The organism is Bdellovibrionales bacterium, from assembly GCA_016716765.1.
In the GTDB taxonomy this organism is placed as follows: Bacteria; Bdellovibrionota; Bdellovibrionia; order Bdellovibrionales; family UBA1609; genus JADJVA01.
This window is the reverse complement of the sequence record JADJVA010000004.1, coordinates 1-230,686: the sequence shown is the minus strand read 5'-3', so window position 1 is coordinate 230,686 and position 230,686 is coordinate 1. Positions and strand designations below refer to the sequence as shown.

The following is a 230,686-nucleotide window of genomic DNA, read 5'->3' as shown; positions in this document are numbered from 1 at the left end:
GATTCCTATACGGGCGAAATCAAAGCCAACTCAGACGTCACCTCCTACATGAACCTCAAAGATCAATCTCTTTGGGTGGGAGGATCGCTGGCGCTCAATCTCTCTGAGGAGGATGCAATTGGCTTGACGATGTATTACACTTCCCGAACTTTCTCTCGTTCCCTCACCGACCAACTCAGTCAGGCCGGAACTGTCTTTCTCACGAACGAAGAAAAAATACTTTCTCAAAATTCTCTTGTCTATATTTTGGGCTATTATCGTCAGCTCAGTACCAATTGGACCCTCGGCACAAGTTTTCGTCTTCCATCGCTTTCAGTAAATGGACAAGGTTCCTTCTATCGCTCCAGCATTGATACCGCCGGAGGAATTTCTCCACCGATGAATCGCAAATCTATTTCTGCGGAAACCCGAATCCCCTCACGTCTAAACATCGGCCTCGGATACACACAGCCTGGCAAGTGGGCCTTCTCTACAGATGTAAACCTACATGGACGAGAGTCCTACACAGACTTGGATGATCCGTCTGGAGGCGATCGAATTCGACATAAGGAAACCTGGAATATAGCTCTCGGCGGAGAATATTTTATTCAGCCCTGGGCGGCGCTGCGCATGGGCCTCTATACCAATCTTTCTTCACATCCAGAAATTGACGAAATCAACCTGCGGCAAGGTGATCATTTGGACATGTGGGGATTTTCGACAAATGTGGCTTTTTTTACAACTGGTCGGTCTACCGTGACGCTCGGGGGGTACTATTCTGGAGGAAAAGGAGAAAGCACTCAATTCGTGGGCCAGGAAATCAAAGAAATTCCCAAGAGCGTCCAGATTTTTTCTTTCCTCGTGGGCACCTCTTTTCAACTCTAGAAAAGAAATCAAGCGACCTAAGTCTGGAAATGCCATCAAATAGAATCGATCCGGGCTTAACTTCGCTAAGATAGAGTTATGCCGGAACTCGATAAGAAAGTAATTTTTGATAATATCCATGGATACATAACCCTCAATCGAGTGGAATCGCGAGTCCTCGAATCGACCTACTACCAAAGGCTCCGATGGATTCGCCAGTTGGGCTTCAGCTTTTACATCTTTCCCGGCGCCACTCACACCCGTCATGCCCATGCCCTCGGAGTCCTCCATGTGATGGACAGAATTCTTCGAAGCATTGATCTTGCCGTGCCCGAGAATCTGCTTTTTGATCCCCACGCTCACGACGAAAAAACCACATTCCATCGAATGATGCGTCTCGCGGCTATGCTGCATGATATTGGCACCTTCCCGTTTTCTCACACGACTGAAATTGCTTACATCGCCCATTGGCGCCACCAACAAAAAGTGAATAAGCCAAAGTATGCGGCCAACCACGAAAACCTAGGAAGTCGAATCATACAACACACTGATTTTTCAGGTGGTTTAACCCAAATCCTCAAAGAGGAAGGCATAGACCCCGTCGAACTTTCCAAAATTATTGCAGGCAACAGCACTCGATTGATCGCTAACCAACTGATGCACTCAGATGTGGATGCCGATCGGATGGACTACCTGACTCGCGATGCTCTCCACACAGGGGTAAAAATCGGTATCTTTGATATGGATTTTCTCATTCGCTCGCTCACTGTTCACAAGGAAAATGGAAATGAAATTCTTTGCGTCAAAGAAGATGCGATGAACGTGGTCGATTCCTTTTTGATTTCGCGATACCTCTGGTATTCTCAAATAATCAACGATGGAACAGGCTACAAGTTTGATTTGATTGCGGCCAAAATTTTTGAGTATTTTCTTGAAAACGGTTTAGCCTATTCTTTTGAACACCTCATGGACCAAGTTATTTACAATCCCAATGAATTCTTCACCTTCAATGACTCCTATTTTATGGCAAAGCTCCATGAATATTTAGCCGGAAGAATCATGCATCCCATGATTCGGGAGCTGAGCGAACTCTTGGCACGAAGAATTCCACCCGCACAAATAAAAATAGCTCCTATCGTGCCAACTCTCGTTCAAAGTGACGAACACCGAAGGGACTTGGTTAAACAAACTCAAATTGCGATGGATTGGCTCAAAGCTGAAGTCCGGAGCCTTTCTCCTGAGGCTTGGATTATCTGCGATATCCCTAATCGAGACGTGATGTTCACTCAAAACCCGGACACTCTCAAAAAGAAATACAAGACATCGAAGGACAGTCTTCACTCCCGAGATGCCGCAAAACTACTGACCCGCCACGATGAGCCAAGGCTCCTTGTCGACGTCCCAAACTCTCTGATGAGCATTCTCAGCCAATACCGAAACTTCATCCCAAGGGTCTACGTAAGTCCTGCAACCTATGAACTTCTGAAAAGCAAAAAAGTCTTAGAAAAAATGCGCCAGCAGGATTTTACTGCTCATCTTTAACGCAAGCTTGGATTTTCGTCACGATCTCTTGAATCGAAGTCCCCGGCCCAAAAATACCGATGACTCCGCTCTCCAGCAACTGACGAGTGTCGTCTTCAGGAATTATGCCGCCCACGAAAATGGGTTTATGAACCTGTTCCTTTTTAAACAAGCCCTGAATTGCGCCCACAATGGACAAATGAGCTCCCGACAGAATTGAGAGCCCAACCACGTCGACATCCTCCTGAATAGCGGCCTGGACAACCATTTCCGGAGTTTGACGAAGCCCTGTGTAGATCACCTCAAAGCCCGCATCGCGCAGTCCGCGTGCCACGACCTTCGCTCCTCGATCGTGACCATCTAGTCCAGGCTTTGCCATCAAAACACGAATGATTTTTCCCATAGAATAAGATTTATACCGGAGCGCGTCCTCGCTCAAGCAGGAGTTCATTTTTTCATTGCGATTAGCGTCACAATCCCTTAAGAATTCTAAAGATTTCAAAAATAAAAGAGGTCTTATGTCTACCCCTCATGCCGCTTTGACTCAATATTCCGAAGATGAAATTGCCTTTCGCGAAGCCATTCGCTCCTTTGCTGAAAGTGAAATCAAACCTCTGGTCGCCAGCATGGAAGAAAAAACCCAGATCGATTCGGACCTCATCAAGAAGTTTTTTGAAATGGGTCTCATGGGAATTGAGTCCCCAGAAAAATACGGAGGTGCAGGCGGCAGCTTTACTCTGGCTTGCATTGCAGTCGAAGAACTTGGGCGAATCGATGGCTCGTGCAGTGTGATGGTCGATGTTCAAAACACGCTCGTCACAAATGCCTTCTTGCGGTGGGCAAGCGAGGCGCAGAGACAAAAGTACCTGCCTCTACTTGCTCGCGATTGGGTCGGCGCCTATGCTCTCAGTGAAAGCTCGAGCGGTTCTGATGCCTTCGCTCTGAAACTTCGGGCTGAAGAAAAAGGCGACAAGTACATTCTCAATGGTCACAAACTTTGGATTACAAGTGCCAAGGAGGCTTCACTCTTTTTGGTGTTTGCAAATGCCAATCCCAGTCTTGGCTACAAGGGCATTACAGGATTTATTGTTGAAAGAGACTTTCCCGGATTTAGAGTTGGAAAGAAAGAAGATAAATTGGGCATCCGTGCTTCCTCCACTTGCGAACTTATCTTTGAAAATTGTGAGGTACCAAAAGCCAACATTATCGGTGAGTTTGGTAAAGGCTATAAGATCGCCATTGAAACCTTGAACGAGGGGCGCATTGGAATCGGCGCTCAAATGATCGGCATTGCCCAAGGCGCCTATGAAGCCACTCTTGGCTACGTAAAAGCGCGGGAGCAGTTTGGGAAAACTCTCGCAAGTAATCAAGCCGTGCAATTTCAATTATCAGAAATGCGTGTTCTGCTCGAGGCCGCTCGACTTATGGTTTACAATGCGGCTCGACTCAAAGATGCAAAACAGGATTTCGTCAAAGAGGCCGCCATGGCAAAACTCTTTGCCTCGCGATCTGCAGAGAAAATCACTTCTTTGGCTGTTGATCTCTTCGGTGGCAACGGATTTACCAAAGAATACCCCGTAGAAAAATTCTGGCGCGACGCTAAGATCGGTCAGATTTACGAGGGCACGAGCAATATGCAGCTCCAAACAATTGCGAAAATGGAACTCAGCAATTGATGGCTTCAACTATTGAGATGAGATTAACTAATTGAAGTACTCAACTTTGACGCTTTTGACTTCGGGAGTGATCAGACTGTCTGTGGTTTCAAAGATCAAGCGATACTGAAAGTATCTGTTTTTTAAGTTTAGAGGTAAAAGATCAAACAATGGATTTCGTGAAGAACCGTTGAGCTGCTCTGAAAAATACGTTGTAGTCTTCCCCTGTGGACCGACAAAAGTCGAATCCGAGCAGTCCGGTAAAAGACATGATCTCACTTGGTAGTAAACCTGAGCTTTCCCTCTTCGATAAAGACTCTGAATTTCACCAGGAGAAAGAACCCTGTTCCAAATGGCAATTTCGTCCAATTTGCCCTTAAACGCTCCGCCAAACGCTCCTGAACCATATTGCCCAAAAACAAGGTCATCGACTGAATCCTTCACTCGGGAACCAGGCATGAGCATCGTTCCAGCCGAGACGCCATTGACGTACAATTCCACCGTCTTAGTTGCATCATTGTAAGGCCCTACTGTATGAACCCAGGTTTGATCCGGAATATGGGGTGACTTAACAAGAAAATATCCCCCGATCGTACTGTTGACTCCAAATGAATACTCCGTGCCTCCGTTATCGGTGTCCCACTCAAAGGCATAGGACCAATTGTCTCCTGCCCACATAATGCAGCAACCCTTCGTTACCATTTGGGCGTAGTCATTTTGAATTCCGTTTCGCTGAAACCAAAATGAAATCGTCAGATTATCGGGCTCTAAATCGGCGTGGGCCGGAACCGTGACGAATTCGCCATCGATATCACTAAATCCAAGCCCCAAATCAAAGGGACCTGCCTGACCATACACGAGATTGCCATTTATAATCCCATCATGTCCTCGTCCCGAGGAATCAGCCAATGATCCCCACTTTTTATCATTGAGATGCCATAAGCCCATGAGGCCATTTCCACTCAGTCCGGCCCCATAACTGCTGTTTTCATTATCAACTCTCGAAATTTCCTTTCCCACGGGCTCGGCCAACATCAATTCAGCCGACCCCAGCGCCCATCCAATGCCCCACTGTCAAAGATCCGGGATAAAAACTCAGCACCTTCAGAGTTATAGCTCCCTCTCTGGCGTTCATAGAGTGTTCGCATTTCAACTGCGCCCAAGGCTCGCGACCAAACTGAAATCTCGTCTATCGATCCATCGGAAAATCCACCCTCACCATTAGTTCCGATCATGAAATTGGTAGATAGATCGGGAGTCAACGAAGGGAGAGAGCCTCCACCGGAAAAGACCAAGGGGACTTGAACTCCATCAATAAATGCCTTGAGGCGATTTGCATCGCCCGTCAAAGTTCCATCAAATACCATGGCAATGTGATGCCATTGAGTATCATTGAGCGCTCTAGAACCACCATAGTAATAACTCGAATTGGTTACAATAGCGTTCAATGTTCCATCGTCCCACAATTCAAGAAAAATCGAGTCATAGGCCCCTGATGGCTCATGTCCCCCAATTAATAATTTGCTGCCACTGCTCGACCTCTTGACCCAAGCAACCAAACTCACCCGAGAAACTTGCTCAATTTCAGGTAATTGCCCGAAATCAATAAACTCAGAGCTTGCGGACTCAAAGGTCATTGCACTGTTCAATACTCCTGATTGCCCATAGGAAGGGGTGCCACCCGAGGCGGTGGAATGATGAAGGTTGCCAGAGGCATCCATGATTTGTCCACTCGACTCATTGAAATGCCACAAAGCCACCAATCCACTCATGTTAAAACTAGCGTCAGGAACCTGAAGTTCACGTTCACTGGCAGATATTGCTCGAAGTCGAAGACTTCCGGACCCATCGACTTCCAAACTCGAAGATAGCTGTCCTTGCGAAAACTCTGCGGCAAGATCATCTCCAAAAATTGATTCCGCCATCTCAAATGCCCCGATATCCCACGCACCACCAATGCCCCGAGGATAGCCACGAATATCTGAAATCAGTGGGAGCGCACTATCTGCCACAAGAGATGTTCCCCCGTTAACTGCCAAATTTCCCGTCAGAGAGAGGCGGAAATCATAAAAAAGTTCGTTCAAAAAGTTGATGGGCGAAGACGCAAGATCGTTGCCGCCTCCAGGGACAGTCGCATCGTCAGAGATATTATAATTGCTCCCCAATCCGAAACCACCGTCATAGTTTTGATTGTTCGAACTTCCCTTCATCAGATTATTCTTGGCGATCACAGTACCATTTTCAGAACGAATCCCACTCGTATGATCAAAGCCAGAGTTGTTATAAATGTACTGAGTTGTGCTCGCCGCATTAACCCGAATCGAATTGAAAACATCAAATCCGTAAATCAAATTATCAAAAATCTTTCCTATACCCCCGGTTGAGCCAATGTAAATTCCAGAACCCCAGCTGACGCTATCAATCTTTCGCAAAATATTATTGGAAACGACAGATGACCCAGTGGATTCAATGTACAAACCACTGACACTTCCCCCATCATCGTCGACCATAATCTGAAGACCATCCACAGTTACAGTGTTTGTCTTCACGCTCAGCCGATTTCCGTCCCCTCCCACCGTCGGTACTCCCATGCGAAAGGCCTTTTCAGTCCATTGTCCAAAATGTCTTTGTGATACTCCCACTTCAGTAGGCCAAACTGGTGTAAACAAACGCAAATATCGAAGACTATCCGTCGTCCAATTCCAAACATAAATCGGGTTACCTTGCACACCGTCGCCGTAAAGAACAACATTCCAGATCCTATTGGCAACCGTGAGATCATCACCGCCTGAGTTGGAAAAGAAATCAAAATCTCTCACCAATAAATCAATGAGATCATTTTCGCTCCCTCCCCCACTATCTCCAATTGCACTCCAAAGATCCGTATAGGCCCTGCAAACAGACCAATCCCTATCTCCAAATGTTGCGTCGGCGCCGCTTCCGTCAGCTTGTTTAACAAGGTATTTCGTTGAGGAAATTCGTCGATGAACAAACACAATACGATCAACGGACCCAAGACCAGAGCCATTTCCCCCTGCGCTCGAATCATACTGAATGGCATCTCCCAAACCAACATTATCAGGCAAAGGATGTGTAAAGGTGGCAACTGAATTAGAGATTGTCATCTGATTTAATGCGCCATCAGCCAAATAGCTATTTTTTCCTGGCCCGACAGACCTATATATTTGAGTTGCCGAACCGACAACATTGAATGGCTCACTCACAGCTGGCTTCAAGCCACTTGCTGAGGCTCCCAATTGAAAATTATCAAATGACTTATTAATCATCAAGTTTGGGAAACGAGCCACTCCGTTTACTGTGGTAGCAGACAAAGTTCCACCCAACCTAGCTAAACCGTAAGAAGTGTCAGAATGTATACTCAAGGAAACCACAACTTGATTTGTCAGAACGCGAACATTGGAACCGCTTCTCACGTCTACTTGGACTTCTGACATTGTTGAATTTACAGCCGCATTCGTCGGCTCAACTACAAACACAAGTTTGCCAGCTGTCAGACCGACAATGGGGTCAGCTGGATTTCCACTGCCACCCCCATTTCCTGGACTTGAACTGCAGTCTGCATGGCAACCAATGGTTCCTTTAATTTCGTTATCATTGAGTCGACAAGACGTGAGTCCAAAGAGAAATAAAATAAAAAAGAGAATGGTCACTTCTCGTCGGAAAATATTCACGAGAGCGAAAAAGGAAGAAAAGATCGAACGTACCACAATAAATGCCACTAGCTATTTTAACTGATTGCTCCATCTATTTCAGTCATTTTCATCTCAAGCATCTCAGAAAGAGACGAACATGGATCAAACTGGTCTGCTTGATTTATGTTCCAAATTCCAAGTTTTCAAAAATATATTTTATAATAACCAAACAGGTAGGTGACGTCAAAGTCGGCTATCATGGGCATGCGAAATTCTCCACCTACGGCACTCTCTCCAAGGGAGTGCTCATAACCACCCAAAACCGTCAGCCCAAATTTTGAGGACGAAGAAGAATCACCAGAAGCATTGACATAGGTAAGTCTGGCGCCTCCTACGAGAGTTCCCAAATGAGAAATTGGAAAATGGTAGTCCACTCCTCCCTCAAAGGTAATGAAATTCACCGAAACACCAAGGACCGAATAGGACCAAAAACTGGCCCCCGCAACAAATCCCAAGTTTCGAACAACCTGAAGAGGATAGAAATAGTCGGCTCCAAGCAAAAAGGGTGAGGCCCCATCTGCTCCAAAGACCAAGCCGCCTCCAAGCTTGACTCCATTCGCGGGAGCTTTGGTTTCTGAGCCCGAGACCACCATGTCCTCGCCCTTTCGATTTGCTACCATCCGGCGAGGTCGCTTTCGAATCTTCGCCCTCCCTCCTCTTGATTCCGTTTGCGCCAACGATTGAGTGTCTAGTACCTCTGATCCGAGAGACCTGTTCATTGATTCAGAGGATTCAGAGAGTGCAGAGGAATGTGCAAACAAGGGGGTCATCCCCCATATGGCAAATACGAACATCGATCTTATGGAAAATGGAATGAATCTCGGCATTGATATTTCTCCCGAATGAGAGCACTTCTCTCAATAGCTTCCAATCATCATAGAATTATTCAAAACCAAATACATCAAATCCTCCATTTGCCGTTAGACTTTGGTCTGACTTGTTGGAAAAAATGTATTTTGATATTTCCATTTTAAAACTGAATTGTTTGAAAATCTCTTTCCAACCATCTGCGATTCTCTCCAACCTGAATTCGCAACCCATCAATTTCAAACTTAATTCCTTTAACTTGCCCCCGGCAGCGAGGAAACACGTGTACCTTTAAGGGACTCAAAAAGTAATTATCCAGGTAACTAAAATTGACATTTCCAATCCTGCTTAACAATGGATGGTGCTCATCGCTTCCATCTTTGCATTTGACGACCAGAACAGAGTCTTCCCACTGAACCGTTACCGGATTCTGCCAAAAAGCCCTGTTTCCAAGAGGAGAACCGATGTATTCCAAGGTCCAATGTTCGCCACTTAAATCAAGAACAACTCCGACTCTGCAGCGATCGGAAATTTCCTCATTGCAATAATTCCAAAACAAAAGATGTCGTCGATCTCCAAAATCTACATGTCCCTTTTCCTCGCTTCCACGATTCTCTAGAAATTCATCACCTCTAGAAAACCGATACGACTTCCCTCGATTATGAAAGTTACGTATGAGACTCTTTGGATTCTTAAACTTATAAGGAAGAAGACCCATCCCATGGGAAAAATCCGGTAGCCCAAATTCTAACTCCTTTGAGAAGGACAGATTCCTGATCTCGCGTGGTAAACTCATTTTTCTTATCCAACACTCAATGCACTGGTTATGCAATTTCTCCATCCAAAATTTCTCTCTGAAAATGAAGTAGCCATCGGGCGTGAAAGAGCTCGGTCTCACTAGTTCAGTTATATCCTCAGGATTGACAGAACGACACACTTCGGTCATATCAAATCCAAGATAAATTCTGATGGTAGCAATCCGCTCAAAAATTTCATCATCATTCCAGGTTGTGTCACGCTTAATGATCGTACAAGCCCATCTGACGGCGCCAGCCGAAACAAATGAAGAGATGCGAACTTCAGGATCACTGGAAACTGCTTCAGACATTAAATTGTGGAATTTATGATAGCTAGCGGCCTGGGAAACAGCAAAAGCCAAAAGAACACTCGTCCAAACAAATAGTCGTGTTTGAATTCGAATCCCAAGCAGATGAACTAAGTGAAAAGCAATTATGAACAAAAATATCGAAATAAAAAAGATCCAGATTGGAGCTTGTTGATAGAAGCCTGTATAATTCTCACCTAAAATAGCGGCCGCAAGAAAGAACCAAGAAGCTAAAAGTCCGTAGCGCAAACGGATATCTTCTTTAGGCAAAAAATATTTCAGAGTGCAGGCGATGAATATTCCAAAAAATATATCAATAGAGAGAAGGAGATGAAAAATGTAACGAAAAAAATTAGTCTGAGACGCCCAATAAATTCCCGTGCTCAACAAAAAGAACAGTCCTATCATCGCGATCTTAAATCGATACCTCTGCTGAGCGCTTGAAAAAACGCGATCAAGGATCTTTTTTGTTAACCCACCGTCGTAAAAAAAAATGGAAATTAATATCAAAGATGATAGTAAGACCAAGCTAAATAAAAAAAAGTAGTTCCCCTGAAACAGGGAGACCACGACACCCTCCCAACCCATAAATCGATTCTGAACTCCTGAAATATTTCCACTCTCACCTAAGAAACTCGAAAAAGGCTGAGGAACACCAAAATAGGGAGCCGGCAAATACCTAAAAATTGACCATGATTTGTAAAATGTCCTCCAAATCAAATAGGGTGTCATCGGAAGAAGAAAGACAATGATTCCAAATACAATTTCTAAAAAATTAATTTTCGGAACCTTTTTTATTTTAAAAACAAGAGAGAGGAACAAGGCCAATAGGAAATAATAAATTATGCTGAAATGAATTTGGCATCCGAGCGAGCAAACAAGACAGAAAAGAATCCAGTGCCATCGTTTTGATGAATCGCCCTTGTCCCCCCATATTTCAAATATCAATATCGAACACAGGACGCTAAAAACAGGCTGAAAAGAGGCGTTCCAATCCGTTGTCAGGTGATTAGTAAAACATTCTGATCCGATATAGAGAAAACTAACCCAAAACGCCCCACCCACTCCCCAGTATCTTTTCATTGCCGACCAAAGAAGGGCGACAGAGAGTGCCATGAGCGCTATGCATAAATAGGAAACAGACCACCAATTTCCACCTAACAAAAGAGGAATTGAGATGATCAAATAATACAGAGGACCAGGAATATACCCTCCATTGGTAAATTCTGGTCCATGTAAAATTGGCTGGCCATCCCACCAAAGCCGGGCTCTCGCGATATCTCTCGCTTGAAATATCGTCGGTCTAATATCATCAAGCAGGAGCGAAAACAAAAGAAAGGACAGCAGAAATATAACTATTTCTGAAACGACCGGAGTGAGGATCAATAACCTGATCCGACAACCCACCTTGGTCATGATCGTCCCCAAACTTGAACTCAATCTGACAACTTCCTTGTTTTGACTTCTAGGCTTCAAATATTGCGCCGGTACTGTCCACCCACTTCAAACAAAGCCTGACTCATCTGATACAAACTGCAACATCTTGCTGCGGACATCAAAGCCACAAATATATTTCCACCACACAAAGCTGTTTCCCTCAACTCTCTTAATGCCACTTCCACCCGATCGTGATTTATATTTTTAAAGGACTCCACTTCGTCCAACTGCGAAAGCTTTTCCTCTCGAGTCGCACGTGCCATTTTAATTGGTGGGGGAGAATAGCTCTCATCCAGGGTTTTTGAATCGATGAAAGTGTTGACACCAATAATCGGCAACTGTCCCGAATGCTTGAGATGCTCATAGTGGAGTGATTCCTCCTGAATCTTTGACCGCTGGTATTGAGTTTCCATTGCACCCAATACGCCCCCGCGCTCATTGATTCTCAAAAACTCAGCCAACACGGCCTCCTCCACCTCGTCTGTTAACCATTTGATAAAATAGCTTCCCTGACTCGGATTTTCATTTTTAGAGAGGCCATATTCATAGTTAATGATCATCTGGATCGCCTGAGCCCTCCTGACCGACTCTTCTGTCGGCGTCGTGATGGCCTCATCATAAGCATTTGTATGAAGCGAATTGCAATTATCATTAATAGCCAAAAGCGCCTGAAGTGTGGTCCGAATGTCGTTAAAGTCTATCTCTTGAGCATGAAGAGAGCGCCCACTCGTCTGGATATGATATTTCAATTTCTGAGATCGCTCATTTCCCTGATAAACATCACGCATCGCCACCGACCAAATTCTTCTCGCGACACGACCGATAACCGTATATTCTGCGTCCAGTCCATTGGAAAAGAAAAAGGACAGACTCGAAGCAAAATCATCAATTTTCATCCCTCTCGAAAGATAATATTCAACATAAGTGAAAGCATTGCTCAAGGTAAGAGCCAGCTGAGTGATTGGGTTCGCTCCGGCTTCAGCGATATGATAACCAGAAATGCTCACCGAGTAGAAATTTCGGACGTCCTTATCAACAAAAAACTGTTGAATATCCCCCATCATCTTCAGCGCAAAATCGATCGAAAAGATACAGGTGTTTTGTCCCTGATCTTCCTTTAAAATATCTGCTTGAACCGTTCCTCTGACTGTACGAAGCGTCGCATCAGATATGCTTTGATGTTCCTCCTTGGTCAGCTTTCTCATCAACTCCTTCTCATGCTTTTCGATTTGCTGATCAATCGCCGTATTAAAAAAGAAGGCTAAAATCATAGGAGCAGGTCCGTTTATTGTCATGCTCACACTTGTCTTAGGATCACACAGATCAAAACCTGCATAAAGTTTTTTCATATCCTCAAGTGAAGCGACACTGACCCCGCTTTCCCCAACTTTTCCAAATATATCCGGACGAAGATCAGGATCCTGGCCGTACAAAGTCACGCTGTCAAAAGCTGTCGACAAACGCTTAACCTCTGAATCCTTGCTCAGAAAATGAAAACGCCGATTGGTTCGAAGGGGCGAGCCCTCTCCAGCAAATTGCCGAATTGGATCTTCTCCCTCTCTCTTTAAAGGAAACACTCCCGCTGTGTAAGGAAAATAACCAGGAAGATGCTCCTCACGCAAAAATTTAAATCTGTCTCCCCAATCAGTTATCTCTGGAAAAATAACTCGTGGGATTGGCAGCCCACTCAAGCTCTTGCGAGTCAGCGGCTGCCTTGTCTGCTGATCTCGAACCGTGTAAACAAGATCGGTCCCGGAATACACTTTCTCCAATTGATCCCAACTTTTAAGCAAAGCCAATTCATCTGAATGAAACCCGCTCTCGAAATCCTGACGACAAGCTTCAAATTTGTCCTTTGAAAAAAACTCTTGGAGGCGAAAGAGAGAGCCCAATTGGCTCGCCTTGCTTGAAACTTCCTTGGTTCTTTTCTTGTAACTGCGAATCTTTGATACTATTTCAGCCAGATAGTTTTGACGATCGGAAGGAACGATCGTTTGTTTTTGAACTCCTCGAAGCTCAGTCGTTGACGACGAAGGCAAAGACCAGCTTTTTCCCTCCTTATTTTTACGCTTCAAGACCTCGTTGATCCCGAAGAAAAGAGTATTCACTCCCTCATCGTTAAAATTAGAGGCCTGAGTCAGATAGATAGGAAGATTTTCTTCCTGGTCGAATTTTTTTCGCGATCGCCGAAACTGCTTCTCAACATCACGGAGTGCGTCCTGTGAGCCACGATGGTCGGCTTTGTTAATCGCGATAAGATCGGCGTAATCAATCATGTCTATTTTTTCGAGCTGGCTCGGGGCGCCAAATTCTGATGTCATGACATACAGACTTGCGTCTGCAACTTGTGTGATCGCCGTTGACGCCTGCCCGATCCCGGAACTCTCAGCAATCAACAAATCAAAATCATATTTTTTTAGAAAATCCAAAAATACCGGAAGTGATCTTGCAATTTCATTTCCCGATCCACGCGAGGCCACTGAGCGCATAAAAGTCCCGGGTCGACTCAAAGAATTCATTCGAATTCTATCGCCCAACAAAGCTCCACCCGTTTTTTGCTTGGTTGGATCGACACAGATAATCCCGATCTTGATCCCAGGGTGGCAGTTCAAAAATCTCTGCGCCAGTTCATCAATTAAACTCGACTTTCCAGCTCCTCCCGTACCCGTAATGCCGAGAACCGGAGGCGTCCCTCCCGATTTTCTCTTGAACCTTTCTAACGAAGTTAAGTCAACTAACCCCTTAGGGGCTCCCGACAAGCTTTCTTCTAGCGCCGATAGGGCGAGACCCAATTCCCAATGAGGAATCGGGTCATGTTTCTCGATCTCATTATAGTCCGAATATTCCGATTGGGTCACCAAGGACAAATCCGCTACCGAAGACAAAGAAAAATTGGCCCCCTCCATCATCGTCCTTGCCATTCCCTCAAGGCCAAGTCGACGTCCATCGTCAGGATGAAAAATCTGGGCGATTCCATATTTTTCTAATTCTGCTTTCTCTTCATGAACGATGACACCACCACCGCCCCCATAGATCTTCACGTAGGGAGCGCCCGCCTCCTTCAGAAGGTCCTTCATATATTTGAAATATTCCATGTGACCGCCCTGATAGGAGCTTATCGCAATGCCTTGAGCTCCCTCCTGTAGGGCTGCGACGACCACATCACGGACAGAACGATTATGACCCAGGTGAATAACCTCGGCCCCCTGATCTTGCAAAATTCTTCTGATGATATTGATACTGGCATCATGACCATCAAAGAGGGAAGCCGCAGTGATAAAGCGCACAGGGGTTTTTATTGGAGAAGAACTCACATTATTCTCCCGTAAACTGGGCTGGTCGTTTTTCGATAAAGGCTCGAATCCCCTCAGTGTGATCCTTCAATTTAAAGGCCTCACCAAAGAGTTCAGCTTCGATTTTCAATCCCTCATACTGACTCAGGTCATAACCCTCATGAATAGCACGTTTTGCTAGCGCAAGAGCGCCAGGAGCTCGGCTGGCAATTTTTTCGGCAACTTTCATACTCTCTGAGAGCAATTTGCCAGCTTCTACGACCTTGGATACAATGCCCCAATCAAAGGCTTCCAGTGCGCTGTAAATCTCTCCGGTCAGCGTCATCATTCGAGCCCGACTCTTTCCAATGGACCGAGCCAAGCGTTGAGTCCCGCCATAGCCAGGAATCAAACCTAGTGTGACTTCGGGAAGTCCAAAGCGCGCCTTCTCGCTGGCAATGATAAAATCACAGGCCAGAGCCAACTCAAAACCACCCCCCAAGGCAAACCCATTCACGGCCGCGATCGTCGGCACTTTCAAAGTTTCGATCCTATTCATAATAGCCTGCCCATGCTGGGCCATTTTCAGGGCTTCCTCTTCGCTCAGTTGCTCCATTTCCTTGATATCGGCGCCGGCAACAAAGGCCTTTTCGCCCTCACCAGTGATAATCAGACATCGTATCTCTTTGGGTAGATGATCCAGAAATTCTTCTAGATCATCAATGACCTGGCGATTAAGAGCATTCATGGCTTGTGGTCGATAAATATGAAGAACTCCAACAGCTCCTTGAGTTGAAAATTTGAGAGATTGAAATACCATCTTGTTACCTCGCGAATTCGTTAAAAAGAGAAGAACTCCTCAGCCAAACCATTGCTACTGCTCATTGCTCATTGCTCACCGCTGAGAATCGTAGCGATAAAAACCCCGACCCGATTTGCGTCCCAACCAACCAGCCTCCACATATTTCACCAACAATGGACAAGGACGATACTTGGAGTCTCCGAGACCTTCATGCAGCACTCTCATGATAGCCAAACAGGTATCAAGACCAATAAAATCCGCCAAAGTCAAAGGACCCATGGGCTGGTTTGTTCCAAGCTTCATGCCGTTATCTATGTCTTCAACCGACGCAATTCCCTCGAGCAAAACATAGACAGCTTCATTGATCATAGGCATAAGAATTCGATTCACAGCAAATCCCGGCATATCTTTGGCTTCGAGCCAGGTCTTTCCGAGAAATTCCGCAAAGTTCTTAATCTTCGTAAAAGTCTCATCTGAAGTTTGCAAACCTCTGATTCCTTCCACCAACACCATCAGCGGAACAGGATTCATAAAATGCATACCCGCCACTTTTTCAGGCCGCTTCGTCGCCGAAGCAATTTTCGTGATTGAAATAGAGGACGTGTTTGTCGCTAAACAAGTCTGGGGTCCACAAATTTCATCCAACTGTTTAAATATTTTAGTCTTAATCTGGATATCTTCTGTGACGGCCTCAATGACAAAATCACAGGCCTTCAAATCTCCCATCTGAACACTCGTTTTGACCTGACTCAGAACCTTGTGTTTTTCAGATTCTGTCATCTTCTCTTTCTTGATCAGACGATCACAGCTTCCCGAGATCGTCTGAACTCCCCTATCCAGAGAGGACTGACTCATGTCAACCATCACAACTGGCAGATGATGCATAGCCACGACCTGGGCGATGCCATTTCCCATTTGACCAGCTCCAACAATTCCAACCATTTTAAATGACACAAATGCCTCCCTGTTCCAGAATCACTAATTAAACTCTTCTTATATCCCGAGAGCCGAACAGGGTCAAAAAAACGAATTTCTTTAAAAGGACGACAATCATTATGTTGCGCAATGCATTTAAGGCGAGATTTGACTGAAGGACTGAGCATTCAAGTGCCAAACAAGGCGAACCATATCATTGTTGACTTGCTGACGAGTGTCCTCAACGACCTTCGTTCCCATCAAATAAAGGCGCGAATTTCTCTCTGAGCTTTTCCATACCCAAGCCAAAGACACTTCCCGTTGAGTTTGTTCGGCAAGCCTATCATTAGGATCAAAGTAGTCACCCCGAAATAACAAGCCACTACGCGAGTTAAAATCATATCCCACATCGACATGAGCGCTCACAAACCCATTCCCTCTCTTCATTTCTTGCTCGACACTTCCCCATGTCCCCTCGATCAAATAATTCCAGTTTCCTCTGAGGGCTTGCAAGTAGATTGTTCCCATTCGCCACTTAGCCCGAAGGGCTGGATCGACGCCCGCCAATGAATCACCGCTTGTCGATGTTGCCTCTGGCTTTGTGGTGCCCGTGCTGCCGCTGACCCCCAAATTGAATCTCTTCACATCTATCCATCCCCAACTGGCTGTCACCCAAACGCGAGCGTCCCTATTGACCCGACCCTCCCCATTGTGCAGCGCCAATCTTGTGTAAAACCCCTGATTATCAGTTGAATACCAAAACCCATAATCCCTTAACCCAACCACTCGATTTCGAAAAAGAAGAGTCCTCGGCCATTCTAAATCTCCCTCCCTTCGAGATCCTTCCACTCCATAAGCCAGAGGCAAAAGACCCGCGCGAATCCTCCCATACACTCCAGAGTACTCGCCATAGGCCTCAACCAATCCAAATTCTTCACTCTGTGAGCTTTCAAAGTGAGCTGGAATATTGAGCAAAGAAAGAGACCCCAGATTAATATGGGCCCCAATGTTTGAATCCAGTCTCCATCTGACTCCGACAAGACTGTTCTCCAACGAAAACTGCGCCAACTGACCTTCCTGTAAAAGAAATTCAGGTCGCAGAGTCAATTCGTCGAGATCTAGCTTCCCTAAATTCTCACCAGAAGCCAAAGAAACATAGCTAAAAAAAATCATCCCGAGTAGGAACCGAACAAGAATTTTCACAAGTGCCCCCATTGCCACATTAACCGAATTCAACCCGCAGCCTTTCAAAAGCCTCCGTCATCGATCGAAAAGCCTGATCCTGAAGTTGGGCTCGATCGCCAATCTTTAACCCCTTTGTAGAAATAGGAGGAAGCACTTCAACAACCAATCTATTTCTCCACTTTCCACAGGCCGGCAAAATTTGACCTTTTGGCTGAATGCGCCAGGCCCCATAGATCAAGACCGGGACAACCAGGCACTGCGCCTCAATGGCAAAAACAAAGGGACCCGACTTAAACGGAAAAATGCGACTCCCATCTTTTCGTGTTCCCTCCGGAGCCAAAAAGAAACACTCTCCATTTCTAATTCGCGGAATCGATTCAGAGTAGACTTTAAAGACTTCTTCGCGGTTGGACCGTGTGATGGGCAAAACTCCCATGCTACGCAAGATGGAACCAAAAATCGGGATTTTAAAAAGTTCAATTTTGGCCCCCCAACGAACAGACCCTCTCAGAACCGAATTCACAACAGGAATATCAAAATTACTGGTGTGATTGAACAGACACACGGAGCCAGGCTGCCCAGGCATTGGAAAGAAAGAGCCCCCACGCAACTCAACTTCCACTCCAAATAGGAACACACAAACGGCTCCCCAGGTTCGATAGAAAAAGTCTCGCAGACTCTGACTTGGAAAAATCATAAGCACAAGAACGGCCAGACAACCATATCCGAAAGTCCATATAAAAGAAAAAATCGTCCCAAAAAGGGATCGCACATAACTGAGTACGACTAGGACAATAGGTTCGCTCAAACTGTCTTCCAAATGCAACTCCAAGGCTGGTCAACAGATCAGCTCTGCCAGACAAAACTGTCAACTCTCACGCGTCTTTCGACTTTTCTAGAAAACCTAAAACTCGACGTCGAGCAAACTCTTTTTGGCGCAACTTATACTGATCGTGAGCAGAAGGTCCACTTAAATTTTGTAGATAAGTGCCGTAATCGAGGATTTGAATTTCATAGGGATAAAAGAAACTCAACTGCCTTGGCTTTCCACCTTCAGAAATTTCAATGCGTATCAATCGGCGGGTAATAAATTTTAAAAAGCGATAGTTCCCGCTCGAGAACATATTCAATTTTTTTCTGTATTCAGCATGACGATCCGGCTCTTCCAACTTGGCCGCAAGCCTTCTATCTATTTCCTCCAGAGAAGAATCGCTCCCCTTCGACAAGGTCTCCATTGTCTCAAAAAAAAGATTGAGAGGATAAAGCGTGTTGTTTGCCTCTTCAGAAATAACATGAGCAAAATTCACCAAATTATTGTCGCTCAAAAATCTCAAAACTCGAAACGCATCAAACAAATGGCGCGTGACAAAACGAGCCCCTAACTTGTCCAATATCGTAAAGGCAATCGCCCCTGGCTTTGCCAAAAGTTTGTTAACTGCAGAATCAATGCTCTTAAATGATTTCACGACAAACTTATCAAGGCGGATCCTGTCAGAGTCACTCGAGCCGCCAAGCCACACTCCACTCACTGGATCTCGATGGACACAATTCTGCAGAGGCGAGAGTATTTGTTCTTGAATCTCCTTGGAAAACTGAGCAAACAAATCGTTCTCCAGGTGCACCAAAACATGCATGACTCTCAAGATTGCACAGGCCCAACCCTGGACTGAGTTGTGTTGAATGTTTCGCGTGGAAGCATAAATAAGAAGATAAGAGAGATCTTTCAATTGATTTGGATCACTCAGCATCTCAGGAATTTGTTCATCATCCCTTAAAAGGTAGGTGCGAAGATAATTGAGCGCCCTCCTGTAGTACTTCCAAAGATTATCTAGATGGACCTCGTTGTTCATGTCATAGCCGTAAGTCAATATGAATCGTCTGGCCTCTTCAACATTGGAGATGTTGAGGGTTTGAATCTCTAGTGCAGGCACTCCCCCTACGAGGGTTTGAAACATGCTATGGTCGAAGCGAAAATTGATACTCATTCCGTGCACGCTATAATTGGATATCCACTGAAGCAATAAAAAACCCTCGGAGAAATTGGATATTTCTTATCCGTCTCCGAGGGCCAGGGGTTGGGGGGAGGAACAGGGACATTTCTACATCAAATCTCAATTACATTTAAAAAAGCCACAGGTTGCCACCGAAAAGCTTCCGATGGTACCCTCAGCTCCGGGAGTCGCGCCATCCCAGTAGCGTGCATTATCAAATTTCACAACTCCTTGAAAATTATCTTTGCCAATGGTGCCCTCAAGTTTAATGCTTCCGTACGAATCGCTAAAGGTAATGACTGCTCGCGTGCCTTCAACGTATCCATCTGCAGAGCCGCGAATATGGATGGGATATTCGGGTATGAGATTTCCTGAAGCATCTGTTTTTCCCGCAAAACTATCCCATATCGAAATTCTAATTTCAGAAACATCGCGACGAATACGCTGATTGGAAGGTCCTGTTGTAAATGAAGCCTCCGTTTCGACATAACCCCAGAATCGAACTCCCGTGCTCTGTCCAGAACGGCCACTCACTGTACCCAGCTCTTTTGGATCAATTGAAGCAGAAACCAAATAATAGATCGCATCCTGAAAGGCATTTTCAGGACTGCCAGTCATCTCTCCCCAGGATGTTCCAGAGGAGGGATTGTATTTTATAGGCTGACCATTTTGATCCGTCGCTCCTCGATCGGTAATCTCGCTCGGCCCTCGTGCATTGCGACCCACTCGAATCTGCTGACGTTTATCCTTCTTTGCACATCCAGATGCCACAGCAGCCACGATAAAAGCCAAAATAAATTTTTTAAAGAATCTCATGTTTCACTCCATCGACCCATGTTCTCGGGTCAACACAGCTTCTATAAAGGCAAGGAAGGTGCCGGCCAAATATCCCTCTTCTCTTGATACTTTTGAGCTGAGATGAGTCTCTGGCCACTGAAATGGGCTCTGACTCCATTTTCGTCCAACAGCTGATCAATTCCTACACACTGTTTGGCTAACAGGGTCTCACGAGAAAGAGCCGTTTCTATGAGTCGGCGGGCCGATCCAGCAAACGAGTTAAGTATTTGAAAACACTTGTATTTTCTAAACTCTAGTAGAAAGTGCGATTTGTCTTGGCTATGTTGAGGTAGGGCTGCGTTGGCGCAAATCGTTTCCCGTACCGAGTCGCATAAAGCTCTAATTCCTGGACCACATAGGACGAACCAAGAGAGTCCGCATAGCGCAAGAGACCTCCACGGAAAGGGGGGAACCCGGTGCCCATAATCATCGCCAAATCCACATTCTCTGGCTTCTCCACGATTCGATCTTCTATAAGAGCAAGGGCAGCTTCGTTGATCATGACAAATAGACCGCGTTCAATAACTTCTTGGCTCTCGAGTTTGTCCGTTGGAGAGGGCAAACCCAAAACCTGATAGATCGACTTATCTACTTCGATTTCTTTTCCTCGCTCATCGTATCGATAAAACCCCAAGCCACCCTTGCGCCCCAGGCGTTTTGATTCCTCAATTTTTTGAACGAGCTTTGAGGCCTCTATGCGGTCTCCAAACGACTGCTTAAAAATCTTCAACACCTTCATCCCCACATCGAGTCCCACTTCGTCCATCAAACGACAAGGTCCCATGGGCATTCCAAACTCATGGGTAAAAATGCGGTCCAACTTTTCGACAGACATTCCATCTTCTAGCAGAAAGAGGGCTTCACTCATCCATGGCAGCAAGAGTCGATTGACAAGAAAACCGGGGCCATCTTTTACGACAACTGGCATTTTTCCCAAAGTCTTAGACAGCTCAAAAATAGTGGCGACGGCCTCATCACTTGTTTTTTGACCGCGAATGACTTCAACCAGTGGCATCTTGTCCACAGGATTAAAAAAATGCATTCCGACAAAATTTTCGGGATGAGGAAGATCAGCTCCCATCTCGCTGACGCTCAGAGAACTGGTGTTCGTTGCCAAAATCACATCGGGCCGACAGTGCTGAGTTGCTTCTGCCAAAACTCTCTTTTTAATTCCCATATCTTCAACGATAGCTTCGACGACAACGTCCATATTCTTGAAACCCGAATAATCTAAGGTTCCGCTGATAAACCCCATCTTTTTTTCGAAATCATATTTATCCATTCGCCTCCGGTCCATTCGCTTTTTCCAAATGTCGCGGGCCTGTTTAAATCCACGGGAGATGGCATCGTGATTCACGTCTTTCATATGGACTTCGATGTCCTTATCCGCGGCAACTTGAGCTATTCCTCCGCCCATGACACCAGCTCCAAGAACTGCCATCTTTTTGACTTTGCGGCCCTTGATCGACTGCGCGACCCCCGTTTGCTTTTTGATTGCTTCGGTCATGTAATAAAGTTCAATCAGATTTTTAGAGATACTCGTGACCGCAACATCACAGAAGCCCTCTGCTTCAATTGTGAGTGCCCTGTCCCTGTCCGCCAATCCATAAGTCTTTTTAATGATTTCGAGAGCCTTCAAAGGAGCAGGATAAAAACCCTTTGTCTGCTGTAACAACATCTTTTTTGCTTGATGAAACACAACCGACTTAAGGGGGCCGTTCAGTAGATAATCAACGGATCCGCAGGATCGAAAACCTTTCAAGCGCTTTCCTTTTTTTCCCTCGACAATTTCTTGGGCCAAAGCTTCTGCCCTCTGTAAAAGCTCTGCTGGGGCCACCACTTCATCGACAAGACCAATTTTCTTCGCTTTTCCGGCATCCACTGACTTTCCAGCTAGAATTATATCTAGTGCAGCTTGAAGTCCCACAATTCTTGGCATACGAACACATCCGCCAAAACCGGGCAAAATCCCCAACTGAACTTCGGGAAGCCCAATCTTAGTTGATTTATCATCGGTCGCAATTCGATAATCACAAGCCATGATGAGTTCACAGCCCCCTCCCATACAGGCTCCATGCACCGCTGCTATAACAGGGATCTTCAGATCCTCCAGTTGATTGAACAACTTATGGGCCGGCCCCAATTTCTCCATAAAGGCTTCGCGAGTGGACAATTTCTTGATTTCATCGATATCGGCACCAGCGATAAAAATATTTGGCTTTTTTGAAATCAAAATGACGGCCTTGAAAGAGGAATTCTGAATTTCTTCAACCAGCTCTTTAAAACGAGCCATGATGGGGGTAGAAAGCTTATTTACTTTTTCTCCCGCTAAGTCCCATTCTATAATCGCAATTGAATTCTTGGGAACAATTCTTAGACTTTCTTGAATACTCATAGGAATAAGTCTCCACTTGGCAAATTCACGCATAATGAAACTCGAGACACTCGTGTAGAAAAGGTGCCCTGGAAGTCCAATTGATGTCAACTTAGGGAGGGGGAAACTTTGGTTGATGTGATGCGGCAACTTTTGCGAGTGAAGGGGTTTTTTTCATTTCACACTCCGTCATCTGATCCGATGAGAACAGGGCTCCGGGCCCACTGAAAACTCTCGGTAAAACCGAGCCTCATTGGGGCGGCTATTTGACTTTGGAAAAGTTTAAGAACAAGGTTGAGGGAATGTTTCTAGCTAAAATTGCGAGGAGATGATTTCACATGAAGAATCTCGATAAAGAAGCCTTGGAGTATCATTCGGCAGGAAGCCCTGGCAAAATTGAAGTGGTGTCCACGAAGCCAGTGAACACCGAATACGCGCTATCTTTAGCCTATTCTCCGGGAGTAGCGGCCCCATGTAAAGCAATCGCTCTTAACCCCGATGACGTGTATAAATACACGATCCGAGGCAACCTGGTTGCAGTGATCACAAATGGAACGGCCGTGTTAGGGCTCGGAGACATCGGTCCTTTGGCCGGAAAGCCTGTGATGGAAGGAAAGGGAATTCTCTTTAAGCAATTCGCCAATATCGACGTCTTTGACATTGAGCTCAATTCGAAGGACACGGAGTCTTTTATTGCCACGGTTAAAAACCTGGAACCAACTTTTGGCGGTATCAATCTCGAAGACATCGCCGCACCTGAGTGTTTTGTCATTGAGGAACGCCTCCGCAAAGAATTGCAGATTCCGGTGTTCCATGATGATCAGCATGGAACAGCAATTATCACGGCGGCAGCGTTTATCAATGCCTGTGATATTTCGAAACGAGAGCTCCAATCAACGAGAATTGTTTTTAATGGAGCCGGCGCCGCTTCGATCGCTTGTGCTAAGTTGCTCAAGAGCTTGGGAGTCAGGGGCGAAAACATCATCATGTGCGACTCCAAAGGTGTCATCCGAAAGGGACGCACCGAAGGAATGAACTCTTACAAAGAGGAATTTGCGATCAATACAGAACGAAAAACTCTTGCCGAAGCGCTCGATGGGGCTGATTGCTTTATTGGCCTCAGCGTTGCCGGCGCTATCACTCCCGATATGCTCAAGGTCATGGCCCCCAATCCAATTGTCTTTGCCATGGCCAACCCGATTCCCGAAATTGATCCCCGCCTTGCTCTTGAGGCCAGACCAGACGTCATTGTGGCAACTGGCCGGAGTGACTTTCCGAATCAGGTGAATAATGTACTGGGATTTCCCTCGATTTTCAGAGGGGCCCTGGATGTTCAGGCGACGACCATCAATGAAGAAATGAAAATTGCAGCCGTTCATGCTTTGGCGAAACTTGCTCGCGAAGATGTTCCGGAGAGCGTCTCCGCCGCCTACTCAAACAAAACCTTTCATTATGGCCCGGAATATATCATCCCTAAGCCTTTTGATAACAGGGTTTTGACGACAGTGGCTCCCGCAGTAGCAAGAGCTGCGATGGAATCTGGAGTTACAAGAAAGCCCATCGAAGATTTTAAGAAATACAAGGTTCGCCTTGAAAGCATGCAGAGTCTCCGACGAGGCTTTATTCGCTCACATATGAACCGAGTTAAAACACATGCCCGAAAGCGCCAAGTTCCGGTCCCAACAATCATCTTTCCCGAGGGAGCGAGCACAAAAATTCTTAAAGCCATTAACATGCTCAAAAATGAGAAAGTGATTCGTCCCATCCTGCTCGGCTACGAGGAAACCATACTCAAAAAAATAAAGGAAATGGAACTCGACAATCTGACTGGAGTTACGATTTGGCAACCCAACAAACACCCCCGATTTGATGAATTTGTTAATCGATTTTATGAACTGCGCCTGCGTAAAGGGGTCATGATGGCCGAAGCCGAGAGACTCGTTTCCGATCCCTACTATTTCTCAGCGATGGCGGTCGCCCTCGGTGAAGTTGATGGCCTCGTTTCTGGGGCTACTCATCCCTATTCAGAATGTGTGAGACCCATTCTTGAAATTATCGGCACCGGACGACGACAGACCATTTCGGGGCTCAACTTCGTCCTCTGGCAGGACCGCATGATCTTCTTTGCTGACACGACGATCAATATTGATCCAACAGCCGAGCAATTGGCCAGCATCGCCATTCACGCCGCAAGAGTCGCCAAGTATTTTAAAATTGAGCCGCGAATAGCCATGCTCAGTTTTACCAATTTTACCGCGGCTAAGGAAAGCCCACGAAAAATGCGAAAGGCTGCCGAACTTGTCAGGGAAAAGTGCCCCGATCTCATCGTAGACGGAGAAATGCAGGCAGATACAGCGATCAACCCAGATATCATGGAAAGAATCTTTCCCTTTAGCAACATCAAGGGAGGGGCAAATGTGCTCATTTTCCCAAATCTTGACGCCAGTAACATCAGTTATAAGCTGGTTCAGCAACTCGGTGGAGGAGAAGTTCTCGGCCCCTTTATCATGGGAATAAAAAAAGCAGCGAATGTACTTCAGAGAACTTGCTCTGTTGACGATATAGTCAATACGATAGTCATGACTGCCCTTGAGTCCCAAGCCCTCGCTAAAGGAGTAGAATAGACTGCCTATGTCGGGTCAAATGCAAGAAAAAGCCGTCGTCGTCGGAATTGGACTTAAAACAGATTCCTTTGTTGAGCTCAAAGACAGCCTCGCTGAACTTGAAGAACTTGTTTATGCGGCCGGTGGAGAGGTTGTGGGAACCCTGGCCCAAACACTTCCCCAATACAATCCTGCAACACTTCTGGGAACGGGAAAAGTATCGGAAATAAAGGATCTCGTTGAAACTTCAGGGGCGAATTTGGTGGTGATTGATCATCACCTGTCTGGAGTTCAAGGCCGAAATCTAGAAAAAGAAATTGGAGTTCGAGTGCTTGATCGCACGCAGCTCATTCTGGATATTTTTGCCCAGAGAGCCAAAACCTATGAAGGCAAACTTCAGGTTGAACTGGCACAGATGCTGGACCAACTCCCTCGAATGGTCGGAGCCTGGCAAGGATCTCTGTCACGGCAAGGAGGCGGGATCGGCACGCGAGGCCCCGGAGAGACCGCTTTAGAAATTGATCGGCGACGCATCCATGATCGCATCAAACAATTGCGAAAAAAATTGGAGAGCGTCACAAAGAGCCGCGCCCAATACCGGGCCGCTCGGCAGCGGTTTGAAATTCCGAGTTTTGCTCTGATTGGATACACAAACTCAGGAAAGAGCACTCTGCTCAATCGACTTTGCAATGCGAAAGTGCTCACCAAGGATCAACCCTTTGCGACCCTTGATCCCGCAACTCGCAAAGTCTATTTGCCCGAAATCAAAAATGCCGTTGTCACCGACACAGTGGGCTTCATTCGGCGGCTTCCGACAGAGCTCATAGAAGCATTTAAGGCAACACTTGAAGAATCGCTGGACGCCGATGTTTTGATTCACGTTGTTGATCTCAGCAGTGATCAAATGCAAGCGCAAATGAATGTCGTACACACTCTCATTAAGGAATTCGGCTGGGAGAGCAAACCCATCATACATGTTTTCAACAAATCTGATAAATCTCCCTTTGAGCGCCAATTTCAAATCAAAGAACACCCACGAGTCTGCATGAGTGCTCTGACCGGTGAAGGAATTGAAAAATTGCGCACCTTAATGATCGAGCAAATTCGAAAACTTCACACAGATACCCAATTGTTTTTTCCACGTTCTGACGAACACCGCATTTACGAATTGGGACGAGAGAGCATGATCAATCGAACCGAACCCAATTCACAAGGAACCGTCTGTTTTGCCAAACTCACTCCAGATCAATTGCACAAATGGCAGGGCTTTTTAGTTAAAGCCCGCTAGTTTTGGAGAGTGGACAAGACACTACAACTGTGAAATCCTTCTTTTATGGAATATTTGCCATCAAGATATTTTTCTCCATTGAGCTTGATGGAAATTTCTTGTTCTCCAGCATTTAATTCTATACGCCCGGTAGTCGCAGTCAGACGACCTGCACCTCCAGCTACTTCCCAAATGACCTGGAATCTTACAGAGTTTACCCTACCAGTAGTAAAGCCATACACCCATAAACAGGGTTATGGCTTTTTAAACAACTGCGAATAACCAATAATTTTCCACGAATCTGAAATCCAGGGCCACACTTTGAAGCGCAGGGCTCGCGTCAATCGAGGTCCCAAAATAGAACGTATAAAATTCACTGTCAAAGGCCACGCAAAATATTTCAGAATATGAATGATTCTGGACATCGCATGGGCATGAAAATATCGAAAAAATGCCACTCCCTTATACGCAGGGGCGTCGAATCCCTGTGGTATCGATTCCAAATCCTGACTGAGAATCCACTTCGGTGAAAATTTAGTCGCGATAATATCCGTCCCGCAATAACAATAGGATTTTGAACAGAGAACAGCACTGGTTGGGAATTTAATTTTTTTATTCGAAATATGGCCGATTATTCCTCCAACTCGACAACCAGCTCGAAGTACATTCCCTTATGAATCAATAAAAGTCTGCTCAAGTCCTATTTCACACTTCCATCCGATAAAATTGGTTTGCCCCTGGGCGAGAAGAGTATTGGCGTCCAGTTCAAATATTTTTCTCGGGGCACCAACGATTCCCCCATCCACATTCTCAATGGAGGCCCTTTCTTTGAACTTACGATCCGGTCCCACTGCGAAAACGGGATCCTCAAAACGACCCTTCTGATCAGTTGCGTATTCTGTCGGACGAGCATGAAGACCGCTAAAATCCTCAGAAATGGGAGCGTATTCAATTGTTGTCAAAGATCCAAATCCAAGAGCGGACTTTAATTTCTCTCCAAAGGAAATTGACCGATCCCACAATCGACGTTCAACTGGCATCATTAGGCGAACTCTGACATCACAAAAAAAAGAGGCCCCAATCACTGTCTCCATAAAACGCTGCTCATGGGAAAACTCTGGGTGATAACTCAAATTTAGCCAAGACAATAGGGGCGCAATCCCTTTGAAATATGAAAGCCCCCTCGATCCGTTGCTCGTGAGGCCCATTGAAATTCCGCGAACATGAAGCCACTCGACAAGCTCTGTAAAATGAGGCCAAAGCGTTGGCTCACCTCCACTAAAGGAAACAACAATTCGACGATCCTTGTAATGTTCAAGAAATCTCTCCAGAAAGTAAATCGCATGATTAAATTCAAGGCGCCGGCTCGATCCACCCCAATTGTTTTTGTGACAATAAGAGCATCGATAATTACATTGACCATGTATCATCCAGCTCAAATGAATATAGGGGGATCTTTTCTCTCTCAGATAAGATCCCATAATTGCGTCAACAGGAGGACGTTGAGCTGATTTTGCAAATAACATCTAAGTTGTAACTCCGAAAATATACCGCCCCACTGGAGGGTGAGTGATGGAGTATACTTGGTCCCCATCTCTCATTCTACTTTTTTCTTTGAGCGTACTGTTTAATAGTGGACGCAGGATGTTCTGCTAGCCTTGGACAATGGATTACGGAAGTTTTTAGTTGCGTGGACATGACTCTCTCGGTCGAGACAGTTCACAACTTAGTGCATCAGTTCTTTGATTGCCACCTCCGATTTCTGATTTTGTAAATTTTGACTTTTGGAACATTCGTCGTCAAGCTGATTCTGGATGCCACTATCGGACTCCAGATTCGGACGAGCCTCGGCGAGGGGGGCGCCATCGACCGAGTTAGAATCAAGAACATATTTTTTGTATAGGTCATATCCGTCATCCCAGGTTTGTTTGGGAACTCTGCCTAGGCAGCAATTGCCGCTATTGGTTCGACTGGTATTGTATTCCTCCCGACTGACACCAAGATTTCGGCATGTCTCAGAAATATTTCCGATCTTCTCTGCAAGTTACACTACGTTAACTTTCCGATTAATAATATACTGACTCTGAGTCATAGGGCTCTCCTTTGTCAGATGGATATGGAGTGGGCCTCGGGTTGATCACAGACGGGACCAGCGTCCAAGGCTCCAAACTTTTTGATGCGAATCTGAGCAAGCTCATTCTAGACAAACCCTCCGGCACCCATCATCTTCTGGCCGACAAGGCATACGACTCTGATTTAAATCGACACATTTCTTGGGCTTAGGGGGCTATCAGCCGACCATCCGATCGAAAGGCGAATGAATGGATACAAAGCAAAGATATCCAGGAAAACGAAACCTTCGCTGGGTCGTAGAAATCCCTTTCTGGTGGCTCAACAAATTCCGCCATCTCTAAGTTCGTTGGGGAAAAGGTGGAAAATTATGAGGACTGTCTGCACATAGCTTGTTCTATCATAGCTTTCAGAGCAATTGGAGTTTTAGAATAGACTCTTAGTTGTTTCCGTGAGCAGGCCTTATGGTGCTCCGAAGCCGCTCAGGAACGTAACTCTCAAAGCCAGATGGTACAGACAGGAAATTATCAATCTCGTCCGGCCAGTCGATATTCGTCCCATCCTTCAAATTAGAAAGCTGTAAGTAGCTAACCGATTTAGGGAGTCGGAGACCGCTTCCATTTTCAACTCCAAATAATGAAAGGCCCGCCATTCTGTTCGGTAACACAAGTTCTTCAAGTGGCCCGGTTAGATTGTAGATTGCGAACGCACCCTGAAAGCCATTGGGTATAACTAACCCATTCGCAGATTCAAGGTTTATAAACGTAAGAATCCCGGCAAAGTGGGGAGAGATCCTAATACCTCTTGCACTTTTAAGTTTCCCAAATGAGATATGCGACGTATAATTCAACGCGGGAATCGTAAGACCCTCGACAGACTCAGCTTCTCCAATAATTAGAGTGCCCTCAAAATCAGCAGGAATCTCGAGATTCTTTACATCTGCTGCTTCAAGTTGAATGCTACCTTTGAAAGCAGACGGAATCCGAACTCGCGTCGACGTTGAGCCTCCAGCCTGAAGCTCCCTCGTGATTCCACCTTCAAGGAGCGAAATCGATATGTCTGTATTTAACCTAGGGAGCACGACTTTGCCCTTCACCTTCAGCGGAAACGTAACGTTATGTATGGTCTTAAGGTTGCGCGCCTCAAATGAACCCGTAATCAATTCAGGCAGTACCACATCCCCAAGCGCCACATCGCTGAGTTTTAAGTCTCCAACGTGAATTTTCATTCCTCCGCGTAAAGCTTCGTCGGCGTTGGTCGAAATCAAGGCGCCTGAAATCCCAAATATCTTGATCAAGTCTTTTACTTTATCCCGGCCATTAATTAGTTCACTTATACGCGGATCTTCCGAATTGCCAAACCCTTCAATATGGCCAAATCCTTCAATCTGACTATCAACCTGATAAAGAAACCGCAAGTCTTCCATGGTCATTGGTCTTTGAGCGCGATTTTCATAGAGGTTTGTGAGGCGCTTCATATCTGCAAGTCGTTTTTTGTAGCGATCAGCCTCTTCGCCAAATTCGTTTAATTTATCGTGCAGAATGGGAGTAGCCGCAATTGCCGGGTCAATATTCTGGCCATTGGCCACGCCACGGACTTCAGCCACTTTTGATCCATGCATGCGGATGGCAATTCTAGGAATATTAGTGTTTCCATTTTCGTCCTCACTCATAAAAATGTGAAAGTCGCCTTGCTCGAGCTGCAGCTTTGCCGTCGTTTCACTAGCTGTGCACCAGCCGGTATTTCTACCATAAAGAGAGCCTGCAAGTTTCTTTGCATCAGAATTTCTCGGAAAGAGAACCCATTTACCCCGAATATTTGTCAGATTCGTCACCTTCCCATTGAGACTGAAAATAGCGCGCCCGTATAATGTTCCGAAGTTGGTCCCCTGAAAAAGTCGAACTAATCTTTGATCGCGTACGTTAAGCGGCTCTATCTTTTTGGCAATTTGATCGATTACAATTGCAAGACCCTCCCTATTTAGTTCGGCGAACGGTGCCACCTGGCCAATGCCGCGGTTACCAAACTTGCCAGAATTAGAATCGTAAGAACCAAGTTTTACCATACCGTTAAAGGCCCAATATTTAATCCACATGGGATATATATCAGTATCGGACGAAACGAAGTAGTCGATCCATTTGTTGATGGAATCGGTCTGATTTCTAATTAAGTGGCGTGCCAATTGCTCCTTGGCTTTCCGATCTAGCTCGATATGTCCATGGCCCTCTTCCAGAGCCAATCTTTGTTGAAATGCATAATAGCTGTCCGGGATCTCGCTAGCCTTGATGACATATTTTTTGTGGTAATAATTTTTCAGACGATCAACAACGAATTGATTGTCGCGACGTCTCAGATGAGTGCGCACGAGGACTTCCATCCAACGCTCGATCTGTGCAACGGGGTCAAATCTAAAACCACTTCGGGCGTCCATGTTTGATTGGGCTCTCACAGGTTGAGATGCAGCTAATTTAGGAAACTGCTTATTTAAGACAGCAGCACCACGAAGATCGGTGGTCAAAAACCACTTGCACTTTGAGGATGCGTAAGAATTTGAGCAAAAAAAAGCGCAGGCCAAAATTGCGAGGTGGTAGATATAGCGCATGTGAGGTCATTGTACAAAGCGGCAGAAATCCCTATGACTCCACAGCTCTGAAACCGTCCTTTCTGGAGCCTACTACAGCAATCCGAATGCCACCTTCAAATCCAATCAAATGGGTGATGGGTATTTTCTCTTAACACCAAGGCTCTAAAGAGGCATCTGTAAGTCCTATTTCCGGCGCCTCTCCGTTTATTAGAAGGGGGTATTTTGTGCCAACCTGCTATTTGGCCCCCAAAACCACCCTGTCGTATCGATATGGGTAGAGTTTAAGTAGCCGCATCTTTGGAGGATTTTATTGAGGTAGGAGGTTTCATTCGTATAGCCATAAGCTGATCTCCTTAAAACTTTTATTTTATTATTGATCCCTCCGACTTTGCCGAGGTAAGGCGGGAGGTAATATAGCTTTCAATCTCTTCTCGGTACTTTCTAATCAAAAGGGCCATCTTTTTAAACGGTTTGAGGTTGGATTCTCTCACTAGGCGATACCACAGTAGAAGTGATTTCCTAAACTCGATTACTTCCGTTTTATCAAGAATGGAGTGAAAGTGTTCGACCAAGATCATTCCATTTAGAATATTTTTATTTATCTCTTTGAGTTTATCCAACATGCGTAGGTCTTTCTTCGAGAGCATCTTTTCACGCTCTACGAGTACAAACCGCCTGTGAGGAGCAAGCATATCCACTTGAAACCCATCTTTGTTTTCCTTGGCCTTTCGGAACTCGCATTTTCTTACATCATCAAAGACATTATTTACATATTCAGCCAGGTGGAATCTATCAATGCAGATTCTAGCATTGGGGCACATTTTGCGAACGGCCTTGATAAATGGTTCGTGCATATCGAGGGAAAAATACTTTATCCTTGCAAGCTGCTCAGGAGATAGCTGATTTAAACAAGTGAGTAGGGATCTTTCCGATCGGCCAGGAGCGTTGGCTAAAACCTTTGACTGATCGTAACAGACAAGGTTGGTGACATACTTGATCTCAGGTCGGTCAAGGCTATTCTCCTTCGGCATCGTTCGGAAGTGAACCTCATCTCCACTCATTTTTTCTAGATCTATATTTTCTGGGAATTTCATGAGTGGTTTTAGCTTAGCCATTCGATTCTGATCCAGTGACCAAAGTGTTTTTGACGATGCATTTAAAAATCTGGCTACAGCTTCGCAGGGCATTTCCTCCATAAGTCGACCCGCAAACTCACAAAATGAATAAGTTAGAGTGTCAAAATCTGGATATAGAAAGGAAATATGAGCCGACCTAATCTTATCGTCACACCCTAAACAATACCCTCTCAGTTGAAAGAGAATCACCTCCACATACAAAAAGGCCCCAAACGGCGGGGGCACGCAAAGATCGCTCTTTCCACTCATGTACATAGCCTATCTGATTGCCACATTGATGGCAGAGGCAGAATGCTCGATCTTGTCTCGCGAATACTCTTAAACTCAACTTTGACCGGTCAAATTCAAATTTTTCGATAGTCACATCTTGTAAACCAAGAGCCGTCGTGATGAGATGAGAGAAGTCCATCCCTGTACCTCCGCGAGTTTTTTTCTGCAAATTAAAGCTTATGCGAAAGGTCTTGTTTGATGGACTTTTTTATTTCAGCGACAAGGCTCGACTTAGGTATTAACAAAATGAGTCACCTTCTATAATTCGGAGACCCGAGGACATCTCCGATTTTTAAACTTTCTGGCGCATTTCCTCAAATTGAATGTAACCGAAGACATGGCCAAATTTGTGCGAAGGAGAGTATTTTTGGTGCGATAAATGTGAGTCATCCAGGAAGATGGTTTGTGAACACCCAAAAAGGAAAAGCTCGCTGAATCACAAATGAGCACCCTCTGAGTAATAGGTTTTACGCAATAAAACTAATGCCCTGAAGGAGACTCAGTCATGACCATCGAGCACCGACGACCGTATCTCAACCAGATCCGCCTGCGCTAACAAAATGGCACCAAAAAAGATAAAGGTAAGATATTGGACGAGTTTTGTCCTGTGTGTGGTTCCACGAGAAAATATGCTATCAGGATCTGTCGTGGGAAAATTCAACCCAGACTTAAAAAACCAGGCCGTCGAGCCAAGTACACGGGAGGACGTTCTCTGTTTTATCTAACAGAGTTCTGGGAGCTAATGGGGCGCTTGAATTCGAAGTCCATGAAGGTGGCTATCCCTGTTTGGCTCCCTTTCTGTAAAGACATACCAGCAGAGTTTAATACGTTGGTAAACTTTGGTATTCAAAGGCAGCCCATTTGTTCATGCTACTTTTTTCTTTGAGCTAAGACTTCCAGCACATCCTTCCAACTCATCCCGCGAGCCAAAAGCAACACCAACAAATGATAAATTAAGTCCGCGGTTTCGTTGGCCAAGTCTCCCTTGTCTCCCGACACTGCAGCAATAACTGTCTCGATCCCCTCTTCTCCCACTTTTTGGGCAACACGGCGAATCCCCGATTCAAGCAGTTTGGCCGTATAGGACTGACCTGTCGAATCCTGTCGACGAATTTCTAAATGAGCCTCTAGTTCCTCAAGAAATCCCCAAGCACCTGAAGCACCATTGCCAAAGCAACTCACCTGACCTGTATGGCAAGTCGGCCCATCGGGTTTAGCCAAAATCAAAATCGTGTCGCTGTCACAGTCAATTGCCCAGCGGACCAACTGGAGCGTGTTACCGGAAGTTTCGCCCTTTTCCCAAATCGTGTTGCGACTACGACTAAAAAAAGTAACCCTGCTAGTGGCTAAGGTTCTCTCCATTGATTCTTGATTTACATAACCCAACATCAATACTCGGCCAGAGAAATAATCTTGAACAATCGCTGGAATCAAACCTCCGCCCTTTTTCCAATCCAAGTCAGAAATTTTTGGTGGTTCCTGGATCTTATTTGATATTGGCAAGCACTTATCTTCAAGCTTATTCATCTCGCACTCCTATTTTACTGGCATTATTGGCGAATTCTAATTCCGCGCTCTCTGCAGTACTTTTTCACTTCGCCGATCGAAAACAACTTTTTGTGAAAGACACTTGCCGCGAGGGCCCCATCAACTTGAGTGAGTCGAAAAACCTCCTCAAAGTGAGCCAGCGTGCCCGCTCCGCCCGAAGCCACCAAGGGCACATCACACAAGGCACGTGCAATCAGTAACTGCTCTAAATCATATCCCGTGCGCACTCCATCTTGATCCATGCAATTCAGGACAATTTCACCCGCACCAAGCCTTTGCACTTCGACAATCCAATCCAGAGTCTTCCAATTGGTACTCTGTTGCGTCGAAGTTCGACCCGTGTGAGAGCGAACCAAATATTCATCCTGAACTTTCATGCTGTCGATGCCAACGACAACGCATTGCCGACCAAATTGTTCAGCCAATTCGGTAATCAATTGCGGGCGAAGCAGGGCGGGCGTGTTAACCGACACTTTGTCTGCACCTGAGAACAGAACTCTTTTTGCAGCATCAACGGAGCTAATGCCTCCAGCCACGCAAAATGGAATATTAATTCTTCGAGCGATTCGCTCCACCCATCCTTGAGAGATATCTCTTCCGTCTGCGCTCGCTGTGATATCATAAAAAACCAATTCATCTGCGCCCTCATCAGAATAGAAAGCAGCTAAGTCCTCGATCTCTCCGACCACTTCATGATCACGAAATCTCAATCCCTTAACAACCTTTCCATCTGCTACGTCCAGACAAGGGATTACTCTCCTTGCAAGCATTCCAAGGCCTCCTTCAGACTAAATCGCTCCTCATAGAAGGCTTTGCCAACAATCACGCCCTCACATCCTGTTTTTTGCAATTCTCTCAGATCATCAAGGCTGTTGACTCCGCCTGAGGCAATAATCTCCACCTCACCTAAACTTCTTCGCAACCTCGAGTAAAGTTCGACGCTCGGCCCGCTCAATTTACCGTCTCTGCTGATATCGGTACACAGAATCGACTTCGCTTTTGGATAATCCGACACGATGGACTCGGGAGTCATTTTGCTCACGACCGTCCACGCATGAGTCGCCACAAAGTAATCTCCCCGGGAAGCCTGGACATCGAGGGCTAGAACGCAACCACCAAAAAGAGAAAGTATTTCCTGAGTCACCCTTGGGTTTGTGACGGCCAAACTTCCGATGACCAAGCGCTTGGCTCCTGCCGCTATCAGGTCCTTGGCATCTTGCAAGGATCGAATCCCTCCTCCCACCTGAACCAAAAGTTCAGTTTGTTTACAGATTCTTTCAATCAAACCAATTTGCGAGTTCATCGGATTTTTGGCTCGACTCAAATCGACAACGTGAATCTGCTTAGCCCCCTCCGCCTCAAACTTTTTTGCAACAACCACGGGATCACTGTCATATATCTTGCACTGACTATAATCTCCCTGAGTCAGACGCACGCATTTTCCCTCTAATAGATCAATCGCTGGCCAAATCTTCATTTTTTCACCTCAAGAAAATTTTTTAATAATCTTTGACCCGCCTCAGCCGATTTTTCGGGATGAAACTGGACTCCGTACCAATTCTCCTTCTTTACCACCGCTGAAAACTCACAACTGTACTGGCTGGAGGCCAAGGTGCAGCCACCCTCAGCCGCGGGGGCTTTGTAGGAGTGAGTGTAATAGAACCAGGCCTCGTCGAGCCCTTCCAAAAGAGAATCTCCGCGCAAAACTCTAATTTGATTCCATCCCATGTGTGGAACGGGAAATCCCTTCTGTGGAATAAACCTATCAACTGTTCCGGGCATGAGGCCCAAACCGAAACAGGGTCCTTCCTCTAGGCTTTCAAATAAAATTTGCATACCAATGCATATTCCGAGAATTGGTACCTTCAATTCACATAAAAGGGGAATAATTCCTGATTGATCCAATTTTTCACGACACTTAAGAGCTGATCCAACACCAGGCAAAACAAGACGGTCTGCCCGTCTCAAAATTTCGGGATCACAAGTCAACTTCGCCTCTTCCCCGAGCCCTTCCAAAGCCGTCACAATCGATCGAATGTTAGCTCCACCAGAATCGACAACAGCAATCATACAAGCAGACCTTTAGTTGATGGTATTTGATCTCCACCTTGGACAATAGCAGCCTTAAGTGCTCGTGCAAAACCCTTGAAGGAAGCCTCAACCATATGGTGTGTGTTTTCTCCATTAACTTTGATGTTCAAGGTGGCGCGCAAACTGTCTGCGAGAGAGCGAAAAAAATGAGGCACCATCTCGATGGACAGATCTCCGACTTTTTCTCTCGAAAATTGTCCTGAAAAAACCAAGAAGGGGCGCCCGCCAAGGTCGATAGCCACTTCTGCCAAACTCTCATCCATCGGGAGCAAACAACCATACCTTTCGATTCCGCGACGATCTCCAAGAGCTAAGCTCAGGGCTTGCCCCAGAGCCAACCCCACGTCTTCAACTGTGTGATGATCATCCACTTTTAGATCTCCCTCGCATTGAATTTTCAGACTGACTCCCGAATGCTTCGCAATTTGCTCAAGCATATGATCAAAGAAATGAATTCCTGTTTGAATATTCGCTTGACCTTGTCCATCCAGAAAAACTTCGGCAAAAATATTTGTCTCTTTGGTTTCTCGACGATAGGTTCCCGTGCGAACTCGAAATAAAACATCACGGACCAGATTCTTCCAACCGTATTGATCCGTTAATTGAATTCCCCTGATTCCCATATTCTCAGCCAATTCAATATCTGTGTGGCGATCACCTATCACAAGACTGTTCGATCGATCGATAATTTTCAAATAGTCCTTGATTAAACCAACACCAGGTTTTCGACACTTGCAAGCATCGCTCGGAAGATGAGGACAAATTCTTACGTCCGAAAACCTGACCCCCTGAGATAAAAATATTTTTGTTATGAAATTCTGACAAAGATCAAAATCAGCTTGCGGAAAGCTGCCAGTTCCCAAGCCATCTTGATTGCTCACCATAACGAGTTCAAAGCCAGCGGCATTCAATTTTTGCAAAGCCCAAATCACATCGTCCATCAATTCAATTTTATCGAGACGATCTACCTGCTGATCAGCGGGCTCCTTAATCAAGGTGCCGTCCCGATCAATAAATGCGATACGACGATTCATAAGGACCCCTTCGCGCGATGATTCCATTTTTCTTGCAATTTCGGAAGGGCACGTAAAACTTCTTGGTTCTCTTCTTTCGTCCCCAAGCCTATCCTCAGAGAATTTGGCCAAAGATGAGATCGATTGCGAACTCGAATACCCTCTGCGAGCAGTTCGTTGTAGACCCAAGTCGCATCCTGAACCGTCACAAATAAAAAATTCGCATCTGAAGGCCAAACCCTTTCAACAAAAGAAATCTCCCTCAGTGCAAGAGCCAAAGCATTTCTTGCCTCGAACAAGTCTGTCAAAGGTGGAGGTTTAATCTCCAAGTGACTCACGGCAAGACGCGAAACGACCTCGGCAATGGGATAGGGAGCCAAAACCTTTCTCATCTGTTCAAGGATGTCTGGATGAGCGATTGCCACTCCACATCTTAAACCGGCCCCTCCCCAAAATTTAGAGAGTGTGCGCAAAACGACAAGTTGACGGAATTCACTCAAACGCTTAGTCCATGACTCCCGTCTTGAAAATTCGATATAGGCTTCATCAACAATGACAAGAGCTCGCTCTCCAACTCCTCTCAAGACTCGCTCGATCCGATCCGTCGACAAACAGGAGCCCGTGGGATTATTGGGAGAACAGAGAAAGACCAAACGCAGGTCATCACGATCCGCCGTTTCCAGAAGCCTTTCGCAGTTCAAATCGAATTGATCGTCAAGAGGGACTGAGAGAACTCTCGCCCCTTGAATTGTGGCCGCATGAGCAAATATTTCGAAGGTGGGAGGATGCACGATGATCGAAGATTGTCCTGGCTCACAAAATGTTCTCACGAGTACATCAACGGCCTCATCGCTCCCTCTTGTCACAAGGACTTCATCAAACTTCACATCGTAAAGCTCGGACAAACTTCTTTTGAGCTCCCGAGGCTGAGGCTCCGGATATCGACTCTGAAGGTTCCAGGGACTCTCGTTTGCATCCAACAAGATTTCACGGGAACATTCGAGGCTTCGTGCCGAAGAATAGGGCTTGAGATTTGCGATCACGGGCCTCACCAATCGCTGGACTAAATCTATCATTTGATTCTTCTCCCCTTTTCATAGTTATCATCAAGAGAATTCTCCAAGACCTTTCGCCGAACTCTCACGGCCTGAGCGTGGCAAGTTAAACTCTCGTGTGCGGCCATAGTCTCCACTGTCGCTGAAAGATTTAAGAGCCCTTCCGAGGTCAGCTCCTGAACGGTGATTCGACGCAAAAAAGACGAGAGGGAAACGCCTCCAGTATAGTGGGCCGCTCCTGAAGTTGGAAGAACATGATTGGTTCCGCTCGCATAATCTCCAACGGATTCAGGCGACCAGGGCCCAAGAAATACAGATCCAGCTGCCGTCACCTTTTCAAGAATATCACGTGGATTTCTTGCGTTTACGATCAGATGTTCAGGACCATATTGATTGCTGCAGTCTATCGCTGCATCCAAATTTTCACAAAAGATCGCTCGACTGCTGGCCAATGAACTCCGAACAAGATCCGCTCGCTCGAGATCCGGCACGATCTGTTCGAGCAAGCTCAGCACTTCACGAATTTTATCTTCACTTGTAGAAACCAATAGAACTTGAGAATCAGGCCCGTGCTCTGCTTGGCTCAGCAGATCCCAAACAACAAAATTGGCATCAGCTGTTTCATCGGCAAGAACTAAAACTTCCGACGGCCCTGCTGGCAGATCACATCCCACGGATGGGCACATTTGCGTCACCTGGCGTTTTGCTTCTGTCACCCAGGCATTGCCGGGTCCAAAGATTTTTTTCACAGGAAATAGCTTGTCTGCTCCAAAGGCCAAAGCCGCAATGGCCTGAGCCCCTCCCACCTTAATGATCTCCGTCACACCAGAGAGTTGACAGGCTGCGAGAATGTCCGGATTTATTTTTCCATCTCGTTGAGGAGGTGTAGCGACAACAATTTCAGTGCATCCCGCAATTCGCGCTGGAATTGCCAGCATCAAGACCGTTGAAAAAAGCGGAGCCGTACCTCCAGGAACATAAATTCCAACTCTCGAAATAGGTCGGGAAACCTGCTCGCAGACAACACCAGGCTCAACGATGACTTTGATATCTCTTGCCAACTGAGCGCGGTGAAAGGTTTCAATGTTTCCAGCCGCCTGAAGAAACGCAAGCTTCAGTGAGGAATCTATCGCATCGAAGGCGCTAGATATTTCGTCCTTTTCTACAAAAATGTCTGTCATTCGAACTTTGTCGAAGTCCTCCGTGTAGCGAAGAATCGCCTCTGTTCCCTGCTCCCTGACATCGGATAGAATTTTTCGAACGACCTCCTTGTCGACAAGCTTGTCAGAGGGTCGCAAGAAGAGAGACTCTCTTTCTTTTCGACTTAATTTTGACCACGAGTAGGTATTCATTTTTGCGTGCTCCAGGCTATTCAACCGATTATGAAAGTATTTTTTCGATGGGCATCACGAGAATAGAACTCGCGCCCGCAGCTTTGAGTCGTTCCATCGTTTCCCAAAAGACATTCTCGTCACAAACAGTATGAATGGCCACTCGGTCGGAGGAGCAGGCAAACGGCAGAACCGAGGGTTCTTCCATTCCCGGCAATATATCTCGAATCGCAGCGAGCGCCGATCGCGGCGCATTCATCATAATGTACTTATTGCAAGAAGCTCTCATCACTCCATTGATTCGTCGAAGGAGGCGATCCACAAGACTTTGTTTTTCTTCGCTCAAAGGCTTCGAAGATTGAACGATCACGCTCTCTGACTGATAAAGGCATTCAATCTCGACCAATCCATTTGTGCGAAGTGTAGAGCCGGTAGAAACCAAGTCACAGATTGCATCGGCAACCCCAAGAGTAGGTGCGATTTCGACCGAACCAGAAATTTCAATGATCTCGGACTCTATTTCACGGCCTCTGAGAAAGGATTTCAAAGACTCGGGATAAGAAGTTGCGATGCGCTTTCCTTGCAGGTCATTGACGCTTCTCAAACTTGAGGATTCAGGAACAGCGAGGGACAGTCGACACTTTCCAAATCCGAGTCGAAGAATGATCTCAACCATGGATTTATCCTGTCCATTGTGTTCGCGCAGAACATTTTCACCCACAACTCCCAGATCACAGATTCCTTTGCGGACATATTCAGGAATATCATCATCACGAACCAAAAGTATCTCGAGAGGAAAATTAGTCACCTGAAGCATCAGTCGATCTTTTGACCAATTGAAGGACATCCCGCAGTCTTCCAAAAGTTTCAAAGACTGTTCTGTCAAACGTCCCGATTTCTGAATAGCAATTCGTATCATGACTGTCCTCCTAAATCAGACCCATCAACTTGATCTTGCCTTTGCGCTGGAGATTGAGACTCCGGGCTCTCAACTTTAAATCGGGCGAGGGCCAATTGATATCCTCTTCCCGTTCGAATAAATCGCCCAACCCGAGTGATTGTGGCGGTACTAATTCCTGTGTTCTTTGAAATTTCACGATAAGAGTCCCCCCGAGCGATCATCACTGCCACTTCCCAGCGATCCGCCAGAGCCTGAATTTCGTTGGGAGTGCACAAATCAAGGAGAAAGCTGCGAACCTCTTCAGAACTCCTCAGCCCTGCAATGACCTTGCAAAGGTCTCTAAAATTTCTGTCTTTTAAGTCAAAATCTCGTTTCATCGGATTAGCGTAGTAGCACGTTAAAACATTTTTTGCAAGTTTTAAGAAGAAAGATATCGATTCTAATGCTGCGGCTGGCCCGCAGGCCGTCGGTGAATCTGTTGTATCCAAGACACAGGGGGAGCTGGCTGAACCAAATCTCAGGGGTACAGCCAGGGACCCCCTTGGAGGTTTGGAACAACAATTAACTAGGCCAATTTAAAGATGGCACTTCGGAGAACGTCCGCTCTTGCGAGCGGCCTCAAAAAGACTGAGGGCCGGGCCCATAAAAGACTCAAGATCGGCAATTCGACGACTGTTGGATGGATGTGTAGATAAAAACTCAGGGGTGCCCGAGCCTCCCGATTGCGACATATTATTCCATAGGTCAATACTTTCTCGGGGGTCAAAGCCGGCCTCAGCCATGAGATCAAGACCAATCCGGTCAGCCTCAGACTCCTGTGTTCGACCATGAGGGAGAATAACCCCGAATTGGGCCCCGAGACCCAAAGCAGCCATGACATTTTTCTTCGAACTTCTATCGCCCATCAAGGCATCAGCAACCATCAGACCCGATTGCGCCGCCAATGAAGTCGAGACTCTCTCAGCTCCATGTCGAGCTATCACATGGCCAATTTCGTGGCCTATGACTGCCGCCAGCTGCCCAGGTGTTTTCGCGACTGCGAACATGCCCGTTTGAACCCCAATCTTTCCTCCGGGTAGGGCAAAAGCATTTGCTTCTTTATTCTTAAACACAACCACCTCCCACTTGTCGGCGCTAACAGAACCGGAGACAAAGGGAGCCAATGATTCGACGATACACCTCACGTACCCGTTTGCCGAAGTGCTTCGGTCAATCGGTAATTTTTCCTTCATTTCGCCAAAAGCCTGTCCGCCCATGAGATTCATTTCTTGGTCACTGACGATGATGAGCTGTTTTCTCCCTGTTGGCGAAGTAGCACAGGAAAATGCAAATGACACCATTGCTGTAAATAAAAAAATAAGTATGGAATTTAAATTTGCCATGACAAAAACCCTCCAGGCAAAGCTCCACAAAGTGAGCGCAAGATATCACAAAAAACAAAAAATGGCTTTGCTAAGATAATATTTGCGATACCAACCCAGTCAATGCAGTTTGCCGTTTTCGATTGTCAATCTTGCTCACAGCCATTGCGAGAGCTTTTCGGCTCCCCACGAAGACCGCCAACTTTTTGGCCCTCGTCAAGCCTGTGTAAATCAAATTTCGAAAAAGCATATTAAAATGTTGACCGAGAACCGGAATAATAACCACTTGAAACTCTGAGCCCTGACTCTTATGAATTGTGATGGCATAAGCCAATGAAAGCTCATTCAAATCTTCTCTCTCAAAGATAACTTCCCTGCGACCATCTCCTCCACCAAAACTGACATGACAAGATAAGCCTTCCGTATCAATTTCAATGATTCGACCAATGTCGCCGTTGAAAACACCCAAATCATAATTATTTCGAGTTTGGATGACGCGATCGCCTGTTCTCAGCGTTCGTCCACCCATCTGGAGCTGACGCTTGTTGGGAGCTTCGGGATTGCTTGCCGCTTGCAAACAATGGTTCAAGTTCATGGTCCCGAGCGTACCTCTGACCTGAGGGGTCAGCACCTGAATTTCGACGTCCATTCCCCCCATCCACTCGCGAATGGATTTTGTGTAGAGTCTCACCACAGAATCGACCGCTGTCAGACCATAGTGGAGCGACGACCAAGGGTGAATTGATTTCAATATCGTCTTCAACTCGGCGGCTCCCGCTCCCGCATGAAGCAATTGATTCAAATCCACGTTTCGAAATTTCTCTGGGATCATCAACACCGGCTCTCGAACACTTTGTTCGGTTACATCTGACGGAAGAAGGAGTTCATCGATTTCAATTCCTTGAACCGCTTTTTGCAAGCGACCAACCCATTTCTCCCCGCTCCTCAGCAAATGAGCCTCGCCCTCACTCACCGTGCGCTCAAGCGCAGACTTCGCACGACTGAGAAATCTCAACTGTTCTTGAGTTGCCTCATCAGAATCCACAAAAAGACAGTCAATCCCCTGAGCGAAAGCCTGAGGCTCTGCCAGAGGAGAGAGAATTTTAGGCAGGACTCCACTGTTGATTTCGTGAGCAAAGCGAATGATCGATGAGGATTGAGCCTGACGAAAAACCTGGGTCAATCGAAAACGAGGGATCTCGGGACTCTTGAGCAAATCAGCCAATACATCTCCAGCTCCAACCGCCGGCAACTGATCTGGATCGCCAATAAAAAGGACTTGCGCTCCATTAGGGACAGCTTTAAACAGGCTTGCCGCAAGGCCAATGTCCAACATCGATGTTTCATCCACGATCAGAAAATCGACCTGCAACTGATCCGTTTCGTCCTTCTTGAAGCCGTTCTTTGCAGGTGCCCATTCTAACAAACGATGAATTGTCTTGGCTTCGATTCCAATCACTTCGCTCATTCTCTGGGCCGCTCTTCCCGTGGGCGCCGCCAGCAAAACCCTTCGCTTCATGGCAAGAAGCAGTTGAACCAAAACCCTGGTGCACGTGGTCTTTCCACATCCGGGACCACCCGTAAGAACCGAGAATGTATGGCCTGAGATTTCACACACCGCTCGCAACTGTTCCTCGCTCAGTTCAATGCCCTGCTGACCGCAGTACTTTGCAACCCACCCCTTGATTCTCACCAAATCAATTGCCACCTGATTTTTCATGAGATCCAAGAGGCGATCGGCCGTCGTCAACTCATCGTAATAGAGACTCTTTGAATAATAGCAATCCTGGAGCTCACCCCCTCGATAATTCATTCGACGAAGCTTGATTTGATTTGTATTTTTGAGAAGAAGCAAGATCTCCAGCAGATTTTTTCTTTCGATTTCTTCTCTCAAAAGCTCCAGTGTCCCGCCAACAATCTGTTCTTCAGTCAAAAAACAATGCCCCTCATCACGACTGGCCGACAAAACATGTTTGATTCCCGCCTCAATTCGAAGCTTGCCCGTTTTTTCAAATCCCATTGCCAAGGCAATCTTGTCTGCAGAAAAAAATCCAATCCCATAAATATCATGAGCCAGCCGGTACGGATTTTCAGAAACAATCTGGATCGATTTGTCTCCGTAAGTCTTATATATCTTTGTCGCAAACAGAGTGCTAATTCCATACCCCTGCAGAAAAATCATCACGTCACGAATGGCCTGATGCTCCGACCATGAGGTTCTGATTTGTGCAATTTTTTTGTCCGCAATACCCGGGACATGAAGAAGCTCATGAATGCTTTTTTCAAACACTTCCAAAGTTCTTTCTTTGAAATGTCCGACAATTCTCTTTGCCGTCGCAGGTCCCACGCCCCGAATAAGACCCGAGCCCAAATACTTCTCCAAAGCCGCTGCAGATGCTGGCTTTTTCTCTACGGCCCGCACCGCCTTAAACTGCTCTCCGTGCTGAGGATGATGACCATAGGTGCCCCAAAATTCCATCGTCGCACCGGCAAAGACTTTGGCCTGATGAATCAGAACTGTCACGAGGCGGCCTGGATCACGAAAGGAAGAGACCTTTAGCACTGTCCATCCGTTTTCCGGATTGTGAAAAGTTATTCTTTCAATGATTCCTGAAACTCTCTCTAAATTTTCATCAGATGTGGTCACGGAGTTGTTCATTCAAAAAGTCCTGGGCTGACTCCAAATCCAGTCGGAATTGGTTTCAAAATTGGTTTTATAAATGGACATTAAGAACAAGCGCATGTTCGGCTTACATTCGGCGAACTCATCGAATGAGTCAACATCAGAATCACTCAACAACAGGAAGAGGGCCCCGGACCCTCTCTCTCAAAATTTGCAATTATCTCTTCGAAACGCTTCGAACTACTTCGAGCCCGCGCATGCCGTGGAAGCACTATTTGTTCGACAGAAGCTCTTGCACCCACTCCCCTGCCTTTGAGTCGTCGTGCAATAGTCATTCATGATATCAAAGCAAGCTGGTGTAAAAACCTTCTCTTCAAGATCACAGTTATTATCAGGCAGTCCCTGATTCGTTCCGGCCGACGCAACTGTCGTTGTGGCTGCAACACCGGACGGCAATCGACCACCCGAACCAGAACCAGAACCAGAACCAGAACCGGATCCCGAACTTGACCCTGATCCAAAGGGATCTCCACTTCCTCCCGTACCTGGCGCTGCTGCTGTCGGGGAAGCTCCTAAACCCTGTCCGTAAGAACCTGAGCGCGGATTTGAACCCCACCCACCACTTCCAGATGAAGAGGAATTCGTGCCCGATCCAGCTGATCCTGATTGTGCCGAACCTGAACTTCCTCCGCCCCCTCCTGTCTGAGCCGTGAGGGCCATTCCACCAGATGAGCCAGAACCTAAGCTGGAACCGCCACCTCCAGTTGGAGCGGCAGCGAGTGCTGATGAGCCGCAAGGTCGGCCCGACGGAGTCACGCAGGGAGCAAGAGGCCCTTTTCCGCCATTCCATATCGAACTCGGCGTATCGACCGCCACATTATCGCCGCCGAAACCCCCGGTGCTTCCTCCCGTCCCGCCTCCAGTTGGGACGGCAGCGAGCGCTGATGAGCCGCAAGGTCGACCCGACGGAGTCACGCAGGGAGCAAGAGGCCCTTTTCCGCCATTCCATATCGAACTCGGCGTATCGACCGCCACATTATCTCCGCCGGAACCCCCGGTGCTTCCCCCCCAATGCACTCGCACCTGTGAGGGCGGTCGCTGCCGCCGTTTGCGTTGCGACCGACGAGGCCTGTGCGACCACGCTTGATGCCTGCGCCACCACGGCCATCAGGCAAGATTCAGCTTCCCGAAAAACTCCTTCGCAATACCTGATCGCCGTGGTGTGTCCCTGGAGGAAAACAGATTCGGTTGAGGGGTTGAGGGTCTTGAGTTCGGCCTGACAAGCCTCATAGCAAGTGTTGCGGAGTTTAGCGCAACTGCTTGCAGCCATTTGAGCCGCCTGCCCGAGCATGGCCCCATTAGCTGCCATATTCTTAGCAGCATCATTGATGGCCTGACCACCAAAGCCGCCTAGTAAGCCGCCTGAAGAACAACTGTCTGGGGTGAGACAACAATCCAGAGCCGCATAAAAAGGCTTTCCGCACACTGGCTTTACCTGGGGAGGCTGACTTGAAATGGCATCCCGCTGTGCGATTAATGAAGTGCAGGCTTCGCCACTCGCGAAGGCCACGCCTAAATCAAGACCAATCAGATTTCCAAACAAAATAACCAAAGAAAATAGACCAGCAAGAAATCGGATCATCATTCGGATCATCATTTTCGTTCCCCTTTAACAAATTCTCACTTTACTCCTCTCTTCTGATTGCAATAAAAGTGCTCAGAGTTGGTCCTTTAAAAGAAGCTGCAAAACTCCCTCAATTCAATAAGTTAACACCTTATCTCAATCTGAAATATTTGAAAAAATAATGCTGAAAGCGATCACTCTTGCCAGCAATCGACCAACACATAGACAATTCAACTGTCTCAAGATGATTCAGAAGAATTTCACTTCAGCAGTTCAACCACGCCAGGCAATTCAGACAATTCAATTGTGAGATTTATTTCTGTGAGATTTATTTCTTTGTTTGAAGTCTTAATTCCCGGCGTTTTTTTGCGGCCTCATAGCGGCGCTTCTCTTCGACACTCTGAGGAATGACCTGTGGCACAGGCATGGGTTTGCCATTATCATCAAGCGCGACAAACGTGAGATAGGCCGATGCAATCTGGAATTTTTCGTTCTTTACCAAGTGTTCAGCTTCAACTCGAACGCCCACTTCCATTGAAGTTCTGGAAACGTAATTAACGGATGAAACCAAAGTGACAATCCATCCCTTGTAGGCTGGAGCCATGAAATTCACAGCGTCAATACTGGCGGTGACAACCGGACGATTGCAATGCCGAAGGGCAGAAATAGCGGCGCAAATGTCGATCCAGGACATGATTACGCCGCCAAAGACACTATCAAGCGAATTTGTGTGGGAAGGGAGTATCATCTCCGTCATGACGACTGCCGAGTCACTCACAGGACGAGCTTCCACCACACAAACCCACTCTGTTAAACATTAACAATTCAAAAAACGCGAATCAATTACCACCGAAAGAGTCAGCACCAGGTCCGCGATTAATTCCTGTGGGAATAGACATGCTAGAGGCAACTGTCTGACTTCCCGCGGGTATTGTATCGGCGATCACATTCTGAGATCCGCCAACAATGCCAAGGCTATTACTCGCTTCTTGTGCTGCTTGACGCTCTTCTTTTTCCACGAACCCGAAGTGCGGTAAGCACCATACGATCAGCTGGGCGCGCGACTTGACGTTCATCTTTTTATAGATGTTAGTCAAATGGAACTTCACTGTTTTCTCTGTAACGAACAATTGGTTCGCAACTTCCTTGTTGGATAAGCCCCTCGTTACCAGCTCAGCTACTTCTGCCTCGCGGTTTGATAGACCTTTTTGAATCAGGACATCTCTGAGCATCCTTGCTCCCTCCCCCGAATTAGGTGTTTTAATTATTAAAAGATCCGCTTCCTAGATCATGCGATGGCCCCCATCTGACCACCTGTATTAAAGTCTGCCCAGAAATCCAATGATTCGCAAGTCCTTCTTTCCAATTTTTTTTTAAACTGGACTGATTTTTTTAGGTTCTGTTCTTAAAGATTATATAAGGGTTATCTTGGCTCAATTATTTGATTTTGTTCTAAGCTCTACCTAGATCAAAGGATAAGCTGCCTGTAAAGTAAGCACAATTTCAGGTCGTTTTTCTAGCTATATTCTCGACCCTCTTTGCAAGATCAGGCTCCAGTTTTACTCCGAAAACATCATCGACCTGACGCCCCCAAGTGAAGGCCTTTGCCCAGCGAATACTGCATCCCTCTTGCGCCAAGGCCTGAGCCGCGGTCAGCAAAAGGCCTGGGCTGTCTTTTCCGCGAAAACTGAGAACAGCCTCGTTTTCATCCTGATTGACAAGCTTCACTCGGTCAAACTTTGCCTCAGGCAGGCTCACCTTCTCCAGATCAATAAAAGACATCCATTTTTTTAACTGTGCCGGCGTCCGGGACGATTTGACCCGAAACCAATCATAAGCACCGAAATTCTCATAGGTCTGAACGACCGCCTGCAGAATCTGACAGCCGGAGGCAAATAGTATTTTGTCCATTCCAAAAAAAGACCCGGCCGATCTTCACGACTGTGAAAGCGAATCCAATATTCCTTTCCCTTTGCCTTCCATATAAACAATTCCAGATCACCACGACCAGAACCTTGCAACTTCCGAAAGTCTGCCAAAAGATATCGATCAGGAATTTGTTCCGGAAGAGAGGGATCTAACTTATCAATGAAATCATCGCTCAATCGAACTTTTGATTGATCAGCTCCCTCCAGAAGCTTGACGAATTTACCCGCTCGCGGAGAGGTCACAACAGAATAGAGATCCATCAGCAACCGTTCTTTCCAATTCGACCAAGCCTCGGGGTTGGTCGCCATGATGTCTACCGCTGTAAATAGCGTCAACCGCTTGAGCCGATTCCCTTCGATCCCAAGCCGATGCAATTTTTGCCAGGTCGATGAAGAGTGGGGATTCATTCGAAAGGCAGCAGTGGAGATATCCAGGTGTCTTTCGACCATCCAGGCCACTTCGACAGTCAACCTCAGAGGCAGCTTCATTGCGATGAAATCACGCTTGACGAGTTCAGCTCCTTTTTGCGAATGATCTCCGCCCAAGCCCTTGGCTAAGTCATGATAAAGAGCCGTCCACATCAAAATTTTCCAGTCGTCAGGGGTCATTTCCTTAACCAGGAGCTTCAGTTTTCCCACTCGACTGGGACGTCGATAAATTCTCTGAACCTCTCGTATGGCCTGCTGAAGGTGTGCGTCCACTGTAAACCGATGATATTGGTCATGCTGAACCAAGCCCCCCACTCTTTTCAAATCTGGAATACAACAATCCATGATTCTTGCTTTAAAAAGGGCCAGTAAATATTCCTCCGATTGATCGATCTGAAAATACTTCGTCAGCCATCTTCCGACCGAAGTCATATCTGGATTTTGTTGAACCAAATTTTCAATGACAGAACGCACCTTAGCCTGCACAAGCCTTGATGGATCAAACTGCAGAGCTGCAAAGCAATCACTCACCCTGTTGAGAGCAAGGTTCTCTACCTCTGCAATACATTTCTTAGAAGCTCTCGCTCTGTTGACCATCCAATCGGCGTAAAAACTCACTCGGCTGAGACCCACCTGAATATCTCGCATAAAGCTCTTCACCTCGGTATATCCGAACCAAAGGGCGAGCTCCTTCTGATCTCCAGCGCTGACGCTGTCTCCGCTTCCCATCAAATGAAGACGACGCCTGATTGTCAGAAAAAACTGACGATATTTTGCAAAAACTTCGAGTGAATGATGACTCACCTGATCTTGAAATTTCTGAATAAAAAGCTCGTGAACATAAAGGGCCTGTTGAAGATCTCTCAGCCCCCCAGGTCCGTATTTCAAATTTGGTTCAAGATAATTGGTAATAGAATCGTAGCGCCGATTGCGTTCCCTCCGCTCCTCCCCCATGGCCCTCATGAGAGTTCTTAAAAACCGGCTTCCTCGTTTCCGAATCATTGTCTTTTGATGCTCCAGAGCCTCTGCGACGCATTCGTTCAGAGCTCGACCGTGAAGCACCGCCAAAACATCAAATGGCTCTACTCCCACCGTCCAATCCTGAATATCCTCGGGCACTCGATATCGAAGCTTGACACCCTCAGAAGTCAATTTCGTCACAAAAGACAAAATCTTTGACTCATCCCCGACCAGCAGGACATCAATATCTGAACGAGGACTTAATTCTCCCCGTGCCCAAGATCCGAGAGCCACAGCTCCTACTTCTGCCCATTCTGGAATCTGACTTAATCTTGCGACAAGCTTTGTTTGCAACCACTCAGAGAATTCAATTCCCTGACCTCCCTCAGATGGGAGCCATTGACCGGAGGCCTGAAAGCCCCTCAGTCCTTCCGCGATCTCTGCTGCATTCAAAAATGATTTTGCCATTGAGGCATTCTAAAACGACATTAAAATCAAAACAAGGCTTCCTGTTGACTCTCTCCAACCAAAGACGCCGAAGATTCCAAAGACACCGAGCTCGCTGGCGAATTGTAATCCAAAAAGGTCAATTGCCCCGGAGTCGACGACTTAAAGACTTCAATTCTCTTCAAAAGCCCTTGCGCCCTCTGAGTGACTTCCTTTGGCAGACCCGCCAATTTCGCCACTTGTATGCCATAAGACTTGTTCGCGGGTCCCGCGACCAAAGTGTGCAGAAACTGAATGTCACCAGATTTCTCCACGATCGACATATGGGCATTTTTCACTCGCCCAAGGCGAGACTCTAGCTGGGTCAGCTCATGGTAGTGGGTTGCAAACAAGGTGAGGGATTGTTTTCGTTCAACGAGAAACTCAAGAATAGCTTGAGCCAAACACATTCCATCATAGGTGGAAGTCCCTCGTCCCACCTCATCTAAAATGACAAGGGATCGCGGGCCGGCCTCATGCAACATCTCTGCGGTCTCCTGCATCTCAACCATAAAAGTCGAAAGGCCTTCCGATATATAGTCACTGGCTCCAATGCGCGTAAATATTCGATCAAAAATCGGCATTGAGGCCGACTCAGCAGGGACAAAACCTCCGACCTGAGCGAGAATTGCAGAAATGGCAACTTGCCTCATCAGAGTCGATTTGCCGGCCATATTGGGCCCGGTTAGCAACAAGCACTGTCCTTCATCCAAAGAAATATCATTTGGAACAAATCGCCGATTGACCTCTTGTTCTACAACTGGATGACGACTTGATTTCAAATGCAATTGTCCGTTTGCAAACACTTTTGGTCGGCAGTACTTGTATTCTAACGCGAGCCAGGCCAGCGAACTCACAATATCAAGCTCACTCCAAACTCTAGAGAGAACTAACAGATCGGCAGAGGCTCGCAATATGTGCTGGCGAAGTTGTGCAAATATATCGCGCTCCAACTCAAGGCGCTTTGTCCGCGCAGTTAAAACCTTTTTTTCGAGCTCGATCAGCTCGTCGGTTGTAAACCGCTCCGCATTAGCCAATGTTTGTTTCCGCAGATAATGACTGGGGACTTTCGTCTTATGGGCATTTGTGATCTCAATATAAAACCCAAAAACACCATTGTAGCGAACCTTTAACGAAGAAATATCGGTCGCGGCCTTCTCGCGCGCTTCTAACTCTGCCAGCAGTGTTTGGCTGTCCTCGCTCAACCGAATCCATTCGTCCAATTGGGGATCAAATCCCTGCCGAATAATTCCGCTGTCTTTAAAACTTGGGGGAGCGTCGTTTTCGAGTATTTGATCTATTTTTCGCGTGAGCTGCGAACAGGTCTGCCAAAGAGAGGGGTCCACATCCTGATCACAAAAAGATTGAATGGAAAGGCCGACTTCAAGGGAGTCTTTTAAAGACTCCACATCCCGAGGAGAGCAGCTAGGACTGGAAATCTTCCCAAGGCGTCGTTCAACATCGCCCATGGCGGCCAGTGTCCTGCGAAGCGCCTGTAAATCATCAAGACAGTTCGTCCACTTTTCTAAGCGATCCAGCCTCTGATTAATTTCTTTTTCATCAGCGAGAGGGAACTGCAGCCAACTCTTCAAGCACCTCCCACCAGCCGAGGTCTTCGTCCGATTGATCGCAAAAAACAAACTCCCCTTTGAGTCTCCCTTGTAGGTTGAAAATATCTCCAGGTGCCTGAGCACGGTGGGAGACATCACAAGCCTCTTTTCAAGGCGTCTCTCTACAAATTCTCCCAGAGTGGAACTGAGCTCCGCCCCCTGCATCGATAAGGCATAGCTCAAAACTCGCAAGGCGCTGACGGGCAAGACTCTATAGCTCTCTCTCAAGGATTCAGATAGCAATGACTCGTTCAGCTTGTGGCCAGACAAAATCATATTTGAACCTTGATTAAACGTGAAAGATCCATCATGTGAACTCGCAAACTGGCCATCCAACCACTCTGCACGCTGCCCTTCTCCCAGCACCAATTCTCTTGGGCAAAGTATTTTCATCAGTCGCCTCTGTTCATCAGCACTTGTTTCACGGTAAAAAAATGCCTCTCCTGTGGTCGTATCCAAGAAGCTGACATTCTCAGAATCGTAGGCACAAAGGTAATTGGCCGCAAGTTGATCCAAAGTATCAGGATCATAAACCATTCCAGGACTCAAACAGCGGGTCACAGCCCTCTTCACAAGGCCTTTTGCCTGCTTTGGGTCCTCAATCTGATCGCAAATAGCGATTTTTTGCCAGCTGCAAGCAATTTCATGATGGGGCCAGCGATGCTGTGATGAGGAACCCCACACATCGGCGTATCATCCGCCGATTTCTTGTTTCTTTGGGTGAGGGCAATATTCAGAATGGGAGCCGCAATGCGGGCATCCTCATGAAACATTTCAAAAAAATCTCCCATCCGAAAAAGTATCACTTTGTCTGGATGCTGATTCTTTACCTCCCAATATTGGGTCATCAGTGGAGTGAGGTTTTTTTCGCTTGCTGCTAATGTCATGGTTACCCCCAAAAACTCAATGGCTACCGAATGCACAAGAAGGGGTCAATGAAACAAATCTCCCTCTTCATAGTTAAGGAAAGGGATCGAATATGGCTGGATTGGGGCATGTCTTCCAGAGAATGGGAATTTGCAATTAGTTCATTGTCCCACAATTTGATCTTTCTCCTTTGGTCCAATTGTAGTACAGCCTTTTGTTATGCAGAGCGTTGTCACAAAGCTAAGGAGGTTTGAAAATGCGGAACAAGATCTCCCAAAAACAGAGAGGCTCAACAATTGTCTTAACGAGCTTGGTTCTCTTTAATTTGATCTCTGGCCAATTTTGCTATGGCGGATTTCACCCAGACCGCTCTATTGATGGCACCTCTTGGAGCGATTCAACCCATCACCTCATGAAACTGGAACAGCAAATTTCATTGGCGAGGGCCAATCTGACAATCCCAAAATTAGGCTGGGATGATCTCAACTACTTGAGTGCAATAGCCGAGACCAAAACTTCCGCACTATTTCAGACCAAACCACGGGGGTTTCCGGATGACGTCTCTTACCTCAAGGTCAAGGCCTCTATTTTTCTTCATATTTTAGAAATTTCTTTATTGAGCCAAGGCAACAGGAGCCAATGGCTTTTTGAAGAAGAAATTCCCTCCCTTCCCTCCGCCGCATTCGAACACCCTCAGATTATTCCCAGTCAGAAACAAATGGAGAGAAGTGGTTCGGTTTCATTAAGGTCATTGATGGGGACAAATTTATTTGGACTCCCGACTCTCGATTGGAAGCATTTCCATTACTAAAGAAATTGATCCACACTCTTACTATCGCCTACTATATCGAGCCAAGACTCAAGCTTTTTTCTCGCTCTTCGCTCCCCCTGTTCCAGCAAACGCAAGCGGGGCAAATTTTAATTTCCACTCTGGCAATGGAGGATCTATTTTTTAGAATTATGAAGTTTGATTTTCTCCGAAAGAGCCTTGAATCTGAGGTTTCGGGCGTCTCCAAGGAGACGGGATCAATTGATTTAGAAAGTGAAAGTATTCAAAAATTATTCAGCGGTCGGGTTCGTAATACTCAGAGTCGGGGGCCTTCCGAATATTTCCGATCCGTGCTGATGACCACTCAGCCCGCTTCGGCCTTTCTCCCAAAGAATTTCTTCCTTGAGATGGGAACATGGTTCTCTTCGTTATCCCAAGGTTCTTTGTACACCCAGCAAGGTGGTCTTGGTTTAGCTTCCCATAAACAGCAGGTCCTCGATGAATTGAAATCTGTTGACCGCTTCTCACTTGAAAGAATGAAAGCAAACGCATTGCTCTCAAATCACTTTTATCAATTCACTTTGATTCAAGATTTTATAGCACTCGGGTCGCGCGGCTCTTGCCTTAAGCTTGTTCGCTAAAATACTAAAAAACTTTTTGTAATAATAAGAATAACTTTTATTAATGACAAAAAGGAAAACTATTCACCCCTCCCAGCAATAACAATTACAAAAAATCTCAATTGTTGCGCAGCGAATATTTATGGGCTACTGAAAAGGCCAGCAAGATCAATATCTGGAAATTCCAGGGTGAATTCAACTCTCAATCGATTTTTATGTATTTGGACTAAGGAGGTTCGAGCATGGCACATTGTAGGCAGCAGACAGTTTTTAATTTACGCGGTCTTATCAGTCTTGTCATTTCAGGACAGTTGATCCTAGCACCGCTCGCTGCCTATTCTCAGGTTGCCACTCCAACAAGAAACTCCTCTGGCGCGGTCCGCCAGGCCTCAAGCTATCCCCTGGGCACTCAAACTAACACAGGCCTAACCGATGACTCCGGTGGCATAGACCGAAAACAACTGGCTCAGCATGTTCAGACGGCTTATTGGGGTGCACTCGATCAGGAAATGCCCTTGTTGACTGAATTTGCGCTTGGAGAACCAATTGTACCGAAAGGGAGTTTTTGGAGGCTCGATAATGACAACCCCCTCGTAGACAAAGATCCCTTCTTTATGCGAAGTCAAGAATGGACTTCTGTGACTCAGACCGAGAGTATTGAACCTATGCGGGCCTTTTTTGAAAAGGATGCCACGGGAGATCTTCATCTTGGTCTCGGCGGAGTATCTAAACAGCTTCACTTGAAGCAAAAATTCACTCCCCTTTTAGAGACACCTGAATACGTGCTCCTCTCTGCAGACTCGCTGGAATTATTCAAGAATAAAAATCCAAACGAAAAGAGCCCTGGCGAGGGAGTTTTCTTTATTACAAAAAAGGACTTCGCGTTCGCATCCCAAAATGAAACTTCAGTCCCCGTATTTTTCTTCGCACTACCAGGCGAGGGGTGGACAAATCTCAAGCACTCATTTGAATGGATCATGACTGACCAGATTGTTCTTTATGATCAGGCCAACGAGGGTCTGCCCATTGATAGATCTGATTTTACAGCTATGGAAGAGGTGGGGCGAAAAAATCTCATCCTCGCACAAACCTGGACGGTCCTTGAAGGACAAGGCATGGATCGCAGCACAGTTCTGCCCCGCCCCTATACCACGGCCGCCTTTGGTCTTTTTCTTTCGGGCCAATTGCCAGAAATCGGCAAGTACAAAGCCAATGCTCAGGCTCCTGCTTCTCGGAATGGCCAGCTGGTCGCAATCAATAAAAGCAGGGCGGAACGCCTCCTTGACACGATTTCAAATGCGCTTCTTCCAAAAGCAACAGCGAGCGAAGAGGATTCTGGAACAAAAGTAGGTCTCCTAAACAAAATGAGAGGTTTTTTCAAGCGTCTCGGAGGCACAGCAGAAAGGCAAACTGAAGCCAGTGCAGAGGCAGCACCAGCAGCCAGCAGTCCGCCTGCTGCTGGCAACGACGGCGGCCCTACTGCAAATGGTGGCGGTCACAACGGTAATGGAGAGGTGGAAGGCCCATCAAGCCGTAAGCTCTGGCTGACAAACGCAATTCTTTACGGTGGAACAGGTGCAGCAGCCGTGGCCCTTGCCCCCCAAATCGATTGGCAGGGCTTTCTGACTGTCGACTTGAGCGAGCGAGTCATGATTGTGACTGGCATGATGGCAAGTGTTGCTGCTGCAAGTCTGTACATGAAACTGACTGTGTACAAAAAGAAATTTAAACAAAAATATCCCTATGTCAAAGGCAAGGATTCTATATTTAAAAAAGAAGCGAATGCGGGCAAGGCCTTTTTAGACGTATTCTCACACGCTCAGTGGTTTTCTCTTTCCATGATTCCACAAGGTATTCGCCATACCTTGGAATATCTAAAGGACAGATTTCTCCACGACAACAAATTAGTCGGAAAAGCTTGGGATTTCACAATGGGCTTTCAGATGCGCCAAAACGAACAACTGGCGATGAATTATAAGACTTTTTGGCTTGGGGCAATTGTGTTTGGAATGACGGATGCCTTCCTCTTAGGCGTGGATCTCCTTATCTTTTATCCGTATTTACTTCAACACTTCGGAGCCGAGATTGCGGCTGGAGGAGCGACTGCAGCCTTCGTGTCTGCAGAGATTTTGCGCAACTTTTTGTCCTATTTGCAAGCTGGAGCCCATAGCTATTCAGCTGACGTAAAAATGATTAACCTGGAGTCCGTTGAAAAGCAGGTCAGAAGACAAATGACAGAAGGGGGCCTGAATCCAAACTCCCCTAAGCATCAGATCCTGCTAAGAGATCGAACCAATGAAGTCATGGAAACGCGATTTAAAAATGTTGGTTTACCTGATAAAAGTCAGTTCCTGTTTGACCCCCTCAGTTTTATGCGAAAGGTAATTTCAAAAATGGGATTTTCATTACCTCAAGCCCATGAGTATGAAGCATATGAAGGGGGCGGCGCACAAGCACGAGAGGAACTTGAGAAATTTGAGTACACCCTCCGGGATAGACATTGGGGCTTGGTACGGCCTGCGGTAAACAGGGCTCTTCGAATAGCCAAGAGATTAAATAAAGACAATCCGTCCGAAGTGGGAAACCAAACAGTCAGCGCTCTGACACTGGCGAGCCACAGTCTCAGTAAAATAAAAGCCCGAGCCTTAGCTCCAATTAAAACGGTGACATCCAGACAAGGATTTGTTGAATTCGTAACAACAATAGGGGAGGAAATCAGGCTTGCTCACTACGGATACGCAAGAATCCCACCCTTTAGGTATTTGGGTGCTGTCATTGCAGGAGCTTATCAGGCCCTGGCAATCAACAGTACGAGAAATGTTGTCACGGCAAGAAGCGTCGTCTACGCCATGAGCGCAACAAGCACCGAGGGAATCGAGCGTAATTTAGAACTTCTGCCCAAATCCTGGGTCGAAATGGCGGGATCTCGGGAAGCTGCTCTCGCGATGGCAAAATTAATTCACAGATCATTTTTCGCTACCTATGACCAGAAACCAGAAACGCTTGAATTTGATTCAGAGTTGGAGACACAGTTTGGGGCAAGAGCTGAGAAAGGCCTAGCAGCCCGCCCTGATCTTGTTGCAAAGATCCCTTTCTTTACCAGATCTACAAAGAGGAGGGAATTCATGAGCTCCATCAAGCAGCGGTGGCCGATGCAGAAATTCAGAACTACACGCCGCCAAAAAAATCGTTTTATGAAAAAATGCAATGGCAACGGGCTCTAAGAAAAACTGAGTCCGAAAAAGCTGCGCCGTCTGGCTCGCCTGGTGAATCAAGCTCAGATAAACTATGGGCTAGCTTGTCCGAGCGCTATCAAAATACCTTCGATATCAAGCTAGATCCTGAGGCCCAGAATGAGTGGGTCGAGGATGCCAAAGCAAGAGTTCCCCTCGCTCAATCGATGGGTGGGAGAGTGGGCTTACACATTGAAGATCCTGACAATTCCCCATTTGTTCAAGAAGTTATTCTTCAGGCAGTATTTCGAACAGAAAATGCTCTGGGGCTCCCAAATGAAGTTGCCTATACAAAAACCCTGACAAATGAAGAGCGGGTCATATACGAAGCACAGATTTTTACAGAACATTTTTTGGATATCTACGTTGAGCGTTCTGTACACAGTCACGACCACATGAGATCTGATTCTCCTGAATATCCTGGAAGATTGCAGTTTGTTCGTCGAGCCTTAGTGGGAAAACCTGGTGAAAAATTCTTCTCTGGAGTTGTTCGAGTTGCAGAGGCCTTTTTTCGTAATGAAGAGACTTCCTATAAGCCGGGGTTCTGGAAGATGGTTGAACGTTCTCTTCCGTTGATCCCGGACGCATTTCTCAATTCTTTCCGAATAGCCAGGGTACTACCCTATGCACTGCTCTTTGGATACCCCGTTTCCTATTATGTCTGGCAAATTCACTTGCCTTTTATCCTCTACGCCGTTTTAGTTGCTTCAGGTGGTGTGCACATGATGATCGTTGAGTTCAACAATCGGATCATGAAGAATTTCAATATTAAGCCCATGAATGACGTTGCTTCCAAACTCATTTATGCGTGGATACACAGTCGCGGGACAAACTTACCGGCTGGGGCAATCCAAGTAACTGCCGATCGAGCGGTAGAAGCCTACGATACTCATGTCGTTCAGCCCGCTCAGAGGGCAATTGACTCCGCAGTCATTCAGCCGGCGAGAGAAATAATTGGTAGATGTCGGGGGCTCTTGGGCGCATCTGCTGAAAAGCCCTAATTGATCTAATTGATGGCCGATCAACTCGATCGGCCACAGTAATGTATTATTTAAAGACGATTCCAAAAGTTACAGTTCTTAATTATTAAGTCCGTATTCCGATATTTAAAGAGTGAAATTGTCACTGTTAGGAATCATCATTTTTACGCTGCAGTTTGCAGAGATTCTAACTGATCCCTCAGTGGCTTGGTCATATTCTGAGACGGCCACATCGGAATTAACCCCTGGACGGCCAGTTCAACCCGCGACGAGATCTAATGCGACAGTTGACTGCCCACCTACTCTGCAAAATTGGATTGAGGATGACTTGACGGATAAAAATTCCTTCTTTTTTGAATACAAGAGCGAAGCAAAAGCATGTCAAGGTCCCGTTGAAAGCTTTCAAAAATATTTAGCAACAAAAGGAGGCACATCCAATTTTCGCGACACTTCCGACTTGAACTCATACCTGAGCAATCGATTTAAGGACAGAATCAATCCAATTTTTGAAACATACCTTTCAAAATGCTCAGGATTCAGCGATGGTCAAAAAAAAATGGCCCAGGTTCGACTCTACAATGCTGCAAGAAAATATGAAGCGGTCAATTCGCTGGTCCTCGATCAAATATCCTACATTGACTCAGTTTTACCAGTTTCAACACCTTTTCTTGACGGAATAGATTGTACCTCCGGCTCATGGCCAGCAATCAAACAAAAATGCGAAGAGATTAAGAAAGCGGCAGCAACTTGCGAACACGAAAGAATCAACCGTCTATCGGACTTAGTTAAAAAAACTCAGTAAAAGATACCTCAGATAGAAAAGCTGATTTCATTTTATCAGAAGTGTTTACAAGGAGATCCCAACTATGATGAACCTCGGCTTTCAGAACCCAAACCATTGCACAAACCTGGCCTGCCACGACCCAAATCATATTATAAAGGTGCAGATGAAAAAACAAAAGAAGCAAAAGAAAAATGCGAACCTCTTGCTTCGGCCATTGAGCTTCTAAAAAACGACATCCCATGGATTCGTGGAGAAGAGTTTCAGAAAATAGCTGTCAAAGTGAAACCCAGCCGTGGGCATGGCTCCTTTAATACTGGATATGATCTTTCGACAGAATCAATTACGAACGCAATTTCCAAACAACTTACAGCTAACCGTGGTGCCCTAGAAAACGGATATAACAGTAATCTGTCGGATTTCAATTGCCTCATTAGTCAAAAATCTTCAGATTCAAAATGCAAATTTGAAGAAATCAGAGGAAGGCTCAATGATCAACCAGACCTGATTGACATCGGTAGCACACAAAATACAATAAAAGATCGAGAGGCCAATTCATTTTTTGAAGCAGAGAAGTGCATTCTTGAACGTCATGAAGACCGCCACGAAACTCAGAGGCTCGTTGACAGGCTGGCCTTCGATGCCATCCTAACTATCGGGACCTTCGGAATTGGTGAAGCGATTGCCGCCATTAGATTGGGTGGCGCCGTAACCAACTACTCAATTCTAAGGCATCCCCTTCTATACTTGGGAGGAAGTATCCAATTCAGTACAATTGCTATGGCGGCAGAAGCAACTGGATCCGCTTGTTCTAATCAACATAGAAAAGTGATAGAACTAGTTAAAACAACTGACTTGGCAAAAGAAAATGTGTGCTCGACAAATCAATCTCCGTTAGAGCAAGCCAAAGAAGCCGCTAACAATTGTGCTATCGTAGCTCTCCTCAGTGCACCAGCCATAGTTGCTATGCCTGGCTTGGGCAGGGCACTTGGGGCATTCATAGCTCCGCTAAAAAATCTTAAGATCGCAGGATCTAACAATGGAGAAAATGGGGTGACGCTGGTTTTTTGGGATAGCCAGGGACACTTCGACCTCCTTGTAAATGGTAGATTGTATGGAACAAACCCAAAGATTCCCAGTGGACGAGCTCTATCTGAAAGGGAGTTTGAGATGATGGCAAAAATCATTCCGAACGCTTCCACCAAAAGATTCAAAATCAGCGTTTCGCCTGACGAACTGAAACAGATAGAGGCAAATGCAATGAGATTTTCAGCAGATTACAGGGAAATGTTAAAAATGAGCTCCAGTGAGCGCCTTAAGTATGGTTTCAAAGAATTTTGGAGTGGAAATGGCGTCTTATGTTCTGGTGTTGTGTGTGGGTTAGTTGGCGATGCGACCGGATATTATGTTCCTCGTGTGATTCGAGAAGTCCCCCACCTAGTCTCTGCCTACTTGAAGGCTCGAAAAATTATGGGTGATTCGCGAATACTCTCCATTGAGACGTCTGGAAAATTCAATCCATTGGCGTATCTAAAATCTAGGGATATGAAAGACAATGTGACTATGTTGACCTCAGCTACTGGCACCTATCTCATTATCAAATATCTCACGAAAAATGGCGAAGTGAAGGAGGCTGCAGTTGAGATAGAAATTCCAAACAATACCGACGGTCCCATTCCCAAGTAGAGGACGGGAGCTGAACCTAGGACCTTTTAATTAAAGACAAGTGTGCTGCGCTCTGCTTATTGAGCAAAAGCCAAATCACCTGCTGCTGAGCCGTCACGTCCCAAGAACATCCTGCAAAGAGAAGCCTTCTGTCCTGACAGGCCCGAAGCCTCCTCAACTGCTGGAGCAGCGATTGTGACCATCGTTGCACCACTCATACCATCATGAGTAGCGACTGGATTTAGCGATGCATCAGGTGCCGCAACAATAGCAGTTGGTAGTTGCTGAGCCACTTCCCTCTCCTCAGCTAACACTGCCGTCTCCACAGCAGTCGATACGGGACCGTTCACATTAAAACTCAATTTAAGACCAAACTCTTCCTGTGCTCTTTCGAACATTCGCTTTGTCTTTACGAACTCGACATGACTCCAAGTGAGTTCATGTATTCCCCACTTAAAGCCACCCACTTTCTTTAAAACCTCAGTCAAAGAAAGCTCACTTCCCGTATGAACCATCAAACGAAAGAAAATCTCTTCGGCAGACCTAACAAGTGCGTCACGAACCTTTGTTCGAACTTCGCTATTTCCCGCGTAGACACCCGGCACCAAAACCTTTGCGTCCAGCCCCGTCTCAAGATGTTGAAAATAAGGCAAATCTACATCCGAAATGACCAAAGGGGAAATTTGAATTTGAACTGCGTCCCAAAGTAAATATTGAATTGCGGCAAATGTCGTAATAAACCAGGGACTCCCGTCAAAATGAGTGTCTTCCGCATATCGCCCAAACAACACTCCTGGCAGGTGAAGGCCACTCACCGAATCAACCCCATGTTGATTCACATTATAACGATGCCTAAAGTCCTCTCTCAGCCTGTCAAAAGTTGCACGCATCAACGGATGACTGGGGGGATAAATAAAATCTTCTCTCACCTGAGGAATGTTCATCTCCCAGTATTTGTTCATTGCAATCGAAGTCATAATGACCTGCATATCCAGCTGCGACGTTTTATCTCTAACCGTGCTGCCATCCGGAATCATATCGTATTTGGCCGGAATGAACCCTGCGCCAACGCCTATAAAGCGCTCTTCGATTTTGTTAGCTAAATCAATCATTGCTGGTAACAAAATTGACGGATTGAGAGCCACTCGAGCATTCAAAGAAGGATCAAACATCTCTGCAGAAGCGTAGGCCGTGTGCAATCCTCGCAGCATCTCAACTGAAATTGAAAAGTGCGCCCGGGCCTTTTCCTCCTCCCATCGCTCGACCGCCGGATTATCATAATGCTCGACCATATAGTCGATGTTACGTTTCATCACCGTCAAAATTAGCCTCTGCAGCGGAATGTCGACAGTACGCAATTCTCTCATCAGCTGAAGAACTTCAGAAAGAGCGATGACTTGCAAAGGAGGTCCGTCATTTTGAGGATAACCCCATTCATTGGGATTTGGTTTACCATCGGGCATGACAAGAGCGTGACCTAAATCATATTTCCCATCCTTAAAATGAATGCTTTGGGCCTTTTCACAAAATTGCACGTAGGCCCTGGCTAGGGCCAATTTCCGTTCCGCGGGAAGATAATCCAATTCTCCTTTGGCCATAATTCTAAATACCAACCGCATCGTGATTGCAGCATCGCGAGTCCAGTTTTTTCGATAGTCTTGCCATTCCTTTCGCCTCTCATCCCATTCCTTACTTGGGGCTGCCAGAACTGCTCCTGGAAGCCCTCTCGAATCCACCGGACCGTCAAACAGAATTTGATTGGCGCCGATAATATTGTTTAAAATTTGATCCAGAGAGTAGGATAACTGCGCCGCCATATGACGACTCAATCGATCTGAATGCTTCGAAAGATCAACGCGCCCAGGAGACATGGGGGACTCTTCACCTGCTGAAGACACCAAAGATAAATTGAGGAAAATATATGCCACCATGAAGATAACACAAATAGAAAGCAGGCCTGGCCGACGCGATTTACCCATGGAAACCCCCAACTTTGCGTAAGGTTGAACTAATCCTATTGTACTGTGTAGATGATGGCCAACGAGAGCCACCACCGATCGGCTACAGTGGTACCAACCGGGAGGCCAAAATGGAACTATTTTTATTTCTTCTTAGTGATTTTAATGCGTAAAATCGCTCTACATAACATGTAAAATCGACGCGGCATTTAAATAATTTTACAACAACTCACTTTCTAAAGCCTCTTTTGACTGCCAAAGTCTCGATCAGCAACGAGTGATCAGCAAGAAAAACGCCTAACTCCAATTCCTCGCATGATTTTATTACAAAATTTGGTATGGTGGTCGATCTATGGCGGACGTTCTCTTACAGGTACACAATGGATCCAAAGCCTTTGGCTCTCGAACTCTTTTTGAAAGAGCCAGTTTCGCGGTCAATGAGGGCGAACATATCGGCGTGATCGGGCCTAACGGTGCTGGAAAAACCACTTTGTTTCGCTGTCTCACTCTCCAAGATCAATTAGACAGCGGCCAAATTATTCGCTCTCATTCCCTGCGCCTTGGCTATTTGGCACAAGAGGAATTCCTAGAGCCTGGGTTAACAGTTTCGCAGTATTGGGAAAACATCTGCCAAATGCCTCTCTGGGATCTCAAGAGACTCGGACAAAAGATGGGTCTCTCCGATAGCCATCTCTCCACTCCCCTTGCTGCACTCAGTGGTGGATATCGGATGAGATGCAAGCTCATTGGGCTTATCGGGCAACAGCCAAACTTGCTTCTACTTGATGAACCAACAAACTATTTGGATCTCGAATCTCTGCTTGTCTTGGAAGAATTTCTCCAAAGCTTTGGTGGGGCTTTTTTACTCATCTCACATGACAGAGAATTTTTGCGGCGCACAACAGATCACACTCTTGAGGTGGAGGCTGGAGATTTTACAAAGTTCAATGGACATATCGATGACTATTTTGAACAAAAAGCCCTTTTGCGAGAACAGCTTTCTAAGCAAGCCATGTCTCAGGACGCCAAACGTAAAACGATCCTTCAATTTGCCGCCAGATTCGGAGCCAAAGCAACTAAGGCCCGCCAAGTTCAGAGTCGCTTAAAGCGACTTGATAAAATGGATTCTATCGAACTCAAACCCATTTTGGTGGGAGCCAGTATTCCAATAGCCCCTCCCTTTAGAACGGGCAAGACTGTTCTCTCTGCAGAAGATCTATGTATCGGCTACGGAGACCGGACTATTTTATCTGGTATTGGACTCACCCTTGAACGGGCGGATCACGTTGGAATTGTCGGTGTCAACGGAGCTGGTAAGACAAGCTTATTGAAAGTCCTCGCCGGAGTTATGGCTCCCCTCCAAGGGACGCTAAAGTCAGGACATGGAGTCACGACAGGCTATTACGCCCAGCATGTCGCAGAGGAGCTCAATCTGACGGATACTGTTTATGAAGCTCTCATGCGAAAAGCTCATCCAGACATCATTCCTCAGCAAGCAAGAGATTTGGCAGGGGCACTTTTGTTTTCGGGAACAGACATCGAAAAGAAGGTCAAAATTTTATCTGGTGGCGAGAAGGCACGAGTCGCGCTCGGACAAATCCTCTTGAAGCGATCACCTTTGCTTATTCTTGATGAGCCCACCAACCATTTGGATTTCCATACCGTTGAGGCGCTCACTCAAGCCCTCCAAACCTATGAGGGAGCCGTCGTCATCGTCAGTCACGATCGAAGTTTTATCAAGCGTCTCGCGAAAAAGATTATCGAAATCAAAGATGGCAAAGCCCTACTCTACCCGGGAACCTACGACGAATATGTTTGGAGCCAGAGGCAAGGGATTCTATCCACGCCTTCTCATCAGTCAGAACCAGCGATGGGCAATACGACGCTTCACGCCATGGCCTCAGTAAACAATCTGCATTCAACCAACCCGAGCTCAGAAAACTCACTTGGTCACTCCTCCAAGCCTAAAGAGCTGAGAAAAAAAATTGAAAAAGAAATTTCTGCCTTCGAAAAGGAAATTTCTCTTCTTCAAAGAAAAATATCCTCAGACGAAAAGCGCTGCATTGAATTGACCGAAGCTTTACAGACATCGTCGGGATCAGAGGCCCAAGCTAAAATGAGAGAGCTAAGTGATTTAGGTAAACAAATGTCGAGTCTGGAGGAAAAATGGTTTTCTCTTATTGGGCAACTTGAGCAAGCAAAAGAAAATTTGAAATGAACTAATATCTGCTGAAAACAAGAAACAACAAGGTGGTCCCATGCATCCCTGGCACGACGTAGCAGTCGGAGAACAATCTCCCTTTTTTGTAAATGCTATCATAGAAATTCCGAAGGGCTCTAAGGTCAAATACGAGCTCGATAAAATGAGCGGTCTGATCAAAATGGACCGAATCCTTTTCAGCTCTGTCCATTACCCAGCTAACTATGGATTTATTCCTCAAAGCTATTGCGAAGACAATGATCCTCTGGACATTCTCGTTTTGGGACAGGAGGCAGCAGTCCCTCTTTGTATTATGCGAGCAAAGCCAATTGGCGTTATGAAAATGCTGGATCAGGGCGAGGCAGATGACAAAATCATCTCAGTTCACGCCGATGATCCTGAATATACCCAAATTAATTCTATTAATGACCTACCTCCGCACAGAATCAAAGAAATTCGACGATTTTTTGAGGATTACAAGGCACTGGAAAATAAAATCGTCAAGGTGGAAGAGTTCTTTGACTGCGCGGAAGCTCATCGAGTCATCGAAGCAGCATTGACTCTCTACAAGAACACCAGCTTTAAATAGATCGAGGCTGATCTCAACACAGCACCAACCCCCCTGATATGACAGTTCACCCAAGTTTCATTATGAGACGGGTGTCAGAGAGAAACTGACAGGTGTATGGATTTAAGGCAGTCGCTCAAGCCTAACTACCTGATTCCAAACAAACGCGGTCGACCCGAAAAATTGCACTTCCACCCATTGAACAATCAATCGAGGGGTTTTAATGGGAAAAATTAACAAATCTTATTTCAAAAAGATCTTAATCGCGATGAGTGCACTATTTCTGACTTTGGTCGGTAATCATTGCGGGAAGTTTAGTCCAACGGATTTGCGACTTTCTGCCGACGGATCTCGTGGATTTGTCACAGCAAGATTTTTTCAAGACGATCAAATCTACGAAAAGGATTTGGCTTTTAGAAATCTTAGTGGATATGCGCTTTTTGAAGATGATATTGTTTTGGGAAAAATTGACGAACTCAACTCTAAGCCTCTTAACTTTGTTCTCCCGTCGGCAAAAACAGGGGTTCTTGACTTTGAAGAATTCAACGGGGTTCAGTCATTTGCTTTTGCGATTCAGGGCGGACGACTTTGGACAAAAGGGATCGTGCCCTATGTGATTACTTCCGCTGTTTCTGGCGCCACTGGCAGTGTCGAATCTGCCATGCGAGCCATTACTGACAACACAGGGATCAAGTTCGTAAAAAGAACAAATGGAATTCCCCAGAAAAACTGGATAGTTTCTCAGGCGGCATTTAGTGTTGATTCATACTCCAAAGGACTTTGATAGCCAAGCGATGAATGCAATCTTTTTTATTGTACCAGGTTTCAATATACTCAAAACTAAGATTCTCAACTCTGCTTCGGTTTTGTAGTCATGACGGTAAAGACACTCAGACTTGAATGACTTGAACCAACTCTCAACAATCGAATTGTCGTAGCAGTTTCCCTTGCGACTCATGCTCGGAATCACATCCTTCTTCTTTAGCAAAGCCAAAAATAATTTGCTCGCGTACTGAATCCCGCGGTCCGAGTGAAAGACGATCTTCGCTCTATTTCCGCAATTAGCCAATGCCATCTGCAGAGCATTCAAGACCCCGGTGGTTTCTAAACTGTCAGTGACCGACCAGCCCACAACTTTTCGGGTACAAACATCGAGAACTATGGCCAGATAGAAAAAGCCAGATCCAAATCTCAGATAAGTGATATCTCCGGCAAAGACCTGATTAGAGTCTTTGGGCAGATCATCCTCGATCCTGAAAACTCGTGGAGCAATTGGGCCCTCGTGGTTCGAATTAGTCGTTCTCACTCGATATTTTTTCTTTAATCGGGCATCCAATCCCATCTCCCTCATATACTTCGCAACAGTATTTTCACTTACAGAAAATCCCTTGCTCCTCAGCTCATGAAAGATCCTTGGTGAGCCATAGGTACTTTTGCTAGCTTTGAAAATCTCCTCAATTTCCTTGCAGATTTCCCTTTTTTTCGTCAAGAATTTGAACTGACTATTCGCTTTCCATTGGTAATACCCACTGGTACTCACCCCAAAATGTCTGCACAGGCGGTTGATAGGAACTTCATTTGAAAGGTCCAAAATCATTTGGAATTTCTCATTTGATCCTTTGATATGATCCCTAGGCTTTTTTTTAGAACATCGCTGACTTTGTTCAAATACTCATTTTCCTTTCTGAGTTCTCGAACCTCAAGCTCCAGTTCTTCATAGGTTTCGCGCCGCTCGCAGGGCGCTCTGATTGCGCTTCGATTTTCCATCGACGAATATTTGCCGGATTTATACCTAGATCTTGTGAGGCCTTTGTTGTTCCCATTTTCTCTGCTAAATCAATGGCTTCGGCCTTATACTCTTCTGAAAAAACCCTTCTCTTTGAACTCATTGTTATCTCCCATCGGTTTGTTTAAACCGCTCGAAGAAAACTGTCCACTATTTTTGGGGAACTCTAAAATGAGGCTGACTACCTAGAGTTTGTAAAGTCCGATCAGGCCAATACTTGCGGCTCTTACGTGGGTCGACAGGGCGGTGCTCAACCCGTGTTTGTGCAATCCGGTGGGTGCGGTTTGGCCGCTGATGTTCACGAAATACTTCATGCTTTGGGTTTTTGGCATGAACAATCACGAACAGACCGTGACACTTTCGTCGAAATTTTATACGAAAACATTGTAGAAGAATATAAAGATCAGTTCGACATTCTACCCGGTGTTATTCTTGGCGCCTACGATTTCAATTCGATTATGCACTATGGGGTAAAATTTTTCTCCAAGAACGGAAAAGATACCATCCGAAGTCGCAAGGGCGAAAAGATTAAACAGATCGTCCCAATGAGCGGACTCGATGCCTCTGGAGTTCAAGAACTCTATCGGTCTGAGTTGAGCAGCGGTGGAAACGAATGCGATCCTGCGACGAAAGGTGGCAGTTGCAATATAGCCAACGGCGTAGGACAAATGGAAGGTCAAACTTGCAATACAACAAATCAACAGTGGACGGGTGGGGTCTGCCGAGTGAAATCATGCAACAGTGGATTTCAACCCGATACTGCCAGAGCTGCCTGCGTTACCTCTGGAAGCAATAACGAAGCGCCTCGTGGAATCGTTGATGGTTTTATTGGAGATGGAATCTTGGCTGGATGGGCCTATGATCCCAACGATGCCAATGTCAGCATCGCCATACAATACTACATCGATGGTGCACTTGCTGGAGACAATATCGCCAACAAAGTGCGCACCGACGTCAACGACATCGTAAAAATTCCAGGCAACCATGGCTTTGAATTTAGAATCCCTAATAGCTATCGAAATGGTCAGGCACACACGATCAAAGCCTTCGGAATCGATCTTCAAGGGCAAACCAATCCTGAACTCGGTTCAAAAACCTTCACTTTGGGCACAAAGCTAAAGCCCGTTAGCGCCTCATTCAGCACTTCGGGCGGTCGTTTCAAAATCACCGTTCTCAATGCCGGTCCACGGGGAGAGACAAAAGTTGATGGCACGTTCGATTGGACTAGATTCTTACCTGAAAAATGGAGCACCGACGGCAATCACTACTACCTGGATCAACCTCTGAGTAATTATCCTTCAGGAGCCACTTATGTAATTCGTTTTAGAAATCCCGATGTTTCTGGGGAAGCTGCTATTACGGTAAGGATTCCTTAATTTGGATAGCATTATCTGTCTATTTATTCATTTTCATTCGAAAGAAACTCCTGGCACCCGTCCAGGAGTTTTCTCAAATACACCTTTTCAATTTTCTCAACACCTGAATCCTTTTTGCTGACGATCCATGTCTTGATTTCGGCAGTGGGCCATTCAACTATAAGATAGAATCTTTTTGTGAGCTGATTTCTTCCTCCAAAATCCAATTTTCCGACATACACCATGCTCTCATGCTCAACAAAACCCAGATTCCTTTGTCTCTTTTTCAAACGCTCTTCATTATAGTAGGTTTTATAAGTATCGTAAAACTCTCCTGCCGAGGTCAGCGGCCCAAAATCGATATTTTGAATACCTCCACCGGCGAGTCCTATCCCTGCTTTCAACTCTATCCCGCCATTTCGATCGCTGGTGATATCTTGTAGATGTAAGACCAAACGAATCTGATCTCTTCCAGAGTTAACAAGGTATTTTCCAACAAGACGGGCTAAAACACTATCCGCAAAACCGGCTGCCTGTCGTTTCTCGGCTTGGCCCTCTTCCGGTGATGTCTGAATTTTATCAAACTGCCTTGAAGTTCTTGATGACTCAAGCGTCCCGCCTTCAAATTTCTCATTACCCATTCCTGATCGACTCACCACCCAGAGATTGATTCCAGATGAATCGTAATCCACGAACAGATAAAACTCCTTTGTGATCCGATTCTTTCCTCCTAAATAATAGCTGGCCACCGCCACACTTTCCTGAGAAATCTGAAGGCTTTGTTTTCGACGCCCTCTCTTATTCCTGTTATAATCACGAAGGGCTCGGTCCAAGACCTCTCTAAAGTGATGTCCCTCACTTCCCCATCCTGCCAAGGACTTTAGAACGATTGGAAAAGCTCTTCGCCCAACTTGTCTCAAACTGCTCGCGATCTCCATTTCACCATTTTTATCCTTCTCAACTCGCCTGATCGCCAGCTCCCAGCGCATGCGGGCTGGATCATGACTGTAAAGTATGCTCCCTTCGCGAGCCGACAAGGTTTGAAATGTAAAGGCCTTGACTTCAAATCTGCTGATCAATCTCTCAGTAGTCGGCTTGCCTAATGTATTTGAAGAAGGCTTCGAAGGAGAGCTCGCAAAGCAGATCTGAGTGGCTGTAAAAAAAACAGAAGGCCACAAAAATACATTCCAAAAATATGACCCAAACAAGCACATTGTTCTTCCCTCAAAATTCACGCAAAGCATTCTATTGGGCGACAGACTGCACTTTCTGGGCCAACGGCAGCCTAACAATGACAAGCTAACAAGCATCCTTTGAAAATTGAGACTCAATCCAGTGCAAAGGACCTTCAAACGCACTGACAAGATAACGAGCTCTTTGATCATAATAAGAATCTGAAGTTGCTCCAGCTTCCAAACACTCAATGAGCAACCTCTTAATGAATCCGCTCTTTGCTCTTTGCGATCATATTGGCCATCTGTTTTAGCCTTGCTGTATCAGTACAAGATACAATCAAAAGGGACGTACCCAATCAGAAATAATAACGCAATCCAATCGAAATATCAGGCTCGCCCTTAGTGATCTGTGTGAGGTATTGGGTGTAGGAAAGCTGCCCCACCAATTCCAGGGCAAGAAAATCAAATGACTTTGTCAACCCCCCAACCAATCGAGGACCGGCCAGGTATTCCTCCTCCAGGTCGGGATCGTTTTCTGTCCTAAAACCGACTCCGCCGCCCCAAAACCAACCAAAATCAACGCTCATAACTTCAAGAGAGCTGGGGTGGACCCATAGGTAATCAGCCCATGTGCGAATATTTTGTACGCCCTTCATTTCCATAGCTACGGCTGCTTCTATTGTGTTAGTCGAAGACCAAGCATAGGAAGCCGAGATGCCAAGGCTTGGACCCAAAGTAGCCCCAAATCCTATGTCCCCCTTTTCTTTAGAATACTGGTAGCGACTCTCATAATCGGCGAACGCCGACAATGTCCATACAGCTAGAATAAAAGTACAGACCGCCTCAACTATCTTTGTTTTTTTTGTCATTGAGTGCATTTAAAGCTCCTTCTATATTTTTCAACAATCCGACACAATCTAGAGCAAGAGCCATTCCGATACCTGACGGACCTCTACTGCAAAGGGATTGGCGCCTATGAAAGTCGCTCCTATATTTTTTGCCAAAGGCGTGCCCATTATCGCCAAGGCCATGGCATTGGGTCTTTCTTGAATCTGGGTCTTTTCTAAAATTAGGCTTTTTTTTAATTTTCTAAAATCTTGGATTTTCTGCCAAATCTGATCCAAATATCTTTCCTTTTTTCAATAAATAATCAAAGCACACCTTTTCGATATATTTTCTAATCTCTTTTTGTTAGGAGCACCAGTTCCGTCCCATTATATCACTCATAGCCGAACCCCAAGGACTCTCATTCCCACTGCGAATTCGGGTCGAAAAACATGAATTGGTGGCACACTTATGGTAATTGCGGAAATCGATATAAAGATAGCTTTTGGTCGCCTCGTCCTCTTGTTTGCTTCTCTTACTGGAGCTCAAAGTTCAATCGCCAATGCTGCCTGCACATCCGCGCTCCAAAACCCCAATGGAATTTCCCGTCAGACCTCTATTGGTTCTCCTTACGACTCAGAAGAGTTCTCACCTCCGGCCCTCTTCAGACAGCAAAAATTTAGACCCCCGATGGGTCTAAATGAAGACCAAATGAAGATGCTTTTGAAAGGACTCAAAAGCAGTCCACATTTGCAGGCATTTGATGTCTTTGTCATCTATGGAAGCCGAGTTCATTTTGACTTCGGTTCATAGCCTTCCACTATCAGCGATCTTGATATCGCACCTATCCCTAGAGAGCCTTCTACTATTTCGGCAGAAATATACAGAGAAGCGAGGAAGACCGCGAGCGTACTCTCAGAGGATCTTAAGGTCATGATCACGTTCGATTTACGCACCAATCAGAGTTTTTCTGCTCTCATTCAGAATCCTGATTTTTTTAACCCCTCCACCGTCGAAGAGTATGTCCGTGCTTGGGAGGAGTTTCAAGACAGCCCAGGGGCCAAGCTAAATCATGCCCTGATGATTAAAAAAGCCTGGCAAGCCTTTTTGCAGGAAAGGGGCCTTGGCACCTGGTTCACAAAAAACTCAATTGTGATTTTTCGAGACAACGAAGCTGCCGAAGCATGGGCACCTGTGCTGAAGTCCAAGGGATTTCACAATTGGACCCCGCTCCCCTGAAGAACTTGGTGTCAATTGGAATCAAGCCAAATAGGCCATCCAATTTATCAAAGGGTACGAAGGGTGAGCTCCGAGCGAGTCGAGCGTATGCCCCCTTATTTACCAGAAAGTTGATACACCATTTGTCTCCCCTCATAAATTAATTACATATTACAGTTAGTCTTGCCCATATTTGAGATTTCCTCCTATGTTCTGCCTAGGCTAATAAGTGGATTTATCAAAATTGAACTAACAACCAGAAGCCTAAAGTCAAAAGCGACCTAAGGCTCGCTAGGGGAGGAATAATGAAAAAGGTTTTTTTTATTTTAGCTAGTCTCGTTCTCAGTTCTGCTGCATTCGCTGATGTCGAAGTGGAACTACTCACCTGCTCAAGAGCTGATGTCCTGGGCGCACCGACGTATATTGTTAAACAGGTTGCGGGAGCACCTCATATTCCTAGTAGCTCCTATTGGACCGTCACAGAAAAGCCACTCAACCCCAGGGCTGAACCCAATGTTGAATTTATCCCTGGTGACGGTCGAGTGGTTTATATCGGGGACCTAACTAATCAAGCTTTTATTCTTTCGGCTGACCTCGGCAAATCCGGCTACGCCCACCTTTATTTCGACCCGGAAACAAAAAAGTCTCTCATTGATATCTCCACAATGCATATTTCAACAAATGGCCCCCAGACGGAATATTCTTGCACAACAGCAGGTCACTACCAAGTTCAGTAACCGACAAAGCAACTACGATAAGGCGCTATAAAACTCTGAGATGTCATTTAGATATCTCGGATTTTTTTATTTTGGAGCCTTTTTGCCAAGATTTTCTGGCATGACCTTTGTAATATTCTAGTTCGTATCCATCAAAAGTGTCATTTCGACTCCGATGGAAACGGGGATTCAATAATACAAGGGGGATAAACTTATGAAAAACATGAAAAGCTCGCTTCTTTTTGCACTATCGACAATTTTGCTCTTTTTCATTCATACTCAAAAGAGCGAAGCCCGTGGGGCCGGTGATTTTTTTGATATCATTGACGTCATCCGTGATCACCGAGATGGGCATAGACCACCTCCGCCCGCCAGGCCCTTTCCAGGTCGTCCTGGTCGCCCTTCCGATGGCATGGAATGTCGCGCGGTAGATCGGGGACATGAGGAACACTCCAATGGCCATGACTCTTGCTGGTCTTGCCTTCGAGAACACGGGGACTGTGTTGAAAGATGTGAAAGCACCTCTTACAGATGCGTAGCTCAAGGACATGATGGACGTGGTCATTTCTACAAAAGCGATCCTGGATATGGATCCTCCGAAAGAGAAGCTTCCCGAGATGCCATCTTCCAATGCAGAGACGAACGCCTTTTGGGCTGTCGAGTCGTTGAATGCCATCGGGGCCGTAGCGAAGTCTTTACTCGGTCCTGCGGTCGCCGCTGATACACGGTCTTCTTCTTGGAGACAATGATACTCTGTGCAGGCATCCGTGAGAAATAATCAATCACCACTGGGCCGGCCCTTCTTGGGTCGGCCTCTCTGCTTAGATAGCACAAAAAAATCAATTCTAATTCACTGATACTTTTCACTCACTCCGATCAAGCTGCTTCTTCAGTTTCTTTAAAAATACCGGGTCTTCCAAAAGTGCTCTCTGAATTTCGTCAAAACTCATAGAACCGGTGGCCTTTTGCCCAACTAAATGAGCTTGCGTCAAAACATCGATGCTGTGGACAATTCGAGTAGAGCCTTCCCAGACTTCAATAAAATCCTGCGAGTAACCCACTCTGATCTCGCGGGCAAAAGGCAAAAGAGCTTCCGCAGCAGCACAATTTTTCTCTCCATAAATGACCATATCCGTAAAGACATTTGATAGATCTTGGCCTCCCGCCATGCCGCCCAGGTGCAGAGTTAAAGTGCAGACCTTTGAGAAGAATCCCCAACGCTCGACCTCAACCAAAATACCATTTCGAGAACCATCGGGACTGTATCTTCCAAAACGCCCTTCCGTCTTTGGCACATCGATTTTCTCAAAAGGCGGAACAGAGCCGATGGGTTCAACATCCTTAATCTCAGTGATCAGCGAATGAGTATCGTTCCAAACAGGATTTAAGGGATGAGGATATTCATAAACAAAAACGTAGGTTTTGTTGAGATCAAGGGAGCGAAATTTCTCTAGCACAGCTGGAGACTTGGTTGAAACCGAAGAGTTCAATCCGACATACTTATCGTGCCCCTCTATAGCCCCGTAGCTAACCTCAAGTTCCATTGTTCCAAGACCAGCAAACATTCCCTTGTCCTCAGAGGATTTGAGAGGTCGAGCAAGAAAATGTCCGTTTGACCAATAGGTACCATGAGATTCAATTTTCCCCTCGGCCCGGCCATCGCGTGCCCCCCCAAGAACGAACACGAAAAGACAGAGATACAATATTTTCTTAAGAACCTTTAATTTCCTATTCTGCGTATTCACAAAAATGCCTCCCCTAACGATTTGTTTAGTTGTTCATTTTTTTGCTCAATTCCTTCATCATCACGATCCCGATGATAACAAAAAATCTAGCTCCATAATTTCTGCCTATCGACCCGCGAATCGGAGACAAACTTCTACAAGGTTCTTAGGAGAATTCAATGGTAATAATTATACCTGTATCCTTGCTGCTAACGACACTCATAGCATTTAGGCTTTCGGCTTTTGCTGAACCAACTGTTAGGATACTCCACAATAAAGTGATAGCTAGATAGAGGTCTCTCTCAAGAGGGGATTCCCTGTGAATTTTCAAAACAATAAACATCAGGAATGAGGAAAATTATGAAAAAGTGTATTTTTGCTCTTATGGTTGCAGTGGCCAGCGGATCTGTTCTTGCAGAGGAGGTCGGCGCATTTAGAATGGGCTCCAGGGGCTGGAACGTCCTAAGTAGCAATCGACTGAAGGTATTGGCATTTCAAGATCCAATTGTATCTGGAGCGACCTGCTTTATTTCAACTGTGGAAGCAACTGGTCTGACTTTTTCAAGTGACCCATCAGATTCAAGTATTGCATGCCGACAAACGGGTCCAATATCTGAAAGTGACTTGAGGAAAATTGAAAAGAGCACTGAAGGAGAAGATATTTTCTCTGTCGACAAGGGTGGCTTTAATAAGAAATTTTTTAACCTCTTTAAGGAACTAAATGTCAGAAGAATCTATGATAGAAAAAACAATACTTTATTATATGTCACCTACACGACTAAGCTCATCGAAGGACATATAAAAAATTCGCTGAGCGCGATTACTCTCTACAATAACAAATAGAACCCAAAAAAATTGAGGTGATACAATTGGGCGGCACTTCTTTTCTATTGTTGGCTGATCTGAAGTAATCATCTTTGAGTCGTATAATAATTTGAGTGGGCCTTCTGGCTTTGAATAGGCGAATTTGTAAAATATTTATTTTTGGTAAAGTTTTGAGTGATCTTTTCCTTTTTACCATCTAAATCTCATCTCTTGTGCAACATCAGCTCTTCCTAAATGGCACGCCAATTGCTCTGGGGTAACCTTCAACTATGGTTATTTTTGTATCTCATATTTCGTTCATTTCCAGACTGAAAACATTTTCGAGATTCATCAATAGTGCACTAAACCGAACTCCCGAAATACTATCGATTGCAATCATATGCTGGACCGGACCAGGATTGAGTGAAACTGTCAGCTGCCATAAGGCAATTCTTGCCAGGGATTTCTACAACAAACCACCCGTCCGAATTCGATTTGTTTGCTCCGATGGGATGTGTATTTCGCCGCGATGGGAGCTCGTGGTCCGGAGACTCCTTGCAAGACGTCGTGTCGATAACGTGGAGGTGAGCCACATCAGCATGAAGAGTTCAACTCCCGAGCAAATTCTGAGCGGCCAGGACGTGGTGATTTTGTTGATCCGTCCAAAGGATCCCTATCTAGACGACTTCCTGGAATATTACGCCTGGGCCAGCGACGCATCTGAAGGTCGTAGCATCAAGGTTCTCAAATTGACAGAAGGATCACCTGAACTAGAGGATGTTCGTAAAATTATTGATGATGGTATTGGCGACATTTACACGGCTTTCTATTTGTACCTCGCTGTGCATGTCTTGCCACACCGATTGCACCATTCCTCCCCGGTCCGAATTCAATAGAAAAATGGCCCTCGGCCATATTCATATCAAAATGAGACGAAAAGCGCTAGAATTTTAACTTTTTGTCGATTTTCTATCAATCAGATTTCTACAATTTAGAATTAGCGGTACTATTATTAGGACGTGGCTTAGCTCTGCTGTGGGTGCGTAAAATTCGGACATGAAGTTGATAGACCGTTCTTCTGCGTAAGTCCTAAAAAATTGGATTTAATAATACAAATTGGCTCATACCGATTTCCGAATGCGCATGATCGGGATGTTGGCCAAAAAAAGGGATGGCAGGTCAGGACGATGAGAATTTTAAAATCAAGAAATAATAGAAGTCACTATAGAAGTCGTTTGGGAAGGCAATTGCTTGCAGTTTTTTTTACACTTGGATTGGCTGGCTCACCTTTTTATCAAAATAATGCAATTGCAGACATAAGTCCTGGCTGCCAAAAAGAATATGAGGAACTTGGAAAAGTGTGTATCACAGCAATGGCAACAAATGATGTGGCTGGACAAGTAAGCGTGGCGAGCGCAACTAGTTCGGGAGGATGCCCCGCAGGACAGAGCCTTCAATACCCCTCAAATGGCCACCAAGAGGGCAGTCTCGCATGTCGACCGGGCCTGAACCTCGCTGCCGAACAGGCTCAGAAAACAGCCTTGATCGGTCAAGAAAAAAATGCCAACGTGTCGGCTTCTTGCGCTAAGACACTTAAAGAATGCGAACAGATCTGTACACAGGCAATACAGAGACACAACAAAAGCGCGAGCGTAGCCGCCTCCACCCAAAACGAGGCCGAAGCCAAGCGCCAAGAAGGCTTAGCTGCTACTGCCAAGGCAAATGCAGAACGTTGCCAAACACAAATGGGTACTGTCGTAGCTGAAACTGGTATAAGCGCCACCACACTTGGCCTTGCAGCGGCCGCTGCAGGTGGGATTTTTCTTCTTACCAAAAGTGGGAATAGTGACAGCGGTTCCTCCAGCGGTGAACCCACCACTCCTGGCGATCCTACGTCGGTGGATCCGATTGGCACCGACCCGGACTCGGGATTTCAGACTTATGATGATATGGTTGAGTATTGGACCACCAACCATTGTGTGGCCGTTCTATCAGCCAGGATTAGTGCTTCTGAGGATATAAAGTCTAAATGCTCAATGATCTCTAAGGATCCAAGCTTTAGCTCCTCATTGGCTTCTCTGGGCACTTGCTCTGATGTGGACAATTATGGCCGCCCTGATTGTTTTGATAGACTTAACAATTATTGCCTCCAAGTCGCAGAAGGAAGTCGCTCTGGTGATCCAACATGTGCTGGCTTTTGTGTTTCAAAGCCTGAAGCTGACTCCTGCAAATACCTTGTGGGATACGTGACCCCAGGTGGAGTCCCAACAATTCAACCGATAGATCAAAATGCAACAACAGATCAGACATCTTCATCTGGATCACCGTTTAACACAGGAACACCAGGTACCTCATATTACCCGCGCGTTCAGCAGACACCCAGCGGCACTCCAGGTTACGTCTCATCATCAGCGCGCGGCACACCAGGCTACATCTCCGCAACACAAACTCAATCTGGACCTTCAATGAGTCCCAGAATTGCAGTCCCTACTTCGGGAACAAGAACATTGGCTTCTGCCGGACAGCCAGATTGCTCGTCATCACAAATGACGAACAAACCTGAGTGTGAGGCGCCGATGACCAAATACTGTTCTCAATATGGCTCTCAGGGCAAAGGCTGCGCAGAGTTCTGTAAAACACATAAGGGAGTATGCAAAAAATAAGAAGGGCAGTTTGAAAACGAAGAGGGGGAATACAAGAAAATGGAGAATCGTCTCTGTGTTTTCAGATTTGCTTCATTTTTGAGGCTTCACCTGCTTGTCGTGTTCGCGCTCCCATTGTTGGCCCACGCGCAAGGCGCAAGCGATCCGGGTTGCGAGAGCACTTACCAGAAGATGACGACTGCTTGCTTAGCAACTAAAAGCGCGCAAGAGAGTGCTGCTACCTCTGTCATCACGACCATGGGATTCCAGCAAAGCACTGCGATCAACCCAAACGCAATTATTCAGCAAGGTGCCAGTCAGACTGGTCAGGCGGCAAGCGCCGCCATCGGATCAGCTTGCGAATCCGCGCGTGAGGTTTGCGTGAAATTTTGTGGAGAGCAAATTAAATTCCATAAAGCTGAAGCCGATCGATATTTGAAAATGACTCCGTCTTTCCCACAGGCCGCAAAAGCCCAAATGGATTATGCTTACATCGCGAACGGCCACATGGCCTCTTGCAATACAAACCTTGGTACCATTGCAAGCACGTCGAATACTTTAGCTTGGACATTGGGAGGCGCTGCTGTTTTGGCCGGTGCAGTGGCGCTCGCAACCAAGAGCGGAGGGGGCGAAGGTGGCGGCAGCGGTGGCGGCGAAGAGCACACCGATTCCTCTGAGTCTCAAGCCATGGGCACAGATCCCATCACAAACACAGGCACAAGCACAGGAAATGGAACGGGCACGCCAGGGAGTCCGAACACAGTGTCCCTCCTAAATAAATTGGGAGATTGTGCAGATTCGACAAACTTCTCAAAACCCGCTTGCTTTGATCCAATCAATGATTATTGTCTGGAGATTGTTCCCGGCAACCGCTTGAGTGATTCGATTTGCTCAGGGTTCTGCAAACAAATCCCGCATGCAGATGCTTGCCACGTCACTCTTAACTACAATCACCAGGTCAACCAAGTGGCTATGAGCCCAAATCTTGGGTCTCAAAATCAGACAAGGACAGCCTTTAGAACCCAAGCTCTCGACTGTTCAGACTCCCAGATGGTAAATACTTCTGCCTGCCTTGCGCCAATGACAAAATATTGTACCCAGTACGGCACACAGGGCAAAGGCTGCACAGAATTCTGCAAAACACATAAGAACATCTGCAAATCATAAACAGGCACTGGAACAAGAACAAAAAATGAGAATGAGAATCAGATTGAGTACAGAGTTCTTATTTTGGTTTGTAGGTGCTTTTCACGGGCGAGGCCGCAGCAGCAGTATCCAACCAGGTCCAAACAGTATCGGAAGACACTTGAGCGCTCAAGCCGAGAAAGGAATGCCCGACACCAGAGGGGTAAACTTCTTTGATCGTATGACCCGCAGTTTTCCAATCTTTGGCAACGTCAAGAATCGCATCAAAACTGAAATCAGCAGTCCCTGTTAGAAAAAAAGAAGGCACAAGACGAGGGAGACCGGAACGGTGACCGATAGCGCCCGCATAAAGAGCCACGGATTTCACCTGCTCAGAAGATACGAGTCCAACATACCCCGCAAACACCGCCCCTTCCGACATCCCAATAAAATGAATCCGCTCCGTATCGATATTGTATTTGGTACCCATCGAATAATAGATGCATTCAATGATATCAGAGATTTCTTTTTTCGTTGCTGGCTCATCCAACTGATTACTTCCCATGAGGTGAAGAAAACTTTCCCGATCATTATTTGCATCTGCTGGGGTCATTAAAATAAGATTTTTATTTTCAGCTGTCTGATGCCATCCACCGGCCTTAATAGTCGCATCAAAGTTCTGATAGTCATCACCGAGGCCATATGTTGCAACCACAATAGGGCTCGCATTCGCCGGCGAATAAGACTGAGGGACAAGCAACCTAAAGGACCTTCCACTTTGACAAGTTTGATTTGTATTTCCTTTTTGACCACCAGATCCCCTCGTGTGAAAGCGCTCTGGATCCTCCGCTGGAGGTGGAGGAATTGTCGGTGGCGGATCATTGTCGTCAGGAACATTATTATTGCTATTGTTCGCTGATTGCCCAGAAGAAAGTGCCCGGTAGTCAGCTTTCCCGCAGCTAGAAGAAACAGAAAGCGCAAAGAGAAAACCGCAAATTATGCTAATATCTTTTGCACTTGTCGTTTTCATAAAGTTATCTCAGTCCTATTGGGCTTTATCTCGATTAAATCGCGTACGGACCCCTTTCCCATTTACGAAGCAAACGGCAAGCCAGTCAGTTGGACGTCGTCTCGTGTCGTTGTCTCATGTCGTTGTCTCATTTTGAGGCGACAGGGCTTGAATGAGTTTTGAATAGATACCATCAAAGCCCCCATTGGACATCAGCAGAACAACGTCACCGGATCGACATTCATTCTTTAGTAGCTCTATAATATGAGAAACACCCTGCCCTTCGTAGGCAACACCTCCCGCCGCTTTAAGCTCACCCACAAGTTCTTCCGTTGAGAATCTATCTTCTTCTTGAATTTTGCTTTGGTCATAGGGTTTGGCAACAATTGCAATATCTGCTCCTAAGAGAGCTTTCACGTAATCTTTCTGAAAAACTTTTCTCCGACTTGTCGCCGATCGGGGTTCAAAAACTCCGAAGAGCCGTCGTTGAGGAAAACGCTCACGCATTGTCCTGAGAGTCAGACTGACAGCCGTTGGATGATGAGCAAAATCCTCGATGAGCGTGATGCCATTTGGCTCACCGATCAACTCTTGTCGCCTCTTCACCCCTTGAAAACTTGCCATACCGCCGAGTATCTTGTCGAGGGGCCACTTCAGCTCTCGCGCAAGGGCAAAGGCCGCCAGAGAGTTGAGAGTATTGTGAGGACCAAATTGTTTGATTGCGAGTTCGACAAAACGCTGTCCCTTGTGATCCACAGTAAATTGGTTTCGTCCCAATTCGACTCGACGATCCAAGACATGATAGTCGCCACTCTCCAATCCATAGGTAACGACTTTGCATCTACAAGCCTGTGCTAATTCCATGGCGTGAGGGTCCTCGCCATTCACGACAAGAAGTCCATCGGCAGGTATCCTATCAATCAGAAGCGCGAAGGCATTTTTAACTGCATTCAGGTCCTGATAAATATCGGCATGATCAAATTCCACACTCGTCAGAATGGCATAGCGAGGACGATAATGAACAAATTTTGGAACCTTATCAAAGAAAGCTGTATCGTACTCATCTCCTTCAATCACAAACCAATTGGACAAAGGAACTCGAAAAGACTTCGAAAAATTAATGGGGATCCCCCCAATCAAAAATCCTGGCTTTAAGCCACAGGCCTCAGCGAGAACTGCGACCAGTGCTGTCGTGGTCGTTTTCCCGTGAGTTCCTGCCACGACGATTGAATTTCGGTCCGCAATCGCATAATCCCCAAGGGCCTTGGGCAGGCTCGTATAAGGAATATCGCTTGCTAAAAGTGCCTGCGCCTCTTCATTCGTTCGAGAAATCACATTTCCGACAATCACGAGATCAGGGCGATCTCTTAAGTTTTCCTTCTTGTAGCCCTCCATCACAGGAATACCCAGTTCGGCCAACTGAGTAGACATGGGGGGATAGACGTTCAAATCACTTCCCGTGATTTTGTAGCCGAGCTCCTTCAAAAGCCCTGCGAGACTGGCCATTGCAGTGCCGCCAATTCCCATCAAATGAATATGTGAGCCCTTAGGTATCATGAGATTTCCTCCAATGATTCGACAACCCAATCGTGAAGCTGTGGACGCAGACCAACAAAACGAGAATTTTCCCGAGTGGGATGAACGCGATTGGAGAGAATCACCACCAAAAGATCGCGCCTCGGATCAAACCACAACGAGGTACCCGTAAAACCGGTATGCCCAAAACTCTGGGACGAAAAGTATTTTCCGCAGCTGGCTTTGCCCTTGCTCGGCAACATAAATCCCATGGCCCAGTCGCCCTTGCTTTTGGGAATCGCTCGACGGGCGAATCTCCTGAGAGTTTTCTGAGAAATCAATTTCGAACCTTTCGTATCTAAAAACGATTTTCTCAGGAGCAAGCCCCATTGAGAAACATCCTCAATGGTCCCAAATAGTCCCGCGTGAGGGGCGACGCCCCCAATGACCAACAATTTTCATCGTGCACTTCGCCCTGTAGGGTTTTTCCTCTCCAGGAACATTTCTCCGTTGGCGCATAGAATTTTCGAAGATATTTTGGCTCATTTCCCTTGTTAAAATGAAGACTCAAACGAGGTATTTTCAAAGTTTTTTTGAAGTCATCCCAAATGGCTTCAAGAGGTAAACCGAGCTGATTTTCGATCATCATGCCCAACATCAGGAAATCAAGGTCTGAATAAACGGCCTGAGCCTTGGGGTCTGTTTTCACTTTCCGCAAATGGGCTTCCAACTGCCGCCAACGATAAACAGGTCCAATTGGTCCATTTAATTTTGAGTAAAATGGAGCCCACCATGGCAAGCCTCCAGAATGACTCAGAACATCTTTGACCGTGACGGTCTCAGATGGAAACCAAGGGAGATAGTCGGTCATCGGCCTCGAAGGCTTGAGCTTGCCCTGTTCAACGAGCCTCATTGTGACGGATACGGTAAAAAGGATTTTCGTCAACGAAGCCAAATCATAAAATCGATAGACCTTCCCAAGTCTTAGTTCTCCCTTCAGCTTGCCTCGCTCATAGGCTCGAATCCTAAGCCCAGGAGTGATCGAGTTCAAGGTACCTTCGGTGCCTACTTCAATCTTTTCTTTAAGTATTGATTCAAATCGATTCATCCCTGACTTCCCACTTTAACTGTCAATTCAGGACGCTTGCCCTTCTTGAGAACGGCCATGGGACCGAAAGGAACAGGTCTCTGCGATTGACCATGGCCCGCTGGAAAGTGATCGAAGACGGGAAAAGGCGCCTCATCTGCAAAACGCCTCAAAACATCAGGCCAAACATATCGTCCGTTTGGTTGAGCCCCACCAACGAACTCACCAAAAATCAGCGCTTTTAATCCCTTGAACCCCCCACTCTGCTCGAGCTGAACAAGCATGCGATCAACCTTGCGACCCTGCTCGCCAATGTCCTCAAAAAACAGAATTTTGCCCTGGGGCTTGCCCGCCCACGCCGTTCCAATGGCTGAAGTCCAAGTGGTCAGATTTCCTCCTGTGAGGCGGCCACGGACAATTCCACTTGCTTGAGCTTTTTGATTTAGGGGTCTCAACTCAGTGAACTGCAAAAAATCTCTCTCGCCAAATAGGCACTGCTTTAGTTCCTTCTTATCTTTGCTGCGCCCCGCGCCGGCTCCAAATCGATCGAGCAAAGGCCCATGTATTGTGTTCCACCCCCACTGCTGATTCAAAAAAAGATGGACTGTCGTCACATCGCTGTATCCGATCAGAACTTTGTTGCTGGCTGGCGGTTTGAGTCGCTGCAAGTAGGGAAGCAATCGATTGGCACCATACCCTCCGCGAAGGCACCAGATGGCCTTCGAGTCTTTGGCAAAGAGGGCCTTGCGCAGCAGTTGAAATCTCTTTTCATCCGAATTCGAACACAAAATATCAGGACCTAATAAATCAACCGGGACACGAGGATTTAGTCCCCAGGCACGCAAAAATTTAACAGCGCCTCTGATTTCTTTTGGCGTCGGCCCGAATCCAGGAGCCACCAAATCAATGATGTCATCGGGCTTAATTTTCGGCCAGGTTACATTTTTAAACCTTGGCTTGGCAGCTGCTTTTGCCCCGGTTGTTGTTTTATCCCCGGTTGTTGCTTTAGCCCCAGAGGTTGTTTTTTCTCTTGTTCCTCTCGATTTCCCATTCATCAAATCATCCCCCGATAAGACAAAAAACTAAACCTGCCACTTCTCAATCTCGATTCCGACAATACTAAAGAGTTTTAATGATTCCTGAGAACGGTAGTCTTTCGCAAAGTATATTTTTTTAAGCCCACCCATGTTAATCAAGCGTTTCGCACAAGCCACGCAGGGCAAATGAGTCACAAAAGCCACCTTCTCAATGAAGCGTGGAGAATCACAGTTAATGACCGCGTTTTCCTCTGAATGCAGGCAGCCACAATTGCCCGCCTCATCACGATCACATCCATTTTCAAGACCCGTAGCGTTTCCATTGTAGCCAACGGCTAGAACTTTTCGAAAGTCCGTGCTCGTGATGACAGTGCCCACATGAAGTCGCCGACAGGTCGAACGCTCCGCGAGCTTATGGGCCAAATCCATGTAGAGTTGCTGAAAAGAGGGTCGAATTCTTTCTGTTTCCATATGGATCTAGAATTAACAAGACAGAGCAAGGGGGGCAAGTCGGCTCGAACAGATACGAGACTTGGCTCTCTGCGCAATCTTCTTTGATGTCAGCCTCTTGGCGCTGACTCTTCACCTCAATGCCCAATCATTGTCAGATACTGGGCCTTGACCAGCTTTGAGTATTCAGACATGAATCGAGAAAGCTCCACACTGTGGCCACTCGCCTTTTCCCTTTGACCCTTAGGCTCACCGGCGACGGGAAGACCTTCTCGACTAAGAACTGAGAACTCTCCCCCATTTTTATCATCCACAAAATGATCAAAATAGAACCTCACAATCTTATCGAGCTGAATCAACGCAAGACTGGCGAGCTCCTCGCTGCCCTCTTCTGAGAAAAGGCCCACAGAGATCGCTTTTGCCAAAGCCAGCATGGCCTTCGTTTGCTGCCACCACACTTTATTTTGATGCCACATTGGAGAATCCGTTTCCCGAATAAAAGTATCAAAAACCCCTCCCCGTTCGCGATCAAGGGAATTTGAATTCAGCATCGAAACCAAAATCACGCGAGCTGCGGCCAAGTATTTGGCCTTCTTTTCTGCGGAAATGTACTTTAAGTCGGTCGCTCCTCTCATCAAGAGCCAGGCCGCTTCATAATTATGACCTGTCCTCCCAACACTCACATCCCTTGAGCTGCTATCTCCGCCGTCTTTCGTCTTCTTTACTTTCTGAACTTGCCAATCCCTCCAGGCAGGCCTCCAATCGGAGGTGAAATTCTCAATTATCCATCCCGTTTCGGTGTCAATAAAGTGATCTGCGACAATGTCCAAAAGCTCTTCCATGATCGCGATATAATGCCTTTGGCGAGGCGTATTCAACTGAGCCAAATCAATTAAAAAAGATGTCGCGACGGTCACAGTTGATCCATAACTCTTGTTCGAGACTTCCCTTCCAGGCAAGAGAGGTCTTCCTGTCATCAGGTCAAAATCATCAAAAAATCCCAGATTTTGGTCGTCATGAAATCTCCTGTAAAAGGAATCAAACAAGACATCAATTTGCCTCAAGATGGTGGGATTCCTCGTCTTAGAGTAAAGAGCCACCAGTCCGAAAAATCCTTCGGCCTGTTCGCTGGCTGAGAGCGATCTCTGCTTGTTAAGGTCATAGCCATTGTGATCGACCGCAACTTTGAAGTAAGGTCCTAGGTCATTCGCAACGATCATTTTTTGGAGAACAAATTTGGCCTGCCTACGTGCCATTTCAGTCTCTCTCCTCTGTTGATTCCAATTGACCCCGTAAGCCAAACCATAGAGCATTTGACTTGAAGCAATCAAATATCTGGTATTGCTCATTCGAGATCCGTCCATTTCAATTTCGGATGCAAAAGACCCCAGCTCCTTGTCCCAGGAGTAACGAATAAAAAAATCATTTGAGTGCTGAGAAGTTTTTCTCCATAAACCGGAATTGGTCCAATCCAATTGAGAATTATTTCGATGAAATTCCCCACCGCTGTTGAGGAGATGAAAAAAGGGCAGATCTCTTGCCTCTGACTTCAGGACAGAAAGCATTCCAAAAAGTACGAGGCCCAATTTCAATTTGATCCCACTCAAAATCACACCCCCTGTTTTACAGATCAAGGATAGAACACAAAAATCAAAATTATCATAATGGATTATTTTAAGACGAAAACTTTATTGGTTAGCGAAACTTCGCTTCGTATAATTATTTTCAACAGTCTCGCAACCAGATAGCTAAAGAAATCTCAGTTTCGATTACATGGAGTGCGATCGGCGATTCGATTTGAGAAGAGGGCGTCTTAGAAAAGATCTTTAGAATTTTTAATTTCATCCGTTAAGCGCTGATATCTTATCATGTCGTTCTTCGGATTCCTGCTCAGACTGCTGAAGTGGATCTGGCCGGTACGGATTTTGTTTTAGTGGACAATGATGATTTGATTCGTGAGACATGGAGACTGAGGGCTGAGGCGCGTGGGCTTGCGGTAAAGGCCTTTTCTTCCATAGGCGACCTATTGGCCTTCAGTGACGCTATTCCTAAAGATATTCCGAACTTCTTAGATTCGCATTTGGGTGAAAATGCGCGCAGACAAGATGCCGCTCCTCAATTGCGAAAGCCTGGATTCACGCAAGTCTACGTCACCACCAACTACGTCGATCTTCACGGCGCAAAACTGCCACATATGGCTGCACGCCTCAAGACTTTGATCTGTTCAACCCTCAGCTTAATCAGCGGATGGGGGGAGTATCCATAGACCATTGCAATTACTTGTAATTACCGAAATTGTACTAACGAAAACACTACTATTTTTGTTAGTGCCTCAGATTGGGACGTGGTTGATTTACTAACAAAAATATGGTACTTTTTGTTAGTAAATGGAGACTAAAAAATGAAGCAAACAGTTGAAAACTCTATAAAAAGTAAGATATATGGCCATGGAAGGGGTTGGGCATTTACTCCCAAGCATTTTTCTGGACTAGGAAGCCCAGAGGCTATCCGCTTCGTTCTTTTCAACTTAGAGAAACAAAGCCTCATTCGTCGCGTGTTTCGGGGCGTGTACGATTACCCCAAGCAACATCGCCTGCTGGGTGTTCTTTCGCCCGATGTTGATGCCGTGGTGAAGGCATTATCTGAAAAAAATGGTTTCAAAGTTCAACCGACAGGAGCCTACGCGGCCAATGCGATTGGTTTATCAGAACAAGTTCCTGGGCAAGCCGTCTTCTTGACCGATGGACCGTCGAAAAAGTTCAAGCTCGGCAAGCTCCAAGTCACCCTGAAGCATACATCACTCAAAAATATGTTTGCTGCGGGATCACGCGAGGCCTTGGCCATCCAGGCACTCAAATTCATGCAACAAAAAAATGTTGATGAGTACATGCTTGGAAAAATTAAAAAACTTCTCAAGAGTTCAAAGCGAGTGGAATTTGAGCGGAATCTCAAGTATGCACCGGAGTGGATTCGCGTGATGTTGTTTCAGCTCATGGAGAATGAGCTATGAATAAAATTCAGCAATTATCGGCGGATGATCGCAAAGCCTTTTTCGACGAAGCCGTTCAAAAACTTGGTATCGTGTTTCCCATCATTGAAAAAGATTTTTGGGTTGTCTGGACCCTTGAAAGACTGTTTTCACTCAAAGAATTGAAAGATCACCTGACCTTCAAGGGTGGAACATCTTTGTCAAAAGTTTATAGATTGATCGAACGCTTTTCCGAAGACATCGATGTATCAATTGAAAAGGATTTCTTGGGGTTTAGTTCACCAGATAAAGATCCTGAGAGGGCAGGATCAGGCAAGAAACAACGAGCGGCTCTTGAGAGTCTATCGAAGGCTTGCTCTGATTACGTTCAAAATGAAATGGCGACGGCTTTAAAGAAAAGTATCACTCAGGGGTTGGGCACCGCAGAGGGCTGGCAGCTCAGCCCAGACGAAAAAGATCCGCAAGCACTTATATTCGAATATCCGAATATCACACCCAGGGGCCAATACATTCACCAGGCTGTAAAAATTGAAATGGGCGCCAGGTCTGAGCATTGGCCCGTCAGTGAACACTCGATCCAAAGTTTCGTGAAACAGGCCTTGTCCGATAAAGTAACTGAATCAGAATATAAAATCCGCGTCCTAAATGCCGAGAGGACTTTTTGGGAAAAGGCGACTCTTCTACACCAATACGCCAATCTACCAGATGCCAAGCCGTTACCTCCCCGCATTTCTCGTCATCTTTATGACTTCTATCAACTTCTTAATTCACCGATTTGTGAAAAGGCACTTCGTGACCTCACTCTTTTAGAGCGAGTGGCTAAACACAAAAATGTTTATTTTGCATCAGCTTGGGCGAACTACAAAACGGCACGCAAAGGTACATTAAAACTCTCTCCCCCGGGGCGGGTGGTCGAAGAACTTGAGAGAGACTATGAATCTATGGCGACTATGTTTTACGGTGAAAAACCCCGCCCACAATGGGACGTGATTTTGAACGCCATAGCTGAGTTCGAGCGGGACTTCAATCAACCCTTACAAACGCTGACGCTTCTATGATTGTTTCGGACACACAAAACCTCTCCTGGAATAAAATTGGTGCAACAGCTGTTTTGGTCCTTCGCCAAATCTCCATCACAAGCTCGGCGCGGAATGGAATGGATTGGACACATAAATCAAAATTATCATAATGGATTATTTTAAAACGAAAACTTTATTGGTTAGCGAAACTTCGCTTCGTATAATTATTTTCAACAGTCTCGCAACCAGATAGCTAAAGAAATCTCAGTTTCGATTACATGGAGTGCGATCGGCGATTCGATTTGAGAAGAGGGCGTCTTAAAAAAGATCTTTAGAATTTTTAATTTCATCCGTAAGACGTCGATATCTTATCATAGAGAAATAGTTTTTCAGAGAATTGAACCAAAGCCAATGGTTCCTAGAAGGGAATATAAAATGGACCGTTTGTTGATTGGCCGCTCAAATTATCGTCTTTTCTCCTATCTCGTCGCGCTTAATTTCGCTGGCACATTGATCTTCTCAACCTCACTTGCGAGCGAAGCTCCCTCGGGGCTGGTGTATCAAGGGCGTATCATGAAGCCTGACAACAGTCCGCTAGAAGCGGTGAGTGTTCTGTTTGATATCGAAGTGTACAGTCCCGATGGCGCCTGTCTTCTTTTTGAAGAAACCCATACGATTAGCATGGTGGGTTCAGGCGGCTCCTTTTCTCTCACTCTTGGCACTGGAACTCCGATTGGTCCCTCCTATTTTGTAAGAGAAGTTTTCTCAAATACGGGCACATTCACTGGAGCTGGGTCCTGCTCCTATTCTCCTTCAACTGGCGATAGTCGCCGGATCAGAGTTACTTTTGACGAAGGCGGCGGCCCCGTCGCATTGCAAGATCAAATCGTTCAGAGCGTCCCCTACGCCCTTTATGCCTCAAAACTCGAGGGCAAAGGCAAGAGTGATTTTTTGCAGATCAATACGACAACATCTGCGCTCAGCCAGGCAAACGCAAACTCACTTTTTCAAAATGCGACCTATACCGAACTCCTGGCTTTGGCTGCGGGCACCTCCACTGTCTTTGCGAAGAGCGTAGATCTCCCTGTATCAAGCGGCGTTCTGAACCTGAGTGGAGCTGGACAGGGCGTGAGAGTGCTAGACGTGCCTGCCGGCGGCGACTATGCCGTCAATAAAAATTATTCCGACGGAAAAATTGGTGGAAAATCAATCGATGCCGCGAACTTCGCAGGCCTTGCCAACGGTGAATCCGTGAAGTGGGACACGACAGCCAACAGCGGCTTGGGCGGTTGGGTTCGCTACACTCCAGCGTCAACAAGCGGATTTGTCGTGAACGGAGGGCAGGCCGGAGCTATTACAATCGGAGCGAACGACGCTTACGGAGTTGACTTTAAGACCAACAATATAACTAGGCTGTCACTTTCAAGCACGGGCGATGCAGTATTCAGTGTAACAAATTTTTCAGCAGGAAGTTCGAACACTGTGACGGGTTCTTATTCTGCGGCGATTGGCGAAGGAAATACGGCTGGGACAAATAGGTCTTTCGCTGTTGGAAGCAACAACACAGCTACCAATGGTTATTCGGTAGCTATGGGGGCAGGGAATAGCGCCACCGGTACGAATTCGTTCGCCGTCGGCTATTATGGCACAGCATCAGGAGATTACTCTCGAACAATTGGGATGTACTCTACCGCCGCATCCTATCAGCAGATAAGTCTCGGCAGCTATAATTTGCCAACAGGAACTGAAAATTCATCGTCATGGGTGGGTACAGATCCATTATTGGTAGTCGGCAACGGCACAGGGTCTGGCGCATCAAGATCCAACGCCCTCATGATCTTGAAAAACGGCAACGTGGGGATTGGCTCTTCATCCCCCTACAGTAATCTTCACATTTCTCACCCAGGCGGTACAGGTCTAACCAATCCGGCTGAGTTTCGCCTCCTCAACTCCACAATCCAGGGAAGCTCACAGATAATATTGGGAGAAACCGACTCGGTAGGCGAATACGATGGAATGAAAATACGCTACCACAGCACGAGCGATGGACTTTACAATGCCCTCCAAGTGCTCGGCCACTATACAGGTGGCGATACGAGCGTTCATCTCTCCATCGACCGCAATAATGGGTACGTGGGAATTGGGACATCGACGCCCAGTGAGGTTCTAGAAGTAAATGGAAATGTAAAGGCCACGAGTTTTATTTCAACTTCAGATGTGAGATTAAAAACAGATATTCAACAAATTAAGGGTCTGAGTGCAATTTTGAAACTTCAGGGACTGCAATACCGATGGAAAAATACAGGCGAAGGTGACGCCGGGGTTCTCGCTCAAGAAGTGGAAAAAATATTTCCCGATGCAGTTCGAACAGATCCCGTAACAGGTTATAAAGGCGTTAAATATCTGTACTTGATTGCGCCCCTCATTGAGTCGGCAAAGGAACTTTATGAGATGTGCAAAACCAATGAAACACTCACGACACAGCAAACTCTCGAACTGGCCAGTCTCAAAAATGAAAACTCTCACCTAAAAAGCAAACTTGAGAATCTAGAAAAACGGCTTCAAGACCTTGAAAAGAAATTGGGAATTTATCAATGATCAGAGCACAGAAGTGCATTTTTACAGTACCAAAAGCGATGCTCACCATGCTCTTGTTTTGTTTGACACAAGTTGGCTATGCTGCCATCAGCGTGGACGACAGCACAGTACCTCGTGTGTCGGCCGTTCAGGCGAGCTTTGTTGACCTGACGTCGGAAAGCTTTACTCCTCCAGCCAATTCACTTTTGCTCGTTATGGTCAGTGCAGACTCCCTTGCTCTAGCCGACGCCTCTGTATTAGTGACCGACACGCAAAACCTCAGCTGGAGCAAAATTGGCGAAGCAGATCCCGGTACAGGAACCACTCAAAGTGGGCATTCGAGTGCCTGGTACGCCAACGCTTCGACCAGTACCAGCATGACGGTGAGCGTTCGGCGCACTTCTCAAAATGAAGGAACCGGTCGCCTTTCTTTTAAGGTCTATATCGTCACAGGCCACGACCTTGCGCAACCAATTGGGACTTCTTTTTCTGGAGGCGATACAACTGCTGATATGACGTCCAGCCTCTACACGTCGACAGTCGACAATTCAAGAGCCTTTGGCGTTGCGACCGATTGGAATGCCCTCGGCCTTCCTACCTCATCTGATATCGAAGACGCGGCAAATTTTTCCGGGCAAATTTCGCCAATTTCTGTTTACAAAGCGACAGACACTGCGCTCGCTGGAACAGCCGTATCAATAAACTTTAACCCTTCAGGAGTTGGGCTTGCCGAATTAACTTATGTTGCCTTTGAGGTACGACCCTCAGGAGCACCCTCGTCAACTTGTTCCTCACCCGCAGGAGTCGGCGGCCAATTGCAGTGGATTTCAGGAGACAGTAAAATCAAGTATTGCAGCAGCGGAACCTGGGTTGATGCCAGCCACACTACGGGAGCTAGCTGCGTCGGCACGACAGCAGGTACGATCAATTACTCATCAGGTGATCTTCGCTTTTGCAACGGTACCAATTGGATCAGCATGAAAGGCTCTTCACAGGGCTCTTGTTCAGGAACCACCGCTGGTACCACGCATTTTTCAGCAGGTAAATACCGATTTTGCGATGGAACGAACTGGTTTCAAATGGGTCCCTCAGAATTCGCTTTTAGGCAACTTCAAGAACAGTGGGTCACGGCGAATACGGATACAGTTTCAACTGGAGTTTTTACCTCATCTACTAACCCCCACAACCTTTTGATCTGCTGGCTAAGTTACAATAGCGCGACAGAAAGCATCTCAAGCATAACCGACACGCTTGGAAATACATATGCCAAGGCCGTGGGACCCCTGACCGGCACCGGCACGATTGCAGGCTACAGGCAAGAGATCTGGTATGCAGCCAATACAATTGGTGGAGCAGGCCTTAACGTAACCGCCACCTTCAGTTCAACATTCAATGCCTCTAAGGATATTTCCTGCCATGAATATTCTGGAGCAGCCACATCCAGTCCGATTGACCAAGTTGTCGAAGCCACTGGAACTTCGGCGAATGCAACTACCGCCAACATGACGACTACCTCCGCGAACCAAATGATATTTTCAGCAATTATTTACGAGGGAACAGGAACTGGTGGTGCTGGTCACACCCAACGTTCATCTCTTCACACTAACTGTTCGCAAGATCGCATTGTCGGTGCGGCGGGTTCCTACAATGCGAGCTTCACGAACCTCGGAACCGAAACATGGGCCGCGCAGGCCATCTCTGTAAGACCTCAATAGAGCAAAATCACCTGATACAGGTTCAATTGAGCCTAGATTTCACTTTATATGTCGCGGTTGAGCTGCAGGTCACAGTTCCTGACTCAGTTGTGCAAGTCGGTGTTCCACAACTGACAGAAATGATCTTATTTTCTTTGTTGTCATTTCTGAATTCCACTTTCCAATCATCACAGGCTTTCTTCCAATTCTTCTTTGCCTCGCGATTCATGGTAGCTCCTTCACCCTGAACGTCAGAGGTACCTTCGGCCAACTCCCACTCTGCGTTGCTTTTCTTCTCGCCCGCCTTAGCCTTGCGGATCTCAATTGTTGTGTCTTCTGCACCGGCACTATCGATATCCTTCACATCGATACTCTGAGCAACAGAAACGGTCATCGGCAAAAAAAATAAAACTGCAAGTAACAAAGCCTTCATGTTAGATTCCTTCTTTTCTAGCATCTCTCTCATCTTTATTCTTTAGACTCTTGGGCAAAAATCCACACAGATCAATCCACGAATCCGAATTGCAATAGACATCCCTTGTCTCCCTGGATATGCTGAGCCGGCCCCATTTAAGATGATAGTTAGGCTCCTCTTCTGCTGTCCAGAGTTTTTTTGCCAAATTCTGCGTTCACGCTGACAGGATGCTACATACTGATGCTACATACTAAAGATCCAATCGACAGAGGAGGCTTAAGTCAATGAGTGGAAATCTAGATTTCTCAAATACCATACTTCTGTTCTCCGATGGGGCCTGTTCCGGAAATCCTGGCCCTGGAGGATTTGGCACAATCATTGTGACCCCAGATGGACAAGTCGAAGAACTGGGTGAACACAACCCCTCTACCACAAACAATCGCATGGAGATGGTTGGGGTTCTGCGAGGACTCCAAAAGATTAAGAACTTGACGGGTGATCTCTGGGTACTTACGGATTCCACTTATGTTATCCGAGGAATCACTCAGTGGATCTGGGGTTGGAAAAAAAAGAATTGGATCACGGCCGAGGGCGCCGACGTTGCCAATAAGGACCTATGGGAACATCTCGATCAAGAGGTCAAAGCCCGGCTTGCAAGAGGAAAAGTGGAATGGAAATACCTTCGAGGGCATCAAGGAAATCCGGGGAACGAACGATGCGATGAAATTGCTGTGAGTTTTTCAAAAAAGAAGAATCCAGATTTATTTAAGGGCACACTGCTGGCTTACCCGACTGCGATCTATGATCTTCCTGATGACCTTTCGCTACCGCCCATGAAACCAAAAACAGAAAAGTCACCGGCTTACTCCTACCTCAGCTATGTTAATGGCAGCCTGAAGAGACATAAGACTTGGCCAGAGTGCGAATCACAAGTGAAGGGTCGCTCTGGAGCTAAATTTAAAAAATCCACTTCACGAGACGATGAGCAGGAAATTGTTGTCGCCTGGGGATTGGATCCCAGTGTCCTGGACAGCCTGTAAGTCATGATTTTTTAGCCTACTTGGGCTCTCTAGGTAAAACTCAAGGTTTCGGCGATACCATTGAATTGACTGTAAAGACCTGCACTTCGCCAAACAGCCATTTTACGACCGTTTTTTTTGTAGTCACCTGAAGTGCAATATTCTTGCACAGCTGACTAGATCTTAAATCAAAAGTCTATCTATAAGTACTTTGGGTTGGCTCGAGCCTTGCTCTTTCTATAGTAAGGTTGAATAAAATTGGTTGGATCGACTTTAAGACATGAGCCTTGCTCAAATAGAGACAGGAGAGACCTTAAGATGTTAGTCATTTTAAGATACAAAATGCAGTTATTCGCGATTCTCGTTCTCAGCGCCCTAACAGGCTATGGAGTCGCCTGCGCACCCAATAGCTTTAAAGCCAAAACTTTGCTTGAGACACCGGATAATCCAATCTCATTTCGAGACAGTTTAAACTCCTGCAGCTTTTCGGACTCAACTACTTTGTCAAACATCATCAAACAGAAATTTGCTATCAGCAGTGGCGACATTCCAATGGTTGACGATAAGGGTAATACAAAAAAAGATATCTCTTGCGGAAATGGCCAAGTGGCAGCTGACTGTTTTTACCTCAAAAAATATCGTTCGGACTTAGGCGAGTCAGATCTGGCAAAGGGACTCCTCGGCAATTCAAGCTGTTCTCCAACGAAGTTTAGGATTACGACAGAGCTATTTATCAATGCCTGTCAATTGGCTCTGAAAATGCCGGAAGTGAAGGATCGACTATTTCCTCTCGGTGTTGGCAATTATGACTATCTCTATCTCACGTTCATAGGGAGACATCCAGAAATCGTGGAGACGACTGTTCTCAAGAGTCTTCAAGACAACTTTGAGGACGAAACTAAAAAAGCAGTTGCGGCCTGTGCTGCAGTTGCAGGCAGTCTAGAGTCTTTGACAATAATGTAGGGCGATTTAACTAAATAAGGCAGAGATCAAATGAGTAAGAAATCTTATGTTTCTCGGAGAGAGTTTATAACAAGAGCCAGCCTGGCCCTCGCTGCAACGGGACTGGCTCCCCTAGATTCACTTGAACTCGCACAGCGCTTAGCCAAAAAATACCTGCCTTTGGCAGAAGCACAGGAATCGGGATCTCCTACAAGAATTATTGAAATTGGACTGCGTGCTGGCGTACCACTCATTTATCTGGGCACGGGCAAGGAATTCAAAAGTCTCACAACACCTCGCTACCCAAACTGCCCCTTTTCTGGCAATGCACTGACAGACTCTGGAAATAATCTGCACCTCAATACAAGCACGGCCGCGCTCGCTCCCTACGCTGCGAACATTGCCATCACTCAAGGCATTGCAAACGAAGATGGGCACACCGACCTCTTTTCTTACAGAAAGGGAGGCGGAGGAAAAAATAAAATGTCACCAATTATTGAGGTCGTTAGCAGAAACAACTCTTACTCTTTGATGAGCGGAGTCCAATTCGGTGATGGTGTCACGAGTAACACTCTTGGTAAACCAGATCTCCAAAAGGTCAATACCGCAACTTTTTTTGATTATTTTAAAAAACCCACCCTTCTCGTGCAAGAATCCGAAGCTGATATTATTGCCAAGGCCTCTCGGGATTTGTCACGAAAACAGGCGCTTCTTTTGGAGCGAGCTCAAAAAAATGCTATCCCGGTGGCAAATTATCACAGTGCGGCCGTCTCCCTTATGACAACTGATTTCAGTTCTGTTTTAAATCTCGACGGAATTCCTTCTGGCCTGACAACTGGAAGAAAGGGCGGATACGCCGATTCAGCAAAGGCACTGGCAATGACTCTCAAGGCAATGAGCTTGAATTTGATTAATTCCAGTCTTATCGCAATCAATACCGGGGATTGGCATGGGTTTCAATCAATTGGATCAAACCCGGACTTCCCATCAGAAATGGCCGCAATCTTAGCAGCGACGATTGATTTTCTCAAAAAAACTCCTGAACCCGCCAGCACGAAGGCTGAAACTTTATGGGACACCACGCTCATTGTTGTGGGTTCGGAATTCACTCGAGGGATTAGCCCCATCGGAAGCGACAACAGTGACGGAGCAACTCAAGGAGTTATGCTTATCGGAAAAAGAGTTCGCGGCGGATACTATGGAGGCTTCACTCTTAGCGAAACTGGAAATGCCGCGGGCATGGCCCACGGTTTTGACTTGGCAACAGGAGAAACCACGCCGAACAAAACCGTCACCAACGAAGGCGTCTATCACACGACAAACGCTCTTTTGGGAAATTCAGAGTTTGACCTTAAGAAGGTGTTTAAATGCATGATCGGATAGGCACGCAAGCTAAAGGAATAAAAGGAATCAAATTATTTTATTTGATATTTATTCCCATTTTGCTCGCCTCCGGTTGCAACCGATACTATGCCCATGAGATCATCGACCCCTCCGAAGCAGCTTTGGACACCCGTTCTCTTAGCGAAAAGCGAATCAAGGCCCTAAAAAATCTCCAAGTAACCCTGGTTCGAAGACTGCCGACGGACGACGAATTAAAGCTCGCAGAGTCTCAAGAGGGCTTTTTAAAAGTCCTTCAAGAAACTCTCAACTCTGAGGATTTTCGTGCCTCAACTCTAGCACTCGCGATAAATGATTTTGAAATGGGGGGCACAGCCAATGGAATCAATTACAGCGAACCTGCAAACTTAGCAACTTATCTGATCGTCAACAACTTGGACTACAGACAACTCCTTTTAGCTGATTACTGCATAAACGACAGTTTCGCCAAAGTTCAATGCTCCTCCTTTGCTTCGGAGAGCCAATCTCAAATGTACGCCGCAGGGGCCCTGACCACTCAGGGATTTCTTGAAAAATGGCAGAGCGCATTTAATTTTCGGAGAACCTCCAAGGCATTCAAGGCCTTTGCATGCCGTGCCTATCCAGACGAAGTAGACACCGGACTTGCTCCAGAACAACTTTCAACCACAGTGAAGCAATTCAATTGCACCGACTGCGTTCCCAAGTGCTACGACTGCCATCGAAACATGAATCCCCGGGCATCATTGTTCTACGCCTTTGATCGAAAGGGCAAATTCAACACCAATCCGAATTCAAATCCTCAGGCTGGAGAAATTACCGTAACTGATACTGGAGTCGCGTCAACCGTGGCTGACTTGTTAGTTTCTGGAGCGAAACCCGTTTTTCACGGCTACGAACTCGCCAACCTCAAGGATTATGGAAGCCGTTTGGCTGAGAGCGATGAGTTCAGCAAGTGCACGACCCAGCGAATTGTCGGTCGGCTCTTCGGATTGCCGGCAGACAAAGCCCTGCCTCCAGATCTGGAACACTTTTATCAAGGCCTCAAAGAAGATGATTTCAAATTAAAAGATTTCATTTTGAGAATCGCCACGAGTCCGGAGTTTCTTGGCCGATGAATAGGTATAGGGATTTTATTATTCCTTGTTTAATCTTAATCACAAGCCTGATGATTTCCATTCACCAGGGCTGTGCGCTCAATGGAGCTTGGCATGATCAGTCCTCAGAGGACTCGAAGGTTCCTGATTTTTCTGATTTGTTTCAACCTGACCCAGCGATACCGATCTTTTCGTCACTATCGGGAAACGAAATAAAAGCGGATCAGGATGTGATTTTTGTTTACGGAGGTTTTCTCAAACCCTGGGTTGATGCAATTTGGGATCATCAGTTTGGCGATGGCTCTAAATTTTGCACGCAAGAAACAGCCCCTAATTTGAAATCTGCCACTTTTCGATGTAGCAGTGAAGGAGAATTCACCGTATCCCTATGGGTGAGATATGAGGATGGGGGAACAGATAATTTTTCCTTGAGTTACCAGGTTAAGAAGGATCAGGGAGAGCCTCCTCCACCTGTCGATGGCGCTGCCCTTTACGCAAGCTACTGCGCCTCTTGTCACAAGGTCTTGGGGCAAAGCACAAAACGCAGTAGAACCTCGCAACAGATTCGCGATGCTATTACCAATGTTGTGACTATGAATAATCTGGCTAACCTCACAACGGAAGAAATCGACGCCATCGCCAAAGCCCTCGAGTAATCGAGCAATCAAATCATCGAGTCATCTAAAAATCAAGGAATCGACTCCAGCACATTTCTTGAATACAATGCGGCTTGAACATTGAGACCAAGCTCAATAAAGTCAGGCACTCTTACTCGTATGAGGGCAATCAACATGAGAACACAGCGCTTGCTTCTGGCCGTCTTATTGATTCTTACATTCAATCTCTCGATCGCAGCTCGGTCTGCGAGCAAACCAAAGCCGATCGAAAAACTGAGCGGAATCGCCCTCAATTGCCATGACGGAGACACCTGTCGTGTGAAAATTTCTGAAAAAGAAACCAGAAAGATTCGTCTTGCAGGCATTGACGCCCCTGAGATCAAACAGCCCTTCGGAAAGGAAGCTCAAACCTACATCGAAAAATTGATCAAAGATAAGAAAGTAGATCTCGAATGTGAGGGGATGAGCTTTGATCGCCACACCTGTCGAATTCTCTTGGGACCCCTTGACGTTGGAAGAGAAATGGTACTATCAGGTATGGCGTGGGACTCCCCCCTCTATTCAAAGAAAAGGTACACTGAGAACATGGCTATCGCCAAAACAGAAAAAAAAGGACTTTGGCGAGAACCTGCCTCGGTTTCTCCCTATTGCTTTAGAAAACCGACTTCCAAAAACTGTAAAAATAGACAGGAATATATGCCATGATCCTTGTGAACGTTTTTGATCTTCACAAATCCTTCGCGAGCAAAGATCTTTTTGGCGGGATAAGCTTTGGAATCAATGAAGGTGAACGGACCGGATTGGTTGGTCCCAACGGCTCTGGAAAATCAACCCTCATGAAAATCATCGCCGGAATAGCCTCGCCCGACAGCGGACGAGTCACAAAGCGGAAAGGCCTCCGAATTGGCTTTTTGGAACAGACACCCATTTTTGACGAGGGCGAGACAATTCTCTCCTCGCTTCTCAGTGCAGGTGCCGATCCAGACGAATCCTATTCTAAGGCCTTTGAATGGATAGGAAATCTAAAACTCAGCCAGTTTGGAGATGAATTCTTAGTTAAAGATTTGAGTGGAGGCTGGCAGAAAATGGTGGCTCTGGGTCGAGAGCTAATGAAGGAGCCAGAACTCCTGTTACTGGATGAACCAACCAATCATCTCGATATATCGAGCATTCTGTGGCTTGAGAATTTTCTGCGTCAAGCATCCTTTTCTATTTTGATGGTCACTCATGATCGACTGTTCCTCCAGCGAGTTGTGAATCGGATCATGGATCTCGACCCTCGCAATCCTCATCATCTTTTGATTGCAGAGGGAGACTATGCCCAGTACTTAGAAACAAAGGATCTTGAGCTCGCCGCGCTGGCTCGGCACCAAAAGGTTTTGACTAATACCTTAAGAAGAGAAACGGAGTGGCTGAGAAGAGGGGCAAAGGCTCGACAGACAAAACAAACTGCCCGCCTTGATGCGGCCCAAGATCTCAAACAAACGGTTCAGGATTTACAAAAAAAGAATCTTCACCAAAAGGTGAAAATCGATTTTGGCGAAATCGAAAAATCACCACAAAAGCTTATCGAAGCAAAACAAATCAGTAAGTCTTATGGTTCAAAAAAGTTATTTGCTGACTTGGACGTCTTGATTCGACGAAAATCCCGACTTGCCATTCTTGGGGACAATGGCACAGGTAAATCGACCCTGATCCAAATCTTACTCAAAAAACAAGATCCCGATTCAGGATCAGTCTTTCATGCAGACGGCTTAAAAATTGCCTATTTTGAGCAAAGTCGAGAGACCATCGATCCAAATGCAAGTGTTCTAAAAAATGTCTGTCCACAGGGCGATTATGTGAGTTTCCAGGGAAAATTTATTCATGTCCGGTCTTATCTTGATAAATTTCTATTTTTTGGTCATCAGTCCGAGCTCCCTGCCCATCGGCTCTCGGGAGGAGAAAAGGCCCGTTTGCGGCTGGCGCAGCTCATGCTCATAGAGGCCCAGGTATTGGTGCTCGACGAGCCGACCAATGATCTTGATTCGGACACCCTGAATGTCCTGGAGGAGGCTTTAAATGAGTTTCCAGGGGCCCTTATACTTGTCACACATGATCGTTTTTTTCTGGATTCGGTCGCAGACGAGCTTTTGGCTTTCCCTAAACCCGGCTCCTCAAACCCTCAGTTGCTGCGATTCTCAGATTACTGGCAGTGGGAAAATTGGTTCCAAGAAAACCCCTCTGACTCCGTCACCTCTCCTCCCTTTTCTGCAGCAGGCAAAGACCAAGGGGCATCCTCGGGTCCTAAAGTGCGGCTTTCTTACAAAGAAAAATTGGAGTTAGAAAACATGGAATCTTCAATTTTGAAGCTTGAGACCGAACAAAAGCGCCTTGAAGAATTATCCCAGTCGTCCTCAGCCTCCTCAGATAACAAAAAACTCCAAGAAATTTCGAAGGAGCTCGCACAAGTAGCCCTGAAAATAGAGGAAAAATACCAGAGATGGAGCGAACTCTCGGCTAAATCTCTCGTTACATAGCTGCTGCCATTCCCATTCAACCGTCGATATACCCCCTCAGCTGTCAAGCCTAAATCGTCACCTGCTCTTTCGTCATTAATATAAACTATTGTTTTTACTGGATTATTTGATGGACCAAGGCGTGCAATGAAGGATGGCATGAAGCTGAATTCTTCGTTAAAAAACTCTGATTCGGAAGAACGGATTCCCCCCAGGACCAGAAGGCGGGGCTTCCTTGCTCTCTTGAGCCTTAGCATCCTGCTTTACGCAGGCAGTGTCTTATCAGCAGAGATGGTAACAGTGTCGAGTTCTCAGAAATTACGAAAAAGGGGCTCTCCTCGCTCAGGAGCCATCGGGCAGATGGTCCCAGGCAAAAAAGCCCTTTTAATAAAAAACTACCGCTATTGGTCTCTGGTTAACTACAATGGCAAGAGGGGCTTTGTTCGCAAAGATAGACTGATTGCCGCCGAGGACGATAGCTACGCCGAAGAACGCGACAACCTCGATCAAGATTATGAATTGGAAATTCCAGAAGAATTGGAGGCAGACTGTCCAAATTGCCTCACTAGACAATATCAAGATTCTGCCCTGAGAGGGTCAATTCCGCGTGACTTGAGTGATAGGCAAGGAGCCGCCGCTCCCTATGATAATCCAATTCCAATTACGATAAATGTGACCCGTCCGCTCGGCAAAACTCGCAGAGAGGTCTATATCCGGTTCCTGAGGGAATCTGAAGATGAGGCACGTGAATGCCGCAGAACATCTAGCAGTGTCCGTCGAAAAACGGGAGAAAAAATAAGATGTGGAAACCGTTCAAAAGGAATGTGTTATCAGGCCGTTAAAAATGCTCTGGTAGATTCTGGAATGACCAAGCACTACTTACCAGGTAATCACGCCTATGAAGCTCACACCAAGGGATATTTAAAAAGAGCAGGCTTTACAAATTTTATTGGCCGCTACACCGCATACAACGCGCCCGTTGGCTGTGTTTTAGTTTATTCAGGTGGAGAATCAGGACATATTGAAACCAGAACCCGGGGCGGGTATTGTTCAGATTTTTGTAGAAAAAGTCCGATTAGCACGCTATTGCGTAGGAAACTAGTGGGAGTGTATTGCAAATGATTTCATTAAATCAAAAAACCTTGGCTACCTATCTGAGACTCTCAAAGCTTGTTCTCCTGTCCCTATCATTGACCGGAACGGTGGCCTTTGGGCAAACCGCCTCTCCCAAAAAAGTCGCGAAGGATAGAAAACCCTCTTGCTCAACCATCTGCCAACAAGCCTTTGATGCCCGCTCCCGAATTGAAGAGCTCATTAAAAAGCAGAACTTGACTGCCGAATCAATGGCTAAGATGAAATACGCTCCTGATGTTCCTGGACAAAAACTGGCTGAAAAGGAATTGGCCAATATTATTAAGTCTGCCCAAAGCCCAATCACAGAAGACGATCTTGACGCCATCTTAATCGTCTGGTCCGCAGCCGTCGAGTTCGATCCCGGCAATGCCATTGCTCTGAACAATCTAGAAGTTTTGACACCCCTTTTTAATCGTCTCCGAGCCCATATTAAACTCCGCCTGAGAGACCCTAAAAGCCCTGTCACTAAGAAAAACCTTGAGGGAATCCTCTTCGCCTTGGCCATTGCCGAGTCAGAAATTGAGGGAATCGGCAATGACCCTGATCACAAAGTGCTTGAATCAGAAATGTGAAGCGAACAGCAAAGAACGGTTTGAATCTATATCAATTCCGTTTTTTCCCGCTTTACTCACTCCTCTACAAGAGCCAGTTCTTTCAAGATAGTTTCAAAAAGTTCTTCTAATCCTTTGTATTCTTGTTCCGTTGGCTCGCGCTGAACTTTGAGAGCATTAAATATTTTAGTTAGAGATACTTGGGCATTTGAGATAAGCGCCGAAGCGAGGCTGAATACGCCCTTGCCTTGCAAACTCATTGACCCATTTTCCAAATTAGGAAAACTTCCAGTTATCTTTCCGGAAAGAATGGATACGGCCTCTGGAGAAACTGGAGTCAAAACAAGTTCAACTTCTACATTTCCAGTTTCAGTTTCAGTTTTGTTTAATTCGAGGTGATAGAATCCATTTTTATTTACATTGTCGATCACATTTTTTACTGTCTCTTCAAATTGCAAATAGATTTCTCTTGGATTTTGAAGCACTAGCGAAAAACCAGCTGCGGCAGCAACCTGACTTTTTCCGGAAGAGGGGTCTTTGTAGAGCGCTAAATCCATGAAGCCACTTCCTGCTTCCATCGGATCTGGATTTGCTTCCTCCCAACGAGCCTCTACTCTCCCGCCAGTGACCAATTCCTCTGTCCCATTAGGGCCCGCCACATCGTCAAGATCTCCTCGTGTCACTTTGACCAGAATATCGTGGCCTTTTCTTTCAGCTCCTTTTCGATATAGGCATTCACTTTCTCAAGATCCAATGGATCAACAGGTCGAGCCTCAACAGCCACGATCGCGGAAAAAGCAAAAGCACTTAACAAAAGCTTGCGAATCATCTGATACCCCCTATGAACATGTTTTTATTGCCCCTGCACCAATAGCCAATGCTAATTGGGCTTGGTTTCATTCCCCTACCACTTTCATTGCAATCGAAATATTTTCACAGGTTGGCAGAATTGAAAGTAATTCTCTCTGCCAAGTTTGTGAATAAACTTCAGATCCTTCAAGACAGATGGGTTTCTTGGAACTCTTGGGTCCATTGTCATATGGATTTAAGCATGGTAGGCAAGGCCATGGATTCAAAAGTTTGGCATCTCAAATCCAAATCCGATTACCGATTTCGCATGGGACACCCCTGGGCCATGGCCAATGAGCTTCAAGAGAGTCCAAAAGGAATCGAGCCGGGCTCTGCCATTGAACTTCGAGACTCCCGAAATGAATTTTTGGCCTATGGGTACGGAAACCCCCAATCAAATATCGCTTTTCGGGAACTGTCTCGCAAGCCTGCTCCCAGTCACCCGCTCTTTGATCATAATTTTGTCATTCATCGCCTCAGACAATGCCTCGACCTGCGCAAAAAGTTGGGCTGGAATCAGTTTAGTTTTCGACTCATCCACGGAGAAGGAGATCGCCTGCCTGGTCTGATCCTTGATCGCTTCCTGCTCGCAGATGGCATCGGTCAGGTCTTTGTGCTTCAGGCCCACACGGCAGGCGCTCATGCTCTCCTGCCCCAAATAGTTGATAACCTGAAGATCTTGAGCCAGGAAATGGGGTTTTCATGGGAGCAAGTCGGGATTGTGATACGTAACGATTTGGCGGTGCGAAAATTTGAAGGCTTACAACCTGAAGAACCGAAAATCCTAAAAGATCTATCAGGATGGACACCGGAATTGTCAGAAATAGCTGTGGCAAAGACAAATGGCGAAAAAATTATTTTCAGATGTGACCTGCTTCGAGGGCAAAAGACAGGTTTTTTTCTCGACCATGCTAACAACATATCTTTGGCTAAAGCTTATTGCCTTTCTCTGTTTCTAGGCCGCGACGTGCGGCTGTTAGATCTATTTAGCTATGTGGGCCAGTGGAGCACTCAGTTGGGAGTCTCCCTTGCACAAGCCGACGCTAAGGTGAGTCTCTTCGCTCAAGATGCTTCAGAGGGAGCCCTTCAAAAAACCAAGAGCAATTGGGAAAGACATGGGCTTGCTGGTGAGACATTAAAATCAGACATCTTGCAGGATCTTAAAAATTCGAAATCAGAAAGTTATGACATTGTTGTTTGCGATCCTCCGGCACTGATCAAATCACGAAAAGACCACGGACCCGGAAAACAAGCCTACGTTAAGCTGAATCGTGAAGCCATGCGCCTGTTAAAACCAGGGGGTCTATTTATCACCTGCTCTTGTTCAGGACTTTTAACAGAAGAAGACCTCCAAGAAGCTCTTCTCGGGGGAGCTCGGAAAAGCCAAAGTAGATTTCAATGGATCGCTCGAGGTTCTCAATCACCCGACCATCCTGTTCGCATGGAATTTCCAGAAGGTCGGTATCTGAAAATGTGGATCGGGATTAAGGAATCGACGCAGTAACAATCAGAAATCAGACAAAACCGGCAAATAGGAATCACTTGAACGGGCCCACTTGATTGTTGTTCCAAACTCCAAGGGCGCCTGACTGAAGCAAATCTCAGGAATTCAGGATCTTCAAACATGCGTCCGGCAGCAGCGCTCACGTTGTGAGCACTGCACCAAGCCGAACTCGATCCTGAATTCCTGAGATTTGCTTCAGTCAGCTCCCTGTGTCTTTTGGACACAACAGAATCACCGAAGGCTTGCAGGCCAGCCGCTGCGTTAAAATCCAGACCTTTCTTCTCGAAGCTTTCACTGTCATTTGTCATGATCGCCGGCCAAGGGGAGGCAAAAAAGTTGGATTTGATTCATTATTTTCTCATAATCACATCTGCAAATGCATGGGCCGAACCGGCTACCGGGTAGGCTAACCTGATACGCAAATAATTGCATTGCGCGTCGTAGTCCGCAAATTTTAACTTTTAACCTTTACACTAGTTCACTACTGTACTAGTTACTAGTCCATACATGAACTAGTAACAAACGGAGGAAATTATGATCATTCAAACTTTAACTTTGGGACTAATAATCGGCATGATTCATTTTGTCGTAGTTGGAATATTTTATGGAAATCCGGTTGTGGACCGTATTTATCAGGATGCTCAGAAAATTGAACCTGGGGTGAGGAAATGGCCGTCGAGGGGCAAGTATTTGCTTTTCCAATTCCTTGGAACTCAAATTGAAGTGTTTATCTTAACTCTTGGCTTTTTATGGATACGTCCGCACATTCCTTTCGATGGAATATCAGGGGGGGTAATTCTTGGATTATTGTTTGCTGCAATTCGAGTGTATCCGCGATTTTGGAATATGTGGATTCAATCAACCTATCCAAACAGATTGTTAGGATTTGAACTTGTCGGTGGCATCGTTAGCACTCTGACAATAGTTTGCAGCTTACAATTACTAGCCGGAGGAATTTAACAATGAAAGATTTAAAGACGTTTCCTGATTCTTGTTTTATAGTGCTCTCCATTCTTTCAGAGGGAGAGGTTCATGGCTATGACCTTGAAAAAATGGTATTCAATCGAGGCTTTCGATTCTGGACACAATTGGGGCGATCATCAATTTACAACTCGCTCCGAATGCTTGAAAAAAGTGGTTTAGTGAAATCCAAATTACAGGAAGGTGGAGGGCCAACACGTAAAGTTTTTGCGATTACCAAACCTGGTTTACAGACCTTAAAAAAGGAAGGTTACAAACACTTGGCGAATCCTGCCCACTGGAGGAGCGAAATTGATCTCGGAATTTATGCACTGCCTCTGTTAGATCAACCTGATAGACAAAAAGCCATATCTGAAACTTTAGAGTGCCTCCAGGAAAGAGTCGAGTTCATCAATGAGCGACTCAAATGGTGCCGAGATCGTAAGCTTGAGTTGCCAGCCCTAACCTTTGAGCGCACAGCAGTGATGCTGGAGGCTGAAATTCAATGGCTGAAAAGCACCTTCAAAAAGATTGGGATCCGCCCTTCCGAATTTTCATATGAAGATTGGCAAAATTATGAATATCGCGAGCCACCGAAATCTGATTTGCTTTAATTAATTTACTTTAACTTCATAGGGATTTCTAGTCATTGACAGCTTTCAAACGCCGCTCTTCCAGCTTCTTCCCCGAACCCAATGGGCGTCCTCGCTTGATTTTCTCCTCTCATGATCGCCATTCGAAGTTGGAATCCTTGGCTGGCCCGCAAGCCTTCGGTGATTCTGTTGTGTCCAAAAGACACAGGGAGCTGACTGAAGCAAATCTCAGGAATTCAGGATCGAGTTCGGCTTGGTGCAGTGCTCACAACGTGAGCGCTGCTGCCGGACGCATGTTTGAAGATCCTGGATTCCTGAGATTTGCTTCAATCAGGCGCCCTTGGAGTTTGGAACAACAATCAAGTGGGCCAGTTCAAGAATCACTAATAAAATCAAATTTCGGTTGGATAGGAACCATCAAAGCAAGCGGCACAATATCCATCGCGGCCCGCACCTACAGCCCTCATCATTCCTTCGATCGTGAGGTAAGCAAGAGAATCGGCATCGATGAATTCTCTGATCCCTTCCAGGGACTTCATATTTGCAATCAGTTCATTTTTTTCAGGCGTGTCCACTCCATAGTAGCAAGGACCAGTGGTAGGAGGAGAAGCGATCCTAAAATGGACTTCTTTGGCTCCTGCCTGTCTCACCAAACGGATTATTTTCTGACTGGTTGTTCCCCTGACCAATGAATCATCGATCACGACGACTCTTTTCCCTTTGAGCACTTCCGACTGAGGGTTCAACTTAATTCTGACTCCAAAGGAACGAATACTTTGACTGGGCTGAATAAAAGTTCGGCCAATGTAGTGATTGCGAATAATTCCCAATTCAAAAGGAAGGCCGCTCTTCTGACTATAGCCGATTGCTGCGGGCAAGCCACTGTCGGGCACGGGTATCACCAAATCCACATCGATAGGACTCTCTTCAGCTAGTATTTCGCCCATTCTTTTGCGAGTTTCGTAAACACTCTTTCCGAAGACTTTTGAATCAGGACGCGCAAAATAGACATGTTCAAAAACACACTGAGCGAGATTCTCTGCCTTCTCCCCAAATCTCTCGCTGTGTTCTCCCTCTTTATCTACCCACCAAATCTCTCCTGGCTCAATCTCTCTGACGTATTTTGCTCCAATGAGATCAAAAGCACAGGTCTCAGAGGCCACCACCCAAGAAAAGCCCCCTTCCTCTAAAGGTCTCTGTCCCAACACCAGAGGTCGAAAGCCCAAGGGATCGCGCATGGCAATCAGTTTATCTTGGGCGAGCAAAACCAGGCTGTAGGCGCCCTTCAAGCGCAGAACTGATTCCTTCAAACACTTAATCATATTGCCACTGGGATGGCGGGCCAGCAGATGAAGCAAACACTCCGTATCATTGGTCCCTTGAAAAATAGCACCTAATTTCTTCAATTCACCACGCAAGGCTCGTGAATTGACGATGTTACCATTGTGAGCCATGGCCACCGGACCATTTTGTAGTTCCGCAGCGAGAGGTTGAATGTTGTTTGTCGAATTGGACCCCGTTGTGGAATATCTCACGTGACCTATCGCGGCCGTGCCTTCCAATTTATCAAGAGCTTCGGCAGAAAAGACATCACCGACCAAACCCAATCCCCGATGATGAATTTGGTTCCCACCAGCTGCTAAAGAAGTGATCCCTGCTGACTCCTGTCCCCGATGTTGTTGAGCAAAGAGGCCCAAATAGGCCATACGACCGGCCTCAGGATCTCCCCAGGCTCCAAAAACAGCGCATTCCTCACGCCAAGATTTCAAGATTTGCCTCCCAGCCTCTGGAATAAGCTCGCGCCAACTCATTGATTGGAATATCGATGCTACGGCCGCAGATAACTCTGTCCTCGCCCGTTTCACCTAATTTAAAAAGTTTCACAGATTCCATCTTCGCGTCCTTCACTGCGCTTTTCAAACGCTCTCCGTCAGACTTGCCCACTTCAAAAAGTATTTCATAATAGTGCTCGCAGAATAAGGATTCGGCCTCTTTTCGGGGATTCAAGTACCATTCACCGCCGGCCGTTTTTGCACCGATATTGAGAGGTATCGCCATTCTTGATAAAGCGTAGGCCAATCCATATTTTCCCACAATTCGGGACGACTTAATATATTTCTCTCGACCCAATCGAGTTAGAAATTGAACAAAATCAGCAATTCTATTCACATCGATCTGCCCACGTCCCACCATCGGCTGATTTGTCTTTGCTTCAGCGTACTGACCGCTCAGCTCCAATTGCGTCAAGCGCAAAAGGTAAATGTCATTAAAGGCTCCCACAAAATGAGAAGCCGGAATTTCTACGACGTCTGGACGCAATCCAACTAATCCCGTCGCTGGAGTGGAGGTCACATTGCTATTGAGAGTTTCATTATAAAAACTCACGTTACCGCTTATCACTGGTGCCTGAAGAGCTTGGCACATAGAATTCATTCCTTCAACAGAGGCGACAAATTCGGACATCAATTCTGGTTTTTCTGGATTTCCGAAATTCAAACAGTCTGTGAGCGCCAAAGGTTCAAAGCCTTTAATGGCCAACTCAATGGCGGGATAGGCGACGGCATCAACGCCACCCTGCTTGGCATCCCATCTCATCATGTAGGGACGACAACCCAAAACAATACCAAGGGCTCGACCTGAATCAGGAAGCCTCACCACCGCAACCGAGTCACTGCAATCTCGAACAGTCGCCCCACCCACTCTTTGATCGTATTGACGAAAGATCCAATTTCGAGAAGTGCCCCGCAAATCAGTGAGCGCCTCTACCAAGGCATCGTTAGCATCCTCGACAGAAGACGCAATCCGATCCGTCAGCTTTTCTCGTCTCTGATCAACCCAGGGCTGGTACGGCCTTTCGTAAAGGGGGGCATTATCAACAAGAAGATCAGGATCTATTGTACAAATATTTTCTCCATGCCAGTAAAGCTCAACTGTCGGCTCAGTCTTGATCTCTCCAACAACTGAAGCATCGAGATTCCAACGATCGAAAACTTCTTTTAGAGCTGGGAATTTTGCAGGCTCACAAACGAGCAACATTCGCTCTTGGCTTTCTGAAAGAAGAATTTCCTCTGGAGAAATCGAAGAATCTCTGAGAGGGACCTGATCCAATTTGAGGGTCAAACCAACTCCCCCTTTTGACGCCATCTCAAAACTCGAGCTTGCCAAGCCCGCAGCTCCCATATCCTGGATAGCAACCACAAGATCCTTATCCATAACTTCGAGACATGACTCTATTAATAACTTTTCAAAAAATGGATCACCAATCTGAACCGTCGGTTTTTTTGCGGCACTATTGTCATCAAAGGACTCGCTCGCCATGGAAGCCCCATGAACTCCATCCCGACCTGTCTTGGCTCCAACATAAACAACATAGTTCCCTGGTCCACGAGCTTTTGAATTCACCACCTTTTTCCCTGGCCGAAATAAGCCAAGGGCAAAGGCATTTACCAAAATATTCCCGTTGTAGGAGGAATGAAATTCAGTCTGGCCCGTCACCGTGGGAACTCCCACGCAGTTTCCATATCCAGCTATTCCTCTGACAACTCCATCGATCAAAGCCGGCATTCTCGAAGCCTTCGGGTCTCCAAAACACAAAAAATTTCCCAAGGCAATTGGGCGCGCGTTCATCGTAAAAATATCACGTAAAATCCCGCCCACCCCTGTCGCTGCACCTTGATAGGGCTCTATGTAACTGGGGTGATTGTGGCTTTCCATTTTAAATGCCACGCGCTCTCCCATCCCCAGATCAATCACTCCCGCATTTTCGCCAAAACTCTCGAGGACCCGATCCGTCTTGTTGAAAAATTTCTTTAAGTGAACCTTAGAACTCTTGTAACTACAATGCTCACTCCAAAGCGCAGAGAACAGAGCCCATTCGACTCCTTTTGGCTCACGACCGAGCAGTTCCTTTATTCGCAAGTACTCTTGCTGACTGATTCGGTAACGCTTTAGTTTGGCCGACAATTCCACGTCTTACTCCTTCCACAGATTTAACTATTCGAAATACCATCAGCCCTAGAGCAGGGTCTCAAAAAACTGACGACCCGCTGATCCACCCATCCAATCAAAGAGGGCGCGTTCGGGATGCGGCATCAAACCAACCACATGACCAGCTTCATTCTTCACTCCCGCAATGTCTCCGATTGAACCATTTGGATTTTCTTTATAAGTCCACCAGATCTGTCCTCGATCCTGAATCCTCTTTAAACCATCTTCTTCAATGTAGTAACGGCCTTCACCATGAGCGATAGGGAGTCGGAACAAATTTTGTTCGGTTGGGCGACCCACGAAAAAAGGGCAAGAATTCACCAACTCAAGCCTGACCCAATCGTCGATAAAACGCAAACCCAGGTTGCGAACCAATGCGCCAGGCAAAAGCCCACTGTCGCAAAGAATTTGAAAACCATTACAGATTCCCAAGGTCGGAATCCCTCGTTTAACTCCCTCACGCAAGGAATCCATGACTGTGGCTTTTGCCGCCAAGGCCCCACAACGAAGATAATCTCCGTAACTAAAGCCGCCCGGCAAAACAAAGGCCACAAAATCTTTAGGATCGAATCGATCTTGGTACCAAAGCCATTGTGGAGTTAAGCCCACCGACTCCAGTGCCTGCCAAACATCTCGATCACAATTAGTTCCCAAAAAGCGAAGAATTCCGACTCTCTTGGAAGAACTCATTTCGACACCACCTCTAACTCGTATATTTCAATAAGAGGATTGTATAAAACAAACTCCGCAATGTCCCTTGCTTTGGCTAAGGCCCCTTCCTGAGTTTCATCGTCGATCTCTAGTTGAATGTACTTACCCACTCTGCAGGCCCCTACTCGTTTTCCATGTTGAGAAAGTGTTTTCTCTACAGCCCTACCCTGACTGTCTAAAACTTCTGTTCTTGGCAAAATCTTTACGCCGATTTTCATAACTGCTCCTCCCAGTACCCGGTAATTCGATTGAGAACCTCTAAATAGCTCTCCGCAACCTTGCCCAAATCACGACGAAACCGATCCTTGTCAAGTTTTTCTAGAGTGGCCAAATCCCACAAGCGACAACTGTCCGGAGTGATCTCATCACCCAATAAGATCTTTCCATTTTTATCAAATCCAAATTCGATCTTGAAATCGATGAGTCGAATTCCAATCGCTTTAAAAAAATCACTGAGAGCCTTGTTGACCTCGAGAGCCTTGATCTTTAATTCATTCAGTGTCTCTTGCTTTTCGACGGTCTTGAGCATCAAGGCCTGGTCATCACTCACAAAGGGATCATTAAGTTCGTCCTTTTTATAATAAAATTCTACCAATGGCTGCTCGAGAGCTGTCCCCTCGTCAAGGGCAAATTTCTTGGCAGTGGAGCCCGCCAACCAATTTCGTACCACAACTTCAAGCGGAATAATTGAAAGCTTCTCACAGACCATTTCGCGCTCGCTCAAATCGGCCACGACATGACTGGGAATACCTCGCGATTTCAAATATCGAAAAGTCAACAGTGCAATCCGCTTGTTGACGACCCCTTTTTCTTCGAACGAGCCCTTCTTTTGAGCATTGAACGCCGTTAAGGAGTCTTTAAACTCAATCCACAAAAGATCGTTCTCACCCTTAACCTGAAAAATCCTCTTGGCCTTTCCCTCGTAAAGAAACTCACCTTTTTTATAATTCACTCTTGCCTCCACATTTCTCGACTCACTTGTGCTTCCGTAGTATCTGAGCTCTCACTCGACCAATTACTTTCAGAATCGCCTCACGATGCGTATTTCCAGAAAAGATCTCGTCCAATTTTTTTCTTGGAACTCGATCTGTCACTTCTTTGTCCTCGAGTAAACTTTCCTTTAGGTTTTGTCCAAGCTTTAATTTATGAGCGTGGGCCTGCACCAACCGATAAGCCTCTTCTCTCGTAAGTCCGGCATCAACGAGAGCGAGCAGGGCGTGGGAACTAAATAAATGTCCTGCCGACAATTCCATGTTGGACAACATACGCTTTGAATCAACAAAAAGACCATCAAGAACGCCACACATACGATCAACGACATAATCACAGAGAACAAAGGCATCAGGAAAAATAACCCGCTCAACACAGGAATGGCTGATGTCTCTCTCGTGCCAAAGGGCGACGTTTTCCATTGCGGATTGCAAATAACCTCGCAGCAAGCGTGCCGCTCCCGTAATATTCTCGGAACTAATAGGATTTTTTTTATGAGGCATAGCGCTTGAACCCTTTTGACCAGGCGAGAAGCCTTCCACAACCTCCGACACCTCGGTCCTTTGAAGATGACGCAGTTCTACAGCCAAACGTTCCAGACCCGTACCAATCATCGCTAGCGCAAAAAAAACCTCTGCGTGACGATCACGAGGAATAACCTGAGTTGCAACCGTCTCTGCTTGCAGGCCCAGTTTGCGACACACTCCCTCCTCAACCTCAAATGCTTGAGTTGAATAGGTCCCAACAGCTCCGCTCAGCTTTCCTATCGCACAGTTTGCAACAGCCCTTTCAAAACGACTCTGATTGCGTTTCAATTCAGCTGCAAAGCCAGACATCTTAAATCCAAAGCTGGTGGGTTCGGCATGCATTCCATGGGTCCGGCCTGAGCAAAGGGTCTTCTCATGCTCGTCTATCAATCGCCCAAGAGAGGCTTCCAATCGATTCATTGAGCGAACGAGAATGTCCCCAGCAGCACAGATCTGAAGACTCAGTGCCGTGTCTAAAACGTCTGAGGAGGTCAATCCATAATGAACATAACGACCACTCTCCCCAATATTTTCTGCCACGCAAGAAACAAAGGCAATCACATCATGCTTGGTCGTCGCTTCAATTTCATCAATTCGCTTCAGATCAAATCGAGCCAATTTTCGAATATCAACAGCTGCTTGTTTTGGGATGATACCCAAGTCAGCTTGAACCTCAGCAACTGCGATTTCGACTTTTAGCATTGAGTCAAATTTGTGCTGAAGACTCCAGTTTTCGTTCATCTCCGGGCGGGAGTATCTAGAAATCAAGTTATGCTCCTTTTAACATCAGTGTGAAACGCCATTTTTTCTAGGAACTCGTGCCACTTGTGCCACCTAAAAACTCGCTTCTTTGGCTTCATTGTTCTCTTTTGATGCCTTCAATTCGAGTTCCTTCTTCCATTTCTGAATTTTCTCACAAATTTTAACCTGATCCTTCAACAACGAACTCCACTCTAAAAGCCCCCAGTCCTCAGCGCTCGAATAATGTAAATTCGAAAACTCTGCACGAGAAAGAGTCCGAAGATCATTTTCCAGAAACAGCGGAAACCGAGGGGGTCCCAGCTCCTGATATTCGTACAAATAATCCTGAGGCATATCAGCAACAGTCGCCGAGCAGGCCGGAATTCTTTTTCGCAAAAAATCAACTATTTCCTGAGCTTGAGCCTCCAGATAGGCACGCTGAAACCGATGCTGACTCGGAATTCGAATCCACACATCCAAATCCTCAGATTGGACCGTCCGCTGAACAATGAGTAAATTGGAATGAGTCCATGGAGCGTAAAGATCCCCAATCATGACGAATTTGAGAGGCAAATTATCAAGATAGATATCTTTGGCAACCCTCATTCGAAATCGAATCCAATTCCAAGACGATTGAAGAACTCCCTTGGGGTAAAGCAAATCGCTGACCTTCGGAGACAGTTTTTTTGTTTCCTCACTTGTTAACATCCACACAAATTGACGGCCTATCATTGCTCCAGACCAGGCACTCCGAATCTCAATGCTATTGATGCTGCCGTCCTCAGTTGAGATATCCACGAATTCAGCCCCATTGTGCACCTTCACTCCTCTGGACGTGACCCAATCAAGAGAATGACCAACTCCCTTTCTACTCGCCCTTCGCAATAACCAGGGTGAAAAAATTGGCAGGGGACGACCGTATGTCAAACATTGAGCGTTTTCCTTATAAACATGACTGGCTAACTGATGGGCCAATTGAACGAGCCAGTTTTTTGAAAATGGGCCTCTCCCCATTTGGTCTTTCAAAACACGAATCTGCTCAGGAGACAAATTCTCATAATCACTTAAGTACTTAAGAGATTCTTTAGAAATCCCACTCTCGGACAACAAATGAGGGCTTAGGGAGCTCTTGAGGTCAATAGGTCCATCAGCCAACCAAACGGTGAAGCCTTCAGGTAAATCCTCAATATAATCCTCTTCGATAAGCCGCGCCTTTTGAGAAGCCAGTAGCTTATCCGCTTGAAAATATCCAAATGGTCCTTCCCAATCCTCCGGAGTCCATCGTCCCAAATGATCAGAAGTCTCAACGAGAGATACCTTTAAACCACTGCTCGCGAGCTCAGCGGCCAACCAGTTTCCACGACCAAATGCCGAAACCACGACGACATCAGAACGACTTTCGATTGTCATTTATTCCCTTCTATTTCGACCTTGTCGATCGGAAGACTAAAGCTGCTCGGTAAACTCACTCTCTTTAAATGTCCACCGAGATGCCGAGCCTGCCTCTCCCTCTTCTACAGTGCCCAGAGAAAAGGATTTAAAACCGTGCTGACCAATGAGTTTGTGTGCCTGAAATTCGCCCTCTGAGCTGACGTAGACAACTAACCCAATGCCACAATTCAGTGTGCTCAAAAGATTTTTCCATTCCATTTTTCCGCGCCTTTTCACTTCAAGAAATGGTTCCGGAACTTCCCAGGTTTTCAGTGAAAGAACCGAGGCCTCCGAAACAACCCGCAGCAAGTTGTCCATTCCTCCGCCCGTGACGTGGGCATAGGCCCGAATCCCTGGAATTTGGTTGAGTTCTTTCGCCAAACGAACATACAGCGCTGTCGGAATAAGAAGTCGATCGGCCCAAGTGTCCAAATCCCGTTCAAAAATCCTACGCAAAAGTGAAAATCCATTCGAATGAAAACCAGAACTTGAGACCCCTATGACCCGGTCTCCAAACTGCACTCGATGAGCACCCAAGACTTTAGTTTCATCCACGACTCCGACACTAAAGCCCGCGCAATCAAAATCCTCAGGATTGTAAACACCCGGCATCTCAGCCGTTTCACCGCCGATCAGGAGGCAGTCTGATTGGAGACAAGCATTTTGAACTCCCTTTAAAAAGAGTTTTGCATTTTCGAGATTCAAACGACCACAAGCGTAATAATCTAAAAAAAAGAGAGGCTGAGCTCCGCTGCAAATCATGTCATTGACACACATGGCGACGAGATCCTGAGCCACCTGCTCGTAACCCCCATACTGAACGGCCAGTTTTACTTTGGTGCCAACTCCATCTGTGCAACTGACCAGACAGGGCGATTCCATTTCTGGAAATGAACCCCGAAAAAGAGCAGCAAAGCCCCCGATTCCTGACACGATACGCTCCTGATGAGGCAAACGTGCGGGCTGATTTGCTTTAAGCCAAGTGACCAAGGCATCCCCAGCTTCAATATCGACGCCGGCCGTCTTATAATCCATCGTCACAGCGGATCTCCTCAGAGTTATTGAGTGGGGTTACTGGGCACCTTGTAGCAAGAAAAGGTGTCCGGTTCAATAAATTCAAGATGGAATGGGAACTATAGAAGAAAAAAAAAGGGCTGATCCAAATGGTCAGCCCTTCCCGAATGCGAAATTCATTTTTACGCGATTCGGGCAATGGGTCCCGGGTAAAGGGGGAAACCGGCACCCAAGTTCAAATTCCTTTCAAAATTTTGCTTACGCCCAACAAACAATCAGAACAATTTCATCATATCTCGATTACACCCACGCCTCACCGTCACCTCTGTACAAGCAAAAATAGCTCCAACTGCCCAAGAGCCTTTAGAATAGTCCAGACAAGACTTCTCTCCTGAGATGAAGAAGAAAGACCCGCGTGCTGATACTTTAAGTTACTGTAATCAGCTATGAATCTCAAAAACGCCCATTTGCTAAGCAAGTGATCTAAACTTAGGCTGTTCACGGCATCCTTTAAATGCTTCATCTTGATACAATTAGGTGGACTCATCTCAAAAATCGGCAATTTCAATGGCCTCAGACCTTCGTTTCCCATTAGACTTATAAGGAGGATATTTCTGGAGGGACGACCATTGGCTCAAGGCGAAAGTTTTAGATATTGGAGCCGCCTGCTATTTCTTATTCTGCTCACGATGCCCCTTTCATCTCTCCGTGCTGTGGCCAACGAGGATTGGGTTGGACTGCTCAAAGACAGTCCTCAGTGGACACTTCAGCCCCCTCCTGCTGCGCTCAAACCGCAATACGCCCAGGCCGAGGCGGACGACAGCTATGACCCCTTTGCAGATTACAGTGAGTTTGATGAAGCCAGCGACGAAGAGGCCGATATCAATTTTTTTCGTAATGGTCGATTTTTCACTCTCGGCTTTATTGGAGGCTATCGAAGTTTTACCGAAACTCTTGGCCAAATTTATTCTGCTGCGCCTGATTTCGGTCTCTTTCTCAATTATTTTTTCGATCTCCGATTTTCCATGCAGCTTTCCTTTCTGACTGGCGACCATACCATCAATTTTATCTCTCCGGCTAAAACTCAGGTGATCGGGACGGCGGCCATTACTGCCATTGGCATTGACCTCAAATACTATTTAAACACTCAAAACGTCACCAGGGGGCTCGCGAGATTCAACCCCTACCTTATCGGCGGTTTTTCCCAAGTCTATCGGACTGCTACAATCGCGGGAATCAGTGCCTTTTCAAAAGAAGGCGCTCTGGCTTTTGATTTGGGCGCTGGAATAGAAATTCCGATGATGCGCAACAAAATGTTCCTTGGATTTCAAACGAGCTACCACTTGGTCAACTTTAAAGACGAAAACTCGGAAATTAACTTGGCTGGCGGAGAAAAAACTGGAATCTATCCCACCGGAGATTTCTTCAACCTTGCTGTCATACTGGGAATTAATTACTAGAGCCATCATTAAAAAAACTGTGCGAATTACCTATTCTCTTTCAGTATTCAGGAGCCACGTCATAGCAATCAAAGTGATATTAACTTTTCTATATCCAGATCCGGTCCATTTCTCAATCCTGGGAGCGGATTTCTCACACACCCTTTCCTATCGAGAATTTGTCATAAACCTCTATCTGTCCGTATTAGGACGCGCCCCTGAATCCGCTCATGTGATCTCCTTCTGCTACAGACACCGATAACCAGATCCGCCTACTTCTTATCTGCAAGACTGGCTGGTGGAACCTGAATCAACACATCAATCCGCCGATTCTGAGCGCGACCTTTTGGCGTCTTGTTTGTAGCAACAGGTCTTGAATCTCCATAGCCAGTCACTGATATCAGATTATGTACTCCATATCCGTTTGCAATCAGATAGGATTGGACCGATCGAGCTCGAGCAATTGATAACTTCATATTCGCCGTCCTATTTCCCAATGCATCGGTATGACCTTCAATCATAACGTTGCTCGGTTCAAATCTGCCTAAAACGACTTGAACTTTGTTCAGCAATTGATATTTTTCAGAATCAATCACTGATTTATTGCTCGCAAACGATAACCCATTTAATCGAAGCAACAGTTTGTCCTCCAATCTATAAATTTTTGCTTCATCCTCTGTGAACAGACGCCGAGTTCGTTCATACTCCCTCTCCAACCACAATTTCGACTCCAGCTTATTGTTTCGGGCAGATTCTTCAGCCAACCGATTCCGATTTTGAGCGAGGTCCACCTCCGCTTGATAGAGAGAGTCTTCTGCTTGATCGGCAGCATTCTCATTGCTCTCCACCACCTTTGCCAGTTCCTCCGGATTTTTTGCTGCAAAGACCTTGGCATCCCGAACCATTTTCAGCAAGCGCTCTGCTGCCGCCATAGTCTCATTCGAAATTCTGTTCAATTCGGCCGTATTCCCCCGGTGTAAAGCAATAGCCGCATCAGAATCTGCAAAGATTTTTTGAGTTAACAGAAGCGTTTCTGGAGTGAGTTTCTTGGCACCTTCTTTGATCGCCTCTTCCATTGCGGCCTTACTTGGCCCCAATTTTTCCCTCTTAATAGAATCAAGTTCAATACTTCGATAGCTCAACTCAAGTGCATCACGCTGTTTTTCCGAACTTAAAGCGCCGTTGCCTTCAATCCTTTTAGAAATTCTCTTAAATACATTGTCCGCTTTCATCATTTCAACTGGAAAGTACCTACCGGCATTCGAAGTGATAGCATCTCGACGTGCTTCCGCTATTTTCTCCAAAATTTTTCCTGCCACCTCAGCGACAGAATTCGCCTTTTTCAAATAAGCCTCAGAAACCGCAACTTCATGCAATACAGCACTCTGGGGCCGATTACTAGCCCTTAAACCAATGGCGTCACTCTGTGCCCTTTCTGCAGCAAGAAAGTTCTTTGGAGACAACACATCAACCTGACGACTCTTCGCTATTGAAATTTGTGATCCCACTCTATCCAGTTCAACTTGCGGATCAGATCCCGTGCTAAACTCAACTATTTTTGGCTGGGTACTGCAAGCCATTAAGAATGTTGTAAAAACAGTACAAACAGCACTAACAATAAAACTCGGCATATATTATCCTTTCAAATAAAAAATAGCTGTTGCCTTGTAACAACAGCTTCCTACACGATAAACAAGGGCTATAGTCTCTCGCTCTTGTCCGTGTTAGCCTTCGATGATGTATCAGAGGTATTCTTCACTACATTGGCAAACTCACCACTGACATTCACTCGACCGTCCTTAGGTGAACTCTGTTTATCGGAATCCCTTTCAACCTTACAATCTTTATCAGACTGTTTGTCATTATCCTTTGGGATTTCCTTTTTCAAATTGGCTTTGGTGTCCATAGACACCTCCTTTGTTGTTGATTTCGTTTTAGATCATTCCGATTGGAGGCTACTTCTGCAACATCCTGGCCAAGTTAGAAAAGCCAAATGAACAGTCTCGCTTTTCTTTGATAGGTCCATTCAATATCGAAATCTAATAATCAGACAGGCTAAGGTAAGCCTTTAGTTTTATTTCCGGTTATCAGAAAAATTAAGAATGAAATTACGCCGAGAGCAAGGAAGACCAATAAGAAAATTTTTCCAATTTCAACTGATATTCCGGCTAAGCCATAAGCACCTAACACATAAGCAACGAGTGCAAGAATAAAAAAGGACATTGCTGCTCGAATCACTTCGGACTCCTCTCACTTGGGTCGGTTGCACATTGAACACTGCAACGCGAGTGCCAATATTCTAGGGCCCCTGCTCGTCGGAGAAATCGGAAGGACAAACATGTTCGATTTTTGAACGGTTGAGTTGGGAGTTTTTTGGACATGTGGCAAGACTCTAAAATAAATCGAGTCTTAGAAAATCATTTTCTCCTCATCACCAAAAGCAATGCATAAACTGTCCTCTGCTTGGACGGTACCAACTCGGAACCATAACGTGGATAAACGCCCCCCTCGTACAAAAAATCATCTCAATCTATCAGTGAAATACCCGAAACTCCGCCAAAAAGTATCTGACGACGGCTCGATGCTTGCAGGAAGATTCATAAGTTCATAATCTACTGGCCAATGCCGGACAAAAATTACGGAGATAGTGATGAAAAAATATGTTACGTCTGTTCCAGTGGCACTCACCTTGATGGCAAGTCTCGTTGCCTGCCAAAAAAGATCAAATAAAAATCCGATCGAAAATGCTCGCGAGGCGATTAGCGATATAGATCTCCAGAGCAAATCATTTGTCGGGGACTGTTCTATCGATCTGGGAGATGCTTTGGTATCGTTTGTCGCAAGCAGCGGAAAATATTCGGTCAAAAGTTCACGTGATGAATTTCAATTTGTTGGCGCAAACCTTACCCGTACAACTCGAATATATGAATCCGCCGACTGCACCGGGCAAGACGCATTGATGTACAAAGAAACAGGAGCCTTCCATGTGGACTCGGACAAGCGTGCTGGAGATCAATCTAAATTTATTGATATAACCTATGATCGTTTGAGTTTAGTTGCTCAAAGCGAATTTGGGGTTCAGCTTGCCAACGATATCAAGATATGTGGTCGCGAAGATTGGTCTGTTGGAAAGGAAATTGAAGTAACCGCCCAATCAGAAGACGTGAGCTGTTACCGCAAAAAGCTACCTTCTAAAGAAGCTGATGTTTACCGATTAGAGAAAGACAATCTCTATTTCGGAGAACGCGACAGCCTATTGAAAAACCTAGAATCCCGTCCGACACGCGTTGACCTAAAAACTAAATATTCAGTTAAATAGAAATTTCTGTTTCATTGAAATTTGAGTTCATAATGGACCAAAAATGCGAGAAATCCTTTAAGGGGTTTCTCGTATTTTTATCGCTTCAGATCGGGTCACCAATACTGATTGATTAACTATTAAATAATCCGATAACTTGCAAAACCAAGGCTGCCAGAACTACCGTAGGGGTGATCCATTTCAAAGCAAAAACCCAGTGACTGTAGAGGCGTTCTTTTGCCGAATCCATTTCTCCCGCATCCTCACCGAAAAATTCCGCTTTTTTCACTTGATTAGACAAGCCATACAAAATGCCTTGGCTCACCAAAAGAGCCACCACGGGGAGAATCCAATTGATCAGCAATGAATCGCAAATCTCTAGAAGATTTAACTTTCCAATCCGAATATTCTGAAAAACACTGGTGGAAAGCGAAGGCAAAACAGCAAAAAACAAGCAGATGGAGCCGGCCCACCAAGCCCCCTTTTCGCGTCGGACCTTCTGAGAATCTGCAAGATTGGAAACCACTGTTTCCAGAAGACCAATACTTGCTCCAAGTGCCGCTAAATAAAGACAAAGAAAAAATCCTGCTCCAAACCAGCGGCCTCCCGAAATATCTCGGAACAATACCGGAACAGTTCGAAATAAAAGTTCTGGTCCGGAGCCTCCGGAAGAAGAGGTCAGAAAAATAGGAAAAATCAACAATCCTGCACCGAGGGAGATCACTGAATCTATTGCCGTAACCCTAAAGCCTGCCCGAGAGATTACAACTTTATCCCTCAAATAACTGCCAAAAGTCACCATTGAACCAAATCCAATACTCAAGGTAAAAAAAACGTGACCTAAGGCTTGGCTAACTGAAGAATAGTTGAGTTTTGAAAAGTCAGGGTAAAACAAAAATCTTATAGCATCTGTCGACGTTGGCAAACTGAGGGTCTTGAATGCCAACGCCACCATAAGAACTCCGAAAACTGGCATCATCAGGCCAACCCATCGCTCTATCCCCTGCTCCACATCCTTGGCCACAACCAAGCTCACAAATAAAAGATGGCTGAACGTCAAAATGACCTGCAACCATCCATTCTTCATCAACTGATCTACCGCTTGATTCGCAGAAGCGTTCTGATCCAAAAATAGACCCTGAAAAGAATGACCAACAAAAAAGAGAACCCAACCTGAAATAACTGCGAAATAGGCCAAGACAATAAGCCCTACCATCACACTGGCCCGCCCCACATGGGGCATCAGATACGCCCAAAAAGAACCCGACAACGAAGTGTCTCCAGAATTTTTAGTGGATTTGCTTACGCTGGCCTCTTCCCTCATTGGGTGCTTCAACCGAGACAGTGCAGCCACAACGCTACGGCGAGTGGCCTTGCCCAACATCAACTCACCTACCAACAAAGGAAGTCCAACAAGAAACAAAAAACACATGTAAAGAAGGACGAAGGCCCCTCCTCCGTTCTCTGCCACGACGTAAGGAAAACGCCACACATTGCCCAACCCAAACGCTGCACCTATCGCCGCAAAATAAAACCCCAGTCGCGTTCCCCAGAGGTCTCGTCGACTAGATTTCGATGCTTCGCTCATTAGCCGATCCTTCATCTAAGGCATACTGGAAAACCGGCTCTCCCCATGCTTCCACTTTGGACTCTGCTTCTGCAAGCCAATGTTCCGCTTCGGCTGTTGCTACTGATTCATCCATCTCATATTCCGGCTGTCTTCTGTCTTCACGATTTTGTCGGGATTTTGAACGACGACTTTGCATCACAAAAATCCGGATTGGAATGCCCTCAAGCTCCCACTCCTGTTGAATGCGCTTCGCAAGAAAACGTCGGTAGGGGCGGGTCACTCCTTGGGGATAGTTCGCAAAAGCAATAAAGCTCGGTGGCACTTGTTTTGTTCTGACGAGATAATAAATCTTAACATTTTGAGATCCCCAAACTGGAGCTGGCAATTGGCGAATCACGGTAAAGAAAAATTTATTGAGTTTAGAGGTGGGAATGACTGTATTGACTTTCTTCCATATGTCTTCAATTTTTTCAAATAAGTGATCAAGACCCGCTCCCGTCTTTGCGCTCACAAATTCAATCGGAATGTCTTGAAAAAAATGAAATTGTCTCGCGACCTGTTCACGAAATTTCTTTCGGTACTCAGGAATCTCATTCTGTCCCAAATCCGATTTATTGGCCACAAGAATGACCGGCTTGTGCCGTTCCAGGGCGTACTCCAGAACTTTCGTGTCCTGATCTGTGGGCCCCATTGTTCCGTCAACCAATAACAAAACAATATCCGAACGATGAATGCTGTCATGAGATTTCACCGCCGACAAATACTCTATTCCATCCTGGCGCCGAGCCGACCGACGAAGACCCGCTGTATCGACCAAAATATATTTCTGACCCCTAAATTCAATCTGCTCTTCTATTGCATCGACTGTTGTGCCAGCAATTTCTGAAACAAGCATGCGCTTTTGCCCCAGCAGCCTATTTGCCAAAGAACTTTTTCCCACATTGGGTTTTCCTACCAGGGACAACCTCACGCCCTCGCGTGGGTCTTTCTCCGCCTCACTCATTCGAGCGCGAATCCATTCAACAATACAATCAATGTTGTCACGTTTCTCAAACGAGGCAGGTATCACGTCCATTCCGAACTCAAAAAACTCTGCCGTCTCTAACTCATAGTTGAGGAGACTATCGATTTTATTTACGACAATCAAAAAAGGCTTACCCGACTCTTTCGCGACACGAATAATGTCGCGATCCTCAGGAACCAATCCTGCCCGTCCGTCCATCACCACGATAACCATGGTTGCCGTTTCGAGAACGGATAGAACCAACTCACGAATCAAAGGAGAAAAGCCTTCTTTTTCGTCAGTGATTCCTCCTGTATCCATTACTTCAAAACAAGATCCCCACCATTCCGTCAGTTCGATTTGTGCATCACGGGTAACGCCCGGTTCATTTTTAACCACAGCTTTTCGAGAACGGGTCAAAACGTTAAAAAGGGTAGACTTTCCTACGTTCGGACGGCCAATGATGGCAACGCGATTTCCAATTGATTTACTTTCTTGCGACCACATAGCCTAATTCCTCTAACATCATCGAGTTTTTTGCCCAGTTCTTTTTTACAACCACATGAAGATCAAGATAAACTTGTCGTTCTGTCAGAACCTCAATTTCTCGGCGGGCCGTTTGTCCGATTTGTTTGAGCTGTAACCCCCCCGCACCGACCACAATGGCCTTGTGACCTTCCTTGTTGACCAAAATATTTGCATATATTTTAATGACTGGACCTGTGTCTTCATCAAATTTCAATATTTGCACGGCAAGCCCATACGGAATCTCTTGGTGAAGGAGCTCAAACGCCTTTTCCCGAACAATTTCGCTCACCATTTCCCTCAGAGTTTGGCTGGTATAGATCTCGGGATCAAAAAGTGGAGCTGGCGAAAGAGGCAACAAGTCCTTGACCAGAGGTAGAACCAACTCCCGGGCTGCTTCCTTCTGATGAAGTGCAGAAACGGCCACTGTTGGTACCGAGAATTTCTGTAACCTTTCACGTAATATCGCAGCCCTCTGTGGTTTTTCAAAATCGGACTTGGTTATGACCACCATCCAAGGTTTTCCCTGGGTGCTACAAGTTTCTGCAATAGCAATGAGATCTTCTATTCGTGGAAAGTCAATGTTCAAGACGGCGATCAAGACATCGCTGTCGGCCATCACGGACTGGTATTCTGCGCCCAGGAAACCATTCAATCCAGACGTTGATTTTATGACTCCTGGAGCATCCACAAAAAGAATCTGACTCGATTCATCTGTGCGAATCCCCAGCACGCGCTGCCGCGTGGTTTGAGGTTTCGCCGTAACTATAGATACCTTCTCTCCTATGAGAGTGTTTGCCAAGGTACTCTTCCCTGCATTTGGGAGCCCTATTAGCCCAACAAATCCTGCCTTATAGCTCATCATGTAAGTCCTTCCAGAGCGCGCCGAGCCGACTCCTGCTCAGCGAGTTTCTTGCTCTTCCCTTGGCCCGAGCCAAGCAATTGATCGCCTATTTTGACTTCCACAAAAAAAGTCTTTTCGTGGTCAGGGCCTTCTTCCTTAATAACGACATACAGGGGAACTGCCTTGTGTTTCTCCTGAGAAAATTCCTGTAGGCGTGTCTTATAGTCCGTGGCAAAATGACGAGTGAGATCTAAAGCAAGCAATCGGGGTTCAAAAAGCCTCTCCACCCAAAGTTGGCAATCAGTAAAGCCCGCATCAAGATAAAAACATCCAATCAAGGCTTCGATAGAAGAGGCCAATATCCGAGGCTTAGAAGCTCCTCCGGTCAATATCTCTCCACGGCCCAAACGAAGCTGTCCATCCAAGCCAAACTCTAAGGCCAGCTCAGCCAATACGGCTTCATTGACAAGACTCGCGCGAATCTTTGACAGATCTCCTTCAGTTAAATCCGGAAATCGTTTCATGAGCAAATCGCTGAGAACAAGGTCGAGCACAGCATCACCCAGAAACTCAAGCCTCTCGTTATCGCCTTTTGAAACCGTGGAATTTTCATTGTGGAAGCTCTTATGGGTCAGAGCTCTAGCCAAAAGATCTGGATCCTTAAATTCATAGCCCAACTTTTCTTGCAAGGTCATCAAGGGTTCTCCTTTCAAAGAAAGTCACCCAACACTGTGCTTCTCTAACTGATTTATCGGAAAGCGTCAATCACCGAGATTCCAACAAGTGAACCTTCTTTGCGATCGCCTTGGGAATGGTCAAATCCCTGAATCTGAACATTTACCTCAGTTCCCGCCAAAACTGACCCCAGCTCAGGCAGCTGAACGGGCCAATAATCACGGCTCAGACCGTGGCAGACCCCCTCCTCACTCTTCAAGGTAAGGACACGCTTGATCGTGCCAACCTGGCTCAGAGCCTTTTCAGCATAGCGATTCCAGCTCAGTTCCCTCAAATCTCGGGCTCTTTCCAATATGACTTGCCGGGTGTTTTTTTCTGGTAAACGGCTCGCGTAGGTTCCCGGCCTCTCACTGTAAGGGAAAACGTGGATCTTCGTCCAAGGCAAGATTTTGAGGCGATCATAGGTCTCTTGAAAATCCTCAGGGCTTTCGCCGGGAAAGCCCGTGATCACGTCCATTCCAACAAATACCTGAGGTACTTCCCGAGCGACGCGCTCAAGACTTGATTCAACAGCCTCGGCCCCATAGTTGCGTTTCATATCTGATAGAGTCTTGCTGCAAGCACTTTGGATCGACATGTGAAAATGAGGGCACACCCTTTCATCCTTAAACAAATCCATGAGACGATCTGTGATTTCAACCGGCTCCAAACTTGAAGTTCGCAATCGCTCAATTTGAGTGTTCTTGAGAAGTTGCTCGATCAATCCCTCAAGTCCATAAGACGTGCCCATCCGATCGAAATCACAATAGTCACCAATGTGCACACCAGCAAGAACGATCTCTTTGACTCCCTGGCTCACCAGTTCATTGACTCGCCTCACGAGAGAATCCACACTTAAACTCCGACTCTTCCCTCGCGCAAATGGAATCACGCAATAAGTACAGAAAGAATTGCATCCATCTTGTATCTTCAAAAATGCGCGGGTGTGACGATTCTCGACTCCGCCTCCCTCCTCAAGATCCATTTTCTTAAAAATATTGGATTTATAGACGCGCTCTTTGAGCTCCCCCATTTGTAGCTTGCGGATCAACTCATCCAACTGACCCTTATGGGAATTAGCTATGACGAGATCCACTCCTGCCAAAGATGAGAATTTATCGGTGTCCACCTGGGCCGCACAGCCAGTAACCACAACGAGGGCAAAAGGATTTTTAACCTTAATCCGACGGACCCATCGCTGGGCCTCTTTCGTTGATTCTCCGGTCACAGCGCAAGTATTGAGAATGTAAACCTCAGGATCCTTAGGGTCGATCCGAAATCCAACTTTACTTAGTCGTGCCTCAAGAAGGCCCGTATCGTAAGTGTTTACCTTGCATCCAAAAGTGTGAATGTTATAGCGAGTCTCCGTCGTCATTCGATCCAACCGCCTCCGAGCAGCTGCTGATCGCGATAAAAGACAGCTGCCTGACCTGGCGTTACGGACCTTTGAGGTTCATCAAAAACCACAAGGAACTTCTCATCAGGCCCCTCTTCCTTGCTCCGTTCGATTCGCGCAGAAACCCCACGATGTTGAAATCGAATTTTTACTCGTAACCTCTCACCATCAATCACCTGATTGAGCCAACTCAGATTATGAACTTTCATCTGCGAGGAATACAGATGTTCCTCTTCTCCCAGCCAAACCGTGTGATCTTCAGCGTCTATTTTCACCACATAAAGTGGATTCCCGACAGCGATTCCTAAACCTTTTCGCTGTCCATAGGTAAACTGATGAATTCCCTCATGGCGCCCTAACAATTCACCACTCGGATAAAGACGTAATTCTCCCGAGTGAAGGACCTCAGAGGAAACTTGACTCTCAATAAAGGACGCATAGCCCTTTTTTCCAACAAAACAAATACCTGTGGAATCTTTCTTTCGAGCGACACAAAGACCCTTTTCTTCAGCGTACTTCCGGATATCATCCTTTTTCCAAGTTCCTACGGGAAAAATTAAATTCGGCAGTATTTCTGGTCTTAGGGTAAACAGAAAATAAGTTTGGTCCTTCCAATCATCTTCACTCGTGAAAATCGCGGCGCGCCCATCCGACCCGATAGAAATCGTCGCATAATGACCTGTTGCCAAATACTGACAGTCCAACTCCCTCATTTTTTGAATTAAATGGTCAAATTTTAAAAATGTATTGCAGTTCACACAAGGGACGGGAGTACGTCCCTTCAGGTAAGAGCTAACAAAATCATCAATTACATGAGCTTTAAATTTTGCTTCGCAATTCATCACATAAAAAGGAATTCCCAATTTATCTGCAACAGCTCTTGCGTCGTCCACATCAATACTCGAACAGCATGTGCCGTTGCCCTCCTGAATTTCACAACTATCAAGAGAGTAGTCCCACACTTGCATCGTAACACCAACGACATCATAACCTTGACTAACCAAAATCTCTGCTGCCACCGCTGAGTCGACTCCTCCGCTCATAGCAACCAAGACCCTAGCTTTGCCATTTTCCCTTTTAACAGATTGAGAAGCCAGCCCATCGAAATTATACATATTTCTCTCGCAATCGATCGTTGCGAAGACCCCTCAGGCGCAACACGGTTTCTTTCAAAATAACTATAAATTTGTCTAATTCATCCTGAGTTGTTCCCCAACCCATACTGATACGTAGAGAACTCTGAGCCTCTTCTCGATTCAAGCCCATTGCCAGCAATGTGGGACTCGGTTCCGTATTTCCCGAGCTGCAAGCGGCCCCTGTCGATACGGAGACTCCCATGATATCTAAGTTCATTAAAAGGGTTTCCCCATCAACGCCGCTGATCAGCGCACAGGTCGTATTCGGCAGACGCTTTGCTTTCTGACCAAGCACTCTTAAATCCGATATCTCATCGATCAATCTCGCTTCAATATAGTCGCGAAGCTTTTTCATCTCGCCCGCCCGAGTTTCAATCTGATTCTGGAACTGACACATCCAACCCAATGCCGCCGAGGCCAAAACGTTTTCGGTGCCTGCCCGACGTCCTCTTTCCTGTCCGCCGCCATGAATCTGACTCTCCAAAAAAATACCTTTGCGACTATAAAGAATTCCACTCCCTTTGAGAGAATAGAATTTATGACCTGAAAAACTGGCCAGATCTACTTCAAGTTTACGCAAATTGAGAGGCACTTTACCCAATGCCTGAACGGCATCACAATGAAAGAGTGCTCCATGTTCGTGAGCCATTTTCGCCATTTTATTTATCGGAAAAATATGTCCTGTCTCATTGCTCGCATACATGACCGAAACCAAGGCAACCTGATCATCGAGCAAGCCTGCGTAGGCTTCCATATCCAAACACCCATTGCGATCGACTGGAATAACTTCAACTCGTGCCCCTTTTTGAGACAAAAAATCAAGGGTCTTGCGAACGCTCGGATGCTCAACTGCACTCACTAAGAACCTTGGACGATCAATTATCCTCCGCCCTTTGGTCTGTGAAAAAGAATAGGCATCAAAGACGCCCTTTAGGGCCAAATTATTGGCCTCACTGCCCCCACTTGTCATAATCAGTTCGAGGGAATCCACTCCCAGCATTTGAGCGAGGTTCTGACGGGCTTCGCGTATCAAGGTCTTCGGACCCCTGCCCTGAAAATGAATCGAAGAGGGATTGCCCCATTCCTTTAACCACTCCTGAACCTGGCCAGGAAGGTCCTGCGCAAGCGGAGCCGTCGCATTGTGATCCAAGTAGATTCGGTTCTCGCTCTTTAGACTGAACTGCCCATAACTCATGGCGACGGACGCTACCATAGGTCAGAATCTCACTCAAGGAGTTCTCGTTTGATCTTCCGACAAGACTTCCGTCCAATTCCACTCTATTACCTGACCGTTAAGGTCTCAAATCTCAAGGTGATTCTGAGATTTTCCGAAAGCCATATTGGATGACAACGAATATGAAACCCTGGGCCCAGGCACTTCAAGTGGCTGGTCAAAATTACAGTCAATGGAACCTTGAGGTTCCTGATGGTCTCAATTTTACCTATTGGTGCCTTGAAACAAATAAGATCAACCAGGATGAATACTTGAACTGGGCCCGCGACCACTATGGATTGGCTTCCCTCAATCGCAAATATTTTGAAAAAATGCCTGATGTCGAATTGCTCGAAAGAACCTCAACCGTTGCCAATTGGAGCCAATGGCTGCTCCCCATTTGTGAATGGGATGGAGTCATCTTTGTTGCCTGCGTTGAACCTCTCCAAGATCAAAATTGGAGCTTTCCAGTTCAATTTGTACTTGCTGAATCCTCAGAAATAAAAAAATATTGGGATCGCATCTATCAATCGCATCCATCAATTGCCGACGACCATTTCTTGCCAGTTGAATCCAGCGACGAAATCTTCGAAATCAATGAGAATCAAGATGAAGATGACCCGGCTTCGGGGGTTATAAGTTTCGACGATTCTTCCGGAAGGGTCGATACAAAAATTCTGAAGGCCATTGATCAACGGCTTCAAGATCCTGAGGCTACTTGGGCCGAAGATTTGACTCAATCCAAAATGCCGAGCGACCAGGCATCGGCAAATATTATGAATTTAGGAAAATCAGAGTCCAAGCTTTCTTCAGACGACTTGTTTCCCTCCCTCCCCGAGGAAGCCGAAAGACCGCCTGACTTGCAGGGTCTTGATCTGGATCTCTTTAACGATGTGACAAAAAACGAAACAGAAAATACAGGTATCGAAGCAATAAAATTGGATTTTGACCTGACTAAATCTTCCCATTTGGATTTGCAAATACCAGAGCCTTCGCCTCCAACTCCAACTTCTTCAGATCAGATCAAAAAATCCTTTAACCAGGATGAAATCCCAACGGGCGTCTATGATGTAGAAAAGCTGCAACACCAAGACAAAGTCGAAGTAGATATAGATTCTGAGTCCTTCGCTTCAACATTGCCCGAAGCTCCACGTAGAATTGAAGACTGCAAAAGCGAAGACGAACTGTTTGCCTGGGCGTTCGAGCAAATCAACACTAAATACCTCTGTTCTATGGCCTTTCTCTATGAAGGCACCAAACTTCGTCCATGGAAGTGGGATCGCCATTGGCGCCCGAAGAGCCCACAGGCCTTAGCCCCTTTTGATATCGCGAGTCCCTGTATCTTTCGCGTGGTTCGCCGCACCCACATGCCATATCATGGATACATTGTTAAGAACGAGATCAATAGCCAGTTTTTTGCAAACTGGGGGTACCCAGAGTTGCCAGCCCACGTGACGATAACACCGCTCCAATATGATTCACATCAAATTGGAATGATCCTTTCTGTCGGCAGTAGTGAAGCCAACTCAATGCCCACACTGACCCATCATGAAAAAGTGTCCTTCCGCCTAACTGAGGGACTGCAGAAGTTGGCAGGCAAGGCAGCCTAAGTCCATAATCTGGCCTAGTTAATTGTTGTTCGAAACTCCAAGGGTCCCTGGCTGAACCAAATCTCAGGAATTCAGGATCTTCAAACATGCGTCCGGCAGCAGCGCTCCCGTTGTGAGCACTGCACCAAGCCGAACTCGATCCTGAACTCCTGAGATTTGGTTCAGCCAGCTCCTTGTGTCTTGGATACAACAAATTCACCGAAGGCTTGCGGGCCAGCCGCATTATTAAAATTGAGATCTTACTTCTCGAAGTCCTAAGTTCGCCTCAGCAACATCTTCGTAGGCCAATTTCTAGCTATTTGGCTTCAATACCTTTGCTCGCTCATCTATTAACTCATTAAAGCACTTTTGTAGCTCAGCAGATAAAAAACTATTTTTAACGACATCCTTCATTTTAGGGATATGCTTCAAAAGTCGCGCAAAACTATTATCAACAGCTTTCTCTGGAATCTGCAAATTTTTGCCAAGTGCCGCAAAGTCGTGTCTTTTAATCCTGGCCTTTTTCCCATTTACGGTGAGCGCCATTTCTTCTTTATCCTCAGCCATCAATAGTCGAGTTGAAAGCAAGTCATATGCTGGAGACAGCACCATTTCTGATGATTCATTTCGCATCAACGAGAAGTTTTTTAAATGCATGTCTGCATTGCCAGTCAAAAAACAGAAAAGATTGAGATCAAAAAAAGTCACAGCATCTAAACCTGGCTGCGAAGAGTATTTTAGAATGATTGCCCCAGCCTTTTCTGTAGATGTATCGTACTTCGATTCCGTTAATAGCTCGCTCAGTTGACAAAAATCTTCAACGGCAACTTTCTTTCCTTTTTTGGGTCGATCAAAGCGCCTTGCAACGTAGGCAAGCTCTCCCGATTTCAATCGAATAAGACCATGTTTTGCAGTTACTAAGCCTACAAACTCTGCCATGCGCATCGTAGCATCTTCCACTACCGACATATCTGGAAATTGGTGGGTGGGTGGCTTCAATATAAAGTTTCCCCATAAATCGACTATCATCAGGCGATGATTTGGGTCATTTTCCTTTTTACCTATTTGAAGTGAAATTTTAGGCTGAACACCTGTGATCCCAAGATGTTGGCTAATAGATTTTTTTGCTAAGGTTTCAAGGTCGCTATCTCCAAAATCAACAGTAGGAGGGTTTTCAGTGCCAAATAATTTTTTACTGCAGGAATGATGATAATCACCATCATAAAGGGCGTCTTTAAATAGCTGATAGCATCCCAAGCACTTGCTCATTCTGAGTCCTCGTCAACATCACGATGAGCATCATCAATCACACTCACATCACCAATACAGTCTTTACATGCAAGCAATAGCAGCCCCATTCGATCACGAGGATTAATTTTCCAATTATCAGTTATAATATTGAGTAACCAACCCTCTGGTATCAGTCCGTCAAAAAATGCAATCATCGTTTTTTGCTCATATGGTTCCTTGCGTAGAGGCAGCGTAAGGCTCACAGGTTTTGGATCTGTGGACATTAAGTAGTTTTCGTCATAGGTGAAGGAGTAAAATCCCTCTTTTTGCTCGATAATTCCAGCAAAGTTCTTTTCTACAAAAACTTTCCCTCGCCTATGATCTGCCACTATTCAACCTCTCTCTTGATAGGGATTGGACCCACTGTGTGACCAAAAAGTTTTAGAACCTGCTCAACTTTATCCAAGCGAAGTGTGGGCTTATTACTTTCAAGCTCACGAATGAATCTGAGACCAACCCCAGCCCTTTCAGCTAATTCTGGTTGAGTCAGCTTTGCCTGCTTGCGCTTTCTTTTAATGAATTCACCTAATTCCTTCATACTCAATATGATACCCGATTGGGTATAAAAATAAATAAGTATTTAGTATATATACCCAATCGGGTATATATACTGGATATGTTAACTATTTATACCCTTTAGGGTATAAATATCTACCCATTTCACAGCTTTATTTCGTGATTTGAGCCCTACATTGACCTGGGTCCCGACAGTGAAAGCTTCGAAAGAAAAGATCTCGATTTTAATACTGCGGCTGGCCCGCAAGCCGTCGGTGATTCTGTTGTGATTCTGTTGTGTCCAAAAAACACAGGGAGCTGGTTGAACCAAATCTCAGGAATTCAGGATCGAGTTCGGCTTGGTGCAGTGCTCACAACGGGAGCGCTGCTGCCGGACGCATGTTTGAAGATCCTGAATTCCTGAGATTTGGTTCAGCCAGGGACCCTTGGAGTTTCGAACAACAATTAACTAGGCCAGTCTATAATTGATACGTCCAAGGCTTAATCAACATAGACTCTTTAGACACTTTTATAGAATTTGAAGGGAGCAGACCTGGCTTTTCCTTTGCAATCTCATCTCCTAAAGAGGGGGAATCAGAGATGATACACGCCAATCGTTCGGGGGTCGTCCAAAAATTGAAACTTACAATGACAGTGTTGGCAGTTTCCTTACTGACATTGATGTGGCAAAATTGCTCGGATGTTTCCTTCAGTCAAAAATCTGCGAAGCTGACAAAACTAGGAGATGGAAGTGCTGACCAAAACAACCAGAGCGACGGGAACACCTCAGATTCAGATTCAGATTCAGATTCAGATTCAGATTCAGATTCCGACTATGAGCCCGACGAGGATGATGACGGAGAAGTCGACGAAAATTGGTTACGAGGCAACTGTCTCAATCCATCGGGAAATGTAGAGCAGGTATCATCTTCCGCAACCGATCGAACTGTCATTAACGCACGAGGTATTTTAATTGTTCTTGAAGCACTCAGTTTGAAAATTGAAAATTTTCGAGGAATTGCCTTTGTACGAAAAGCCCTCAGCTCCAGTATTTTGAATACTCGAGGTCCCCTGCTGCTGAATAGCAACGAAGTCGTTCAGTTTAAAAACACCAGAGGCCCCGTGTGCTTGAGTTCCCACCAAGTGAATCATATAAATAACCATCGAGGACCTCTCTGGTTTAGCGGGCTCAAAAAAGATGGAGTTAAGGCTGAGATTGGTACAGTAGAGAATTTCAGAGGTCCGCTGATCTTAAGAAATGTCAATGTTGGAAAAGTTCTCAATGCGCGCGGCCCGATATTTATTACAAATGGATCAATTGGAACTCTTGAAAATGTTCGTGGCCCGGTCTTTGTCGATGGAGTTCTCGTCCCGTAGAATTGCTCTCGTCATTCTTTGCACAAATCTTGGAAGTCGACAGCAGACTTGTGCCTTTTGTCCACAGTTAAGATCCTGAGAATATTATTTCGAAAACACCCAAGCAAACGACTCACACCATCTTTTCCCAGGATTTTTACCTCAATCACATTTCTCCCCCTGATGCCTCCAACGAGATATTTGATTCCAGACATCGCTACCGCTCCACGAAATCCATTCTGAATTGCAGCCATAAATCTCCGTGCCACATTTCCTTGGTGACTGATCAAAAAATCAACAACTTCCTTGCTGAACCGAATTCGTGCAATCTGTTGATTTTCAGACTGAAGACCGACAAAACCATATTCTCTATTAGGAATGAGCAAAAATGGATTAAATTGCCCGAATTCATCCCTCATCTCCTGATAATTCTGCACTTCAGCGGCCTTTCGGGTTAAAAATTCCTGATCTCTAAAGTTCCGCTCTCGCAAATGCTGCTTGGCCCGAAAAGTTTCTCTCCTATCAATTTCAATTTCCAAATTCCTCTGTTCTTTCTCCAGAACACGACTGAGATTCTGAAATTCCGTTTCAACTTGGCTCACTTCAAAATCCTCGTAATCAAAAAAATTCCACAACTGAGATTCCATTCTTGCAGAAATGGAATTGAATCTAAGCAAAAAATCCTGGATATCATCGTCATTTAGAAATATATGGGCGGTCATGTGACGATAGAGTTCTTCTCTTCTTTTGCTACAGATGTCTTCATTGAATTTTTGAATCAGTCCTAAGAGATCATCCTCTCTTTGGACTTTAAGGTCGTGTCTCAATGAATGGCCACACGAGAATGCAAAACCAACAGACCCCAGTGCAACTTGCGTCACAAAAAAATGGCCAAGGCCCCAACCAATGAAACCAAAAACAAAATTCCATCGCCCCAATTCGCGAACCCCATTTCGAAGGCGACTACCCAATGACTCTTCCCTCCGGTCCGATACTCAGAAGCCTTTCCTCAGAAACTCTCCCCTTTGAGCCAAAATCAATTTTAATTCGACGACAGACCCAATCTGGTGGCAACCAGCCAGACTCAAGCCGATCCGCCCATTCGATAAGAATCAAACCTTTTGTATTGAGAATAAATCCCAAAATCCCGTAGACTCGAGATCGTCTTCATCCTCAAGACGATAGAGATCCAAGTGATCAACAGATTTATGAACAGTTTTATAGTGATGATGAATGGCAAAGGTCGGCGAACAAGCCTCTCGCGTTCCTAAATCTTCCAATAAGAATCGCACCAATTGTGTCTTACCTGCACCCAGAGGTCCTTCGAAGAGCAGAATCTCTCGGTCTGAGAGACTCGGAATCAAAAATTTCGCCACCCAAGCGCGACTCTCTTGAAGAGAATTGAGTTCAATGAACTCAATTTTTTTAGGTTCTCCCTTTGATACATTGCCCTGCATGGTGAGTATTTAACAGGGCCCGATGACTCCGTCTATTGGAAAACCGCGACAAAACCAGATAAAATGAAGACAAAGTCTCTCGTTATAGCACGAGAGTGCCACCCGATATTCGTCCCAACAAATTGGGAAGATGATCTTTGAGGTCCGAGGCCATCAGAGTGCGCCGATCGTGTCCCACTCGAACCCATTCATCTGCAATACGCCCATGAATGTAGGCAGCCGTTGCTGATGCTTGCAGAGGTTCCAAGCCCTGAGCCATGAAGCTCCCAATCATTCCGGTAAGGACATCTCCCGTTCCTGCTTTGGCCAAAGCGGAATTGCCCGAATTAATCACCATGCACCGGCCCTCGTGAGCCAAAACACTTCGAAAGCCCTTCAATAAAACATGACATCCTGAAATTTCTGAACCCAACAACGCGGCCCGAAAGCGATTCTCACCGATAGTTGCCGCATCCAACCCGATCACTCTTGCGAGCTCTCCTGCATGGGGAGTCAAAACCCAATGACGAGGCAAAGGAAATAAATTAAATTCTACGCAGGTCGTGATAGCATCTGCGTCTAAGACGACACCCGCAAGTTCTCTCGCCTTCAATTTTTCAATCAGGTCTGCCACTGCGCGAGTCACTCCCAGACCTGGCCCGACAGCCGCTGCGTTCCACTTTTTTTCCCATAAAAGCGGATCAGTCAAAACAGCAGTGAGGACTTCCGGAACTTCTCGCAGATTTTCCTCGGGACTCTGAAAACTCGCCCAGGTGACATAACCACAACCCATGCGATAGGCACTTGCAGAGGCCAAAACTCCAGCTCCCCACATTCCAGATCTTCCTGCCGCCACCAAAAGGTGGCCATGATCCGTCTTGTTGCTAGATTCAGGCCTTCTCGGCAAATATCGCCGGGCTAATTTCTCAGTGAAAGCAAAATGAGTCGTAGCCACTCCACGCAATGATTCATAGGGAAAACCAATCGACAAAATCCTGAGCTTTCCAACGTGACGAGGGCCATCTGCAACAAAAAAACCTGGTTTGGCAAGACCAAATGAAATCGTCGTATCGGCCTTTACTACCTGACCTCTCACCATTCCCGTATCACAATTTAGTCCAGAGGGACAATCAACTGCGACGACCGGCACTCGCACTGAATTCATCAATTCAACCAAACTCAAATATTCGCCCTCTATGGAACGCGAAAGACCAATTCCAAAAAGTGCATCGATAATAAGAGAAGATGAACGCAAGGCCTCCGTCTTTTCGGAGTTCTCTACCAAATCAACAATTCTTATTCCATGAGATTGAATTCGACGCATTTGTTGCTCAAACAGAGAGGAACGCTGTTTTTGAGGAGCCAACACGTAAACCACTAAGTGACGATGGCCAGCCGAATGCAGATGACGAGCAATCACCAAACCGTCACCACCATTGTTTCCCGGACCGCAGACGATGCTGACAACACCCTTTTTCAGTTCTGGAAAATAAGATTGAGCAATCTCTCGGGCAGCTAAGGCACCAGCGGATTCCATTAAAAGCTCGCCACTCAGCCCATACACCGTCTGCGACAGCTCATCTATTTCCCGACTCTGGGAAACAGTCGCCAATCGCATAACTAGGTCAGCTCCTTTTGCAAAAAGCTGGCAATGCGCTCAGCATGCCGTCCAATCGCCTTCTTGTCAGTCCCTTCAACTAAAACACGCACAACAGGCTCAGTTCCCGAAAAACGCACAAAAACTCTCCCATCGCCAGACAACTGAGTATTGATTTCGTCAATCATGTTCTGGTAGCCAGAAATATCTTCAAGCTCACGGCGATGACTCACTCGAGTGTTAATGAGAACCTGAGGCACATCCTTCATCCACTTCGCCAACTCGCTTAACTTTTTCTTTTCCTGGAGCATGACAGCTAGAACATTCAGAGCTGCCACACATCCGTCTCCCGTTGTGCTGTGATCCAAAGAAATAATATGACCACTTTGCTCCCCACCAAGAATATATCCACTTCGTCTCATTTCCTCCACCACGTATTTATCTCCAACGTCCGTTCGCACCAAATTAATGCCGTGGCTGCGAAGAGCCAATTCGAGACCCACGTTGCTCATGTGAGTAGCAACCACCGTGTTGCCCGGAAGAGAATGTTTCTTTGCCAAGTGAATTGCACAAATCGCTAAAATATGATCTCCGTTGACGATCCTTCCCTTTTCATCCACCATGATGACCCGGTCGCCATCGCCATCAAGACTGATTCCCACATCGGCCCGGTACTTGATAACCGCCTCACAAGTGTTCTGAGGATAAAGAGCCCCTGTTTTTTCATTGATGTTAAATCCATCGGGCCGGTTACCGGTCAGTACAACCTCCGCTCCCAGTTCCTCAAAAACGGCAGGCGCCACTTTGTAAGCGGCTCCACTCGCACAATCCAAGACGATTCGAACGCCATCCAAAGAAAGATCAAGAGGAAAACTGTCTTTGACATAGACAATGTATCTTCCCGCCGCATCATCAATTCTTCGTGTGCGCCCAATTTCATGACTGTCCGCCAAGTGAAGGTGAAGGTCCACATCTCTCACCAATCGTTCTATTTCGGTCTCCATCTCTCCTGCGATCTTGAAACCGTCGGCCCCAAAAATCTTAATGCCGTTGTCATAATAGGCATTGTGAGACGCAGATATCACAACCCCAGCATCTGCTCTCATATTCCGCGCTAAAAACCCAATTCCAGGAGTGGGAAGAGGTCCCACGAGCTGCACCCATACACCCATGCTATTGAGGCCAGAGGACAGCGCCTGCTCCAGCATGTATCCTGAAATACGGGTGTCCTTTCCTATCATGACAATCCGATGATTCACTCGACGGCTACTCACCTGCTGATTGAGAACAAAACCCAATGCCTGCCCCACCTTCATGACCACATCGGGAGTCATCGGATACTTATTGGCCATGCCGCGAATTCCATCAGTTCCAAAAAGGCCAGATATTCTCGTCGCAGGAGAAGGCTCCACAGCCCCAACTCCCTGAGTTTTTTTAATTAGCTCCCCTTTTCCAGGTGCCTTACCAGTCTTCACTTCCCCTCCACTTTCTTGCCTGCATCACGTACGACGACCATAATTTCGCCCGGACTTACAGAGAGCAGTTTAAGACCAACGGGAAGATTAAGTCCGCCGGGACCCAGTCGAATCCGATGTTTACCTGGCTCAGCATCCCAGAGGTCGACCGTAAAAGGTTGATCCGTTTGAGCATACTTTTTGAGGACCATGCGAGGACCCGAGAGTTGGACTCGAACTTTCTTTCGAAGATCGTTTCCCACCACATAGCTGTTCTTTACGAGAACTTCTAGATTTAGGTCTTTGACGACAACAGAACTTTTTCGACCAAGAATGGTCACCCAAAGAACCAAGGTTACGAAAAAGGCGACGATCTTATAACTGGTATCCTCGTTAAGATGAAACTTTATTCGCCTTTTTGCAGCTCCGATCATGTCGGATTCCTTTCAACTTTCACTTTGAGACCAAATGTATCGTAGAGTGTCTGCCGAATTATGGCATGATTCACATTAGGTAGAAATTGTCCGGACTGCACAATCCCAACCGATTTTTTTTCCTCGCTGACGACCAAAACCAAAGCATCGGTTTCTTCGGTCAAGCCAATTGCCGCCCGGTGACGAGTCCCCAGGTTTTTATCCAAAATAGGGTTTTTGCTCAATGGCAAAAAACAACCGGCAGAATAAATGCGCCCCTCTCTGATAACGACGGCTCCATCATGAAGAGGTGCTGTGGGATGAAACAGTGAAACCAAAAGCTCTGCATTGACCACCGCATCCATAGGAGTTCCCATCTCCACAAAGTAATCCAAAGCAATTTCTCTCTCGACAACAATCAAAGCGCCATAGCCCTTCTGCGCCATCATCACCACACCCTTGGCGAGCTCTTCAACGATATGAGTTTCCTCGACACGACTTGCCCCCGATAGAAATGGATTAGAACCTATCTGAGCAAGCGCTTGTCTGATTTCTGTCTGAAAGAGAATCACCACGATAAGAAAAAGATTGGAGAAAAACTTCTCCAAGAGCCAATTAAAGGTCATCAGCTCAAACCAAATGCTCCCCAGATATGCGATGGCCAAAATTCCCAGACCAGACAGAATCTGCACGGCGCCAGAACGTTTGGTGAGGTGAAGAATTCGGTACACGACTACCAAAACCAAAAATAAATCCAGCAAGTCCATGAGACGAAGCTGAGAGAAAATTGAATTCATGTTGTCTAAAAAATTTTGTAGAATCAACTTCCCCACTCACCTAAATATAAAGAAAAAGAGCTCTAGGCTGTCACCGGCCCCGAACTACCCACCGGATCACGCTCGCCACTCTCTTTTGCCCTGAGCTTCTCCTCTTCCTCTTTCGTCTTTTTTGCATCTTCTTCAGCCGCTTGTTTACGTTCTTTTTCTAGGATGATTTGCCGGTCTCCACGACGGTCCCCAATCTCCTGAAGACCTCCTCCTTTGACCAAAATTGCGACCTCTTCCGCATCAATGGTTTCATGTTCCAATAGCACTTCTGCCATTTTGTGTAAGGCAGCCATATTGTCCTTCAGTACTTTCTTTGCCAGTTCATAACCTTCCATGACGATACGATAGACTTCTTTGTCAATCTCTTCGGCCTTGGAATCGGAGTAGTCACGCGACTGTGAGGATTGCATGCCCAAAAACACGGGACCTTCGCGACGTTCAAGGGCCAATGGTCCCAATCGTTCGCTCATCCCCCATTCACAAACCATCCTCCGCGCCAATTCAGTGGCCCTTTCAATGTCATTCCCGGCACCCGTCGTCGAATCATTAAAAACCAACTCCTCAGCGGCCCTTCCTCCAAAAAGAAAAGCAATCATGCTTTGCGCTTTTTTCTTGGAGAGACTGAGTTGCTCTTCCTCTGGAAGAGTTTGAGTCAGGCCAAGAGCCATCCCTCGAGGTATGATCGTCACCTTGTGAATGGGATCCAACCCCGGCACGACTTTGCCAACCAAAGCATGTCCCGCCTCATGATATGCCGTTATGCGCCTATCGTTTTCGCTGATCACCATGGACTTGCGCTCTGATCCCATCAGAACCTTATCTTTGACTTTCTCAAAATCGTCCTGTTCAATTTTGAGTTTATTGTCGCGGGCGGCTTGCAAGGCGGCTTCGTTCACGAGGTTCTCGAGATCAGCTCCCGTAAATCCCGGCGTTCCTCGAGCAATTCGATCGAGATCGACAGCACTCGAAAGAGGGGTCTTTCGAGTATGAACTTCGAGGATCTGCCTCCTACCATGCAAGTCTGGCTTATTCACGACAACTCGTCGATCGAACCGACCGGGCCTCAACAGAGCAGGATCCAAAACATCAGGACGATTGGTCGCTGCAATAAGAATGACCCCTTCATTGCTCTCAAAACCATCCATTTCCACGAGAAGCTGATTCAAGGTTTGCTCCCTCTCATCGTGACCTCCGCCCATTCCCGCTCCACGATGACGACCGACGGCATCAATCTCATCAATGAAAATAAGGCATGGGGCATTTTTTTTGCCCTGCTCAAACAGATCGCGAACCCGGCTCGCGCCCACTCCCACAAACATCTCCACAAAATCAGAACCAGAGATCGTGAAAAACGGAACATTCGCCTCTCCAGCGACTGCTCTTGCTAAGAGTGTCTTTCCCGTTCCTGGATGCCCTACAAGCAGAACACCTTTTGGAATGCGCCCACCGAGACGAGTAAATTTTTTGGGTTCTTTCAAAAAGGCCACGATCTCTTGAAGGTCTTCCTTGGCTTCCTCAACTCCTGCGACATCTCTAAAGGTCACTTTGTTTTTGTTTTCGGTGAGAAGGCGAGCTCGGCTCTTTCCAAAGCTCATGGCCTTTCCCCCGCCCACCTGAATCTGTCGCATAAAAAACATGAACATACCGATGATGACGATCAAAGGAAGCCAATTTAAAAAAACAGAAGTCATTAAAGAATTGTCAGACCCAACGTATTTAGGTGTAATTCCGTGCTCTCGCACGATCTTAAATCCATCGGAATCTACATTCCCTAAAATTTGAAAATGACGACCTGAATATTTATCACGAAACTCAAGCTTTACATCTCCCTCAATCTCACCCGAATCCTTATTAAAGGTGACGGCCTCGACTTCACCCGCCTCCACGGCCTTTAAAAATTTGGGATAATCAAAATCACGAATCAGAGTATGGCGCTGCGCCTCATACATCTGAAACAACAGTATTGCCACAACAACGAGCATCGCCCAGAGGGCCAAAGTCTTTTGGGATGAACGCATGAAAAACTATCCTTTCCTAACTACTACCTCTTCGGCAGAATAACACTCCAAGCGAAGTGTCTCAATGCTTTCCTCACTCGTCTTCAGACCGGATCGCCATGAATTGCTCTGCATCAACCAACCAGTCCCACTTTAAGACTTTGAAGCTGAAGGCTCTTCTTTTTGTGCCTAGCCTCTTAATAATCTCATCGATATGACTTTGGCCGTAGCCTTTGATTCCTCGTCCTCGCAGGTATGAGGCTATCTCACGGCGCTTGTCTTCCAGATTGAGAAGACCAAATTTCCTGCGATTTTGGAAAAGAAATTTTTCGCTCTTTTTCTCTCCCACCAAACCGTGCCTCACCCCAGAGTCGAGAGCATTCAATGAACTGGCTCCACCATGAGCCTCTCTAAAAATCCTCTCTAAGGAGCGCCCTAGATTCCTTGTTCCACCTTGATGCCTCCTTTCGAGAGAAGGAAGCCAGCTTTCACGTATCCAATTGCGAAGAAAATCCTCATTCTGATTGCTCGGATCATCAATCCAATCCACATATTGCTGACGTGCGTAATCAATTAATTCTCGACGAGTGCAGAACAAGAGGGGTCGCAAAAGCTCCTTTTGACAAACTTTCATTGCCTCAAGCCCTTGCAGTCCGGTCCCCCTTATCAGGCGAATGAGTCGAGTCTCGAGCAGATCATCCGCATGATGGGCCAAAGCCAAGTACACAGGCAGGCCCGTCTCGATTGAGCACCTCTGCTGCCATTCCCACAAGCACTCATAGCGAAAACTTCTCATTTTGGCTTCAGAATCCAGCCGATCTGGGTCCTTCCCGTCCCCACCTCGATGTTTGCCTCCCTGCTCGAGATCCTCCAATTTTAGGTTGGAAAAAAATCTCTCTCCCTTTTCCAAAGCATGCTTTCTGACAAACTCCCAGGCCTTCCGACGAAATTGCCCCTGGCTCGACTCTGTTACTCCATGATGAACGTGAGCGACACCAAGTTCAAAACCCAACAGGACTTTGAGTCGGCTCATGACCTCCCACAGGACCATCGAATCCATGCCACCAGAAACAGCTACCAGCACGAAAGATTTCTGTTCTTTCAAAAAACGCAATTCATCCAAGACTTGATGATCCAAGGCCACCAAGGCCTTCTTGGACTGTCGCCCTTTGTTGACGACCTGTTTTTTTGGCTCTCGAATTTTTCCTCTTTTTTTCACCTTAATCTTCCAAAGAAAATAACAACAATAGTATCGAAAACGAGCCCGATTTTTTGTTTGGGGAGTCGCCGGTCATCACTCATTATCTAAGGTTTAGACGTCTGACTACAGAATTTGTCACTAATACAAGATGAGGTGCGTAAGAATCTCATCTGAGCACCCAACGCACCTGAAATCTGAGAACTCGTCCATTTCTCCGTCGGCTCAGAAATTGCTTTCTCATCAGCTGAGACATTTTACAGTCGTCAATGTGATATATTTGAAGGCAGGCGATCTAAAGTGAAAGGCTGGCTACTAAAAAAACTCATTTTTCTTTTTGGATTGATTGTCCTCTTTCCGTTCATTGGACAGGCTGAAACCCTCACTTCAGCCGAAATCCTCACACAACTGAAGGATATCAAAAGAGGCAACCTCATGCAGATGTCCTTCGCTCAAAAAAAAGTACGCAAAATCCTCGGCCTGCAATCTATTCCCTCTCCAATCCCCCACTTAGAAAGCCCTGATCCCACGATAACATTGGGTTCTACAACTGATCTCAAGCAAACTGAGCTTGAACTTTTACTTCTAATTGATAAGCAAAGTGAAACCCAATTGAGACTCGATTTTTTCGATCGGCTCAGTTTTCAAATTGAGAGCAAGCTCAAGGACCAGGACCTTCGCTCATTTCTCATACAAATTCTCAATGAAATGAGCTCCTCGGAGGCCTTGTCTGCTGATGGAAACACAAACTTGTCGATTTTCCTTGGGTACCTCAGCAAGGCCATGCAATCCGTACCCGAACCCAACGAGAATCTGATCAATTTTATTGAGATTTATGTGGAGGTTTCCACCATCTCTCATCCGATTCCACCCGAGCAGTTCGTCAATCTCAGGCATTACTCCAACGGAAAAATAAGTCTCACCGCCAAACCGATCGCTGCAGATGCGGTAGGAGACGTGACAGAGGAGCAAATAGACCTCATAGAATTGGAGAATTCAGTGGATCAAGCCTTTGGCCAAGCTAAAGTGGGAGAGATTCATGAGCCCAGTAAGAAGCAAATGAATTTGGACCTGCGACCACTAGATAGGATTGGTATTTACCAAACTCCTCTTTCAACTGACGACAAAAAATGAGCGTATTTAAAAATTCTGAACGAAGGTCAGCCAGAAGGACTGGGCCATGGAAACGAAAAGAACCAATGTCAGCAGGGCCCAAGCAAAAATTTTGTACCTGCGACCCAATCGGTAAGCTCGTCGAGAAAATCCCCAGCCAACTTGTGACTGATAAAATCCCATTGTCTCAGATATTGAGTTCATTAAAAAACGAGAAGACAAAGAAAACAGCAACACGTAAAACAAAAGAAGGATTCCATTAACCATGTCTCACTCATCGACGCTCTCTTGAGAAAACCAAAGTCCAGTTGTGGATCTGATTAATCAGGTACTACCACCTAATCATATCCGAGAAGCTTTTGATGCTGTCACCGACTCTATTTCTCGCCGGATTTATCTTTTTTAATGACCTCAACTTCTGCACTCACCCTGAATTTGTGTTCCTCAACAAAACGCGAAGCTTCAGTCACAAAATCAATTTTGCTGATGATCTTAACCACTTCATTTCCAACTCGGTTCAGCAATTCTTCTTTGCTTTTTCCGGCCCCCTGAACAATCATATTCAGGACTTCCTTGGGGAGACGCACTTCGTTCAAATAGGTGCGTATGCTCTCTTCCGTCATAAAGGCGGCGCCTATTCCCGCAGAGACTAACTTTTTGAGAGCATCTCCAAGACCGCCAGACCGAGTCTCATTCTCTTTGCCTTCTCTCTCTCCCGCATGTGCTGCGCCACTTTTTCCTTCGCTCCCAGTCCCAGCTCTCTCTTCATAAGCGTGGGATTCGTAAAGAGAGCCTTCCTCCCTATCAAGGGAGCCAGTGTCATCTTCGGTCTCTTGTCCTCTGATGGTTTCACTCTCAGATGAAACATCCCCAGACCCCTCATTTGTCTTGAAGCCTTCGTGCTCTCTTTGCTTATTTTTTGTCTTATTTGCCATATAGCTCACTCACTCGCTTTTTATATGAACTCATCATATTCGGAAGATTGACATTGACCAGTGCTTTTGCGATTGGCCCCGGAACAAACAACTTAAACTTAGCCTCAACGCCGTAGGTCGCCCGGGTCTTACCAGAAGCCTCCTCAATTTTCCAGAAGCCATTTGATTCCTTAAATAGATCACCTGAATCGAAAGTCCAACTGATCCCCTTCTTAGGATCTTCGGTAATCCATAGCCGATAGGAGAAGTTCTTGATCATATAAACATGAAATTCAACCAATTTTCGATTCCCATCAGTTTCGACAACCTCACACTTGGTGACCTCTGAAAGAAATTTATTGTAATTGGGATAGTCTGAGATGATTGCAAAAAATTGAGCCGGAGTACAATCAAAAAGCTCTGTTGTTTCAGCGCCAGCCATGTGATCCCCTTTTTACAGATTTCGAAAACAATAGCGGGGTTTCAGCTCACTGACAAGCGTGGATACAATCCTATTTAAGCCGGATCACCTCACTTCAGGCATCGAGAAAGTTCCTGTTCAACTTCTTTTAATGCAGCAACCAGCTCATCAGAATTCCTTTTCACGATCTGAGAACTAACCGTCACATTGACCGACGTATTGTGAATGGGAGCAAAAGATCCCTTTTGGATAAAAACATTGTTTCCTTCAAGTGGTTCCAGGTCATGATACCAAACGCCCATGATCTCCCCCAGGTCGGCAAGATACTTATAAATATCCTCCCCATTTTGTGCGCTTAAATCTGCCAATTGCCTCAGTCGAGCTTGGAGCGTCGAGCAGCTATCACTTCTAGGTTCTGCTTGCTGAACATTTGCCTTCAAAATGGCCTGGCTTGGCAAGGCCTTCGGGATAAAAACCGTCTCCGCCCCACTTTCTTGACTCCCCAATAGCGCCGCTGCCAATGCCAAAGATCCCACCCACCTCATTTTTTTCTCGCGCATTCTCCTGTTCCCCTTCCTTCAAAATTCACCCCCTTCAGAATAAGAACCTCAGGAACCAAGAGCAAGGATTAGCATGCCGTCCTCTTCGAAAGGACCCGGGCAGCCAGACCCTGCAATCCTCCCCAAAAATTAACTTCTCCAGTGACTTTTCTCGTCCCATCGTCTCAGTCCTGGACATCTCCAATTTCGCAATCTTTTGAGGGCACTATCTCAACTACCTGTTATTACTATACTTTTTATAAATCAATTTCCTCTTCCTCTTGGGCCACGGCTTGCAATAATTACAAACCATGTCCCCAGAGGAGGGTGTATCTGCCCTTATATCCTGGGATAAAATGATGAAGTTGACTTGAAGAAGGAGACGGCCCATGGGACCGCGTGAATCGAGAAATTACGTGCGAATAATTTTGATTCTCATCTTTGGGGTAGCCATTTTGGCTCTTCCTGCCTGTCAGAAATCGAAATTCAAGAAGGAAGGGCAAACCAGAGATCGACAACTTCAACCGGACCAGGACTCCTCCCGACCCACCAGTCCTCCTGTAATACCCAACTCCCCTCAATCAGCCTATACCCAACACGTTCAGCAAATCGCGAGGCCGCGTCACACATCGCCAGATGACAACGATGAAGATTTCTATGACGAGCAGGAGCCCAAAGAAGGATTCAATCCGCCGCCACCCACTCCTGAAGTGATTCAGCAATTCACCCAGCCTCAAACTGTTGTCGAGGGCCGCCAAAGATTTGTCCGCTATGATGGGCAGCTGCTACAAACATGCTCTCGACCTGACTGCACACCTCTGCCACCGCCACCACCGCCTCCCGTATTACCACCATCCCCCCCTTGTGAAGACCCAAAGCCACCTTGCACTCCAGCTCCGCCACCTCCACCCGCTCCCCTCCCTGAGCCAGTCGAAAGAGGAGAACCTCCGCAGTTCTCTGACCGACAAAAAGTTTTTCATCAGCCCTCGCGTCCGCCCACCAATCGAGTTGATATACTTTTTGTCGTGGACACGTCCGATTCCATTCTCTATGAGCGACTCTCAATTGTTTCCCAAATTCCGGAACTGATTAAGCAGCTCCCCGGCGCCCGTGAAGGGGCCGATCAAGTGAACTATAAAATCGCGGCTCTCGCAGCCCACAGTCCAAACAGTGCCCTTTCAGGAAGATTGTTTTCTGCTGACGCGAAAGATCCGCTCGTTCTGGGAAACATGGGTCAAGGTCGCATGGACATAGACGAAATCACTGGAGCACTTCAGTACAAGATGAAATCAATGCCTGGAGAAAAAGGATTTGATGCCGGAGAAATGGGTCTCCTTAGTCTCAAGCGATTTTTGGAAAGCGACCAACTACTGGATCTAAAGGCCAGAGACCAATTCATGCGTGAAGATGCTGTTTTGATGGTTCTCTTTATCGCTGATGAAAACGACATCTGCCACCACTACAAAAATGGTGAGGTGCCTAAGTATGATGAAAAGGTCCATAAAAACGCCAAGGCAGTCGAGCTCTTTGGCATTCCAGGCTTTGACCCGGTAGAAGCCAAAGCCTTCGATCAATTTTGTGGCGAATTGGGCGATAACCCTGAAAAAGCCGTCTATGATGCCCTGAGAAAGCAAAAGCAAAATGCAAAGTTTAACGTCTCGGGAATTGTCTATGTTAACGAAGCACTTGTCCCCCACAACAAGCAAATGCAGAACGGTACAGATCGCTATTATGATGAGAACGAAATTGGGCGCGGATACCTCGACCTGATGAAATTAGCAGGAGGTGCTCCAGCCGAGCTCGCCAATGGGACTTATAACAAAGCAATGGCTTTCGTCGGCAAATTGGCTAGCCACACAATGAGATTTAACAGCGTATTTCAGTTGCCTTTGAATGAAAGTGTTGCAACTCAATCAAGAAACGATGGCGGAACTTATACGCGAATGAAAGTCACAATTCAACGAAGTTCAGGTGAGGTATTTGATTTGGCTCCAACAGCTACCCAATTTAACGAAAGCACTCATGAGGTCCATATCAACTATGAGCCTCAGCCGGATGATACGATCACAGTGTCCTACCAAGTTGTTGATGCACAGAGCGGATCCGGCTCTCCTGGTGGCTCGCCTAGTCGGCCCCCCGCTGACAATGGGACACAAGCCCTACCACCACCATCTCCAGACAGCGGCAGTCCCATCGACCATTTGCCCGTTGAACAGCCAGACAGCCAACTGCCTATCGAAACTCCAGGCTCCGGTGATTCATACCCTCCCGACACTGCAGATCTAACTGACAGCGGCCCACCACCGCCTCAATCTCCTCCACCAAGACCTGGAGCGGCCCCTATTGTTCATCGTGGATCTCCGCCCCCAAAAAAGGCAGAAACAACTCCAAGTGCCGCAGCGGTCTCTCCAGGATCAAGGAAGGAAGCTGCTCCTGCTAATCCTCTTCCCAACCGCCCGGCATGGGATAATGGCGACTCGACTCGCGGTGGGGATCTTTGAGATTGATTTTGAACTGGCCCGCATGATTGTTGTTCCAAACTCCAAGGGTGCCTTTCTGAATCAAATCTCAAGAGTCCAGGATCTTCAAACATGCGTCCGGCAGCAGCGCTCCTTTGTGAGCACTGCACCAAGCCGAACTCGATCCTGAACCCCTGAGATCTGCTTCAGCCAGGCACCCCGTGTCTTTTGGACACAACAGAATCACCGAAGGCTTGCGGGCCAGCCGCTGTATTAAAATCGAGATCTTACTTCTCGAGATATAGTTCAATATGATCCTTAAGCCTTTTGGGATCCTTCGTTGTACACCAGGTTTTGCGGATGTGGCGATTGATATTAGCTCTGAGCGTGGCGTAGGTGTGATTCAGAGAAAACAAAGAATCAAATCCAAAATCTGTCGGTCGGCGCGATTCACGATCACGGTCACCGAAAGGGGTTTATGCCCCTTTCACCAACATCATCGTGGGCCAGTATTTAATCACCAGATAATCTCACAGTGAAAGCTTCGAGAAGAAAGATCTCGATTTTAATACAGCGGCTGGCCCGCAAGCCTTCGGTGATTCTGTTGTGTCCAAAAGACACGGGGAGCTGGCTGAAGCAGATCTCAGGGGTTCAGGATCGAGTTCGGCTTGGTGCAGTGCTCACAAAGGGAGCGCTGCTGCCGGACGCATGTTTGAAGATCCTGGACTCTTGAGATTTGATTCAGAAAGGCACCCTTGGAGTTTGGAACAAAAATCAAGTGGGCCAGGTTATAAAATCTACCGATAGACTTTAAATTCAACTCGCCGGTTGCGAGATCGCCCCTGATAGTTTGTATTGGGAGCAATTGGCTTTTCCTCACCGAATCCTGAGGATTTTATTTTCGCCGAAGGCAAACCGAGACTTACGAGGGACTTTTTCACTCTCGCTGCGCGCCTCTTACTCAGCTCAAGATTATAGGGAGCTCCTCCCACAGAGTCAGTGTGACCCTCGATAATCAACTGTTTAAACCCCGGAGGGCGTTTGAGATATTCAACCATGGGAGTTAATATTTTTATTAAGTCCTCGCTCGCCTCATCGGAATTAAACGCAAACAAAACCCCTCGTCCGATAAAAGTCTCCTTTGATGCTGAAGGATCCCCTTCAAACGGATCTTCGTCATCGGCCGACACCTCCACAACCCTATCATTTTCTGATCGCACAATTGATCCTCCTCTTTTAGATCCAGAAGAAAACGGTTCGATATTCCAATTGAGTCCCGAGTAGATGCGCCAATCGGGAGAACCTGTCCCGTGACTGATCTCCGTTCCTCCACCTGCATGAAAAGCCAATGTATGTGAAAGGTCTATTTTCATTCCAACCAAGAGTTCCATCGAAGAAAGATCTCGGTCGCTCGTGAATTCATCAGATTGAGCCGGAAAGCTAGAAAAAATCTCTGCGATCAGTTTGGTATCCCAACTAGACATTAAGTAACTGATGGCACCTGACGCAATATATTGATTCCCGAAAGGCTGCACAGGCACCCCAGGAATAGGATCGCCCGGGCTTCGCAAGCGATATCCCACATTCAAACTGTAGCTCGCCTCGCCAGCGCTTTTATCCCAAATAAGTTCATAGTTAAATGTGGGATTTGGATTTTGTCCAGAGAATGGGTTGTCTTCTATGCGATTCAAATTCATCGAGGCGGCCATCGCCATTCCTCCGGCCTCAGAATCTCCTAAGACCCTCACTTTCGTGTTAAACCTCAACTCTGTAATTCCCGCCGTCTCAAACTGTCCCCGGAAGATTTCGCTATCCACCGTTTGCCGATGAACTTGAGGTAAACTAAATCCAGCATCCCAAATTCGAGTCAAACCGACTCCAAAATTCAAATCGGATGAAAAAAGTGTATCCACGATATCGGTTCGACTTTGATTGGAGATATCTTCATAATTGGGGAGACTGTTCACGGCATAGTTGAGAAAAAATCCAAAATTAACCACTCCTGGGTCAAGAGTCTTTGACGAATGGACAGTGACAAAGTCTAGCCCATCTGTGATGGGGTTGAAATTTTGAGTGTCCACGCCCACGACGTTGGCTGTGGCTGTTGACGAAACAATCAGACCAAATCCCAGCACAGCCAAGCATCCAGCAAAGCTAAATTTTGTAGGATTCGAACTCATGTAAGAACGTCCGTTCCAAAAAAAGTCTATCTCAGCTTAAGTTTAACCGGCCAAGGGGCACTGAAGGCAAGATCACCTTGACTCGAAGGGGTTCAAACTGGACTCAAGTACTCGCACTTCTACTCATTTTCCTTCCGTTTCATTTGTCTCTTCTTGAGCGACACTCTCCGTTGGGCGACTGGACGTTTAGAAGCAAATAAAGCCGCGTCCCTCAAAAATGAAGGAATTTCTCGCCTCCCTCCGGAGGAGTAGTCTTTGGCTAAATCCTTTCGAACTTCGATGAAATCAAACCCTCTTATCTGCGTGAGATAGTCAAAAAAAGCTCTGGTCAGATCAAGGAGAGATACTCCGTAAGGAGAGGGAAAAATATCGTCGACGTATTCAACCCATTTCCAAAACTCCCAAAAGACCGAAGGCGGAGAGTCTGAATTCTCGCTAGCACTCAGCCATTTGATCGAACGTCTAAAGTCTCCGCTATTATGTACTCGATCCCAATATTTGGAAAATCGCTCCATTTTTCTTACTTGCTCCGGCCCCAGCACACTCGTCTCCAGTATCTGAAAGGGAGGGCTTTTTGAATAGGTCATCTTCCACGATCGACTGTGCTGAACAATGGGTGTCCCTTTCAAACGTTTTAAAATACCCAACTGGATTTCGTCTGGACGCAAAGAAAATAAACGATCAAATCCATTCGCAAATGATTCGAGAGTTTCACCTGGAAGTCCAAGGATCAAATCGGCATGAATATGTACCTGAGTTTGTTGAGTCAAAAAATTAAAGTTATCTACCACCTTTTCCCAAATATTAAACCGACTGATTCTTTTTGCTACTTCTTCATTCAAAGTTTGCAGGCCTATCTCAAATTGGAGGGCTCCTTTCGGAAACTGAGAAATGATCTCTCGAACTTTAGGGGGGAGACGATCAGGAACCATCTCGAAATGCAAAAAAAGATCTTGATCGATCCTCTCGAGAAAAAACCTAAGCACACGATCGCAAAGGTCCGGAGAAAGATTAAACGTCCTATCAATAAACTTGAATTGCCGAGCACCCCGCAAAAAGAGCGTTTCCATCTCAGCCAGAAACTTCTCGACGTCAAAATGACGAACGCTCTTATCAAGAGACGAAAGACAGTATTGGCACTTAAACGGACATCCGCGCGAAACCTCGACACAAACGTGGCGAAACTTCAGATCCTCTTCAGTATAAAGGTGATAAGGCAAGCAGAGTTCTGCCAATTCCGGCAAGGGCCCCGTGATGACCTGTGGCTTTGAAGCTGACTTCCAAGAGCCAGAAAAAACATTTCGACAGTGTTGAGAAAAGAGGAGATCTGCCTCGCCCTGTATCACCACATCTGCCCACTCACAGATTTTTTGTCCCTCGAGTTCATGACTGACTTCCGGTCCGCCAACAACCAAGTGAATTTCTGGTGAATACTCCTTTATTTTTTCTGCGATATACTCCACCCGTTCGATGTTCCAAATATAAGCGCCAATTCCCACAATCTTGGGGCTACATGCCAAGATCTCTTCAACTATGAGATCCGGATCCTGTTTCAACGTAAACTCTCTGAGTCCGGTCTGAGAATTCAGGTCGCCCATATTGGCCCACAGATAACGGAGACCGAAAGAGGGATATTGATACGTGGCATTCACTGCACACAAAAGAATTGGAATTGTCACCTGCACCACATGGGGATCAGTTCCCTATCGCTTTTTAAACAAAGCCTCAGCAGCAGCACGAAGATCTTCTTTTTTAACCGAAGAAGCTCCGGTTCCGTGGCCCACCTGAAAATAATCACAAAAGTTTGCCCGCTTTTTCTCCAACACGACTTCTGCTGAAGTCTCTCGGCACTCATTGTAAACTTTCGAATCATAAAACTGACAATTTTTACAGCAATGTGCATCAGAATGACAATGCTCACACTCATCTCGAATGCCAACTGACTCTACAAATTCAGATGATTTGCCGCACTCAAAGCAAATGAGTTTAAGTAATGCCATTTCTCTTCCCGTCTACCAAAGAGGTTTGATGCTAAAATCATGATCAGCTTCGATCCTCCGGGTTGTTCCCGTTGCCGATCTCATCACAATTGAATGTGTCGAGGCTTTCTTATTAGAGTAGTAGCGCACTCCTTTAAGCAGGGGGCCATCGGTCACCCCTGTCGCACACAACATAACATCGCCTTGCGCCAATTCATCGCGACCATAGGCACGATGAAGATCCTTGATTCCCATTCGAAAAGCTCTCTTTTTCTCCTCTTCGTTACGAAATTGCAGACGTCCCTGAAAGTCGCCACCCATACATTTAAGGGCCGCAGCTGTGATAACACCTTCAGGCGCTCCACCCACTCCCATCAACAAATCAATGCCTGAGTCCGGCCAACAAACGGCAATTCCGGCAGACACGTCTCCGTCTCCTATGAGACGAATGCGCGCACCCGTCTTGCGAACCTCGCTGATCAATTGCTCATGACGCGGACGATCCAAAATCACAACGGTCATATCTTCAATGTTTTTGCTTAAAGCCCGAGCGACCCGCTCAATATTTTCGGTCGGAGACAAATTCAAATCAATGGAGCCTCGAGCCTGTGGACCACAGGCGAGCTTGTCCATATACGTGTCCGGCGCGTGCAAAAAATTTCCTCTTTCCGCAATCGCAATCACAGAAATCGCTCCAACCCCACCCTTCGCACAAATCGTGGTCCCTTCCAAAGGGTCAAGAGCAATGTCAACTTTTGGCGATTCAGGAGTGTTGCGGCCAACCTTCTCTCCGATAAAAAGCATGGGGGCCTCATCTCTCTCCCCTTCACCAATCACAACTGTGCCATTGATATTGACTGAATCGAATCCACGACGCATTGAGTCTACTGCGGCCTGGTCCGCTTCCATTTCATTGCCTCGTCCCATGAATCGGGCCGAAGCGAGAGCCGCAAATTCAGTGATCCTCACAAACTCAAGGGCCAGGTTTCTATCCATGATTCATTCTCCAATTGGGCCATGAACTCCTTTTTGAGGCGAACAGGCTTTATTTTTTCATCAACAGGGACCAAAAGAGTTTCTCCAGTTGCAATACGCTGCTCACCAGTCCCTGAATAAATGGCATAGCGAAAGCGAATTTTCAATCCCTCCCTGCGAACGGTTACTGCTATTTTGAGGTCATCGTCAAAACCGAGGTCCTTTCTCATGGTAGCAGTGAGATTCCAGTACAGCAAAACAGACCGGGGAGTAAGGATAGTGATAATTCATCAATCCTCTTTCGCGTAGCCAAGCAACTCTTGCCTCCTCAAAATAACGAAGGTAGTTGGCATGATGGACAACACCCATAGCATCTGTCTCACAAAATGCCACTCTCCGGAAAAGTACAAATAGATTCTTATTCACTCACAGCCTCAGATTCACTTCTAGACCCCTGTGACCTGTACAGGGTTTCCACCATTGATCTTATTTTCTCTGCCATCTGTTTAAGCACCATTTCAAGGCCAAATTCAACAAAGAGTTGCGGGATCGGGAGCTTGTCGTAGTCGTAGAGTGCTGTCATCGAAAATTCTGATTTTAGATGCTCAATTTCCTTGATTTCCACCACACCCTTCATCCCGCTGAGAGTTCCGGCGACGACATGAAAGAGAATCTGACGTCGCCCCTTCAGTTGATCATGAAAAAAAATCTCCATGAGCATCCGGGCGTGATAGTCAAAGGCTGCGACATGCAAAAAGAGATGCTTCTGGCGCTGATTAAAAGTGGATTCCTTCACGTACTGGCTGAGTTCCTTCAGACGGTAGAATTCACGAATTCGGTTTGAAGAGAACTCAGGTGGTGCTTCGATGAATCCAGCCCCCGAGAGCTTTAACTGTCTACGAATCTGTTGACCCTTTTTGGAAACAGGAGGCGGAGGCACAGAAATATCCTTGGTCACAACGGAGACAACAACTGCTCTCTCTTCCCTCATCTGTTTCAAAACTTTCTCTTTGCGATTCCACCAGGGCAATATTTCCATCCACACGGGAATAAACTCCTTTGGACTCACCCTCTCCCACCCCGACTCAGGCCCGACCAAAGGCAAGCGAGAAGAGTCATTTTGCTTAGCGTTATCAGGCGGACCAAGGCTCTTCTCCGCAATTGCACCAAGTCCCAAACAAAGGCAAACAACAATCAGAGAAGCGTGGGCAAGAACAAGACTCACACAAAAAAAATATCGCGTCTCGGGACTCCTCACTTGAACCTCACTATGGAAGACTCTATAAGGAAACTCCTTCGCAAGTAAAGTGAGTCACCATGAATTCGCAGCATGACTGGAAAAAGTCGCTCCCTATGTGGGCAACGTACACAAGAATTGGTTTTACCCCCCTTATTGTGCTGAGCCTTTATCTGGATCGGCCTTGGAAGGGCTGGGCCGCCGCTTTTATTTTTTTTGTTGGTTCTCTGACAGACTGGTTGGACGGATATTGGGCGCGCAAATATCAGGCAGAAAGCGCGATGGGAAAATTTATGGACCCCATCGCAGATAAAATTCTTGTTCTTGGCGCCCTCATCATGCTTCTCAACGTCCACCGAGTTGACCCACTGATGGTCATCCTCCTCTTGTCCCGTGACATTTTCATCGGCGGACTTCGCTCTGTCGCAGCGGCCAATCGTGTGATCATCTCGGCAAAGCCCTTTGGCAAGGGAAAAACGGCCATACAGATGGTAGGAATTCCTCTGCTCCTCATTGACAATTCCCCCTTTGACCTTCCGACTCAGCAGGTCGGTTATTGGCTTCTTTGGACGAGCGTTATTCTGAGTTTTGGATCGGGACTCCAGTACACTTTTGGATACTATCGAGGACGCAGTGCCTCCTTATCGACAAAGTCCCCTCACCATAACGTAGACAAGCAAAACAATCCCACATAGGATTTTATCACTTTCACCTCGAGTTCGTCTCAGGTTGGCTTGAAAAATGAGGAGTGTTCTTTTTAAATGGATTGGCTAAAAGTAAATTTTTGGGAAATCAAACAATCGTCATCCCTCAGATGGCTCGGTTTTCTTCTTTCCCTTTCTCATTTGATTACTTTTTTTCTTTGGACATCTCAAAGCCATCCTCCTCTCATGTATTACGCTGAAGAAGCACCCATGTGTTGGAGCTTTTTTGAAAATTGCGGTATTATGAGATTCCTGCCACTGGGACAATTGACTTTTATTTATTACGTCTATCCCGTCTTTGCGCTTCTTGCTGCCCTCATGTTTATTGGCCACCGTCTCTATGGTGGAGGCTGGTTCTTTTTGTTTATTGCATTTATTCTCAAATCGCTGCTTTACTTCCAGGACTCACGACTGAGTAACAATGCGCACTATCTCTTGTTTGTCTCTCATATTGTTTATCTTTTCATTCCACAAAAAAAGGCGATCTTTAAGTATCTCATCGTGTCCTTCATTGTGACTTCAGGCCTTTTGAAGTTAAACGCAGATTGGCTTTCTGGAATGTGGATCCACCATCACACCGGATTACATCTCAAGGTTTGCGAGTGGTTAGCTGCTCTCTCGGCACTTGCTGAGCTCATTCTTCCTTGGCTGATCGTTTCTCGAAAATCCCAAAATATAGTTATCGGCTTTCTCTCGTTGGTGGCCTATTTCATCTCTTATTTTTTTATTGGAGATGCCCTTGGCCCTGTCTGTTCTCTCCTCTTTCTTTCTTTCTACCCGGCCTACTATATCGAACAACGTCGAGTCGAAATGGAATACCTGTATCGGTCTTACATTCGACCGGAAGCAAGCCAGGCCTGGGTACCTTTGATTCTTCTCATATTTTGGTCCCTCCAGACCTTCCCTTTCATTAAATATCAAAATCCTAACTTCAATCTGATCACAGAAAGCTTTGCCCTCCAGGGCTATCCCGCGGCCGCTGAATGCTATCAGACAAGCTTCGCTTCTTTTGAAAATGAAACACGTGAGCTTGGAGCTAATCACGACAAATCTCAAGGAGAGCACAGGGAATGCAATCCATTTATGCGCTTTCTCGACGTCAAGGCCCTGTGTCATCAATTGACTCAGCAGGCCGGATTTCAAAATATCGCCAGCTCCTTTGTCATTCGCGGGCTAAATGATAAAAAATTTAAGCGTATTTTCGAATCAAGCGAAATCTGCAATGACAATATTAACTTTCGCACAGTGGGGCAATCGAAATGGAATCTGAATCTGGGCGATTGAATTGGCTCCTTAAACCTTTGTTTTCTGTTTATCTCATGATCTGTTTGTTTTTTTTGTTTAAAAATAATCCGTACCTTTATTCTACCGAGACTCTCAAAAGCATTTTTCAAAAGGAGCAGGAAAGTCTCGTTCACACTGTCCCGGCCATCGAAGGAATCGAGGGAAACCCGTCCGATTTGAGTCTCACTTTTAATTGGCGCCAGAACAATGGTCGAACTGGAACCTATAATGATCAGCTCACTTTTGGACGAAAATATGGAAAGCTCTGGATTCGAGATCTATGGATTAACGGAGATGAAGTTTTCAACAAGGCTTCTTTCGTCTGGGACGACAGTGGTTATTATTTGACTGCGGGAGTTCCCCAGCTCGTAAAAACCGACGACAAGGGCCAACTTGTTTGGAAATTGTCTCTGGCAAACCCTCAGTCCATTTTCAAAGCCGTTCCCATTTTAACCAAAACTAGAGTGTACGCCACGACAACAGACGGCCGCGTTTTTTGCCTGGACAAGGAGAAGGGAAGAATAATTTGGACATCAAAACCCGTCGATGAGATTCGTGGAGCGCCCGTATTAGTGGATGGCCAAATCTATTTCTTTGGAGTCCATGAGGAAAATCTCAAAAATAAAACTCATCTTTTTCAAGCTAATCCTTGGACAGGAATCGTCAGACAAACCAGTGCTGAAGACGTTGGCTCTATTAATCCTTATCCTCCCACCATCAATGAAGAACTCAATGCGCTTTATGTGGGAACTGAAGAAGGGAACTTGTACGCAATCAATTACCAGTCAGGGAAACTTCTTTTTAAGACTTCCACCTCTGACAAAATTCTCTCTGCTATTCTGTTAGCACAGAAGAGACTGGCTTTTACGACAATGGATGGAAAGCTCGTTTCGGTAGATGCCCGAACGGGAGCTCTCGTCTGGGAAACCGACCTCGAATCGGCCTCCGAGACCACCCCCTCCTATGTTCCCACTTTTGATTATTTGGTTGCTATGACAAACAACGGTTATCTCCAGACCATTGATTTTAAAACCGGAGAAAAACAATGGAAGTTCCTAGCTAACAGTGAAGGCACCACCAAACACCACACCTTCAGTCTGCGACTCAACGGCCCCGCCATGGAAAGCTACGACCTCAAGTGGAAAAATAAGGGCTACGTTATCTTCGCTCCTTGCGCCTCAAAAAAAATCTGCGTGTACAGTCCGGATCATGGAAAGGTTCTAGCGCGAATCCTTCTTGAGGGCGAAATGACATCCGAACCCATATTTGATGGAAAAGACTTCATTGTCACAGTCAAAACGGAACAAAATGGGGCATTCAAATTGATGCGCATGGGTGAGTCGAGCGGGCACCTTGCCAACCCGCCCTCGCGGGCCTCTGAAGCTAAGATATCGAGTGAAGACCACAAAGGCGGGTGAATGTCTGCTTTGTCGGGATAACCATTTTTTGGCAAAGTTCCGTTGACAAGTTATTCAACCAACCAGTAGAAATGACAGCTCGATTATTTGATTTCTGTTTAGGTTCGTTCGGAAGTTAGCTCCGAACTCTTGATGCGGGAATAGCTCAGTTGATAGAGCGTCGCCTTGCCAAGGAAACGGTCTATCAACTTTTGAGTGGTAGACTAATGGAGAGTTTGGTTAGAGATTTTATGAGTTTAGTGGATTGTTACTTTGAGAAAATCGGCATCTCAAAAAGCCAAAACTGGCTAAGTGGCAAAAGCTGCGCTTTCAAGCGCGGGAGTAGCTCAGTTGATAGAGCGCTGCCTTGCCAAGGCAGAGGTCGCGGGTTTGAATCCCGTCTCCCGCTCCAATTTTCTTTTTTAAAATTAGAAAATTTGAGTTCTGAATCGAGGATCGCATGAACAGCGATCCGAAAGTTGTTCCCTTCTTCAAAGGGAAAGTAAATCCCAAATACGCAAATGTTTCTGATTCCCTGAAGTGGGCTATCCCTATGATGGAAGCTCAAGACAGCCCTGAAGTTCAAGCTGGTCACAAAGCTTCGGAAGAGCGAGCCCGCGCAATGCGAGCCGAAAAAGAACGGGCAAAACTCAAAGCCTCATTCAAAGTTATTTCTTAGCAAAAGCCTTCAAAAACTGATTCGAGACTTGGTTGATGTACTTTTCGGTCGTCCTAAATGAACTGTGCAAACAGCACTTCTGCAGGAAGTATGGATTCCCCAAATACCAATCATGCAGATGGAGCGCACCGATGGTCGCATAGCTATGCTTCCATGCGTGAGGGTGCAGAAACTTGAAATCGCAATCTTTAGCAATCTGTCGCCACCACTTCATAACGGTGTCAGGATGGCAATCAAGCAAACGATCTTTCGGGGCAATGTTCTTTTTGAGGAAACGAGCGACATCCACCAATATCTTGGGTGACGGCTGAACCATTGGTAACTGGATTCGTTCGCCTGAAGTTGTCTTAGTTGTGTCCTCAAAAACGAGAGCACCTTTTTCCCCACGGCTCCAGCCAGAAACGATATTGTCCTTCAAATCAAAGTTCGGCACGTCGTCATCGGGGTGCAAACATTCCGCATTCAAGCCCAGTAAGTTCCCACGACGGAGGCCCGTGCAGACTCCGAAGAAAATCGCGTAGGCTTTCTTTTTCATCTCCAGATTATCTTTGTAAGTCTTGTCGATGGCATCCTTGATGTCATTCAACTCGTCCTCAGTGTAGGTCTCCTTCGTGCGGACACCCGTCACATCCTCACCGCGGCGACGAGCTTGTTTCTTCTGTTCAAGGGTCATTTTGATATCGAGAGTATAAAAGTCGTCTTGACCAATGTAGCCCGAATCCAAAAGGAACCGCATATATTCATTAAACGGTGTCGTGATTGAGCTGTACGTGTTGTGCGAATATTTCTTTCCGCTCAGGGTCTTGGCCATCATCACATGAGTGCGGGCTTTCGCTTTGAAGTTTTTGAAATCCTTAGGATGGTTGCATCCATGACCAAGAAAAAATGGCATCCAGAATCGCCGCATCCAGCCTTTGTAGGCAAACGGAATACTGTGCGTACTTTTGACGGCAACGAACTCATCCAGGTTGTCCTCAAAGTTAAACTCTTTGCTCTTGAGATCGAGCTTTTCTTGAATCTTGTATTTCGGCAGAGCGTATTTATCTTTAAGCTCTTCATACAAACGGTGCTTCAACGCTTGAAAATGATTATCCTGATTCGCTGCGGCCTTTTTCAATTTGTGAGCACGAAGATACTCATTGATCTGTTTTAAGGTGGGTTGAACTTTGGAGCTGATTTGCACTTGCGCACCATTCGGAGGACGAATGGCGACACGCAGGGAATCAAACTTCTTCCCAGCTCGCCACATTGGATAAATACCCTGAATGGTACTTCTGCCTTTTGCCATAAACTCCTTGAGAAAACTCTTGTGCCGCGTTCCTCTCGAAAGATCAACGCTTATACGCACTTGGCTTATCGGGAATTGGCAAAAAAACTTGAGTAGTAACGGTCTATCCAGTTTCTTCTATTATTTGCAGACCATCCATTGAGATTTGGCCCGTATAAAAGTTGACTTTATTTTTAAAAACTGTCAGCATTTATACCATCATGACAAAGCTACCAAAAGTCCTTCAGAAAGGGCCATTTACCTATAAGCAAGCCTTAGCCTCTGGACTCAACCTTAGGGCGGTTAGACAACTTGTAGCCGATGGGCAATGCTACACCATCGCTAAGGGCGTCTATATGCCCACGAGCGTGGAATACAATGAAGTAAACCAATTTAAGGCGGCAACCCTTGTTGTGGGAGAGCCTTCGGCAATTTGTTTGGTCTCAGCACTTTCGGTGTATGGACTAACCGATATCATTCCACGCAAGACATGGATCATAGTGCCCGCAAAAAAACGAACTCAAATATCAAGCCTTAAAGTTTTGCGCCAAAGCGATCCCCAATGGAACATAGGGATTGATAAAAAAGATGGCTACTCGATCACTTCTCTTGAGCGCACCCTTGTTGAATCTTTCTGCTACAAAAATATGATTGGCAGCACCGTCCCCATCGAAGCCCTGCGAGAAGCCGTCAGAAAAAAACTAACGACTCCTTCTAAAGTGCTCGATATGGCAAAAAAACTGAAAGTCGTTCACCGAATACTTCCGTACTTAGAGGCAATGGCATGAGTAAGATGATTTCTCCCGAAAAAATTCAACTGGAACTTAACAGACTTGCCAAAGCTGCAAAGACTCTTTCGGTGAATGACCTTCGTATGATTTTGGCCTTAGAGCGTGTAATTGCGCGTGTGGAGAATCACAAAAAGTTGTCGAAGCATTTTGTTTTCAAGGGCGGATTTGTTTTACTTAAGACCGTCAATTCAGATCGCTTTACTCGTGATGTGGACGCTCTTGCCATCGGTCTTTCTCGAAAACAAGTTCCCGGCCTTGTGGAAGATGCTTTGTCTCAAGATTTGCAAGATGGGCTTTGGTTCGGCGACGTTAAGACTAATGACCTCGTAAATCAAGGGCCGTATGGTGGCTACGCTTTCAACGCTGCTTTCACTATTGGCAAAGCTTCATCGGCTAAAGATCCAAAAATCAAAAAGTTCTCTCGGATTCGTATTGACGTGGGATTTGGTGACGCTCTGGACTCGGTGCCAGAGAAACAATCCATGCCATCCATACTTGCAAGCGAAGCACCTGTCACTTGGTCGGTCTATCCATTTGAGTTTATCTTTGCCGAAAAAATGGAAGCCTTGTTTTCTCGCGGCAGCAATAATTCCCGATCAAAAGACATCTACGACATGCAGCTTATCTTTGGAAAAATCAAAGATAAGAAATTGCTCCGTAAGGCCATTCAAAAAACTTTTGAAAACCGCAAGACTCCGATCCCTGATTCATTCTTGGCAACCGCCCAAGATTTTGAATTGACCGTTTTAAAAAAGGCTTGGGGTTCAGTTGAGCTATCAACTGGCGAAGAATCTTTCGATGACGTTTGGGAAAAGTTTTTGAAGGTCTTGCGTTCTTTGGAGTCCTAAAAGGATTATTCCGGCATTGCTGCCAATTTTTTTAATTCCAAATCTCACTGAGGCGAAATGCGAGAAGTGGTTTTTAATAATCCCTCTCCTAATTTTTAATAAAATCCATGATTACATGGCTCTCGTAATGCCGACCGTGCCCATTTAAACGGCCGTGGTTCGCCCCTGGTCGCATTTTGCTGGGTAATCCTTGGTAACCCCTCCCGAGCCAGCCCGCACTTCTTAAAATAGCGACGGTAAGAGCGTCGCCGCCACTTTTAATATTTGCTTATTTTCTACTGAGCTAAGTGTCTTTTAGGGTGGAGAGTTTTGAGCGTCATTTGCGAGTATATCCCCAATTTCTGAGAAAAATTGTGTTTCGGAAGGTTGAACTCCATTTCGAGGAGCATTCTCTACACTTTGTCGCAAAAGACCTAATGTTTCGTTATTGGCGCCTGAGACAATTTCTACTGCAGACCTTACTGAGGTCGCTTCCATCTGGGAAGTCTGCAAGGTTTCAAGGTAGTATTGATGACCAACTGCATTTGTCAAAGGCGGAACCAAGACTGCGGCCAGTGCAACTATGGCCGCATTTTGTATATTCCGTAAATGTCTTACGTACCAATGCACAAGGATTTCGGCGCCATATTTCTTACGAACTAAAGCTTTAACTGCTAACGGATCTTGGGTGTCGATGGCGTCAACGACATCTTGAGAGAGCTTTAAATCCCTAATTGTCCTATACTGCTTAAGCCACAATAAGTTTGAGAAAATTCTCTTTGTTTTTCCGAAAGCAATTCTTGCTGCTGACTGAGTGGGAATGGAAATATCGGCAAATGTCTTTGTTGATTGATATACCTCATATTGGAGTGAAAATAATTTTTGAGCAGATTCTAAAAACTCCCGGACATATGAGCCTCTACTGTTAAAATATACCCCTACAGATCGAATGGGTTTAAACTCAGGCTCCAGGACAACTCGAATCGCTTCAAATGCCTGGGTGACAGCTTCATTGGATGTTCTAACAACTCGCGCGTTCCAATAAATCTTTTTTGCCAGTTGCGCTTGATCTCTCAGCGGATGCAATAAGCGAGAATAATAAGCAACGCGACTTGATCTAAATAATGCACGCAATCCTTCACGCTCAGATATAGTCAGATTTTGATCAACCACATTCTTTTGCAGACTATCTACAAAATCGTCTTTCACCTTTCCTACAAGCAAACTCAAAATGACATATTCGACAACTTGGTCAAAAGTAAAAAACTTGCCACTTTTTACTATCCCACCAAGGTACTCTTCGGCTCTACCGAGCCTTTGAGTTTCAACTGCTGCTAATTCCCCTTCAACCTTAGCCTGTCTATCCGAAACAGTGAGAAATAATTCCGCACACTTATTTGAAACTGCGGCACTTGCGGCCTGAGCATAGGAGGCCGTAATGCTCAAGCCCGAAATAACCAACAAAACCGTAAGGACAGTTAATTTAAATGTGCGGAGCGAACCTTTAAGCATTGTCATTTTTGCCCCAATTGATTCGCTATTTCATATAGCTTTTGTTTTTCAGCTTCATACTTATCGTCCATCACTTGATAAAGTTTTAATACAGTTCCGGCGAACACGGATTGGGCGGCGGAGCAGGAGTTCACTAACTTAATGACAGGATCTAATAAATATCTATTAGGTTCCGTTAAAAAAAGTATTGTGTACATCTCAAGGGCATCTCTGGTTTGACGGCTCCATCGACATTCTCCACCCATTTTCGTGATGTCACTTTTGATCGAAGAAAAAAATCTTGCGGTTCGTGTTGTCCTGCTTTCGTAAAGCTGAACGCGGCCCTTAGAGATCGGATGGTTTTCAAGTGTATTGGCTATAAAAAAAGGAAGCCGATTCAAGATCGAACCGCGAATCGATGCCAAAATCCCCGAACCCTCTCTGACTGAGGCATTATTGCTTCCAAGATAGTCAATGCGTCTTCGTCCATCAACTATTCTGTTAATGAGCTCCACAGGCCTAGTCACACAATTATTATAAAGTCCGTACTGATGATTTTCAGGAAACTTCAGATCGGCCATGTCGGCTTGAAGCAGACTTGCCAAGTCATTGACTTCGCGCTCGTTCATATCCAATTCATAAAGCGCGACAATGCGATTTTCTGCGGAGGTATAATAATTAAAAATCTGTAGAAACTTCTGTTGTTTAAGTGAGAAAATTAGATTGCCGGTATTGGCCATCACATCCGCAGGAGACAGAGCTTTACCGTCTTTTGCAGAAATATTATATTGGTATACATCACCAATCAAAAACGGCTGGTTTCTTTCTTTAACCAAAAGAAACGAGTGCCCCAAAACTCCGTTCCCACGCCCAATGCCGACAATACCCCAGTACGCCACCTTAGCGTGCACTAACGGACTAAATACGAATAAAAATAAAATCAGCAGCAAAGACCTCATACTAAGACTACATATCAAAATAAATGCCACTTCATTTTTTGTTTTCGTTGGCCCAACTGTAACTCTGACGGCAATGACCTTTCAGAAAGTGCCGTAAATTGGCGCAAGCCAAATTTTGTCGATTAGATGGTAAGCGCTCCATAAACCCTATTTTTGTGATTTGAACTTTCCACATATATTGCTCAACAACCAAGGAGGCTTGAGTGGAAAATTCTGATCAAAGATTAAAAACCAAAGAATATTGGCAAACTAAAATCAGGGAGGCAGAAAATTTCTCTGGCTCCGAGACCGAGTTCTGTCGGCAAGAGGGACTGAACAACACCACGTTCAAGAACTGGAAGTATCGACTATCCAAGGGAAGCAAGAGAGGGAGTGTTGGACGCCGAAAGCCGGTGAGCTCTGCTTTTGTGCCAGTGGAAATTCAGAAACCAAGAGCGGTTCGTTCGCTCCCTGACGCACAATGGGTGGCTGAGCTGATCTTTTATCTGCAGGGAGGTACTAGGTGAAATCTCCCAGTCAATTTGAGGGTGTTTTTCTGCATCGAGATCCTGTCGATTTGCGCCGTGGGATTCCGGGATTGAGTCAGATTGTGGAGAGTGCCCAGATGGGAAAGTTGAACGGGAAAAATCTTTTCGTGTTCTGTGGTCGACGACGGCACACGATCAAGATTCTGTATTTTGATCGAAGTGGGTTCTGTCTATGGCAAAAGCAATTGGATGTGGAAAAGTTCCCATGGCCGAGGAAATCTTTGCAGGAAGTAGTCCACATATCCACAGAGCAATTGAGCTGGCTTCTGGAAGGTTATGATGTTTGGAAAATGAAGCCATTTTCAGAAATAAATTTTGAAAGAGTCTGTTGATCTTTCGAAGAAAATGTTGAAGAGTCCCGCGCATGCAGCCGCGAGAGCTATTTTCAAAACAAGAAGAGTTGTCCTCAGAGAATGAAGGCCTGAGAGCGCGTGCTCGTCTTGATGAAGAGAAGATCAAGTTCCTGCAAAGTGAGGTCACTTGGTTGCATGAGCAGATCCGTTCTCTCAAACGAGCGCAGTTTGGTAGAAAGTCGGAGTCTTGGGTGTCGCCCGAACAGAGGGTTCTCTACAACGAAGTGGAACTTGAAGTCTCCAAAGGGACACCCGAAGAGGATGAGGCGCAGGTCGAGGTCACGGTTCCTTCGCATAAGAGGCAGCGGGGTCATCGTCGTCCAATCCCCGAGAACCTTGAGCGGGAAGTGGTGAAGATCGAGCTTCCAGAAAACGAGCGTTTTTCTGAAGAGGGGCAACCTCTCAAGGTGATTGGCTGGGAGTTCTCGGAGAAGCTCAAGTATGAGCCAGCTAAAGTCAGTGTGATCCGCTATGAGCGGGCCAAGTATGGAGTGGATAGCGGGGACTATGTGAAGACCGCTCCGCCAGTGCCTTGCGTGATCCCTAAGGGGATTGCCACTCCCGAGTTGCTTGCCGCCATTATCACCTCCAAATATTGCGATGGACTTCCGCTGTATCGGATTGAGGAGATCATGGAGCGTCAGGGAGTTGATCTTCCCCGCAGCACGATGGCCCGCTGGGTGGTGCAAGTGGCGCAGGCTCTCGTGCCTGTCTGGAATGTTCTTTCAGACCGGCTGATAACCTCTTTTTATGTGGCCGTGGATGAGACGCAAGTGCAGGTTCTCAAAGAGAATGGCAGGAAGGCCGAAGACAAATCATGGATGTGGGTGAGGAGTACGCCCTACGGGGACAAGAAGATTGTTCTGTTTGATTACCGCATATCCCGGAGCCAGGAAGCGGCCAGGCAGCTTCTGGACGGAATTACAGGATATCTGCAATGTGACGGATTGAATGCCTATGATGTGTTGGAAAAACAAGAGGGCGTGATCCGCATAGGATGTGGGATGCACTCCCGCAGGAAATTTGAATAACCGCCTGAGGCTGGAAATAGCTGAGCCCATTTGGAAAGAGATGAAGGAGTGGGCTGAAAGGCATCAGCCAAAGGTTCCAGTAAAAAGCAAGATCGGAGGGGCCCTCCGCTACTTTTTGAATGAGTATGAGTACCTGACAGGCTACCTCAAGGATGGGCGTCTGGAGGCGGACAATGGCTTTACGGAGAGAGCGATCCGCAAGTATGCCATCGGCAGGAATGCGTGGCTGTTTTCCGACACACCCGCGGGGGCCGAGGCCAGCAGTGTCATGTACAGCTTCACGGTAACAGCCAAAATCAATGGGGTGAATCCCTACGCGGCCATGGTTCGACTGCTCAGTGAGCTACCACTGGCCAAATCCCTCGAAGACTTCGAGCGCCTCGCTGAGATCATTTTATCACCTGATTCTCGAGCCTGAAAAATACAGGTTATGAATCGCTTACATTAGATGTCAAACTTGTAGTCGTGCAAAACCTTGGAAATTCACGTCCTAAGCCATTTTATTTGGACTTGAAGTATTTATATGAATGGAACACTGATTGCTATAGAAGACGATTGGATAACTATGTTTTAAAAAATGAAATTAGACTTAAAAAGGAGTCGCAAATGAAAAAGTCAGTATCTATCTTGGTGTGTTTGCTCTTTTCGGCAAATGCATTCTCACAAACAGTGGACAAAAAAGGCGTACAAGTTCAAGGAATGCACATCTCTGCAGGAGCAATTCAATTGGTAGGCACCATTCTTACTGCTTCAAGTGAAGATAAAAAAGGTGCGGTTGCTATCGGTTGGACATTGATCCTATTAGGTTCATTCAGCCAAGGTGGCGACATTTCTTTCGGTGCAGAACTCTATAATAAAGAGACGGAAGTTGCTCTTTATGGTGATGGTCAGACATCAGCTAATACCCAAGTTCGCGCTAACGTAAAAAAGGTTCTGCAAGAAACCGAAATGGAAGCTTTGATAGCTGCTAACGACCCACAACTGGCGTCTGGTCTTACTATCAGCGAATTTGCCAGATCTTTGAATGTTAGCTCGGAAAGACTTGGACAATTAGTTATCAGTGGGAAGTCGTTCGCAGACGGCAAGCTAAATCGTGCTCAATTTGCATCTACTCGCGTTTCGGTATCAAAATCTGAACTGACCGCAAGTACGGGTCAACTGTCTGAATCTGAAATGAGAGTTATTTCTAACTACCTGCGCTTGAGAAACATTTCCGTAATTTAATTTACGCGAGTTTTGTTTAGCCACAAAGGGAGAGACTTAATAGTCCTCCCTTTGTTTTTTTCTTCTTTCAAGAAACCCCATTCACCAGCCAAGTTGGTGCCCCCTCGGCTTGCTCCAAGCCCCCTAAAGGGGCAACTGAAGCAGAAGACGAGCTTCGGTAAAAATCTATTTATTATTTGTTCGGCCATAAGCCGACAATCCCCAGTTATTTGCTAATTTTCATTTAAGGTCTTCTTTCAGAAGACTGTACCCCGGGGATACCCCAGTTAGCTCAAAATGCCCGATCTCTGGGGGACTTTAAGAAAAATCCATTTATAGACCGTGACCATTAAAAGGGAGGGTTTATGAATGAACAAAATAAGAAACCACGGGAACTACTACTTTACTACACGCCAATTTATAACGTCATTATTCAAAATTGGCTTTTCAGCCTTGTTGAAAGAACGCTAATCACGTTGTTTGCCAGCTATCAAAAGAACGGTTGCGAGTTAAGCCGCGAAGTTATCAAGAGGCATTGTGAATGTGGGCCATACCACCTTGAGCGAGCGGTCAAGCGACTTGAGTTCATGGGAATAATTAAAGTCCAACGTGGAGGTAAGCGAAGCTATAATCCGCCACGACGTGATACCAACCGCTATTTTTTCCTGAGCGATCCGTATAGTTGGCGAGTAACCAAGGAACTTCAAGACCGGATTGCTGAAGAAACTGCGCAACTGGGCAAAGCTCCGCGAGCTTTCACGCACAAAGGTTACGAGGACAAAAAATCTTTGGATTACGCATTTGGTAAGTCGGTGCCAACATACGCACACGGCAAAAAAGGACGGCGGAAACGAAATCAAGCCGTCCTACCAAGTACGGAAGAGCCCACAGAAGTTCAAGGGCCAACAAATGACAATCAAAAGTGGATCAATAAATCTCAAAAAATTGTCAGCGATGACGTGCGATTTACTTATTTAGCCCGAGAATACTACCGCTACGTTGACGATATGAAGACCGCCAGCGATTTTTCAGATCATGGATTCTGGAGATGTCTCATTTTTAGTTGAAAATCTGGAACCGCTTTCGTGAAATCGTGTCTGACTATGCTGCCTTTCCTATTTTTTTGTCAACGGTTTCCATTTGCAATTTTTCAATTCTTGCGATCACAGTTTTGATGTGCATGTATCCCTTCACCGTACGGAAGTTTTCCTCCGCTTTCAGGAACACGGCCGCCAACCAGCGTTGCGAGAGTTTTCCTTTTCGCCGCTTCCCTCTGTATTCTGGGTTATAATTCTTGATGTTGTGTTCTCGATGACGAACCGACGAGAATAGATTCTCGATTCCATTTGTTGTATGAAGAGCTTTATAAAGATCCTTATGCACGTTCAAAATATGCAAGGTTAAAAGCTCTGGAAGGGCCTCTCTGAGAGACATCGCAGCTGAGCTATTGATTAGCATCAATTCCTGCTCCAAAGTCTCCAGTGCCGCCTTGGCGTCTTCATATTTCCCATGCCCAAGAGCCGCCACGTATTGTTGATGGATCCGCTTGCGGTATTTCTTGGCGAGGTGCTTTTGTAGATTGTGATCCTTGTGAATTGTGCAACGTTGATGGATGAGTTTCTTTCCGAACTTGTTGCGAAGAGTCTTAATAAGACCTTTGCCTCCGTCAGTTACAAATAGCACCCGTGCGGTCAAGTTGAGATTGCGATGTTCAAGATCCGCCAATAATTCATTGCAAATGTCGCTATTCTCCGTGGCGCCTTCCCAGTAGCCCAACACCATTTTCTTTCCCGCAACTGAAATTCCAAGCGCGGTGATAAATGCAACTCCTCCGCGATGAACGCTGTCCAGCATGATGGCAAAGGGATCAAATTCAGAGAGATCTCGCTCTAAAAATTGTTTCAACTGTTTGCTTGTGGCCTCGACAAAGTGGCGTGAGACCGACGATGGCGACACTCCAAACGCGTGTGCGGCGTCTTGTACAGTTTCGCTATAGCGGCGCGCCGATAAGCCTGACATCATCTTCGTCAGCAGCTCCTCTGAGAACTGACCACGTTCTCTGAGCTTTGCATAGCTGGGAAGAGTGACCTCACCCCGAGTGCCGCGAAGTCGCGGCACCATGACCGCCACTTTCTGGTCACCTATAAACGCAGACCCTCGCTGGGAGGCCCACTTATAAATATCCCCTGTCGGCGCGTAATCGGGACCTGCTATATTTTCCCGATCCATCAGCAGGATCGACTCCACCAACATCCGTCCTATTTCGTGATTCAGTGAGTCGATCGATGCTTTTCCCCAACGGATTGTCTGAGCAACTTTCAATGCAAAATTGTCTTCGCCCAACAGCTGCTGAATTTGATTTGCGGATTGCTTTCTCTGTCTGGTACTTCTTTTCATGAGGGTGCCTTTCTTTTGTAAGATAGTGGAATCATTCCACGAAAGGCTGGTGCCCTCAACTTTCAACTAGATTTGAGATTTCTCCTGGATTCTCAAAACACCAACTGACCTACTTTGAAAGGCTGTACGCGGTTTTTATGGATCGCAAAAGACGGCCTCACGGCGAAGAAGACGTTTTGGTTTTTAATAAAATCTCGGATTGGCTCAATGAAAAAAAATCAAACCTTGAAATATCAAATGAGCTTGGACATTTAGATCAGCAGTTAAAAAATGCGGACCGCTCAATAACCATTAACCAAAATTAAGACGGAGAAAAATCGTGGAGACCATAAAATTATCGGGAATATCAAAAGCAGAACTTAAACAAAGGCAGGTTCAGCCTGTGGACATTGTAAGCCACACGATCCAACTGCTCAACGACCGGTATCCCAAGGTGGAACTGATCGGCGGTCACTGCAAGCTACCTCATGGCCGCGTCGTTCAGAAAATGGAATGGCATCTGTTCAATGAGTGGTGCCGCGCCAAAGAACAGTTCAACGTGGAAAAAAAGGATTGGGTCAAAATTGAAGATGAGTTTTACGATGTGGAAGAAATAATGATCAAGTTTGCAGCGGCAAAAATTGAAATAGAAAATGACCTTTAAAAAAATGAGCAAGGGTGACTGAAACGCGACTCCGCGAAAGGAAGAAACGGAGCTTTGTTCCGTGGCAATCAATCAGTTGTTATTCGTCGTCAGTGTCTTGCTTTTTCTTCTTTTGTTTTTTGGATATAGAATCCTCAAACCCGAAGCCAAGCCCAACAATGAACGCTATTAAAACCCACCAAATTGAAACTTCCACCTTTCCCCCTTGCTCACGTCTTAAATAGATACAGAGGGTGTTTAAGGCCACCAAAGATCCACAAGGCCGACAAGCCACCACAGAAGCCCTGAAACGGCGAGCATAGCCAGTGCCGGCAATCCACCCCCAAGCCACAGCCACCCAAGGCCACCTAACAGCGTTCCAAGCCAGTAGATGGCCAGCCACTCAATAACGACGGTTTTAATTTTTCGCGGTCGGCCCGCCGTTGGTCGAGTTTGCTTCATACAGAGTAAATGGATTGCTCGCGCGACTGATCCATTTACTCATGCGGAGGTCAGTTATGGAACTTGAACACATGAACATTATTTTGCTGAACAAAAAATTTCTGTCCGAGGTCGGACTTAGGCTTTTAATTTATGCCCAACTTGCCCGTGAGGTTTCGGGCATAGGTAACGAAAAACGAATCGTATTTCTAAGTCGTCGCCGCATCTGCAAAAGGCTTTCAATATCAATGGGCGCCTGCCGTTCGGCCATCCGGCAACTCATCGGCTACGGCTTTATCATTATGTGCGACAGTCGTGGGAATAAGATCGAAGATTTCTCTTCTAATTATATTTTCATCAATCCAAAAGAAAAGCTCAATCACGATAAGATCAAATCTATTTTAGATTTGATCGAGAAGTCCAAACAGACAAGCGCGGGATCGGTGGATGATCGCGCGGTTGAACTGTTTGACGATATTTAGGAGAGGTGGAGATACATAAAGTATATCCAGAATAATTATTCTGGATTGCTATTAGGTGCGCGTGTCGCTTGATGACCGTGGAGCGTTGGTAAATCCATTTAACTTTGAAAGATGCAGTTCAATTTTTGGAATTGCGTCTCAAAAACAAAAGAAAGGAGCATTTTTATGAGCTTAAAAGAAAAGATAAACTGGTATCCGTTCGTTGAATTGCCTGACTACAAAATCCGTTACCTCATTCGTGATTCAGCAAAAGATCCCATAGCGGTTTTGCGATTTGATGACGACGGAACACCTCATCTAAGGTATCTCAAGCCCATACCGCCGGGCCTTGAGATACCTATTCTGGACTTTGTGAACGACAGCCGAAAACTTCTTTTTGAACATTAGCTTGCATAGTGTTCTTTTACTTCCCGACCAACAGCCAGGAAGCACCAGTTTACAAACTCTTCGTCAACTTCACGCATGACCACCGGAAGAAACGGCATCTCGATCCATTGTTTTTCTTTAGCCTCCGACCACTGACCCGCCGTCAACTGGGTGTGCCGCTCAACTGCCATGTTCGTTAGAAAACTACGGGCGACGTGATAATCGTCCTTTCCGATTTTGGGCATGAGTTCGTGGTAACGGTGCGGGAAAAGGCTTTTAGCCGCAGCTTTAATTTTCTCCATGTTGGGCTTTCGTGGAAACAGCTCCTTGATGTGGAAGTCGTGGCGCATAGGATTGTAGCCGTTCTTTTTTATATCAAGTTCACGGTAGCGAGTTTCAATTTCGGCATCCGACAAATGGACATGGTGAATATGCGTTTTGATCCATGTCTTCATCGCAAACCCGAGCTGCCGGATGACGGTCCCGATCACAGCGATGACCACCGTCATTAACCACAATCCACCGATTACAGGGACAGCCATTAGTAATAAGCCCGGAATCGCTATCAACAATGTCGCTATCATATATCCTCCATTCCTATCGCAAGTGTTTGAGTCAAGATTGCTTCTTTACGTTTCTAATTTCGTTATCTTCGATCTCCCGAGCCACTTGCATGATGTCGTTGCGAATACCTTTTAAAATCAAGCCCAGTCCGTACCACAGATCGAGTTCATCCAGTTCCGTTACTTGACCTTCTTTTTGATTTTCGAGAAGGTGCTCAAGCGATCTTAGCTTGAAGCAACACTCCCGAAGTTTCATATAATCCATCTCCTTTGATTTCTTCATATTATTTCCGTCCTAAATTTTAGTGATAATACAAGGTGGCCGAGTTTGCTTTGATCGTGATCGCACCACTCGTTGTGCTAATTGGCGAGCCTACTGAGAACTCCACCGAGGTTGAACGGAAGTTGTAAACGCTTGCACCGCTCATATAAAATGAATGTTCCCAATAGCTACCGATGGCGGCGGTCGCTGACATCGAGACCAGAGATAAATTGGTATTATCTAAATCGCTTACGCCGTTGAATAGCCCTAATACCGTTGCAACTTCATTTGGATCTGCGCTGACTACATTGTTTCCTGCGGATAGATTCGCATTCGGCATAGAACCAGTGAGGTGCTGCAAGGTTGAATAAAAAATCCCGCCCGCGTTGGCGCAGTCCGTAGGGTTTGAGACGCTTGGATAATTTGCCGCAGTCCAAACTCCGCTCGCCGAAGTGCACGCGCCGTTCGTAGTAATCGGGCAAGTGACCTGAACCGTTCCGCCTGCGGCTATACAAGTCGCGTCCGCCGATGAGCCGCCACTCGTGACAAGAGCATAGCTATTTCCGCCGACATTACAAATAACCTTAACGGTTCCAGCGCTACACGTCGCTGAACTCGTTTGGTTGCTCGGTGTTCCACTGACGCTACAACTCGCCGGCGTTCCAATAGTTGAAGTGCTGTAACAGATATTGTTTGCGTAGCCGTAGGTCAGGCTATTGAATTGGGCGCTACCAACAGGAGCAATGTTTCCACTACCTCCGCCGTTTCCGCCGCCACTTCCACCACAGGCGGTTAAGCCAAAAACAAATAATACCAAAATGAATAGTCTCATAGATACCTCCTCAAGACTTGTTTCGTATTTTTTTAACCCTGACTTCAAAAGATCCAGAGAATAGCTCCGCCATCAATTCGCTGATGAACTCACTTTTTTGCGACGGCTCATCCTGTCCATAGAGCAAATAGAAAAGTGAAACATGAAGGGCTTGCGCGACAGCCATCACGGTTGAAATGTCCCGCGGCTGACGATTGCCCCTCATGTGGGAGATCGTGGATAGTGGGACACCGGCAGAAAATGACAGCTCTTTGAGCGACAGCCCTTGTTCGTTCATCAGCCGAATCAAGGTCGGCCCTAATTTTACCTCCAGCTTTTTATCCATCGGGACTCCGTTTTTATCGTGTTCGCGTGCGCCGAAGTTCAGGCCAGTTTCCCCAGAGAAAAATGTTTTTCTCTTGTGGCTATGAGACATTGAAATTTCAAACTCACAAACGCCCATGAATAGATCCTGCCGCGCTTGATTTTGCTTGTACGCGCAAAAATCAAAAATCATTGCAAGCAACCATAAGCGCTTGAGATCGCTGGTCGTGGGGCGCACCGTTTCGGGAACGGCGCAGTTCTTGATCGTGGGTGCGTACGTCGCTGGCGGGCCAATTTCTCTAAAGAACAATTTTTTTCATTAAAAACTCTGGACGCTGGAATTATTAAAAATCCTCGTGGGGGATTGATTTTTAATAATTCGGGCTATTGTTTTAAACAGCCCCAAAGTGCCCGCAGGAAGCTCGGCATAGACTGACCACTGAGGCGGCCCGAAAACCCCGCTACGAGCTTGTTGGAGCCGTTTAAAGCAGTGCCATCGATTGGGGTCTGGGGTGGTTATGGGTTCAGTTTTAATAATTCGTATTTAATAACCGTGCAATGAGCTTAACGGCAGAATTATTAAAATGTGGGAGAGGTTATTTAGGGTCGCAGTCAAAAAAAAAAGAAGCACCCATTGTCGGGTGCCTCATTCGGTTTGAACCATTGAACTACTCCTGATGAACTCAGCATTAAATGCGATGACCTAATCCTCGAAGATGCTTTTCGGCTTCGCCCTTGGTTTTGTGTTTATAAATCACGAACCAATCGCCTAATGGCGAATCGTGGTGACCGATCTTAACTTCCCAATGATTCTTATGCTTGAATATCTCAAATGTCGCGTCAAACGTCAGGCGCAATAACCTTTCACCATTGCCCTCGATAATTCGGCAGGCGGCATCTCGATCCCAGCCAAAGGCTTGCGAACTCATTGAATAGATGCCATTAGGAAAAATGTCTTTCAAAGATTCGCAAACATCCTCCCAATAACAAGGGTCTTGGTCATCGTCCCAGTGATTGCTGAACTTAAAGATTGGTTCTACATTATTATTCTTCATATAATTTCCTTTCATTTTGGTTAGAGGTCATTTTCAACGTCAAATCCTGCATCGGTGAGTTTTTGAATTGTGTAGTCAACATCGTAGAACTCGCCGTCAACTTCAATCCATTGTTTGGCTGCGATATTGTTCGCCTGCTCGTCATGGCAACACATTAAAAACATTATTTCGTCGGTCTGACGAATGAGTGTTCCGTGCCCACGACTATAACGGTTAAGCAGTTTTACTTCTGGGAAGCAGTCGTTAATAATACTTTCCGTATGTGCTTCTACATTCACGGGGACAATCATTCCCGTATCCAGCTCCTTTCTTGTTACGTCGGTCAGTTTAATTTGTTTCATACAGTCTCCTTTTGTTCTTGTTGCGGCCCCCACCACGGGAACCTCTACAAGTTAAATAGGATTTTTTTCGGGCGGTCTGATATTTTTCCCAAAAATAATTATTAAAATGGTGTTTTCCATTTGTGATTTTTGAATAGGCCACTTTATTCGCGGCCTATTATGCTTTTTTCTAAATGTGAGTGACCATTTTTCTGGTCACCCACGCCAAGTGGTCACATTATGCCGCTTTTGTTGTTTGGAGTTGTGCTTTTGATTTTCTGTAGGTTTCAGTTTCCAAAACCATGCCGAGTTGAGACAAATAGTCAAAACGGTTACCAAGTAAATCACCACCAAAGACAAAAACAGCAGACGGAAACATGGCTGATTTTTTATTTACAGTTTCATTGTGCGTGAGCCGTTCTTTTAAAAAGACAATGTGAGTAGCTTTCGCACTGAAACAACGGAACCACTTGCTTTCAGGTGTCCATGCGGGGACCAGAGCAAAAATGGGTTGGCCGTGTTTCTTATATTCAGAATCCATTTTTTCTGCCCATGCCATTAAACCATTCTTATCATTGTAAGGCGGATTGACGAAAACACCGTTGCCCTCACTTACTTTCCATGACCGCTTGAGTGAATTATCTTTTTTAGTCAGAATTCTTTTGAACTTGTGAATTGAGTTGGCCTCTGGGCCTGTGGCTGCGTCCAGCTCAAGTGGGCAGATAAAATTTAAAAATACCACCAGCCAGTTGGGCGTCATTTGATGATTTTTTTTATCTTTCAAATACCAACCTGAAATTTCACCGGACAATTTCTTATCATCAGTAAGGCCAGGTTTAATGAAAACAGGCGGTGGTGTTACTGAACCACCTTTCACCAAAGCTAATCCCATTTTTGGTGTACCTGATTTTGTTGTAACGGGTTGAGTTTTGTCCTGCTTTGAAACAGTCGCTGGTTGCGCCTTTTGTTTTTTGTTGACTTTCATGGTTGCCGTGACTTTGGGTGCCTTAATTCTTTTGGTACTTACGGTGTTCCCATTTTTCTTAATCACATTTTTTTGTGGTGGAACCGGGTCAATTCTCTTTGCAGTGTTTTTAGTGACACGCACCCCTTTGTCCCACAAGGTCAATGACACAAGGATTTCTTTAAATAGTTCACGGATTACGGGAACAGGGACTGAGTTTCCAAGTTGCTTGTAGCTTTCAGAAGCAGACGCCGTAAGTTCATAGCTATCAGGATAGCCTTGCAGTCTTGCGCATTCACGTGGGGTGAGTTTGCGTAAGTGAACTTTTTTGGTGTTTCCATCTTTATCCGTCAAATCATACACGCCACGGTTTTTAGGTGCGCTCTTTTCAAGGGGCACCGCCACAAGATTTTTTAACAGTGATGATGTTGACCGCAAAATGGTGTGCGTGGGTTTCGCAGGGTCAATAATTTCAAAGCCAAAGTTATCGCCGTTTTTGTCATAGCGGTCTTTGGCTTGAACCAAAGTATCTATTTGCTCTTGGCTTAGGAAATAGTTTTTATGAACTGAGTTTTCTAAAATCTCACCGCTTGCCGCCGCAAGAACGGTTGGCTTTGGAAAACTGAACGGAACATTTTCACGGAACGCCACGATGAAAAGTCTTTCCCGGGCTTGCGGTACACCATAATGAGATGCTTTTAAAACTTGGTGGTGCGTGTAGTAGCCACGGGAATGCAATTCTTTGAGTACGGTTTTTAATCCACGCCCGCCGTTGGTGGTAGCCATGCCTTTCACGTTCTCAATGAAAAGAACACGGTGTTCCGGGTGAGCGTCCGCAATCCGAAAAACGTCATAGATAAGTTCCCCACGCTTATCTTTAAGACCCTTGCGTTTTCCTTGAGTAGAAAAGGATTGGCACGGTGTTGAGGCCGTCAACACGTCAAAGTTAGGCACCGTTTCCGCATTGAGTTGAGTAATATCCCCAAATGGGCAATCACCAAAGTTGTCCTGATAAGTGGCAATGCAGTGTTTATCAATTTCACTTGCGGCTACCACCTTAAATCCAGCTTGTTCAGCACCTAAGCGGGTGCCGCCTATTCCGCTGAACGTTTCAAGAATTGTAAGTGGCTGAACGGTGCCGCCGCTGGGCTTTTTATTTTTCACCCACAGTAACGCCTTGTACCGGCTTACCACTTGAGTGCGGGCACTTTGGATTTGATTATAAATCCAATTCCGCACGTGATTAAAAAGTGCGGTCAGTATTAACACCCACTGAGCGGTGTTGATTTTTGTTGGCGCTACCTGAGTAGCGGTTTTCTTTTGAGCACGGGACTTGGTTACAGTTTTCGATTTCATATTTGCCTCCTAAGGACAAAGTAAGAAATCGAGGCTGACCGACGGACGAAGCTTGGCTGACGGACGGCTGACCGCCAAAAAAGAAAAAGATTTCTGGTAGTTGAGAACCAAAATTTATTTTAGAAAGAGAACAAAAGGCGCGAGTGCGCCTTTAATGGATCGTGTTTAAGATAATGAACCGCGGCGGATTAGGTGTTCAGCCTGCGCGGTTTTTGGATTTTGAGGAGAGAGCCTTTTCGGGTTTCACTTCGCCGATGAGTTTTTGATTTTGATTCGAGTCAAGAAAATCATCCTCATTCGGAATCCATGCCGTATCGATTCGATACATTCCACGCTCACGGCTAACGATAAACTTCTTCCATAATGGGTGACGTGGAAAAATATCGCTACTGACTTTCAATTGAGTTGCGCGCCTATCTCCTGCGGACGAATAGAAATCAATAATCATCTCCGACGGAGTATCTGGATTTCCGCCCTCGTGCCGAGAATACAGTAATTTTATGGCACGGACTTGATTAATGGTAAAGTTGCCAACCGCTCTGCCATCGAACTTCAATGAGCGGAATTGGCTATCAAATGCGAATGAGGAGTTTTTAACTTTATATTCGGCAAGCCCTAACTTTGTGACTTGATCGTCGCTGAACCCTAATGTGCGTGTCGGTGTAGTCCGTTCCCCAGATAATTCCTCACTCTCAAGACGGAGGAGCTTTGCCAGTAAGGTATTGGCATCCTTTGCCTGGCTCAAGCGGCTCATAATTTCGTTAAGAGCTTTCTTGTTTTGGCGAGACACCTGAATAGTAATGTGATCAATCCATTGGCCATCCAAATATGAATTGAGTTCACGGTCAAAATTATTAAAAAAAGCTTCCTGCGCTTCAATCGCCTGCGCCCAATAATCTATGGCGTCGTTAAATGAGCGAGATTTATCGCCAATACTGTTTTGATAAAAATTGAGGCCGAAGACGGAGTGTCCGGAAGGAAGTTTTTTGAGGAAAGGGGCGAGCTTGATTTGAGCCTGTCTTAAACAGCCCGTGTCCGTCTCAAACGCTACTGAAGCGATAAAAAATAAAATGTCGTCGATGGAGCCATAAGATGGCCCCTCCGTTGCGCTGACTGGTGGCGGATTTGATTCGTCATATTCAATATAGTCCACAGACATCGCGTGTTCTTCGCGTACTTGCTGGTCAATGTGATAGAGAGCTTTAAAGTCATCACCTTCCGGATCAAACGATTTTAATAGTAGTTCGGACAGGGATTTATAGATCCCATCAATCCCATTTTTTTGTAATGACTCGATAGCTACGCTTGTTGTTCCCAGTAAAAACGCAAACAGCTTTTCCCGCAACTGGCGAACGCCGACAGTTTGACCCTCAAGCACCGCACCCCATTCTTTTTCGCTAAATAAATCCCTATATCGGTACGGAGCTAAGTCATCGCATATATTCGCGGCTGGCGTATGCTCATCGCATTCAATTTCTGCTCCCATCAAGTCGTGAAATGACTGCGCTAAAAGAGTGCGTGGAATGAAATGGTTGAAGCAAGAAAACGAAAAGGCACTTTCCGTGTAGCCTTTTGAGACAAATTCTTCGCGGTGCTTGTTTAAAAAATCACGATACTTATTGAGAATAACGACCAGCTCTTGCTTTGAATAAAAAGGGGGCTGTGTTTGTTTGAGGTTGAGCGCTGTCGCGTATCGGACTTTTAGCTTTGGTAGCGGGTTAGAGAAGAAATCCACCAATTGCTCTTGTGACAAAAACGCCGCGCCTTCATCCAAATCTGGAAAGAAAAAAAGCTCCCCATTAAAGCCATGCTGTTTTACCTGCGGAACCCAATAGTCAGCTTTTTGATCAGTCAGTTCGGCCGTTTCCCGCAAAACCAGTTCAACCCAAGACGGCTCCAATTGATGGGCCGTCGCGATCCTTGCGGACTCCGCAGAAATAAACTCCTCATAGCGAACGGCAAGTTCGCCATCTTTCAGCATTTCAAAAATATCCATACCTTAAAAGTTTAAGCGAAGTACCCACCCTTGTCGCGTAAGACCGTGATCCGCTTCGCAGATTAACCCCTTGGTCTTGTTCCAAGCACAATTCAAATCCCAACGCCACAAAACCAATCAGCCATCAGTCAGCCACGTCTCGTCCGGCCGTCAGCCTCGTTTTCCTATCCTGACCCCATGGCCCCACCGGCTGGACCTAATGCGCTCCGCCAAGGCCAGAACCCAAAACCAATGGCCGCACCCAGCCTTTTGGCCTGCCCCCCTGATTTTCAGTATTTAGAACTAAAAGTGGATAGACCGTTTCCTTGCCAAGGCGAAGGTCGCGGGTTTGAGTCCCGTTTCCCGCTCCAGTTATAGCATTATCTCCTCTGCTCTAACCTCTATTGGAGCAACCGGCGCAACTCCGAAACTCTCCAGCCACTCGCTAAGGCGTCCCAACCCAGACTTAGAATTCCGTAGGTGTTGCAGTAGAGTTCATAGTGGTTCTTTCCAAATACGGGGCTGCCGTTGGAATAGATTGTTGATTGATAGTATTCACTGATATTGGACCTGCAATCATAAGATTGATTCCACGTATTCTTGGTGTAGTAGCTGGACAAGGTATAATAGCCATAGCTGATCTGGCCTAGATTCAAATAGTCGATCAGATTGTGGAAGTGGTACCAGTACTGCCATTCTGTCGCATCATTGGCCGTGTTATATAAGTTTGAGACGCCAAATTCGCTCACCCAGACGGGCGCGGTGAAGGTCTGATTTTGAACAATGGCAAAACCAAAGTTCCGGCCATAAACCTCGTATTGCTGCTCTTTGGTCAGCTGGTGCAGTCGTCCTGTCAAAACCTTTTGATTGTCCTCATACCACCCATAGATGTGAACGGAGTACGCGAAGTGAGGATGAGTTTGTCCCACCTCAATTGGTGAAATTGGTGTGTAATAGGCTCCGCCAATATAGAAATTGTATCCAACACCACTGAGGAAAATAATCTTTTTTGAATTGTGGCTCCAAATCTTCTTTGCCACTAAGATCTGAGCCCGTCGCCAATCGTAGGCTCCTCCGCCTCCCCATTTCGGTTCTGGAGTTTTAGTCCCATTCTTTAAAATAGCCGCGCGCACTTCGTTTCGCAATTCATAGCCAATCACTCTCGAATTACTTTGAAAGAGTTGTGCCACCAATGACCAGTCCTCTAACCATTGTCTTTCCGAAAAGGACTCACTGAACCACAGACCATCTCCCGCATTCTCACCATAATAGTCCATAGTTGTCTGATGGTTGTCGAGAATCACATACAGACCCGCATTTGTCAGGCGTCGAACCATCTCCACAAAGGCTTGTTTTGGTGTGAGTCCACGTAAGTAAGGATGGCGTAACAGCACAGTCTCCGAAGTTTTAGGCTGTGTGATCGAGAGCATCTCATTGGCAAAAGGCAGTCGAATGGAGTTAATTCCTACTTGTTTCATCAGCTCCACAACAGTGTCAAATTGCTGAATGTCTAGACCGTGCAACATGAGGCTACGATCGTTGAAGCCGTCCCAGTTCATAGAGCGCAGCCGAATTACCTTGTTATTTTTATCCACAAAGTATCGACCACTGACCAATACTTCTGAGGAAGTTGTGTTTGATTTCGAGGTACCAGATGAATCGGAAATATCCGCCACGGCCTCATTCCTACCTACCAATGAGCTGCCATTCGTCAGCTTCACAGAGCTGAAGCTCTTTCCACAGGCCGTCAAAATCAAGGTCGCAGCAATTGCTCCTGGTATCAATGATATATTCGCGCTCATCAGCCTCTCCCTTCTTTTTAAAGACGATAACCTGTCTCCATCTTAGAATTGGAATGTGGATGAATTGTGGAATTGAGAAAAACCGGCACGAAGAAGGCAAATCGTCTCAAAATGAGAAAAGGCCAATATCCAATGATCTGAGTCACAATATTTAGAATTCCACCAGTTCGCTCTAAGACTCCCAATTCCAGGTCTGCAAAACGAAATTCTCGGCAACCACGGTACAAATCCCCTGGATTTTCCACGGGCGTCGCAATGAGGTAACTTTATTACTGCGACAGCTGTGTAACCGGTGAATTCAATGAACTGGCCCACGAAGTTGTTGGAGGGGCGGGCCTAAATCCCACGAGTTGGCGAGGCATTTGCCTCTCCCTTCTCCTCTGAAGCGAACTTGTCCCCTTGGCATCATAAAACTTGCCAACACAGAGCCCCCGCCCGCAATCGGTCCTCGTTAACTATTGCCGCTTACGTGGCAAATGCCAAACCGACGCAAGGCGATCTGCGACTGCCCGTCCCATCAGGTCATACCCCTTATTGTAACCAGTCTCATCATACCGAGCGTGGATGTCGTCAAAATATATCAGATCCGGCTCCTTTTCATAGATCTTCAATAAGCTGAGGGGATTAAGTGCCCTAAAATTTTCACTCAAAATCTCTCGTTCGAGATTCAAGTAAATATTGGCATCAATTTCCCAGCGCGGCGCCGGCCACTCCCCTTCTGCCAAGGTCTTATAGAGGTTTGGTATTGGCTGAATAAACAGAGCTCCCTTGATTTTTTTTTCGGCTGCAAAGGCATTCATGGCATGCAAATAATCTATATACTTTTCCAGACTGGCCTCTTGCTGCCGCGCAAAACTCCAAGTCTCTGGATAGCGGTGTAACCCTTCAAAATGCGTATTTTTTATGTTCTTTGCATAAGCAGAATTAAAAATGTCTACGATTCTGTCCCGTCTCACGTAACGGGACCGGTATGACGCAGACAAATCTCACACAAGTGGACCGGTTATGTGGGGTCAAAATCTCATATACTTGGACCGGCCAAATGCTTAAAAATTAGGCATAGAAACATCCACCTGAACTTCATGCAAGAATGACCCCTAAAAGGGAGGAAGCATGAAGCGAAAAGGAACTCGATTTTAGGGAGAATCACGGTGGATCGAAAAATTGTCGAACAGTTTCGAGCGGGCCAATCGGCTTCGCAAATTTCCAATCAACTCTCCAAAGGCAAAGGCTATGTGATCAAGGTCCGAGGCCTTGCGGTGGAGTACGGATTCTTAGAACAGATCAGTACAGAGCCAAAACTCTTTCGGTCGACTGATAGGAAATTGCCGAATTATCCCGAGGCCCTTTTTCCGATCATAGATCTCCGCAAGTCGAAACCAGCAGAAGCCGACGCTCTGCTCGATCCGCACAAGAATTGGATCTTGGAGCGACTCCATCTGGGTTGGTCACCACAGACAATCTTCGAAGAGATTCCGGTGTCGATTCCACGTGCAAGTTTTTACCGCTATCTTGAGAGGCAGCATTTTCAGTCCGACCGTCTGCTTCGGGGCTCATCACCTGAAATCATTCACGCCCCGGGGAATGCTTGCAGGTGGACTGGGCGAAGGCTCTCGATGTGATAGATCAGGACGGTCGCAAACGTGCCATATGGGCCTTTATCGGGATTTTGGGTCACAGTCGGTACACGATGGTTCGAGTGATGGACAAGTGCGATTTTGTGACAACGGTGAAAGCGATCCAATCAATGCTCTTTGAGGTTGGTGGGGTTCCAAGGAAAATCACCTCTGACAATCCAAAGGTATTCGTGAATCGTGCCTCGGAGCATGAGCCGATTTTGAATGCCGGTTACGAGAGATTTGCATCGCATACCGGTTTTACGATAGAGGCCCTCCCTCCGGCGGATCCACAGAAGAAGGGCAAGGTTGAACGTACGGTGCAATTGGTTCGGCGGCTTTTGAGTCCTTTGATTTGAAGGAATTTTCAATCGAGAAAGCCCAAAGCCATATTGATTTGAAAATGAAGATTGCCAACTGTCGCAAGCACGGCACTCATGGCGAGAAGCCTGTGGAGGTTTTTGAGAATCAGGAACAAAAGACATTGCGTGACTTGCCCCAGGTTCCTTATGAGATCGAGACCATTTTGAATGGATTTGTTCGCCGTGATGGATATGTGAGGTTTTTGAATAAATACTATCGAGTTGACTTGAGGTTGTCGGGCCAGAGTGTGACTTTGATTGGTAACGGAGAAAAGCTTTCGATTTACTGCGCTGGGAGGCTACTGGAAGTCTATGATGTAATCAAAGACAAGTTCCAGCGCCAGGCGTGCAAGGATCACTACAAATCCTCGAACGAAACGAATTTGCAGAATCACGCCCATTACATCAAGCAGGCAGAGGCTATCGGCGGCAATGTCGCTCGAATGATCCAGATCATTTTATCGAGGGGGAAGGTTTTGTAGACACTCGGGTGGTCTGGGGAATCCTGACGTTGAACAAGAAATACCAGAATGCCTTGATCGACAAGGCCTGTGCGTCTGCAATTGAAATCAGTTCGATCAGTTTTCGCACGGTCCACTCGTTTTTGAAGATGACACCAAAAGTAAAAATGGAGACTGAAAATTTTAATACAACGGGCGGCAAGTTCACAAGGCCGATGAGTGAGTATAGGGCTCACTTACGGGTCGTGAAATGATGTGGCCAAAACCAAGAGGGAGCGTGGAGTGAGCATAGAAACAATCCGTCAGCAACTGACGATGCTAAGGCTACCGTCGGCAGCTGAGAATTTAGAGTCGGTTTTGGCAGCCAGAAAAATCAAGTCCGATTTTCCTGGCTGACGACATTGTTTGAGCATGAGCTGAATACGCGCAAGGAAAACGCGATTGAACGTAGGATTAAAAAGGCGACATTCCCAGAGAGGAGAACATTGGAGCAGTTCAATTGGAGTTTTAACAAGAGGATCAATCGCGAGAAGATCGAAGAGCTTTCGAGTTGCAAGTTCGTAGAGGAAAATGAAATTGCATTGTTGCTTGGAAGTCCAGGAACTGGCAAAACCCACTGCGCAATTGCATTAGGCATGAAAACCGCAGCACTGGGCCACAGTGTGTTTTGTTCGAGCGTAAAAGACTCAGTGCCAAGATCCGGATGGCCCGGGAGCGGAACACTTTGGATAAATTGTTCAAACAAATTTTGACGTCCAAACTTTGGATCCTTGACGACTGGGGCGTAGTGACGATGCCACGGGATGTGAGTGAAGAGATATTTGATCTCTTTGATCGACGCAAATACAACTCGGCGATGATCTTGACCAGCAACCGAGATGTCGAAGAATGGCCACAAGTCTTTAGTGATCCGATCCTAGCCAATGCGGCGATCGATCGGATGTTTGAGCAGGCTAAAATCGTGGTATTTGAGGGTCCAAGTTACCGCATGAAAGGACGAATAATTTTGCCAGATATTGACATCGAAAAAACTGAAGTATAGACCTCCAAAAATCAGGCGGTCCAGTTATGTGAGATTAGCCGGTCCAAGTATGTGAGACGGGACAACGATTCGCACGTAGATGTATTTTGCCAGAAGTGATCGCTCGGCCCAACCCGTGCTCACAAGTACCCGTTTCGCAACCCTGGCCATAAAAGAAAATCCCAATGGCAGATCTGGCAAGTTCACCATTCCAGCGTAAACCGGAGATGGCTTTTCAAAACGCGCGCCTAAACTGATAATGGCAGACTCATTGTACCCTTCAATTGAAATAAACCCATCGATGCGCTCGGAGTTCTCAATGAGACGAAACAATTGGTTAGGCTGCTTCCAGGCCCCCAGAGCACCATTGACAACAAGAAACTCTTCGCCCTTGGGGCCCGTGTAATAACGGTTGAGGTTTTCCTCAATCCAATTGCGATTAGCCAGTGTGTGGCCCGAAGTTACCTGTTGTGCCACGGACCCACCCAAAACCAAAATTACAAAACGACTAAGATCTTTTTCTTCCGGCAAATCATGACCATAAACCGACAAGTTGCTGATCGGCCATCCGCAGGAAGGAACCTCCTGCTGAATGAAACCGTAACGTGGGTGTGGATAAAGAGTGTCGGGCCACGTACATCCATTCAGCCCGTGCAATACATCAAACGGATTGAAGCCAAGCCCATGATCGCGAGCGGCGATGGATTCCACATCCGCCTCTGTAAAGTATAAATGGATACGCAGGGACAATTCAGCAAGACCAATCGCCGCCGCAAAACCCAAAGTTACAGCCAAGCAGGCGAAAATTACGACCCGTCCTTTACTCATTGGCTTCACCCGGAATCCCCCAAACAAATAGTACACGTTTTCAGAAATCTCCCACAGCCCTAATTTTTAACTGGGATTAAGGACGAGTTTGATTTCATGTTTGAACTGAAGAAGCTTGAAGTGGTCCGGGCCGGGCCAACCCGGCCCAGGGTCTGTGACAAATTCTAGACCAAGCTTCGGACTTTCGAAGTTCGTCATTGATAAACAAATCCACAATAATGGCAGGTACGATTGTTGCTCTTTGCTTGCTCGCGCCAAGACAACAGACTCCCATCTTGGAGGGGTATCGCCAGCCTTGGAGAGGTATCGCCACCCTTCCTCGACCTATTCAATCAACGAGAATGGAGCGAACCCGCAATCTAATGTTTTTAGCGATTTACGGAGCGCATTTTGGGCTATTTCTTCGATATAGATGGTCAAATCACTTATCTAAGTCCTCGTCACAGGACTCTGTTGAGACGCCTGTATTTATTGATTTTCCTATTATCAATGATGAATAATTTACTGGCTCACGGAGACAGCACCAAAGAATCTGCAGATAGGGGTTTCGAAGATAGATCAGATACATCATGCAGAAAATTTTTAGGTATCAACCCAGAACCCTTTCGGAATCGAACCGAATTTACCCCCTATGTACTGAGCTTACTCTCACTGCACAAGGAAGGAGTCAAGCTCCACACCGGAGCCATTTCTTCACCAACTACCCCACTCATTTCAAAAGTGACAGAAAAATATTTTGGACGGTCTTTATCATTGCAGACGATTGCGAGGCAACTCAGAGAGCGTTTTGGTCTTAGCTATTTTGATTTTCTCAATGAAATGGGTCTCGACTTAGAAAAAGTGAGATCGAGAAAACGCAAAATCGATTTTGCACAACTTGAAACAGCTCTCTTAAGCCTCGACTGGGAAGGGTATTCTCTCCATCTTAAAAATGAAGAAAAGACAACCTCTCACAGGCTTAGCGAACTCCTCGGCCAGCCGTTCTCATTGAGATCTGTCAATGAACAACTCGGCCACTTTGATGTGGGTTTAACTGATTATTTAGAATATATCGGAATCAACCCCTTTAAACACTCCGAACGGGGCGGCAGTCTCGTCCTGGCTGAAACACTCTATGGACTCAGCCTCATCGCTTTAAACGATGCAGGTATTGATATCAAACGCGAAACATTGATAAAAGGTGGGCAAACTGAATTTGCCAATACCGTCCATGCAATCATGGGTCGAGAGATGGCTGAATCCACATTCATTCATAGAATCGAGAGGGATTTCGGCGACTACTATGGATTTCTAGCTAAAATTGGACTGCATAACTTTTCCAGCACCCATCGTCAAAACCATTCTCGCAACCCGCTCGAATTTGATTCACGCCTCATGCATCCAAATTCAGAACCAGACACCTCTCTTCGCTCTGCTCAGCCCCAGGCTCCTGATACAATCTCATGGAAAATTCAGCGACTACTCGCTCATTTAAAATACAGAGGAGGTCATCTCACTTCGGAGTTTCAACCTCTGATCAATGAACTCTCACTCTGGATACTGGGGAGACCTCTGGCTCTTCAGACATTGATTAGATACAAGAAGATAATGAAAATTCAAATTGGAGACTATCCAGTTTCAAAAGTAGCTGCAATTTACCGTCAAACGCCAGATTCCCTATTCAGCAAAGCAAACATGATACTTTATCTGAAGTCTCAATTTCTTATTGGAAGATTTCATCAACGCCTCGATCCAAATGAAAAAATAACCGAGATTATTTTTGGAGCTCCTTATCGTCACAAATACATTGTAAATCAATTTATTTCTATCAACAAAACCACTTATGAAGACCTTCTTAAAGAGCTAGATTTATTTACGAAGCAATTCTATCTCAGTCCCAAACTTAATCACTTTTCTGCTGACCAATTTGTTTCGTTCTTTCGATCTGTCGATCACTTGGATGCTCTCTATTACACCCATTGGAAATTCAACAGAGTAAAAAGGGTCATTTTAAAAAAAATTGAAGATTTTTTTGGATACGACTTCACCCCTAGCCAAATTGTCTTTTATATGGAAAGAAGCGGACTTGGATGGAATTCATTCTTCGATCAAAACCAGATTAGACATTCTGGAAAATATTGGCCCCCAACAAATCTCAAACAATGGTCGGAAGAGGAATTTGTTGTATTCTTCAAAAAAATGGGTGAGGAAAAGCCAATTTATGGACCTGCGTGGGAGAGAAACCTTCTGGACTATACTGAACTACGCGAAATCGAAACATTCTTTGGCTATCCATTTCAACCATCCCAAATATATAATTTTATGAACCATAGCTTTGGTTGGATTCGCTTTTTTGAAAAACACAACATCAATTACTTAAAAAGAACACAACACTTTTTTTCCTTCCTCCCAGAAGAACATGTCGAAACGGAATTCGTCAACGATGAAGGATCAGCCATTCTCCTTACATCTAAAAACTCTTGTACCCCAGAAAAAATCTGCGAGATAGAGCAACTTTCGAATTACTATGAAGTTGAGCTTTCCAAAAAATTGACTCACTTGACTCCGCGGGAACAAAAATTAGCACTTTCTATCATTAGATTTATTTTGGAAATTGATGATGAAATTGATGCTCATGCCATAGCGATGGTTTTGACGAAGCAATACGCACAAAACATAGATTCCGCAGAAGTAGAAGGAATTTTAAATCTCCTTTCTAAACTTCCCGGAGTTCGCGAGATAATACGAGAGTCACAGAATTAAGAAGAACAGTCGAGAGAACAAGGGACCGCTGAGTGAATCTTGAACTGGCCTGCAAGCCGTCGAGTTGCCCTTCGCTTTTGGCCACAAAACAGCTGACGACGGCGTCACCTGTCACGTTCACTACGGTTCGCGCCATATCAAGCAGCCGATCAACACCAATTACCAATGTGATTCCCTCTTCGGGAAGGTTGACCTGTCGTAAGACCATTGCAAGTGTGATAAGTCCGGCTCTCGGTACACCAGCCGTTCCATCTGAGTGGCATTTTCCCGTGTGAATGGCTCTTGCCCCAGGGAGCGCAGCAAAATATGTGATTCATTTCCAATGGCTCTAGCTCTAGGTTTCCATTCTCGTTTTTCTTGTATATCCAATCCCCAGGAGGAAGATTGCCTTGGGCATGAACCTGTGAGAAGCCAAAACCAAAGAACCATATAAGTAGAGCCAAGAAGTAAATGGAATCCACATTCATTATGTCTTAAAACGCAGATTCTATTGCAAAACCTGTCGAAAGCCTTTCACAGAAACCGTTCAAGGAATCAGAAAAGGAAAAAGAACGACGGAGAGATTTAGGCGTGGTGTTCTTTGGGCTTGTGAAAACTTCACTGATCTCAGTAAGGTCAGAAAGGCCTATGAGTGTTCGACCTGGACGGTCTATCAGACTCTTTACGAGAGACTAGAAACGAACCTGAAGAGGCATATCAACTATCCCTGGCCAAAAACCATTGGCATAGATGAACACTTTTTCTCTCGAGCCAATGGGTTTAGGGAGTTTGCAACCCAGAATGCCTTGATCGACTAGACCCGTGCCTCTGCAATCGAAATCGGTTCAACCAATTTGCGCACGATCATCTATCATTTTGCCAAATCGGGGGCCCTCGCAGGCACTTGCCTGGTTTGTCATTTGTTAAAACCTGCCTCGAATTGGGATTCAATGAATCAATTCGCTCCTCTCATTAGAAGAATGAAAATTTCTCTACTTTTCAAACTGAGAAAGGCCCACATTCCATTATTGGCATAATGGTGATCGTGCTAGAATAGTTAATTGGAGTACGTATCTGGGGGGGGGATAAAAATATCGTGTTGGGCTCAGAAGAACTTTTTTGCAAATATATCAAATTTGCATTTGTTTTTGCTTTGGCCTCTTGTCGTTTAGACGACAATACAATCAGAGGTCAGTATGGGCCGGGATCAGATCCGATTGCTCCGCCTGCTGAAGCTCCAGAGAACTTCAGCATTTCTCATATTTCCTCAGAGGTCTTCTATAAGAAAAGCGTGGCGATAGCTCCCATGGTCCTGACCCTTGTTGGCACGGCAGCGAGCTTTAGCATCGAACCTGCTCTTCCGGCAGGATTTACTTTAGATTCTGAGACGGGAATTATTTCCGGGACTCCTGCTGACGAGGTTGCGCCGGCGACCTATACCATTTCGGCTCATCATGCCGATGGCAGAGTTGCCACTCATGCTTTTGAATTCTACGTGCCCTACGAATTTACCACCATGGCGAGCCTGGGAACCTCACCAGATCTTAATCCCGGCGATACGTTGTGTGCCGATTCTTTAGGCAACTGCACTTTGCGCGCCGCTGTGACAGAAGCCAATGCCCTCAGCATCCCCAGCATCGTCAATATACCAGCAGGCACTTATAGTTTTCCGGTGAGTGGAGAGCTGTCTATAAGTTCGAACTTGACTCTTATCGGAGCCGACAAATTGACGACCATTCTCGACGGCCAAAATCAAACAGGACTCTTCACTGTCGCCGATAACTCATTTTTGACTTTATCTAGGATCACTCTCGAAGATGGGAGAAAAACTACTTTCGATGAAGTTGGAGCAGCCATTCGTGGCGGATTGAACTCAAACGTAAAGATAGATGACTGTCGGCTTCTCAATAACTCCACTAATCTTGCGGACGGAGGAGCCATCTATTCGGAAGGATCAGTCACAATTGAAAATTGTTTATTGGATGGAAACAATGTGACGAACATTGTTGGGAGCGGAGGGGCGATTGCTCTGGTCGAAAAAGCAGGAGCTTCTCCCTTCAACAAATTGACGATTCTGAATTCTCAGATAAACAACAGTGTTTCTGGCGATGATGGCGGCGCAATTTATTCAGATTTTGATGTTTTCTTGGAGGGATCCTCTTTCATCGGCAACACAGCGACAACTTCTGAAAAAGGTGGTGCCATATATGTCGAAGGCAGCTTGACGAGTAAAAGGTGCCAATTTAAGAATAATTCAGCCAGGGACGGTGGAGCCATCTTTCTAAATGGTTGGTCCGATCGTTTCAACACGATCGAAGACTCTTACTTCGAGAATAATACAGCTCTCTACTATGGTGGAGCTCTCGCCTTTGGATTTTTTTCTGATGGCTTTTCAATCACCAATTCCACTTTTGTGGACAATCGCACGACACATGCGACAGCTGGCTCTGGTGGAGCTATAGACGTTGATAGCGCAGGATTCGAACTGCCAATAACTATTTCCAATTGTAGCTTTTCAGGAAGTGCGACTGGGGGCAACGGAGCGACTCTCGCCGTAGAGCAGCAAGTCATAGAGATATCTCACACAATCATTAATGATGTCCCAGGAGCAGCCAATTGCTGGTGGAATACGGGTTTTACAGGTGGCATCGCATCCGGCGGTTACAATATCGACAGCGGGAATTCCTGTGGATTGACTGCTCAGGGCAAACCTGGTGATTTGGAATCAACAGATCCTCTACTCGATGCAGCTGGTCCACAGCTCAATGGAGATACGATTCCATCGATCCTCTTGGGAGTGGGGAGCCCAGCTCTCAATGCTGTCCCATTGCAAAGCTGCATGATCGCAAAAGATCAGAGAGGTGTGGCTCGCCCGCAGGGTGGCAGTTGTGATATTGGGGCAACAGAGCAGTAGATGGCATCATCAATAGGAACTCAATATCTGATCGATCTAGAACTGCACACCGCTTAAAAAAAGTTTGAACAGGGGAAACGGGACGAATATCGAATTTCCTTGACACATCATGAATCATCATGAAATTCTGTATCACAGAGGTATCCCCATGAAGGTTAAAAAGTTTGCCACCCAAATTGATGAAAAGGTCTTAAAAGATCTCAAGTCCTACGTTAATCAAGCAGATCGAAGCATCTCAAGCGTAGTCACTGAGGCAGTCGCAGAATATCTTCAACGCTCAAAGGTACGCCCTGCTTTTCGCAGTGCCATGGATGAAGTCATAAGTGACCACGCAAATCTCCTCAAACGATTGGCTAAATGAAAACCACACTCTACCCCACTCTTCTGGAGACGATAGAGCTCCACTCGCGTCTTATTGAACGCTTTGGTGGCAAAGATGGCGTGCGAGACATGGGGCTACTGGAGAGTGCGCTGATGCGACCACAAACCGGCTACTACAAAAGCCTATCTCTTGAAGCGGCAGCCCTTTTGCAAAGCTTAGCCCAAAACCACGCCTTTATTGACGGCAACAAACGGGTCGCTTTTGCCACAACTGCGATTTTTCTTAGGATGAATGGGTATCGATTAAAGGTCGATGCTGACAATGGCGAATCATTTATTATTGACCGAGTTATAAAAAGTAAAGCCGACATTGATGAAATTGCTGGATGGCTCGAAAAACATTTGAAATCTGTATAACGACTCACCACCGTTGGCAGGCTGGAGTGGAATTCCCCAGAAAAACTGGATAGTTTCTCAGGCGGCATTTAGTGTTGATTCATACTCCAAAGGACTTTGATAGCCAAGCGATGAATGCAATCTTTTTTTATTGTACCAGGTTTCAATATACTCAAAAACTAAGATTCTCAACTCTGCTTCGGTTTTGTAGTCATGACGGTAAAGACACTCAGACTTGAATGACTTGAACCAACTCTCAACAATCGAATTGTCGTAGCAGTTTCCCTTGCGACTCATGCTCGGAATCACATCCTTCTTCTTTAGCAAAGCCAAAAATAATTTGCTCGCGTACTGAATCCCGCGGTCCGAGTGAAAGACGATCTTCGCTCTATTTCCGCAATTAGCCAATGCCATCTGCAGAGCATTCAAGACCCCGGTGGTTTCTAAACTGTCAGTGACCGACCAGCCCACAACTTTTCGGGTACAAACATCGAGAACTATGGCCAGATAGAAAAAGCCAGATCCAAATCTCAGATAAGTGATATCTCCGGCAAAGACCTGATTAGAGTCTTTGGGCAGATCATCCTCGATCCTGAAAACTCGTGGAGCAATTGGGCCCTCGTGGTTCGAATTAGTCGTTCTCACTCGATATTTTTCTTTAATCGGGCATCCAATCCCATCTCCCTCATATACTTCGCAACAGTATTTTCACTTACAGAAAATCCCTTGCTCCTCAGCTCATGAAAGATCCTTGGTGAGCCATAGGTACTTTTGCTAGCTTTGAAAATCTCCTCAATTTCCTTGCAGATTTCCCTTTTTTTCGTCAAGAATTTGAACTGACTATTCGCTTTCCATTGGTAATACCCACTGGTACTCACCCCAAAATGTCTGCACAGGCGGTTGATAGGAACTTCATTTGAAAGGTCCAAAATCATTTGGAATTTCTCATTTGATCCTTTGATATGATCCCTAGGCTTTTTTTTAGAACATCGCTGACTTTGTTCAAATACTCATTTTCCTTTCTGAGTTCTCGAACCTCAAGCTCCAGTTCTTCATAGGTTTTCGCGCCGCTCGCAGCGGCGCGACCTGATTGCGCTTCGATTTTCCATCGACGAATATTTGCCGGATTTATACCTAGATCTTGTGAGGCCTTTGTTGTTCCCATTTTCTCTGCTAAATCAATGGCTTCGGCCTTATACTCTTCTGAAAAAACCCTTCTCTTTGAACTCATTGTTATCTCCCATCGGTTTGTTTAAACCGCTCGAAGAAAACTGTCCACTATTTTTGGGGAACTCTAGTCTTTTCAAATCATCGGATCTATATTCATGAAAACTCATGAAAATTCTCCTTCAAGAACATTTTTCTTAAAAAGAGTCTCAAAGCTATCTAGACCCATATTCATCAAAAAATGCCAGTGCCGCGCAACTGTAGGGGTATTTTTCTCAGCTAAATTTTGTTCATATTTGTTTATTTTCTGAGTTTTGAAAAATAATTCCATTTTTTTACGGCGCTTGTCCATGAGCTGCTTGGCAAAGACTTGAAGCTTTTTGTCTTTTGATAATATCGCCGTAAGCTCCAGATAGAATCCCAAAACAGGCAGCACCTTATTCCTGCGGGCCAAATATTCAAGTCTTGCAAGATCATAAGTTTTTCTATTTCGAGCAAAAGCAACTGGCAGTGCTCTAGCAACAGTTGAATCTTTTCTTGCAAGATCAAGCCCCCGAACAAGGGCCTCTTCCAGAGAAAGGTTCAAAGTTGATTTTCCTTGAGTGACAACGGGCGCGCCAAATCTTGCTAAATTGGAACGAACGTCCTCGTCACTGACATCGTCTGAAGCAACACTTTTGGATTTTGGCACTTCTAGGAGAATGAGCAGTGCCATTTTCGACGGGTACCCGTCATTCTTAGAAAATACCTTTGCTCGACCTTGTCTGCGTGAGGTTACCAGGCCTTCTCGCTTCATAACCTCAAGCTCACCATGCACAGTTGAATATGTCGCCTTTGATAGTAAGGCCAATTGGTGTCCTGACGCCTCCACGCCCTCCCTCCAGAGGAGATGCAGAAGGTCTTTTCGCGTATTAGAAGTAACAAGAAAGTCTACCAAGCCCATGACATTATTATCGGTTAAATAGATCATAATATCAAGTAATTTTAACCATAGTAAATTCAGCAGGTTACAAAGCATCACAATGTTTGCTGTTGACGGCTTTTACCGAATCAAAGGTAATAGAACAGCAGCCAGAATCCTAATTCGAATGACAGATCAAATGGCTTTAAGCCAGATACCCGAAATAGAATCCCTCAGACGAACCCTCATGAAACGAAGAAATGAAATCTTGAATTGCTTCGTAAACCGGATTACCAACGCAAGAACAGAAGGTAGACAAGAGGTCCCTCGAAGTTTATTCGCACATGCGAGAGCAGCTTGGTCGTGAATTGCAGTTTAAAAAGTCGAATCTTAATCGAATGAATAGCGTGTAGCGTAAGCGATTCATAACCTGTATTTTTCAGGCTCGAGAATCAGGTGATAAAATGATCTCAGCGAGCCGCTCGAAGTCTTCGAGGGATTTGCCCAGTGGTAGTTCAGTGAGCAATCGGACCATGGCTGCGTAGGGGTTCACCCCATTGATTTTGGCTGTGACAGTGAAACTGTACATGATACTGCTGGCTTCGGCTCCCGCAGGGGTGTCGGAAAACAGCCACGCATTCCTTCCGATGGCATACTTGCGGATCGCTCTCTCCGTAAAGCCATTGTCCGCCTCCAGACGCCCATCCTTGAGGTAGCCTGTCAGGTACTCATACTCATTCAAAAAGTAGCGGAGGGCCCCTCCGATCTTGCTTTTACTGGAACCTTGGGTTGATGCCTTTCAGCCCACTCCTTCATCTCTTTCCAAATGGGCTCAGCTATTTCCAGCCTCAGGCGGTACCGCTCCTCAGGCGGCATCTCGCCGATTTTTTCTTCCAGATCATACAGTTTTTTAAAGTAACCAAGTCCTGCCTCTCCAAGGCTTCGGCCGGACTTAGCCCCATCCACTGTGGCGGATTCAAATTTCCTGCGGGAGTGCATCCCACATCCTATGCGGATCACGCCCTCTTGTTTTTCCAACACATCATAGGCATTCAATCCGTCACATTGCAGATATCCTGTAATCCCGTCCAGAAGCTGCTTGGCCACTTCTTGGCTCCGGGATGTGCGGTAATCAAACAGAACAATCTTCTTGTCCCCGTAGGGAGTACTCCTCACCCACATCCATGATTTGTCTTCGGCCTTCCTGCCATTCTCTTTGAGAACCTGCACTTGCGTCTCATCCACGGCCACATAAAAAGAGGTTATCAGCCGGTCTGAAAGAACATTCCAGACAGGCACAAGAGCCTCTGCTACTTGCACCACCCAGCGGGCCATCGTGCTGCGGGGAAGATCAACTCCCTGACGCTCCATGATCTCCTCAATCCGGTACAGCGGAAGTCCATCGCAATATTTGGAGGTGATAATGGCAGAAAGCAACTCGGGAGTGGCAATCCCCTTAGGGATCACGCAAGGCACTGGCGGAGCGGTCTTCACATAGTCCCCGCTATCCACTCCATACTTGGCCCGCTCATAGCGGATCACACTGACTTTAGCTGGCTCATACTTGAGCTTCTCCGAGAACTCCCAGCCAATCACCTTGAGAGGGTTGCCCCTCTTCAGAAAAACGCTCGTTTTCTGGAAGCTCGATCTTCACCACTTCCCGCTCAAGGTTCTCGGGGATTGGACGACGATGACCCCGCTGCCTCTTATGCGAAGGAACCGTGACCTCGACCTGCGCCTCATCCTCTTCGGGTGTCCCTTTGGAGACTTCAAGTTCCACTTCGTTGTAGAGAACCCTCTGTTCGGGCGACACCCAAGACTCCGACTTTCTACCAAACTGCGCTCGTTTGAGAGAACGGATCTGCTCATGCAACCAAGTGACCTCACTTTGCAGGAACTTGATCTTCTCTTCATCAAGACGAGCACGCGCTCTCAGGCCTTCATTCTCTGAGGACAACTCTTCTTGTTTTGAAAATAGCTCTCGCGGCTGCATGCGCGGGACTCTTCAACATTTTCTTCGAAAGATCAACAGACTCTTTCAAAATTTATTTCTGAAAATGGCTTCATTTTCCAAACATCATAACCTTCCAGAAGCCAGCTCAATTGCTCTGTGGATATGTGGACTACTTCCTGCAAAGATTTCCTCGGCCATGGGAACTTTTCCACATCCAATTGCTTTTGCCATAGACAGAACCCACTTCGATCAAAATACAGAATCTTGATCGTGTGCCGTCGTCGACCACAGAACACGAAAAGATTTTTCCCGTTCAACTTTCCCATCTGGGCACTCTCCACAATCTGACTCAATCCCGGAATCCCACGGCGCAAATCGACAGGATCTCGATGCAGAAAAACACCCTCAAATTGACTGGGAGATTTCACCTAGTACCTCCCTGCAGATAAAAGATCAGCTCAGCCACCCATTGTGCGTCAGGGAGCGAACGAACCGCTCTTGGTTTCTGAATTTCCACTGGCACAAAAGCAGAGCTCACCGGCTTTCGGCGTCCAACACTCCCTCTCTTGCTTCCCTTGGATAGTCGATACTTCCAGTTCTTGAACGTGGTGTTGTTCAGTCCCTCTTGCCGACAGAACTCGGTCTCGGAGCCAGAGAAATTTTCTGCCTCCCTGATTTTAGTTTGCCAATATTCTTTGGTTTTTAATCTTTGATCAGAATTTTCCACTCAAGCCTCCTTGGTTGTTGAGCAATATATGTGGAAAGTTCAAATCACAAAAATAGGGTTTATGGAGCGCTTACGGTGCAACTGACTCTGTTCGATAGGGATTACGCACGCGATCCCAGCCTCTTCACAGATTCGATTCAATTCACTCGTGGCGATGATCTGAAGATTTCATATTAAACAATAAATGAACCTTTGTACGGCTCTTCTCGGCTCGTGGTGGAACGCTAGGCGTTAAATTAGGTTAAAATGGGATCCAATCAAACTCAAGAACTTCTTAAGATTTTAGTTACGAAGCTAAAAATTTTAAAAGGAGTGATTGAATGGACCCCAATTGGCTTTCTACTTCCAAATTTATACTTTTGCCAGAGCTTAAGATCAAAACCCACTGGCAGTCTGACAAGTTTAGAACTCGCTATGCTTGCGAAAAGGAATCTGAGTTTGAAGTTTGCCCAAAGTGTGCCACCAAATCCTTCTCCGTACACGATCGCAGATGGGTGAAGGTTCAAGACCAACCCATAAGAGGGGTCGGCATCTATTTGAAAATCTTGAAACGCCGCTTTAGATGTCCGGGTTGCAAAAAGGTCTTCACTGAACCCGTTCAGGGCATCCAAAAGGGATATAGAACCACCCACCGCTACCGGCGAGGCCTAAGATGGGCCTGCGAAAACTTTATCGATTTAAAACACGTTCAACGCGCTTATGGCTGCTCCGCTGGACTCGTCTACAAGGTTTACTACGAACAACTCGAAATCAAACTACGCGAACGAAAGAACAACCCATGGCCAAAAACCATCGGCATCGATGAACATTCCTTTAAAAGGGGATTTAGACGTCGCGAGTTCGCAACCGTACTCGTTGATTATCCAAATAAAAAAATATTCGAAGTCGCCCATGGAAAAACAGCCGACGGACTCACCAATACCTTTTCCCATGTGCAAGGCAGGGAAAACGTGAAAAACGTCGTCCTCGACATGAGTGATCCATTTAAAAAGTTTGCCAAACAAAACTTCCCTAACGCTCTGCTTGTCGCCGATCACTTCCACGTCGTTAGACTCCTGAATCCAGTGATCAACAAGGCTCGCACCGAAATCACTGGCGACAAGAGATCCAATCCCATCCGGCGATTGCTACTTTTTAACGGAAAACGACTCGAATACTTCGAACGAAAAGCCCTCTATCAATGGCTCGAACACTATCCAAAACTAAAGGAAATCTATCACTTCAAAGAAGCCTTGCACGCCCTGTACAGATGTCGCGGATATAACCGCGCCAAACGCTCTCTCACCAAGGTTCTTGACCAAATGGCACTGTCCCTTTTGCCAGAAATAAAAACCCTAAGGAAAACCCTCATGAAATGGAAAAATGAAATCCTCAACTACTTCACAACTCGCATCACCAACGGCAGAACCGAAGGCTTTAACAACCTCGCAAAACTGTTGCAGAAAAGAGCTTTCGGATTTAGAAGCTTTAAAAACTACAGACTTCGGTTGCTAAGTTTATGATTTTTTTGGGATTTGGATAAAGTTCCACCATCAAGTGAGTAGAACCGTAGAACCAGAACCGTAGAACCGTAGAACCCTATTTTTTTTGAATCTTGGTCTCTGGAAAAACCGAGTAGCCAGGGGCCTTGCGGCCCCCAGCCCTCACCGAACCGTACGTACGCGTTCACGTATACGGCTCTTCCAGATTAAAGCAGCCTAGGCTGCGTGTGGCAAAGATGATTGGGCACAACGCCTATGGGCTTTAAAGGTTTCCAGATTTCTTGCGCAAGTTTGAACAGCTTGCGCCACGGGACTGGACGACGTTGCCTGCGGTATTTGCGCCGAAGATAGCGACAAATCAGACGCCTCACAGAGTGGAGCTCCCGGTAAAAAATATGGTTCGCATTGGAATAGCGAAAATAATTGCACCAACCCCGCCAAACAGAGAGCACAACTTGCCGTGCTTCCGCCAGAGTGAGGTGAATCTTGAGCTTTTCTCGCAGACTGTCTTTGAGGCTCCGCCTAGATTTCTCCGAGGGCTGGCGCGCAATCCAAAATCTTTGTGGATTATCTGCGAACGCCCTTAGATGGATCTTGAAACCAAGGAAATCGAACTTAGATTGATAACCACGACGGTGATTACTCATGTCTACTTCTCTTGTCTTGGACTCCTTTAGGGAAAGCTCCCCGCCTTTCATCCAAACGTAGAGAAAACGTCTGGCCGTTTTAAGCTCCGACGCTGTTCTTGCCGTGATGATAAAATCATCGGCATAACGAAAGAGCTTTACCGATGAGCTTTGTCCATAGACTTCTGCAAACTTCTCGTCCTGGCCGATTCGGCTTGAGTTGACCCACCCAATTCAAAGAAGCTGACCCACCCAATTCGGATGAGCTGACCCAGGCGTTTCGGGGAATTGACCCACCTATATTCGACTTGAGCACTGAGTCATAAATCCAGGCAGCGACTAAATCTTCAATCCCGTGGCACCTATCCTTAAACAAAAGGAGGGTTCCATGACTCAACGGAGAACTTCAGTTGCCATGCAAAATCAAATTTTAGAACTTCACACTCAAGGCCGCAGCATCCGCAAGATTGCGCAGGCCCTTAAGATCGCCAGGAATACCGTCAGAGCTTGCATCAGAGACTCAGGTCCACCATCATCAGTCCCCTCGGTAGTGGGTTTCGCACAGAGCCAGCCTGTCCCAATCAACTGGGAATTTATCGCGACCGAGTTCAACAAAGGTGTCCCTCTTAAAATTCTTCACAAAGAACACGCCATCGAAGTCATGACCTATATGATTTTCTATCATCGTTTCAGACGGCGATTCCCAAAAAAACCGCAGGTGACAATCAGACTTCAACACAATCCCGGCGAAAAATCTTCTTCGATTTTTCAGATGGGATTTCAATCACCTGATCCAAGGACTCAAGCTAAGATTAAAACTCAACTCTTCGTCGGAACCTTGCCATGGAGTTCATACACCGTCGGTGAGTTTACCTTCGGACAAAAGCAACCTGAGTTCTTCAGAGCCATTGAAAACTCATTCATCAAACTCGGTGGCACCCCAAAGTACGCAGTCGTTGACAATCTTAAGCCCGGCGTCACAAGAGCCCATATCTATGATCCCGACACCAACCAGTCCTTCATTGAGTTCAGCAACCATCATGGATTTGCCGTCCTCCCAGCAAGGCCTCGACGGCCCAAAGATAAAGCCGCGGTGGAAGGCGCAATCGGCATTATACAAAAACAATTCTTCAACGAAGTCAGAGATCAAATCTTTTATTCAATATTTGATCTCAATCAAAGATTTCAAAAATATCTCAACGAACTCAACTCTGCACCCATGAAGGATCATGATGGAATTTCAAGAGAGGATAGATTCGAAAATGAAAGACCTCTTTGCAAACTGTAAACCCCAATTCATTTGAACTCTCCGTCTGGAAGACCTGTAAGGTTCATCCAGATTGCCATATTCAAGTCGATTCCAAATTCTACTCCGTCCCGCATCAGTTTGTCGGCACCACGGTCAAAGCCCGAATCAAAATAAATACCGTCGAGATATTTACTGCGGATTCAGATTCAATCGCAATCCACGCAAAAGTAAAATCCCCAGACAGGGCCTCCACCATCGACGCCCACTACCCAGAACACCAAGTCGCCACCGCCCGATTCGAAGTGGCCTCGGCTCTCAGGCAAGCGCAAAATATCGGATCCAAAACTTTTGAACTCTTTCAAAATTCTTCCGTGATCCTTATCCCCTCAAGTCTCTCAGAAGGGCTCAGGGCATCCTCAGGTTAGTTCACAAAAATGAAGTCTCAAAGGCTGATCTCGAGTACGCGGCGACACAAGCCCTTATTTTCAATAAAACCCAGTTCAATTTCATCAGAGCTTCGGCTCTCCATCACAAAGTAGGAGGTACAAGACCACGCATCATTAAACCTGAACGAGATCCCAATTTAATTTATCTACATAACAACAAGGAACCTTAATTATGGAAGCACAGGCAAAACGTATCGCCTATGACCTTAGATTTTTCGGTATTCACCAAAACATCGATTCTAGGTCTCAAGCTGTGAGTAAAAATCTGCATCCTCTGGAGTTTTTTGTCCCTCATCCTCGAGGATGAGAAAAACTTCAGACGAGATCGTCTATCAAAATCTCTTACCAGACGAGCGAAGTTCAGACACCAGGCGGACTTCGAAGATTGGGACATGAGTTTTGACAGGGGACTGACAAAAGTAAAACTCAAGGAGCTTTCGGTTCTATCATTTTTAAAAAATAAAGAGAACTTGATCATTCTGGGTCGCACTGGCGAAGGCAAGACCCATTTGGCAATCACACTCGGGAGAAAGATTTGCCAAGAAAACTTGTCAGTGTCTTTTTTACCCGTAAACCTCATGTTTGAAGAAGTTCTCGCAGCCAGAAGCTCGGGCAAGATGATTGGATTTCTCACCAGACTCAATTCCACACAAGTGCTTATCCTCGATGATTTTGGACTCAGGCAATATTCGCATGAAGAAGCCAATGTACTTGTTGAACTTCTCGAAGCGCGGGCCAGAAAAGGACCTGTCATCGTCACATCCCAGATTGATCCCAAGGGTTGGTTCAAGCTCTTCGAAGACCCAGTCATTGCCGAAGCCATCGTGGATAGAATGATCAACCCCAGCCAGAGAATAAATCTCAAGGGGGTCTTACCGCGAAAAACTAAATCAGCTTCCCAGAGGAAAATAACTTGTGGAAATCTGCTAGCTCGTTTATTTAGCAGTTCTGTCGCCGCCGGGTGGGTCAATTCACCGAATCGGGTGGGTCAATAAGTCTGAATCGTGCACGTCCAACACATGATGAAGATAAACATTGGCTAATAGCGGTGAAAGTGGTCCGCCCTGCGGAGTTCCCTTTATACTTGGCTGCCAAGGCTTTCCTGGCTCCTGAAACCCTGACTTCAGAATTCGACTAATTAACCGCATAATTCGCGGATCAGCTATTTCCTTAGTTAAGAATTTGAGTAGCTTATTGTGACTGACTTGATCGAAAAAATTCTCGATGTCAGCCTCCAAAACGTGTCGGTCACGATAGGCTTGTTTTGCCACTATAGCGACACAATCTATCGCCTTCCTCTTGGGTCTAAACCCGTAGGAAAAATCGTAGAACCTCTGCTCGTAGACTACCTCCAATAGTAGCACGAGTGCCCTTTGGACCACGCGGTCCTCTAAATTGGGAATACCCAAAGGTCTTTTCTCCCCATTGCTTTTGGGGATGTAAACTCGTTTGACTGCACCCGGTTGATAGGCGCCCGCTTCTCTGAGTTTCGCACTCAGAGATTTAACAAATTCCCACTCGTTACCTTTTATTGATCCCACGCTGACTCGATCTAAACCCGCGCATCCGCAATTATTTAGAACTAGTTTTAGTGCATCGGCAAGAAGATAGGGGTCGGTTATATAGCGATAAAGATCCCACTGTTTACGACCTCGTTTTGCATGATCTGCCACCCGAACTCGAATACGTCTTGTTTGTGGGTTGAGGGACATTTGCTTCTCAACCCAGGTTGGATGTTGGGACATCTCAAGATCCTCATTACAGTCGCATTTGCGAGCTCAAGTTCCTTCTGGACCTGACAACCCCTTCCTCTGACTTCTTCCCTGAGTCTCACCATGTTTCCATGGCTGCTTGAGTATTATGGGTGTCTCTGACTTCTCTTAAAACACCTGATCAGAGCTTATTGACTTCACTCCTTCGGTTGTCTACTTGCTCAACCATCATAGACCGTCTTAAAAGATCTCTCCGGTTAACTCCTATGACTCTCACCGGCCCGCCTACAGTCAGTTGCAAGAGAGTGAGTGTCGGTCATTCCGGTTCCACCTGCCGACAGCTTGTAGCCTTCCACGTCGCCAACCGCTTGGGCCTTGCCTCTATCTTCCCATTAACTCGCATTTTTAACTGTTCACTATTAGTTTAGGCTGACCGATGTTGCTCGCGCACAATACCTCGTGACCGCTTTTCACTTGCTACTTAACCCCGAGTGTTACCACTGCCGGAGACCGCAAGAGGCTTTAGCGGATGGGGCCGGTAACGAACAAATCTCTATTCAGATGTGCTCCCCTTTCCGCACCACTACCACAGACCTTTAAGAGCGTCTGCTGCGCAGACGGTCCCGCCGCCATTGCAGTTTTGTCTCTAGCACGACTGAGAGTGGTATAGTACATAGGGTCATCTTCGGACGAAAATGGCGGGGTGGACGGGACTCGAACCCGCGGCCTCCTGCGTGACAGGCAGGCGTTATAACCAACTTAACTACCACCCCGCTCTAAAAGAACGTACCTTGTATCGTCAAATCCTCACTGTTGTCAGCAAATTATTGGGATTGCACAAACAAAGTAGGGAAACGAGGCGACTATAGCGACTTGAATGCCCTCTTTCAATCAAAAATCAGCCATGAAAGTTATTATTCATCTTCTTGGATAGAATTAAATGGATGGAATCAGATGCAATTGGGTGGATTTTATATGCAATTGGGCGGCACTGGAGGGGCTGCACGGGGCCAATTGGGTAACTAATAAGATCATTAACAGGGTTTTGAGGCTCTGCCAAAAGAATAATTGAGGGTGCTTCTCGGGTAGACAGCCCGCCAGATTCTCTTTAGACTAACTCACTCAGTGCACCAAACACCCTAAGGGAGGAATAATATTCAATGAAAAATGTAGTTTTTCTGTTGATATCTGCATCATTGTTCGCGTGCTCATCGCCTGAGAAGAGCGCCACGTCAAACTCAGACACCAAGAAAGCTGAAACCACATCGAATCAGCCGCCTCCTGCCGCTCTAGAGAAGGCAGCTGAAAAAGCTCAGAAATCCGCGACCTCTGCTACAGATGCAGAAAAGAAGGTCGTATGCAAAGCTGGAAATGACACCAGAGAGCTGAGCCTGGTCAAATCACAGTCTGGAGGCTGTGAAACTCATTACAATAAATTCGGAAAAAGCGATGTCGTAGCAACAGCCAAAGTCGGCACTAGTCATTGCGAAGGTATTTTAACTCGCATCAAAGACAAACTCGTCGAGTCTCAATTTACTTGTGAATAAATTTTGAATAGACAAGGTTCGGCTGATTGGTTTTTCGTTAAATCAATCAGCCTTACTATCAGCTTTTGAAGATTCAGAAATCTCTTAGCATTCAAGATTCCGGTGCGAAAATAGTTTCGCATTTGATCCCATATAGTCAGCCACTCGATGACCATGCCCGCGAAGTACGTACTTATAAATGGTCAACCCCTCTAGGCCGACAGGGCCTCGAGCGTGTGTTTTGTTTGTGCTGATACCGACCTCCGCGCCGAATCCGTAGCGAAAGCCATCTGAGAACCGAGTCGAACAATTAACAAAAACGTTTGCAGAGTCCACTTCGCGAATAAATTGGTCCGCTGCCACTAAATCTTGGCTCAGGATGACATCCGTGTGATGGGATCCAAAGCTATTGATATGAGAGATCGCCTCTTCAAGGCCTAAAACAGATTTCACAGCCAATCTTAAATCTCCGTATTCGACGCTCCAGGAAGAGGGGGTCTCAATAAGCTCAATTCCCACTTTGTTTCTTCGGAGCAAAGAAATCACTTCATCGTAGTGCTTCTGATGAACGAGGAGAGTCTCAAGCGCGTTGCAGGCCGAGGGGTTTTGAGCTTTTGAATCATGGATCAAAGCAATCGCCTCAGAAATATCGAAATTCCGGTCCATATAGAGATGGCAGATCCCATCGGCGTGGCCGAGAACTGGAATTTTTGTCTGTGCCTTCACCGATTTTACCAGGTCGTTCGAGCCTCGAGGAATCACCAGATCGATGTAAGCGTCCTGAGAAAGCATTTTTGCCACCTCGTCTCGAGAACCAATAAAGCTCAACCAGTGTCGCGGCAGAAATTGACACTCTTCATTTAGTAGCTTCACTATTTCCTCTATCGCTTGCAAAGTATGAAAGGCTTCTTTGCCACCCTTAAGAACTCCCGCATTTCCGCTCTTTAGCAACAAAGATCCGATTTGAACGGCCACATCGGGACGACTCTCAAAAATAACTCCGATCACTCCGATCGGAGTTGCCACTCTTTCCAGAGTGAGCCCGTGATCAAGTTCTCTGTGCAAAGTTCTTTCTCCAATAGGATCTTTCAATCCCTGAAGATCTGAGAGTCCACGAACAAGTTCGGATATTTTTTCATTTGAAAGTGTGAGACGCTGAAAAAGACTAGACGATAATTTTCCCCTTTGCTCTTCCAGATCTTTGGCATTCGCTTGAATGAGCCAGGTTCTTTTTGTTTCAAGGATGTCAGACAAGGCCGCAAGCGCCTGATTTTTCTGCTGGCTCGTTAAATAGGCCATCGTGAGACTCGCTTGTTTGACTCTCTTTAGGGTTTCTTCCACACAGTGCCCTTTCCTACTACAAATGTTCCACACAAAGGCGCGCGACGATCGGCAAAAGTTTTAAAAAAAGTTTCAAGTTGTCCTTCCTTGAAACCGGAAACAACCCAACAGGGCGTTCCTCCCTCTGCCGCCAGACGGGCTGAGGATATCTTGCTTTTCACCCCTCCCCTACCAAGTTTCGAATTGTTCCAGACATGAACCTGATCCAATACACTGAGGTCTTCCACATAAGGGAGCGGCCTATCACTGGAGTTTTTAGGCTTATCAAGATAGATACCCTCGCTATCCGTCAATATAACTAACAAACGCGCTTTGATCTCCAAAGCCAAGAGCGCGGACAATCGATCGTTATCGCCAAAAGAGAGATCCGATTCACCCAAAATTTCCAATTCCTCCGTAGAGGTCACGTCATTCTCATTGATCACCGGAATAACTGGAAATCTTTCCAGCTCCCGAAGAGATGCCATCAAATTTTTACGACGCTCCTCATTTTTAAGATCTTGGGAATTAATCAAAATCTGTCCTGCCATGAGCCCAAAACGGGAGAGAATAATATTATAGTTCTGAATGAGAACAGATTGACCAATCGCTGCACAGGCCTGTTTTTCAGCGAGAGATAAGTCACCTTTAAGATTAAGCCGCATTCTGCCCAGACCGACCGCTCCTGATGAAACAATCATCGCCTGCTGATGGGGCTTACTGACAAATGGCAGGACTTCATCAAGTAGACGCGAAAGCCTGGCAGCAGCGAAAGAGCCATCTTCTCCAGTCAAAACTCCAGTTCCAATTTTAATCACAATCCGATCGATCCCGTCCATTCCGTCCAGCCCTCAAATTACTCGTCGTTGTTGATTCCCCACACCTGCCCAGTCGCTCCCTTCCTTGATCTGAAAGAAGAGCAAAAAGGCCGTGAGGAAAATCCTAGCTCATTTAACAAAGCAGTGATACCGTGACGACGTCAAAATGCCAACCAAATGTTATGTTACTTTTGAATTGGGATTGATTATATCTTATATATTCTATTCGCAAATTATTTGAAATGACTTGGTGAATTGGCGATTGAGTGAATGTGCGATTAGGTAATTTGCTATTTGGATATTTGAACAGACAACCGCGATTCGAGGAGAATTAAAAAAATATGAAAAACCGAATGATTGGTCTCTTTCCTGCGTGTGCTTTTTTTCTCATCGCCTGTGCCCAGCCAGCAACTCGGCAGATCGCATCGGCTCCCAAAGCTACGGCCCAAATCCCTGTGCGTGACTTCTTTCGTAATCCTACCAGCTCAAGGTTTGCTCTGTCCCCCTCAGGAGATCACCTCGCTTTTTTGCAGCCCTACAAAACTCGAATGAATATCTCTGTCATGAAAAGTTCTCAGGTGGGACAGGATCTCTCTAAAGCCCAGCGAGTGACCAACATCCTGGCACGTGACATCAGCAATTTTTTCTGGAAAGGGAACAAAACTCTTGTCTTCTCAAGAGATGAGGGCGGAGACGAAAATTTCCATCTTTTCTCAGTAGATATTAAGGGAAAAAATCTAAAAAAATTGACTCCTTTCCCGGGGGTTCGAATGGAGATCATCGACGATCTCGAAGACATCGACGAAAACCATGTCCTGATCGGGTTGAACAAGAGAAAAAAGGAGATTTTTGATGTCTATCGCCTGAACATCAAGTCAGGAAAACTAGTTCTGGTAGCAGAAAACCCAGGAAACTTCACGAGCTGGATCACGGATCACAATGGCAAGATAAGGGTGCTATCGCGACAAATGGGGTCAACACCGATCTCTACTATCGGGAAAGCGAAAAAGGAAGTTTCAGAAAAACTTTTTCATCTGATTTTAAAACTTCCGTCTCTCCTCATTTTTTTACTTTTGATAATAAGTTTGTTTATGCGTCTTCTAATCTTGGTCGCGACAAATCCGCAATCGTTAAGTTTGATCTTGCAGAAGGGAAAGAACTTGAAAAAATCTTTGATCATAGCGAGGTCGATGTTGAAGATCTCTCCTATTCAAAGAAAAGAAAAGTGCTCGTTGCCGCTCTGTTTACAACTTGGAAAAAAGAGCGCCACTTCTTTGACGCAAAAACAGAAGCGATTTTTTCAAAAGTGACGAAAGCTCTCCCCAGTTACGAAATTTCATTTTCTAGTTTGAATAGAGATGAATCTAAAATTGTGGTTCGATCTTATAGCGATAGGAGCCTGGGATCCTTTTACCTTTTTGATGTCGCCAGTGAAACTCTATCTAAAATTAGCGAAGTCGGCCCTTGGATCAACGAATCCGAGATGGCCGAGATGAAACCTGTCTCCTATCAAAGTCGAGATGGTTTAACTATTAACGGGTATCTCACGCTCCCCAGAAACTATATCAGTGGCAAGATACCCATCGTCATTCACCCGCACGGAGGCCCTTGGGCCAGAGATGGATGGGGCTATAACCCAACTATCCAATGGCTCGCCAACCGGGGATATGGGGTTTTACAGATGAATTTTAGAGGGTCCACTGGGTATGGTCGAAAATTCTGGGAAGCCTCGTTCAAGCAATGGGGAAAGACCATGCAAAACGATATTTCAGATGGTGTGCAGTGGCTAATTAAAAAGGAAGTAGCCGATCCAAAAAGAATTTGTATTTATGGAGGAAGTTACGGCGGCTACGCAGTTTTAGCTGGCCTCGCTTTTACTCCTGAGCTTTACGCCTGCGGAGTTGACTATGTCGGAGTTTCAAATCTTTTTACTTTTATGAAAACGATTCCTCCTTACTGGAAACCCTTTCTGGATATGATGTACGAAATGGTTGGCAATCCAGAAGTGGACAAAGAATTGATGCATTCTGCTTCGCCCGTGTTTCACGTTGATCGCATCAAAGCTCCTCTTTTCGTTGTTCAGGGGGCCAAGGACCCGCGAGTGAACATTGAAGAATCAAATCAGATCGTAAATGCTCTCAGAGCTAAGGGAATTGACGTTCCCTATTTGGTCAAACAGGATGAAGGCCATGGATTTCACAATGAGGAAAACAGATTTGAGTTTTATGAAGCCATGGAGAAATTTCTCGAGCAACACTTGAAACCCTGACTCTGTCGCGTCGAAAAAATGCAGTTCGACACTCCGGTTTGAAGCCGTTGGATTGAAACCAACGGTTTACCCGTCCTGCCGCAGACTATTGCCTTGCCGCCATCAACTTTTCCCACAAAGTTACATCAAGCTTGCTCTCAGAATACTGAGTTTCATCTCCCACGGGTGGCGTGCCATGTCGTGCAATGACGAGGTCGAGACTGGGGACAATGTAGATCTTTTTATCGCCAAGACCAAGAGCCGCGATGAGATCAGCCGGAGCTGACTTAATCAGAGATCCGGTGAAAGACCCATCGTTATTTGCAGCCTTGCACTTCGCTGTCGGCTTAAGCAGCCCTAAGCTATCAAAACAGGAGCCCGACATCCAACTTGGTTGACCATTGAGCCAAAACAAAAAGCCATAGGACCTATTCATTCTTTCCAAAGAAGTCCCTGAAAAAATTGGCAGGGACAAAAATGGAGATGTCGCTTTCTTCACAAATTCTGAGTTAACGATAGATTCATCCTTCCAATTTCCATTGCCCAACATCAAGAGACCAAATCGGGCCATATCCCGGCCACTAGAAATAATGTTCTCGGTCAAAACCTGGCTGTCACTCATTCCAATGCGATCAAAAATTTTCTCCTTGAGATACTGATCCCTCCCCTGCCCAACCCGGTCGATCACAGCAAACAACCGATGATAGGCCGTGGTATTATAAAACCAGGAGTTCACAGGAGCTTGGTATTTATCGTTGATCAAAACTCCTTTTATCTTGCCCTCAGGAGTCTCAAAGCCATCTCCCCCCAGCGGGGGCCCCGTCAAGTCCACTTGTCATTGATAGAAGATGCTTGATCCGAATTTTATCCTCGTCAATCGCGGATAAATTCGTCCAACTTCCCAAAAATTGCGAAACTGGATCTTCAAGCTTAAGCCGTCCTTCTTGCTCAGCAATTCCAATCGCCACACTGACCACCGATTTTGAAGCAGAATGAATCCTGTCGGCAGAGCTACAATCCCAGTTGGCGACTCTTAAAAGTCCTTGCGTCAGGCCGCTGTTGTAATCAGAAAGATCAATTTTTCCGCTGTACCACTCCCGAACAATTCTCCCTTGATGGAGAATGACAAAAGCTGTTGTGTGCTGACTGGGCTCCTTAATAAAGTTCATGACTTCATTTAACTTTTCCTCGTTGAATCCAGCAGACAATGAAGAAGTGTATTCCCAAGTGGATGAATCGCAGGCTTCCTTCTCTGAATTACTCACTGGTGGGTAATAGAAGCTCTTGTCATTTGGTGGTGGGAGAGTGGGCGTCGGCGGTTCTGAATCCTCATTTCTGACCTCTTGATTCGGACCGGAGAGTGGTAGGTAGCCCGACGAACAAGATTGAAAAGATTGAATTGACAATCCCAGAGGAATTGCGAAGATAATCGCGGCTTTCATTAATGGCTTTATAGAACGCATATAAAAATCTCCTAGCTATATGATAACACGGGATTTAATTGTCAGTTGCGCGACTTTCAGAACAATTTTAAATTTATAAAGGTTTCAAACACTTAGGCCCTCATCTTATCGAGAAGCAGGAACTCCATGAAGAGCAGAAGATCGACCCCTTCAAAGGCCAAGACAGGAGGAACAAAGGGAAGCCCTGGTAAAGCGGCTGTTCGAATGATTGATTTGCACGGACGAACTCAAGACGAAATTTTTGACCTCGTCGATCGATTTATGCTGAATGAGGTCAAAAAGAATTCCCAACAGGTCAAAATAATGACTGGAAAAGGCAAGGGTATCGTCCAGAAACAAGTGATCGACTACTTGAAAAAAGCTGGATACCATTGGAATTATGAAAGATTGGATAACGGCAAAGCGAATGAAGGCGTTCTGATCGTTTATCTTGACTGAAACAACTCCAAAAGACAAAGGAGAATGGGGTGGATTATCTGCTGTGGTTTGATATGGAAATGACGGGCCTCGACGTTGAGAAGGAAGTTCCAATCGAAGTGGCCGCAACCGTTACCAATAAGAAACTCGAAATAGTCGATTCCTATCATGCGATCATAAATCAACCACAAAAATATCTGGAATCTATGGACGACTGGAATCGAAAACACCACGGAAATTCAGGACTTCTCCAACTTATTCCATCTGGTAAATCAACTTCTGTTGTCGAAGCCGATCTTTTGCAACTTCTTGATAAGTACTGGGCAGAAGAAAAAGTGATTCTTGCTGGAAACTCCATTTCTCAGGACCGCTTATTTATTAACAAGTATTTCCAGAGGTTTGCAGAACGATTGCACTATCGAATGCTCGATGTGACGGCTTTCAAAATTGTGTTTAACAATTTTTACAGCCGCGTTTTTCAAAAGAAAAATGCCCACCGAGCCTCAGAGGACATTCAGGAGAGTCTTAACGAACTCTCCTTTTACCTCTCTTTTATTGAGAAATAACATAACAGGCGCCCAACAAACCAACAAAGCCCAGATGAGGCTGTGCTTTAGAAGAAGCACTAGTAACGATAGTGCTCTGGCTTAAATGGACCCTTGGGACTCAATCCAAGGTAGGTCGCCTGCTTCTCTGACAGAGTCGTCAATTTCACACCGAGCTTTTCTAAGTGCAATGCGGCAACTTTTTCATCGAGCGCCTTTGGCAACCGATAGACACCAATCTCGGAATAGGCCGAACGATTGTTCCAAAGTTCCATTTGTGCAAGGACCTGATTTGTAAATGAATTGGACATGACAAAAGAAGGATGGCCCGTTCCGCAACCAAGATTCACCAAACGACCCTTCGCAAGAATAATCACTTTGCGCCCATTTTTCAAAGTGTGAAGATCAACTTGGGGTTTGATTTCAACGACAGAGGAGTTCTTATTCAGCCAAGCCATATCGATCTCAATATCAAAATGACCAATATTACAAACGATCGCCCCAGTTTTCATTTTTTCAAAATGAGAGGCCGTGACAATGTCGCAACATCCTGTGGCTGTCACAATAATATCAGCCTGAGGGATGGCCTCATCCATGGTAGTTACCTGAAAACCCTCCATTGCTGCTTGAAGCGCACAAATAGGATCAATTTCAGTGACAAGGACTCGCGCACCAAATCCGCGCATGCTCTGAGCAGAACCCTTACCCACATCTCCATATCCGGCCACAACAACAACTTTTCCAGCGACCATCGTATCTGTCGCACGCTTAATCCCATCAGCCAAAGACTCACGACACCCATAGAGATTATCAAACTTTGATTTTGTCACTGAATCATTGATGTTTATGGCAGGAACTCGAAGACGACCTTCTTTGAGCATTTTCTCAAGGTTATGAACGCCCGTTGTAGTTTCTTCGGAAATTCCGACGATCTTCTTTAGCTCATCGGCAAAGCGAGGCTCGTGCATCATGTTAGTCAAGTCACCCCCATCATCAAGAATCAAATCATATCCCTCAGCTCCCCAACCAAGAATCGACTGCTCAATACACCAGTTAAACTCAGTTTCTGTTTCTCCCTTCCAAGCGAAAACTGGCACACCTGTCGCCGCAATTGCAACAGCAGCATGATCTTGTGTTGAGTAGATATTGCAAGAACTCCAACGAACCTTAGCCCCGAGACTGGTCAATGTTTCTATCAAAACGGCTGTCTGAATAGTCATGTGAAGACATCCAGTGATCTTAACTCCGTTCAGAGGCTTTTTTGCGCCAAATTCGGCCCTCAAGGCCATGAGACCCGGCATTTCCGACTCTGCAATTTTAATTTCCTCACGACCCCAGCGGGCCAATTCTGCAAATTTTTGGGGATCGTTCATCGCCTCCGAGCACACGCGATAATCAGGATCTTGAGTCTGCAATTTCTTTGGAGTATTGATCGTCATATTTGTCACCTCAGGCACTTTCTTCTCCTTAGTTTCGATAGTCTAGCAGCAAATCAGAACAGATACGTACAACGGGCCCGCAGTTTACTGGTTCCCCCCAAAAAATCAAGACATCGCGAAGTTATCCTATGACCCTTAGCACGTTAGCCTCAGTCTCGAAGAGTGAGGATCTCATAGCCTTTGTCAGTTATCAAAATCGTATGTTCAAATTGAGCTGAGAGAGTTCCATCACCGGTGTCATAATATTTGATTGAAGAGTTTGGTATTGAATACTCAATAATTGGCGCTGGTGTCTCATTGATCATGGGTTCGACGGTCAGACAGGTAAAAGGAATCAACTTGTCGCCCCTTCCACGCTTTCCGTAAGAAGGAACGAAAGGGTCCATATGAAACTTCTTTCCGATGCCATGTCCACCAATTTCCCTCACTGGATAGTAACCTTTTTTCGTCGAGAACTTCTGAATAGCAAATCCGATGTCTCCCGTCGTTCCATGAGGCCGTACCTCCTCTATGCCCTTGAACATTGCCTCCTCGGCCGCTTCTGTAATCCGAATCGCTCTCTCTGAGACCTGACCCACATAAAAAGTAGCCGAAGTATCTCCAAAAAAGCCATTTTTAAGAGTCGTTACGTCGATATTGACAATGTCCCCCTCTTTCAGAGGAGTATCATCAGGAACACCATGGCAAACACACCTGTTGACGGATGTGCATATGGACTTAGGGTATCCGTGATAATTCAGTGGTGCGGGCTCAGCTCCATGACCTAGGGTGAAGTCATAAACTATTTTGTCCAGCTCATTGGTTGTTATCCCCGGACGAACATAGGTTTTCACGTTTGAAAGCGTTCGTGCCGCAAGTTGGCAGACAGCTTCCATCAATCGTATTTCATTGGCCGCTATAGGAGTCATAATGCCTCACTCATAGGTTCCTTAATATCAGAGCCAACCTCGAGCGGGCAACCTGGATTCGAGAAGAAACCATGGCATTCAAGATTATAATGAGAAAAATGAGAAAAAATGGGAAGAAAACAAAGCCAAAAAAAGGCCCGTACCCAATCAAGTACGAGCCTCCATCAACTTTTAATGAAAATCGTCAATTAGCTCAAATGCTTGCTGACAATTTTTGTCATTTCAAACATCGAAACCGTGTTTTTGCCAAAAACAGTTTTCAGTTTTGCATCGGCATTGATGTTGCGTTTATTTTTTGCGTCCTGGAGATTGTGCTTTTTGATGTAAGCCCAAAGTTTCTTCACTACCTGAGTGCGTGGGATCGGACCAGATCCGATTACCGCAGCCAGAGCAGCACTTGGCTGAAGAGGTCTCATAAACGCTGGATTTGGTTTACGCTTTGTTTTAGCCTTAGCTACCTTTTTGGTGGCTTTGGCTGTTTTTGCTGTTGCCTTTTTCGTTACTTTCTTCGCGGCCTTTTTAGTTGCCTTCTTTTTAGTTGCCTTCTTTTTCTTAGCCATTTCTTTTTCCTCCCCGTTGTACTAACGGATATTCCTATTGGGCTAAATCGAACACTCTGATGATACTAATTTGAAAACAGATGTCCAAAGAAAATTATGATTATTTTCACTTTTCCGAGAGAAAATGACATTTTTCTGAGAGAAAAACGAAAATTCCGCACTTCAACAACTCTCTCTGATATGGAATGAGTCGATTTTCTGACTGAAGCCAGCTCTTCAATCAAAATACATTCCTCTTCTGAGGTCGTGTTTTGGCTCTATTCGAGACCAGTATTCTCTTCCAAAATTGAATTTTGGAGGAATACTTCCGAAGAGTTCTCATGAGTGAACATTTCTCCTTCAGAGACATTCTAAAGAAGAAAATGGAAGAATCAGATCCGCTGATGCCATCAAAACCTCTCTGTTCAGTCTATTCAGAGGATTCGATCAAGAACCAAAAAATAGACCAAATAGAGCTCTCCCAAGGAACTAGACCCGATATCAGCACAAATTCCCTTCACTCTTTGGCTCAAGGACACAAAATCTATAACCGGCAGAAACAAAAAAAGTCCAATGACAAGAGAGCCTCCGATGGGACGACAAGCCTCAATTGGTTCCGGAGGCAAGATGCTTCTCTGAATTCCGAAGAAAGGAAAAATGAATGCCAATCTCCTCTGACCAGAGGTCCAGACTCAGAAGCAGAATTCTCAGTTGAGATTTCTCAATTTCCATTAGAATTGTGGGTGGACTTAGAAGTCTTTCGCCGTTTGGGAAGCGCTCCTTCTTCACCATTGACGCGAAAGAAGCTTAAAAAGCACTATCGCCTCTTAGCAATGAGGTTTCACCCCGATCGCGAGGGTGGCTGCCCAGAGACCTTTAAATCTCTGCAGCAGGCCTATGGTTCTCTAAGTAAAGCACTGACAGCTAAATAACTATGAACTGGCTCACTTGATTGTTGTTCCAAACTCCAGGGCGCCTGGCTGAACCAATCTCAGGAGCTCAGGATCTTCAAACATACGTCCGGCAGCAGCGCTCACGTTGTGAGCACTGCACCAAGCCGAACTCGATCCTGAACCCCTGAGATTGCTTCAGTCAGCTCCCTGTGTCTTTTGGACACAACTGAATCACCGAAGGCTTGCGGCCCAACCAAGGATTCCAAATTCGGATAGCGATCATGACAATTCATCCTTAAGGTTTATGGAGTTTTTCGTTGAACAACAGATTTTTCGGATGAGCCGAAGGATCTCGCTTTTAACACAGCGGCTGGCCCGCAAGCCTTCGGTGTGAGCGCTGCTGCCGGACGTATGTTTGAAGATCCTGAGCTCCTGAGATTGGTTCAGCCAGGCGCCCTGGAGTTTGGAACAACAATCAAGTGAGCCAGTTCAAATTTAATGAGCCAACAACTTATAATGGATTCGCTTTGGTACTAGGATGTCAGTTCCAAGACGCCGTTTTAAGTCTTGCTCATATTCTGAGTAAGGCCCCGGATACCAATAAACTTGGGATTCTCCCTCAAAGGCCAATGTGTGAGTGCAGACCCTGTCCAAAAACCATCGATCGTGACTAATGATGATGGCACTGCCACCGAACTCGTTCAAAGCATCTTCCAGTGCTCTCATGGTGTTGACATCCAAATCGTTCGTCGGCTCATCCAATAGCAGTAAATTGCCGCCCTCTTTAAGCATTTTGGCCAAATAAAGGCGATTTTTTTCTCCTCCAGAAAGCATCCCCACTTTTTTCTGCTGATCTCCTCCCGAAAAGTTAAACCAAGAGACATAGGCCCGAGAGGGGACTTCTCTCCCCCCCAAAACGACCACATCCTTACCATCTGAGATTTCATCGTGAACAGTTCTATCCAACTGAAGTTGATCGCGGTTTTGATCAATGTGCGCGATCTTCACGGTGTCACCCACTTTAAAGGTACCGGCGTCTGGAGTTTCTTTTCCCGTGATCATTCGAAACAGGGTTGATTTTCCAGCTCCGTTCGGACCGACCACACCAACAATGGCTCCGCGAGGAATAGAGAGGTCCATGTTGTCAATCAAGAGCTTGTCTCCATACCCCTTCCTGACCCCTTTGGCCTCGATCACAATTTCTCCAAGACGAGGGCCAGCAGGAATATAAATTTGCAAATCCTTTAGTTTCTCCTGAGTCGGCTCTTTGAGCATAGCCTCGTAATTCGATACACGCGCTTTTGCCTTTGCATGGCGACCCTTGGCCCCCATCCTCACCCACTCCAATTCCTTTTCGAGAGACTTCATGCGCCGATCATCTGTCTTTTGCTCTTGAGCCAGCCTTCGATCTTTCTGCTCAAGCCATGAGGAATAGTTTCCCTTCCAAGGAATACCTTCACCACGATCCAACTCCAGTATCCAGCCCGCCACATTGTCCAAGAAATAGCGATCGTGGGTGACGGCAATAACGGTACCAGGAAATTTATGCAAAAACCCTTCGAGCCAGGCCACCGATTCAGCGTCCAGATGATTCGTCGGTTCATCCAAGAGCAAAATGTCAGGATTTGACAACAGGAGACGAGCAAGAGCTATTCGTCGCTTTTCTCCCCCAGACAAATGAGTGACAGCGACGTCTCCCGGAGGACAACGAAGAGCTTCCATGGCTTGCTCTACTTTTTGGTCTATCTCCCATCCATCAAGAGCCTCAATTTTTTCCTGAATGGAGCCTTGTTTTTCAATGAGCTTTTCCATTTTATTGGGGTCTAAATCTGGATCACAGAGATCCTCGCTAATTTTTTGGAAATCACTCAATAATTTGTTGATCTCGCCAAGACCATCCATCACATTTTCTCGTACTGTCTTGGAATCATTCAGATGAGGCTCCTGTTCGAGATAGCCCACTTTAAAATCCCTGGCGGGAAAAGCCTCGCCGAGGAAATCATGATCAACACCGGCCATAATCCTGAGAAGAGAGGATTTTCCAGCCCCATTCAAACCGAGCACCCCAATTTTCGCCCCGTAAAAGTAAGAAAGGTAGATATTCTTCAGCACATACTTGCTTGGCGGATAGACCTTGCCTACTCCCTTCATGGTATAAATAATTTCTTCTGCCATAAAGGCCTCCTTAGTTTGATTTTCTCTCCGACCAAAACTATTGCTTATCTCATCTTGATTTGTCTTGTCAAAAGTACCCGATGTTTTTAAAACTTAGCTATGGCAAAATATCTCGATAGAAAAACAAAGCGACTCTTTGAGGCCTGTGAACGAGGGCTCGAACGCCTTGAAAAATGGAAGCTCACTGAAGACATTCCTATAGAAAAGCACCAAGATCCTTTCAGTCGAAAACAAGTCCTCTTCACCCAATTGAAACACAAGCTTGAGGAATTATCGCTCTAGCCTATAATTATCTTAATTATCATGGCTCGTCTACGATTGGTAGGCATCCCAAAAAACTTTGAGAGCCAGCCCCAGCAACACACTCAGCAAAATGATTCGACGGGGACGTTCGGGGATCCGCTGCTGAATTCGACGAGCCGCTAAACCTGAAATCCAGGCTCCAGCAAATAATTTTAAGGCCATGTCTCCGTGCACCATCCCCCACCGCAGGAAGTCCTCCCCATGAGGCCAATCAATAAAGGCCATCGATCCAAAAAAAGTCGTAAAAATCATCACTGCATTCGTCGTTGGAGTCACCCTTCTATGGTCAACTAACTTCAATCCCATTAATAAAGGTGAAACAATAATCCCAGAACCAAGACCGCTGATTCCCGAGGCAACACCACCCATGAGTCCGATAATCAACAGATGAATTTTGCGACTTCCCATCCTTATGGTTGTCACAGTCTCCTTTCGGCCCTGCCACACAAAAAGAATAAGAATTGTTCCCAAAATAAACTTCAGCCCAGCGGTGGGCATCCAACGAGTCAAATAGGCAGCCAGAAAGGATCCGATCGCCGTCAAGGGCCCAACTCGAAGAGAAACACCCCAATCCACGCTTTTCTGCCGATGAAAGCTAATCGTATTATTCAGGGAAACCAAAAAAATAGTAAAGAGCGAAGTCGCGATAACTTCCCGGGCATTCACGAAAGTAATCATCGGCAAGAATGGTACAATGAGAATTCCTCCTCCGACTCCAAAAAGGGATGAGAAAATTCCCACGAAAAAACCTAAAATAAGAATAGCGGCTGATTCCATGAGCTAGGCTCGAATCAATTCGAGGCCTATTCCAAAATGATCGGAACCCATCATTTTGCCCCCAGGATCAAGGCCCTTAAAGAGTTCCGCCTTTAACTTGTAAGAATGAGAAGTACGGAAATAAAGAAAATCAATGCGTCGTGCATCTTTTTCGCTACGCCGAACCTTTTCAAGAAGAGTCTGTTCAAGGCTTTGAGGAATGCCCTTCACTTCAAATTCAAAATTGGCCCGGAAGGCATCGTTTAACAAATGATTTTCCCGGTTCTCTTCCCGATCCCATGTCAGCCCAGGATCGCCAGCGCCTCCGAGCGCCCAGCCATCTCTGAAGCCCAAGTCCAAGATTTTTTTTGCCACTATGCTGCGAGGACCACTGTTAAAATCTCCTCCCAAAACGATCAAATCATAACGATTTCGAATGGGCTTAAGGACATCAAACACCCGACTCAATTCCTTCAAACGACGCCTATCTCCTCGTCCCAAATCCCACTTGATTGAGCTTCCCAAGGATTCGCTGACAGATCCCTCCGACACACACTGATCAATCTGATCCGTCCATTCAGGCTCATACTCGACGCCATGGTGAAGATGAAGGTTCACCAGTAACACCCTTCCCCAGCTCGGGTGCTGAAGTTCTCCAAAGAGTGCGTATCTGGATTCCTCAAATTGCAGGGAAAAAGGTCCGCGACTAGACGGCCACCTGCCGCTGAGTTTTACCCCTCCTAAGGACTTCAGCTTCCAAATAGGATTAGCCATTATGGCCAATCCCGACTGAAGGTTAAAAGGAGGGCCAATCCCAAATATTTTCACCCCACTCAAATCAAGTTGTTCAATATGCGATAGCTGCAATTCAGACGAAAAATAATAAGCTGCTGGGTAGACGGGGTTGAGTTCCTGAAAAAACAAAACATCTGGTTTCCAGGCTCGCAAACTGCGGACCTGTATCTGCCCCCTCAGCAGCCTCCGTCCACGAGGCTCTAACTCACCAAATAACAGGCGCCCGCTACCATCAAGACCATGCCAAAGATTGTAAGTCAAAAAACGCATTTTTTACAGTCCACGGCCGACAGCCTATACTCTATAGCTTATAGCTTATAGGCTACAGCTTAAAGTGAAAGTTTCTAGTGGCGCCCGTGAACCAACGACCGATCTAAATCTTGAAAGGTCACTTGGATGGAAGTGCTTCCAACCTCGGTCACAATTCCCAATCCAAACTTAGGATGATCAATTGCTGAGTTTATGGCGAACGAGACCGTCATTTTGTAGGGCAATATATTTCCGGAGCCAAATTTACCCTTAAGTTCAGTGAATTTATCCATTTGTTTGGCAGGCGCGCCCTTTGCAATACGAGCAGATTTCGTTTTTGCCTTTTCAGCTGCGGTTTTCTTTGGCTTTTCCAGCTTAAAGGTTTTCTTGCTCTTACACACTTCACATTCGACTTTGGCCGAACTCTTTGTCAGATGAGCCACAACCACATGGTAGCGTCCACATTCACATTTCTTGCAATCAAGAAATACTCGCTTTGCCACATCGGGCAGACTCTTTATTTCTTCTTCCATTCTGGTTGTCTCTCTTCCTCAGCTAGGGGTAAAACGCCTCGGGCCAACATGGCCTTTAGCGTGGTTGATACACGTGTAAAGAATCATCAAGGGACTTCTGTCGAATTTCACTTGCACTCAAATAAAATGGGGCGTAGCCCTTTTCAATTTTCATTTGTAGATGTTTTAAACACGAGTCCTGCTTCGAGTCTACCATAAACGAGGCTCGACTGAAACGAGCATCGAAGTTCCTGGCCACATTAGCCAAACCAAAGAACTCCCGCCAGTACTCAGTGTCCACTCGAAGACGATAGGTGAGGCTATGAGCATAAGAATGAAGTGGGGTGTAAGAAGTCAATATCTCAAAGGGACCGTAATGGCTGTGAAGACGCATGGATGGACTTTGCCACTGCGTCATCCCACAACATATTTCAATGTTCGCATGCCAAAGTCCAAAGGCCTTGCTCAAAAAACCAAGACCGTACAAACGGTGCTCTGAAGGAACAAGCGCATTAATTGAAGTTAAGTTGTGGGCAACCCACTCCCCCACCCCCATCGTGGGAATGATGATAAAGAGTGAGATCGGCGTCCATGGTATATCTTCATTGACCTTGAGTATTTCCTTCACACTTGGGGCCAAAGTCGCCGTCCGATGTGCATAACCAGCCACAAATCCGGGCATGACGGCACAGTCGTAAAAAACCCAACGGGGCATCGGCATCCCGCTTGGTCCAAAAGCCAGCGTTTCCATCTTCATAATCTGATTCCCGAAATCGCGAGAATCCATACACAAAGGGTTGAGGTAAATCGGAGGATGAGCGAACCAATTGAGCGAATAAGCCGAACCCGGATTCTTAATCCTGTTTTCATCTCGAACAAAGACGTAAGGCCTGATGTCCTCCCGATGAAGCCAGGCCAACCTCGGGTTTTTGTCCAATTCGGAAGCCATCGAACTCATTCTCCCCCTCCATGAGGCTTGAGACGTCGCCACATCAATTAAACCGGCCCCACCTGCTCAAATGGTATCTGCTCAACCCATCGTCATACGTCAGTCGACCAATCGATGACTTCGCAAAACTTTTATGACGTCCTGAGGCTGATCTACGACCGTGCAGAGCTCCTCAAGAGCCACAGGAATCATATGCTGTTGCTGCATCTCTACCAGACAATCCAAAAAGCTCCGCCAAAAATCCAGGGTGTTAACCAGAATCAGAGGCTTATCCGAGAGTCCTAATTGCCTGTGAGCCATGACTTCCATTATTTCATCAAGAGTTCCCACTCCTCCGGGAAATCCAATAAATGCATCAGCACTCTCTAGCATCACTCTTTTTCGCTCGACCAAAGTGTCAACGTAAATCATCTCAGTGAGACCAGGATAGACCATCTCTTTCGTCTGGAAAACACGCGGCATGACACCCCTGACACGTCCACCCGACTTGATCACTCCATCGGCCAACCGACCCATCAACCCAACAGAGGCTCCTCCACACCAGACGTCAATGCCTTCCTCTGCGAGCAATTTGCCCAATATCTCAATCTCAGCGAAAAAAAAGGGGCTCGCTGTTTCACTGGCCGAACAAAACACACAAACCGAACTCATATCGATATACTTCCAATTATTTTTTTGGCCCAATCATTAATTCGGGACGAACAACCTCATCAAATTTAGCGCCATCAAGAAAACCAAGACGAATGGCCTCATCTCTGAGAGTTGAGTTGTTGGCAAAGGCACATTTTGCAATTTTCGCGGCATTGTCATAACCAATGTGCGGATTCAACGCCGTTACTAACATGAGTGAGTTGTCTAGGTGCTTTTTAATCTGTGACCTGTTAGCCACAATCCCTTTCATGCAATGCTCAGCAAAACTATCGCAGGCATCACCCAAAAGGCGAATGGAATTGAGAACATTAAACACAATCAAAGGCTTAAATACGTTAAGTTCAAAATGGCCATTGCAGCCCCCAACCGTCACAGCCGCATCATTGCCGATCACCTGTGCCGCCACCATGGTCATGGCCTCACATTGAGTGGGATTTACCTTTCCAGGCATGATTGAACTGCCTGGTTCATTGGCAGGAAGAACCAATTCACCTATGCCACATCGAGGACCGCTTCCAAGAAGGCGAATGTCACTTGCAATCTTCATGAGGCTAACAGCCACCGTTTTGAGCGAGCCACTCATTTGAACCAAGGCATCGTGAGCGGCAAGAGCTTCAAACTTATTTGGGGCGCATTTGAAGGGCATCTTGGTTTCTTCTGCAATATAAGCCACGGCCTTATCCGCAAATTCAGGATGTGTATTCAGTCCCGTACCTACGGCCGTACCGCCCAAAGCGAGATCCAAGACCCTTTTCATTGATCCTTCAATTCGCTCAATCGAATAATCCAGTTGGGCCACGTATCCAGAAAACTCCTGACCCAAGGTCAGCGGAGTCGCATCCATGAGATGAGTCCGCCCGATCTTGACGATATCACTAAATTCTTTGCACTTGGCCTGCGTGACGTCGCGCAACTTTTTGAGCATCGGAATCAGATACCGATAACTTCGTTCTGCAACCGCAATGTGCATAGCTGTCGGGAAAGTGTCATTTGAGGACTGAGCCTTATTCACGTCATCGTTGGGATGAATCCCCTTTGAGCCAATACCGGCACCACCTATTTGCATCGCACGATTGGCAATGACCTCATTGCTATTCATATTCGTCTGAGTGCCGCTCCCAGTTTGCCAGACAACAAGTGGGAAGTGTTCGTCCAAGGCCCCCTCTATGACCTCATTGGAAGCCCTGATGATCGCATCAGCCTTGCCCTTGTCTAAAAGGCCCAGATCACTGTTTGCCTTCGCCGCCGACTTTTTTAAAATGCCCAAGGCTCTGATCATTTCACGAGGAAAACGATCCCCCCCAATTTTAAAATTTTCGATGGACCTTTGAGTCTGAGCTCCCCAAAGGCGATCTGCGGGGACTTCAATTTCACCTAGGCTATCTTTCTCTATGCGAACCTGCACCGGCCATCCTCCACGAATTGAATATTTCCTATAGCGGAACAAATTGACCCCGCCTCTCTAAAGTAATAGAAAATCCCCTTTAAAGCAGCCATTTTCATCTCTAGCGCAGTGCCCAAACTGTTTGAAAAAATTGGATTTCTCGGGCAAATGAATTCTTCGACGAAAGGAGAGTTTCTGTGCCAAATCCGCTTTATCTCTCCTTGATCTGAGAGCCGATTGATCTGAGAGCCGAGCCTAGCAGAGGATTTCTTGTTATGTTTATTGGACTAGCCCCCATGGAAGGTGTTGTTGATCATATCGTGCGCGATCTGCTCACTCGAATTGGAGGAGTTGATCAGTGCACGACAGAATTCGTGAGGGTCACTGACAGAGAACTGCCTGACCATGTCTTTTACCGATACTGCCCAGAACTTCTCCACAAGGGAGTCACGAGGAGTGGTGTTCCGGTCTTCGTTCAGCTCTTAGGAAGCCGTCCAGAAATGATGGCCCTCAATGCGCAAAAGGCCGTCGGGATTGGAGCTCTTGGAATCGATCTTAACTTTGGTTGTCCCGCAAAAACCGTGAATCGCCATGATGGAGGAGCCTCCCTTCTCAAAGATCCCGATCGTCTCTTTAGAGTTGTGAATGCCGTTCGCCAGGCGGTACCCAAAGCAGTTCCGGTCACAGCGAAGGTTCGTCTGGGGTTTGATCACAAAGAGTTTGCAATTCAAATCGCACGCGCGGTCTGCGACGGAGGAGCTCAATCGCTCACAATCCATGCTCGCACTCGAGCGGAGCTCTATCGTCCACCAGCACATTGGGAATATATTTCAAAAATGAGAGAGGCCATAAAAATTCCCGTTCTGGCAAATGGCGACATCTGGAATCTAGAAGATTACAAACGTTGCAAATTAGTTTCTGGCTGCAACCTATTTGCGATCGGCCGTCCCCTCATTGCACGGCCAGACTTAGCTCTCCAAATAAAGGCATTTGAAAAAAATGAGTCCACATCTCCCATGGACTGGAAGAACTTTAACCGCCAATGGTTTCTTCCAATGATTAGCCGATATAAGGATGAATTCACTGAGCATTTTGCCCTCTGCAAAGCAAAACAATGGCTGCGGCAACTGGCACTCACCTATCCTGTAGCAGAGCAGCTCTTTCAAGAGGTCAAGGTTTTTTCTAGCCTGAATTTGCTGGAAGAAAAACTCAATCCCGACAATGGCTCAACTGCCGCGCAAATTGACAGGATCCAAGACGCGATGAAGGGGACCTGATGAACATGATCACTGAAAAAAAACTATTTTCAATGAATAACTTTGCTCAATCCAAGCCACAGTCTCATTGGAGTAAAAACAAACATGCGTTGGATCGCGATGATAATACCAATCTCGAAAGTCCGATGCTAAAATGGGACGCAAGGCCGTTCGAAGCAGGACCTTCCCGCCGGGTTTAATTAAACGAGTCATCCGACCCCACTCTTCATTTGGATAATAAAAATGTTCAGCGGCCTCGGAACAAATAATAAAATCATATTGGGATTCTTTGTCATTCAAGTTTGGAAAAAAAATCGGATCATAGGAGTCAATCAAAAACTGGTTTCCCCAAATTTCGGCCATGCCTCTTGTTGGGCCACAGCCATAGTCAAGAATCCGACTCCCTAATAAGGATTTCACATCAAGAAGAGATTGAATCATTTTTTGTAAATATTCTTTGTATCTTTGATCACGAGGATCGTTTTGATGACTCAAATATCGTGCTTTCTCATCGACCAGAGCGAAATGAAGTGCAGAATCTAAAAATACCATTTCGCATTCCCTACACAGAAAATAAATTCTTTTGGGATCTTTCTGGATCTCAACAAAAAACTCAACTTTCAACGAACGGCAAAGCGGGCACACATCATTTCGTTTCAACTTACTCACTTTTCACTTTTTAGATTTGCATAATGAGATAAACTGGTTTTATATCAAATTCCAGAGATTTCAAATTCAAGTTCCTTTTACTTGGGCTGCATTCACTGCATTTACTGCATTCAAGTAAAATGGGACTCAAGAAAATAGAAAGCAGGAAATCATGTCACCCGTCGTGATTTATACTTGGACAGTCTGTCCCTACTGTGTTCGAGCGAAAAACCTCTTAAAGAGCAAGGGAGTTTCTTTTGAAGAGATCAACCTCGATGGAAAAGACCAAGAACTCGCCGAGCTTCGCGCAAGAACCGGGATGAAAACTGTACCCCAAATTTTTATTAGTAATAAGCTCATTGGAGGCTTCAGCGACCTCTCCCAACTGGAGTCAGAGGGAAAGCTCGATGAGTTACTGGGTCTCTAAAGAGACGCCTTCAAATTCTCAAATCTGTATAAGACATCATTTTTTGCGGCACATCAAAAAAACTCGCAATTGTCTGTTTGAGTTCAAGATATGATTTGGCTCGAGTTGAGAGAGAAAAAAGAATGTGACCAAACTCAAGCCAGACATGACAATGGCGAATAAAGAACTTGATCTTTCTCACTCCCAAGTTTTCGGGAAAATATTCCTCCATGACCTCAATGAAATAACTGAGGGAACGGCCCATCTCTTCTCCCTCTTCCCATGCCCCTGATGGAGCAGAACGACCCAGAAAAGACTCTGGAGGGGGAAACCCAAGACGCTCTCCTAGCTGCCAGGCCATCCAGGGACGAGCAGTCATCGCCCGACCGACCATGACAGCATCGCATTGTGTTTCGCTGAGCATTCGCTCCACGTCATCCACCACTTGAATGTCGCCATTTCCGATCACTGGAATCGCAACCTGAGCTCTCACCTCACGAATTTGATTCCAGTCCGCCCGACCCCGCCGTTTTTGTTCGCTTGTGCGCGGATGCAAGGTCAACCAGGATGCGCCAGACTCCTCGAGCTTCTTAACAAAGCGAGACAGATACTCAATGTCATTTTGATGACCAGCTCTCAATTTAACACTCACAGGCAATCGACTGGCCCGAGTCGCAATATTTGTGACTCTGGCTGCATAATCCAGATCTCCCATCAATGCGACACCATAGTTGTGTTTGAGAGCCTTCTGAACAGGGCAACCCATGTTAATATCGATTCCAATAGCTCCCCATTCCTCCAAGAGCCGAATTGAATCATAAATGGGTTTTTCTTCATTGCCCAAAATCTGGGGACAAATATCAAGTTCAAATGGGCTGCGGAAGGTTTCAGGGGTCTGTCCCAGTTTTTCATTTGGAAGACGGCGACTGTTAAGCATTTCAGTTGGCCAAATCGACTTCGCACCGGTGGGCCAATAGCGACGGACCAAAAGACGCAAACCTATATGAGACAGTCCAACCATAGGGGCTAACAACAGAGGAAAGTTAAGCTGAGTGGCAGATGTAGGAAATTTTCGACTCTCTGGGTTCATCTGCGTCAATTACCTCGAAGGAGCTACGAAAAGCAAGCTCAGCGGCAAGGCTTGACCTTTTCTCTTTAAGACGAGAGAACGCTCTTACTCGGAAAGGGGAAACAGACTGTGAGAGTTGGAATACTCGGCGGGGGACAGCTGGCTAGAATGCTCATTCAACAGGGCCAGAAGATGGGCTTGGGGGTGTATGTCCTTTGCCCAAAGGCCGATGACCCCGCAGCCCAGGTCACACGCAACTGGATTGATGGGAATCCCCACCAAGAAGCGGATATTGTCAGATTCATGAAAGAACTCGACGTGGTCACCTTTGAAAGCGAGTTCATGAATGGAAGCCTCTTGGCACGCCTTCAAAAACAGACAAACTGTCGGATTGAACCGAAACCAGAACTTATTGACCTTCTTCAGGATCGACTGACGCAAAAAAAATGGCTTTTGAAGCACAGGATTCCAACAGCTCCCTTTGTCACTGTAAATTGCTTTGACGACTTGAAACAGGCATCTCACAAATTTTCTAAAGGTTTGGTATTAAAAAAGCGCCGATTTGGCTACGATGGCTACGGAACCTATATCATAAATCCAAAAGACTCTCTTGAGCCTTACCACGAACTCTTTGCGCAATCCCTTGATGGATTCATTGCAGAAGCTAAAGTCTCATTTAAAAGGGAATTGGCAACTCTTGTGGGCAGATCGACTCACGGAGAATTTGCTGTTCTTCCTCTTGTTGAGTCCCATCAGAAAAACCAGCGCTGCTTTTGGGTCAAAGGACCCGTCAAACACAAAAAGTATTTGCCCTTGTTGAGAAAAATCAAATCTCTCCTTAAGGAAGAAGAATACATTGGTGTTATCGCCTTTGAACTATTTGATTGCCAGAATGAGTTATGGGTCAACGAAATCGCCCCCCGCGTTCACAACAGTGCCCACTACAGTCTAGATGCTCTGTCCATTGATCAGTTCTCCTTGCACCTCAAATGTATCACAGGAATGAAGATCGCGAACCCAGAACTGCGGCAGGGCGGATTTGCCATGCTCAATCTTCTGGGAGAAGGAACGGGAATCCCTCATTGGGACCTCTCCCCTCAACTCTCCCTCCACTGGTATGGTAAAAGCGAGAATCGGCCTGGTCGAAAACTAGGTCACCTCAATAGCCTCGCCAAAAAGCCCAACCAAGCTCTTAAAGCCGTACTTAAGGCGCAAAAGGATTTTAGTTTATGAAAAAAGCAAAGAAGGTCTCTGTTGCCATTGTCATGGGTAGCGACTCCGATCTAACCAATATGCAGGGTGCAGCAGATGCTTTGCTGGAATTTGGCGTCTCATTTGAAACCCGCATTGTTTCGGCCCATCGCACGCCAAAGTATATGCAGTCCTATGCGAGCAAAGCCCAGCAAAGAGGTTTCCAAATTATCATCGCCGGCGCCGGCGGAGCTGCCCATCTGCCTGGAATGGTGGCATCGCTGACTTCTCTGCCCGTCATCGGTGTGCCCATCCAAGTTGGAAAACTAAAGGGCATTGATGCTCTCTTGTCGATCGCCCAGATGCCAAAAGGGGTTCCTGTCGCCACTATGGCCGTTGACAATTCCTATAACGCAGGACTTTTGGCTGTTCGGATTCTCGCGCTTCATAGTCACAAACTGAGAAACAAGCTCAAAGAGTTTGAGCAAAACCAGAGACGCAAAGTTCAAAAAGCCAATGATCGCCTCTCCAAAGGTCAAGCAAAGAACCATGCCAGGACTTAGAGCTTGATCCTTAAGATTTGAATCCCAAGGATCAAATAAATCATATTTTACTCCGATAGAGAACCGTTCCATCGATTGATCTAAATCAAGGAGTTCTATCTTATGTCAGAGCCAGCTTCTGAAAACAGTGGCACCAGAGAATATATCCTTATCGCGGAAGACTCTCCTCCAAACCGGAAGATACTGGCTCACCTTTTAAAAAAGCTCGACTACGAAGTCATCGAGTGCGTGGACGGACAGGAGGCCTGGGACAAGCACCTGAAAGAAAGTAAAATAAATCTTGTGGCCATCTTATCAGATATTATGATGCCAAATCTGGATGGGATAGGTCTCCTCAAATGCGTTCGAGAGCAGTCTTCCTACAAAGACATTCCGTTCATACTGATCACAGCGGTATCCGACAAGGATTACATCGTGCAGGCAAAAAATCTGAGCGTAAATGGCTATATATTAAAGCCAGTGACTTTCCAGCGAGTCACCTCAAAATTGAAGGAATTGTTTCCAAAAAAGAAATTTCCGCAGATTGCTAGCTAAGTCCTATTAACAGAAGAAAGTGCATTATGGGTGCAGCACCAAAACTAAGTCAAGACTATCTCATATCAAAGCTAGATGAGCTTCCCACTCTCCCCACTATTGTCTATGAATTGAGCCAAGTCATCGGCGATCCCATGTCTTCCACATCCGATGTCGAAGACATTATGAAAAATGATCAAAGTCTGACGACAAAAGTTCTAAGACTCGTTAATTCAGCCTATTATGCGATCCCTGGAGGAGTGAGCAATCTTGGTCGTGCGATTGCCTACATTGGGTTTGATACCGTTCATCAACTGGTTTTGTCAGCTTCCATTATCAATGCCCTAGACGTCAAAGACTCCAATGGGTTTGACCTAAGCCAGTTTTGGACCCATTCGGTCGGTGTTGGAATCGCTGCCGAAGCCATCGCAAAAAATATTCGAATGCCAATTCCCGCGGATCTTTTTACCTGCGGACTCGTACATGACATGGGAAAAGTGGCGCTCCTCTGTATCAGCAAAGATTCGCTGATCTCAATCACTCAGAAGGCCACAGCCGAGTCTCTTAGCTATTTGGAGGCAGAAAAGCTTCTCGGAATTCCTGAACACACAAACATCGGGAAACTCCTCGGTGAGAAATGGCGCCTTCCCCAGCAAATTCAAGCAGGAGCGCAATTCCACCACCAAGAAAATCCAAAAATGCGAGGCGGGATCTCAGCTGATTTGAGCAAAACTGTGGACGTCATCTACTTAGCCAATCTTCTCGTACATGCCTTGAAATTTGGAAATAGCGGCCACTCAAAAATTCTTAATCTGCCTGGAGAAGTCATTAAGAGACTTGCCATTGATCCCAATGAAGGACTCAAGGAACTCATCAAGGAGATAAAGAAGAACCTTGAAAAAGCCTCAGATTTTATCAAAGTGATCGGGGGGGCCTAACATTGAAAAATCTTTCAGACAGCAATGTTTTGCACCTACTCACTACGCTTTCTGAAGAAGCGATCTTTGGCATTCTTGTGTTTGATCTCTCAAACGAAAAGTGTATCTACGCCAATCGCCTTGCTAAAGATCTCATAGAATTCCCGCCGACCGAGGATTTAAGCTCACTTGACATCAATACCATTTACCCTGAGAAGGTTCGGCCAGAATTTCGGGCTATCTCAAGTGAGCTTCTGAAAAGCGAGGGGCTTTTTCAAGACATTGCTATTCGCAAACAAAATGAAATGACGTTTATCGCAAACCTTGGAATCAAAACAATTCAGTTTGATGATATCTCCTGTGTCACTCTGATGTTTCAAGACATCACGGTGCAGAAAAAGCTACAAAGAGATATCACCGCAAAGCAAATTGAAATCAAGGCGGCTTTTGAAGAGCTCCTAAAGCAAAATCAACAGCTCAAAGAATTGGATCTCGCTAAGAATCGATTTATAGCTCTAACCACCCACGAGCTGCGAACGCCGCTCTCTGCGATGGTCGCCTCAGCTGAAATTCTTAAACTCGGACTTTATGACAACGACGAACAGAGAACAGAATTTACGGACATCATATATGATCAAGGTCAAAATCTTATCGCATTGGTTAACGACATTCTGGATTTCGCCAAAATGCAGGCAGGAAAAACAGAATTATTCATTGAGCAGTGTGATTTGGTTAAATTCGTCTCTTCCCAAACAGAGTCTTTTATAAACATGGGAGAGACCTCAAACATCTCGATAATTTTTGACCCCCGCGGGATTGATCAGTGTCTCTGCTACTACGATGAGATACGACTTCGGCAGGTCTTCTCAAATATCATCACAAATGCCATCAAATACAACCGAGAGGGAGGTAAAGTAACAATTTGGCTAGAACAAGATAGCAACACTGCCCGACTCTTCGTCGAAGATACGGGAAAAGGAATTGCACCCGAAGACCATAACAAGGTCTTTAACGAGTTTGAAACCCTAGGGAAACTCGCACTCCATCACAAAGGCACGGGCCTTGGAATGCCCATCACCAAACGCATCATGGAGGCACTCGGCGGAAAGATCGAACTGAAGAGTGAACTGGAAGTTGGAACAGTATTTTGGATCACCATTCCAAAAGAAAAAATACTGTCTCCAGAGGTCTATCGGACCCGCCCTATCAGCGCCAGCGACCTAGCCGCCTGATAAATCGATTTCTCTGGAGTTGGCATTGACTCCTTCCCCTGAGAGAAGACTTTTTCGGCAGTTGCTTGAAAGGCTCTTAATCAGAGCTTTCACCTGCCATAAATTAAGCCTGCTACCACTGGTCAACAACTCCATCGCCGCTTCGAGCCGAGTTTCCGGATTCAACAACCTGTCTAGAACTTCATGGGAAAGACCGGCAGCAGCCTTGCTCGACAATAACTCAGTTTGCCCTTCACCTTGGTTATTTGCCGATGATTCAAGAGGGACCCCGGCAAAAGCCACCGAATTGAGTAAGAAAACTAAGATAAGCCCAAAAAACACTAGAACTCCCCTCTTTTCACTTCTACTCATAAAAATGAAAAGGCTTTGACTCTTCAAGCCATTCTGATTCATCCTTCGACAAAGACTTCTCCAAATCCTCTGGATTTGCTTCTCGATCATCGACCCACTCTCTCAATAACTGACTTCCAGCCAAAATATCAATGGGCATTTTGATCGATTCATATTCATAGGGAGGCTGACGCCACAAGTCATAATCTGGGTAAAGCCGACGAAGACTCTTAAGAAATAGGGAGACAACACGCAAGGGCTGAAAGCTGAGATGATCATAAAAAACCGAGTCTGGGTGAATTTGAATTCCTGAACACAATTTGCCTTTGTGCTTATGAAAGGTTGGCTCAAAAAAACAGGGCCGTAAGGCACAACCTCTCAACCAAGGAGAGTGGCTTTTTTTCATTTCGTCCAAAATTTTCTCAGCGTCAATATCTGGAGCTCCAATCACTTCCAGAGGGATTGTCGTCCCCCTCCCCTCAGAAAGCTGTGTCCCCTCCACCAACACTGTACCCGCATAAGATCTCGCTGTCGTTAGTCTCGGCATATTAGGGGACGGATTCACCCAAGAAATATTCGCTGGCCATCCAAATCCCGGCATCTGAGAAATACGATAGTTTCTCATTTCAACGACCTTCAAATCCACATCTAAGCGCGAGTGGCTGACAAACCATTTTGCCGCCTCTCCCAATGTTAAACCGTGCCGCATCGGCATGGGAGCAAGACCCACAAAACTCTCCCAACCCTTCTTTAACTTTAAGCCCTCGATAGGGCGTCCTGCTGGGTTGGGGCGATCCAGAACCCATATTTGCTTTTTGTGAGCTGCGGCTTCTTCGAGCAAATAAAATAGAGTCGTCAGAAAAGTATAAATCCTGCAGCCCACATCCTGAAGATCCACAACGATCACATCGAGATAATCCAACATCTCTTTCGAAGGACGCCTCAATTCTCCGTAAAGGCTAAAAATCGGAATATTCGTCCTGGTATCGACGTAAGTGTCACTTTCGATCATGTTGTCTTGTTTTTCGCCCCTCATGCCATGCTGAGGACCAAACCCGCAGGTAATGTTGAATTCTCCAAGGTGAAGCATAGCCTCTAGGCTGTGAGAAAGGTTGGCCGTCACGCTTGCTGGGTGAGCCACCAACCCAAGTCGACGTCCCTTTAAATGCCAAATGAAACTAGCTTCTTCAAGTAACCGGTCAATTCCGAGTTCCAACATGATTTTTCTCCCGACTATTCAAGTACTGAGCAATTCCTTCAGCCGTCAGTTTATTGGCAAATTCAGTCGGGTGGCCATCACCTTTTATACCCATATCCTGAATTCGATATCCTCGTTGCGATCCTCTCATATCGAGCCATTCGATACCGTATTTTGCCAAGCAAAAACTAAGATCCTTACCCACCGAATGGGGGTGGAGAACCAATAAAAAACGCGATTCATCGAACTGACTCAAAATGAGCTGTTTCACCTCGCTGATCGCCTTGCAAGCCAATTCGAGATCATCACGATCAATCTGAAAAGGCCAAGCCAAATTAAATCTCCTGCGCAAGAAAGTCTTATTGTAGAGCCGTTCTGCCGCTGCATAGATATAGCGTTCTTCGTGCACAAAGCCATCACGGACCAATTTATCCCCTTCAAGTCTAAAATAGGGAAGGCCGCCTGACCAGTCGATCGTCTCCAGCCCACCCACCATGCGATCGATGTGAAAAGTGGGATAGAGATAAACAATGAGGCCCTGACGTTGGCGAATTTGCTTAGCAAAGTCTATGTTTTGGGCTTGTGCCAGCACATGCCCCAACCCGTAACCGGGAACACTGTAATTGTAGGACTGGTATCTTTTCAGTCGACGCGTTAGCTGATAATCAAGAGTTGCCTCATCCTCTAATCCTTGGCCAAACATCGCGGAACACCCTAAATAAATGAGGAATTGATTCTTGTGTAGATTCTCCTTGGCTGGAAAGACAACTCTTCGCCCAAAATTATCAGTCCTGAAAGTGTATTCATAAATCGGCCAATGCTCCAAAAAGCGAGTGACGGTGGACTTCACATTTGGTCTTGCAATCCAACCGTAAGTTCTCGACGTCGTATCAAAATAGTCCATCGTAGAACTTTCCTGCGCGGCCACGCTGCACCCTATCCGTCGAACGCACCTAAATAAACTGAGCTAAAAATAAAGCCAGTCAAGACAAAAATTAATCCCAAGAAAAAGGCGAATGCATTTTTAAAACCAAAA

The 230,686-nt window shown here is 46.0% G+C and carries 231 protein-coding genes, 2 tRNA genes and 2 pseudogenes (1 of these 235 cut by a window edge); 92 read left to right on the top strand and 143 right to left on the bottom strand.

Annotated elements, in window-relative coordinates; translation table 11 throughout:
- Positions 1 to 864, top strand: the 3' portion of a protein-coding gene (locus tag IPL83_02205; protein MBK9037967.1) for a hypothetical protein. 375 nt of this gene lie to the left of the window's left edge; the window shows 864 of its 1,239 coding nt (coding positions 376-1,239); the start codon falls outside the window, past its left edge; the stop codon is at positions 862 to 864.
- Between the two features lie 78 nt (positions 865 to 942).
- A complete protein-coding gene (locus IPL83_02200) occupies positions 943 to 2,385 on the top strand; it encodes an HD domain-containing protein (GenBank protein ID MBK9037966.1) in 1,443 nt (480 codons plus the stop codon).
- Here the strand turns inward: IPL83_02200 and IPL83_02195 are convergent.
- Positions 2,369 to 2,767: a cobalamin B12-binding domain-containing protein gene (locus IPL83_02195; protein MBK9037965.1), complete on the bottom strand. Its 399-nt coding sequence runs from the start codon at positions 2,765 to 2,767 to the stop codon at positions 2,369 to 2,371. The two genes, IPL83_02200 and IPL83_02195, sit on opposite strands and share 17 nt — an antisense overlap.
- Before the next feature lie 115 nt (positions 2,768 to 2,882).
- Here IPL83_02195 and IPL83_02190 point away from each other — a divergent pair, with 115 nt between their 5' ends.
- Positions 2,883 to 4,040 carry an acyl-CoA dehydrogenase gene (locus tag IPL83_02190; protein ID MBK9037964.1) on the top strand — a complete coding sequence of 386 codons (1,158 nt, stop codon included), beginning with the start codon at positions 2,883 to 2,885 and terminating at the stop codon, positions 4,038 to 4,040.
- A 27-nt stretch (positions 4,041 to 4,067) separates the two neighbouring features.
- On the opposite strand, the gene IPL83_02185 is transcribed toward IPL83_02190, so the two are convergent.
- The 12 genes from IPL83_02185 to IPL83_02130 all read right to left on the bottom strand — a co-directional run bounded on the left by IPL83_02185 (position 4,068) and on the right by IPL83_02130 (position 22,478).
- Positions 4,068 to 5,057, bottom strand: a complete 990-nt coding sequence (locus IPL83_02185; GenBank protein ID MBK9037963.1) for a LamG domain-containing protein — start codon at positions 5,055 to 5,057, stop codon at positions 4,068 to 4,070.
- Complete coding sequence (locus IPL83_02180) at positions 5,054 to 7,747, bottom strand: LamG domain-containing protein (protein ID MBK9037962.1); 2,694 nt, start codon at positions 7,745 to 7,747, stop codon at positions 5,054 to 5,056. The genes IPL83_02185 and IPL83_02180 overlap by 4 nt, the downstream gene beginning before the upstream one ends.
- A gap of 128 nt (positions 7,748 to 7,875) precedes the next feature.
- A complete protein-coding gene (locus tag IPL83_02175; protein MBK9037961.1) occupies positions 7,876 to 8,559 on the bottom strand; it encodes a hypothetical protein in 684 nt (227 codons plus the stop codon).
- Between the two features lie 143 nt (positions 8,560 to 8,702).
- Positions 8,703 to 11,084, bottom strand: coding sequence for a hypothetical protein (locus IPL83_02170; GenBank protein MBK9037960.1), 2,382 nt, complete (start codon positions 11,082 to 11,084; stop codon positions 8,703 to 8,705).
- A gap of 32 nt (positions 11,085 to 11,116) precedes the next feature.
- A complete protein-coding gene (locus IPL83_02165; GenBank protein MBK9037959.1) occupies positions 11,117 to 14,395 on the bottom strand; it encodes a methylmalonyl-CoA mutase family protein in 3,279 nt (1,092 codons plus the stop codon).
- Between the two features lies 1 nt (position 14,396).
- Positions 14,397 to 15,173 carry an enoyl-CoA hydratase/isomerase family protein gene (locus tag IPL83_02160; protein MBK9037958.1) on the bottom strand — a complete coding sequence of 259 codons (777 nt, stop codon included), beginning with the start codon at positions 15,171 to 15,173 and terminating at the stop codon, positions 14,397 to 14,399.
- A gap of 75 nt (positions 15,174 to 15,248) precedes the next feature.
- Entirely contained in the window at positions 15,249 to 16,109 is an 861-nt protein-coding gene (locus tag IPL83_02155) for a 3-hydroxybutyryl-CoA dehydrogenase (GenBank protein ID MBK9037957.1), read from the bottom strand.
- A gap of 117 nt (positions 16,110 to 16,226) precedes the next feature.
- Positions 16,227 to 17,273, bottom strand: a complete 1,047-nt coding sequence (locus IPL83_02150; GenBank protein ID MBK9037956.1) for a hypothetical protein — start codon at positions 17,271 to 17,273, stop codon at positions 16,227 to 16,229.
- A 19-nt stretch (positions 17,274 to 17,292) separates the two neighbouring features.
- On the bottom strand, positions 17,293 to 18,063 hold the full coding sequence (locus IPL83_02145) for a 1-acyl-sn-glycerol-3-phosphate acyltransferase (protein ID MBK9037955.1): 771 nt from the start codon (positions 18,061 to 18,063) through the stop codon (positions 17,293 to 17,295).
- A 67-nt stretch (positions 18,064 to 18,130) separates the two neighbouring features.
- Positions 18,131 to 19,240: a TIGR04552 family protein gene (locus tag IPL83_02140; protein ID MBK9037954.1), complete on the bottom strand. Its 1,110-nt coding sequence runs from the start codon at positions 19,238 to 19,240 to the stop codon at positions 18,131 to 18,133.
- Positions 19,241 to 19,366: 126 nt separating this feature from the next.
- Positions 19,367 to 20,062 (bottom strand): hypothetical protein, encoded by a 696-nt coding sequence (locus tag IPL83_02135; GenBank protein ID MBK9037953.1) that lies wholly within the window; start codon positions 20,060 to 20,062, stop codon positions 19,367 to 19,369.
- A gap of 274 nt (positions 20,063 to 20,336) precedes the next feature.
- The gene (locus IPL83_02130) at positions 20,337 to 22,478 is read right to left on the bottom strand and encodes an enoyl-CoA hydratase/isomerase family protein (GenBank protein ID MBK9037952.1); all 2,142 of its coding nucleotides are present in this window, start codon (positions 22,476 to 22,478) and stop codon (positions 20,337 to 20,339) included.
- Between the two features lie 317 nt (positions 22,479 to 22,795).
- Here IPL83_02130 and IPL83_02125 point away from each other — a divergent pair, with 317 nt between their 5' ends.
- Together IPL83_02125 and hflX are read left to right on the top strand one after the other, a co-directional pair.
- Positions 22,796 to 25,081 (top strand): NADP-dependent malic enzyme, encoded by a 2,286-nt coding sequence (locus IPL83_02125; protein ID MBK9037951.1) that lies wholly within the window; start codon positions 22,796 to 22,798, stop codon positions 25,079 to 25,081.
- Between the two features lie 7 nt (positions 25,082 to 25,088).
- Entirely contained in the window at positions 25,089 to 26,348 is a 1,260-nt protein-coding gene (gene hflX, locus IPL83_02120) for a GTPase HflX (protein ID MBK9037950.1), read from the top strand.
- A 650-nt stretch (positions 26,349 to 26,998) separates the two neighbouring features.
- Here hflX and IPL83_02115 read toward each other — a convergent pair.
- The 24 genes from IPL83_02115 to IPL83_02000 all read right to left on the bottom strand — a co-directional run bounded on the left by IPL83_02115 (position 26,999) and on the right by IPL83_02000 (position 52,234).
- A complete protein-coding gene (locus tag IPL83_02115; protein MBK9037949.1) occupies positions 26,999 to 27,853 on the bottom strand; it encodes a radical SAM protein in 855 nt (284 codons plus the stop codon).
- Between the two features lie 983 nt (positions 27,854 to 28,836).
- Positions 28,837 to 30,915, bottom strand: a complete 2,079-nt coding sequence (locus IPL83_02110) for a hypothetical protein (protein MBK9037948.1) — start codon at positions 30,913 to 30,915, stop codon at positions 28,837 to 28,839.
- A gap of 273 nt (positions 30,916 to 31,188) precedes the next feature.
- Positions 31,189 to 31,359, bottom strand: a complete 171-nt coding sequence (locus IPL83_02105) for a hypothetical protein (GenBank protein MBK9037947.1) — start codon at positions 31,357 to 31,359, stop codon at positions 31,189 to 31,191.
- Positions 31,344 to 32,096: a transposase gene (locus IPL83_02100; protein MBK9037946.1), complete on the bottom strand. Its 753-nt coding sequence runs from the start codon at positions 32,094 to 32,096 to the stop codon at positions 31,344 to 31,346. The genes IPL83_02105 and IPL83_02100 overlap by 16 nt, the downstream gene beginning before the upstream one ends.
- A gap of 169 nt (positions 32,097 to 32,265) precedes the next feature.
- Positions 32,266 to 32,526 (bottom strand): hypothetical protein, encoded by a 261-nt coding sequence (locus IPL83_02095; protein MBK9037945.1) that lies wholly within the window; start codon positions 32,524 to 32,526, stop codon positions 32,266 to 32,268.
- A 731-nt stretch (positions 32,527 to 33,257) separates the two neighbouring features.
- The gene (locus tag IPL83_02090) at positions 33,258 to 33,914 is read right to left on the bottom strand and encodes a bifunctional phosphoribosyl-AMP cyclohydrolase/phosphoribosyl-ATP diphosphatase HisIE (GenBank protein MBK9037944.1); all 657 of its coding nucleotides are present in this window, start codon (positions 33,912 to 33,914) and stop codon (positions 33,258 to 33,260) included.
- A 23-nt stretch (positions 33,915 to 33,937) separates the two neighbouring features.
- Positions 33,938 to 34,705: an imidazole glycerol phosphate synthase subunit HisF gene (gene hisF, locus IPL83_02085; protein MBK9037943.1), complete on the bottom strand. Its 768-nt coding sequence runs from the start codon at positions 34,703 to 34,705 to the stop codon at positions 33,938 to 33,940.
- On the bottom strand, positions 34,687 to 35,412 hold the full coding sequence (hisA, locus tag IPL83_02080; protein ID MBK9037942.1) for a 1-(5-phosphoribosyl)-5-[(5-phosphoribosylamino)methylideneamino]imidazole-4-carboxamide isomerase: 726 nt from the start codon (positions 35,410 to 35,412) through the stop codon (positions 34,687 to 34,689). The genes hisF and hisA overlap by 19 nt, the downstream gene beginning before the upstream one ends.
- Complete coding sequence (gene hisH, locus IPL83_02075; GenBank protein MBK9037941.1) at positions 35,409 to 36,005, bottom strand: imidazole glycerol phosphate synthase subunit HisH; 597 nt, start codon at positions 36,003 to 36,005, stop codon at positions 35,409 to 35,411. The genes hisA and hisH overlap by 4 nt, the downstream gene beginning before the upstream one ends.
- Positions 36,002 to 37,060 carry a bifunctional histidinol-phosphatase/imidazoleglycerol-phosphate dehydratase HisB gene (hisB, locus tag IPL83_02070; GenBank protein MBK9037940.1) on the bottom strand — a complete coding sequence of 353 codons (1,059 nt, stop codon included), beginning with the start codon at positions 37,058 to 37,060 and terminating at the stop codon, positions 36,002 to 36,004. Before hisB ends, hisH begins: the two co-directional genes overlap by 4 nt.
- On the bottom strand, positions 37,057 to 38,115 hold the full coding sequence (hisC, locus tag IPL83_02065; GenBank protein ID MBK9037939.1) for a histidinol-phosphate transaminase: 1,059 nt from the start codon (positions 38,113 to 38,115) through the stop codon (positions 37,057 to 37,059). The genes hisB and hisC overlap by 4 nt, the downstream gene beginning before the upstream one ends.
- The gene (gene hisD / locus IPL83_02060; GenBank protein MBK9037938.1) at positions 38,112 to 39,446 is read right to left on the bottom strand and encodes a histidinol dehydrogenase; all 1,335 of its coding nucleotides are present in this window, start codon (positions 39,444 to 39,446) and stop codon (positions 38,112 to 38,114) included. The genes hisC and hisD overlap by 4 nt, the downstream gene beginning before the upstream one ends.
- A 28-nt stretch (positions 39,447 to 39,474) precedes the next feature.
- Positions 39,475 to 40,344: an ATP phosphoribosyltransferase gene (locus tag IPL83_02055; GenBank protein ID MBK9037937.1), complete on the bottom strand. Its 870-nt coding sequence runs from the start codon at positions 40,342 to 40,344 to the stop codon at positions 39,475 to 39,477.
- Positions 40,341 to 40,703, bottom strand: coding sequence for a helix-turn-helix domain-containing protein (locus IPL83_02050; protein ID MBK9037936.1), 363 nt, complete (start codon positions 40,701 to 40,703; stop codon positions 40,341 to 40,343). The genes IPL83_02055 and IPL83_02050 overlap by 4 nt, the downstream gene beginning before the upstream one ends.
- Positions 40,704 to 40,901: 198 nt before the next feature.
- Positions 40,902 to 41,708: a M48 family metallopeptidase gene (locus IPL83_02045; protein MBK9037935.1), complete on the bottom strand. Its 807-nt coding sequence runs from the start codon at positions 41,706 to 41,708 to the stop codon at positions 40,902 to 40,904.
- A 70-nt stretch (positions 41,709 to 41,778) separates the two neighbouring features.
- Positions 41,779 to 44,346 (bottom strand): AAA family ATPase, encoded by a 2,568-nt coding sequence (locus IPL83_02040; protein MBK9037934.1) that lies wholly within the window; start codon positions 44,344 to 44,346, stop codon positions 41,779 to 41,781.
- 204 nt (positions 44,347 to 44,550) lie between these two features.
- Complete coding sequence (locus tag IPL83_02035) at positions 44,551 to 45,345, bottom strand: hypothetical protein (protein ID MBK9037933.1); 795 nt, start codon at positions 45,343 to 45,345, stop codon at positions 44,551 to 44,553.
- Position 45,346: 1 nt separating this feature from the next.
- Positions 45,347 to 45,967: a hypothetical protein gene (locus tag IPL83_02030; protein ID MBK9037932.1), complete on the bottom strand. Its 621-nt coding sequence runs from the start codon at positions 45,965 to 45,967 to the stop codon at positions 45,347 to 45,349.
- 295 nt (positions 45,968 to 46,262) lie between these two features.
- On the bottom strand, positions 46,263 to 46,691 hold the full coding sequence (locus tag IPL83_02025; protein MBK9037931.1) for an acyl-CoA thioesterase: 429 nt from the start codon (positions 46,689 to 46,691) through the stop codon (positions 46,263 to 46,265).
- 82 nt (positions 46,692 to 46,773) lie between these two features.
- The gene (locus tag IPL83_02020; GenBank protein MBK9037930.1) at positions 46,774 to 47,166 is read right to left on the bottom strand and encodes a helix-turn-helix transcriptional regulator; all 393 of its coding nucleotides are present in this window, start codon (positions 47,164 to 47,166) and stop codon (positions 46,774 to 46,776) included.
- 271 nt (positions 47,167 to 47,437) lie between these two features.
- A complete protein-coding gene (locus tag IPL83_02015) occupies positions 47,438 to 47,716 on the bottom strand; it encodes a hypothetical protein (protein ID MBK9037929.1) in 279 nt (92 codons plus the stop codon).
- Between the two features lie 8 nt (positions 47,717 to 47,724).
- Positions 47,725 to 49,719 (bottom strand): HD domain-containing protein, encoded by a 1,995-nt coding sequence (locus IPL83_02010; GenBank protein ID MBK9037928.1) that lies wholly within the window; start codon positions 49,717 to 49,719, stop codon positions 47,725 to 47,727.
- 26 nt (positions 49,720 to 49,745) lie between these two features.
- Positions 49,746 to 52,031, bottom strand: a complete 2,286-nt coding sequence (gene mutS / locus IPL83_02005; protein ID MBK9037927.1) for a DNA mismatch repair protein MutS — start codon at positions 52,029 to 52,031, stop codon at positions 49,746 to 49,748.
- Positions 51,917 to 52,234: a hypothetical protein gene (locus IPL83_02000; protein ID MBK9037926.1), complete on the bottom strand. Its 318-nt coding sequence runs from the start codon at positions 52,232 to 52,234 to the stop codon at positions 51,917 to 51,919. The genes mutS and IPL83_02000 overlap by 115 nt, the downstream gene beginning before the upstream one ends.
- Before the next feature lie 236 nt (positions 52,235 to 52,470).
- On the opposite strand from IPL83_02000, the gene IPL83_01995 reads away from it, so the two are divergent.
- From IPL83_01995 to IPL83_01970, 6 genes are all read left to right on the top strand, one after another.
- Complete coding sequence (locus IPL83_01995) at positions 52,471 to 53,025, top strand: hypothetical protein (protein ID MBK9037925.1); 555 nt, start codon at positions 52,471 to 52,473, stop codon at positions 53,023 to 53,025.
- A gap of 149 nt (positions 53,026 to 53,174) precedes the next feature.
- Entirely contained in the window at positions 53,175 to 53,624 is a 450-nt protein-coding gene (locus IPL83_01990) for a hypothetical protein (protein MBK9037924.1), read from the top strand.
- Between the two features lie 221 nt (positions 53,625 to 53,845).
- Positions 53,846 to 56,827, top strand: a complete 2,982-nt coding sequence (locus IPL83_01985; protein ID MBK9037923.1) for a hypothetical protein — start codon at positions 53,846 to 53,848, stop codon at positions 56,825 to 56,827.
- Complete coding sequence (locus tag IPL83_01980) at positions 56,749 to 57,837, top strand: hypothetical protein (protein ID MBK9037922.1); 1,089 nt, start codon at positions 56,749 to 56,751, stop codon at positions 57,835 to 57,837. Before IPL83_01985 ends, IPL83_01980 begins: the two co-directional genes overlap by 79 nt.
- A 118-nt stretch (positions 57,838 to 57,955) precedes the next feature.
- Positions 57,956 to 58,618 carry a hypothetical protein gene (locus tag IPL83_01975; protein MBK9037921.1) on the top strand — a complete coding sequence of 221 codons (663 nt, stop codon included), beginning with the start codon at positions 57,956 to 57,958 and terminating at the stop codon, positions 58,616 to 58,618.
- 96 nt (positions 58,619 to 58,714) lie between these two features.
- Positions 58,715 to 60,283 (top strand): hypothetical protein, encoded by a 1,569-nt coding sequence (locus tag IPL83_01970; GenBank protein ID MBK9037920.1) that lies wholly within the window; start codon positions 58,715 to 58,717, stop codon positions 60,281 to 60,283.
- A 56-nt stretch (positions 60,284 to 60,339) separates the two neighbouring features.
- Here the strand turns inward: IPL83_01970 and IPL83_01965 are convergent, their stop codons facing one another.
- A complete protein-coding gene (locus IPL83_01965) occupies positions 60,340 to 62,241 on the bottom strand; it encodes a hypothetical protein (GenBank protein ID MBK9037919.1) in 1,902 nt (633 codons plus the stop codon).
- 331 nt (positions 62,242 to 62,572) lie between these two features.
- On the opposite strand from IPL83_01965, the gene IPL83_01960 reads away from it, so the two are divergent.
- The 3 genes from IPL83_01960 (at position 62,573) to IPL83_01950 (ending at position 65,772) form a co-directional block, all read left to right on the top strand.
- On the top strand, positions 62,573 to 64,438 hold the full coding sequence (locus IPL83_01960; GenBank protein ID MBK9037918.1) for an ATP-binding cassette domain-containing protein: 1,866 nt from the start codon (positions 62,573 to 62,575) through the stop codon (positions 64,436 to 64,438).
- A gap of 40 nt (positions 64,439 to 64,478) precedes the next feature.
- A complete protein-coding gene (locus tag IPL83_01955; protein MBK9037917.1) occupies positions 64,479 to 65,009 on the top strand; it encodes an inorganic diphosphatase in 531 nt (176 codons plus the stop codon).
- A gap of 202 nt (positions 65,010 to 65,211) precedes the next feature.
- Positions 65,212 to 65,772 (top strand): hypothetical protein, encoded by a 561-nt coding sequence (locus IPL83_01950; protein MBK9037916.1) that lies wholly within the window; start codon positions 65,212 to 65,214, stop codon positions 65,770 to 65,772.
- Here the strand turns inward: IPL83_01950 and IPL83_01945 are convergent.
- Complete coding sequence (locus IPL83_01945) at positions 65,752 to 66,585, bottom strand: IS3 family transposase (protein ID MBK9037915.1); 834 nt, start codon at positions 66,583 to 66,585, stop codon at positions 65,752 to 65,754. The two genes, IPL83_01950 and IPL83_01945, sit on opposite strands and share 21 nt — an antisense overlap.
- Before the next feature lie 67 nt (positions 66,586 to 66,652).
- Positions 66,653 to 66,877: a transposase gene (locus tag IPL83_01940; protein ID MBK9037914.1), complete on the bottom strand. Its 225-nt coding sequence runs from the start codon at positions 66,875 to 66,877 to the stop codon at positions 66,653 to 66,655.
- Between the two features lie 127 nt (positions 66,878 to 67,004).
- Between IPL83_01940 and IPL83_01935 the strand changes: the two genes are divergently transcribed.
- A complete protein-coding gene (locus tag IPL83_01935) occupies positions 67,005 to 68,150 on the top strand; it encodes a hypothetical protein (GenBank protein MBK9037913.1) in 1,146 nt (381 codons plus the stop codon).
- Between the two features lie 23 nt (positions 68,151 to 68,173).
- Here IPL83_01935 and IPL83_01930 read toward each other — a convergent pair whose 3' ends face one another.
- The 3 genes from IPL83_01930 to IPL83_01920 form a co-directional block, all read right to left on the bottom strand.
- Complete coding sequence (locus tag IPL83_01930; protein MBK9037912.1) at positions 68,174 to 69,553, bottom strand: hypothetical protein; 1,380 nt, start codon at positions 69,551 to 69,553, stop codon at positions 68,174 to 68,176.
- Positions 69,554 to 69,660: 107 nt separating this feature from the next.
- Entirely contained in the window at positions 69,661 to 70,182 is a 522-nt protein-coding gene (locus IPL83_01925) for a hypothetical protein (protein ID MBK9037911.1), read from the bottom strand.
- Positions 70,183 to 70,221: 39 nt separating this feature from the next.
- Positions 70,222 to 70,428: a hypothetical protein gene (locus tag IPL83_01920; protein ID MBK9037910.1), complete on the bottom strand. Its 207-nt coding sequence runs from the start codon at positions 70,426 to 70,428 to the stop codon at positions 70,222 to 70,224.
- A gap of 172 nt (positions 70,429 to 70,600) precedes the next feature.
- Between IPL83_01920 and IPL83_01915 the strand changes: the two genes are divergently transcribed.
- The 4 genes from IPL83_01915 (at position 70,601) to IPL83_01900 (ending at position 72,784) form a co-directional block, all read left to right on the top strand.
- The gene (locus IPL83_01915; protein MBK9037909.1) at positions 70,601 to 70,942 is read left to right on the top strand and encodes a hypothetical protein; all 342 of its coding nucleotides are present in this window, start codon (positions 70,601 to 70,603) and stop codon (positions 70,940 to 70,942) included.
- A 120-nt stretch (positions 70,943 to 71,062) separates the two neighbouring features.
- The gene (locus tag IPL83_01910; GenBank protein MBK9037908.1) at positions 71,063 to 71,368 is read left to right on the top strand and encodes a hypothetical protein; all 306 of its coding nucleotides are present in this window, start codon (positions 71,063 to 71,065) and stop codon (positions 71,366 to 71,368) included.
- A 284-nt stretch (positions 71,369 to 71,652) separates the two neighbouring features.
- On the top strand, positions 71,653 to 72,084 hold the full coding sequence (locus tag IPL83_01905; protein ID MBK9037907.1) for a hypothetical protein: 432 nt from the start codon (positions 71,653 to 71,655) through the stop codon (positions 72,082 to 72,084).
- A 193-nt stretch (positions 72,085 to 72,277) separates the two neighbouring features.
- Positions 72,278 to 72,784 (top strand): hypothetical protein, encoded by a 507-nt coding sequence (locus IPL83_01900; GenBank protein MBK9037906.1) that lies wholly within the window; start codon positions 72,278 to 72,280, stop codon positions 72,782 to 72,784.
- A 142-nt stretch (positions 72,785 to 72,926) separates the two neighbouring features.
- Here IPL83_01900 and IPL83_01895 read toward each other — a convergent pair whose 3' ends face one another.
- Positions 72,927 to 73,808 (bottom strand): hypothetical protein, encoded by an 882-nt coding sequence (locus IPL83_01895; protein MBK9037905.1) that lies wholly within the window; start codon positions 73,806 to 73,808, stop codon positions 72,927 to 72,929.
- A 339-nt stretch (positions 73,809 to 74,147) separates the two neighbouring features.
- On the opposite strand from IPL83_01895, the gene IPL83_01890 reads away from it, so the two are divergent.
- The 4 genes from IPL83_01890 to IPL83_01875 all read left to right on the top strand — a co-directional run bounded on the left by IPL83_01890 (position 74,148) and on the right by IPL83_01875 (position 78,400).
- The gene (locus IPL83_01890; protein MBK9037904.1) at positions 74,148 to 74,630 is read left to right on the top strand and encodes a CreA family protein; all 483 of its coding nucleotides are present in this window, start codon (positions 74,148 to 74,150) and stop codon (positions 74,628 to 74,630) included.
- 380 nt (positions 74,631 to 75,010) lie between these two features.
- Entirely contained in the window at positions 75,011 to 75,487 is a 477-nt protein-coding gene (locus tag IPL83_01885) for a hypothetical protein (protein MBK9037903.1), read from the top strand.
- Between the two features lie 291 nt (positions 75,488 to 75,778).
- Positions 75,779 to 77,254 carry a hypothetical protein gene (locus tag IPL83_01880; protein MBK9037902.1) on the top strand — a complete coding sequence of 492 codons (1,476 nt, stop codon included), beginning with the start codon at positions 75,779 to 75,781 and terminating at the stop codon, positions 77,252 to 77,254.
- A 39-nt stretch (positions 77,255 to 77,293) separates the two neighbouring features.
- Positions 77,294 to 78,400, top strand: coding sequence for a hypothetical protein (locus tag IPL83_01875; protein MBK9037901.1), 1,107 nt, complete (start codon positions 77,294 to 77,296; stop codon positions 78,398 to 78,400).
- A gap of 58 nt (positions 78,401 to 78,458) precedes the next feature.
- Here IPL83_01875 and IPL83_01870 read toward each other — a convergent pair whose 3' ends face one another.
- The 7 genes from IPL83_01870 to IPL83_01840 all read right to left on the bottom strand — a co-directional run bounded on the left by IPL83_01870 (position 78,459) and on the right by IPL83_01840 (position 85,063).
- On the bottom strand, positions 78,459 to 79,388 hold the full coding sequence (locus IPL83_01870) for a hypothetical protein (protein ID MBK9037900.1): 930 nt from the start codon (positions 79,386 to 79,388) through the stop codon (positions 78,459 to 78,461).
- A gap of 114 nt (positions 79,389 to 79,502) precedes the next feature.
- The gene (gene mpl / locus IPL83_01865; GenBank protein MBK9037899.1) at positions 79,503 to 80,924 is read right to left on the bottom strand and encodes a UDP-N-acetylmuramate:L-alanyl-gamma-D-glutamyl-meso-diaminopimelate ligase; all 1,422 of its coding nucleotides are present in this window, start codon (positions 80,922 to 80,924) and stop codon (positions 79,503 to 79,505) included.
- Positions 80,921 to 81,337 (bottom strand): serine hydrolase, encoded by a 417-nt coding sequence (locus IPL83_01860; GenBank protein ID MBK9037898.1) that lies wholly within the window; start codon positions 81,335 to 81,337, stop codon positions 80,921 to 80,923. Before IPL83_01860 ends, mpl begins: the two co-directional genes overlap by 4 nt.
- Positions 81,256 to 81,990 carry a serine hydrolase gene (locus IPL83_01855; GenBank protein ID MBK9037897.1) on the bottom strand — a complete coding sequence of 245 codons (735 nt, stop codon included), beginning with the start codon at positions 81,988 to 81,990 and terminating at the stop codon, positions 81,256 to 81,258. The genes IPL83_01860 and IPL83_01855 overlap by 82 nt, the downstream gene beginning before the upstream one ends.
- Positions 81,987 to 83,024 (bottom strand): LD-carboxypeptidase, encoded by a 1,038-nt coding sequence (locus IPL83_01850; GenBank protein MBK9037896.1) that lies wholly within the window; start codon positions 83,022 to 83,024, stop codon positions 81,987 to 81,989. Before IPL83_01850 ends, IPL83_01855 begins: the two co-directional genes overlap by 4 nt.
- A 27-nt stretch (positions 83,025 to 83,051) precedes the next feature.
- Positions 83,052 to 83,477 (bottom strand): hypothetical protein, encoded by a 426-nt coding sequence (locus IPL83_01845; protein MBK9037895.1) that lies wholly within the window; start codon positions 83,475 to 83,477, stop codon positions 83,052 to 83,054.
- 116 nt (positions 83,478 to 83,593) lie between these two features.
- Positions 83,594 to 85,063 (bottom strand): AGE family epimerase/isomerase, encoded by a 1,470-nt coding sequence (locus IPL83_01840; protein ID MBK9037894.1) that lies wholly within the window; start codon positions 85,061 to 85,063, stop codon positions 83,594 to 83,596.
- Between the two features lie 296 nt (positions 85,064 to 85,359).
- On the opposite strand from IPL83_01840, the gene IPL83_01835 reads away from it, so the two are divergent.
- The 5 genes from IPL83_01835 (at position 85,360) to IPL83_01815 (ending at position 91,756) form a co-directional block, all read left to right on the top strand.
- Positions 85,360 to 85,722, top strand: coding sequence for a hypothetical protein (locus IPL83_01835; GenBank protein ID MBK9037893.1), 363 nt, complete (start codon positions 85,360 to 85,362; stop codon positions 85,720 to 85,722).
- A gap of 135 nt (positions 85,723 to 85,857) precedes the next feature.
- On the top strand, positions 85,858 to 86,466 hold the full coding sequence (locus IPL83_01830; protein ID MBK9037892.1) for a hypothetical protein: 609 nt from the start codon (positions 85,858 to 85,860) through the stop codon (positions 86,464 to 86,466).
- The gene (locus tag IPL83_01825; protein ID MBK9037891.1) at positions 86,463 to 87,503 is read left to right on the top strand and encodes a nucleotidyl transferase AbiEii/AbiGii toxin family protein; all 1,041 of its coding nucleotides are present in this window, start codon (positions 86,463 to 86,465) and stop codon (positions 87,501 to 87,503) included. Before IPL83_01830 ends, IPL83_01825 begins: the two co-directional genes overlap by 4 nt.
- A gap of 396 nt (positions 87,504 to 87,899) precedes the next feature.
- Positions 87,900 to 90,062 carry a tail fiber domain-containing protein gene (locus IPL83_01820; GenBank protein MBK9037890.1) on the top strand — a complete coding sequence of 721 codons (2,163 nt, stop codon included), beginning with the start codon at positions 87,900 to 87,902 and terminating at the stop codon, positions 90,060 to 90,062.
- Complete coding sequence (locus tag IPL83_01815; GenBank protein ID MBK9037889.1) at positions 90,059 to 91,756, top strand: hypothetical protein; 1,698 nt, start codon at positions 90,059 to 90,061, stop codon at positions 91,754 to 91,756. Before IPL83_01820 ends, IPL83_01815 begins: the two co-directional genes overlap by 4 nt.
- Before the next feature lie 22 nt (positions 91,757 to 91,778).
- Here IPL83_01815 and IPL83_01810 read toward each other — a convergent pair whose 3' ends face one another.
- A complete protein-coding gene (locus tag IPL83_01810; protein MBK9037888.1) occupies positions 91,779 to 92,168 on the bottom strand; it encodes a hypothetical protein in 390 nt (129 codons plus the stop codon).
- 266 nt (positions 92,169 to 92,434) lie between these two features.
- Here IPL83_01810 and IPL83_01805 point away from each other — a divergent pair, with 266 nt between their 5' ends.
- The 9 genes from IPL83_01805 to IPL83_01765 all read left to right on the top strand — a co-directional run bounded on the left by IPL83_01805 (position 92,435) and on the right by IPL83_01765 (position 101,388).
- Positions 92,435 to 93,190, top strand: coding sequence for a viroplasmin family protein (locus IPL83_01805; GenBank protein MBK9037887.1), 756 nt, complete (start codon positions 92,435 to 92,437; stop codon positions 93,188 to 93,190).
- A gap of 297 nt (positions 93,191 to 93,487) precedes the next feature.
- Complete coding sequence (locus IPL83_01800) at positions 93,488 to 94,132, top strand: hypothetical protein (GenBank protein ID MBK9037886.1); 645 nt, start codon at positions 93,488 to 93,490, stop codon at positions 94,130 to 94,132.
- Positions 94,133 to 94,162: 30 nt separating this feature from the next.
- Positions 94,163 to 95,494, top strand: coding sequence for a hypothetical protein (locus IPL83_01795; protein ID MBK9037885.1), 1,332 nt, complete (start codon positions 94,163 to 94,165; stop codon positions 95,492 to 95,494).
- Positions 95,479 to 96,588 (top strand): hypothetical protein, encoded by a 1,110-nt coding sequence (locus tag IPL83_01790; GenBank protein ID MBK9037884.1) that lies wholly within the window; start codon positions 95,479 to 95,481, stop codon positions 96,586 to 96,588. Before IPL83_01795 ends, IPL83_01790 begins: the two co-directional genes overlap by 16 nt.
- Positions 96,585 to 97,223 carry a hypothetical protein gene (locus IPL83_01785; protein ID MBK9037883.1) on the top strand — a complete coding sequence of 213 codons (639 nt, stop codon included), beginning with the start codon at positions 96,585 to 96,587 and terminating at the stop codon, positions 97,221 to 97,223. The genes IPL83_01790 and IPL83_01785 overlap by 4 nt, the downstream gene beginning before the upstream one ends.
- A gap of 135 nt (positions 97,224 to 97,358) precedes the next feature.
- Positions 97,359 to 97,889, top strand: a complete 531-nt coding sequence (locus IPL83_01780; protein MBK9037882.1) for a thermonuclease family protein — start codon at positions 97,359 to 97,361, stop codon at positions 97,887 to 97,889.
- Positions 97,886 to 99,703 (top strand): ABC-F family ATP-binding cassette domain-containing protein, encoded by a 1,818-nt coding sequence (locus IPL83_01775; GenBank protein MBK9037881.1) that lies wholly within the window; start codon positions 97,886 to 97,888, stop codon positions 99,701 to 99,703. Before IPL83_01780 ends, IPL83_01775 begins: the two co-directional genes overlap by 4 nt.
- A gap of 138 nt (positions 99,704 to 99,841) precedes the next feature.
- Positions 99,842 to 100,804, top strand: coding sequence for a hypothetical protein (locus IPL83_01770; GenBank protein MBK9037880.1), 963 nt, complete (start codon positions 99,842 to 99,844; stop codon positions 100,802 to 100,804).
- Positions 100,801 to 101,388, top strand: coding sequence for a hypothetical protein (locus IPL83_01765; protein ID MBK9037879.1), 588 nt, complete (start codon positions 100,801 to 100,803; stop codon positions 101,386 to 101,388). Before IPL83_01770 ends, IPL83_01765 begins: the two co-directional genes overlap by 4 nt.
- A gap of 56 nt (positions 101,389 to 101,444) precedes the next feature.
- Here IPL83_01765 and IPL83_01760 read toward each other — a convergent pair whose 3' ends face one another.
- Both IPL83_01760 and IPL83_01755 read right to left on the bottom strand, forming a co-directional pair.
- Complete coding sequence (locus IPL83_01760; GenBank protein MBK9037878.1) at positions 101,445 to 102,026, bottom strand: hypothetical protein; 582 nt, start codon at positions 102,024 to 102,026, stop codon at positions 101,445 to 101,447.
- 20 nt (positions 102,027 to 102,046) lie between these two features.
- Positions 102,047 to 102,196, bottom strand: a complete 150-nt coding sequence (locus IPL83_01755) for a hypothetical protein (protein MBK9037877.1) — start codon at positions 102,194 to 102,196, stop codon at positions 102,047 to 102,049.
- 222 nt (positions 102,197 to 102,418) lie between these two features.
- Between IPL83_01755 and IPL83_01750 the strand changes: the two genes are divergently transcribed.
- From IPL83_01750 to IPL83_01740, 3 genes are all read left to right on the top strand, one after another.
- Complete coding sequence (locus IPL83_01750; protein MBK9037876.1) at positions 102,419 to 103,720, top strand: class I SAM-dependent rRNA methyltransferase; 1,302 nt, start codon at positions 102,419 to 102,421, stop codon at positions 103,718 to 103,720.
- A gap of 534 nt (positions 103,721 to 104,254) precedes the next feature.
- The gene (locus tag IPL83_01745) at positions 104,255 to 104,680 is read left to right on the top strand and encodes a hypothetical protein (GenBank protein MBK9037875.1); all 426 of its coding nucleotides are present in this window, start codon (positions 104,255 to 104,257) and stop codon (positions 104,678 to 104,680) included.
- Between the two features lie 2 nt (positions 104,681 to 104,682).
- Positions 104,683 to 105,294: a PadR family transcriptional regulator gene (locus IPL83_01740; protein MBK9037874.1), complete on the top strand. Its 612-nt coding sequence runs from the start codon at positions 104,683 to 104,685 to the stop codon at positions 105,292 to 105,294.
- Between the two features lie 371 nt (positions 105,295 to 105,665).
- Here the strand turns inward: IPL83_01740 and IPL83_01735 are convergent, their stop codons facing one another.
- From IPL83_01735 to IPL83_01700, 8 genes are all read right to left on the bottom strand, one after another.
- Positions 105,666 to 107,042: an amidophosphoribosyltransferase gene (locus IPL83_01735; GenBank protein MBK9037873.1), complete on the bottom strand. Its 1,377-nt coding sequence runs from the start codon at positions 107,040 to 107,042 to the stop codon at positions 105,666 to 105,668.
- A complete protein-coding gene (purL, locus tag IPL83_01730; GenBank protein ID MBK9037872.1) occupies positions 107,026 to 109,242 on the bottom strand; it encodes a phosphoribosylformylglycinamidine synthase subunit PurL in 2,217 nt (738 codons plus the stop codon). Before purL ends, IPL83_01735 begins: the two co-directional genes overlap by 17 nt.
- Before the next feature lie 45 nt (positions 109,243 to 109,287).
- On the bottom strand, positions 109,288 to 109,950 hold the full coding sequence (purQ, locus tag IPL83_01725; protein MBK9037871.1) for a phosphoribosylformylglycinamidine synthase subunit PurQ: 663 nt from the start codon (positions 109,948 to 109,950) through the stop codon (positions 109,288 to 109,290).
- Positions 109,947 to 110,189 carry a phosphoribosylformylglycinamidine synthase subunit PurS gene (gene purS, locus IPL83_01720; GenBank protein MBK9037870.1) on the bottom strand — a complete coding sequence of 81 codons (243 nt, stop codon included), beginning with the start codon at positions 110,187 to 110,189 and terminating at the stop codon, positions 109,947 to 109,949. The genes purQ and purS overlap by 4 nt, the downstream gene beginning before the upstream one ends.
- Entirely contained in the window at positions 110,186 to 110,923 is a 738-nt protein-coding gene (locus IPL83_01715) for a phosphoribosylaminoimidazolesuccinocarboxamide synthase (GenBank protein ID MBK9037869.1), read from the bottom strand. Before IPL83_01715 ends, purS begins: the two co-directional genes overlap by 4 nt.
- A gap of 22 nt (positions 110,924 to 110,945) precedes the next feature.
- A complete protein-coding gene (locus IPL83_01710) occupies positions 110,946 to 112,256 on the bottom strand; it encodes an adenylosuccinate lyase (protein MBK9037868.1) in 1,311 nt (436 codons plus the stop codon).
- Positions 112,257 to 112,322: 66 nt separating this feature from the next.
- Complete coding sequence (locus IPL83_01705) at positions 112,323 to 113,639, bottom strand: hypothetical protein (GenBank protein MBK9037867.1); 1,317 nt, start codon at positions 113,637 to 113,639, stop codon at positions 112,323 to 112,325.
- A gap of 36 nt (positions 113,640 to 113,675) precedes the next feature.
- Positions 113,676 to 114,695, bottom strand: a complete 1,020-nt coding sequence (locus IPL83_01700) for a phosphoribosylformylglycinamidine cyclo-ligase (protein MBK9037866.1) — start codon at positions 114,693 to 114,695, stop codon at positions 113,676 to 113,678.
- 608 nt (positions 114,696 to 115,303) lie between these two features.
- Between IPL83_01700 and IPL83_01695 the strand changes: the two genes are divergently transcribed.
- The gene (locus IPL83_01695) at positions 115,304 to 116,134 is read left to right on the top strand and encodes an outer membrane beta-barrel protein (protein ID MBK9037865.1); all 831 of its coding nucleotides are present in this window, start codon (positions 115,304 to 115,306) and stop codon (positions 116,132 to 116,134) included.
- A 251-nt stretch (positions 116,135 to 116,385) separates the two neighbouring features.
- Here IPL83_01695 and IPL83_01690 read toward each other — a convergent pair whose 3' ends face one another.
- The 3 genes from IPL83_01690 to IPL83_01680 form a co-directional block, all read right to left on the bottom strand.
- Complete coding sequence (locus IPL83_01690; GenBank protein ID MBK9037864.1) at positions 116,386 to 117,744, bottom strand: OmpA family protein; 1,359 nt, start codon at positions 117,742 to 117,744, stop codon at positions 116,386 to 116,388.
- A gap of 68 nt (positions 117,745 to 117,812) precedes the next feature.
- The gene (locus IPL83_01685; GenBank protein ID MBK9037863.1) at positions 117,813 to 118,019 is read right to left on the bottom strand and encodes a hypothetical protein; all 207 of its coding nucleotides are present in this window, start codon (positions 118,017 to 118,019) and stop codon (positions 117,813 to 117,815) included.
- A gap of 149 nt (positions 118,020 to 118,168) precedes the next feature.
- The gene (locus tag IPL83_01680; GenBank protein ID MBK9037862.1) at positions 118,169 to 118,336 is read right to left on the bottom strand and encodes a DUF1328 domain-containing protein; all 168 of its coding nucleotides are present in this window, start codon (positions 118,334 to 118,336) and stop codon (positions 118,169 to 118,171) included.
- A gap of 427 nt (positions 118,337 to 118,763) precedes the next feature.
- Between IPL83_01680 and IPL83_01675 the strand changes: the two genes are divergently transcribed.
- Positions 118,764 to 119,432 (top strand): hypothetical protein, encoded by a 669-nt coding sequence (locus IPL83_01675; GenBank protein MBK9037861.1) that lies wholly within the window; start codon positions 118,764 to 118,766, stop codon positions 119,430 to 119,432.
- Positions 119,433 to 119,544: 112 nt separating this feature from the next.
- On the opposite strand, the gene IPL83_01670 is transcribed toward IPL83_01675, so the two are convergent.
- From IPL83_01670 to IPL83_01640, 7 genes are all read right to left on the bottom strand, one after another.
- A complete protein-coding gene (locus IPL83_01670) occupies positions 119,545 to 120,999 on the bottom strand; it encodes a sodium-dependent transporter (GenBank protein MBK9037860.1) in 1,455 nt (484 codons plus the stop codon).
- Positions 120,977 to 122,491, bottom strand: coding sequence for a ribosome biogenesis GTPase Der (der, locus tag IPL83_01665; GenBank protein MBK9037859.1), 1,515 nt, complete (start codon positions 122,489 to 122,491; stop codon positions 120,977 to 120,979). The genes IPL83_01670 and der overlap by 23 nt, the downstream gene beginning before the upstream one ends.
- Entirely contained in the window at positions 122,472 to 123,371 is a 900-nt protein-coding gene (era, locus tag IPL83_01660) for a GTPase Era (GenBank protein MBK9037858.1), read from the bottom strand. The genes der and era overlap by 20 nt, the downstream gene beginning before the upstream one ends.
- Positions 123,371 to 124,048 (bottom strand): ribonuclease III, encoded by a 678-nt coding sequence (rnc, locus tag IPL83_01655; GenBank protein ID MBK9037857.1) that lies wholly within the window; start codon positions 124,046 to 124,048, stop codon positions 123,371 to 123,373. Before rnc ends, era begins: the two co-directional genes overlap by 1 nt.
- A gap of 53 nt (positions 124,049 to 124,101) precedes the next feature.
- The gene (gene mtaB / locus IPL83_01650) at positions 124,102 to 125,442 is read right to left on the bottom strand and encodes a tRNA (N(6)-L-threonylcarbamoyladenosine(37)-C(2))-methylthiotransferase MtaB (GenBank protein MBK9037856.1); all 1,341 of its coding nucleotides are present in this window, start codon (positions 125,440 to 125,442) and stop codon (positions 124,102 to 124,104) included.
- Positions 125,439 to 126,506: a tRNA 2-thiouridine(34) synthase MnmA gene (mnmA, locus tag IPL83_01645; GenBank protein MBK9037855.1), complete on the bottom strand. Its 1,068-nt coding sequence runs from the start codon at positions 126,504 to 126,506 to the stop codon at positions 125,439 to 125,441. Before mnmA ends, mtaB begins: the two co-directional genes overlap by 4 nt.
- A 64-nt stretch (positions 126,507 to 126,570) precedes the next feature.
- The gene (locus tag IPL83_01640; GenBank protein ID MBK9037854.1) at positions 126,571 to 127,794 is read right to left on the bottom strand and encodes a cysteine desulfurase; all 1,224 of its coding nucleotides are present in this window, start codon (positions 127,792 to 127,794) and stop codon (positions 126,571 to 126,573) included.
- 161 nt (positions 127,795 to 127,955) lie between these two features.
- On the opposite strand from IPL83_01640, the gene IPL83_01635 reads away from it, so the two are divergent.
- Entirely contained in the window at positions 127,956 to 129,422 is a 1,467-nt protein-coding gene (locus IPL83_01635) for a hypothetical protein (GenBank protein MBK9037853.1), read from the top strand.
- Positions 129,423 to 129,713: 291 nt separating this feature from the next.
- On the opposite strand, the gene IPL83_01630 is transcribed toward IPL83_01635, so the two are convergent.
- From IPL83_01630 to IPL83_01620, 3 genes are read right to left on the bottom strand one after another with little or no spacing between them, the layout of a single operon-like run.
- Entirely contained in the window at positions 129,714 to 130,670 is a 957-nt protein-coding gene (locus IPL83_01630) for a HipA domain-containing protein (GenBank protein ID MBK9037852.1), read from the bottom strand.
- Entirely contained in the window at positions 130,667 to 131,023 is a 357-nt protein-coding gene (locus tag IPL83_01625; GenBank protein MBK9037851.1) for a HipA N-terminal domain-containing protein, read from the bottom strand. The genes IPL83_01630 and IPL83_01625 overlap by 4 nt, the downstream gene beginning before the upstream one ends.
- Positions 131,020 to 131,229, bottom strand: coding sequence for a helix-turn-helix transcriptional regulator (locus IPL83_01620; protein ID MBK9037850.1), 210 nt, complete (start codon positions 131,227 to 131,229; stop codon positions 131,020 to 131,022). The genes IPL83_01625 and IPL83_01620 overlap by 4 nt, the downstream gene beginning before the upstream one ends.
- A gap of 254 nt (positions 131,230 to 131,483) precedes the next feature.
- Between IPL83_01620 and IPL83_01615 the strand changes: the two genes are divergently transcribed.
- Together IPL83_01615 and IPL83_01610 are read left to right on the top strand one after the other, a co-directional pair.
- On the top strand, positions 131,484 to 131,675 hold the full coding sequence (locus IPL83_01615; GenBank protein MBK9037849.1) for a hypothetical protein: 192 nt from the start codon (positions 131,484 to 131,486) through the stop codon (positions 131,673 to 131,675).
- 111 nt (positions 131,676 to 131,786) lie between these two features.
- Positions 131,787 to 132,563, top strand: coding sequence for a hypothetical protein (locus IPL83_01610; GenBank protein ID MBK9037848.1), 777 nt, complete (start codon positions 131,787 to 131,789; stop codon positions 132,561 to 132,563).
- Between the two features lie 11 nt (positions 132,564 to 132,574).
- Here IPL83_01610 and IPL83_01605 read toward each other — a convergent pair whose 3' ends face one another.
- The 8 genes and pseudogenes from IPL83_01605 to tilS form a co-directional block, all read right to left on the bottom strand.
- Positions 132,575 to 133,513, bottom strand: coding sequence for a hypothetical protein (locus tag IPL83_01605; protein MBK9037847.1), 939 nt, complete (start codon positions 133,511 to 133,513; stop codon positions 132,575 to 132,577).
- Positions 133,506 to 133,999: pseudogene (gene tsaE, locus IPL83_01600) on the bottom strand (tRNA (adenosine(37)-N6)-threonylcarbamoyltransferase complex ATPase subunit type 1 TsaE). Before tsaE ends, IPL83_01605 begins: the two are co-directional and overlap by 8 nt.
- Positions 134,000 to 134,081: 82 nt before the next feature.
- Complete coding sequence (locus IPL83_01595) at positions 134,082 to 135,596, bottom strand: NAD(P)H-hydrate dehydratase (protein ID MBK9037846.1); 1,515 nt, start codon at positions 135,594 to 135,596, stop codon at positions 134,082 to 134,084.
- Positions 135,597 to 135,598: 2 nt separating this feature from the next.
- Positions 135,599 to 136,927, bottom strand: coding sequence for a phosphoglucosamine mutase (locus IPL83_01590; GenBank protein ID MBK9037845.1), 1,329 nt, complete (start codon positions 136,925 to 136,927; stop codon positions 135,599 to 135,601).
- A 119-nt stretch (positions 136,928 to 137,046) separates the two neighbouring features.
- Entirely contained in the window at positions 137,047 to 137,463 is a 417-nt protein-coding gene (locus IPL83_01585; GenBank protein MBK9037844.1) for a hypothetical protein, read from the bottom strand.
- The gene (locus IPL83_01580) at positions 137,460 to 138,263 is read right to left on the bottom strand and encodes a TIGR00159 family protein (GenBank protein ID MBK9037843.1); all 804 of its coding nucleotides are present in this window, start codon (positions 138,261 to 138,263) and stop codon (positions 137,460 to 137,462) included. The genes IPL83_01585 and IPL83_01580 overlap by 4 nt, the downstream gene beginning before the upstream one ends.
- 38 nt (positions 138,264 to 138,301) lie before the next feature.
- Positions 138,302 to 140,287 carry an ATP-dependent zinc metalloprotease FtsH gene (gene ftsH, locus IPL83_01575; protein ID MBK9037842.1) on the bottom strand — a complete coding sequence of 662 codons (1,986 nt, stop codon included), beginning with the start codon at positions 140,285 to 140,287 and terminating at the stop codon, positions 138,302 to 138,304.
- A 73-nt stretch (positions 140,288 to 140,360) separates the two neighbouring features.
- Positions 140,361 to 141,485, bottom strand: a complete 1,125-nt coding sequence (tilS, locus tag IPL83_01570) for a tRNA lysidine(34) synthetase TilS (GenBank protein ID MBK9037841.1) — start codon at positions 141,483 to 141,485, stop codon at positions 140,361 to 140,363.
- 279 nt (positions 141,486 to 141,764) lie between these two features.
- Here tilS and IPL83_01565 point away from each other — a divergent pair, with 279 nt between their 5' ends.
- On the top strand, positions 141,765 to 142,598 hold the full coding sequence (locus IPL83_01565) for a hypothetical protein (GenBank protein ID MBK9037840.1): 834 nt from the start codon (positions 141,765 to 141,767) through the stop codon (positions 142,596 to 142,598).
- 6 nt (positions 142,599 to 142,604) lie between these two features.
- Here IPL83_01565 and IPL83_01560 read toward each other — a convergent pair whose 3' ends face one another.
- From IPL83_01560 to IPL83_01545, 4 genes are all read right to left on the bottom strand, one after another.
- Positions 142,605 to 142,844 carry a hypothetical protein gene (locus IPL83_01560; GenBank protein ID MBK9037839.1) on the bottom strand — a complete coding sequence of 80 codons (240 nt, stop codon included), beginning with the start codon at positions 142,842 to 142,844 and terminating at the stop codon, positions 142,605 to 142,607.
- Between the two features lie 110 nt (positions 142,845 to 142,954).
- Positions 142,955 to 143,512: a hypothetical protein gene (locus IPL83_01555; protein ID MBK9037838.1), complete on the bottom strand. Its 558-nt coding sequence runs from the start codon at positions 143,510 to 143,512 to the stop codon at positions 142,955 to 142,957.
- Positions 143,502 to 143,933 carry an SRPBCC family protein gene (locus tag IPL83_01550; GenBank protein MBK9037837.1) on the bottom strand — a complete coding sequence of 144 codons (432 nt, stop codon included), beginning with the start codon at positions 143,931 to 143,933 and terminating at the stop codon, positions 143,502 to 143,504. The genes IPL83_01555 and IPL83_01550 overlap by 11 nt, the downstream gene beginning before the upstream one ends.
- Positions 143,934 to 144,022: 89 nt before the next feature.
- Complete coding sequence (locus tag IPL83_01545) at positions 144,023 to 144,472, bottom strand: hypothetical protein (GenBank protein ID MBK9037836.1); 450 nt, start codon at positions 144,470 to 144,472, stop codon at positions 144,023 to 144,025.
- Between the two features lie 368 nt (positions 144,473 to 144,840).
- Between IPL83_01545 and IPL83_01540 the strand changes: the two genes are divergently transcribed.
- Both IPL83_01540 and IPL83_01535 read left to right on the top strand, forming a co-directional pair.
- The gene (locus IPL83_01540; protein MBK9037835.1) at positions 144,841 to 146,952 is read left to right on the top strand and encodes a hypothetical protein; all 2,112 of its coding nucleotides are present in this window, start codon (positions 144,841 to 144,843) and stop codon (positions 146,950 to 146,952) included.
- 564 nt (positions 146,953 to 147,516) lie between these two features.
- Entirely contained in the window at positions 147,517 to 147,717 is a 201-nt protein-coding gene (locus IPL83_01535; protein MBK9037834.1) for a hypothetical protein, read from the top strand.
- On the opposite strand, the gene IPL83_01530 is transcribed toward IPL83_01535, so the two are convergent.
- The 7 genes from IPL83_01530 to IPL83_01500 form a co-directional block, all read right to left on the bottom strand.
- Positions 147,708 to 149,090: an OmpA family protein gene (locus IPL83_01530; GenBank protein ID MBK9037833.1), complete on the bottom strand. Its 1,383-nt coding sequence runs from the start codon at positions 149,088 to 149,090 to the stop codon at positions 147,708 to 147,710. The two genes, IPL83_01535 and IPL83_01530, sit on opposite strands and share 10 nt — an antisense overlap.
- Before the next feature lie 119 nt (positions 149,091 to 149,209).
- Positions 149,210 to 150,769, bottom strand: a complete 1,560-nt coding sequence (locus IPL83_01525; GenBank protein ID MBK9037832.1) for a DUF4080 domain-containing protein — start codon at positions 150,767 to 150,769, stop codon at positions 149,210 to 149,212.
- Between the two features lie 24 nt (positions 150,770 to 150,793).
- Positions 150,794 to 151,090, bottom strand: coding sequence for a hypothetical protein (locus tag IPL83_01520; GenBank protein ID MBK9037831.1), 297 nt, complete (start codon positions 151,088 to 151,090; stop codon positions 150,794 to 150,796).
- Between the two features lie 12 nt (positions 151,091 to 151,102).
- Positions 151,103 to 152,065 (bottom strand): class II fructose-bisphosphatase, encoded by a 963-nt coding sequence (gene glpX, locus IPL83_01515; protein ID MBK9037830.1) that lies wholly within the window; start codon positions 152,063 to 152,065, stop codon positions 151,103 to 151,105.
- Positions 152,035 to 152,274, bottom strand: a complete 240-nt coding sequence (locus IPL83_01510; GenBank protein MBK9037829.1) for a hypothetical protein — start codon at positions 152,272 to 152,274, stop codon at positions 152,035 to 152,037. Before IPL83_01510 ends, glpX begins: the two co-directional genes overlap by 31 nt.
- Positions 152,252 to 152,413: a hypothetical protein gene (locus IPL83_01505; GenBank protein MBK9037828.1), complete on the bottom strand. Its 162-nt coding sequence runs from the start codon at positions 152,411 to 152,413 to the stop codon at positions 152,252 to 152,254. Before IPL83_01505 ends, IPL83_01510 begins: the two co-directional genes overlap by 23 nt.
- A 49-nt stretch (positions 152,414 to 152,462) precedes the next feature.
- Positions 152,463 to 153,302 (bottom strand): hypothetical protein, encoded by an 840-nt coding sequence (locus tag IPL83_01500; GenBank protein MBK9037827.1) that lies wholly within the window; start codon positions 153,300 to 153,302, stop codon positions 152,463 to 152,465.
- A gap of 59 nt (positions 153,303 to 153,361) precedes the next feature.
- Between IPL83_01500 and pgsA the strand changes: the two genes are divergently transcribed.
- The 5 genes from pgsA (at position 153,362) to IPL83_01475 (ending at position 157,345) form a co-directional block, all read left to right on the top strand.
- Positions 153,362 to 153,976 (top strand): CDP-diacylglycerol--glycerol-3-phosphate 3-phosphatidyltransferase, encoded by a 615-nt coding sequence (pgsA, locus tag IPL83_01495; GenBank protein ID MBK9037826.1) that lies wholly within the window; start codon positions 153,362 to 153,364, stop codon positions 153,974 to 153,976.
- Positions 153,977 to 154,042: 66 nt separating this feature from the next.
- Positions 154,043 to 155,269: a hypothetical protein gene (locus IPL83_01490; protein MBK9037825.1), complete on the top strand. Its 1,227-nt coding sequence runs from the start codon at positions 154,043 to 154,045 to the stop codon at positions 155,267 to 155,269.
- Positions 155,245 to 156,687 (top strand): PQQ-like beta-propeller repeat protein, encoded by a 1,443-nt coding sequence (locus IPL83_01485; GenBank protein ID MBK9037824.1) that lies wholly within the window; start codon positions 155,245 to 155,247, stop codon positions 156,685 to 156,687. Before IPL83_01490 ends, IPL83_01485 begins: the two co-directional genes overlap by 25 nt.
- A gap of 315 nt (positions 156,688 to 157,002) precedes the next feature.
- Positions 157,003 to 157,078, top strand: a tRNA-Gly gene (locus IPL83_01480).
- 48 nt (positions 157,079 to 157,126) lie between these two features.
- Positions 157,127 to 157,345: a hypothetical protein gene (locus IPL83_01475; GenBank protein ID MBK9037823.1), complete on the top strand. Its 219-nt coding sequence runs from the start codon at positions 157,127 to 157,129 to the stop codon at positions 157,343 to 157,345.
- On the opposite strand, the gene IPL83_01470 is transcribed toward IPL83_01475, so the two are convergent.
- A complete protein-coding gene (locus tag IPL83_01470) occupies positions 157,335 to 158,462 on the bottom strand; it encodes a hypothetical protein (protein ID MBK9037822.1) in 1,128 nt (375 codons plus the stop codon). The genes IPL83_01475 and IPL83_01470 overlap by 11 nt on opposite strands.
- A 371-nt stretch (positions 158,463 to 158,833) precedes the next feature.
- Between IPL83_01470 and IPL83_01465 the strand changes: the two genes are divergently transcribed.
- Entirely contained in the window at positions 158,834 to 159,400 is a 567-nt protein-coding gene (locus tag IPL83_01465) for a type IV toxin-antitoxin system AbiEi family antitoxin domain-containing protein (protein ID MBK9037821.1), read from the top strand.
- A complete protein-coding gene (locus IPL83_01460) occupies positions 159,397 to 160,251 on the top strand; it encodes a nucleotidyl transferase AbiEii/AbiGii toxin family protein (protein MBK9037820.1) in 855 nt (284 codons plus the stop codon). The genes IPL83_01465 and IPL83_01460 overlap by 4 nt, the downstream gene beginning before the upstream one ends.
- A 294-nt stretch (positions 160,252 to 160,545) precedes the next feature.
- Here IPL83_01460 and IPL83_01455 read toward each other — a convergent pair whose 3' ends face one another.
- Together IPL83_01455 and IPL83_01450 are read right to left on the bottom strand one after the other, a co-directional pair.
- On the bottom strand, positions 160,546 to 161,748 hold the full coding sequence (locus IPL83_01455; GenBank protein ID MBK9037819.1) for a hypothetical protein: 1,203 nt from the start codon (positions 161,746 to 161,748) through the stop codon (positions 160,546 to 160,548).
- Positions 161,745 to 162,680 carry a DUF4105 domain-containing protein gene (locus IPL83_01450; protein MBK9037818.1) on the bottom strand — a complete coding sequence of 312 codons (936 nt, stop codon included), beginning with the start codon at positions 162,678 to 162,680 and terminating at the stop codon, positions 161,745 to 161,747. The genes IPL83_01455 and IPL83_01450 overlap by 4 nt, the downstream gene beginning before the upstream one ends.
- Before the next feature lie 203 nt (positions 162,681 to 162,883).
- Here IPL83_01450 and IPL83_01445 point away from each other — a divergent pair, with 203 nt between their 5' ends.
- The 6 genes from IPL83_01445 to IPL83_01420 all read left to right on the top strand — a co-directional run bounded on the left by IPL83_01445 (position 162,884) and on the right by IPL83_01420 (position 166,861).
- A complete protein-coding gene (locus IPL83_01445; protein ID MBK9037817.1) occupies positions 162,884 to 163,186 on the top strand; it encodes a hypothetical protein in 303 nt (100 codons plus the stop codon).
- Positions 163,183 to 163,539, top strand: a complete 357-nt coding sequence (tnpB, locus tag IPL83_01440; GenBank protein ID MBK9037816.1) for an IS66 family insertion sequence element accessory protein TnpB — start codon at positions 163,183 to 163,185, stop codon at positions 163,537 to 163,539. Before IPL83_01445 ends, tnpB (IPL83_01440) begins: the two co-directional genes overlap by 4 nt.
- A gap of 32 nt (positions 163,540 to 163,571) precedes the next feature.
- Positions 163,572 to 164,591 carry an IS66 family transposase gene (locus IPL83_01435; protein MBK9037815.1) on the top strand — a complete coding sequence of 340 codons (1,020 nt, stop codon included), beginning with the start codon at positions 163,572 to 163,574 and terminating at the stop codon, positions 164,589 to 164,591.
- Positions 164,584 to 165,009, top strand: a complete 426-nt coding sequence (locus IPL83_01430) for a transposase (GenBank protein ID MBK9037814.1) — start codon at positions 164,584 to 164,586, stop codon at positions 165,007 to 165,009. Before IPL83_01435 ends, IPL83_01430 begins: the two co-directional genes overlap by 8 nt.
- Before the next feature lie 188 nt (positions 165,010 to 165,197).
- Complete coding sequence (locus IPL83_01425) at positions 165,198 to 165,815, top strand: hypothetical protein (GenBank protein MBK9037813.1); 618 nt, start codon at positions 165,198 to 165,200, stop codon at positions 165,813 to 165,815.
- Positions 165,816 to 166,159: 344 nt separating this feature from the next.
- Positions 166,160 to 166,861, top strand: a complete 702-nt coding sequence (locus tag IPL83_01420) for a hypothetical protein (protein MBK9037812.1) — start codon at positions 166,160 to 166,162, stop codon at positions 166,859 to 166,861.
- 34 nt (positions 166,862 to 166,895) lie between these two features.
- On the opposite strand, the gene IPL83_01415 is transcribed toward IPL83_01420, so the two are convergent.
- On the bottom strand, positions 166,896 to 168,191 hold the full coding sequence (locus IPL83_01415) for a transposase (protein ID MBK9037811.1): 1,296 nt from the start codon (positions 168,189 to 168,191) through the stop codon (positions 166,896 to 166,898).
- Positions 168,192 to 168,328: 137 nt separating this feature from the next.
- On the opposite strand from IPL83_01415, the gene IPL83_01410 reads away from it, so the two are divergent.
- Both IPL83_01410 and IPL83_01405 read left to right on the top strand, forming a co-directional pair.
- The gene (locus tag IPL83_01410; GenBank protein MBK9037810.1) at positions 168,329 to 168,496 is read left to right on the top strand and encodes a hypothetical protein; all 168 of its coding nucleotides are present in this window, start codon (positions 168,329 to 168,331) and stop codon (positions 168,494 to 168,496) included.
- Between the two features lie 14 nt (positions 168,497 to 168,510).
- Positions 168,511 to 168,834 carry a hypothetical protein gene (locus IPL83_01405; protein ID MBK9037809.1) on the top strand — a complete coding sequence of 108 codons (324 nt, stop codon included), beginning with the start codon at positions 168,511 to 168,513 and terminating at the stop codon, positions 168,832 to 168,834.
- 79 nt (positions 168,835 to 168,913) lie between these two features.
- Here IPL83_01405 and IPL83_01400 read toward each other — a convergent pair whose 3' ends face one another.
- Positions 168,914 to 169,171, bottom strand: coding sequence for a hypothetical protein (locus tag IPL83_01400; GenBank protein MBK9037808.1), 258 nt, complete (start codon positions 169,169 to 169,171; stop codon positions 168,914 to 168,916).
- 160 nt (positions 169,172 to 169,331) lie between these two features.
- Here IPL83_01400 and IPL83_01395 point away from each other — a divergent pair, with 160 nt between their 5' ends.
- Both IPL83_01395 and IPL83_01390 read left to right on the top strand, forming a co-directional pair.
- Positions 169,332 to 169,736, top strand: coding sequence for a hypothetical protein (locus IPL83_01395; GenBank protein ID MBK9037807.1), 405 nt, complete (start codon positions 169,332 to 169,334; stop codon positions 169,734 to 169,736).
- A gap of 165 nt (positions 169,737 to 169,901) precedes the next feature.
- The gene (locus IPL83_01390; GenBank protein MBK9037806.1) at positions 169,902 to 170,123 is read left to right on the top strand and encodes a hypothetical protein; all 222 of its coding nucleotides are present in this window, start codon (positions 169,902 to 169,904) and stop codon (positions 170,121 to 170,123) included.
- Here IPL83_01390 and IPL83_01385 read toward each other — a convergent pair.
- From IPL83_01385 to IPL83_01335, 11 genes are all read right to left on the bottom strand, one after another.
- Positions 170,120 to 170,686, bottom strand: coding sequence for a hypothetical protein (locus tag IPL83_01385; protein ID MBK9037805.1), 567 nt, complete (start codon positions 170,684 to 170,686; stop codon positions 170,120 to 170,122). The genes IPL83_01390 and IPL83_01385 overlap by 4 nt on opposite strands.
- A 31-nt stretch (positions 170,687 to 170,717) precedes the next feature.
- Complete coding sequence (locus tag IPL83_01380) at positions 170,718 to 170,948, bottom strand: hypothetical protein (protein ID MBK9037804.1); 231 nt, start codon at positions 170,946 to 170,948, stop codon at positions 170,718 to 170,720.
- Positions 170,949 to 170,967: 19 nt separating this feature from the next.
- Positions 170,968 to 171,759: a hypothetical protein gene (locus IPL83_01375; protein MBK9037803.1), complete on the bottom strand. Its 792-nt coding sequence runs from the start codon at positions 171,757 to 171,759 to the stop codon at positions 170,968 to 170,970.
- Positions 171,760 to 171,769: 10 nt separating this feature from the next.
- Positions 171,770 to 172,372, bottom strand: coding sequence for a helix-turn-helix transcriptional regulator (locus IPL83_01370; GenBank protein MBK9037802.1), 603 nt, complete (start codon positions 172,370 to 172,372; stop codon positions 171,770 to 171,772).
- 379 nt (positions 172,373 to 172,751) lie between these two features.
- The gene (locus IPL83_01365) at positions 172,752 to 173,024 is read right to left on the bottom strand and encodes a hypothetical protein (protein MBK9037801.1); all 273 of its coding nucleotides are present in this window, start codon (positions 173,022 to 173,024) and stop codon (positions 172,752 to 172,754) included.
- A gap of 113 nt (positions 173,025 to 173,137) precedes the next feature.
- Positions 173,138 to 173,458: a hypothetical protein gene (locus tag IPL83_01360; GenBank protein MBK9037800.1), complete on the bottom strand. Its 321-nt coding sequence runs from the start codon at positions 173,456 to 173,458 to the stop codon at positions 173,138 to 173,140.
- A 217-nt stretch (positions 173,459 to 173,675) separates the two neighbouring features.
- Positions 173,676 to 175,757 (bottom strand): DNA (cytosine-5-)-methyltransferase, encoded by a 2,082-nt coding sequence (dcm, locus tag IPL83_01355; protein ID MBK9037799.1) that lies wholly within the window; start codon positions 175,755 to 175,757, stop codon positions 173,676 to 173,678.
- Between the two features lie 196 nt (positions 175,758 to 175,953).
- Complete coding sequence (locus IPL83_01350) at positions 175,954 to 177,738, bottom strand: hypothetical protein (protein MBK9037798.1); 1,785 nt, start codon at positions 177,736 to 177,738, stop codon at positions 175,954 to 175,956.
- A gap of 395 nt (positions 177,739 to 178,133) precedes the next feature.
- Entirely contained in the window at positions 178,134 to 179,534 is a 1,401-nt protein-coding gene (locus IPL83_01345) for a cellulase family glycosylhydrolase (GenBank protein ID MBK9037797.1), read from the bottom strand.
- A gap of 17 nt (positions 179,535 to 179,551) precedes the next feature.
- Positions 179,552 to 179,779, bottom strand: a complete 228-nt coding sequence (locus tag IPL83_01340) for a hypothetical protein (GenBank protein MBK9037796.1) — start codon at positions 179,777 to 179,779, stop codon at positions 179,552 to 179,554.
- A gap of 210 nt (positions 179,780 to 179,989) precedes the next feature.
- On the bottom strand, positions 179,990 to 180,490 hold the full coding sequence (locus IPL83_01335; protein ID MBK9037795.1) for a hypothetical protein: 501 nt from the start codon (positions 180,488 to 180,490) through the stop codon (positions 179,990 to 179,992).
- A gap of 195 nt (positions 180,491 to 180,685) precedes the next feature.
- Between IPL83_01335 and IPL83_01330 the strand changes: the two genes are divergently transcribed.
- The 6 genes from IPL83_01330 to IPL83_01305 all read left to right on the top strand — a co-directional run bounded on the left by IPL83_01330 (position 180,686) and on the right by IPL83_01305 (position 183,015).
- On the top strand, positions 180,686 to 181,156 hold the full coding sequence (locus tag IPL83_01330) for a hypothetical protein (GenBank protein ID MBK9037794.1): 471 nt from the start codon (positions 180,686 to 180,688) through the stop codon (positions 181,154 to 181,156).
- The gene (locus IPL83_01325) at positions 181,123 to 181,509 is read left to right on the top strand and encodes a transposase family protein (GenBank protein MBK9037793.1); all 387 of its coding nucleotides are present in this window, start codon (positions 181,123 to 181,125) and stop codon (positions 181,507 to 181,509) included. The genes IPL83_01330 and IPL83_01325 overlap by 34 nt, the downstream gene beginning before the upstream one ends.
- The gene (locus tag IPL83_01320; protein MBK9037792.1) at positions 181,506 to 181,994 is read left to right on the top strand and encodes a hypothetical protein; all 489 of its coding nucleotides are present in this window, start codon (positions 181,506 to 181,508) and stop codon (positions 181,992 to 181,994) included. The genes IPL83_01325 and IPL83_01320 overlap by 4 nt, the downstream gene beginning before the upstream one ends.
- Before the next feature lie 29 nt (positions 181,995 to 182,023).
- Positions 182,024 to 182,227, top strand: coding sequence for a hypothetical protein (locus IPL83_01315; GenBank protein MBK9037791.1), 204 nt, complete (start codon positions 182,024 to 182,026; stop codon positions 182,225 to 182,227).
- 147 nt (positions 182,228 to 182,374) lie between these two features.
- Positions 182,375 to 182,725, top strand: coding sequence for an ATP-binding protein (locus tag IPL83_01310; GenBank protein ID MBK9037790.1), 351 nt, complete (start codon positions 182,375 to 182,377; stop codon positions 182,723 to 182,725).
- On the top strand, positions 182,677 to 183,015 hold the full coding sequence (locus tag IPL83_01305; protein ID MBK9037789.1) for an ATP-binding protein: 339 nt from the start codon (positions 182,677 to 182,679) through the stop codon (positions 183,013 to 183,015). Before IPL83_01310 ends, IPL83_01305 begins: the two co-directional genes overlap by 49 nt.
- Before the next feature lie 24 nt (positions 183,016 to 183,039).
- Here IPL83_01305 and IPL83_01300 read toward each other — a convergent pair whose 3' ends face one another.
- Positions 183,040 to 183,831, bottom strand: a complete 792-nt coding sequence (locus IPL83_01300; GenBank protein ID MBK9037788.1) for a hypothetical protein — start codon at positions 183,829 to 183,831, stop codon at positions 183,040 to 183,042.
- A 480-nt stretch (positions 183,832 to 184,311) separates the two neighbouring features.
- Here IPL83_01300 and IPL83_01295 point away from each other — a divergent pair, with 480 nt between their 5' ends.
- Positions 184,312 to 186,564, top strand: coding sequence for a hypothetical protein (locus IPL83_01295; protein ID MBK9037787.1), 2,253 nt, complete (start codon positions 184,312 to 184,314; stop codon positions 186,562 to 186,564).
- Here IPL83_01295 and IPL83_01290 read toward each other — a convergent pair.
- Positions 186,518 to 186,877, bottom strand: a complete 360-nt coding sequence (locus tag IPL83_01290; protein MBK9037786.1) for a cation:dicarboxylase symporter family transporter — start codon at positions 186,875 to 186,877, stop codon at positions 186,518 to 186,520. The two genes, IPL83_01295 and IPL83_01290, sit on opposite strands and share 47 nt — an antisense overlap.
- A gap of 762 nt (positions 186,878 to 187,639) precedes the next feature.
- Here IPL83_01290 and IPL83_01285 point away from each other — a divergent pair.
- The 3 genes from IPL83_01285 to IPL83_01275 all read left to right on the top strand — a co-directional run bounded on the left by IPL83_01285 (position 187,640) and on the right by IPL83_01275 (position 190,195).
- Entirely contained in the window at positions 187,640 to 189,457 is a 1,818-nt protein-coding gene (locus IPL83_01285; GenBank protein ID MBK9037785.1) for a putative Ig domain-containing protein, read from the top strand.
- 148 nt (positions 189,458 to 189,605) lie between these two features.
- Positions 189,606 to 189,818, top strand: a complete 213-nt coding sequence (locus IPL83_01280; GenBank protein ID MBK9037784.1) for a hypothetical protein — start codon at positions 189,606 to 189,608, stop codon at positions 189,816 to 189,818.
- On the top strand, positions 189,815 to 190,195 hold the full coding sequence (locus tag IPL83_01275; GenBank protein ID MBK9037783.1) for a type II toxin-antitoxin system death-on-curing family toxin: 381 nt from the start codon (positions 189,815 to 189,817) through the stop codon (positions 190,193 to 190,195). Before IPL83_01280 ends, IPL83_01275 begins: the two co-directional genes overlap by 4 nt.
- Positions 190,196 to 190,252: 57 nt before the next feature.
- Here the strand turns inward: IPL83_01275 and IPL83_01270 are convergent, their stop codons facing one another.
- The 4 genes from IPL83_01270 to IPL83_01255 all read right to left on the bottom strand — a co-directional run bounded on the left by IPL83_01270 (position 190,253) and on the right by IPL83_01255 (position 192,212).
- Positions 190,253 to 190,819, bottom strand: a complete 567-nt coding sequence (locus IPL83_01270; protein ID MBK9037782.1) for an IS3 family transposase — start codon at positions 190,817 to 190,819, stop codon at positions 190,253 to 190,255.
- Positions 190,816 to 191,109, bottom strand: coding sequence for a transposase (locus tag IPL83_01265; GenBank protein ID MBK9037781.1), 294 nt, complete (start codon positions 191,107 to 191,109; stop codon positions 190,816 to 190,818). The genes IPL83_01270 and IPL83_01265 overlap by 4 nt, the downstream gene beginning before the upstream one ends.
- Positions 191,106 to 191,405, bottom strand: coding sequence for a transposase (locus IPL83_01260; protein ID MBK9037780.1), 300 nt, complete (start codon positions 191,403 to 191,405; stop codon positions 191,106 to 191,108). The genes IPL83_01265 and IPL83_01260 overlap by 4 nt, the downstream gene beginning before the upstream one ends.
- Before the next feature lie 102 nt (positions 191,406 to 191,507).
- On the bottom strand, positions 191,508 to 192,212 hold the full coding sequence (locus IPL83_01255; GenBank protein MBK9037779.1) for a hypothetical protein: 705 nt from the start codon (positions 192,210 to 192,212) through the stop codon (positions 191,508 to 191,510).
- Between the two features lie 151 nt (positions 192,213 to 192,363).
- Between IPL83_01255 and IPL83_01250 the strand changes: the two genes are divergently transcribed.
- Complete coding sequence (locus IPL83_01250) at positions 192,364 to 192,609, top strand: transposase (GenBank protein ID MBK9037778.1); 246 nt, start codon at positions 192,364 to 192,366, stop codon at positions 192,607 to 192,609.
- Between the two features lie 72 nt (positions 192,610 to 192,681).
- Here the strand turns inward: IPL83_01250 and IPL83_01245 are convergent, their stop codons facing one another.
- The 5 genes from IPL83_01245 to IPL83_01225 are packed head-to-tail and all read right to left on the bottom strand — an operon-like array spanning position 192,682 to position 194,923.
- Entirely contained in the window at positions 192,682 to 193,008 is a 327-nt protein-coding gene (locus IPL83_01245) for a transposase (GenBank protein ID MBK9037777.1), read from the bottom strand.
- Positions 192,981 to 193,838 (bottom strand): IS66 family transposase, encoded by an 858-nt coding sequence (locus IPL83_01240; protein ID MBK9037776.1) that lies wholly within the window; start codon positions 193,836 to 193,838, stop codon positions 192,981 to 192,983. The genes IPL83_01245 and IPL83_01240 overlap by 28 nt, the downstream gene beginning before the upstream one ends.
- On the bottom strand, positions 193,801 to 194,235 hold the full coding sequence (locus IPL83_01235; protein ID MBK9037775.1) for a transposase: 435 nt from the start codon (positions 194,233 to 194,235) through the stop codon (positions 193,801 to 193,803). Before IPL83_01235 ends, IPL83_01240 begins: the two co-directional genes overlap by 38 nt.
- Positions 194,236 to 194,267: 32 nt before the next feature.
- A complete protein-coding gene (gene tnpB / locus IPL83_01230; GenBank protein ID MBK9037774.1) occupies positions 194,268 to 194,624 on the bottom strand; it encodes an IS66 family insertion sequence element accessory protein TnpB in 357 nt (118 codons plus the stop codon).
- A complete protein-coding gene (locus IPL83_01225; GenBank protein ID MBK9037773.1) occupies positions 194,621 to 194,923 on the bottom strand; it encodes a hypothetical protein in 303 nt (100 codons plus the stop codon). Before IPL83_01225 ends, tnpB (IPL83_01230) begins: the two co-directional genes overlap by 4 nt.
- A 320-nt stretch (positions 194,924 to 195,243) precedes the next feature.
- On the opposite strand from IPL83_01225, the gene IPL83_01220 reads away from it, so the two are divergent.
- Entirely contained in the window at positions 195,244 to 196,425 is a 1,182-nt protein-coding gene (locus IPL83_01220; protein MBK9037772.1) for an ISL3 family transposase, read from the top strand.
- Between the two features lie 185 nt (positions 196,426 to 196,610).
- On the opposite strand, the gene IPL83_01215 is transcribed toward IPL83_01220, so the two are convergent.
- Positions 196,611 to 197,051: a hypothetical protein gene (locus IPL83_01215; protein MBK9037771.1), complete on the bottom strand. Its 441-nt coding sequence runs from the start codon at positions 197,049 to 197,051 to the stop codon at positions 196,611 to 196,613.
- Positions 197,052 to 197,418: 367 nt separating this feature from the next.
- Between IPL83_01215 and IPL83_01210 the strand changes: the two genes are divergently transcribed.
- From IPL83_01210 to IPL83_01200, 3 genes are all read left to right on the top strand, one after another.
- The gene (locus tag IPL83_01210; GenBank protein ID MBK9037770.1) at positions 197,419 to 198,318 is read left to right on the top strand and encodes an IS21 family transposase; all 900 of its coding nucleotides are present in this window, start codon (positions 197,419 to 197,421) and stop codon (positions 198,316 to 198,318) included.
- Complete coding sequence (locus tag IPL83_01205) at positions 198,306 to 198,704, top strand: hypothetical protein (GenBank protein MBK9037769.1); 399 nt, start codon at positions 198,306 to 198,308, stop codon at positions 198,702 to 198,704. Before IPL83_01210 ends, IPL83_01205 begins: the two co-directional genes overlap by 13 nt.
- Before the next feature lie 305 nt (positions 198,705 to 199,009).
- The gene (locus tag IPL83_01200) at positions 199,010 to 199,720 is read left to right on the top strand and encodes an ATP-binding protein (protein MBK9037768.1); all 711 of its coding nucleotides are present in this window, start codon (positions 199,010 to 199,012) and stop codon (positions 199,718 to 199,720) included.
- On the opposite strand, the gene IPL83_01195 is transcribed toward IPL83_01200, so the two are convergent.
- Together IPL83_01195 and IPL83_01190 are read right to left on the bottom strand one after the other, a co-directional pair.
- Positions 199,697 to 200,470 carry a hypothetical protein gene (locus IPL83_01195; GenBank protein MBK9037767.1) on the bottom strand — a complete coding sequence of 258 codons (774 nt, stop codon included), beginning with the start codon at positions 200,468 to 200,470 and terminating at the stop codon, positions 199,697 to 199,699. The two genes, IPL83_01200 and IPL83_01195, sit on opposite strands and share 24 nt — an antisense overlap.
- A 663-nt stretch (positions 200,471 to 201,133) precedes the next feature.
- Positions 201,134 to 201,210, bottom strand: a tRNA-Asp gene (locus tag IPL83_01190).
- A 387-nt stretch (positions 201,211 to 201,597) separates the two neighbouring features.
- On the opposite strand from IPL83_01190, the gene IPL83_01185 reads away from it, so the two are divergent.
- Complete coding sequence (locus IPL83_01185) at positions 201,598 to 201,984, top strand: hypothetical protein (GenBank protein ID MBK9037766.1); 387 nt, start codon at positions 201,598 to 201,600, stop codon at positions 201,982 to 201,984.
- Between the two features lie 84 nt (positions 201,985 to 202,068).
- Here the strand turns inward: IPL83_01185 and IPL83_01180 are convergent, their stop codons facing one another.
- Together IPL83_01180 and proB are read right to left on the bottom strand one after the other, a co-directional pair.
- Entirely contained in the window at positions 202,069 to 203,328 is a 1,260-nt protein-coding gene (locus IPL83_01180) for a glutamate-5-semialdehyde dehydrogenase (GenBank protein MBK9037765.1), read from the bottom strand.
- A complete protein-coding gene (gene proB, locus IPL83_01175) occupies positions 203,289 to 204,122 on the bottom strand; it encodes a glutamate 5-kinase (GenBank protein ID MBK9037764.1) in 834 nt (277 codons plus the stop codon). Before proB ends, IPL83_01180 begins: the two co-directional genes overlap by 40 nt.
- 320 nt (positions 204,123 to 204,442) lie before the next feature.
- Between proB and IPL83_01170 the strand changes: the two are divergent.
- Positions 204,443 to 206,370, top strand: a pseudogene (locus IPL83_01170) (S9 family peptidase).
- A gap of 85 nt (positions 206,371 to 206,455) precedes the next feature.
- On the opposite strand, the gene IPL83_01165 reads toward IPL83_01170, so the two are convergent.
- Both IPL83_01165 and IPL83_01160 read right to left on the bottom strand, forming a co-directional pair.
- Positions 206,456 to 207,112, bottom strand: a complete 657-nt coding sequence (locus IPL83_01165) for a hypothetical protein (protein MBK9037763.1) — start codon at positions 207,110 to 207,112, stop codon at positions 206,456 to 206,458.
- Between the two features lie 28 nt (positions 207,113 to 207,140).
- Positions 207,141 to 207,812: a serine hydrolase gene (locus IPL83_01160; GenBank protein ID MBK9037762.1), complete on the bottom strand. Its 672-nt coding sequence runs from the start codon at positions 207,810 to 207,812 to the stop codon at positions 207,141 to 207,143.
- Between the two features lie 126 nt (positions 207,813 to 207,938).
- Between IPL83_01160 and IPL83_01155 the strand changes: the two genes are divergently transcribed.
- Positions 207,939 to 208,250 carry a Smr/MutS family protein gene (locus IPL83_01155; GenBank protein MBK9037761.1) on the top strand — a complete coding sequence of 104 codons (312 nt, stop codon included), beginning with the start codon at positions 207,939 to 207,941 and terminating at the stop codon, positions 208,248 to 208,250.
- Between the two features lie 29 nt (positions 208,251 to 208,279).
- Positions 208,280 to 208,795 carry an oligoribonuclease gene (gene orn / locus IPL83_01150; GenBank protein ID MBK9037760.1) on the top strand — a complete coding sequence of 172 codons (516 nt, stop codon included), beginning with the start codon at positions 208,280 to 208,282 and terminating at the stop codon, positions 208,793 to 208,795.
- Positions 208,796 to 208,854: 59 nt separating this feature from the next.
- Here the strand turns inward: orn and IPL83_01145 are convergent, their stop codons facing one another.
- The 3 genes from IPL83_01145 to IPL83_01135 all read right to left on the bottom strand — a co-directional run bounded on the left by IPL83_01145 (position 208,855) and on the right by IPL83_01135 (position 211,681).
- Positions 208,855 to 210,213 carry an adenosylhomocysteinase gene (locus tag IPL83_01145; GenBank protein ID MBK9037759.1) on the bottom strand — a complete coding sequence of 453 codons (1,359 nt, stop codon included), beginning with the start codon at positions 210,211 to 210,213 and terminating at the stop codon, positions 208,855 to 208,857.
- A 149-nt stretch (positions 210,214 to 210,362) separates the two neighbouring features.
- Entirely contained in the window at positions 210,363 to 211,121 is a 759-nt protein-coding gene (gene map / locus IPL83_01140; GenBank protein MBK9037758.1) for a type I methionyl aminopeptidase, read from the bottom strand.
- A gap of 188 nt (positions 211,122 to 211,309) precedes the next feature.
- Positions 211,310 to 211,681, bottom strand: coding sequence for a hypothetical protein (locus tag IPL83_01135; protein ID MBK9037757.1), 372 nt, complete (start codon positions 211,679 to 211,681; stop codon positions 211,310 to 211,312).
- Between the two features lie 320 nt (positions 211,682 to 212,001).
- Here IPL83_01135 and IPL83_01130 point away from each other — a divergent pair, with 320 nt between their 5' ends.
- Positions 212,002 to 212,592, top strand: a complete 591-nt coding sequence (locus tag IPL83_01130) for a DnaJ domain-containing protein (GenBank protein ID MBK9037756.1) — start codon at positions 212,002 to 212,004, stop codon at positions 212,590 to 212,592.
- Between the two features lie 456 nt (positions 212,593 to 213,048).
- Here the strand turns inward: IPL83_01130 and ettA are convergent, their stop codons facing one another.
- From ettA to fumC, 7 genes are all read right to left on the bottom strand, one after another.
- Positions 213,049 to 214,728 (bottom strand): energy-dependent translational throttle protein EttA, encoded by a 1,680-nt coding sequence (gene ettA, locus IPL83_01125; GenBank protein MBK9037755.1) that lies wholly within the window; start codon positions 214,726 to 214,728, stop codon positions 213,049 to 213,051.
- A gap of 312 nt (positions 214,729 to 215,040) precedes the next feature.
- Entirely contained in the window at positions 215,041 to 215,808 is a 768-nt protein-coding gene (locus IPL83_01120; GenBank protein ID MBK9037754.1) for a sulfite exporter TauE/SafE family protein, read from the bottom strand.
- Positions 215,809 to 215,811: 3 nt separating this feature from the next.
- Positions 215,812 to 216,852, bottom strand: a complete 1,041-nt coding sequence (locus IPL83_01115) for a hypothetical protein (protein MBK9037753.1) — start codon at positions 216,850 to 216,852, stop codon at positions 215,812 to 215,814.
- 74 nt (positions 216,853 to 216,926) lie between these two features.
- A complete protein-coding gene (locus IPL83_01110) occupies positions 216,927 to 217,364 on the bottom strand; it encodes a hypothetical protein (GenBank protein MBK9037752.1) in 438 nt (145 codons plus the stop codon).
- A 55-nt stretch (positions 217,365 to 217,419) separates the two neighbouring features.
- The gene (locus tag IPL83_01105; GenBank protein ID MBK9037751.1) at positions 217,420 to 218,301 is read right to left on the bottom strand and encodes a hypothetical protein; all 882 of its coding nucleotides are present in this window, start codon (positions 218,299 to 218,301) and stop codon (positions 217,420 to 217,422) included.
- A gap of 90 nt (positions 218,302 to 218,391) precedes the next feature.
- Positions 218,392 to 218,943, bottom strand: coding sequence for a TIGR00730 family Rossman fold protein (locus tag IPL83_01100; protein MBK9037750.1), 552 nt, complete (start codon positions 218,941 to 218,943; stop codon positions 218,392 to 218,394).
- A 16-nt stretch (positions 218,944 to 218,959) separates the two neighbouring features.
- On the bottom strand, positions 218,960 to 220,348 hold the full coding sequence (gene fumC / locus IPL83_01095; GenBank protein MBK9037749.1) for a class II fumarate hydratase: 1,389 nt from the start codon (positions 220,346 to 220,348) through the stop codon (positions 218,960 to 218,962).
- Between the two features lie 254 nt (positions 220,349 to 220,602).
- On the opposite strand from fumC, the gene IPL83_01090 reads away from it, so the two are divergent.
- Complete coding sequence (locus tag IPL83_01090; protein ID MBK9037748.1) at positions 220,603 to 221,604, top strand: tRNA-dihydrouridine synthase; 1,002 nt, start codon at positions 220,603 to 220,605, stop codon at positions 221,602 to 221,604.
- Positions 221,605 to 221,613: 9 nt separating this feature from the next.
- Here the strand turns inward: IPL83_01090 and IPL83_01085 are convergent, their stop codons facing one another.
- A complete protein-coding gene (locus tag IPL83_01085; protein ID MBK9037747.1) occupies positions 221,614 to 222,135 on the bottom strand; it encodes a class I SAM-dependent methyltransferase in 522 nt (173 codons plus the stop codon).
- A gap of 268 nt (positions 222,136 to 222,403) precedes the next feature.
- Between IPL83_01085 and grxC the strand changes: the two genes are divergently transcribed.
- On the top strand, positions 222,404 to 222,658 hold the full coding sequence (gene grxC, locus IPL83_01080) for a glutaredoxin 3 (GenBank protein ID MBK9037746.1): 255 nt from the start codon (positions 222,404 to 222,406) through the stop codon (positions 222,656 to 222,658).
- A 10-nt stretch (positions 222,659 to 222,668) separates the two neighbouring features.
- Here the strand turns inward: grxC and IPL83_01075 are convergent, their stop codons facing one another.
- Positions 222,669 to 223,727 (bottom strand): tRNA-dihydrouridine synthase family protein, encoded by a 1,059-nt coding sequence (locus IPL83_01075; GenBank protein MBK9037745.1) that lies wholly within the window; start codon positions 223,725 to 223,727, stop codon positions 222,669 to 222,671.
- 108 nt (positions 223,728 to 223,835) lie between these two features.
- On the opposite strand from IPL83_01075, the gene IPL83_01070 reads away from it, so the two are divergent.
- The 5 genes from IPL83_01070 to IPL83_01050 all read left to right on the top strand — a co-directional run bounded on the left by IPL83_01070 (position 223,836) and on the right by IPL83_01050 (position 228,122).
- Positions 223,836 to 224,939: a 5-(carboxyamino)imidazole ribonucleotide synthase gene (locus IPL83_01070; protein ID MBK9037744.1), complete on the top strand. Its 1,104-nt coding sequence runs from the start codon at positions 223,836 to 223,838 to the stop codon at positions 224,937 to 224,939.
- Positions 224,936 to 225,460 (top strand): 5-(carboxyamino)imidazole ribonucleotide mutase, encoded by a 525-nt coding sequence (gene purE / locus IPL83_01065; GenBank protein ID MBK9037743.1) that lies wholly within the window; start codon positions 224,936 to 224,938, stop codon positions 225,458 to 225,460. Before IPL83_01070 ends, purE begins: the two co-directional genes overlap by 4 nt.
- Positions 225,461 to 225,562: 102 nt before the next feature.
- Positions 225,563 to 225,994, top strand: coding sequence for a response regulator (locus IPL83_01060; protein ID MBK9037742.1), 432 nt, complete (start codon positions 225,563 to 225,565; stop codon positions 225,992 to 225,994).
- Positions 225,995 to 226,020: 26 nt separating this feature from the next.
- Positions 226,021 to 226,911, top strand: a complete 891-nt coding sequence (locus tag IPL83_01055) for an HDOD domain-containing protein (protein ID MBK9037741.1) — start codon at positions 226,021 to 226,023, stop codon at positions 226,909 to 226,911.
- Between the two features lie 2 nt (positions 226,912 to 226,913).
- Positions 226,914 to 228,122 carry a HAMP domain-containing histidine kinase gene (locus tag IPL83_01050; protein ID MBK9037740.1) on the top strand — a complete coding sequence of 403 codons (1,209 nt, stop codon included), beginning with the start codon at positions 226,914 to 226,916 and terminating at the stop codon, positions 228,120 to 228,122.
- Here the strand turns inward: IPL83_01050 and IPL83_01045 are convergent.
- Genes IPL83_01045 through IPL83_01035 form a run of 3 tightly spaced genes read right to left on the bottom strand, consistent with a single transcriptional unit; the run spans position 228,111 to position 230,554 of the window.
- Positions 228,111 to 228,443 carry a hypothetical protein gene (locus IPL83_01045; protein MBK9037739.1) on the bottom strand — a complete coding sequence of 111 codons (333 nt, stop codon included), beginning with the start codon at positions 228,441 to 228,443 and terminating at the stop codon, positions 228,111 to 228,113. The two genes, IPL83_01050 and IPL83_01045, sit on opposite strands and share 12 nt — an antisense overlap.
- Before the next feature lie 22 nt (positions 228,444 to 228,465).
- A complete protein-coding gene (locus IPL83_01040) occupies positions 228,466 to 229,671 on the bottom strand; it encodes a DUF1343 domain-containing protein (protein ID MBK9037738.1) in 1,206 nt (401 codons plus the stop codon).
- A complete protein-coding gene (locus IPL83_01035; GenBank protein MBK9037737.1) occupies positions 229,652 to 230,554 on the bottom strand; it encodes a hypothetical protein in 903 nt (300 codons plus the stop codon). Before IPL83_01035 ends, IPL83_01040 begins: the two co-directional genes overlap by 20 nt.
- Between the last annotated feature and the right edge of the window lie 132 nt (positions 230,555 to 230,686).

Coding starts and splice junctions, on each gene's coding strand:
- IPL83_01530 (MBK9037833.1), bottom strand. CDS start 149,090: ATGAGTTCGAATCCTACAAAATTTAGCTTTGCTGGATGCTTGGCTGTG.
- IPL83_01640 (MBK9037854.1), bottom strand. CDS start 127,794: ATGAGTTATGGGCAGTTCAGTCTAAAGAGCGAGAACCGAATCTACTTG.
- IPL83_02130 (MBK9037952.1), bottom strand. CDS start 22,478: ATGAGTATTCAAGAAAGTCTAAGAATTGTTCCCAAGAATTCAATTGCG.
- mtaB (MBK9037856.1), bottom strand. CDS start 125,442: ATGACGACGGAGACTCGCTATAACATTCACACTTTTGGATGCAAGGTA.
- hisD (MBK9037938.1), bottom strand. CDS start 39,446: ATGAATACCTACTCGTGGTCAAAATTAAGTCGAAAAGAAAGAGAGTCT.
- IPL83_02020 (MBK9037930.1), bottom strand. CDS start 47,166: ATGCTCAGAGATGTCCTGATTCAAAAAGGTCTATCAAACCGCGAGGCA.
- IPL83_01960 (MBK9037918.1), top strand. CDS start 62,573: ATGGCGGACGTTCTCTTACAGGTACACAATGGATCCAAAGCCTTTGGC.
- IPL83_01435 (MBK9037815.1), top strand. CDS start 163,572: ATGCAGCCGCGAGAGCTATTTTCAAAACAAGAAGAGTTGTCCTCAGAG.
- IPL83_01950 (MBK9037916.1), top strand. CDS start 65,212: ATGGGAAAAATTAACAAATCTTATTTCAAAAAGATCTTAATCGCGATG.
- IPL83_01630 (MBK9037852.1), bottom strand. CDS start 130,670: ATGAGCAAGTGCTTGGGATGCTATCAGCTATTTAAAGACGCCCTTTAT.
- IPL83_01090 (MBK9037748.1), top strand. CDS start 220,603: ATGTTTATTGGACTAGCCCCCATGGAAGGTGTTGTTGATCATATCGTG.
- IPL83_02175 (MBK9037961.1), bottom strand. CDS start 8,559: ATGCCGAGATTCATTCCATTTTCCATAAGATCGATGTTCGTATTTGCC.
- IPL83_01075 (MBK9037745.1), bottom strand. CDS start 223,727: ATGAACCCAGAGAGTCGAAAATTTCCTACATCTGCCACTCAGCTTAAC.
- IPL83_01805 (MBK9037887.1), top strand. CDS start 92,435: ATGAGTGGAAATCTAGATTTCTCAAATACCATACTTCTGTTCTCCGAT.
- IPL83_02090 (MBK9037944.1), bottom strand. CDS start 33,914: ATGAATAAGCTTGAAGATAAGTGCTTGCCAATATCAAATAAGATCCAG.
- IPL83_01040 (MBK9037738.1), bottom strand. CDS start 229,671: ATGTTGGAACTCGGAATTGACCGGTTACTTGAAGAAGCTAGTTTCATT.
- IPL83_01390 (MBK9037806.1), top strand. CDS start 169,902: ATGAGCTTAAAAGAAAAGATAAACTGGTATCCGTTCGTTGAATTGCCT.
- IPL83_01350 (MBK9037798.1), bottom strand. CDS start 177,738: ATGCTGAAAGATGGCGAACTTGCCGTTCGCTATGAGGAGTTTATTTCT.
- IPL83_02015 (MBK9037929.1), bottom strand. CDS start 47,716: ATGTCTTTTATTGATCTGGAGAAGGTGAGCCTGCCTGAGGCAAAGTTT.
- IPL83_01965 (MBK9037919.1), bottom strand. CDS start 62,241: ATGGGTAAATCGCGTCGGCCAGGCCTGCTTTCTATTTGTGTTATCTTC.
- IPL83_01905 (MBK9037907.1), top strand. CDS start 71,653: ATGAAAAAGGTTTTTTTTATTTTAGCTAGTCTCGTTCTCAGTTCTGCT.
- hisF (MBK9037943.1), bottom strand. CDS start 34,705: ATGCTTGCAAGGAGAGTAATCCCTTGTCTGGACGTAGCAGATGGAAAG.
- proB (MBK9037764.1), bottom strand. CDS start 204,122: ATGGACGGGATCGATCGGATTGTGATTAAAATTGGAACTGGAGTTTTG.
- IPL83_01210 (MBK9037770.1), top strand. CDS start 197,419: ATGACTCAACGGAGAACTTCAGTTGCCATGCAAAATCAAATTTTAGAA.
- hisA (MBK9037942.1), bottom strand. CDS start 35,412: ATGAAGATTTGGCCAGCGATTGATCTATTAGAGGGAAAATGCGTGCGT.
- IPL83_01555 (MBK9037838.1), bottom strand. CDS start 143,512: ATGGCAAATAAGACAAAAAATAAGCAAAGAGAGCACGAAGGCTTCAAG.
- IPL83_01305 (MBK9037789.1), top strand. CDS start 182,677: ATGGCCCGGGAGCGGAACACTTTGGATAAATTGTTCAAACAAATTTTG.
- IPL83_01385 (MBK9037805.1), bottom strand. CDS start 170,686: ATGATAGCGACATTGTTGATAGCGATTCCGGGCTTATTACTAATGGCT.
- IPL83_01590 (MBK9037845.1), bottom strand. CDS start 136,927: ATGGCCAATAAGTATCCGATGACTCCCGATGTGGTCATGAAGGTGGGG.
- IPL83_02135 (MBK9037953.1), bottom strand. CDS start 20,062: ATGAGATTCTTTAAAAAATTTATTTTGGCTTTTATCGTGGCTGCTGTG.
- IPL83_01690 (MBK9037864.1), bottom strand. CDS start 117,744: ATGCCGAGTTTTATTGTTAGTGCTGTTTGTACTGTTTTTACAACATTC.
- IPL83_01845 (MBK9037895.1), bottom strand. CDS start 83,477: ATGGAAACAGAAAGAATTCGACCCTCTTTTCAGCAACTCTACATGGAT.
- purE (MBK9037743.1), top strand. CDS start 224,936: ATGAAAAAAGCAAAGAAGGTCTCTGTTGCCATTGTCATGGGTAGCGAC.
- IPL83_01995 (MBK9037925.1), top strand. CDS start 52,471: ATGCGGAACAAGATCTCCCAAAAACAGAGAGGCTCAACAATTGTCTTA.
- IPL83_01945 (MBK9037915.1), bottom strand. CDS start 66,585: ATGATTTTGGACCTTTCAAATGAAGTTCCTATCAACCGCCTGTGCAGA.
- IPL83_02195 (MBK9037965.1), bottom strand. CDS start 2,767: ATGGGAAAAATCATTCGTGTTTTGATGGCAAAGCCTGGACTAGATGGT.
- IPL83_02025 (MBK9037931.1), bottom strand. CDS start 46,691: ATGACGGAGATGATACTCCCTTCCCACACAAATTCGCTTGATAGTGTC.
- IPL83_01280 (MBK9037784.1), top strand. CDS start 189,606: ATGAAGGTTAAAAAGTTTGCCACCCAAATTGATGAAAAGGTCTTAAAA.
- IPL83_02140 (MBK9037954.1), bottom strand. CDS start 19,240: ATGAGTATCAATTTTCGCTTCGACCATAGCATGTTTCAAACCCTCGTA.
- IPL83_01985 (MBK9037923.1), top strand. CDS start 53,846: ATGGCACATTGTAGGCAGCAGACAGTTTTTAATTTACGCGGTCTTATC.
- IPL83_02200 (MBK9037966.1), top strand. CDS start 943: ATGCCGGAACTCGATAAGAAAGTAATTTTTGATAATATCCATGGATAC.
- IPL83_02100 (MBK9037946.1), bottom strand. CDS start 32,096: ATGGCTAAGCTAAAACCACTCATGAAATTCCCAGAAAATATAGATCTA.
- IPL83_01215 (MBK9037771.1), bottom strand. CDS start 197,051: ATGAGTAATCACCGTCGTGGTTATCAATCTAAGTTCGATTTCCTTGGT.
- IPL83_01130 (MBK9037756.1), top strand. CDS start 212,002: ATGAGTGAACATTTCTCCTTCAGAGACATTCTAAAGAAGAAAATGGAA.
- IPL83_01560 (MBK9037839.1), bottom strand. CDS start 142,844: ATGGTTAATGGAATCCTTCTTTTGTTTTACGTGTTGCTGTTTTCTTTG.
- IPL83_01100 (MBK9037750.1), bottom strand. CDS start 218,943: ATGAGTTCGGTTTGTGTGTTTTGTTCGGCCAGTGAAACAGCGAGCCCC.
- IPL83_01120 (MBK9037754.1), bottom strand. CDS start 215,808: ATGGAATCAGCCGCTATTCTTATTTTAGGTTTTTTCGTGGGAATTTTC.
- IPL83_01295 (MBK9037787.1), top strand. CDS start 184,312: ATGATGAATAATTTACTGGCTCACGGAGACAGCACCAAAGAATCTGCA.
- IPL83_01220 (MBK9037772.1), top strand. CDS start 195,244: ATGGACCCCAATTGGCTTTCTACTTCCAAATTTATACTTTTGCCAGAG.
- IPL83_01830 (MBK9037892.1), top strand. CDS start 85,858: ATGAAGCAAACAGTTGAAAACTCTATAAAAAGTAAGATATATGGCCAT.
- hflX (MBK9037950.1), top strand. CDS start 25,089: ATGTCGGGTCAAATGCAAGAAAAAGCCGTCGTCGTCGGAATTGGACTT.
- IPL83_01490 (MBK9037825.1), top strand. CDS start 154,043: ATGGATTGGCTAAAAGTAAATTTTTGGGAAATCAAACAATCGTCATCC.
- IPL83_01465 (MBK9037821.1), top strand. CDS start 158,834: ATGACAAAGCTACCAAAAGTCCTTCAGAAAGGGCCATTTACCTATAAG.
- IPL83_01545 (MBK9037836.1), bottom strand. CDS start 144,472: ATGCGCGAGAAAAAAATGAGGTGGGTGGGATCTTTGGCATTGGCAGCG.
- IPL83_01085 (MBK9037747.1), bottom strand. CDS start 222,135: ATGGTATTTTTAGATTCTGCACTTCATTTCGCTCTGGTCGATGAGAAA.
- IPL83_01870 (MBK9037900.1), bottom strand. CDS start 79,388: ATGAAAACGACAAGTGCAAAAGATATTAGCATAATTTGCGGTTTTCTC.
- IPL83_01260 (MBK9037780.1), bottom strand. CDS start 191,405: ATGAGTTCAAAGAGAAGGGTTTTTTCAGAAGAGTATAAGGCCGAAGCC.
- IPL83_02160 (MBK9037958.1), bottom strand. CDS start 15,173: ATGGTATTTCAATCTCTCAAATTTTCAACTCAAGGAGCTGTTGGAGTT.
- IPL83_01910 (MBK9037908.1), top strand. CDS start 71,063: ATGATCACGTTCGATTTACGCACCAATCAGAGTTTTTCTGCTCTCATT.
- IPL83_01360 (MBK9037800.1), bottom strand. CDS start 173,458: ATGAAACAAATTAAACTGACCGACGTAACAAGAAAGGAGCTGGATACG.
- IPL83_01670 (MBK9037860.1), bottom strand. CDS start 120,999: ATGAGCGAAGCATCGAAATCTAGTCGACGAGACCTCTGGGGAACGCGA.
- IPL83_02000 (MBK9037926.1), bottom strand. CDS start 52,234: ATGACATTAGCAGCAAGCGAAAAAAACCTCACTCCACTGATGACCCAA.
- IPL83_01780 (MBK9037882.1), top strand. CDS start 97,359: ATGAGAACACAGCGCTTGCTTCTGGCCGTCTTATTGATTCTTACATTC.
- purS (MBK9037870.1), bottom strand. CDS start 110,189: ATGAAAATCGGCGTAAAGATTTTGCCAAGAACAGAAGTTTTAGACAGT.
- IPL83_01145 (MBK9037759.1), bottom strand. CDS start 210,213: ATGACGATCAATACTCCAAAGAAATTGCAGACTCAAGATCCTGATTAT.
- ettA (MBK9037755.1), bottom strand. CDS start 214,728: ATGGCAGAAGAAATTATTTATACCATGAAGGGAGTAGGCAAGGTCTAT.
- hisC (MBK9037939.1), bottom strand. CDS start 38,115: ATGATAGATTTAGTCCAGCGATTGGTGAGGCCCGTGATCGCAAATCTC.
- IPL83_01505 (MBK9037828.1), bottom strand. CDS start 152,413: ATGGGTGTTGTCCATCATGCCAACTACCTTCGTTATTTTGAGGAGGCA.
- IPL83_02115 (MBK9037949.1), bottom strand. CDS start 27,853: ATGTTATTTGCAAAATCAGCTCAACGTCCTCCTGTTGACGCAATTATG.
- IPL83_01620 (MBK9037850.1), bottom strand. CDS start 131,229: ATGAAGGAATTAGGTGAATTCATTAAAAGAAAGCGCAAGCAGGCAAAG.
- IPL83_01420 (MBK9037812.1), top strand. CDS start 166,160: ATGAATGAACAAAATAAGAAACCACGGGAACTACTACTTTACTACACG.
- IPL83_01135 (MBK9037757.1), bottom strand. CDS start 211,681: ATGGCTAAGAAAAAGAAGGCAACTAAAAAGAAGGCAACTAAAAAGGCC.
- IPL83_01185 (MBK9037766.1), top strand. CDS start 201,598: ATGAAAAATGTAGTTTTTCTGTTGATATCTGCATCATTGTTCGCGTGC.
- IPL83_01275 (MBK9037783.1), top strand. CDS start 189,815: ATGAAAACCACACTCTACCCCACTCTTCTGGAGACGATAGAGCTCCAC.
- IPL83_01510 (MBK9037829.1), bottom strand. CDS start 152,274: ATGAGAAAGGACCTCGGTTTTGACGATGACCTCAAAATAGCAGTAACC.
- IPL83_01415 (MBK9037811.1), bottom strand. CDS start 168,191: ATGAAAAGAAGTACCAGACAGAGAAAGCAATCCGCAAATCAAATTCAG.
- IPL83_02030 (MBK9037932.1), bottom strand. CDS start 45,967: ATGATGATCCGAATGATGATCCGATTTCTTGCTGGTCTATTTTCTTTG.
- IPL83_01745 (MBK9037875.1), top strand. CDS start 104,255: ATGATCATTCAAACTTTAACTTTGGGACTAATAATCGGCATGATTCAT.
- IPL83_01265 (MBK9037781.1), bottom strand. CDS start 191,109: ATGATTTTGGACCTTTCAAATGAAGTTCCTATCAACCGCCTGTGCAGA.
- IPL83_01060 (MBK9037742.1), top strand. CDS start 225,563: ATGTCAGAGCCAGCTTCTGAAAACAGTGGCACCAGAGAATATATCCTT.
- glpX (MBK9037830.1), bottom strand. CDS start 152,065: ATGGATAGAAACCTGGCCCTTGAGTTTGTGAGGATCACTGAATTTGCG.
- IPL83_01250 (MBK9037778.1), top strand. CDS start 192,364: ATGTTTGCTGTTGACGGCTTTTACCGAATCAAAGGTAATAGAACAGCA.
- IPL83_01595 (MBK9037846.1), bottom strand. CDS start 135,596: ATGCGATTGGCGACTGTTTCCCAGAGTCGGGAAATAGATGAGCTGTCG.
- IPL83_01750 (MBK9037876.1), top strand. CDS start 102,419: ATGGTAGGCAAGGCCATGGATTCAAAAGTTTGGCATCTCAAATCCAAA.
- IPL83_01520 (MBK9037831.1), bottom strand. CDS start 151,090: ATGGCATTACTTAAACTCATTTGCTTTGAGTGCGGCAAATCATCTGAA.
- pgsA (MBK9037826.1), top strand. CDS start 153,362: ATGAATTCGCAGCATGACTGGAAAAAGTCGCTCCCTATGTGGGCAACG.
- IPL83_01850 (MBK9037896.1), bottom strand. CDS start 83,024: ATGAATGGGAAATCGAGAGGAACAAGAGAAAAAACAACCTCTGGGGCT.
- IPL83_01395 (MBK9037807.1), top strand. CDS start 169,332: ATGGAACTTGAACACATGAACATTATTTTGCTGAACAAAAAATTTCTG.
- IPL83_01875 (MBK9037901.1), top strand. CDS start 77,294: ATGGAGAATCGTCTCTGTGTTTTCAGATTTGCTTCATTTTTGAGGCTT.
- IPL83_01160 (MBK9037762.1), bottom strand. CDS start 207,812: ATGCGTTCTATAAAGCCATTAATGAAAGCCGCGATTATCTTCGCAATT.
- ftsH (MBK9037842.1), bottom strand. CDS start 140,287: ATGCGTTCATCCCAAAAGACTTTGGCCCTCTGGGCGATGCTCGTTGTT.
- IPL83_01410 (MBK9037810.1), top strand. CDS start 168,329: ATGGATCGCAAAAGACGGCCTCACGGCGAAGAAGACGTTTTGGTTTTT.
- IPL83_01990 (MBK9037924.1), top strand. CDS start 53,175: ATGAAGTTTGATTTTCTCCGAAAGAGCCTTGAATCTGAGGTTTCGGGC.
- IPL83_01815 (MBK9037889.1), top strand. CDS start 90,059: ATGATCAGAGCACAGAAGTGCATTTTTACAGTACCAAAAGCGATGCTC.
- IPL83_01800 (MBK9037886.1), top strand. CDS start 93,488: ATGTTAGTCATTTTAAGATACAAAATGCAGTTATTCGCGATTCTCGTT.
- IPL83_01585 (MBK9037844.1), bottom strand. CDS start 137,463: ATGATCGGAGCTGCAAAAAGGCGAATAAAGTTTCATCTTAACGAGGAT.
- IPL83_01775 (MBK9037881.1), top strand. CDS start 97,886: ATGATCCTTGTGAACGTTTTTGATCTTCACAAATCCTTCGCGAGCAAA.
- IPL83_01345 (MBK9037797.1), bottom strand. CDS start 179,534: ATGAGCGCGAATATATCATTGATACCAGGAGCAATTGCTGCGACCTTG.
- IPL83_01795 (MBK9037885.1), top strand. CDS start 94,163: ATGAGTAAGAAATCTTATGTTTCTCGGAGAGAGTTTATAACAAGAGCC.
- IPL83_02010 (MBK9037928.1), bottom strand. CDS start 49,719: ATGGCAAAATCATTTTTGAATGCAGCAGAGATCGCGGAAGGACTGAGG.
- map (MBK9037758.1), bottom strand. CDS start 211,121: ATGACTCCTATAGCGGCCAATGAAATACGATTGATGGAAGCTGTCTGC.
- IPL83_01155 (MBK9037761.1), top strand. CDS start 207,939: ATGAAGAGCAGAAGATCGACCCCTTCAAAGGCCAAGACAGGAGGAACA.
- IPL83_01635 (MBK9037853.1), top strand. CDS start 127,956: ATGAAACCCTGGGCCCAGGCACTTCAAGTGGCTGGTCAAAATTACAGT.
- IPL83_01035 (MBK9037737.1), bottom strand. CDS start 230,554: ATGGACTATTTTGATACGACGTCGAGAACTTACGGTTGGATTGCAAGA.
- IPL83_01375 (MBK9037803.1), bottom strand. CDS start 171,759: ATGAGACTATTCATTTTGGTATTATTTGTTTTTGGCTTAACCGCCTGT.
- IPL83_02050 (MBK9037936.1), bottom strand. CDS start 40,703: ATGAAACGAGATTTTGACTTAAAAGACAGAAATTTTAGAGACCTTTGC.
- IPL83_01705 (MBK9037867.1), bottom strand. CDS start 113,639: ATGACAATCGAAAGTCGTTCTGATGTCGTCGTGGTTTCGGCATTTGGT.
- IPL83_01925 (MBK9037911.1), bottom strand. CDS start 70,182: ATGCACTCAATGACAAAAAAAACAAAGATAGTTGAGGCGGTCTGTACT.
- IPL83_01055 (MBK9037741.1), top strand. CDS start 226,021: ATGGGTGCAGCACCAAAACTAAGTCAAGACTATCTCATATCAAAGCTA.
- IPL83_01785 (MBK9037883.1), top strand. CDS start 96,585: ATGAATAGGTATAGGGATTTTATTATTCCTTGTTTAATCTTAATCACA.
- mnmA (MBK9037855.1), bottom strand. CDS start 126,506: ATGAGCGGAGGAGTCGACTCAGCGGTGGCAGCAGAGATTTTGGTTAGT.
- IPL83_01115 (MBK9037753.1), bottom strand. CDS start 216,852: ATGCGTTTTTTGACTTACAATCTTTGGCATGGTCTTGATGGTAGCGGG.
- IPL83_01610 (MBK9037848.1), top strand. CDS start 131,787: ATGATACACGCCAATCGTTCGGGGGTCGTCCAAAAATTGAAACTTACA.
- IPL83_02045 (MBK9037935.1), bottom strand. CDS start 41,708: ATGGCAAATTTAAATTCCATACTTATTTTTTTATTTACAGCAATGGTG.
- purQ (MBK9037871.1), bottom strand. CDS start 109,950: ATGAGTTCTTCCAAGAGAGTCGGAATTCTTCGCTTTTTGGGAACTAAT.
- hisB (MBK9037940.1), bottom strand. CDS start 37,060: ATGAATCGTCGTATCGCATTTATTGATCGGGACGGCACCTTGATTAAG.
- IPL83_02055 (MBK9037937.1), bottom strand. CDS start 40,344: ATGATACGAATTGCTATTCAGAAATCGGGACGTTTGACAGAACAGTCT.
- IPL83_01455 (MBK9037819.1), bottom strand. CDS start 161,748: ATGACAATGCTTAAAGGTTCGCTCCGCACATTTAAATTAACTGTCCTT.
- rnc (MBK9037857.1), bottom strand. CDS start 124,048: ATGACCTTGCAAGAAAAGTTGGGCTATGAATTTAAGGATCCAGATCTT.
- IPL83_01825 (MBK9037891.1), top strand. CDS start 86,463: ATGAATAAAATTCAGCAATTATCGGCGGATGATCGCAAAGCCTTTTTC.
- IPL83_01855 (MBK9037897.1), bottom strand. CDS start 81,990: ATGAATCGATTTGAATCAATACTTAAAGAAAAGATTGAAGTAGGCACC.
- der (MBK9037859.1), bottom strand. CDS start 122,491: ATGTGGTCGCAAGAAAGTAAATCAATTGGAAATCGCGTTGCCATCATT.
- IPL83_01955 (MBK9037917.1), top strand. CDS start 64,479: ATGCATCCCTGGCACGACGTAGCAGTCGGAGAACAATCTCCCTTTTTT.
- IPL83_01460 (MBK9037820.1), top strand. CDS start 159,397: ATGAGTAAGATGATTTCTCCCGAAAAAATTCAACTGGAACTTAACAGA.
- IPL83_01740 (MBK9037874.1), top strand. CDS start 104,683: ATGAAAGATTTAAAGACGTTTCCTGATTCTTGTTTTATAGTGCTCTCC.
- IPL83_01235 (MBK9037775.1), bottom strand. CDS start 194,235: ATGCAGCCGCGAGAGCTATTTTCAAAACAAGAAGAGTTGTCCTCAGAG.
- IPL83_01765 (MBK9037879.1), top strand. CDS start 100,801: ATGATTTCATTAAATCAAAAAACCTTGGCTACCTATCTGAGACTCTCA.
- IPL83_01770 (MBK9037880.1), top strand. CDS start 99,842: ATGAAGCTGAATTCTTCGTTAAAAAACTCTGATTCGGAAGAACGGATT.
- IPL83_01890 (MBK9037904.1), top strand. CDS start 74,148: ATGAAAAAGTGTATTTTTGCTCTTATGGTTGCAGTGGCCAGCGGATCT.
- IPL83_01485 (MBK9037824.1), top strand. CDS start 155,245: ATGGAATCTGAATCTGGGCGATTGAATTGGCTCCTTAAACCTTTGTTT.
- IPL83_02095 (MBK9037945.1), bottom strand. CDS start 32,526: ATGGACTTCTCTCATCTCATCACGACGGCTCTTGGTTTACAAGATGTG.
- IPL83_01105 (MBK9037751.1), bottom strand. CDS start 218,301: ATGAGTTCGATGGCTTCCGAATTGGACAAAAACCCGAGGTTGGCCTGG.
- IPL83_01915 (MBK9037909.1), top strand. CDS start 70,601: ATGGTAATTGCGGAAATCGATATAAAGATAGCTTTTGGTCGCCTCGTC.
- IPL83_01820 (MBK9037890.1), top strand. CDS start 87,900: ATGGACCGTTTGTTGATTGGCCGCTCAAATTATCGTCTTTTCTCCTAT.
- IPL83_01475 (MBK9037823.1), top strand. CDS start 157,127: ATGAACAGCGATCCGAAAGTTGTTCCCTTCTTCAAAGGGAAAGTAAAT.
- IPL83_01700 (MBK9037866.1), bottom strand. CDS start 114,695: ATGGATTATAAGACGGCCGGCGTCGATATTGAAGCTGGGGATGCCTTG.
- IPL83_01900 (MBK9037906.1), top strand. CDS start 72,278: ATGAAAAACATGAAAAGCTCGCTTCTTTTTGCACTATCGACAATTTTG.
- IPL83_01685 (MBK9037863.1), bottom strand. CDS start 118,019: ATGGACACCAAAGCCAATTTGAAAAAGGAAATCCCAAAGGATAATGAC.
- IPL83_02125 (MBK9037951.1), top strand. CDS start 22,796: ATGAAGAATCTCGATAAAGAAGCCTTGGAGTATCATTCGGCAGGAAGC.
- IPL83_01550 (MBK9037837.1), bottom strand. CDS start 143,933: ATGGCTGGCGCTGAAACAACAGAGCTTTTTGATTGTACTCCGGCTCAA.
- mpl (MBK9037899.1), bottom strand. CDS start 80,924: ATGATACCTAAGGGCTCACATATTCATTTGATGGGAATTGGCGGCACT.
- IPL83_01195 (MBK9037767.1), bottom strand. CDS start 200,470: ATGTCCCAACATCCAACCTGGGTTGAGAAGCAAATGTCCCTCAACCCA.
- dcm (MBK9037799.1), bottom strand. CDS start 175,757: ATGAAATCGAAAACTGTAACCAAGTCCCGTGCTCAAAAGAAAACCGCT.
- IPL83_02190 (MBK9037964.1), top strand. CDS start 2,883: ATGTCTACCCCTCATGCCGCTTTGACTCAATATTCCGAAGATGAAATT.
- IPL83_01675 (MBK9037861.1), top strand. CDS start 118,764: ATGAAAAAATATGTTACGTCTGTTCCAGTGGCACTCACCTTGATGGCA.
- IPL83_01380 (MBK9037804.1), bottom strand. CDS start 170,948: ATGAAGAAATCAAAGGAGATGGATTATATGAAACTTCGGGAGTGTTGC.
- hisH (MBK9037941.1), bottom strand. CDS start 36,005: ATGATTGCTGTTGTCGATTCTGGTGGAGCTAACATTCGATCGATTGTG.
- IPL83_01110 (MBK9037752.1), bottom strand. CDS start 217,364: ATGGAAGAAGAAATAAAGAGTCTGCCCGATGTGGCAAAGCGAGTATTT.
- IPL83_01540 (MBK9037835.1), top strand. CDS start 144,841: ATGGGACCGCGTGAATCGAGAAATTACGTGCGAATAATTTTGATTCTC.
- era (MBK9037858.1), bottom strand. CDS start 123,371: ATGAGCTATAAGGCAGGATTTGTTGGGCTAATAGGGCTCCCAAATGCA.
- IPL83_01880 (MBK9037902.1), top strand. CDS start 75,779: ATGAGAATTTTAAAATCAAGAAATAATAGAAGTCACTATAGAAGTCGT.
- IPL83_01450 (MBK9037818.1), bottom strand. CDS start 162,680: ATGAGGTCTTTGCTGCTGATTTTATTTTTATTCGTATTTAGTCCGTTA.
- IPL83_01680 (MBK9037862.1), bottom strand. CDS start 118,336: ATGTCCTTTTTTATTCTTGCACTCGTTGCTTATGTGTTAGGTGCTTAT.
- IPL83_02040 (MBK9037934.1), bottom strand. CDS start 44,346: ATGAACAACTCCGTGACCACATCTGATGAAAATTTAGAGAGAGTTTCA.
- IPL83_01755 (MBK9037877.1), bottom strand. CDS start 102,196: ATGATTCGCAAGCTTTTGTTAAGTGCTTTTGCTTTTTCCGCGATCGTG.
- IPL83_01940 (MBK9037914.1), bottom strand. CDS start 66,877: ATGAGTTCAAAGAGAAGGGTTTTTTCAGAAGAGTATAAGGCCGAAGCC.
- IPL83_01810 (MBK9037888.1), bottom strand. CDS start 92,168: ATGAAGGCTTTGTTACTTGCAGTTTTATTTTTTTTGCCGATGACCGTT.
- IPL83_01425 (MBK9037813.1), top strand. CDS start 165,198: ATGAAAAAGTCAGTATCTATCTTGGTGTGTTTGCTCTTTTCGGCAAAT.
- grxC (MBK9037746.1), top strand. CDS start 222,404: ATGTCACCCGTCGTGATTTATACTTGGACAGTCTGTCCCTACTGTGTT.
- IPL83_01790 (MBK9037884.1), top strand. CDS start 95,479: ATGCATGATCGGATAGGCACGCAAGCTAAAGGAATAAAAGGAATCAAA.